Raw genomic sequence first — 223,017 nt, 5'->3', positions numbered from 1 at the left:
GACCATGTTCGGCTGCACTTCGAGGAAGCCACCGGAGATGTAGAACACCTCACGATCGCCACCTTGCTTGGTCAGCGTGATCGGACCAGGCTTGAGATTGGTGATCAGCGGCGCGTGGCCTGGAGCGATACCCAGATCGCCCAGGTTGCCGTGCGCTACTACCATCTCGACCAGGCCGGAGAAGATCTCTCCTTCCGCGCTGACGATATCGCAATGGACTGTCATAGCCATCTGCTTGCCTCAACCTGATTAGCGCCCCTTGCGGGGCGCCGGGATTACAGTTTCTTGGCTTTCTCGATCGCTTCGTCGATGCTGCCGACCATGTAGAACGCTTGTTCTGGCAGGTGGTCGTAGTCACCTTTGAGGATGCCGCTGAAGCCAGCGATGGTGTCCTTGAGCGAAACGTACTTGCCTGGCGAGCCGGTGAAGACTTCGGCCACGAAGAACGGCTGCGACAGGAAGCGCTGGATCTTACGAGCGCGGGCAACCAGTTGCTTGTCGGCTTCGGACAGTTCGTCCATACCCAGGATCGCGATAATGTCCTTCAGCTCTTTGTAGCGCTGCAGAACATACTGAACGCCACGAGCGGTGTCGTAGTGCTCGGTGCCGATCACGTTCGGGTCCAGCTGGCGCGAAGTCGAGTCCAGTGGGTCGACCGCTGGGTAGATACCCAGGGAAGCGATGTCACGGGACAGAACGACGGTGGCGTCCAAGTGGGCGAAGGTGGTCGCTGGCGACGGGTCGGTCAGGTCGTCCGCAGGTACGTATACGGCCTGGACGGAGGTGATCGAACCTTCCTTGGTCGAAGTGATACGCTCTTGCAGAACGCCCATCTCTTCGGCGAGGGTCGGCTGGTAACCTACTGCCGAAGGCATACGGCCCAGCAGTGCGGATACTTCGGTACCGGCCAGGGTGTAACGATAGATGTTGTCGACGAACAGCAGAACGTCGTTACCTTCGTCACGGAACTTCTCAGCCATGGTCAGGCCGGTCAGCGCTACGCGCAGACGGTTTCCTGGTGGCTCGTTCATCTGACCGTAGACCAGCGCTACCTTGTCGAGAACGTTGGAGTCCTTCATCTCGTGGTAGAAGTCGTTACCCTCACGAGTACGCTCACCCACACCAGCGAACACGGAGTAACCGCTGTGTTCCATGGCGATGTTACGGATCAGTTCCATCATGTTCACGGTCTTGCCGACGCCGGCACCACCGAACAGACCAACCTTACCACCCTTGGCGAACGGGCAGACCAGGTCGATAACCTTGATGCCGGTTTCCAGCAGGTCGTTGCCGCCTGCCTGGTCAGCGAACGAAGGCGCTGGCTGGTGGATACCGCGACGCTCTTCTTCGCCGATCGGGCCGGCTTCGTCGATCGGGTTGCCCAGGACGTCCATGATACGGCCCAGGGTTGCCTTGCCGACAGGTACCGAGATGGCAGCCTTGGTGTCGACGACATCCAGACCGCGCTTCAGACCTTCGGTCGAGCCCATCGCAATGGTACGAACCACGCCGTCGCCCAGCTGCTGCTGAACTTCCAGGGTGGTTTCCGCGCCTTGTACTTTCAGCGCGTTGTAAACACTCGGCACGGCATCACGTGGGAATTCCACGTCGATGACGGCGCCGATGATTTGCACGATACGTCCGCTACTCATAGCTGGATCCTCTGAATTTTTGAACCGTTAAACCGCGGCAGCGCCGCCGACGATTTCCGAGATCTCCTGGGTGATCGCAGCCTGACGCGCCTTGTTGTAGATCAACTGAAGCTCTTTGATCAAATCACCGGCGTTGTCTGTGGCGTTCTTCATGGCGATCATCCGGGCCGCTTGTTCAGCAGCGTTGTTCTCGACCACCGCCTGGTACACCTGCGACTCCACGTAACGCACCATCAAGCCGTCCAGCAGCTCTTTTGCGTCGGGTTCGTACAGGTAGTCCCAGTGGTGCTTGAGTTCCTGATCCGGGGTTGCCACCAACGGTACCAACTGCTCGACCGTCGGTTTTTGGGTCATGGTGTTGATGAACTTGTTCGAAACCACCGAGAGGCGATCGATACGGCCGTCGAGGTAGGCGTCCAGCATCACTTTGACGGAGCCGATCAAATCGTTGATCGATGGCTCTTCGCCCAGGTGGCTGATCGCGGCTACGACGTTGCCGCCAAAGATGCGGAAGAAAGTCGCACCCTTGCTGCCGATCACGCACAGGTCGATTTCAACGCCCTGTTCGCGGTTTTCGCTCATGTCCTTGACCAGGGCCTTGAACAGGTTGGTGTTCAAGCCACCGCACAGACCACGGTCACTGCTCACCACGATATAACCAGCGCGCTTTACAGGGCGCTCGATCATGAACGGGTGGCGGTATTCCGGGTTGGCGTTGGCCAGATGACCGATCACCTGGCGGATACGCTCCGCGTAAGGACGGCTAGCAGCCATGCGCATTTGTGCCTTGCGCATCTTGCTGACCGCCACTTTCTCCATGGCGCTGGTAATTTTTTGCGTGCTTTTGATGCTCGCAATCTTACTGCGAATCTCTTTTGCGCCTGCCATGTATCACCTATCAGGTTAGCAAGCGGGGGCCGGAGCCCCCGCTGCGGCTTACCAGGTCTGGGTGGCCTTGAACTTCTCGATACCGGCTTTCATGCCAGCGTCGATTTCGTCGTTGAAGTCACCCTTCACGTTGATCTTGGCCATCAGTTCGGCGTGATCACGGTTGAAGTAGGCAATCAGAGCTTGCTCGAAGCTGCCAACCTTGGAGACTTCTACGTCGGTCAGGAAACCACGCTCAGCGGCGTACAGCGACAGGGCCATGTCGGCGATCGACATTGGCGCGTACTGCTTCTGCTTCATCAGCTCGGTAACGCGCTGACCATGCTCCAGCTGCTTGCGGGTAGCCTCGTCCAGGTCCGAAGCGAACTGGGCGAAGGCCGCCAGTTCACGGTACTGGGCCAGGGCGGTACGGATACCACCGGACAGCTTCTTGATGATCTTGGTCTGGGCGGCACCACCAACACGGGATACCGACACACCGGCGTTAACGGCAGGACGGATGCCTGCGTTGAACATGGCCGATTCCAGGAAGATCTGACCGTCGGTGATCGAGATCACGTTGGTCGGAACGAACGCGGAAACGTCGCCAGCCTGGGTTTCGATGATCGGCAGAGCGGTCAGCGAGCCAGTCTTGCCAGTTACGGCACCGTTGGTGAACTTCTCGACGTACTCTTCGGAAACGCGCGATGCACGCTCCAGCAGACGGGAGTGGAGATAGAACACGTCGCCTGGGTACGCTTCACGTCCTGGTGGACGGCGAAGCAGCAGGGAGATCTGACGGTAGGCAACGGCCTGCTTGGACAGGTCATCGTAAACGATCAGGGCGTCTTCACCGCGGTCACGGAAGAACTCGCCCATGGTGCAGCCGGCATAAGGCGCCAGGAACTGCAGTGCGGCGGATTCCGAAGCACTGGCAACGACCACGATGGTGTTGGCCAGGGCGCCGGCTTCTTCCAGCTTGCGAACGATGTTGGCAACGGTGGAACGCTTCTGGCCGACTGCAACATAAACGCAGAAAATACCGGAGTCTTTCTGGTTGATGATGGCGTCGATGGCCATGGCGGTCTTGCCGATCTGACGGTCACCGATGATCAGCTCACGCTGGCCACGGCCAACAGGGATCATGGCGTCGACGGACTTGTAGCCAGTCTGTACAGGCTGGTCTACCGACTTACGCCAGATCACGCCTGGAGCTACTTTCTCGACCGCGTCGGTCTGGGTGTTGCCCAGAGGACCTTTGCCGTCGATCGGGTTACCCAGTGCGTCGACGACGCGACCCAGCAGTTCCTTACCAACCGGAACTTCCAGGATGCGGCCGGTGCACTTGGCGCTCATGCCTTCGGCGAGGGTGTCATAGGCACCCAGGATCACTGCACCTACGGAGTCTTGCTCCAGGTTCAGGGCCATGCCAAATACGCTGCCAGGGAACTCGATCATTTCGCCGTACATGACGTCGGCCAGACCGTGGATCCGCACGATGCCGTCGGAAACCGAAACGACGGTACCTTCGTTACGGGCTTGGGAGCCGACATCGAGGTTGTCGATGCGGCCCTTGATGATTTCACTAATTTCGGAAGGATTGAGTTGCTGCATTGCTCTGCTGCCCCTTCAAACTCAAGATTTCAAGGCTTCGGCCAGTTTCGCGATTTTCCCGCGAACCGAACCGTCGATTACCAGGTCGCCAGCGCGGATGACGACGCCGCCGATCAGGCTGGCATCCTCCGACGCGTGCAGGCGCACTTCCTGGCCTAACCGTGCACTGAGAACCTTGGCGAGTTTGTCTTGCTGTTCTTGGTTCAACGCAAAAGCACTGGTGACTTCCACGTCCACGGATTTCTCTTGCTCGGCCTTGTACAGGTCGAACAGAGTCGAAATCTCCGGCAGAAGCAGGAGACGTTCGTTTTCCGCGGCAACATGAATGAAATTCTGTGCCTTGGCGTCAAACTTGTCACCGCACACTTCAATGAATGCGGCGGCCTTTTCTGCGCTAGTCAGTTGCGGGGCCTTGAGCAGGCGCTGCATGGTGTCGTCTTGCGACACCGCAGCAGCCAGGCCGAGCATGGCTGACCAATTGGCCAGTTGCTGATGGGCCTGGGCATGCTCGAAGGCAGCCTTAGCGTAAGGTCGGGCCAACGTGGTCAGTTCTGCCATGATCGCCCTCGCTTAAATTTCAGCGGCCAGTTTGTTAACCAGCTCCGCATGCGCGTTTTGATCGATTGTGGCGCCAAGGATCTTTTCAGCACCGCCAACAGCCAGGGCACCCACTTGGGCACGCAGGGCGTCTTTGACGCTGTTCAGTTCCTGTTCGATCTCGGCTTGAGCCTGAGCCTTCACACGGTCAGCTTCGACGCGGGCCTGTTCACGGGCTTCCTCGACAAGCTGAGCAGCGCGTTTCTTGCTTTGCTCAATGATTTCGGCTGCCTGTGCCTTCGCTTCACGCAGTTGCTGACCCACTTTCTCTTGGGCCAGCTCCAGGTCGCGAGCAGCGCGATTGGCAGCGTCCAGGCCGTCAGCAATCTTCTTCTGGCGCTCTTGCAGAGCAGTGATGACCGGAGGCCATACGTACTTCATGCAGAAGAGCACAAAAATCAGGAAAGCAACGGATTGGCCAATCAGGGTTGCATTAATGTTCACGCCAACACCTCGCTCGGTCTTTGTTCATCACAGCCTTTCACTCGTTGGAAACGAGTGATTAGCCGGCGATCTGACCAACGAAGGGGTTTGCGAAGGTGAAGAACAGAGCGATACCAACACCGATCATGGTGACGGCGTCGAGCAGACCGGCAACGATGAACATCTTGACCTGCAGCATTGGAACCATTTCTGGCTGGCGAGCAGCGCCTTCCAGGAACTTGCCGCCCAGCAGGCCGAAACCAATGGCGGTACCCAGAGCACCCAGGCCGATCAGCAGAGCAACAGCGATAGCGGTCAGACCAACTACAGTTTCCATCTTTCCTCCCGACTTTTACGTCGTATTGGTTAGGTTTTTAGTTTGAAGCGGTAAAACAAATCGTTTGATACAGCATGCCCTTGCGGACTTTTTAAGCCCTCCCCCCAGACGGGCGGGGAAGGCTATCAGACACGCCAGGCGGTCTTAATGGTTATCTTCGTGAGCCATCGACAGGTAGACGATGGTCAGCATCATGAAGATGAAAGCTTGCAGGGTGATGATCAGGATGTGGAACACAGCCCACGCCCACTGCAGCACCACACCCAGGCCGCTGAGCCAGAGGATGCCGGCGCCGAACATCACCGCGATCAGGATGAACACCAGCTCGCCGGCGTACATGTTGCCGAACAGACGCAGTGCCAACGAAATCGGCTTGGCGATCAGGGTGACGAACTCGAGCAGGAAGTTCACCGGGATCAGCAGGATCTGCACGAAGATGTTCTTGCTACCGAACGGGTGCAGGGTGAGCTCGCCGATGAAGCCGCCGATGCCCTTGACCTTGATGCTGTAGAAGATGATCAGCGCGAACACGCTCAGGGCCATGCCCAGGGTGGCGTTCGGGTCGGTGGTCGACACCGCGCGGAACGGAATGTGCGGATCACCGGAGATCAGGATGGCCAGCTGAGGAATCCAGTCGACCGGTACCAGGTCGATGGCGTTCATCAGGAATACCCAGACGAAGATGGTCAGCGCCAGCGGGGCGATCACCGGGCTGCGGCCGTGGAAGGAATCCTTCACGCTGCCGTGGACGAAGTCCACCAGCACTTCAACGAAGTTCTGCAGGGCGCCAGGCTGGCCGGAAGTGGCCTTTTTAGCCGCCATGCGGAAGATGAACAGGAAGATCAGACCCAGCGCAACGGACCAACCCAGGGTGTCCAGGTGGAACGCCCAGAAGCCCATTGCCTTGGCTTCTGCAGCCGAATGGGCCAAGCCCCAGCTGCCGTCTGGTAGTTGACCGTAGGTCAGGTTCTGCAAGTGGTGCTGGATATAGCCCGAAGCGGTTTCTGCTGCCATGGTTGCCTCAAACGCCCTAAGGTCTCGAAAGTCTTTTATTCATCAGCAGGGGCGCGAACCAGCTGACCAAAAGGGTCAGCACGAAGACGCCGAATACTGCCAACGGCGCCAATGGCTTCACTCCTGCAAAGGTCAGTGCAAACAGCACTGCCGTCAAAATCATCTTGCCTGCCTCGCCCGCGTAAAACGACTTGACGATGGCCTGCGCCGCCCGGGCTCCGCTGAAGCGAAAAGCCTTCCAGGCGAAATACACGTTGGGCAACCAGGCAATCAAACCTCCGCAAAGGCCTGAATATCCACTGACTACCCCTTTCCACTGCCACAACACCAGCGTTGCCAGCAGCAGTACGACAAATTGAGCCAGCAGTACCGGAAAAACCGCCCAGCGATGGAAAGGCAGGCGGTTTGGCGTGCGGATTTCCATCACAACTGCTCCTCGAATGTCGACCGCCTCGTCAACAATGACTTGGCATAATTTGTGCCGACAAAATGCGCGCAGAGTATAGGGGTGGATTAACCCCTATTCAACTCTTGGGTAGTGATTTCCGACTGCGCGCTACAACAGGAATTGTTTCAGCGGATGTGAGCAAGCACGCCTTGCAACTCGTCAAGGGAGTTGTAGCGAATAACCAACTGGCCTTTGCCCTTGTTGCCATGGCGAATTTGTACCGCCGAGCCCAGGCGCTCTGCCAGACGCTGTTCAAGACGCGTGATATCCGGATCAGGTTTGCTCGCCTCGACCGGCTCAGGTTTGCCACTGAGCCACTGACGCACCAGTGCCTCGGTCTGGCGCACGGTGAGGCCGCGTGCGACAACATGACGCGCCCCTTCTTCCTGCCGATCTTCCTCGAGGCCGAGCAAGGCGCGGGCGTGGCCCATCTCCAGGTCGCCATGGGCGAGCATGGTCTTGATCGCCTCGGGCAACGAGATCAGACGCAACAGGTTGGCCACGGTGACCCGCGACTTGCCGACGGCATCGGCCACCTGCTGCTGCGTCAGTTCGAATTCCTGCTGCAGGCGCTGCAGGGCGAGCGCCTCTTCCAGCGGGTTGAGGTCCTCGCGCTGGATGTTCTCGATCAGCGCCATGGCGATGGCGGCTTCGTCGGGTACCTCGCGGACCATGGCCGGCACGGTATCCAGGCCAGCCTGCTGGGTGGCGCGCCAGCGGCGCTCACCAGCGATGATCTCGTAGCGGTTGTCACCGATCGGGCGAACCACGATCGGTTGCATGACGCCATGGGTGCGGATCGAGTGCGCGAGCTCTTCCAGCGCCTCGGGATCCATGTCGCGACGCGGCTGGTACTTGCCGCACTGGATCAGCTCGACCGGCAGGTGTTGCAGTTCCTTCTGGTCGATCTTGACAGCCTGCGCTTCGAGCGCGCTGACGGAAGGACCACTGAGCAGTGCATCCAACCCACGTCCGAGACCGCGTTTCTTGATGGCCATGCGGATTCCTTAAGTTGTTTGTGCAATGCGTGATGGACGGCGCTGACGACGGACCAGTTCCCCGGCCAACGCCAGATACGCCAGCGCGCCACGGGATTGCTTGTCGTAGGCCAGTGCCGGCATGCCGAAGCTCGGCGCCTCCGCCAGGCGGATGTTACGCGGGATCACCGTGTCGTACAGCTGCTCGCCAAAGTGCTCCTTGAGCTGCGCCGAAACATCGTTGTTCAGGCTCAGACGCGGGTCGTACATGGTCCGCAGCAGGCCTTCGATCTTCAGCTCCGGGTTCAACCGGGCGGCGATGCGCTTGATGTTATCCACAAGGTCGCTCAACCCTTCCAGCGCGTAGTACTCGCACTGCATGGGGATGATCACGCCATCGGAGGCGACCAGCGCATTGAGCGTCAGCATCGACAGCGACGGCGGGCAGTCGATGAGGATGTAGTCGTAGTTCTCGCGGATCGGCGCCAACGCGTTGCGCAGACGGCTCTCCTTCATCTGCATTTCCAGCAGCACCACTTCGGCGGCGGTCAGGTCGCGGTTGGCCGGCAACAGCTGGTAACCACCGTGTTCGGAGTAGTGCATGGCCTGGGCCAGGTCGCATTCCCCGATCAGCAGGTCGTACACCGAATGCTCGAGCTCGTGCTTATCCACACCGCTGCCCATGGTGGCGTTGCCCTGTGGATCGAGGTCGATCAGCAGCACGCGACGCTTGGTCGCGGCCAGCGATGCGGCGAGATTGATGCAGGTGGTGGTCTTGCCCACACCACCCTTCTGGTTCGCGATTGCGAATACCTTAGCCATTGTTGCTCGTGTTCCCAGTCATGCCTTGCGGCGCAGTATCAGCAGATGGCGCTGGCCCTGGCAACCTGGAACGGTCAGGGCCTGCTCGCTTTCCACTGTGAAGTCTGCGGGCAATGCTACCAGTTCATCGGCAGGATGCAGCCCCTTCATTGCAAGCCATTGCGTGCGGCTGTCACCCAGGTGGCGGGTCCAGTTGGTGAAATTCTCCATGCTGCTGAAGGCCCGGGAGACGATCCCGCAGAACGGCTGCTCGGGGTGGACCTCTTCCACCCGGCTGTGGATAACCGTGAGGTTGTCCAGTTTCAGCTCCATCTTCACCTGGGTGAGGAAGCGCGTCTTCTTGCCGTTGCTGTCGAGCACCGTCACCTGCTTGTGCGGATGCAGGATGGCCAGCGGTATGCCCGGCATGCCGCCGCCGCTGCCGACATCCAGCCAACGCTGGGTGTCGTTGTGGATAAACGGCATGACGCTGAGGCTGTCGAGCAAGTGACGCGAGACCATCTCGTCGGGGTCGCGCACGGCGGTCAGGTTGTAGGCCTTGTTCCATTTGATCAACAGGGCCAGGTAGCCCAGCAGCAGTTCGTGCTGCTGCGCGGTCAGCTCGACACCAAGCTGACGCGCACCTGTGGACAACTCTTCGGCATGTTGCGGGGTGACCGGTGAACTCAAGCGCTTTGCTCCAATTCGCGGCCTGCGCCGCGTTTTTTCAAGTGAATCAACAACAGGGAAATCGCCGCCGGGGTGACGCCGGGAATACGCGAAGCCTGGCCCAGGGTCTCTGGCCGGGTGTCGCCGAGCTTGCCCTGGATCTCCTTGGACAGCCCGGAGATGGTCGTGTAGTCGATATCCACAGGCAGACGCGTGTCCTCACTGGCGCGCAGGCGGGCAATCTCTTCCTGCTGACGGTCGATGTAGCCGGCGTACTTGGTCCTGATCTCGACCTGCTCGGCGACCTGTGGATCGATGTTCTCGCCGCCGGTTGCCTCGATCAGGCCAGCGTAGTCGATTTCAGGGCGGGCAAGCAGGTTGAGCAGGCTGTACTCATGCGCCAATGGCGTGCCGAACTTATCCACAATGGCCTGGCCTTGCGGCGTGTTCGGGCGCACCCAGGTACTTTTCAGGCGTTGTTCTTCTCGCTCGATGCCTTCGCGTTTGGCGCTGAAGGCCGCCCAGCGCTCATCGTCGATCAAGCCGAGTTCACGGCCCTTCTCGGTCAGGCGCAGGTCGGCGTTGTCTTCGCGCAGGATCAGCCGGTATTCGGCTCGCGAAGTGAACATGCGGTACGGCTCTTGGGTGCCGAGGGTGATCAGGTCGTCGACCAGCACGCCGATGTACGCCTCGTCGCGACGCGGGCACCAGCTTTCACGGCCCTGGGCGCGCAGCGCGGCGTTGGTCCCGGCCAGCAGGCCTTGGGCACCGGCTTCTTCGTAGCCGGTGGTGCCGTTGATCTGGCCTGCGAAGAACAGGCCGCCGATGACCTTGGTCTCGAGGCTGTACTTCAGGTCGCGTGGATCGAAGTAGTCGTACTCGATGGCATAGCCCGGGCGCACGATGTGGGCGTTCTCCATGCCGCGGATCGAGCGGACGATCTCGAGCTGCACGTCGAACGGCAACGACGTGGAAATACCGTTGGGGTACAGCTCATGGGTGGTCAGGCCTTCCGGCTCGATGAACACCTGGTGGCTTTCCTTGTCGGCGAAGCGATGGATCTTGTCCTCGATCGACGGGCAATAACGCGGGCCGATACCTTCGATCACCCCCGAGTACATCGGCGAACGGTCGAGGTTCGAGGCAATGATCTCGTGGGTGCGGGCGTTGGTGTGGGTAATCCAGCAGCTCACCTGACGCGGATGCATGTCGGCGTTGCCCATGAACGACATTACCGGGATCGGCGTATCGCCCGGTTGCTCGGTCATCACCGAGAAGTCCACCGAACGGCCATCGATGCGCGGCGGGGTTCCGGTTTTCAGCCGGCCGACACGCAGCGGCAATTCACGCATGCGGTTGGCCAGGGCATTGGCGGGCGGATCGCCCGCGCGGCCACCGGAATAGTTCTGCAAACCGATGTGGATAAGTCCGCCGAGGAAAGTCCCGCTGGTCAGTACCACGGAGTCGGCGAAGAACCGCAGGCCCATTTGCGTGACCACGCCCTTGACCTGGTCCTGCTCGACGATCAGGTCATCGCACGACTGCTGGAATATCCACAGGTTCGGCTGGTTTTCCAGGATTTCACGTACCACGGCCTTGTAGATGGCGCGGTCCGCCTGTGCGCGGGTGGCGCGTACCGCCGGGCCCTTGCGGTTGTTCAGAACGCGGAACTGGATGCCGCTCTTGTCGGTGGCCAGCGCCATCGCGCCGCCGAGCGCATCGATTTCCTTGACCAGGTGGCTCTTGCCAATGCCACCGATGGCCGGGTTGCAGCTCATGTGACCGAGGGTTTCCACGTTATGGGTCAGCAGCAGGGTTTTCACACCCATGCGTGCGGACGCAAGCGCAGCCTCGGTACCGGCATGGCCGCCGCCGATGACGATCACTTCAAAACGGGAAGGGAAATCCACCACGCACCTCGTGCCTGTTTTTGCGAATAGAGAAGGTAAGCCGACAAGTATAGGGACTTCCCGCCCTTCAAAGAAACCTTCTGAGCAAAATTTGACCAGGCTGTGGATGAGTGGCAGGTAAAAGAAAACAAAGAGGAAAAATTTAAAAAAGCTTTGTTTTTATGTTTATGTTTAGGCACCAACCTATCTGTGCATAAGTCTCTGCAGCCCATACATATCAATGTGTACAGAGAATCAAAACCCTGTGTCGAAGTGGCCCTGGGGGCTCTGGATACCGCTGTTTAACCTGTGGATGAATCATGCTGTTACCCACAGGCAGGTTTGTCCTCAGAAAAAAAGCCTGGTTATCAACGGAGCTGAGGTCGAGTTTTCCACAGAGCTTATCCAGGCGTGCGGGGCGCTGTTGATGAAATTTTTTCCGCGGCGTGTGTCGTCCTTGGTTGCTGGCCTGCTTGCAATGACCGGTACCAACACGAATCGCGGGCAAAAAAAAGCCGCTCCAAAGAGCGGCTTTGTTGCGAATCGAACCCTATGGGATCACTTGCCAATGCAGAAGCTGGAGAAAATCCGGCCCAGCAGGTCATCCGAGCTGAATGCTCCGGTAATTTCACCCAGCACTTGCTGTGCCTGGCGCAGATCCTCTGCAAGCAGCTCACCGGCACCGGCGAGGGTCAGCTGCGCACGGCCATGCTCGAGGTGGGCACTGGCCTGGCGTAGCGCCTCCAGGTGCCGGCGACGAGCGCTGAAGCTGCTTTCGGCGGTTTGTTCATAGCCCATGCAAGCCTTGAGATGCTCACGCAGCAGGTCCAGGCCCATGTCGTTGTCCCGGGCGCTGAGGGTGATGGTGACGTGCCCATCGTCGCTTTGCTCCAGGCCCACGACCTCACCACTGAGATCCGCCTTGTTGCGAATGAGGGTGACCTTGGCCACGTCGGGGCGCTGATCGAGAAACTCTGGCCACAAGGCAAACGGATCGCTGGCTTCCGGTGCCGTCGAATCGACCACCAGGAGCACACGGTCGGCCTCGGCGATGGCCTTGAGCGCTCGTTCCACACCGATCTTTTCCACATGGTCATCGGTGTCGCGCAAGCCTGCGGTGTCGACCACATGCAGCGGCATGCCGTCGATGTGGATATGTTCGCGGAGGATATCCCGGGTGGTGCCGGCGATATCGGTGACAATTGCCGCTTCACGCCCGGCCAACTGGTTGAGCAGGCTCGACTTGCCGGCGTTCGGCCGGCCTGCGATGACCACGGTCATGCCATCGCGAAGCAACGCGCCTTGCCCCGCTTCGCGCTGAACTGTGGATAACGTGTCACGCACCTCATCGAGCATGCGCAGCACATGGCCATCGGCAAGAAAGTCGATCTCTTCCTCTGGGAAGTCGATGGCGGCTTCGACATAGATGCGCAGGGCAATCAGAGCTTCGGTGAGGCCATGCACACGCTTGGAGAATGCCCCCTGCAGGGAACGCAAGGCATTGCGCGCAGCCTGCGTGGAGCTGGCTTCGATCAGGTCGGCGATTGCCTCGGCCTGGGCCAGGTCGAGCTTGTCGTTGAGGAACGCTCGCTCGCTGAATTCGCCTGGACGTGCCAGTCGGCAACCGAGCTGCAGGCAACGTTGCAGCAGCATGTCCATGACTACCGGGCCGCCGTGGCCCTGCAGCTCCAGCACATCTTCGCCGGTGAACGAGTTCGGCCCTGGGAAGAACAGTGCGATCCCTTCATCCAGCACCAGGCCATCGTCATCGCGGAACGGGCCGTAATGGGCATGCCGCGGGGTCAGCGTATTGCGCCCGGTGATGATTTGCCCGGCCTGGTGGGCCAGCGGGCCGGACAATCTGACGATGCCTACCCCGCCACGGCCCTGGGCGGTGGCGATGGCGGCAATGGTTTCACGCACTGTGTTCATGCTCGAACCTCTACAACGAATACGACAGATAGCAAAAACGCCCCAGGGGGGCGTTTTTGTTCACAGGCTAGCGTAGCAGCCCGTCAAGCGGCTGCGTTCTTGGTCGCAGCCTCGATACGACGAGTGATGTACCACTGCTGTCCGATCGACAGGCAGTTGTTCACAACCCAGTACAGCACCAGACCAGCCGGGAACCACAGGAAGAAGAAGGTGAAGATGATCGGCATCATTTTCATTACCTTCGCCTGCATAGGATCGGGCGGGGTCGGGTTCAGGCGCTGCTGGATGAACATGGTGGCACCCATGATGATCGGCAGGATGAAGAACGGATCCTTGATCGACAGGTCGGTGATCCACAGCATCCACGGGGCCTGGCGCATCTCGACACTTTCCAGCAGCACCCAGTACAGGGCCAGGAACACCGGCATTTGCACCAGGATCGGCAGACAGCCGCCCAGCGGATTGATCTTCTCTTTCTTGTACAGCTCCATCATCGCCTGGGACATCTTCTGGCGATCGTCACCGAAGCGTTCCTTGAGCTGGGCCAGTTTTGGCGCCACGGCACGCATGCGCGCCATCGAGCGGTAGCTGGCGGCCGACAGCGGGAAGAACAGGCCCTTGATCAACATGGTCAGGACGATGATCGACCAGCCCCAGTTGCCCAGCAGGCTGTGGATATGTTGCAGCAGCCAGAAGATCGGCTGGGCGATGAACCACAGGAAGCCGTAGTCGACGGTCAGTTCCAGGCCTGGGGACAACTCCTTGAGCTTGGACTGGATCTTCGGGCCGGCATACAGCATGGCGCTGGTTTCGACCTTGCCGCCGGCAGGGACGTTAAGCGCCGGGCCGGTATAGCCGATGATGTAGTTGCCCTGGCTGTCCTTGCGGGTCTGGACGGCGTTGTTGTCCGAGTGGGTCGGGATCCAGGCTGTCACGAAGTAGTGCTGCAGCCAGGCTACCCAGCCGCCAGTCACATTTTCTTTCAAACTACCCTTGTCGATGTCTTTCATCGACACTTTCTTGTACGGCTCGGAAGCTGTCCACAGGGCCGCGCCGAGGTAGGTGGCGGTACCGGTGGCGGTGCTCGACGACGGGTCGGAGCTGGCGTCACGCTTGAGCTGGGCAAACATGTTGCCGGTCCAGGCCTGGCTGCTCTGGTTGTCGATCAGGTAGCTGACGGTCAGGTCATACTCACCGCGCTTGAAGCTGAAGCGCTTGATGTAGTTGACGCCGTTCTCGCTGAACTTCAGATCGACCGACAGTTGGTCCTGGCCGTCGGCCAACTGGAAGCTCTTCTGCTCTGCGGCGTACAGCGGGCGACCAGTGGAACGGGCGTCCGGACCGTTGGCGCCGGTCAGGCCACTCTGGGCCAGATACACACGTTCACCACCGTTGTCGAACAGCTGGAACGGAATATCCGGATGATCCTGGCGACGTGGATACTTCGGCAGGGTCAGTTGGACGATGTCACCACCGACCGGGTCGATAGCCAGGTCCAGGACGTCGGTCTTGATCCGGATCAGGTCCTTGCTGAGCGCCACTGGCGCCAGTTCGGCTGGGCTGGATTCAGCATTGGCGCTCGGCACATCGGCGCTTGCACCGGAGTTGCCGGCCGGCACGGTGTCCGGCAGGGCCGGGGCAGCATTGCTGGCAGCAGCATTCTGAGTCGGCAGGGCAGCCTGGCCGTAGTCCTGGTTCCACTTGAGGACCATGACATAGGACACGATTGCCAGGGCGACGATCAGGATCGTGCGTTTAATATCCATGATTACTCGGCTATCGAAGAAGTTCGGGAGGAAGGAGCTGGTGGAACGGGATCGAAACCGCCGTCGTTCCACGGATGACAACGCCCCAGGCGACGAACGGCCAGCCACCCACCACGCAAGAGGCCATGGTTTTCAATGGCTTCATAGGCGTAACAGGAACAGCTGGGATAGAAACGACAGTGACTGGCCATCAGTGGACTGATGGCGTAACGGTAAAACTGGATCGGAACGAGGGCCAGTTTACGCATCGTGACTGTCTACCCCTGCGGAATTGGCGACCGCTGGAGAGGGCCGACTGCGGACCAGTCGCTTCCAGAGCTTGCCAAAGTGTTGGTGCAATTCTGGGTTTTCCACTTCGCCCAACCCCTTGCGCGCGACGATCACGATGTCCAGGCCAGCCAACAGCTGCTGGTTCAGGCGAAACGAATCGCGCATCAGGCGTTTCAGGCGATTGCGTTGAACGGCGAGCTTGACGCTCTTCTTGCCGATCACCAGGCCTAGGCGCGGATGATCGAGGCCGTTCTCGCGGGCAAGGATAAGCAGGTTTTTCCCTGGAACCTTGCCGGTTGGGGAGTCGAAGACCGCTTTGAAATGCCGGGGTGTAAGCAGTCGCTTTTCCCGACTGAAGTCCTGACTCACCACCTGTGCCGAAAAATCAAATTGCCAGACGCTTACGGCCTTTGGCACGGCGACGCGACAGAACGGCACGGCCGTTCTTGGTAGCCATACGGGCACGGAAACCGTGGGTGCGGGCGCGCTTGATGGTGCTTGGTTGGAAAGTACGTTTCATGGCGTGTTACCTGGGTTGGTCGACAACGGGCCGGAAGGGCCCCCTTTTTAAGAGATCGGCGATTCTAGAGAAAGCAAGGCAATAGGTCAATTTCCAACCAGCCATTCCTTATGGAAGGTCGAATCAGGGTAGATCGAATCTCCCTCGAACGATGGCCGTTTGCCCGCGTGGACAAAACGCAGGCAAACAGAAAAAACAAAGAGGCATATAAAAAGCTTTTTTGAAGAACTTATAGATCTTAGCTGGGCAACCTTCTGTGGATAAGTGCCTCAAGGTCACGTTTTACGAGCTGTACAGAGATCCACAACCTTGTCGGTAAAGGGTGCTCTGTCTGTGCGGGTCGTGAGGACAACCTGTGGAGTGAATGGCAGTTTATCCACAGCAGTTTTATCCACAGACCTCAGCCCAGGGTTGTGCATAGACCACAAGTGCGCTTATCCACAGGGTTTATCAACACTGCTTGCGTGATGTAAGCGTCAGTTTTTGGCGGTTTTACCGTGATCGCGATCGCCACCACGTGTGGATAACTGGTCGCCTGCCCGGTACAATGGCGGTTTGTTTTGCCTCATCCGGCTTTCAACTCAGGGGATATCCGTGTCAGTGGAACTTTGGCAGCAGTGCGTGGAGCTTCTGCGCGATGAACTGCCTGCCCAGCAATTCAACACCTGGATCCGTCCGCTACAGGTCGAAGCCGAAGGCGACGAGTTGCGCGTCTATGCGCCCAACCGCTTCGTGCTTGATTGGGTCAACGAGAAGTACCTTGGCCGCCTGCTCGAACTGCTGGGTGAACAGGGCAGCGGCATTGCTCCCGCGCTTTCCTTGTTGATAGGCAGCCGTCGCAGTTCCGCAGCGCGTGCTGCCCCCAACGCACCTGTCAGCGCCGCCGTTGCCGCAACCCTTGCGCAGCAGACGCAGGTGCAGCCTTCGGTGGTTGCGGTTCAGCATGCGAACACGCCAGCGGTCGAGCCAACTCAGGCCGCCGAGGTCGAAGAGCCCTCGAGCCGCGACAGCTTCGACAGCATGAGCGACACCACCACGGCCCCGAAGGCCAACGGGCGTACCGAGCAGCGCACGGTGCAGGTCGAAGGTGCCTTGAAGCACACCAGCTACCTGAACCGTACCTTCACCTTCGAGACCTTCGTCGAGGGTAAATCCAACCAGCTGGCCCGCGCCGCGGCCTGGCAGGTCGCCGACAACCCCAAGCATGGTTACAACCCGCTCTTCCTTTATGGGGGCGTGGGCCTGGGTAAGACCCACTTGATGCACGCTGTGGGTAACCACCTGCTGAAAAAGAATCCGAATGCCAAGGTGGTCTACCTGCATTCCGAGCGCTTCGTGGCCGACATGGTCAAGGCGCTGCAACTGAACGCGATCAATGAGTTCAAGCGTTTCTATCGCTCGGTCGATGCGCTGCTGATCGATGACATTCAGTTCTTCGCCCGCAAGGAGCGCTCGCAGGAAGAGTTTTTCCACACCTTCAACGCCCTGCTCGAAGGTGGCCAGCAGGTGATCCTCACCAGTGACCGCTACCCGAAGGAAATCGAAGGCCTGGAAGAGCGCCTGAAGTCGCGTTTCGGCTGGGGGCTGACGGTCGCCGTCGAGCCACCGGAGCTGGAAACCCGTGTGGCCATCCTTATGAAGAAGGCCGACCAAGCCAAGGTCGAGTTGCCGCACGATGCCGCCTTCTTCATCGCCCAGCGTATCCGCTCCAATGTGCGTGAACTGGAAGGCGCCCTGAAACGGGTGATTGCCCACTCGCACTTCATGGGCCGCGACATCACCATCGAGCTGATCCGCGAGTCGCTCAAGGACTTGTTGGCGCTGCAGGACAAGTTGGTCAGTGTGGATAACATCCAGCGCACGGTGGCCGAGTACTACAAGATCAAGATCTCCGATCTGTTGTCCAAGCGTCGCTCGCGCTCGGTGGCGCGGCCACGGCAGGTAGCGATGGCGTTGTCGAAAGAGTTGACCAACCACAGTCTGCCGGAGATCGGCGACATGTTCGGCGGTCGTGACCACACCACCGTGTTGCACGCTTGCCGCAAGATCAATGAATTGAAGGAATCCGACGCGGACATCCGCGAGGACTACAAGAACCTGCTGCGTACGCTGACGACCTGATGACCGTCTGCGCAGCTATTTGAAGGCAAGGGACTAGACCATGCATTTCACCATTCAACGCGAAGCCCTGTTGAAACCCCTGCAACTGGTCGCAGGCGTCGTCGAGCGCCGCCAGACCTTGCCGGTTCTGTCCAACGTCCTGCTGGTCGTGCAAGGCCAGCAGCTGTCGTTGACCGGTACCGACCTGGAAGTCGAACTGGTTGGCCGCGTACAGCTGGAAGAACCGGCTGAACCGGGCGAGATCACCGTCCCGGCGCGCAAGCTGATGGACATCTGCAAGAGCCTGCCCAGTGATGTGCTGATCGACATCAAGGTCGACGAGCAGAAGTTGCTGGTCAAGGCCGGTCGCAGCCGTTTCACCCTTTCCACTTTGCCGGCCAATGACTTCCCGACCGTGGAAGAAGGCCCAGGCTCGCTGACCTGCCAGCTTGAGCAGAGCAAACTGCGCCGCCTGATCGAGCGCACCAGCTTCGCCATGGCCCAGCAGGACGTGCGCTACTACCTCAACGGCATGCTGCTGGAAGTATCCCCCGGCACCTTGCGTGCCGTGGCCACCGATGGCCATCGCCTGGCGCTGTGCGCCATGCAGGCACCGATCGATCAAGCTGATCGTCATCAGGTCATCGTGCCGCGCAAAGGTATCCTGGAGCTGGCGCGCCTGCTGACAGACCCGGAAGGCATGGTCAGCATCGTTCTGGGCCAGCATCACATTCGTGCCACCACCGGTGAATTCACTTTCACCTCCAAGCTGGTGGACGGCAAGTTCCCGGACTACGAGCGCGTTCTGCCTAAAGGTGGCGACAAGCTGGTGATCGGCGACCGTCAGGCACTGCGCGAAGCGTTCAGCCGCACCGCGATCCTGTCCAACGAGAAGTACCGCGGCATTCGCCTGCAACTGGCCGCTGGCCAACTGAAAATCCAGGCCAACAACCCGGAACAGGAAGAAGCGGAAGAAGAGATCAGCGTCGACTACAACGGCAGCTCGTTGGAGATCGGTTTCAACGTCAGCTACCTGCTGGACGTGCTGGGTGTGATGACCACAGAGCAAGTTCGCCTGATTCTGTCGGACTCCAACAGCAGCGCCCTGTTGCAGGAAGCCGGCAATGACGACTCGTCCTACGTTGTCATGCCGATGCGTCTGTAACCCGTAGCAGGCGACATGTCCCTTCGACGTCTCTCGGTCACCGCGGTGCGCAACCTGCACCCGGTGACCCTCTCACCCTCCCCTCGCATCAACATCCTTTACGGCGCCAACGGCAGCGGCAAGACCAGCGTGCTCGAAGCTGTGCATCTGCTCGGTCTTGCGCGCTCATTCCGCAGCACCCGGCTGAACCCGGTGATCCAGTACGACCAGCCGACCTGCACGGTGTTCGGCCAGGTTGAATTGGCCGAGGGCGGTATGAGCAACCTTGGTGTGTCGCGGGAGCGCCAGGGGGACTTCACCATTCGCATCGATGGACAGAACGCGCGCAGCGCCGCGCAACTGGCAGAGATGCTGCCGTTGCAGTTGATCAACCCAGACAGTTTCCGGCTGCTCGAAGGTGCGCCAAAAGTGCGCCGACAGTTCCTCGATTGGGGCGTGTTCCACGTGGAACCCCGCTTCATGGCCACCTGGCAGCGCCTGCAGAAGGCCCTGCGGCAGCGGAACTCATGGCTCCGGCATGGTACACTGGACGCCGTTTCGCAAGCCGCCTGGGATCGAGAGTTATGTCTCGCCAGTGCGGAGATAGATGAATACCGTCGCAACTATATCAAGGCCTTGAAGCCTGTCTTCGAGCAGACCCTGAGCGAACTGGTCGAACTGGACGGGCTGACCCTGAGCTATTACCGAGGCTGGGACAAGGACCGGGAACTCAATGAAGTTCTCGCCGCCTCCCTGCTTCGCGATCAGCAGATGGGCCACACCCAGGCCGGGCCACAGCGTGCTGATCTGCGCCTTCGATTGGGCGCGAACAATGCGGCCGACATTCTTTCGCGTGGGCAGCAGAAGTTGGTGGTCTGCGCCCTGCGCATTGCACAGGGGCACCTGGTCAGCCAGGTTCGTCGCGGTCAGTGTATTTATCTGGTGGATGACTTGCCGTCCGAGCTGGACGAGCAGCACCGCCGCGCCCTGTGCCGCTTGCTTGAAGAATTGAACTGCCAGGTGTTCATCACCTGTGTAGACCACGAATTACTGAGGGAAGGCTGGCAGACGGAAACGCCAGTTGCCTTGTTCCACGTGGAACAAGGCCGTATCACCCAGACCCACGACCATCGGGAGTGAAGGCATGAGCGAAAATCAAACGTACGACTCCTCCAGCATTAAAGTGCTGAAAGGGCTGGATGCCGTACGCAAACGTCCCGGCATGTACATTGGCGACACCGATGACGGCAGCGGCCTGCACCACATGGTGTTCGAGGTGGTCGACAACTCGATCGACGAAGCCCTGGCCGGGCATTGCGATGACATTACCGTCATCATTCATCCGGACGAATCCATCAGCGTTCGTGACAACGGCCGTGGTATTCCGGTCGATGTGCATAAAGAAGAAGGCGTTTCGGCAGCAGAGGTCATCATGACCGTGCTGCACGCCGGCGGTAAGTTCGATGACAACTCCTACAAGGTGTCCGGCGGTCTGCACGGTGTAGGTGTCTCGGTAGTGAATGCTTTGTCGGAGCAGCTGGTGCTCACCGTTCGTCGTAGCGGTAAGATCTGGGAACAGACCTACGTCCATGGCGTGCCCCAAGCGCCTATGGCGGTGGTGGGTGACAGCGAAACCACCGGTACCCACATTCACTTCAAACCTTCGGCTGAAACTTTCAAGAACATCCACTTCAGCTGGGACATCCTCGCCAAGCGTATCCGCGAGCTGTCGTTCCTGAACTCCGGCGTCGGTATCCTGTTGAAGGATGAGCGCAGCGGCAAGGAAGAGTTCTTCAAGTACGAGGGTGGCCTGCGTGCTTTCGTTGAGTACCTGAATACCAACAAGACGCCGGTCAACTCCCAGGTCTTCCACTTCAACGTCCAGCGTGAAGATGGCGTGGGTGTTGAAATTGCCCTGCAGTGGAACGACAGCTTCAACGAAAACCTGCTGTGCTTCACCAACAACATTCCCCAGCGCGATGGTGGTACCCACCTGGTCGGCTTCCGCTCCTCGCTTACCCGTAGCCTGAACAGCTATATCGAGCAGGAAGGCCTGGCGAAAAAGAACAAGGTTGCCACCACCGGTGACGACGCTCGCGAAGGCTTGACCGCGATCATTTCGGTCAAGGTGCCGGATCCGAAGTTCAGTTCGCAGACCAAGGACAAGCTGGTTTCCTCGGAGGTGAAGACCGCCGTGGAACAGGAGATGAACAAGTACTTCGCCGACTTCCTGTTGGAAAACCCCAACGAGGCCAAGGCCGTGGTCGGCAAAATGATCGATGCCGCACGTGCCCGTGAAGCGGCGCGTAAAGCACGCGAGATGACTCGTCGTAAAGGTGCCTTGGATATCGCTGGTCTGCCGGGCAAACTGGCCGATTGCCAGGAGAAAGACCCTGCCCTTTCCGAACTGTACCTGGTGGAGGGTGACTCCGCGGGTGGTTCGGCCAAGCAAGGCCGCAATCGTCGCACTCAGGCGATCCTGCCGCTGAAGGGTAAGATCCTCAACGTCGAGAAGGCACGCTTCGACAAGATGATCTCCTCGCAGGAGGTTGGCACGCTGATCACCGCACTGGGCTGTGGCATCGGGCGCGAAGAGTACAACATCGACAAGCTGCGCTATCACAACATCATCATCATGACCGATGCTGACGTCGACGGTTCGCACATCCGTACCCTGCTGCTGACCTTCTTCTTCCGCCAACTGCCGGAGCTGGTCGAGCGTGGCTACATCTACATCGCTCAGCCACCGCTGTACAAGGTGAAGAAAGGCAAGCAGGAGCAGTACATCAAGGACGATGAGGCCATGGAAGAATACATGACCCAATCGGCCCTGGAAGATGCCAGCCTGCACCTGGATGAAGCAGCGCCAGCGGTCTCTGGTGTTCAGCTACAGGCACTGGTCAACGAGTTCCGCGGTGTGATGAAAACGCTGAAGCGTCTGTCGCGCCTGTATCCGGAAGAGCTGACCGAGAACTTCATCTACCTGCCAAAAGTTACCGTCGAGCAATTGGCTGACAAGGCGCAGATGGATGATTGGCTCAAGGCGTTCCAGCAGCGCCTGGACAACAGCCAGCGTTCTGGTTTGGCCTACAAGGCTGACTTGCACGAGGACAAGGAACGTAATATCTGGCTGCCGGTGGTGGAAACCACCTCCCACGGCTTGGCCAGCTACGTCACTTTCAACCGTGATTTCTTCGGCAGCAATGACTACCGCAGCGTCGTCGCCCTCGGCGAAAAACTCGGTACGTTGTTGGGTGAAGGTGCATACGTTCAGCGCGGTGAGCGCCGCAAGGCGGTCACCGAGTTCAAGGAAGCCCTCGACTGGCTGATGAACGAGAGCACCAAGCGCCACACCATCCAGCGATACAAAGGGCTGGGTGAGATGAACCCGGACCAGCTGTGGGAAACCACCATGGACCCGACTGTGCGCCGCATGCTCAAGGTAACTATCGAGGACGCCATCGCCGCCGACCAACTGTTCAACACCTTGATGGGTGATGCAGTCGAGCCGCGTCGCGACTTCATCGAAAGTAACGCGCTGTCGGTATCGAACCTGGACTTCTGATAAGCGGGCAGTAACAGAAAGCCAATCCCCAGGGATTGGCTTTTTTTTGCCTTCACGAATGTTCCACGTGGAACTACGAAATCCCCAAGGCCTTTAGTCGACGGTACAACGTACGCTCACTCATCCCAAGATGTTCAGCCAACTCACTTCGAGAGCCGTTAAAGGTTTCCAAGGCATGGGCCAGATCCGCCATCTTGTTCCTTCCGCGTCTGCGGTTAACAGACTGCGTTGTAGTCGAATGGATCTCCTCCGGGAGATGCTCCGGGCGAATAAGTCCATCATCAGCAAACAATCGCGCCCGCTCTAGTATGTTTCTGAGCTCGCGAATGTTGCCTGGGAAGGTATGAAGAACGAGGCGTTCGAGTGCCTCGGGGCTAACCTTGGGCGCGTGCTTGCCGGCCATACGTTGCAATAGGCTCTCACAGAGCAACGGCAAATCCTCGACTCTTTCGCGTAGCGATGGCAGGCGAATCGGGAAACCGCTGATGCGGTAGTAGAGGTCTTCGCGGAAGGTCCCTTCAACGGCCATCTCCTTCAATGGCTTGTGGGTGGCTGAGACCAGACGGAAGTCTGAATGGACCGTGCGCGTGCTGCCGACCGGACGGAAGCTTCCGGATTCGATCAGACGTAGCAACTTCACTTGCATGGCCAGCGGCACCTCACCGATCTCATCGAGGAACAGTGTTCCACCGTGAGCCGCTTCGGCCAGGCCGATCTTGCGCTGGGTCGCGCCGGTGAAAGCCCCCTTCTCATAGCCGAACAACTCACTCTCGAACAGTGATTCGGTCAGCCCGGTGCAGTCCACCACCACCAAGGGGCCATTGGCCCGGGGACTGCCCAGGTGCAATGCCCGTGCGAAAAGCTCCTTCCCCGTCCCGGATTCACCCTGGAGCAGGACCGGGATCTGCGCGGGGGCGGCACGTTGCAGACTGGAAACGGCGCTCTTGAAGGACGGAGCCCGGCCGACCAAGCCCTGTTGTTGAGGTTGTGCCGATGCCAGGGTGACGCTGGTCAGCCGCTCGACGAACGCTACCACCCTGCCCTCGCCGTCGAGGATCGGACGCAGTTCCACATCTACATGTTCTGGCCCGCGTGGTGTGTGATGGATGTGCAGGACGCGCTCGGGCACCTTGCTGTCCAGCGATTTTCGCAGCGGGCAGTGCTCACCCGCCTGGTCGCAGGGAACGGCGTAGTGATGGGAAACCCGATGACACTTATCGCCGATTGGCGCGTGTTCCGCGTTGCCGAACTGGCGACGGTAGGCGGCGTTGGCGGCGAGGATGTTGTAGTCGGTGTCCAGCACGATGCTGGGCAGCACATCGTGTTCAAGGTAGGACACCAGCGCGATGATCGCGGGATGGGAAGCGGCTAGCATGACAGCACCAAATGGAGGACCTGGCGAGCGTAGCAAGGACTGCCAATCACTGCCATCGGCTGACAGTCGACTGCCAGGAACTGTCACCTGTGGGTTGCTGGAATGAGGGCTGCTGCTCGCCCTTCACCACACGAGACCGCTCTTACAGGGGGAAGGCGTCTATCTGAAAGGCTGGCATGCATCTTGATAAAGCACCTTCAACTGCCTATGCCTTCAAGGAGGCTTGGGATAACTGGAGAGTGCAATGATCATCGGCAACAACCTTCACGTCGAAGAGTTCTTCGACAAGGCGACCTGGACCATCAGCTACCTGGTCATGGATGACGAGACGCGGCAATGCGCGCTGATCGACAGCGTGCTGGATTACGACCCCAAGTCCGGGCGTACCTGCACCGATTCGGCGGACAAGCTGATCGCCCGCGTCGAGGAGCTGGATGCCAAGGTGCAATGGATCCTGGATACCCATGTGCACGCCGACCATCTGTCCGCGGCGGCCTACCTCAAGGCCCGGCTGGGCGGCAGCATCGCGATCGGTGCGCAGATCACTCAGGTACAGAAAGTCTTCGGCACCCTGTTCAACGCCGAGCCGGGCTTTGCTCGCGACGGCAGCCAGTTCGACGTTCTGTTCGAAGATGAAGAAGGATTCCGCATTGGCAACCTGCATGCCCGTGCCCTGCACACCCCTGGGCATACCCCAGCGTGCATGAGCTATATGATCGAGGATGCGGGTGAGACCGCCGTGTTCGTCGGCGACACCTTGTTCACTCCTGACTATGGCACCGCCCGTTGCGACTTCCCGGGCGCTAGCGCAAGAACCCTGTACAAGTCGATCCGTCGCCTGCTCGCCTTCCCGGACCAGACCCGGCTGTTCATGTGCCACGACTACCTGCCTGGTGGCCGTGAGCTGTGCTTCGTCACCACCGTGGCCGAGCAACGCGCCGACAACATCCATATTCATCAAGGAGTCAGCGAAGACAGCTTCGTGCAGATGCGCGAAGCCCGTGACAAGACCCTCGACATGCCCGTGCTGATCTTGCCGTCGGTGCAGATCAACATGCGCAGCGGGCAATTCCCCGAACCTGAAGAAAACGGTGTGAGCTACCTGAAGATCCCGCTGAACAAGCTGTAAGCCACGCCGTACCCATAACGAGATTTCCAAGGAACACCGCCATGCCTGCCCTGCCCCCTGCCGATTCCTCCCGTGCCGACCACCACAAGGTGGTGATCGTCGGCGCCGGTGCCGCCGGTATCGCCACCGCCTCCAGCCTGATCGCCCGTGATCCTTCGCTGGATATTGCCCTGATCGACCCCGCCGATGTGCACTACTACCAGCCAGGCTGGACCATGGTCGGTGCTGGTGTGTTCAAGGCGTCGAGTACCGCCCACACCATGGCCGCCACCCTGCCCCGCGATGTGCGCTGGATCAAGGCGCGGGTGGACGGCTTCGACCCCCAGGGCCAACTGGTGCTGCTCGAGGGTGGTCGCGCTGTCAGTTATGAACAGCTGGTGGTCTGCCCGGGTTTGAAGCTCGATTGGAATGCCATCGAAGGCTTGAGTGAGACCCTTGGGCGCAACGGTGTCACCTCCAACTACCGCTATGACCTGGCACCCTATACCTGGCAACTGGTGCAGGACCTCAAGCAGGGGCGCGCCCTCTTCACCCAGCCGCCGATGCCGATCAAGTGCGCCGGGGCGCCGCAGAAGGCGCTGTACCTGTCGTGTGACCACTGGCTGCGCAGCGGCCACCTGGGCAACGTGAGGGCCAGCTTCTTCAATGCCGGCGCGGTGCTGTTCGGTGTGCCGGACTATGTGCCGGCGCTGATGAGCTACATCGACAAGTACGGCGTCGACCTGAACTATCAGCATCGCCTGACGGCGGTGGATGGCGCGAACAAGCGCGCCACGTTCGTGCGCACCCTCCCCGACGGCAGTACCGAGACCCGCGTCGAAGCCTTCGACATGCTGCATGTGGTTCCACCTCAGGTGGCGCCTGATTTCATCCGCCAGAGCCCACTGGCTGATGCGGCGGGTTGGGTGGATGTCGATCCGCATACCTTGCGCCATCGCCAGTTTGGCAATATCCATGCTCTGGGCGACGTGGCCAACACCACCAATGCCAAGACCGCCGCTGCCGCCCGCAAGCAGGCACCGGTGGTGGCCAACAATGTGCTGGTGGCGCTTGGCCGGCTCGCGACCCTCGCGCAATACGATGGCTATGGCTCCTGCCCGCTGACAGTGGAGCGTGGCAAGATCGTCCTGGCCGAGTTCACCTACGGCGGCAAGCTGGCACCGAGCTTCCCGCGTTGGCTGCTCGATGGCCGCAGGCCAACCCGCCTGGCTTGGCTGCTCAAGGCGCAGATCCTGCCGCCGCTGTACTGGAAAGCCATGCTCAAGGGCCGCGAGTGGCTGGCCCGGCCGCAACCCTTGGTGGTCGAGGCGCAACAGTGATCGAGCAACAACTGCTGGGCGCCGGGCTTGGCGCGATCATTGGCGCGGTGTTGGCGTTGACCGGCGCCGGTGGCGGTATCCTCGCGGTACCGCTGCTGGTGTTTGGCCTGGGGCTGAGCATGGTCGAGGCGGCCCCGATCGGTCTGCTGGCCGTGGGGTTGGCGGCGGCAGTCGGTGCAGTGCTCGGCCTGCGCCAGGGGCTGGTGCGCTACCGGGCGGCCCTGTTCATCGCGCTGATCGGGATTGCCTGCGCGCCGTTGGGCCTGATGCTCGCTCACCGTGTGCCCAACCTACCTTTGGCCTTGGTTTTCGCCGGGGTGTTGGTGTACGCCTGTTTGCGAGTCTGGCGCAAGGCAGCACGGGAGCTGCGCGGCGAGTCACCTTGCGGCGAACGGGAGATCATGCCTTGCGTGCTCAACCCGTTGCAGGGGCGCTTGCGCTGGACTCTCCCCTGCGCCCGCGCGCTGGCGTTTACCGGAATGTTGTCGGGGTTGCTGTCTGGCCTGCTGGGCGTCGGTGGCGGCTTCGTGATCATTCCGGCCTTGAACCGCTACACCAACCTGAACATGAAAAGCATCGTCGCCACTTCGCTGGCGGTGATCGCCCTGGTTTCCACCGGCAGTGTGGTCAGCGCCAGCGTGGCGGGCGTGATGCATTGGTGGGTCGGCGCACCGTTCGCCGCAGGGGCGGTGCTGGGTTTGCTGCTGGCGCGGCCATTGGCGAGCAAGCTGGCCGGTCCGCGCCTGCAGCAGCTGTTCGCCATGGTGGGCTGCGGCGCCGCCGTGCTGCTCGCCGGCAAGGCACTACTCGGCTAGCAATTCTTCCTGCTGGGCGGCGCACAGCGCCAGCAGGTAATCCCACACCACCCGCAGGCGCACCGACTTGTGCAGCTCGCGGCGGGTACAGATCCAGTAGCTGCGCTGGATTGTCTCGCTGGGCAGTACGCGTACCAGCTTCGGATCGTGTCGGGCCATGTAGTTGGGCAGCACGGCGATACCCAGCCCGGCCTGGGCGGCGTGCTGCTGGGCGATCACGCTGGTGCTTCTGAACACCACGTTGGGCGCGCGGCAGAAGCTGTTGAGGAACAGCAGTTCCTGACTGAACAGCAGGTCGTCGACGTAGCCGATCCAGTTGTGCCGGGCCAGATCTTCGCGGGTGTTGAGCGACGGCGCCTGATTCAGGTAGTCCTGGCTGGCGTACAGGGCCAGACGGTAGTCGGTGAGCTTGCGGGTGATCAGCAGGTCGGCGTTGGGCCGTTCCAGGTGAATGCTGATCTCGGCTTCGCGGTTGAGGATACTGACGAACCGCGGCACCGCCACCAGTTCCACCTCCAGCCCTGGGTAACGCTGGAACAGTGCCTTCATGCGCGGAGTGAAGAACATGATACCGATGCCTTCGGTCACGCCAAGGCGGATCTTGCCCAGCGGCGTGATGGCCTGGGTGATTTCTTCCTGCGCAAGCAGGGCAACGTTCTCCATGGCTTCGGCGTGCTTGAGCAGGGCCTGGCCGGAGGGGGTGAGTTCATAGCCCTGGGCGTGCTGCACGAATAGCGCGGTGCCCAGGTGCTTCTCGATGCTCTCGATATGCCGGGCGACGGTGCTGTGGGTAGTGTTGAGGCGCTTGGCGGCGCTGAGCAGGCGGCCGCTACGCTGCAACTCGAGGAAAAACCGCAGATCGTTCCAGTCGAACATGGGCGTCCTTGGATGTGCTGGCTGTTGAAGCCATGCGGGGCAAGCCCGCCCCCACAATCGGATAGTCGCTGTGCTAAAACGCACAACGGCTGCGCGAAATCTCGTGTTTCCTCCGCGAAATTAATCAATAAGATGGATCGGGACAAGAATAATAATCAGGCGCGAGGTTGCACATGCCATCAGCCGATCCTGTCTACGACTATGTGGTCGTGGGTGCCGGTCCCGCCGGTTGCCTGCTGGCCAATCGCTTGTCCGCCGATCCATCCTGCCGGGTGTTGCTGCTCGAGGCGGGCGGGCGTGACAACTATCCCTGGATTCATATCCCCGTCGGTTACCTTTACTGCATCGGCAATCCACGCACCGACTGGTGCATGAAGACCGAGGCCCAGCCTGGGCTGAACGGGCGTTCCCTGGGCTATCCGCGGGGCAAGGTGCTGGGTGGCTGTTCGTCCATCAACGGCATGATCTACATGCGCGGCCAGGCTGCCGACTACGACCTTTGGGCCGAGCAAGGCAACGAGGGCTGGGCATGGAAGGATGTGCTGCCTCTGTTCAAGGCCAGCGAGAGCCACCATGCCGGTGCTAGCGACAGCCATGGCGCCGACGGTGAATGGCGGGTCGAGCAGCAGCGCTACAGCTGGCCGATCCTCGATGCCTTTCGCGACGCGGCCGAACAAAGCGGCATCGCCAGGATCGACGACTTCAATACGGGCGACAACGCCGGCTGTGGATACTTTCAGGTCAACCAGCGCAATGGTGTGCGCTGGAACTCGGCCAAGGCGTTTCTCAGGCCCATCCTCAAGCGAGCAAACCTGACTGTGCTGACCGGCGTGCAGGTCGACCAGGTTGTGCTCGGCAACACACGCGCCCGGGCTGTAAGGGCACTGTGGCAAGGTGCATGGCATGAGTTCGCGGCACGCCGCGAGATTATTCTCTGCGCAGGTTCGGTCGGTTCACCCGGTATCCTGCAGCGCTCGGGGATCGGCCCACGCAAATTGCTCGAAGGATTGGGCATCGCGGTGCGCCACGACATGCCTGGCGTCGGTGGCAACCTGCAGGACCATCTGCAGCTGCGGTTGATCTACCAGATCCAGAACACGCGCACCCTCAACCAGATGGCCAACAGCCTGTGGGGCAAGCTGGGCATGGGCCTGCGCTATGCATACGACCGCAGTGGACCACTGGCCATGGCGCCGAGTCAGTTGGGCGCCTTCGCCCGTTCGAGCCCAGAGCAAGAGACCGCCAATCTTCAGTATCACGTCCAGCCCTTGTCGCTGGAGCGCTTCGGCGAGCCGCTGCACCGGTTCCCGGCCTTCACCGCGTCGGTATGCAACCTGCGCCCGGCCAGCCGGGGGCGGATCGATATCCGCTCGGCGGACATGAGCGTCGCGCCGCTGATCGACCCCAACTACCTCAGCGCCTCCGAGGACCTGCGTGTGGCTGCCGACGCCATCCGCCTTACCCGGCGCATCGTCCAGGCCCCTGCCCTGGCCGCCTTCGAACCCCGCGAGTACCTGCCAGGCCATGCCCTGCAGAGCGAAGAAGACCTGCACCAGGCCGCCGGCCAGATCGGCACCACCATCTTCCACCCGGTAGGTACCTGCCGCATGGGCAGTGGAGCGCTCGATGTTGTGGATAACCAGCTGCGCGTGCACGGCATTCCGGGCCTGCGTGTGGCGGATGCCTCGATCATGCCGCAGATAGTCTCCGGCAATACCTGTTCACCCACGTTGATGATTGCCGAAAAGGCGGCGCAACTGATCCTCAAGGGGGCCAACACTCAGACCAACCTCAGCGACAGCAACGCGATACCGACGCCCTGAACCGGGTGTGTGCAACAGCGGCAGCGCGGTCAGCGGCTGCCGGCAGTGGAACAACAAGAATAATCACTGTGGCCCCAAGGGCCGAGGACAGCAACGATGTCGGATTACATCCAGGAACAGGGCGCGGTGGCGAGCAGCCCGAGCCGCCGTGAGGAACGCAAGATCATTTTCGCGTCATCCCTCGGGACAGTGTTCGAGTGGTATGACTTCTTTCTCTATGGCGCCTTGGCGGCGGTGATCAGCAAGCAGTTCTTTGCAGGGGTCAACGACACTACCGCGTTCATCTTTGCCTTGATGGCCTTCGCCGCCGGTTTCCTGGTGCGCCCGTTCGGCGCCTTGGTGTTCGGCCGTCTGGGGGACATGATCGGGCGCAAGTACACCTTCCTGGTGACCATCGTACTGATGGGCCTCTCGACCTTCGCCGTCGGTCTGCTGCCCACCTATGCCAGCATTGGTATCGCCGCGCCCATCATCCTCGTCATACTGCGCATGCTCCAGGGCCTGGCGCTGGGCGGCGAGTACGGCGGCGCGGCCACTTACGTGGCCGAACACGCGCCGCCCGGCAAGCGCGGTTTCCACACCGGCTTCATCCAGTCCACCGCCACACTCGGTCTGCTGTTGTCGTTGATCGTGGTCCTGGCCAGCCGCTACATCAGTGGTGATCAGTTCGAGACCTGGGGCTGGCGCCTGCCGTTCCTGCTGTCTATCGTGTTGCTGGCGATCTCCACCTGGATCCGCATGAGCATGCACGAGTCGCCAGCATTCGTGAAAATGAAAGCCCAGGGCAAGATCAGCAAGTCGCCGATCCGCGAATCGTTCACCTCCTGGCCGAACCTCAAGGTGGTCCTGACCGCGCTGTTCAGCATCAACGCTGGGCAAGCGGTGACCTTCTACACCGCACAGTTCTACGTGCTGTTCTTCATGACCCAGATGCTCAAGATGGACCCGGCACAGGCCAATACCCTGTTGATCATCAGCGTGGTGATCGGCGCGCCGTTCTTCGTGTTCTTCGGCTGGCTGTCGGACCGTATCGGGCGCAAGCCAATACTCATGGTCGGGCTGTTGCTGGCCACCGTGTGCTACTTCCCGATGTTCAAGGCGCTGAGCCATTACGCCAATCCGCAGATCGACGCCGCCAGCCGGGAAGCGCCCATCGTCGTCAGCGCCAACCCGCAAGGCTGCACCTTCCAGTTCGACCCGGTGGGCAAGGCCCGTTTCGACAGCCCCTGCGACAAGGTAAAGACCTTCCTGGTCAAACAGGGCCTGCCCTACAGCTCGGTTGAGGCTGCCGGCAGCGAAGTGCAGGTGAGTATCGGCGACAAAACCATCAACGGCTTCGACGAGGCGGCCATGCGCAGCGCCATCGAAGCGGCTGGCTATCCGGCCAAGGCGGACCCGGCGCATGTGAATCAGGTGATGGTGGTGGTGTTGATCGTTGCCATGATCCTGATCGCCACCATGACCTACGGGCCACTGGCGGCGGTAATGGTCGAACTGTTCCCGACGCGAATCCGCTATACCTCGATGTCCCTGCCCTACCACATCGGCAACGGCTGGTTCGGTGGGTTCCTGCCAACGGTATCGTTCGCGTTGGTGGTGTATACCGGGGATATCTTCTATGGGCTTTGGTACCCGGTGCTGATTACTGGGGTGAGCCTGTTGGTGGGGATCTTCTGCCTGAAAGAGACCAAGGACGTGGATATCGATAAGGTCTGAGGTGGCCGGGGCTGCTTTGCAGCCCTTTCGCCGCCAAGCGGCCCCAACCTGCGGCTTCACGGGCACAAAAAAACCGGCGTAAAAGCCGGTTTTTTTATAGCGCGAAAAAACTTATGCACGATTTTCGCAAAAACGTCATACATGGAAATAAACAGCTAATTCAATCACTTAGCATATCTTGACGATCATCCATGCAAAACTTGCTAACAAGTTATCCACAGATCGTCAGGCTGGCTGCTGCTCCGGGTTTTCCGCCAGCGGCGGCAGCGAACCCATGGCACGCTGGGTCGCTTCGTTCCAGGCCTGGGCGCGGTCGTTCAGCTCAGCGATGGCACGTGGGCCAGTGCCCACTGCATACATCGGTTCACCGATCACCACCTCGATAGTTCCTGGGCGCTTGCCCCAGCCTTCACGCGGCCAGAACTTGCCGGCGTTGTGGGCAATCGGCAGTACCGGCAGTCCGGCGTTGACCGCCAGGGCGGTACCGCCGCGGGAAAACTTGCCGATCTGGCCATGGGGCACGCGGGTGCCTTCGGGGAAGATCAGTACCCAGGTGCCCTGCTTGAGCAGCTCGTCGCCCTGGCTGGCGACCTGGCGCAGCGCTTCCTTGGGATTCTTGCGATCAATGGCGATCGGCCGCAGCATGGCCATGGCCCAACCGAAGAACGGCACGTACAGCAGTTCGCGCTTGAGCACCTGGCTAAGCGGCGAGAAATACGCGGAGAGCAGGAAGGTTTCCCAGGTGCTCTGGTGGTTCGACAGGATCACGCAGGGTACTTTCGGCACGTTCTCGGCACCGGTGATCTTGTAGTCGATGCCCAGGACCGTGCGCACCAAAAACAACGCACAGCGACACCAGTACACGTTGATGAACTTGTAGCGCTTGGGGAACGGCAGGAAGGGCGCGACGAAGAAGCTCAGCGAGCACCACAGCAGCGAACTGGTGCCCAACAGCAGGTAAAAAAGAAAGATTCTGATCGCCTGCAGGATCGACATAGTGGCATGTACCGTTGCGGGGCGTGCCCGCCTAATGAAAAGTGCGCCGTTCCTGGCGCACTCATTTAAATAAGTTCTCTGGCGATGGCTGCCAGATCGTCGAAAATCAGTGTAGTTTGCGGGACGCCTTTTTCCAGGCTCCTCTCGCCCTTGCCGGTTTTAACCAGCACGGGTTGTGCATCGACGGCCAGGGCCGCGTCCAGGTCACCTTTGCTGTCACCGACGAACCATACGCCAGCCAGTGGCACCTGGTAGTGCTCGGCAATCGCCAGCAGCATGCCGGGCTTGGGCTTGCGGCAATCGCAGCCTGCGTCCGGGCCATGCGGGCAATGCACGATCAGGCCGACCTCGCCGCCCTGCTCGGCCACCAGGGCGCGCAGGCGCGCATGCATGGCCTCGAGGGTTTCCGGCGAATAGTAGCCGCGGGCAATGCCGGACTGGTTGGTGGCCACGGCCACCGTCCAGCCCGCCTTGCTCAACTGCGCGATAGCCTCGATCGAGCCGGGAATGGGGACCCACTCCTCCAGCGACTTGATATAGGCGTCGGAGTCGTGGTTGATCACTCCGTCTCGATCAAGAATCAGCAGTTTCAACGACTTACCCCAGCAGCGAGATATCGGCCACGCCCAGGAACAGGCCGCGCAGGCGGCTGAGCAGGGCATAACGGTTGGCGCGTACCTTGGCGTCCTCGGCGTTGACCATCACCGCCTCGAAGAAGGCGTCGACCGGGTCACGCAGGGCGGCCAGGCGGGCCAGGGCTTCGCTGTACTGGCGCGCGGCTGCCATCGGTTGCACGGCCTGGTCGGCCTGCTGGATGGCCGAGTACAGGGAGAACTCGTTGGCGTTGTCGAAGTACTTCGGCTCGACCTGGTCGGCGATGGCACCTTCGGCTTTACCCAGCAGGTTCGACACGCGCTTGTTCGCTGCCGCCAGGGCTTCGGCTTCCGGCAGTTTGCGGAAGGCCTGCACGGCCTGCACGCGCTGGTCGAAGTCCAGCGCCGAGCCCGGCTTCAGGGCACGCACCGACAGGTAGGTGGAGACGTCGATGCCTTCGTCCTCGTAGCGTGCGCGCAGACGGTCGAAGATGAACTCCAGTACCTGCTCGGACAGGCCGGCGGCCTTGACCTTGGCACCGAACTGCTTGACCGCGAACTCGACCGCGACATTCAGGTCCAGGTCGAGCTGCTTCTCGATCAGGATACGCAGCACGCCGAGGGCGGCACGGCGCAGGGCGTATGGGTCCTTGCTGCCGGTGGGCAGCATGCCGATACCGAAGATGCCGACCAGGGTGTCGAGCTTGTCGGCGATGGCCACGGCGGCACCGGTGAGGGTTTGCGGCAGCTCTGCGCCAGCGCCGCGCGGCATGTACTGCTCGTTCAGCGCCAGGGCGACGTCTTCCGGCTCGCCATCGTTGAGAGCGTAGTAGTAGCCGGCAATACCCTGCATTTCAGGGAATTCGCCGACCATTTCCGAGGCCAGGTCGCACTTCGACAGCAGGCCGGCACGACCAGCGTTGGCGGCGCTGCCACCGATGTACGGGGCAATGAAGGCGGCCAGCTTGGAGACGCGCTCGGCTTTTTCGAACACGGTACCCAGCTGAGCCTGGAACACCACGTTCTTCAGGCGCTCGTTGAAGCTTTCCAGGGGCTGCTTCTTGTCCTGCTTGAAGAAGAACTCGGCGTCGGTCAGGCGCGGGCGCACGACCTTCTCGTTGCCCTGCACGATCTGCTTGGGATCACGGCTCTCGACGTTGGCCACGGTGATGAAGCGCGGCAGCAGCTTGCCTTCGCTGTCCAGCAGGCAGAAGTACTTCTGGTTGTCCTGCATGGTGGTGATCAGCGCTTCCTGCGGCACCTCGAGGAAACGTTCCTCGAACGAGCACACCAGCGGCACCGGCCACTCGACCAGGGCGGTCACTTCGTCCAGCAGTGCTGGCGGCACGATGGCCGTGCCTTCCTGCTGCATGGCCAGCTCCGCGGTGCGCTTGCTGATCAGCTCGCGACGCTCGGCAAAGTCGGCCAGCACGTGGGCCTTGCGCAGGTCCTCGACGTAGTTGGCCGGGGTGGTGATGAGTACGTTTTCCGGGTGGTGGAAGCGGTGGCCACGGGATTCACGGCCGGCTTTCTGGGCCAGGATGGTGCAGTCGACGACCTGATCGCCCAGCAGCATCACCAGCCACTGGGTCGGGCGCACGAACTCTTCACGGCTGGCGCCCCAGTGCATGCGCTTGGGAATCGGCAGGTCGTTGAGCGAATCCTCGACGATGGTTGGCAGCAGGCTGACGGTGGCCTTGCCCGGAATGTGCTGGGAGAAGCGCAGCTTCGGGCCGCTCTGGTCGATGTCCGACAGCTCGACGCCGCACTTCTTGGCAAAGCCCAGGGCGGCCTGGGTCGGCTGGCCTTCGGCGTTGAATGCGGCCTGCACGGGCGGGCCGTCGATGTTGATGCTGCGGTCCGGCTGCTGCACATCCAGCTGGCGGATCAGCACGGCCAGGCGGCGCGGCGCGGCGTAGACCTGCTTGCCGGTGTAGTTCAGGCCGGCGGCCTGCAGGCCTTTCTCGATGCCGGCGAGGAAAGCGTCGCCCAGCGTGGCGAGGGCCTTGGGTGGCAGCTCTTCGGTGCCCAGTTCAACCAGGAAATCTTGAGCACTCATTGTGCAGCCTCCAGCTTAGCCAACACTTCGTCACGCAGTTCAGGGGTGGCCATCGGGAAGCCCAGGCGTGCGCGAGCTTGCAGATAGCTTTGCGCCACGTCCCGGGCCAGGGTACGTACGCGCAGGATGTAGCGCTGGCGCTCGGTCACCGAGATGGCGCGGCGGGCGTCCAGCAGGTTGAAGGTGTGCGAGGCCTTCAGGACCATTTCGTAGGTCGGCAGCGGCAGGTCCAGCTTGATCAGGCGGTTCGCTTCGCTTTCGTAGAAGTCGAACAGTTCGAACAGCTTCTCGACGTTGGCGTGCTCGAAGTTGTAGGTCGACTGCTCCACTTCGTTCTGGTGGAACACGTCGCCATAGGTGACCTTGCCGAACGGGCCGTCGGCCCACACCAGGTCGTAGACCGAGTCCACGCCCTGGATGTACATGGCCAGGCGCTCCAGGCCGTAGGTGATTTCACCAGTGACCGGGTAGCACTCGATACCGCCGACTTGCTGGAAGTAGGTGAACTGAGTCACCTCCATGCCATTCAGCCAGATTTCCCAGCCCAGGCCCCAGGCGCCGAGGGTTGGCGATTCCCAGTTGTCTTCGACGAAGCGAATGTCGTGAACCAGCGGGTCGATGCCGATGGCCTTCAGCGAGCCGAGGTACAGCTCCTGGAAGTTCGCCGGGTTTGGCTTGAGCACCACCTGGAACTGATAGTAGTGCTGCAGGCGGTTGGGGTTTTCGCCATACCGCCCGTCGGCAGGGCGACGGCTGGGCTGCACATAGGCGGCGTTCCAGGTCTCCGGGCCCACGGCGCGCAGGAAGGTAGCGGTGTGGAAAGTGCCGGCGCCTACTTCCATATCGTAGGGCTGAAGCACCACACAACCTTGAGCTGCCCAGTAGTTCTGCAGGGCGAGGATCAGGTCTTGGAAGGTACGCACGGCTGGCGTAGGCTGGCTCACGAAATTCACCTGTATCTGGGGATGCGGATGTAAAGAGCGGGAGTATACCCGATTCGCCTCGCCCTCTACGTTATTGGAGCCTTATGCCACGCTGCTTTTGGTGTTCCGACGATCCGTTGTACCAGGCCTATCACGACCACGAGTGGGGAACGCCGCAGCGCGACCCGGCGTTGCTCTTCGAGATGCTTTTGCTCGAAGGGTTCCAGGCGGGGTTGTCGTGGATCACGGTATTGAAGAAACGCGAGCGCTATCGCGAGGTGCTGGACGGCTTCGATCCGCTGAAACTGTCGCAGCTCAGCGATGAACGCATCGAGGAGCTTATGCTGGATGCCGGCATCATCCGCAACCGCCTCAAGCTCAAGGCCGTGCGCCGCAATGCCCAGGCCTGGCTGGCTGTGGATAACCCCGCCGAGTGGCTATGGTCGTTCGTCGGCGGCGCGCCGAAGATCAACCATTTCCAGGGCCGTGGCGACGTGCCGGCGGTCACCGACGAGGCCAAGGCGATGAGCAAGGCCTTGCAGAAGGCTGGCTTCACTTTCGTCGGGCCGACCATCTGCTACGCCTTCATGCAGGCCACCGGCATGGTCATGGACCACACCACCGACTGCGATCGCTACGCCGCGCTGGTGCGCTGACGGGGTACAATGCGCGCCTTGCTGAAATAAGGAATTCGCCTGTGGAAAAGTTCAAGGGCGCCCTGATGGTCGGGGTGCTGCGCCTGTTTGCCAAGCTGCCCTGGGGCGCCGTGCAGCGCGTCGGCGCCGGTATCGGCTGGCTGATGTGGAAAATCCCCAACGGCTCGCGCAATGTCGTGCGCATCAACCTGGCCAAATGCTTCCCAGAGATGGACCCGGCCGAGCGTGAGCTACTGGTCGGTCGCGCGCTCAAGGACATCGGCAAGTCGTTCGTCGAAAGCGCCTGCGCCTGGATCTGGCCGCCGCAGCGCTCGCTCGACCTGGTCAAGGAAGTGCACGGCCTGGAAGTGCTGGAGCAGGCCCTGGCCTCGGGCAAGGGCGTGGTCGGCATCACCAGCCACCTGGGCAACTGGGAAGTGCTCAACCACTTCTATTGCAACCAGTGCAAACCGATCATCTTCTACCGCCCGCCCAAGCTGAAGGCTGTGGACGACCTGCTGCGTGAACAGCGGGTGCAGATGGGCAACCGCGTGGCGCCTTCGACCAAGGAAGGCATCCTCAGTGTGATCAAGGAAGTGCGTCGGGGTGGTCAGGTGGGGATTCCCGCCGACCCGGAGCCGGCCGAGTCGGCAGGCGTGTTCGTGCCGTTCCTGGGGACCCAGGCGCTGACCAGCAAGTTCGTGCCGAACATGCTGGCGGGTGGCAAGGCGGTGGGGGTATTCCTGCACGCCCTGCGCCTGCCCGATGGTTCGGGCTTCAAGGTGTTCCTTGAGGCCGCGCCAGAGGCCATGTACAGCACCGATGTGAATGAGTCGGCGGCGGCCATGAGCAAGGTGGTCGAGCGTTATGTGCGCGAGTACCCGAGCCAGTACATGTGGAGCATGAAGCGCTTCAAGAAGCGCCCGGCGGGCGAGGCGCGCTGGTACTAAGGCCATCGTCACACGTGGGAGCGGGCTTGCCCCGCGATGGCGTCGTCAGCGTTGACGCCATCGCGGGGCAAGCCCGCTCCCACGAGACCTCTCTGATTCAGGTGCTGGACTTGTTCAGCTTCTTCAAGAACACCGCCATCTCTTTCTCGGCCTGCTTGTCGCCATGCGCCTGCGCCGCCTCGATCCCCTCCTCCCAGGCCTTGCGCGCCCCAGCCAGGTCACCCTGCAGCTGATAGGCCTTGCCCAGCAGCTTCCACGCCGCCGAGTACTTGGGGTCCTGCTTCACGCAACTGGCCAGGTGCACCGCCGCCTCGGCGCCGTTGCCTTCATCCAGCCAGGCCTTGCCCAGGCCGAAGCGCAGCAGCGGGTTATCCACACCCTTGGCCAGCATCTTCTCCAGCGATTCACGCATGCCCTTCCCTCCTAGAAGAAACTCAAGCCCACGTGGAACAGCTTCTCCACGTCCCGAATATGCTTTTTATCCACAACGAACAGGATCACATGGTCGCCAGACTCGATCACCGTGTCGTCGTGGGCGATCATCACCTCTTCCTCGCGGATGATTGCGCCGATGGTGGTGCCCGGCGGCAGGTTGATGTCCTCAATGGCCTTGCCGACCACCTTGCTCGACTTCGAATCGCCATGGGCCACGGCTTCGATGGCCTCGGCCGCGCCGCGGCGCAGCGAATGCACGCTGACGATATCGCCACGGCGCACGTGAGCCAGCAGGGTACCGATGGTGGCCAGCTGCGGGCTGATGGCGATGTCGATGTCACCGCCCTGCACCAGGTCGACATAGGCCGGGTTGTTGATGATGGTCATTACCTTGCGTGCACCCAGGCGCTTGGCCAGCAGCGACGCCATGATGTTGGCCTCGTCGTCGTTGGTCAGGGCCAGGAAGATGTCGGCGTCGGCGATGTTCTCTTCGAGCATCAGGTCCTTGTCCGAGGCGCTGCCTTGCAGCACCACGGTGCTCTCCAGGGTGTCGGAGAGCTGGCGACAGCGGGCCGGGTTCATCTCGATGATCTTCACCTGGTAGCGGCTCTCGATGGCCTCGGCCAGGCGTTCGCCGATCTGCCCGCCACCGGCGATGACCACGCGCTTGTTGCTCTCGTCGATGCGCCGCAACTCACCCATCACCGCGCGAATGTCCTTTTTCGCGGCGATGAAGAACACTTCGTCGTCGGCTTCGATCACCGTGTCGCCCTGTGGGGTGATCGGCCGGTCGCGGCGGAAGATCGCCGCCACGCGGGTGTCGACGTTGGGCATGTGGGCGCGGATCTGGCGCAGTTGCTGACCCACCAGCGGCCCGCCGTAGTAAGCCCGGACTGCCACTAGCTGGGCCTTGCCCTCGGCGAAGTCGATCACCTGCAGGGAGCCGGGGTGTTCGATCAGGCGCTTGATGTAGTTGGTCACCACCTGCTCGGGGCTGATCAGCACATCCACCGGAATATGGTCGTTGTCGAACAGTTCTTCGCGGGTCAGGTAGGCCGACTCCCGCACCCGGGCGATCTTGGTCGGGGTGTGGAACAACGAGTACGCCACCTGGCAGGCGACCATGTTGGTCTCGTCGCTGTTGGTCACCGCCACCAGCATGTCGGCATCGTCGGCGCCGGCCTGGCGCAACACCGTCGGCAGCGAGGCGCGGCCTTGCACGGTGCGGATGTCGAGTCGGTCGCCGAGGTCGCGCAGGCGCTCGCCATCGGTATCGACCACGGTGATGTCATTGGCTTCGCTGGCCAGGTGTTCCGCCAGCGTGCCGCCCACCTGCCCTGCGCCGAGGATGATGATCTTCATCCACTACTCCCTACATTCTTGTGCTTACCGCGAGGCGGCGATCTTGATCAGCTTGGCATAGTAGAAGCCGTCGTGGCCGCCTTCCTGGGCCAGCAGCTGGCGCCCGTGGGGCTGGCGCAGGCCGGCTTCGGTGGCCAGGTCCAGCTCGCGGGCACCGGGGGTGCGGGCGAGGAAGGCGTCGATCACTTCGGTGTTCTCGGTCGGCAGGCTCGAGCAGGTGGCGTACAGCAGCATGCCGCCCACTTCCAGGGTCGGCCACAGGGCGTCGAGCAGCTCGCCTTGCAGCGTGGCCAGGGCCGGGATGTCGTCGGCCTGGCGGGTCAGCTTGATATCCGGGTGGCGGCGGATCACGCCAGTGGCCGAGCAGGGGGCGTCGAGCAGGATGCGCTGGAAGGGTTTGCCGTCCCACCAGCTGGCGGTGTCGCGGGCGTCGCAGGCGATCAACTCGGCGTCGAGCTTGAGGCGGTCGAGGTTCTCGCGCACGCGGGTCAGGCGCTTGGCCTCGAGGTCGATGGCGACCATGTGCGCCAAGCCCGGTTCGGCTTCAAGCAGGTGGCAGGTCTTGCCGCCAGGGGCGCAACACGCATCGAGCACACGCTGGCCGGGGGCCAGTTCCAGCAGGTCGGCGGACAACTGTGCGGCTTCGTCCTGCACGCTGACCCAACCCTCGGCGAAGCCCGGCAGGCCGCGCACGTCGCAGGCTTCGGCCAGCACGATGCCGTCACGGCTGTACTGGCAGGCGCTGGCGCTGATGCCGGCCTCGTCCAGCAGCGCGAGGTAAGCGTCGCGGCTGTGATGGCGGCGGTTGATGCGCAGGATCATCGGCGGGTGGGCGTTGTTGGCGGCGCAGATGGCTTCCCACTGCTCAGGCCAGAAGGCCTTGAGTGACTTCTGCAGCCAGCGCGGGTGGGCAGTGCGCACCACCGGGTCGCGCTCCATGTCGGCCAACAGTGCCTCCCCTTCACGCTGGGCGCGGCGCAGCACGGCGTTGAGCAGGCCCTTGGCCCAAGGCTTCTTCAGCTTGTCGGCACACCCGACGGTTTCGCCGATGGCGGCGTGGGCCGGGATGCGGCTGTAGAACAGCTGGTACAGGCCGACCAGCAGCAGCGCCTGCACATCGGCGTCGGCGGCCTTGAAGGGTTTCTGCAACAGTTGCGCGGCCAGCAGGTCCAGGCGCGGCTGCCAGCGGGCGGTGCCGAAGGCCAGGTCCTGGGTCAGGCCGCGGTCGCGTTCTTCGACCTTGTCCAGTTGCGCCGGCAGCGAGCTGTTCAGCGAAGCCTTGCCGTTGAGCACGGCGGCAAGGGCACGGGCGGCAGCCAGGCGTGGGTTCATTGGCCGAGCACCTTGCCACTGGCGAATTTCTCGCGGCGGCTGTTGAACAGGTCGGCGAAGTTGAGTGCCTTGCCACCCGGCAGTTGCAGGCGGGTCAGGCTCAGGGCCTGGTCACCGCAGGCGACCACCAGGCCATCTTTGCTAGCTGACAGGATTTCGCCGGGGGCGCCCTGGGCTGTGGACAAGTTGGCGGCCAGTACCTTCACGCTTTCGCCATCCAGAGTGCTGTGGCACACCGGCCAGGGGTTGAAGGCACGGATCAGGCGCTCAAGCTCAACTGCCGGACGGTTCCAGTCGATGCGCGCCTCGTCCTTGTTCAGCTTGTGGGCGTAAGTGGCAAGAGCGTCGTCCTGCACTTCACCTTGCAGGCTGCCATCGGCCAGGCCGGCGATGGCCTGCACCACGGCGCCCGGGCCCATGGTGGCGAGGCGGTCGTGCAGGGTACCGCCGGTGTCCTCGGCACTGATCGGGGTGACCACCTTGAGCAGCATCGGGCCGGTATCCAGGCCCGCTTCCATGCGCATCACGGTCACGCCGCTCTCGGCGTCACCGGCTTCAACGGCGCGCTGGATCGGCGCGGCGCCGCGCCAGCGCGGCAGCAGCGAGGCGTGGCTGTTGATGCAGCCCAGGCGTGGGATATCCAGCACAGCTTGCGGCAGGATCAGGCCGTAGGCGACCACCACCATCAGGTCCGGCTTCAGTGCGGCGAGTTCGGCCTGGGCGTCGGCGTTGCGCAGGGTCTGCGGCTGGTACACCGGGATATCGTGGGCCACGGCCAGCGCCTTGACCGCGCTCGGCATCAGCTTCTGGCCACGCCCGGCCGGGCGGTCGGGCTGGGTGTAGACGGCCACGATCTCGTACGGGCTGTCGAGCAAAGCCTTGAGGTGTTCGGCGGCAAACTCTGGAGTGCCTGCGAAGACGATGCGCATGGAGTTCTCGCTTCTTGAAAAAGAAAAAGGCTTGCCGGAGCAAGCCTTCTGGAAGGTGGGGATCAGGCTTGCTGGCGGTGCTGCTTTTCCAGCTTCTTCTTGATCCGGTCACGTTTGAGCTGCGACAGGTAGTCGACGAACAGCTTGCCGTTGAGGTGATCGAACTCGTGCTGCACGCACACTGCCAACAGGCCCTCGCATTCCAGCTCGTACGGCTTGCCGTCGCGGTCCTGGGCCTTGACCCGGACGCGCAGCGGGCGGTCGACGTTCTCGTAGAAGCCCGGCACCGACAGGCAGCCTTCCTGGTACTGGCCCATGTCGTGGGTCAGCTCTTCGACGCTGGGGTTGATGAAGACCCGCGGTTCGCTGCGGTCTTCGCTCAGGTCCATCACCACCACTTGCTGGTGCACGTTGACCTGGGTCGCCGCCAGGCCGATGCCCGGGGCTTCGTACATGGTTTCGAACATGTCGTCGATCAGCTGGCGCAAGGCGTCGTCAAACACCGTTACCGGTTTGGCAATGGTACGCAGGCGCGGATCGGGGAATTCGAGAATGTTCAAAATGGCCATGGCGGTCAGGCAGTCACTGTGCGGTCGGTTGAAAACTGAGCACACATAATAAAGGGAAAAGGTGGACAAGGCACCTGTGAAAGCTCGGCTAGGGTCTTTATGGGCTTGATAGCTGCCATTTAATGGACAGCTTTTCAAAGTATTACCCACAAAGTTATCCACAGGCGTGTGCCACGCCGATGGCCCCCTGTCGATCAAGGAGGATCACCATGAACACTCTCCGTTCGTCGCCTTGCTCGCCTGCCGAACTGGAGGCGCGGCTGCGTCTGCATCGCCTCCCCGACATCGGCCTGCGCCGCTTTCTTACCCTGATCGAAGCCTTTGGCAATGCCTCATCGGCACTCAGTGCGCCGGCCAGTGCCTGGCGTGCGCTGGGGTTGCCAGCCGCCAGTATCGACGCCCGTCGCAGCCCTGAGGTGCGCGACGGCGCGTTGGCTGCGATGGCCTGGTTAGAGCGTCCGGGCCAGCATTTGCTGATGTGGGACGGGCCTGGCTACCCCGCATTGCTGAGTGAAATCGACGACCCGCCACCCCTGCTGTTCGTCGCCGGTGACCCCGCTTTGCTGGAGCACCCGCAGCTGGCGATTGTGGGTAGCAGGCGTGCTTCACCACCGGCGCTGGATACCGCGGCTGCGTTCTCGCGTTGCCTGGCGCAAGCCGGATTCACCATCACCAGCGGGCTGGCGCTGGGCGTTGACGGTGCCGCTCATCGGGCCGCGCTGAAAGCCGGGGGGCAGACCATTGGGGTGCTCGGCACGGGGTTGCAAAAACTTTATCCACAGCGCCACCGTGACCTTGCCCGGGCGATGCTCGACAGTGGCAGCGCGCTGGTTTCCGAGTACCCGCTGGATGCCGGGCCGCTGGCCGGTAACTTCCCCAGGCGCAACCGCATCATCAGCGGGCTGTCGCTCGGCGTGCTGGTGGTCGAGGCGAGTATCGCCAGCGGCTCATTGATCACCGCGCGCCTTGCCGCAGAGCAAGGGCGCGAGGTGTATGCCATTCCGGGTTCGATCCACCACCCCGGCGCCAAGGGCTGCCACCAGCTGATTCGCGACGGCGCGCTGTTGGTGGAAAGCGTGGAGCAGATCCTCGACAGCCTGCGCGGTTGGCAGAACTTGCCGGGCGCGCCTGTGGGCAAAGCCGACCATCCCCTGCTCGCCTTGCTCCACGCGGCACCCCACACCAGCGAGGGCCTGGCGCACAGCAGCGGCCAGCCGTTGGCCCAGGTGCTGGCCAGCCTGACCGAGTTGGAGCTCGAGGGCCGGGTCAGCAATGAAGCCGGGCGTTGGTTTGCCCGTTCCGGCTAAGTACACTGCGCACACGGCGTTTATGCGGAGAGACGGAAATGGTGAGCAGTTGGCGTGTGCAACAAGCCGCGCGTGAGGTGAAGGCGGGTGCGGTGATCGCCTATCCGACGGAAGCGGTCTGGGGCCTGGGCTGCGACCCGTGGAACGAGGACGCGGTGTATCGCCTGCTGGCGCTCAAGTCGCGGCCTGTGGATAAAGGCCTGATCCTGGTCGCCGACAGCATCCACCAGTTCGACTTCCTGTTCGAAGACTTCCCCCAGGACTGGATCGACCGCATGGCCGCCACCTGGCCGGGGCCGAACACTTGGCTGGTGCCGCACCAGGACCTGCTGCCCGAGTGGGTGACCGGGCAGCATGACAGCGTGGCATTGCGGGTCAGCGATCACCCACAGGTGCGTGAGCTGTGCGCGTTGGTCGGGCCGTTGATTTCCACGTCCTGCAACCCGGCCGGGCGTCCGGCGGCCAAGAGCCGGTTGCGGGTGGAGCAGTATTTCCACAAGCAGCTGGACATGGTGCTGGGTGGGGCGTTGGGGGGGCGGAAGAATCCAAGCCTGATTCGGGACCTGGCGACCGGTGAGGTTGTGCGCCCGGGGTGAAGACTCAAGCCCTGTGAGTAACCTTTGTGGGAGCTGGCTTGCCAGCGATGAGGCCAGCAGGGGCAGCATCATTGCCTGAACTGGCCCTATCGCTGGAAAGCCAGCTCCCACAGGGGCGGTGCTAGCTTCAGCATTTTCTGATCTTGATCCCCAAGGCTGCCCATCTCGAATTCAGAGAATTATCCTACGCAGTCTGTCGACTGCCTCGCCGGCAAGCCGGCCCCCACAGGTACAGCGTCATCCAGGAGGTTTGCGCGGTCCCTGTGGGAGCTGGCTTGCCAGCGAATGGGCCGCAGAGCGGCCCCAGGATTTCAAGGCAGCAGAACAGTCGAGCCGACAGTCCGCCGCGCCGACAACTCGCTTTGCGCCTTGGCCGCCTCACTCAACGGATACCGCTGCTGGATATCCACCACCAACTTGCCACTGGCGATCATCGCGAACAGGTCATCGGCCATGGCCTGGGTGTTCTCGGCGTTGTTGGCATAGCTCGCCAGCGTCGGCCGAGTGACATACAGCGACCCCTTCTGCGACAAAATCCCCAGGTTCACCCCGGTCACCGCGCCGGACGCATTGCCGAAGCTGACCATCAACCCACGCGGCTTCAGGCAATCCAGTGAAGTCAGCCAGGTATCCGCCCCCACGCCGTCATACACCACCGCGCACTTTTGACCGTCGGTCAGCTCCAGCACGCGTTTAGCCACATCTTCGTGGCTGTAGTCGATGGTCGCCCAGGCCCCGAGTGCCTTGGCCCGCTCGGCTTTCTCGGGAGAGCTGACAGTACCAATCAGCTTCGCCCCCAGTGCCTTGGCCCACTGACAAGCCAGCGATCCGACGCCACCGGCAGCAGCATGGAACAGCACGAAATCCCCCTGCTGCACGGCATAGGTCTGCTTGAGCAGGTACTGCGTGGTCAGCCCCTTGAGCATCACCGCCGCCGCCTGCTCGAAGCTGATCGCATCCGGCAGCTTGACCAGGTTGGCCTCCGGCAGTGTATGCACCTCGCTGTAGGCCCCCAGCGGCCCACCGGCATAAGCCACGCGGTCGCCGACCCGGATCCGGCTTACGCCCTCGCCCACCGCCTCGACCACCCCTGCCGCTTCGGTACCCAGCCCGGAAGGTAGCGACGGCGGCGCATACAGCCCGCCACGGAAATAGGTGTCGATGAAGTTCAGCCCGATCGCATGGTTACGCACCCGCACGTGCTGCGGGCCGGGGGGGGCGGGGTCGAACTCCACCAGTTGCAGGACTTCCGGGCCGCCATGCTGGCTGAACTGGATACGCTTGGCCATCACACACTCCTGTCGTCGAGGGTCGCAAAGGCCTTCTATCGGACGCCTTTGCTTGATCGCCGTCAACTGCGGCGCGGGGTTTGCCGGTGGTATGCTACGCGGCGAATTTTCCCCGCTCCTTCCAGGTGACCCGATGACCAGCCGCACCGAGGCCGTGAAAGCCTACCTGCTCGACCTGCAAGACCGCATCTGCACTGCCCTCGAGAATGAAGACGGCGGCGCCCGCTTCGTCGAGGATGCCTGGGTGCGCGATGCCGGCGGCGGCGGTCGCACGCGGGTGATCGGCGATGGCAAGGTGATCGAGAAAGGCGGGGTGAACTTCTCCCACGTGTTCGGCAGCGGCCTGCCGCCGTCGGCCAGTGCCCACCGCCCGGAGCTGGCGGGCCGTGGTTTCGAGGCGTTGGGCGTGTCGCTGGTGATCCACCCGCACAACCCGCATGTGCCGACTTCCCACGCCAACGTGCGGTTCTTCATCGCCGAAAAAGAGGGTGAAGAGGCGGTATGGTGGTTCGGCGGTGGCTTCGACCTGACCCCCTATTACGGCAATGAAGAAGACTGCGTGCACTGGCACCGCGTGGCCGAGCAGGCCTGCGCGCCGTTCGGCGCCGACGTGTACCCGCGCTACAAGGCCTGGTGCGACCGCTACTTCCACCTCAAGCACCGTGGCGAGCCACGCGGCATCGGCGGCCTGTTCTTCGATGACCTGAACGAGTGGGACTTCGACACCTGCTTCGCCTTCATCCGCGCCATCGGTGACGCCTATGTCGAGGCCTACTTGCCGATCGTCCAGCGTCGCAAGGACACCCCGTACACCCCCGCCCAGCGCGAATTCCAGGAGTACCGCCGTGGCCGCTACGTCGAGTTCAACCTGGTCTACGACCGTGGCACCTTGTTCGGCCTGCAGTCCGGTGGCCGCACCGAATCGATCCTGATGTCGCTGCCACCGCAGGTGCGCTGGGGTTACGATTGGAAGGCCGAGCCCGGCAGCGAGGAAGCGCGGCTGACCGAGTATTTCCTGCAGGACCGTGACTGGCTCGCCCGCTAAGCCTGTGGATAACCGAGGATCCCCCATGGACCAGTACGTTGTTTTCGGTAACCCCATCGGCCACAGCAAATCGCCGTTGATCCACCGCCTGTTCGCCGACCAGACCGGCGAGGACCTGGAGTACGCCACCCTGCTGGCGCCGCTGGACGAATTCAGCGACTGCGCCCGTGGCTTCTTCAAGCAAGGCAGCGGCGCCAACGTTACCGTGCCGTTCAAGGAGGAGGCCTACCGCCTGTGCGACAGCCTCACCCCACGCGCCAAGCGTGCCGGCGCGGTGAACACCTTGAGCAAGCTGGCCGACGGCACCTTGCAAGGCGACAACACCGACGGTGCTGGGCTGGTGCGTGACCTCACTGTCAACGCCGGGGTCGAGCTGGCCGGCAAGCGTATCCTCATCCTTGGTGCCGGCGGCGCGGTGCGTGGCGTGCTGGAGCCGATCCTGGCGCACAACCCGCAATCGCTGGTGATTGCCAACCGCACGGTGGAGAAGGCCGAGCAACTGGCCCGTGAGTTCGATGAGCTGGGCCCGGTGGTGGCCAGCGGTTTTGCCTGGTTGCAGGAGCCGGTGGACGTGATCATCAACGCCACTTCGGCGAGCCTGTCCGGCGAGCTGCCGCCGATTGCCGACAGCCTGGTCGAGGCGGGGCGTACCGTTTGCTACGACATGATGTATGGCAAGGAGCCGACGCCGTTCTGCCAGTGGGCCAGCAAGCTGGGTGCGGCCAAGGTACTGGATGGGCTGGGGATGCTGGCGGAGCAGGCCGCCGAGGCGTTCTTCATCTGGCGTGGGGTTCGGCCTGAGACCGGGCCGGTGCTGGATGAGCTGCGTCGGCAGTTGGCTCGCGGCTGAGCTTGGTACCCAATCGCGGGGCAAGCCCGCTCCCACGCCAGGATACGGTGTTGACGTGGGAGCGGGCTTGCCCCGCGATTAATCCACGAACCTGATTGGACAACTTTGGATCCCTTCCAGCTTCTGCAACTCCTCCATCACCTGCGGCCTTGCCCGCTGCAACGTCAGGCTCCCGCCACTGCGCATCAACCGCCTCGCCTCGCGGTGCAACATATCCACACCCGAGTAATCGATGAAGTTCACCTGCCGCGCATCGATCACTACGTGTGGCCCCTGGCAGCGCTGAAGGCGCACCTGCAGGTAATGCGCCGCGCCAAAGAAGATCGACCCGCCCACCCGCAAGATGTCCGCCTCCCCTTCCCGGCTTTGCTGCACCCGTGGCCGTGAGGTGCGCTTGAGGTAAAAGAACAATGAGGCCAGCACCCCGGCATAAATCGCCGTCTGCAACTCCAGCAGCAACGTCGCCGCCGCCGTCAGCGCCATCACCAGGAACTCCGAGCGGCTGACCCGGAACAGCGCGCGAATGCCGCGATGGTCTACCAGCCCCCAGCAGATCAGCAGGATGCTCCCCGCCATCGCCGGGATCGGCAGGTGGGCGATCAGCCCGGCGCCGGTCACCGCGAACAGTGCGACCCACAGCGCCGAGAACACCCCGGCCAGTGGCGAGCGGGCGCCGGCGTCGTAACTGAGGCCCGAGCGAGTGAAGGAACCTGCGGACAGGTAGCCGGAGAAAAACGCGCCGCCGGTGTTCGACAATCCTTGTGCGCGGATTTCCTGGTCAGGGTCGATCAGTTGCTCCGAACGTGCCGACAACGAGCGAGCAATCGACAGGCTGGTTACCAGCCCCAGCATGCCCACCGCCACGGCGCTTGGCAGCAGGCGCAGCATCAGCTCCACATCCAGCAGAGGCAGCGGGCTAAAGGGCGGGAGCTGCCCGGTGAACGCAGCCACCCTGGGCACATGGCCGAAAACGCCGGGTAATAGCCAGGCCACCAGGCTGACCAGCAGCAGGCTTATCAACAGGCTTGGCCAGCGCGGGCGCCAAAGTTTCAACGCGATACCGAACACCAGTGTGGCCAGGCCCAGGGCCAGAGACGGCAGGTCCACTTCGCCGACATGGCCGGCCAGATCCTGCACGGTCTTCAACGCCGTGGCCTGGCTCGGCAGATCCATCCCCAGCAGGTTCGGTAACTGCCCAAGGGCGATGACGATGGCGGCGCCGAGGGTGAAGCCCAGCACCACCGAGTGGGAAACGAAATTGACCAGCGCACCGAAGCGCAACAGCCCCAGCAGCAACTGGAAGATGCCGCCGAGGAAGGTCAGCAGCAGTACCAGGGTCACATAGTCGGCGCTGCCGGCCACGGCCAGGGGGCTGATGCTGGCGTAGAGGACGATGGAGATGGCGGCCGTGGGCCCGCAGATCAGGTGCCAGGACGAGCCCCACAGGCAGGCGATCAGCACTGGGACGATGGCGGCGTACAGGCCGTACTCGGCGGGCAGGCCGGCGATCAGGGCGTAGGCGATGGACTGCGGCAGGGCGAGGATGGCGCCGCTCAGGCCCACCAGCAGGTCCTGGCGCAGGCTGCGACCCGATTGGCGGGGCAGCCAGGTGAGGAAGGGCAGCAGGTGAGTCAGGCGGGGCATGGGGCAAACTCGCTTAGGATCCGATCTTGTGTTGGCCTTGCTGGCCTCATCGCCGGCAAGCCGGCTCCCACAGTGATACCACAAGCCTCAAGACTGTCGCTGGGAGGTGGCTTGCCAGCGATGAGGCCGGAACTGGCTGCAAGGCTCTAGAGTCTGCCTGTTACGGCCTCTTGGGCGCTGCCACCGGCTTTGGTGGTCACTCCAGCCAACCACCCTTCCAGCACCTGCGGATGGGCCTTCACCCAACCCCTGGCCGCCTCATCGAAGCTCACCTTCTTGTCCACAACCTCGGCCATGATGCTGTTCTCCATCTCCAGCGAGAACTTCAAGTTCCCCAGCAGCTTCGCCGCATTCGGGCAGGCTTGTGGATAACCTTTGCGGGTCAGGGTGTAGACATCGCCCTTGCTGCCGAACCATTTCTCCCCGCCCGTGAGGTAATGCATCTTAAGCTTCACGTTCATCGGATGCGGAGTCCAGCCAAGGAAGGTGATGAACTGCTGCTTCTTCACTGCCCGGTCCACTTGAGCGAGCATCGCCTGCTCGCTGGACTCGACCAGTTTCCACTGGCCCAGGTCGAACTCATTCTTGTCGATGATCTCTTTCAACGACAGGTTGGCCGGCGCGCCGGAACCGATGCCGTAGAGCTTCTTGTCGAACTGCGCAGCGTGCTTTTGCAGGTCGGCGAAGTCCTTCACGCCCGCGTTCCATACGTAGTCGGGCACCGCCAGGGTGAACTCGGTGCCTTCCAGGTTCTTCGCCAGCTGCTGCACATCGCCATTGGCGATGAATTTGTCATGAAAGCCCTGCTGCGCCGGCATCCAGTTGCCGAGGAAGGCATCCACCCGGCCATCCTTCAGGCCGCCGTAGATGATCGGCACGGCCAGGCTGTCGATCTTCACCTGGTAGCCCAGGCTTTCCAGGAGTAGGCGGGCGATGGCGTTGGTGCTGGCGATATCGCTCCAGCCGGGGTCGGCCATCTTCACAGTGCTGCATTGCGCGTCGCTGTCGGCGGCATGTGCCGTGCCCAGGCTCAGGGCCAGGGTGAGCACGGCGGTGGAGAACTTCTGCATGGCGGCCTCTCTTCTCAATCCAGGGGTGCGGGCTGTGGATAACGTGCCTTGCGCTCGAGGTCGTCGAGATCGATATGGTTGCGCATGTACTGTTGGCTGGCGTCCACCAACGGTTGGTGGTCCCAGCTTTCCAGCTTGCCGATGGCCAGTGCCTCGGCCACCAGGCGGCGGCGCCGTTGGCTGGCCAGCACCTGCTGGCGCAGGGCCGGGATATCCCAGCGCTGCCTGGCTTCATCGGCAAATGCCTGCAGCAGCGCCTGGTGGTCCGGGCTGCCGGTGAGGTTCTCCCGCTCGTGCGGGTCGCGGCTCAGGTCGTAGAGTAGCCATGGGTCGTCTTCGCTGTACACGAACTTGTAGGGGCCGCGGCGGATCATCATCAGCGGGCCGACCGTGCCTTCGGCCATGTACTCGCCGATCACTTCGTCATGCCCGCCCTGCCCTTGCAGGTGGCCGAGCAGCGAGCGGCCATCCAGGTGCAGGTGGTTATCCACAGCGCCGCCCGCCAGTTCGACCAGGGTTGGCAGCAGATCGCAGGTGGACACACTGGCGCCGATTCGCGCCGGTGCGAAGTGCTTGGGCGCATGGATCAACAGCGGCACCCGCGCCGCCATCTCGAACCAGTGCATCTTGTACCAGAGCCCGCGCTCGCCAAGCATGTCGCCGTGATCGCCCGAGAACACGATCAGGGTGTCGTCGGCCAGGCCGCACTCCTCGAGGGTCCGCAGCAGCTTGCCGATGTTGTCGTCGATGTAGCTGCAGGCGCCGAAGTAGGCGCGGCGGGCGTCGCGTATCTTGTCCACGGGCAGCGGCTTGTTCCACAGGTCGTAGACCTTGAGCAGGCGTTGCGAGTGTGGGTCCTGTTGATCCTGTGCGATTTCGTTGCGCGGCAGCGGGATATCCACAGCCTCGTACATATCCCAGTAGTGTCTGGGGATAGTGTAGGGGTCGTGCGGATGGGTCATGGAAACGGTCAGGCAGAACGGCCGGCCATCATCCTCGCGTACATGGTCGTAAAGGTACTGACGCGCCTTGAACACCACTTCCTCGTCGAAATCCAGCTGGTTCGTACGCACGCACGGCCCGGCTTGCAACACCGAGGACATGTTGTGGTACCAGCTCGGGCGGTCGTCAGGGGCGTCCCAGTTCACCGCCCAACCATAGTCGGCCGGGTAGATATCGCTGGTCAGGCGTTCTTCATAACCATGCAACTGGTCCGGCCCGCAGAAGTGCATCTTGCCTGACAGCGCGGTGCGGTAGCCAAGGCGGCGCAGGTAGTGAGCGTAGGTCGGGATGTCGGCAGGAAAGTCGGCGGCGTTGTCGTACGCGCCGATGCGGCTGGGCAACTGGCCGCTGACCAAGGTGAAGCGCGACGGCGCGCAAAGCGGGCTGTTGCAGTAGGCACTGTCGAACACCACGGCCTGCTCGGCGAGGCGGGCCAGGTGGGGCATCTTGATCGGCGATGGGTTGTAGATGGGCAGCAAAGGCGCGGCCATCTGATCGGCCATGATGAACAGGATGTTGGGTCGCTTCATGGGTGCCTTCCATCGTCGAGGGTTATGGGTACCACTTGCAATCCAGCATGCGGCTGTGGATAACAGGGGTAAAGCCCATGCCGGGCAATGACTGGGATTAGCCAAGCTTATGTTCGAGCACCTTGCCGACCTGCCCCTCGACACCTTGCGAGTGTTCGAGGCCGCCGCCCGCCTGCGCAGCTTTACCGCTGCCGCCGTGGAGCTGGGCACCACCCAGCCGGCGGTGAGCCAGCAGATGAAGCGCCTGGAGGCGCAGCTGGGCACGCGGTTGTTCGACCGGATCTACCGGGGCATCGAGCTGACCGAGGCGGGGTTGCTGTTGTTCGAGCAGGTGCACCAGGGCTTGCAGGCGATGGACGATGGCGTTGCCCAAGCCAGTGGGCGCGGCCAGCGCGAGGTGCTGCAGGTGGCGACCGACTTCGCCTTTGCGGCGTTCTGGCTGATGCCACGCTTGCAGCGTTTCCACGAGGCATATCCACAGGTGGACGTCAGCCTGGTGACCGGCGAGCGCAGCCAGGCGATGCTGCGCCCGGACATCGATGTGGCGGTGCTGTTCGGTGATGGGCGCTTCCATCAGGGGGAGAGCCGCTGGCTGTTCGATGAGGAAGTTTTCCCGGTGTGCAGCCCGCGGCTGATTCATGGCAAACCCTTGTCAGCCGTGGCTTTGCAGCGATTGCCATTGCTGCACTTGAAGGGTGAGCAGGCCAGTCGCTGGTTCGATTGGGCCGGGGTTTTCCGTGGTCTTGGTGTGGACAGCCCTCCTCCGTCCGGTCAGCTGCGGTTCGACAACTACACCCTGCTGATTCAGGCGGCGATTGCTGGCCAGGGCGTGGCGATCGGCTGGGCGCACCTTGTTGACGGGCTGGTCGAGCAGGGGCTGCTGTGCCGGCCGCTGGAAGGCAGTTTGCGCTCGAAGCGGGGGTATTACGTGGTGCTGCCGCCACGCAAGCGGCGTGGGGCGTTGATCGAGCGGTTTGTGGATTGGCTGGAGCAGGAGCGCCTGCAATGAGATGGCGTAGACTCCAAGATATTCGCATTACTGCAATCAGGAGCCACCGTGCAAAGGATCAAGGGCTATCACGCCCACGTGTACTACGACGCATCGACCATGGAACAGGCCCGTGAACTATGCGAGGAGGCGACGCGGCTGTTCCCCGTGACCATGGGCCGCATGCACCAGAAACCGGTCGGGCCGCACCCGGACTGGAGCTGCCAGCTGGCGTTCGGGCCGGAGGTGGTGGGGGTGGTACTGCCGTGGCTGGCGCTGTATCGCAAGGGGCTGGTGGTGTTCCTGCACCCGGAAACCGGGGATGAACTGGCGGATCACCGCGATCATGCGATCTGGATGGGGGCGATCAGGCCGCTGGACCTGTCGATTTTCGAAGGTTAGTTGCTTGGGCCGGCAAGCTCCCACGAGTCGTGTGGGAGCCGGCTTGCCGGCGATCGAGGGCGAAGCCCTCGCGCTTAGTTGCGTGCCGCGCGCACACCTTCAGCCAGCGCCGAGCACAGGCTCAGCACATCATTCACAGCCTGGTCGGCACCCTTGGCCTGGGCGATCTTGTCGACCAGCGCCGAGCCTACCACCACGCCATCGGCCAGGCGGGCGATAGCCGCAGCCTGCTCCGGTGTACGAATGCCGAAACCAACGCTGATCGGCAGGTCGGTATGCCGACGCAGGCGCGCAATGGCCTCGGTCACATGCTCGGTGGTCGCCGAGCCCGCACCGGTCACGCCGGCCACCGACACGTAGTAGACGAACCCGGAACTGCGCTCCAGCACGCGTGGCAGGCGCGTGTCGTCGGTGGTCGGGGTGGTCAGGCGGATGAAGTCAATGCCGGCGGCCTGGGCCGGGGTAGCTAGCTCGGCGTCGTGCTCCGGCGGCAGGTCGACGATGATCAGGCCATCGACACCAGCTTCCTTGGCTTCGGCGACGAACTGCTCCACGCCGAAGCGATGGATCGGGTTGTAGTAACCCATCAGCACGATCGGGGTGGTTTGGTTCTCCACACGGAATTCACGCACCATTTTCAGGGTCTTGGCCAGGGTCTGGCCAGCTTCCAGGGCGCGCAGGGTGGCGAGCTGGATGGCCACGCCGTCGGCCATCGGGTCGGTGAACGGCATGCCCAGCTCGATCACGTCGGCACCGGCGGCCGGCAGGCCCTTGAGGATTTTCAGCGAGGCATCGTAGCCGGGGTCGCCAGCGGTAACGAAGGTGACCAATGCCGAGCGGCCTTCGGCCTTGAGATCGGCGAAGCGTTGTTCGAGACGGCTCATGCCTGTTTCTCCTGGGCGGCCATATGGTTCATCACGGTTTGCATGTCCTTGTCGCCGCGACCGGACAGGCAGATCACCATCAAGTGGTCCTTGGGCAGCGTCGGCGCGCGCTTGATCGCCTCGGCCAGGGCGTGGGAGCTTTCCAGCGCCGGGATGATGCCTTCCAGTCGGCAGCTGGTGTGGAAGGCGTCGAGGGCTTCGTCGTCGGTGATGCTGACGTACTCCACGCGCTTCACTTCGTGCAGGTAAGCATGCTCCGGTCCGATGCCGGGGTAGTCCAAGCCTGCAGAGATCGAGTGGGCGTCGGTGATCTGACCGTCGTCGTCCTGCAGCAGGTAAGTGCGGTTGCCATGCAGCACACCCGGCACGCCGCCGTTCAGGCTGGCCGCGTGCTTGTCGGTGTGCACGCCGTGGCCGCCGGCCTCGACGCCGATGATCTTGACGCTCGGCTCTTCGAGGAACTCGTGGAACAGGCCCATGGCGTTGGAGCCGCCGCCGACGCAGGCGATCAGGCTGTCGGGCAGACGCCCTTCCTTCTCGTGCAGTTGGGCGCGGGTCTCTTTGCCGATGATCGACTGGAAGTCGCGGACCATCGCCGGGTACGGGTGGGGACCCGCCACGGTGCCGATCAGGTAGAAGGTGTCGTCGACGTTGGTGACCCAGTCGCGCAGGGCCTCGTTCATCGCGTCCTTGAGCGTGCCGGTGCCGGCGGTGACCGGGACGATCTCGGCGCCCAGCAGCTTCATGCGGAACACGTTGGCCTGCTGGCGCTCGATGTCGGTGGCGCCCATGTAGATCACGCAGGGCAGGCCGAAGCGCGCGGCGACGGTGGCGGTGGCCACGCCGTGCATGCCGGCGCCGGTTTCGGCGATCAGGCGTTTCTTGCCCATGCGCTTGGCCAGCAGCACCTGGCCGATGCAGTTGTTCACCTTGTGCGCGCCGGTGTGGTTGAGTTCTTCACGCTTGAAGAAGATCTTGGCGCCGCCGCAGTGCTCGGTCAGGCGCTCGGCGAAGTACAGCGGGTTGGGCCGGCCGATGTAGTCGCGTTGGAAGTAGGCCAGCTCTTCGAGGAACTTGGGATCGGCCTTGGCGGCTTCGTATTCGCGGGCAAGGTCGAGCACCAGCGGCATCAGGGTTTCGGCCACGTAGCGGCCGCCGAACGAGCCGAACAGGCCGTTGGCGTCGGGGCCGGGGCGGTATTGGGTCTGGGTCATGGGGCGCTCCGTAGGCGAAGTAGAGATTCGATGGGCTTTACTCTAACCACGACGTGGCCGGCTGAAAACCGATAAGATTGCGCAAACCTGTCAGGAAAACTCACAAGTAAGATGGCTCAGGACCTTCCTCCCCTCAATGCGTTGCGGGCCTTCGAGGCGACAGCCCGGCTGAACAGCGTCAGCCAGGCAGCAGAAGCGCTTCATGTCACCCATGGCGCGGTCAGCCGGCAGATCAAGGTGCTTGAGGAGCATCTGGGGGTAGCCTTGTTCGTCAAGGACGGGCGTGGCGTCAAACTCACAGATGCCGGTGTGCGTCTGCGCGATGCCAGCTTCGAGGCCTTCGACCGGCTGCGCGGTGTCTGCGCCGAGCTTTCCCGCGCTGCCGACGAAGCGCCGTTCGTGCTCGGTTGTTCCGGCAGCTTGCTGGCGCGTTGGTTCATCCCGCGCCTGGGGCGCCTGAAAGCTGACCTGCCGGAGCTGCGCCTGCACCTGTCAGCGGGCGAAGGTGACCTTGATCCGCGACGCCCGGGGTTGGACGCACTGCTGGTTTACGCAGAGCCACCGTGGCCGGCGGACATGCAGGTGCATGTGCTTGCCGAAGAGCGCATCGGCCCGGTGATGAGCCCGCGCTTTGACGCTTTCGATCGTTTGAAAGCCTTGCCAGCCGTGGCTTTGCAGCATGTTGCCGTACTCCATACGACCTCGCGGCCGCAGGCTTGGCCTACCTGGGCGCGACAGCATGGGCTGGCGCCCGAGGCGCTGAGCTACGGGCAAGCCTTCGAGCATCTCTACTACTTGCTGGAAGCAGCGGTAGCCGGGCTGGGTGTGGCCATCGCCCCGCAACCGCTGGTGGCCGACGACTTGAAGGCTGGGCGGTTGGCCGCGCCATGGGGCTTTTCCCCCACCAATGCGGCACTGGCCTTGTGGGTACCCCGGCGCGCCGCGGACGGGCGCGCCGAGCAACTGGCGCAATGGCTGCGCCAGGAGCTGCAGCGACAGACGGGTTAGTTGCGGCGGCACATCAGGTAGGCGGCCAGCAGGCCCAGGGCGCCCACCGCGACACCTGCGGTGGTCCAGGGGTGTTCCTGGGCGTAGTCGCGGGTGGCTACACCGGTTTCGCGGGTGCGGGTCTTCACTTCCTCATAGGCATCGCTGAGCAGGCTGCGTGAGTGCTTGAGGGCGCTTTCGGCGTTGCCGCGCAGCGTCTTCATGGTCTTCTGCGTTTCTTCCGACGCATCGTGCTTGAGGCCTTCCAGAGTCTTGAGGAGGCTTTCGATCTCGGCTTCCATGCTTTCCAGTGAGGTTTTGCGCAACGCATTACGTGCCATGTCGACTCTCCTTGCTGAGTGGGGATGTACAGGTTGCGACTGCGCAGCGGGGTGAAAGTGCGATCGAACTTTCCCCTGCGGCGATCGCTCGCAGGTAAACCGGGCCTGTGCTGCTAGGCTCAAGCCACTACCCACTCAAGGAGAGCGCTCATGTCGGATCATCACACCTACAAGAAGATCGAGCTGGTCGGGTCTTCGCCCACCAGCATCGAAGAAGCGATCAATAATGCCCTGGCCGAGGCCGGCAAGAGCATCAAGCACCTGGAATGGTTCGAAGTGATCGATACCCGCGGGCATATCCGTGACAACAAGGCCGCGCATTTCCAGGTGACGTTGAAGGTTGGGTTCCGCATCGCCAACAGCTGAAACCAAGCTGGGCTAGGCTTGCCCGGCGTGTTGGGGTATCAAGGTTGCAGGGCGCGTGCTTCGCGCCCTTTTTGTCTTTGATCTGTACAAGGAAAGCGATCGATGAAGAAATTGATTCTGGCCGTGGGGCTGATGGTGTTGGCTGGCGGCGCGATGGCAGCGGGCAAGCCGTGCGAGGAACTCAAGGCTGAGATTGCGGCGAAGCTGGATGCCAAAGGGGTGAAGGGCTATACGCTGGAAATCGTCAATAAGGGCGATCCGGCAGGCCAGGTGGTGGGGAGCTGCGAGGGTGGGACCAAGGAGATTGTCTACCGCCGCAGTTGACTGCCCTCATCGCGGGGCAAGCCCGCTCCCACCGGAATCGTGGGAGCGGGCTTGCCCCGCGATAGCGTTCACTCGACTTTCAAGGCTTGCGCCATCAATTCATAGGACCTGATCCGGTCAGCATGCTCATACAGGTCACTGGTGAAAATCAGCTCGTCCGCCCCTGTCTGCTCCAGCAATACCTCGACCTTCGCCCGCACCTTCTGCGGGCTGCCGATCATCGCCAGGCCCAGGAAGCTGCTCACCGCATCACGTTCATGGGGCAGCCAGAGGCCATTCATGCTCTCGACGGGCGGACGCTGCATCAGGCTCTGGCCACGGATCAGCGCGAGGATGCGCTGGTACACCGAGGTGGCCAGGTATTCGGCCTTTTCGTCGGTTTCAGCCACCACCATCGGAATGCCCAGCATCACGTAAGGCTTGTCCAGCGTCGTCGACGGTTTGAAATGGTCGCGATAGATGCGGATCGCCTCGTGCATGTAGCGCGGCGCAAAATGCGAAGCAAAGGCGTAGGGCATGCCGCGCATGCCGGCGAGCTGGGCACTGAACAGGCTGGAGCCGAGCAGCCACATGGGTACCTCGGTGTCGTGGCCGGGCACGGCGATGACTTTCTGGTCGTCGGTGCGCGGGCCCAGGTAGCGCGACAGTTCCTCGACATCGTCCGGAAAGTCGTCGGCGCTGCCGGAGCGCTCGCGGCGCAAGGCGCGGGCGGTCATCTGGTCGGAACCTGGGGCGCGGCCCAGGCCCAGGTCGATGCGGCCTGGGTACAGGCTGGCGAGGGTGCCGAATTGTTCGGCGATCACCAGCGGTGCGTGGTTGGGCAGCATCACCCCGCCAGAGCCGATGCGGATGGTCGAGGTACCCCCGGCGAGGTAACCGATCAGCACGGCGGTGGCCGAGCTGGCGATACCGTCCATGTTGTGATGCTCGGCGACCCAGAAGCGGTTGTAGCCGAATCGCTCGACGTGTTGCGCCAGGTCGAGCGAATTGCGCAGCGATTGCGCCGGGCTGCCGTCGGCGCGCACGGGCACCAGGTCGAGGGTGGAAATCTTCAGGTCTCGCAGGTGCGTCATTGGAGCCTCCGCTACAGGTGGTTGGCCATGGGCCTTCTCGTCTCTGTATGGGCATATTCGCTGGATTCAATGCCTTCTTACAGATTGATCTGAACTTGGCGTGGGCCTGGTCCTCAGAACCTTAGACACCTCAACCCTGTGACAGGAGGCAGCATGAAGAAGACAGCATCGGCGGTCTGGCAAGGTGGCCTGAAGGACGGCAAGGGCCAGATATCCACTGAAAGCGGCGCGCTCAAGCAAGCGCCCTACGGCTTCAACACCCGCTTCGAAGGCACGCCCGGGACCAACCCGGAGGAGCTGATCGGCGCTGCCCATGCTGGCTGTTTCTCCATGGCGTTGTCGATGATGTTGGGCGAGGCGGGATTCACGCCTGAACGAATTGACACTCACGCTGAGGTGAGCCTGGACAAGCAGGCCGATGGCTTTGCCATCACCGCCGTTCACCTGACCCTCAAAGCCACCGTGCCTGGGGCCAGCGAGGCGCAGTTCCAGGAGATCGCCAACAAGGCCAAGGCCGGCTGCCCGGTATCCAAGGTGCTGAACGCGACCATCAGCCTTGATGCCACGCTGCTTTCCTAGGAGGCGCAACGGCGGCGGTTTCCTGTAGTCTAACCAGCGTTGGCAGCTCGTCTGCCCTGCCTCAGGAGCCGTTCCATGATCCGCGTAGCATTTGGTGTGCTGGCTTCCCTGCTGGCCACCGCCGCACTGGCCGCGCCCAAGCCGTGCGAGGAACTGAAGGCCGAGATCGAAGCGAAGATCCAGGCGCGCGGGGTGACGTCCTACACGCTGGAGATAGTGCCCAACAGCGAAGTCCATGACCGGAGCATGGTCGTGGGAAGTTGTGAGGGTGGAACCAAGAAGATCATTTATCAAAAGAATGATCGGTAACACAGGGGCCGCGTTGCGGCCCCGTGGTTCGCTCAAGGAATGCAGGTCACGTTGCTCGGCTCGTTCACGACCACCTTGCGGCTGGCGTCGTATAACAGCACCTGCGGCTGCATCGCCGGAGCCCGGGCCTCCAGGCGGTAACGCTCGCCCGCCTTGAAATCGTTGTAGCGCACAGTCAGGTAGCAGGTCCGCTCGGTCGGGTCGGTACTGAAGCCACCGGCGTAGATCTCGTAGTCGAAACGCACCACCAGTTCGTGCCGGCCCGGCGTCACCTGAAAGTAGCGGCCATCGTCCAGGCGCTTGCCGTCCAGGCGGTCGGCCATGAGGGTGCGACCGGGGGTGATGGTGTACATGTCGATCCAGGCCTTGCCGGGGTCGGCGGGGGGCAAGGGGCTGGCGCAAGCCCCCAAAGCACTGAGGGCCATCAGCATCATGGGCTGGCGCATGGTGAAACTCCCGCTCGCGATTCACAGGCTACAAGCATAGCGCCGTTCGCGGTGTTCAGGTGCGCTGGCAGCCTGCCGGTTCGCCCTGGCCGATCAGCTTCTGGCGCTGGTCGTAGAGTTTGATCCACGGCCGGAAGCCAATGCTGCCGGCTTGCATCTGGTAGCGCTGGCCGGCAGTGAAGTCCTTGAAGGTGAGATTGAGCTGGCAGTCGCGCCACAGCGGCTCCTCCACCGGGCCGATGTTGCTGGGCGTCACGGCGAACTGGTAGCGCACGGTCAGTTCGTGGTTGCCGGGCTGTACCTCGAAATAGCGGCTGTCGGCCCAGTCGCGCTCATCCACTTGCAGGGCGTGCAGCGAATCGTTGTCACCCGGTGCCAGGTCTACCCAGGCCTGATTCGGGTCCGGGTCGGGCAAGGTGGAACACCCGGACAACAGCACGAGCGTGCCGACGGTAAACAGTGTACGCATGGCAATGCTTCCCCTTGGCGAGATAGTCTTGGTCGCATTCGGCCGACGAGCGAGATAGACAGCCTCGATGTTTGGACTTTTTCTTTTCATGCGCTGCAGCCGTCGGGCTCTCGACCGCGTTTTCACCCGGTTTGTTCCCGTGACGCTGGCTGTCCTGCTGAGCGGTTGCTCAAGCGTGGGCTATTACGGTCAGCTGGCCGAAGGGCAATGGCAGCTGTTGCGGGCACGCCAGCCGCTGGATCAGGTGATTGCAGACCCGGCCACCAGCCCGGCCTTGCGTCAGCGCCTGCTGTTCGCCGAAAAAGCCCGGGGGTTCGCCAGCACGCAACTGAAGTTGCCGGACAACGGCAGTTATCGGGTGTATGCGGATCTCGGCCGGCCATACGTGGTGTGGAACGTGTTCGCCACCCCGGAGCTGTCATTGCAGCCGGTGACCCATTGTTTCCCCATCGCCGGTTGCGTGGCCTATCGTGGCTACTACCGCCAGGGTGCCGCCCGCGGAGCGGCGGCGCTGATGCGCCAGGAGGGGATGGATGTCTATGTCGGGGGCGTGGAGGCCTACTCCACCCTGGGCTGGTTCGACGACCCGATTCTTTCGACCATGACCGGCTGGGGCGAGGAGCGCCTGGCCACGGTGATTTTCCATGAGCTGGCGCATCAGCGCTTCTACGTTCCGGACGATACCGAGTTCAACGAATCGTTCGCGTCGTTTGTCGAGCAGGAAGGCACCCGGCAATGGCGCGCGGCGCGCGGGTTGGCGGCGGTCGAGGACGGCGGCGTGGCGCAGCGCGAGCAATTTACCCGCTTGGTGCTGGCCAGCCGCGAGCGACTGCAAGCGATCTATGCGGGACCCTTGGATGAGGCAGGCAAGCGTGCGGCCAAGCAGGCTGAGTTCGAGCGGTTGCGACGGGAATACCGGGAGGCGCGGGATCGGAATTGGGGCGGGGATCGGCGCTTCGATGCCTGGATACTCGCGCCGTTGAACAATGCAAAGTTGCTGCCGTTTGGATTATATGACCAATGGGTGCCGGCGTTTTCGCAGCTGTTCAAAGAGGTTGGTGGGGATTGGCTGCGGTTTTATGAGCGAGTAGAACAGTTGGGTCAGATGCCCATTGATAGGCGCAAGGCACAGTTGGAGCGTTTGATGCCATCGCGGGGCAAGCCCGCTCCCCCGCTGGCATCTGATCATGGCGTGGGAGCGGGCTTGCCCCGCGATGGGGTCAGCGTGTAAAGCCCTGGTGCAGCTCAGCCAGCGTCTCGAAATGGAACGCCGGCGCCTCAGCCACGAGTTCTTCCCGGCTGCCGAACCCATAGCCCACCGCGACGGCCTGCAAACCGTTGCTGCGCGCACCGATCAGGTCATGCTTGCGATCCCCGATCATCAAGGTCTGCGTCGGATCCAGCCCCTCCTCGTCCAGCAGGTGGCGAATCAGTTCCACCTTGTTGGTCCGCGTGCCATCGAGCTCACTGCCGTAGATCACCTTGAAGTGATGGTCGAAGGCGAAATGACGGGCGATTTCGCGGGCGAACTCCCAGGGTTTGGAGGTGGCGATGTACAGGGTGCGGCCCTGGTCATTGAGTGCTTGCAGCAACTCGGGGACGCCGTCGAACACCAGGTTTTCGTACAGCCCGGTTACCTTGAAGCGCTCACGGTAGAAGTTCACCGCGTCCCAGGCCTTGGCCTCGTCGAAGGCATAGAACTGCATGAACGCCTGCAGCAAGGGCGGGCCGATGAAGTGCTCGAGGCGGGTAAGGTCCGGCTCGTCGATGCCCAGCTTGGCCAGCGCGTACTGGATCGAGCGGGTGATGCCCAGGCGCGGGTCGGTCAGGGTGCCGTCGAGGTCGAAGAGGATGTTTTGCTGGTGCATGGTGTTCTCTGCAGTCGAATTCATTCCGGGCGGTCGTAGCCTTCGGCCAGGTGCTGGTCCTTGAGCTTGACGTAGTTGCCGGCGCTGTAGGGGAAGAACGCGTGTTCCTGCTCGCTCAACAGGCGCACCTGCTTTACCGGGCTGCCCATGTACAGGTAGCCGCTGACCAGGCGCTTGCCGGGTGGCACCAGGCTGCCGGCGCCGATGATCACTTCGTCCTCGACGATGGCGCCGTCCATGATGGTGCTGCCCATGCCGACCAGGATGCGATTGCCCAGGGTACAGCCATGCAGCATGACTTTGTGACCGATGGTCACCTCGTCGCCTATGATCAGTGGGTAGCCATCGGGGTTGAAGGGCCCGGCGTGGGTGATGTGCAGCACGCTGCCGTCCTGCACGCTGGTGCGCGCGCCGATACGGATGCGGTGCATGTCGCCGCGCACCACGGTCAACGGCCAGATCGAGCTGTCCTCGCCGATCTCGACGTCGCCGACGACCACCGCCGAACGGTCGACGAAGGCCCGTGGTCCCACTTTCGGCGTGTGTTCCCGAAACGTGCGGATGGCCATGATAGTGTTCCTCTGCAATGCCGATAGGCAGGCTGCCTGCTGCGGTCGGCGTCGATTGTAATTAAGATGGTCCCGTGTTTCTCCTGCCAAGGTACCCGAACCGTGAGTGCGAACAACCCGCTGCTGCAGTCCCATGATCTGCCGCCCTTCTCGGCGATTCGCGCCGAGCATGTGCTGCCGGCGATCGAGCAGATCCTCGCCGACAACCGCAAGGCCATCGCCGAGATCCTCGAAAAGCAGGGCAAGAACCCGACCTGGGCCGGCCTGGTGCTGGCGATGGACGAACTCAACGATCGCCTGGGCGCCGCCTGGAGCCCGGTCAGCCACCTCAACGCGGTGTGCAACAGCCAGGAACTGCGCGAGGCCTACGAGTCATGCCTGCCGGCCCTGAGCGCCTATTCCACCGAACTGGGCCAGAACCGTGCCCTGTTCGAAGCGTATGAAGCCCTGGCCGCCAGCCCTGAAGCCGCCAGCTTCGACGTGGCGCAGAAGACCATCATCGATCACGCCCTGCGCGATTTCCGCCTGTCGGGCATCGACTTGCCGGCCGACAAGCAGCAGCGCTACGCCGAGGTGCAGAGCAAGCTCAGCGAACTGGGCAGCCGCTTCTCCAACCAGCTGCTCGACGCCACCCAGGCCTGGACCAAGCACGTCACCGACGAAGCCGCGCTGGCCGGCCTGACCGACTCGGCCAAGGCGCAGATGGCCGCCGCAGCGCAGGCCAAGGGCCTGGACGGCTGGCTGATCACCCTGGAGTTCCCCAGCTACTACGCAGTGATGACCTACGCCAGCGACCGCGCCCTGCGCGAAGAGCTGTATGCCGCTTACTGCACCCGTGCCTCCGACCAGGGCCCGAACGCTGGCCAGTTCGACAACGGCCCGGTGATGGAAGAGATCCTCGACCTGCGCCAGGAACTGGCCGGGCTGCTGGGTTACAAGAACTTCGCCGAGCTGAGCCTGGCCACCAAGATGGCCGAATCCAGCGACCAGGTGCTGAGTTTCCTGCGCGACCTGGCCAAACGTTCCAAGCCATTCGCCGCCCAGGACCTGGAGCAGCTCAAGGCCTATGCCGCCGAGCAAGGCACCCCCGAGCTGGCCAGCTGGGACGCCGGGTACTTCGGCGAGAAGCTGCGCGAGCAGCGCTACAGCGTGTCCCAGGAAGCGCTGCGCGCCTACTTCCCGATCGACAAGGTGCTGTCCGGCCTGTTCGTCATCGTGCAGCGCCTGTACGGTATCGAGATCAATGAGCTCAAGGGCTTCGATAGCTGGCACCCGGACGTGCGCCTGTTCGAGATCAAGGAAAACGGCCAGCACGTCGGCCGCTTCTTCTTCGACCTCTATGCCCGCGCCAACAAGCGTGGCGGTGCCTGGATGGATGGCGCCCGCGACCATCGCCGCACCGCCAATGGCAGCCTGCAGAGCCCGGTGGCCAACCTGGTGTGCAACTTCACCCCCGCCACGCCCGGCAAGCCCGCGCTGCTTACCCACGACGAAGTCACCACCCTGTTCCACGAGTTCGGGCACGGCCTGCACCACCTGCTGACCCGCATCGAGCATGCCGGTGTGTCCGGCATCAACGGCGTGGCCTGGGACGCGGTGGAGCTGCCGAGCCAGTTCATGGAGAACTGGTGCTGGGAGCCCGAGGGCCTGGCGCTGATCTCCGGCCACTACGAGACCGGTGAGGCATTGCCCCAGGACCTGCTGGACAAGATGCTCGCGGCGAAGAACTTCCAGTCCGGCATGATGATGGTGCGCCAGCTGGAGTTCTCGCTGTTCGACTTCGAGCTGCACGCCACCCATGGCGACGGCCGCAGCGTGCTGCAGGTGCTCGAGGGCGTGCGTGACGAGGTCTCGGTGATGCGTCCGCCGGCCTACAACCGCTTCCCCAACAGCTTCGCGCACATCTTCGCCGGCGGTTATGCGGCGGGTTACTACAGCTACAAGTGGGCCGAAGTGCTGTCGGCCGACGCCTTCTCGCGCTTTGAGGAAGAAGGTGTGCTCAACGCCGAGACCGGCCGCGCCTTCCGCGAAGCCATCCTGGCCCGTGGCGGTTCCCGCGAGCCGATGGTGCTGTTCGTCGACTTCCGTGGCCGCGAGCCTTCCATCGATGCATTGTTGCGCCACAGCGGCCTCACCGAGGACGCGGCGGCATGAGTGAGGTAGCTGTGAGCAAGAGCAAGCGACGCTTCATCGCCGGGGCGGTTTGCCCGGCGTGCAGCGAGATGGACAAGCTGATGATGTGGAACGAGGACGGTGTGCCGCACCGTGAGTGCGTGGCCTGTGGGTTCACTGACACCCTGAACGAACAAGGCCTGTCGGTACCCAGCGAGCTCGGCACCCGGGTCAATCACCTGGCGCCGAAAGCGCCGCCGGCCAAGGTGCAGACTGTGCAGTTCTTCCCCAATCCGAAGCTGAAGAAGCCGCAGGATTGAAGGTAAAGCGCTGGGCAAGCGCGCTTCCACGCACGCACAGCGTGGGAGCGGGCTTGCCCCGCGATAATCGGCTGTAGCCATCCTGCTGGTCTAGGATTACTGTATGAATGAACAGTAATCCGAGTTGTCATCATGAAACCAGCCCCCATTCGCGGCCGCGGCACTGCCGACAATCCGCAAAACCGCTTCGCTCCGAGCGTTTCAGTGGCCGAGGACGATGGCTGGTACCAGGAAGTCCCACTCACCCAGGGCACCGAGGTGCGGGTCGAGACGGCCAAGACCATCATCGCCCGCAATACCTCCCCTGACCTGCCCTTCGACCGCTCCATAAATCCGTATCGCGGCTGCGAGCACGGTTGCATCTACTGCTATGCGCGCCCCAGCCATGCCTACTGGGATCTCTCTCCCGGCCTGGACTTCGAAACCAAGCTGATCGCCAAGACCAACGCCGCCGAGGTGCTCGAGCAGCAACTGAGCAAGCCTGGCTACGTCTGTGCGCCGATCAACCTGGGGTCCAACACCGACCCTTATCAGCCCATCGAGCGCGAACAACAGCTGACCCGGCGCCTACTCGAAGTTCTGCTGCGTTACCGCCACCCAGTGACCATCGTCACCAAGGGCTCACTGGTGCTGCGCGACCTGGACCTGCTGAGCGAGCTGGCCAGCCAGCGCCTGGCGCGGGTGATGATCAGCCTCACCACCCTGGACGATGAGCTCAAGCGCACCCTCGAACCACGTGCTGCCGCTCCAAAGGCGCGCTTGCGCGCTATTCGCGTGCTGCGTGAGGCCGGTGTGCCGGTGGGCGTGCTGTGTTCACCGATGATCCCGATGATCAATGACAGCGAACTGGAGCACCTGCTAGAGGCGGCGAAGGAGGCCGGCGCGCAGAGCGCGGCGTACATGATGCTGCGCTTGCCGCTGGAGGTGGCACCGTTGTTCGAGCAGTGGCTGCACGATCACTACCCGCAGCGGGCCACGCATGTGCTGAGCCTGATTCGTCAGAGCCGGGGTGGTGAACTGTACGACAGCCGATTCGGTGCGCGGATGCGCGGTGAAGGGGTGTTCGCTGACTTGCTGGCGCAGCGCTTTCGCAAGGCGGCCAGGCGGCTGGGGTTCGAAGGGCGGGAGGACCTGGCGCTTGATTGCAGTGCCTTCTGCCCTCCCGGTGCACAGATGGCACTGTTCTAGCCAGCGGCTCGTTCAATCGGGAAGGCGAGCCCTACCTATAAGTACAACTAAAGCAACCCAACAATTTCACTCATGAAGGTTGGCAACTGATGCTTTTTTGCTATTATCCAATGCTCCCCTCGCCTATCCAGAACGCCCGTTCTAGAGCCTGCGCAATTAAGTTTCAGTTAAGTTTCCTACGCTAGCGTGAGTCATGAGTCAGCAATGACTGTGATTATTTACCCGTGCGCGTCATCTAAATCCCCGCGTCACCCCAATCTTTCCCCGGTAACATGGAATTCACTTTCAAACCGTCAAGAGGATGAATCATGCCCGTCAAGGACCCCTCCAAGGCCGTCCCGGCTGCACCCGCCGAAAGCGCTGATGCCGCCATGAAGCATATCGTCGACGGCTTCCTGCGGTTTCACACCGAAGTCTTTCCCGAGCAGCAAGAGCTGTTCAAGAAACTGGCTACCGCGCAAAAGCCGCGGGCCATGTTCATCACCTGCGCAGACTCGCGCATCGTCCCCGAACTGATCACCCAGAGCTCGCCCGGCGACCTGTTCGTGACCCGTAACGTCGGCAACGTGGTGCCGCCCTACGGCCAGATGAACGGCGGTGTATCGAGTGCTATCGAGTACGCCGTGCTGGCGCTGGGCGTGCACCACATCATCATCTGCGGTCACTCCGACTGCGGCGCGATGCGAGCGGTACTCAACCCGCAGTCGCTGGCGAAGATGCCGACCGTTTCCGCCTGGCTGCGCCATGCCGAGGTAGCGCGGACCGTGATCGAGGACAACTGCTCCTGCGGCAGCGAGCACGAAAGCATGCAGCTGCTGACCAAGGAAAACGTCATCGCCCAGCTGCATCACCTGCGTACCCACCCCTCGGTCGCTTCGCGCCTGGCCGCCGGGCAGCTGCATATCCATGGCTGGATCTACGACATCGAAACCAGCCAGATCGAAGCTTACGATGCCGCCAGCGACCGCTTCCTGCCGCTGACCGCAGGCGAGTCGATCCCTTCTGCCACACCGAGAGGCCGCTACTAAGCGACCCCAACACGCTGAACAAGCCTTGATTGCCGGCTGCACCCGATGGGTGCGGCGCGGCCTTCGCCTGCCTTGAATCTTCCTGAATGCCGTGCCGGCAGACCCGCTGGCGGCCCACGCCTGCGCGTCGTTCAGGCTTCCCCGTGCTAGCGGCCAGCGGAATGGCCGTGAATCTAGAAAGGAGCTACATGGTGAACATGACACAGATAAAGGCGGCCCTGCCGCGTGAGTTGCTGGCCTCGGTGGTGGTCTTCCTGGTGGCCCTGCCCTTGTGCATGGGCATCGCCATCGCCTCGGGCATGCCGCCCGCGAAGGGGCTGATCACCGGGATCATCGGTGGCATCGTCGTGGGTTTTCTCGCCGGCTCACCGTTGCAGGTCAGCGGCCCGGCGGCGGGCCTGGCGGTGCTGGTGTTCGAGCTGGTGCGCCAGCATGGCGTGGCCATGCTCGGGCCTATCCTGCTGCTGGCCGGCCTGCTGCAACTGCTGGCCGGGCGCTTGCGTCTGGGCTGCTGGTTCCGGGTCACCGCGCCAGCAGTGGTATACGGCATGCTTGCCGGGATCGGCGTGCTGATCGTGCTGTCCCAAGTGCACGTGATGTTTGACATGGCGCCTCAGCCATCGGGTGTGGATAACCTGCTGGGCTTTCCGGCGACGCTGGCCTCGGCCCTGCCGCTGGAAAGCGCAGGCGCCGGTTGGCAGGCTGGTGCGCTGGGCTTGGGCACCATCGCCATCATGTGGGGTTGGGAGCGCTGGCGCCCGCAACGCCTGCGCTTCATTCCCGGTGCCTTGCTCGGTGTGGCGGCAATGACCGCTGTCAGCTTGTGGCTGGCACTGCCGGTCAACCGCGTGCAGGTACCTGCGGACCTGTCCGAGGCCATTGACTGGCTGCGCCCGGACGACCTGCTCAAGCTGGCCGACCCTACCCTGCTGGTGGCGGCCTTTGCCCTGGCCTTCATCGCCAGCGCCGAGACCTTGTTGTCCGCAGCGGCAGTCGATCGCATGCACAGTGGCCAGCGCTCGGATTTCGACCGTGAGCTGTCGGCGCAGGGTATCGGCAACATGCTCTGCGGCGTGCTTGGCGCGTTGCCGATGACCGGGGTGATCGTGCGCAGCTCGGCCAACGTCCAGGCTGGTGCGCAGACGCGGGCCTCGGCGATCTTCCATGGGCTCTGGTTGTTGGCCTTCGTGGTGGCGCTGAGCAGTGTGCTGCAGCAGATCCCGGTGGCCAGCCTGGCCGGGGTTCTGGTCTATACCGGCATCAAGCTGGTCGACTTCAAGGCGTTCCGCGGCCTGGGCCGCTATGGGCGGATGCCGATGTTCACCTATGCGGCGACTGCACTGGCGATCATCTTCACCGACCTGTTGACCGGCGTATTGCTGGGCTTTGCCCTGACCCTGCTGAAGCTGGCGCTGAAGGCGGCGCGGTTGAAGATCAATCTGGTGGCATTGGGTACGCCGGGGCACATGGAACTGCGCCTGAGCGGCGCGGCCACCTTCCTCAAGGTGCCGGCGCTGACCCAGGTACTGGATACCGTGCCGGAAGGGACCACGTTGCATGTGCCGCTGGGCAACCTGAGCTATATCGACCATTCCTGCCTGGAACTGCTGGAGGATTGGGGGCGCAGTGGCGCGGCCAAGGGCTCGCGGCTGGTACTGGAGCAGCGGCGTCTGAAGCGGCGGGTCGAGGGGCGGTTGCGGACTACGGCGGGAGTTGGCGCTTAGGGTAAGTCTGTAGCGGCCTATCGCTGGGCAAGCCCGCTCCTACGATCGAGTTCGTGGGAGCGGGCTTGCCGCGACTAGGTAGGATCAAGTCAACTCAGGCCGACTGGCTCAACTCCACGCCGAGCTGGCGCGACAGGCACGGCCAGCGTTTCCAGGCCTCTCCGGTTTCCGGGTTCGACAGCTTGTCGCGATAGCGCTCCACTGACTCCACGGCAAAGCTCTCGTCATTGAGCATCTCGTCCACCGAGTGATGTACCACCTCATCGAGCTGGTTGGCGAAGGTCTCGCCGATCAGCTGGTGGGCGATCAGGTTGGCGACCGTGGTATCCACCGGAATCAGCGGTTGCTGGAAATGGCGGATATACAGGTCGTTGACCTCCTCGACCAGGCGATGCGCCAGGTAGGCCTCGTCCAACAGGCAATCCAGCCCGACCTGCCCGTCCATCACGCTCGGCGGCTGCAGGAAATAGGCCTCGGCAATCTTCAGCACCGGCTTGATCTGCGACTCGATGCCGGCCTCGAGGGCCACGGTGTGCGCGGCTTCGAGCAGTTCTGGAACCTCGTTGATGTAGGCGCCGACGAAGCGGGCCAAAGTACCCTGGGCGTCCTGCTGGGGTAGGTGGATCGAAGGGTGCAGGTGTGGCAGTTGCTTCTCGAGACGGTTTTTCAGTTGGCCTGTGCGGCTCTCGTGTTGATGGGCGTTTTCGATCTGCTCGCGTACAGCAGCGATGTTCATGACAACTCCAGGGACAAGGCGTTACAAACGGAAGACACTAAGTTAGCTTGCTTACGAGAATCGCTAAGACGCATTTGTTATATCGCTTAGGTGCGTGTAGGAAATTGGCTATATCAATGTGCCATTATTGTGCTCCAGCCCAGTATTCATGCGCCTTCCAGCGCAAACGTTTGGTTGCGTGAAGATCATTTCAGTCCCTGCGTTGCGCCCCATTGGTCGGTGTCTATACTCCGCTTGAAACGTGATTCGTTGATGAGGCCCGACTGCCTTAAGCAGGGGGCTCGGTCGTCGAAGCCAGGCAGTCTTGGCCACCGTTCCCCCCTTTGTCGTAGCAGGTCGTCCACGCCTCCGGGACTACAAGAACGATAAGGGGAACCCGCAATGATGCGACATCCACATGTCTGGATGGGCCTGTTGCTGTGGTCATTGTTTGGTCAGGCACAGGCAGCATGGACGGTGAACATGGCGCCCGGGGCGACGGAAGTCTCCCACGCGGTGTTTGACCTGCACATGACCATCTTCTGGATCTGCGTGATCATCGGCATCGTGGTGTTCGGCGCGATGTTCTGGTCGATGGTCATTCACCGCCGCTCAACCGGGCAGAAGGCCGCGCACTTCCACGAGCACACCTGGGTCGAGATCCTCTGGACCGTCGTGCCCTTCCTGATCCTCGTGGCCATGGCCATCCCGGCCACCAAGACCCTGATCGACATCTACGATGCCAGCGACTCGGACATCGACATCCAGGTCACCGGTTACCAGTGGAAATGGCACTACAAGTACCTGGGCCAGGACGTCGAGTTCTTCAGCAACCTGGCTACCCCCGCCGAGCAGATCCACAACAATTCACCGAAGGACGAGCACTACCTGCTCGAAGTCGACCAGCCGCTGGTACTGCCGGTGGGCGCCAAGGTGCGCTTCCTGGTGACCGCCGCCGACGTCATCCATTCCTGGTGGGTGCCGGCCTTCGCGGTCAAGCGTGACGCCATCCCCGGCTTCGTCAACGAGGCCTGGACCCGGGTCGAGAAGCCCGGGATCTACCGCGGCCAGTGCACCGAGCTGTGCGGCAAGGACCACGGCTTCATGCCGGTGGTGGTCGAGGTGAAATCCAAGGCCGACTACGACTCCTGGCTTGGCGAGCGCAAGGTCGAGGCGGCCAAGCTCAAGGAACTGACCAGCAAGGAATGGACCCTCGAAGAGCTGGTGGCACGTGGCGACAAGGTCTACCACACCACCTGCGTGGCCTGTCACCAGGCCGAGGGCCAGGGCCTGCCGCCGATGTTCCCGGCCCTCAAGGGCTCGAAGATTGCCACCGGGCCCAAGGAAGCGCACCTGGGCATCGTCTTCCACGGCAAGCCGGGCACCGCCATGGCGGCATTCGGCAAGCAGCTTTCGGAAGTCGATATCGCCGCGGTGGTCACCTACGAGCGCAACGCCTGGGGCAACAACAAGGGCGACATGGTCACGCCGAAGGACGTGTTGGCGCTCAAGCAGGCCGAAGCGCAATGAGCCGGGCTACCCGCGGCAGTCAGTGGATTGCAGGAGACAGGACATGAGTGCAGTGATCGACGACCACGCCCACGGTCATGAACACGCCCACGGCCCGGCCAAGGGCCTGATGCGCTGGGTGCTGACCACCAACCACAAGGACATCGGCACGATGTACCTGTGGTTCGCCTTCACCATGTTCCTGCTCGGCGGCTCGTTCGCCATGGTGATCCGCGCCGAGCTGTTTCAGCCCGGCCTGCAGATCGTGGAGCCTGCGTTCTTCAACCAGATGACCACCATGCACGGGCTGATCATGGTGTTCGGCGCGGTGATGCCGGCCTTCGTCGGCCTGGCCAACTGGATGATCCCGCTGATGATCGGCGCGCCAGACATGGCCCTGCCACGAATGAACAACTTCAGCTTCTGGCTGCTGCCGGCGGCGTTCCTGCTGCTGGTCTCGACCCTGTTCAGCCCCGGTGGCGGGCCGAACTTCGGCTGGACCTTCTATGCCCCGCTGTCGACCACCTACGCCCCGGCCAGCGTGACCTTCTTCATCTTCGCCATCCACCTGATGGGCATCAGCTCGATCATGGGCGCGATCAACGTGATCGCCACCATCCTCAACCTGCGCGCCCCCGGCATGACCCTGATGAAAATGCCGCTGTTCGTCTGGACCTGGCTGATCACCGCGTTCCTGCTGATCGCGGTGATGCCGGTGCTGGCCGGCGTGGTGACCATGATGCTGATGGATATCCATTTCGGCACCAGCTTCTTCAGCGCGGCCGGCGGCGGTGACCCGGTGTTGTTCCAGCATGTGTTCTGGTTCTTCGGGCACCCCGAGGTGTACATCATGATCCTGCCGGCCTTCGGCGCGGTCAGCTCGATCATCCCGGCGTTCTCGCGCAAGCCGCTGTTCGGCTATACCTCGATGGTCTACGCCACCGGGGCGATCGCCTTCCTGTCGTTCATCGTCTGGGCCCACCACATGTTCGTGGTCGGCATCCCGGTGGTGGGTGAACTGTTCTTCATGTACGCCACCATGCTGATCGCCGTGCCCACCGGGGTGAAGGTGTTCAACTGGGTCAGCACCATGTGGGAAGGCTCGCTGACCTTCGAGACGCCGATGCTGTTCGCCATCGCCTTCGTCATCCTGTTCACCATCGGCGGCTTCTCCGGGCTGATGCTGGCCATCGCGCCTGCGGACTTCCAGTACCACGACACCTACTTCGTGGTTGCCCACTTCCACTACGTGCTGGTGCCGGGGGCGATCTTCGGCATCTTTGCCTCGGCCTATTACTGGCTGCCGAAATGGACCGGGCACATGTATGACGAAACCTTGGGCAAGCTGCACTTCTGGCTGTCGTTCGTCGGCATGAACCTGGCCTTCTTCCCCATGCACTTCGTCGGCCTGGCCGGCATGCCCCGGCGCATCCCCGACTACAACCTGCAGTTCGCCGACTTCAACATGGTCTCGTCGATCGGCGCCTTCATGTTCGGTGCCACGCAGATCTTCTTCCTGTTCATCGTCATCAAGTGCATTCGCGGTGGCGCGCCGGCACCGGCCAAACCCTGGGACGGCGCCGAGGGGCTGGAGTGGTCGATCCCTTCACCTGCGCCTTACCACACCTTCCAGACGCCGCCGGAAGTGAAGTAGGAGCTTGCCCATGGACGGCTTGTCGCTCAAACGCCTGGTCAGCCGCCTGCTGATGCTGACCGTGGTGATGTTCGCCTTCGGCTTTGCCTTGGTGCCGATCTACGACGTGATGTGCAAGGCCTTCGGCATCAACGGCAAGACCGGCGGGCAGTACGCGGGCACCCAGGTGAGCGACCCGACCCGTTCGGTGCGGGTGCAGTTCATGTCGACCAATGCCGGTGACATGAGCTGGGAGTTCCACTCCACCGCCGACCAGATCGAGGTCAACCCGGGGGCGGTGAACCAGATGATCTTCGTGGCCCGCAACCCGACCAACCAGCCCATGAGCGCCCAGGCCATCCCCAGCATCACTCCCGCCGAGGCTGCGGCGTACTTCCACAAGACCGAGTGCTTCTGTTTCACCCAGCAGGTTCTGCAGCCGGGCGAGCGCATCGAGATGCCGGTGCGCTTCATCGTCGACCGCGACCTGCCGGAATCGGTGAAACACCTGACCCTGGCCTACACCCTGTTCGACATCACCGCTCGCCACCCCCCGGTCGCCCAAGCCGCGACCGAGGGCGCCCGTTGAGGGAAGGAGATACGTCATGGCAAGCCACGAGCATTACTACGTACCGGCGCAGAGCAAGTGGCCGATCATTGCCACGATCGGCATGTTCATCACCGTATTCGGGCTCGGCACCTGGTTCAACGACCTCAAGGCCGGCCACCCGGAGTCCCACGGGCCGCTGATTTTCTTCGTTGGCGCGCTGTTCCTGGCCTACATGCTGTTCGGCTGGTTCGGCGCAGTGGTCAAGGAAAGCCACGCCGGGCTCTACAGTGCGCAGATGGACCGCTCGTTCCGCTGGGGCATGAGCTGGTTCATCTTTTCCGAGGTGATGTTCTTCCTGGCCTTCTTCGGCGCGCTGTTCTATGTGCGGGTGCTGGCCGGGCCGTGGCTGGGGGGCGATGGGGCCAAGGGCGTGACGCACATGCTCTGGCCCAACTTCGAGTTCGTCTGGCCGCTGCTGCATACGCCGGACCCGAAACTGTTCCCGCCACCGAAGGAGGTTATCGATCCGTGGCACCTGCCGCTGATCAATACCATCCTGCTGGTGAGCTCCAGTGTGACCGTGACCATCGCCCACCACGCCCTGCGCAAGGGGCACCGCGGCACGCTGAAGCTGTGGCTGGGGCTGACGATCCTGCTGGGGCTGGCGTTCCTCGCCCTGCAGGCCTACGAGTACCACGAGGCCTACAACAAGCTCGGGCTGACTCTGGGCTCGGGCATCTACGGCGCGACGTTCTTCATGCTTACCGGGTTCCACGGCGCGCACGTGACCTTGGGCACGCTGATCCTGTTCGTGATGTTCTGCCGGGTGCTGCGCGGGCACTTCGACCCGGACAAGCACTTCGGTTTCGAGGCGGCGAGCTGGTACTGGCACTTCGTCGATGTGGTGTGGGTGGGGTTGTTCATCTTCGTGTATGTCCTGTAGTGCGGCTTCGCGGGTGATCGCGGCTGAAGCCGCTCCTACAGGGATGGTGTGAATTCAGAAAGGTGCGTGCGACACCAGTTGCCCACTGATCAGGCCCCAGGCCACCAGGGCGATGGTCAGGGTGGCGAGAGCGACGCGCACGGTAAGGGCCTTGAGCAGGCGGGTCGACTGGTCATCGTCCTTGACCAGGAACACCAGGCCACTGAACAGGCTGGCGATGGTGGCCAGCAGCATCAGGACAATCGCGGCCTTGAGCATGGCGACACTCCGGGGGATGAGGTGATGGATACAAGTATAGCGCTCGACCTCAAGAGGCCCTGGTGAAGCCGTTTCGCCCAGGCCTGGTACCGACCCTGGTGGTGCTTGCGCTGCTGCCGGGGTTGATCGCGCTCGGCTGCTGGCAACTGCGGCGCGCCGACGAAAAGCGTGACTTGCTGGCCACCTACACCGAACGCCAGATCGAGGCGTCGGTCAGCGCTGACCGGTTGCGCCAGCTGCCGGACCCGGCGTTCTACCCCGTGCACCTGTATGGCCGGTTCGATGCCGGTCACAGCCTGCTGCTGGACAACCAGATGCGTGACGGCAAGGCCGGCGTCGAGCTGTTGCAGCCCTTCCACGACCAGGCCAGCGGCCTGTGGTTGCTGGTCAATCGCGGCTGGCTGCCGTGGCCCGACCGTCGTGTGCCGGTGCGCTTCGACACGCCCAGCCAGGCGCTGGCGCTGGACGCCACGGTCTACGTGCCACCGGGCAAGACCTTCCAGCTGCACCCGGACAACCCCGACGGCCAGTGGCCGCAACTGCTGACGGCAATCGAACCGGCCGGGCTCTGGCAGCAACTGGGCCGTGAGGGCTTTGCCCAGGAACTACGCCTGCAGCCAGGCCCTGCCGCCTACCGCCTGGACTGGCCGGTGGTCGCCATGGGCCCGGAAAAGCACCAGGGCTATGCCGTGCAGTGGTTCGCCCTGGCGAGCGCGTTGGTACTGCTTTACCTGTATTTCGGCTGGCATCACAACGACAAGGAGAACCGCCATGGCCGCCGCCACGAGTCCACTGGACGTGCCTGACCGCCGCAAGCCCCGCGGGCGCCTGCAACTGCTGTTGATCCTGTTCGTCGTGCTCGGGCCGATGATCCTTGCCACCAGCATGTACAAGCTCAAGTTCTGGGTACCGGAGGGGCGCAGCTATCACGGTGTGATGATTGGTAATGGCGAGGGCCGGGCGGATATCGGCATCGATGCCCAGGACGAGCGCTGGCAGCTGTTGGTCAGCGCCCCGGGCGCCTGTGTCGAGGACTGCCGGCAACTGGTGTACCTGGCCCGACAGATCCAGGTCGGCCTGGGCCGCGATGCCAGCCGCGCCAGCCATGCCCTGGCGGCGGCCCAGCCGCTGGCCGCTGACTACCAGGCGTTGCTGGGCCGTGAATACCCGCAGTTGCAACGCTATCCGCTGGACGCCCAGCGCTATATCCAGAAGGTCGGCGACACTGCCCCGCAACTGTGGATCGTCGATCCTCACGGCAACCTGGTGCTGCGCTACGACGCCAAGGTCAAGGGCAAGCATGTGCTGGACGACCTGCGTCACCTGCTCAAGCTGTCCAACATCGGCTAGGAGGCTGCCATGGCCAGACCCGGATTCCGCCTTGCTGTGTGCGCCACGCTGCTGGCGCTGCTGGTCGTGTTGCTCGGCGCCTACACTCGCCTGACTCATGCCGGTCTTGGCTGCCCCGACTGGCCGGGGTGCTACGGCTTCATCAGCGTGCCCAAGACCGATGCCCAACTGGCCCATGCCGAGCTGCACTTCCCTGAGCACCCGGTGGAGGAAGCCAAGGGCTGGGCAGAGATGGTCCATCGCTATTTCGCCGGCAGCCTGGCACTGGTGATCGCACTGCTTGCCTTCCAGGCTGTACGCCGGCATGCCCATGACGGCCAGCCCTACCGCCTGCCAGTGTTGCTGCTGGGGGTGGTGCTGGCCCAGGCGGCGTTCGGCATGTGGACGGTGACACTGAAACTGTGGCCCCAGGTGGTGACCGCGCACCTGCTTGGCGGGTTCACCACGGTGAGCCTGCTTTTCCTGCTATCCCTGCGTCTATCCCGGGCCTTTGCGCCCTTGCCGAAACTGCCGTTGAGCCTGCGACGGATCGCGGCGCTGGCGCTTTTGGTGGTGATCGGCCAGATCGCCCTGGGGGGTTGGGTCAGCGCCAACTACGCGGCGGTGGCCTGTATCGACCTGCCTACCTGCCATGGTCAGTGGTGGCCGGCGGCGGACTTCAGCAACGGCTTCCACCTGACCCAGCACGTCGGCCCCAATTACCTGGGCGGGCAACTGGACAGCGATGCGCGCACGGCGATCCATGTCAGCCACCGGCTCGGCGCGATGATGGTGCTGGCGGTACTGCTGTTGCTCAGCTGGAAGTTGCAGCGCAATGGCCTGGGCGGCCTGGCGCGTCTGGTATTGCTGGCGCTGACGCTGCAGCTGGGCCTGGGCATCAGCAACGTATTGTTCCACCTGCCGCTGGGCGTGGCCGTTGCCCACAACGCTGGCGGTGCGCTGCTGCTGCTGACCATGGTGCTGGTGAACTACCGCATCCGCGTGGTCGACAAGGTCCGAGTAGGGCATGGCTGGCGCCTGACGCCGGTGACCGGGGCGCAACTCACTCATCACATGAGGAACGATTCGTGGCGACGGTTCTGAGCACGGAACGCCAGCGCGCCGGGTGGCGCGACTATCTGGAACTGACCAAGCCGAAGGTGGTGGTGTTGATGCTGATCACCTCGCTGGTGGGGATGTTTCTCGCCACCCGCGCAGGGGTGGCCTGGAGCGTCCTGCTGTTCGGCAACCTGGGGATTGGCTTGTGCGCGGGTGCCGCGGCGGCGGTCAACCACGTAGTCGATCGCCGCGTCGATGCGCTGATGGCCCGCACCCACAAGCGCCCGCTGGCCCAAGGCCGGGTCGCGCCCATGCCGGCACTGCTGTTCGCCTTGCTGCTGGCCGTGGCGGGGATGGTTTTGCTGCTGGCGTTCACCAACCCCCTCACCGCCTGGCTGACCCTGGCCTCGCTGCTGGGTTACGCGGTGCTCTATACCGGCTTTCTCAAGCGGGCCACGCCGCAGAACATCGTGATCGGCGGCCTGGCCGGGGCCGCGCCGCCATTGTTGGGCTGGGTAGCGGTCAGCGGGCACCTGGGCGCCGAGCCCCTGCTGCTGGTGCTGATCATCTTTGCCTGGACACCGCCGCACTTCTGGGCCCTTGCGATTCATCGCAAGGAGGAGTACGCAAAAGCTGATATTCCCATGCTCCCCGTTACCCATGGCGAGCGTTACACTGCCCTGCATATCCTGCTCTACACCTTGATATTGCTGGCCGTGAGCCTGTTGCCCTATGCCATACACATGAGCGGCCCGCTGTACCTGGCCTGTGCCCTGGGGCTGGGCCTGCGCTTCCTGCACTGGGCCTGGGTGTTGTACCGTGGCACCCGGCCGCACGCGGCGATCAAGACGTTCAAGTACTCTATCGGCTACCTGTTCGCCCTGTTCATCGCGTTGCTCGTAGACCACTACCTGTTGCTGAACCTATGACCCGAACCCAGAAAACCGTCTTCATCCTCGTTGCCCTGGTCGCGCTGATCATGGGCCTGACCGTCAACAAGGTGCTCAACGACCGTGGTCAGTTGAACCCCACCGAACTGATCGATGCCGGCATCATCCTGCTGCCGCAGAGCCGTACCGTGCCGGACGTGACCATGACCGACCAGAACGGCCAGCCGCTGGTGCTGGACCAGCTCAAGGGCAAGTGGTCATTGCTGTTCTTCGGCTACACCTACTGCCCGGACATCTGTCCGACCACCCTGGCCCAGCTGCGCCAGGTAAAGAGCGAACTGCCCAAGGAGGCGCTGGAGCGTCTGCAGGTGGTGCTGGTGAGCGTCGACCCGAACCGCGACACGCCGAACCAGCTCAAGCAGTACCTGGGCTATTTCGACAAGGATTTCGTCGGGGTGGCGGGCTCGATCGAGGATACCCAGAAATTGGCCAACGCCTTGAGCATCCCGTTCATCCCGGCCGATACCAGCAAGCCCGGGTATACCGTGGATCACAGCGGCAACCTGGCGGTGGTCGGGCCTGATGGGCGTCAGCGCGGGTTCATTCGAGCGCCGTTCAACAACCAGAAGCTGGTGGCGCAGTTGCCGGGGCTGGTCAAGCGCGATTGAGATATTTGGGCCTGCTGCGCAGGCCTTTCGCCGGCAAGCCGGCTCCCACAATCGTGCAGTCTCTGTGGGAGCCGGCTTTCCGGCGATAGGGCCTCGAAGCGGCCCCGGGATGCAGGCTTAGAACGCAGGAACCACAGCGCCCTTGTACTTCTCGGTAATGAACTGCTTCACCTCAGGCGAGTGCAGGGCCTGTACCAGCTTCTTCACCGCGTCCGCGTCCTTGTTGTCCTCGCGGGTCACCAGGATGTTCACGTACGGAGAGTCCTTGCCTTCGATGGCCAGGGCGTCTTTTTCCGGGTTGAGCTTGGCTTCCAGCGCGTAGTTGGTGTTGATCAGGGCGGCATCGACCTGGGTCAGCACACGTGGGATGGTGGCGGCTTCCAGTTCCCGGAACTTCAGGTTTTTCGGGTTCTCGGCGATGTCCTTGATGGTCGACAGGATGTTCGTGTTGTCCTTGAGCTTGATCACCCCTGCCTTGTCCAGCAGCAGCAGGGCGCGGCCGCCGTTGGTGGCGTCGTTGGGAATGACCACGGCGGCGCCGGAAGGCAGTTCGTCGAGCTTCTTGACCTTGGTCGAATACACGCCCAGCGGCTCGATGTGCACGCCGGCGACGCTTACCAGGTGAGTACCCTTGGCCTTGTTGAACTCATCCAGGTACGGCTGGTGCTGGAAGAAGTTGGCGTCCAGGCGCTTTTCCGAAACCTGCACGTTCGGCTGGATGTAGTCGGTGAACTCCTTGACCTTCAGCTCCACGCCTTCCTTCGCCAGCTGTGGCTTGACGAAGTTGAGGATCTCGGCGTGCGGCACCGGGGTGGCGGCGACCGTCAGGGTCTCGGCGTGGGCCGAGAAGGCCGCGACCGCGGCGACAACAGCAAGCAGCTTCTTCATTGATCACTCCTTGTGAGGGCCGCGACGGCCCCCGAACGGGTCGGCCGGGCCGACCCCATTGGGGTTACTTACGGGAAAAATGCACGACCAGTTTGTCGCCGATCATTTGCAGTACCTGGACCAGGATGACCAGCAGCACCACGGTGACGATCATCACGTCGGTCTGGAAGCGTTGGTAGCCGAAGCGGATCGACAGGTCACCCAGGCCACCGGCCCCGACCACGCCGGCCATGGCGGTGTAGGACACCAAGGTGATGGCGGTCACGGTGATGGCGGCGATGATGCCCGGCATCGCTTCAGGCAGCACGGCCTTGAAGATGATCTGGCGGGTGGTGGCGCCCATCGACTGGGTAGCCTCGATGATGCCGCGGTCCACCTCGCGCAGGGCGGTTTCCACCAGCCGCGCGAAGAATGGCGTGGTCCCCACCACCAGCGGCGGGATGGCACCGGCAACGCCCAGCGAGGTGCCGGTGATCAGCACCGTGATCGGGATCATCACGATCAGCAGGATGATGAACGGCACCGAGCGCACGATGTTGACGATGGTCGCCAGCACTGCGTAGACCTTCTTGTGCTCGAACATCTGCCGTGGGCTGAACAGGAACAGCACGACGCCCAGTGGCAGGCCCAGCAGGATGATGAAGGCCAGTGAGATGAACAGCATGACCATGGTGTCGTTGGTCGCCTGCCAGATCTCGACCCAGTCGACGTTGGCGAAATAGCTGAGGATGTCCATCAACGCAGTACCTCCATATGTACGTCAGCTGCAGTGAAGCGGGCGAATGCCGCCTCCATGTCTCCACCGATCAGGGCAAGGGTCAGCTGGCCATAGGGGATGTCCTTGATGCGGTCGATGCGCCCGGCAAGGATGCTGTAGTCCACGCCGGTTTCGCGGGCCACGGTGCCCAGCAGCGGCGCGTAGGTGGCGCAGCCCTGGAAGGTCAGGCGCACGATGCGCCCCGGCACATGGGCGAAATCGTCGCGTTGCTCGTTCTCGTCGACCTGCTCGTCTTCCTGGACGAAACGCTTGGTGGTGGCGTGCTGCGGGTGCAGGAACACGTCGGCCACCGGGCCCTGCTCGACGATCTGCCCGGCATCCATCACCGCCACGCGGTCGCAGACCCGGCGGATCACGTCCATCTCATGGGTGATCAGCACGATGGTCAGCTTCAGCTCGCGGTTGATCTCGGCCAGCAGTTGCAGCACCGAGGCGGTGGTCTGCGGGTCGAGGGCGCTGGTGGCTTCGTCGCACAGCAGGATCTTGGGGTTGGTGGACAGGGCGCGGGCGATGCCGACGCGCTGCTTCTGCCCACCCGACAGTTGCGCCGGGTACTTCTTCGCGTGCTCGGAAAGGCCGACACGGGCCAGCAGCTCGGTGACGCGCTTGTCGATCTCGCCACGCGACAGCTCGCCCGCCAGCACCAGCGGCAGGGCGACATTGTCGGCGACGGTCTTGGAGGCCAGCAGGTTGAAGTGCTGGAAGATCATGCCGACCTGCTGGCGGAAGCGCCGCAGCTGGTTCGAGTCGAAGGCGGTGACGTCCTCACCGTCGACCACGATCTTGCCGCCGGACGGCTCCTCGAGACGGTTGATCAGGCGCAGCATGGTGCTCTTGCCGGCACCGGAGTGGCCGATCAGGCCGAACACCTGGCCATCTTCGATGGTCAGGCTGGTCGGGTTCAGGGCCGGGATATCCCTACCGGCGACGCGGTAGGTCTTGTGGACATTTTGAAACTCGATCACTGAGCGAACCTTGTGGGGCGCATGGAATTTGGGTCAGCGGTTAGCCGGGGCGCGCATTTTAGCCTTTTCCCCTGCGTGTTCTTAGCATTTATTTCGTCACGCTCCAATCCAATCGGCATAACGCGACGGTCGGCAATCCGATTGAACGCATCCGACGGCGGCCCAGTCACTAATTGAACAAGCCCGAACGGGCAGCCTGAAGACTGATGAGGAGAGCCTAAGATGCCCAGCAAGACGCCGCAGGCGCCACAGCCCAGCCCTGTCGCCGGCACCGACACCCCGGACAAGGCCAACACCAACGCCAAACTGCAGAGCCTGGAGGCGTTTCGCAGCGACGCCAGCGGCCAGGCGCTGCGCACCAATCAGGGGGTGAAGGTCGCCGACAACCAGAACAGCCTCAAGGCCGGTGCCCGTGGGCCTTCGCTGCTCGAAGACTTCATCATGCGCGAGAAGATCACCCACTTCGACCATGAGCGCATCCCCGAGCGCATCGTCCATGCCCGCGGGACCGGCGCCCATGGCTACTTCCAGAGCTACGGCTGCCATGCCGAGCTGACAAAGGCCGGTTTCCTGCAAGATCCCGAGAAAATCACCCCGGTGTTCGTACGCTTTTCCACCGTGCAGGGTCCGCGTGGCTCGGGCGACACGGTGCGCGACGTGCGCGGCTTTGCGGTGAAGTTCTACACCGATGAAGGCAACTTCGACCTGGTCGGCAACAACATGCCGGTGTTCTTCATCCAGGACGCGATCAAGTTTCCCGACTTCGTCCACGCGGTCAAACCCGAACCGCACAACGAGATGCCCACCGGTGGCTCTGCCCACGACACCTTCTGGGACTTCGTGTCGCTGGTGCCGGAATCCGCGCACATGGTCATGTGGGCGATGTCCGACCGGGCCATTCCGCGCAGCCTGCGCATGATGGAAGGCTTTGGCGTGCACACCTTCCGGTTGATCAATGCCCAAGGCGTGGCCAGCTTCGTCAAGTTCCACTGGAAGCCGCGCCAGGGCGTGCACTCGGTGCTGTGGGACGAAGCCCAGAAGCTTGCCGGCAAGGACACCGACTATCACCGCCGCGACCTGTGGGAAGCGATCGAGACCGGGCATTATCCGGAATGGGAGCTGGGCGTGCAGATCGTGCCGGAGGCCGACGAGCACAAGTTCGACTTCGACCTGCTCGACCCGACCAAGATCATCCCCGAGGAGCTGGTGCCGGTGACGCCGCTGGGCAAGATGGTGCTCGACCGCAACCCGGACAACTTCTTCGCCGAAGTGGAGCAGATCGCCTTCTGCCCCGGGCACATCGTGCCGGGCATCGACTTCAGCAATGACCCGTTGCTGCAGGGCCGGCTGTTCTCCTACACCGACACCCAGATAAGCCGCCTGGGCGGACCGAACTTCCACGAGATCCCGATCAACCGCCCCGTCGCACCCAATCACAGCAGCCAGCGCGATGCCATGCACCGCATGACCATCGACAAGGGCCGGGCGTCCTACGAGCCCAACTCGATCGATGGCGGCTGGCCGAAGGAAACGCCGCCCGCCGCGCAGGATGGGGGTTTCGAGAGTTACCAGGAACGTATCGATGCGAACAAGATCCGCCAGCGCAGCGAGTCGTTCGGCGACCATTTCTCCCAGGCGCGGCTGTTCTTCCAGAGCATGAGCCCCACCGAGCAGCAGCACATCATCAAGGCCTACAGCTTCGAGCTGGGCAAGGTTGAGCGCGAGGCGATCCGGGCGCGGGAAGTGAACGAGATCCTGGCCAATATCGATCTCAAGTTGGCGGCAGCGGTGGCGGCCAACCTCGGTCTGCCGGCGCCGAAGGCCGGCACGGTCAAGGTCAAGGGCAGCAAGCCGGCGCAGTCAAAGGCCTTGAGCCAGATGAACCACCCCGGGAACATCGGCATCAGTGGGCGCAAGATCGCCATCCTGGTGGCTGGCGGCGTGGATGACGCGAGTGTCGACAAGGTGGTCAAGGCGCTAGAGGCGCAAAGTGCGCGCCCCATGCTGCTGGGGCCGACGTCGGCACCCGTGAAGACTGCCGCTGGCAAGCAGCTGCCGGTGGATGCATCGATGGAGGGCATGCCCTCGGTGATGTTCGACGGGGTGTGGGTGCCGGCGGGCAAGGCTTCGCTGGAGGCGCTGGAAAACAGCGGCGTGGCCAAGCACTTCCTGCTCGAGGCTTACAAGCATCTCAAGCCCATGGGCGTAGCCAGTGACGGCAAGCTGCTGCTGAACAAGCTGGGGCTCAAGGAAGATGCGGGGCTGTTGCTGGGCGATGACCAGAAGGCGCTCGAGGCCTTCTTCAAGGCAGTCGAGGGGCACCGGGTGTGGGCGCGGGAGGCGGCTGCCGAAGCTATTCCTGCATAATCGGGGGGGCTGCTTTGCAGCCCATCGCCGCGGTTCGTCGCCACGACAAGCTGGCTCCCACAGATTGCAGGCGGTCACTGTGGGAGCCGGCTTGCCGGCGATGAGGCCCTGACGGGTTTATTGCTGATGGGGAGTCAACACCACCTGCGCCGGCAATGAGCGCTGGATCTCATGCTTCTGCTTCAGCTCGAAGCCACTGTCGAGCTTGCGCACCCGCTTCTCCAGCAGGGTCTTGAGCCAAGGCGCATCCTCGGTGCGCGGCACCTGGAACACCACCTCGCACTGATAACTCACCACGTCCGCCGCGATATCGTCCAGCTGGCGACGCATCGCCCGGCTATCGGTGGTTTTCAGCGCCACGACAGTGGTCGGCGCGGTCGGGTCGATCACCCGGGCCTTGGGCTTGGACTCGGCAGCCTTGAGCGCCGCTTCGGCCTTTTCCAGTTCGGCCTTGCGTGCCTGGGCCACGGCGTCGCCGCCGGTCAGGGCCGGTGCTTGCGGCATCAGCGCGCGGGCGCGGGCCAATGCCGTGGCAGCGGCATTCACATCGCCCTTCTGCAGGACGATCTGGCTACGGCGCAGGTAGGCCTCGGCCAGCTGGCGCTGATGCGGTTCGAGGCGAGCATCATCCGGCGCCTGGGCCTGCAAGGCGGCCAGTTGATCCTCGGCGGTGGCCAGCTCGTTGCTGGCGATGCTTTGCTCGAGCTGCTGCCAGGCATCGGGCTGGGCAGGCGCCACCGGCTGTTCGGCCGGCTTGCTGGAGCAGGCAGCCAGGAACAGGGAAAACGCGGCAACAAGCAGATAACGTGAGGCGAACGGCTTCATTCCTGCGACTCTCTATTTGCGCAAAAAGCGAGCAAGTCTACACCCAGGTGCGCACGCTCGAAAACAGGTCTTCTCAGACTCGAAACCTGCGAAAAGGTTGCAGGATGCGCCTGCGCGCACCCTGAAAATTCAGCGTTTCGGCAACGCCAGGCTCAGCAAGAATAGCACTGCCGCACAGACCACGATCGAAGGCCCGGCCGGGGTGTCCTTGAACCAGGACAGCGCCAGGCCCCCACAGACCGCGGCAACCCCCAGCAGGCTGGCGCCCACGGCCATCTGCTCCGGTGAGCGGGCGTGACGCTGTGCCGCGGCGGCCGGGATGATCAGCAGCGAGGTGATCAGCAGCACACCGACGATCTTCATCGCCACCGCGATCACCACGGCGATCAGCAGCATCAGTGCCAGGCGCAGGCCGGTCACCGGCAAGCCTTCGACCATCGCCAGTTCCTCGTGCACGGTCACCGCCAGCAATGGTCGCCAGAACATCGCCAGCAGCACCAGCACCAAGGCGCTGCCGCCGAGGATCCAGGCAAGGTCGGTTGGGCTGATCGCCAACAGGTCGCCGAACAGGTAGGCCATCAGGTCGATGCGCACATCGTGCATGAAGCTCAGCACCACCAGCCCCAGCGACAGCGTGCTGGGGGCGAGGATGCCGAGCAGGGTGTCCGAGGCCAGCGGCTGGCACTGCTGCAGGGTCACCAGCAGGATCGCCAGCAGCAGGCAGCCGACGGTCACTGCCAGCGCCGGGCTGACATCCAGGGCGAAGCCCAGGGCTACGCCGAGCAGCGCGGCATGGGACAGGGTGTCGCCGAAATAGGCCATGCGCCGCCACACCACGAACGAGCCCAGGGGGCCGGCGACCAGCGCCAGCGATACACCGGCAAGCAGGGCGTAGAGAAGAAAATCAGCCATGCTTGCAGTGCTCTCCGTGAACATGGGCGCCGGGGGCGATCACCGACCCGTGCAGGTCGTGGCTGTGATCGTGATGGTGGTGATAGACGGCCAGGCTCGGGGCGTTCTGGCCGAACAGCTCGACGAAGGCCGGGTCGTTGCTGACCTGTTCCGGGTGGCCCGAGCAGCACACGTGGCGGTTGAGGCAGACCACCTGGTCGGTGGCGCTCATCACCAGGTGCAGGTCATGGGAAACCATCAGCACGCCGCAGCCGTGGCGGTCGCGCAGGCGAGTGATCAGGTTGTACAGCTCGGTCTGGCCCACTACGTCGACACCCTGCACCGGTTCGTCGAGTACCAGCAGCTCGGGCTCGCGCAGCAGCGCGCGGGCCAACAGCACACGCTGCATCTCGCCACCGGAGATGGTCTGGATCGGGTTGTCGATCACCTGCTCGGCGCCGACTTCCTGCAACGCCGCCAAGGCTGCCGCACGGTCTACACCGGGCACCAGGCGCAGGAAGCGCAGCACCGACAAGGGCAATGTGGCGTCCACCTGGATCTTTTGCGGCATGTAGCCGATGCGCAGCCTGGGCTTGCGCCACACTTTGCCGCGATGCGGCTTGAGCAGCCCCAGCACGGCGCGCACCAGGGTGGTCTTGCCGGCGCCGTTGGGACCGATCAGGGTAACGATCTGCCCCGGTGCCACCGCCAGGTCGATGCTGTCGAGCACCGCTTCGCCAGCGAAGCTGACACCGACCTGCTCGAGGCGGATCAGGGCATCGCTCATGCCTTGCCCCGGCAGTTGCCGCACAGGCCGACCACTTCGACGGTTTGCGTCTCGACCGCAAAGCCCACGGCATTGGCGCTGCTGACGATGGCGTCGCTGATGCTGTTCTGCTCCAGCTCGATGGCGACATGACATTCGCGGCAGATCAGGAACTGCCCCTGGTGCGCGTGCTCGGGGTGGCTGCAGCCAATAAAGGCATTGAGCGAGGCGATGCGGTGCACCAGGCCATTTTCCAGAAGGAAGTCCAGGGCACGATAGACGGTCGGTGGCGCGGCGCGGCGGCCGTCCTGCTCGCTGAGCACGGCGAGGATATCGTAGGCGCCCAGCGGCTTGTGGCTCTGCCACACCAGCTCCAGCACGCGGCGGCGCAGGGCGGTCAGGCGCAGGCCCTGACGGTTGCACAGCGCGTCGGCCTCGGCCAGCGCACTGTGGACGCAATGGGAGTGATCGTGGGGACGGTGGGCCAGCGGCGTGATGGACATGGGCAGCGACGGTTCAGGATGGAGACGTTATTATGTTACCTGTTTCTGACGACCCGAGTATCCACCGTGTCCCGAATCCTTGCCCTCTTTGTCGCTTTCATCGCTTTTTCGGCGCACGCCGACGTACGCGTGCTGACCAGCATCAAGCCCCTGCAACAGATCGCCGCCGCCGTTCAGGACGGTGTCGGCAGCCCCGATGTGCTCCTGCCGCCGGGCGCCTCCCCGCACAACTACGCACTGCGACCCTCCGACGTGCGCAAGGTCGCCGATGCCGACCTGCTGTATTGGATCGGCCCGGACATGGAAGGTTTCCTGCCCCGCGTGCTGAAGAGCCGCGCCAAGCCGACCGTGGCCGTGCAGTCGCTGTCGGGCATGCAGTTGCGTCATTTCGGCGAGGACAGCCACTCCCATGACGAGGAAGACCACGACGATCATGACCACGACCACCGCCCGGGCAGCCTCGATGCACACCTGTGGCTGTCGTCGCTGAATGCCCGGGTGATCGCGACGAAGATGGCCGGCGACCTGGCAGCGGCCGACCCGGCCAATGCCCCGCGCTACCAGGCCAACCTCAAGCAGTTCGTCGAGCGCCTGGATGCCCTGGATGCGCGCATCAAGCAGCGTGTGGCGGGGATCGCCGGCAAGCCTTACTTCGTGTTTCACGAGGCGTTCGACTACTTCGAGGCCGCCTATGGCCTGAAGCACACTGGCGTGTTCAGCGTGGCGTCTGAGGTGCAGCCGGGCGCGCAGCACGTCGCCGCCATGCGCAAGCGCTTGCAGGCGGTGGGCAAGACCTGCGTGTTCAGCGAGCCGCCGCTGAGGCCGCGCCTGGCCGAGACGCTGACGGCCGGGTTGCCGGTGCGGTTGGCCGAACTGGATGCGCTGGGTGGCACCGACAAGGTGGATGGCAAGGGCTATGAGCGCTTGCTGGAGAAGCTCGGCGGGGATTTGGTCGGCTGCCTGGAACAGCTCTGAGGCTGTAGGCGGACCAGGTGGGAGTGGGCTTGCCCCGCGATAGCGTTGGCAGGCCCGGCGCTATCGCGGGGCAAGCCCGCTCCCACAAATGCCGCTATTGCCTATCAGAGCGCGAACGGCAGCTTCAGCGCAACCTGCTGGCGTTGCGCCAGGCGCACCTCGAACTCGCTAGGGTCATGGATCATCACGTCCATCCCGGCGAACGCCTGCGCCGCGATCAGGCGCGACAGCCAGAAGCGCACGCACGCCACCCGCAGCATTACCGGCCACAGCTCAGCTTCAGCGGCGGTGAACGGCCGCAGTGCCGCGTAGGCGCCCAGCAATGCCTGGGCGTGTGGCAGGTCGATACCACTCTGCTCGTCCAGGCACCAGTCGTTCACGGTGATGGCGATGTCGTACAGCATCGGCCCGGAGCAAGCATTGTAGAAGTCGATCAGCCCGGTCAGGTGGGTGCCTTCGAACATCACGTTGTCACGGAACAGGTCGGCGTGCAGGTTGGCCTTGGGCAGGGCGAGGATCTGCGCCTTGTGCGCGGTGATTTCCGCCAGCGCCGGTTGCAACAGCCCGGCTTGCTCCCGGTTCAGGCTCGGCAGCAGCTCGGCGCCCGATTCCAGCATCCAGTCCAGGCCACGGTCGGTGCGGCGCTCGATGATGCGCTCGCGGGTGGCCAGGTGAATGTGCGCCAGCAGCTCGCCGACCTGGGCGCAATGCTGGTTGTTCGGCAGCTTGACGTGCTTGCCCGACAGTCGCGGCTGCAGCAGCGCAGGCTTGCCGCACAGTTCGCGCAGGCCATGCCCTTCGCGGTCGCGCAGGGCGTAGGGCACGGGCATGTCGGCATCGTGCAGCACGTCGAGCAGTTCGATGAAGAACGGCATGTCTTCAGCCGGCCCACGCTCGATCAGTGTGAGGACGAACTCCCCTTTTTCCAGACTGACGAAGAAATTGCTGTTCTCGGTACCGGCGGCGATGCCCTGGAAGTCGAGCAGGCGGCCCAGCTCGTATGGCGCCAGAAAGGTTTCCAGCTCAGGCCGGGACACAGGGGTGAAGACTGACATGTTGAAGAATTGCCCATGCGGGCACTTCCGCCCGGAAGTGCCTGGTTGATAAGAACGATACGCGTTACTAGCTTACCACTCGAAGATCTTCCAGGACGGAATCAGCATGTCCGGCTGGTCGGAACGAATGAAATTGCCTTCGGAGCCATCGGCGCGTACCAGGAAATAAGGCTTGCCGTTCTTCGGCGTGACCTTGATCGCATACAGGAAACCGTTTTGCCGGTACTCCTGGATGGTTTTATCGCCTTCCGTGCGAATGGTTACATCGGGATCGGCCGATGGGGCTTCGTCCGCCGCCTGGGTGACGACTGGCATGGTGGCCAGCAGACCGAGCAGTAACAGGCGATTGAGTGTGCGCATGATAACCTAGTCCTTTTGTCGTCATTGATCCGGCTATTCTAGCGCCGGACCCGTCGAAAAGGTTGATTCTCCTCATGAGCCAAGCGCCCCTCGTCCTGGTGGACGGTTCGTCCTACCTCTACCGCGCCTTCCACGCGCTGCCGCCGCTGACCACCTCCAAAGGCATGCCCACCGGCGCGGTCAAGGGCGTGCTGAACATGCTCAAGAGCCTGCGCAAGCAGTACCCGGACAGCCTGTTCGCAGTGGTCTTCGATGCCAAGGGCGGGACCTTCCGCGACGCCATGTTCGCTGAGTACAAGGCCAACCGCCCGAGCATGCCCGACGACCTGCGGGTGCAGGTCGAACCGCTGCACGCCAGCGTCCGCGCCCTGGGCTACCCGCTGCTGTGTGTCGAAGGCGTGGAGGCCGACGACGTGATCGGCACTCTGGCGCGCAGCAGCGCCGCCGCCGGCCGCCCGGTGATCATCTCGACCGGCGACAAGGACATGGCCCAGCTGGTGGACGGCCACGTTACCCTCGTCAATACCATGACCGGAAGCGTGCTCGATGTCGCCGGTGTGCACGAGAAGTTCGGCGTAGGCCCCGAACACATCATCGATTTTCTCGCCCTGATGGGCGACAAGGTCGACAACATTCCCGGCGTGCCGGGCGTGGGCGAAAAGACCGCGGTGGGCCTGCTGACCGGTATCGGTGGCGGCCTGAGCGATGTGTACCAGAACCTGGACAAGGTGCCGGGCCTGGCCATTCGAGGCGCCAAGACCCTCGCCGCCAAACTCGAGGAGCACCGCGACGCGGCCTTCCTCTCCTACGAGCTGGCCACCATCAAGTGCGATGTGGAGCTGGATGTCGAGGTGGACGCCCTGGTCTGCGGCGAACCCGACCGTGAAGCGCTGCTGGCGCTGTACACTGAGATGGAGTTCAAGAGCTGGGTTGCCGAAGTTCAGCGCAGCGCGCCCCAGGCCGTTGATGGCGCCGCTGCCGCCGAGGCTCCTGTGGCCGAGAAGGTCGAGCCGAAGTACGAAACCATCCTCGACCAGGCTCGCTTCGACGCCTGGCTGGAAAAGCTGCGTCAGGCGCCGCTGTTCGCCTTCGATACGGAAACCACTGGCCTGGATGCCCAGCAGGCGCAGATCGTCGGCCTGTCGTTCGCCGTCGAGCCCCATGAAGCCGCCTATGTGCCGCTGACCCACGACTACGAAGGCGCTCCGGCCCAGCTGGACCGCGAGCGCGTGCTGCTGGCGCTCAAGCCACTGCTGGAGGACCCGGCCAAGGGCAAGATCGGCCAGAACGCCAAGTACGACATCAACATCCTGGCCAACGGCAGCCCGGCCATCCACATGCGCGGCGTGGCCTACGACACCATGCTCGAGTCCTACGTGCTCGACTCCACCGCCACCCGTCACGACATGGACAGCTTGGCGCAGAAGTACCTGGACCACACCACCATCGCCTTCGAAGATATCGCCGGCAAGGGCGCCAAGCAGCTGACCTTCAACCAGATCCCGCTGGACAAGGCCGGCCCCTACGCTGCCGAAGACGCCGATATCACCCTGCGCCTGCACCATGCGCTGCAGGCACGGCTGGCCCAGACGCCCAGCGTGCTGCCGGTGCTGATGGATATCGAGATGCCGCTGGTGCCGGTGCTGGCGAAGATCGAGCGCCAGGGCGCGCTGGTCGATGCCGGGCTGCTCGGCGTGCAGAGCGGTGAGCTGGGAGCGAAGCTGGTCGAGCTGGAGCGTGAGGCATATGTGCTGGCCGGCGAGGAGTTCAACCTGGGCTCGCCCAAGCAGCTGGGCGCGATCCTCTACGACAAGCTGGGCATGCCGGTTTTGAGCAAGACCGCCAAGGGCCAGCCGTCCACCGCCGAGGCGGTCCTGGATGACCTGGCCGAGCAGGGCTACCCGCTGCCCAAGGTGCTGATGCAGTACCGCAGCCTGAGCAAGCTCAAGAGCACCTACACCGACAAGCTGCCGGGGCAGATCAACCCGCGTACCGGACGCATCCATACCTCGTATCAGCAGGCTGTGGCTGCCACCGGTCGCCTGTCGTCCAGCGACCCCAACCTGCAGAACATCCCGATCCGCACCGCCGAGGGCCGGCGCATTCGCCAGGCTTTCGTGGCCAGCCCCGGCTACAAACTGCTGGCGGCGGACTATTCGCAGATCGAGCTGCGCATCATGGCCCATCTGGCCAAGGACGAAGGGCTGCTGCACGCCTTCCGCAACGACCTTGACGTGCACCGCGCCACCGCCGCGGAAGTGTTCGGTGTCGCCCTCGAGAACGTCACCACCGACCAGCGTCGCAGCGCCAAGGCGATTAACTTCGGCCTGATCTATGGCATGAGTGCATTCGGCCTGGCCAAGCAGATCGGCGTCGATCGCAAGCAGTCCCAGGACTACATCGACCGCTATTTCGCCCGTTACCCAGGTGTGCTGGCCTATATGGAGCGCACCCGCGCCCAGGCCGCTGAAAAGGGCTTTGTCGAAACCCTGTTCGGACGTCGCCTGTACCTGCCGGACATCAACGCCAAGAACCCGGCCTTGCGCAAAGGCGCCGAGCGCACCGCGATCAACGCGCCGATGCAGGGCACCGCGGCGGACATCATCAAGCGCGCCATGGTGGCGGTGGACAACTGGCTGACCGAGAGCGGGCTGGATGCGCGGGTGATCCTGCAGGTGCACGACGAACTGGTGCTTGAGGTGCGCGAAGACCTGGTAGAACAGGTGAAAGCCGAGATTCGGGTCCACATGAGCGGCGCGGCGCAACTGGATGTACCGTTGCTGGTGGAAGCGGGCGTTGGCTCGAATTGGGACGAAGCTCACTAAACGCCGCGTGAAAGCTGTGTAGGATCTGCGGCGTGGTGTCGCGGATCCGGTGCAGGCCTCGGGCCTTAGATCGAGAGTTTCATGAAACTATCGCAAATAGTTTCCAGGGGCTCGGAACTAAACCGGTGAACCGCCACTCAGAGGTACTGAATGGCTGGTGAAGCCTTTCGATGCTCCTATGTTGTGTTAAGTGTTGGCAGATATCTGGACCCCGCCCTAGCGGTCCGGACTTGGACCCCGAACTTCCCCCTCCCCATACGAAGTCCGGGGTTTTTTTTGCCCGGAATTCGGCGTCATGTCTGCCTGGGCTCGTGGGGGCGGGCTTGCCCCGCGACAGGGCCATCGCGGGGCAAGCCCGCTACCACGAAAGCCTCACTCGAGCTCAGACAGCCGGCTTGTCTTCCAGCTCCATCCAGTCCGCCAGCACGCGATAGGCCTCTTCCAGGCCCAGGCGCTTGGGCGCCGAAAACAGCTGGATGGTCGCGGTATCGCCCCAGCCCTTGCGAATTTCCGACTGCACCTTGAGCAAGGTGTTCTTGCCCGCGCCGTGGGTCAGCTTGTCGGCCTTGGTCAGCAGGATGTGCATCGGCATGCCGCTGGCCTTGGCCCAGTCGAGCATCATCTTGTCGAAGTCGGTCATCGGATGGCGGGTGTCCATCATCAGGATGATCCCGCGCAGGCACTCGCGGCTGCCCAGGTAGGCTTCCAGGTGTTTCTGCCAGTGCTGCTTGAGCGGAATCGGCACTTTTGCATAACCGTAGCCCGGCAGGTCGACCAAACGCCGTTCATCGTCCAGACTGAAGAAATTCAGCAGCTGGGTGCGGCCGGGGGTCTTCGAGGTACGCGCCAGGCTGGCGTGGGTCAGGGTGTTGAGGGCGCTGGATTTACCGGCGTTGGAACGGCCGGCGAAAGCCACCTCGTAACCCTGGTCTTCGGGGCATTGTTCGACCTTGGCGGCGCTGAGGGCGAATTTGGCTTTCTGGCAGAGGCCGAGGATGGGGTTCTTGACTTGCATGGGATTTCCGATGTGGGTGTTGCCCAGCGCTGGAGGCGTAGGACCAGGCCTGGCAAGCGGTGTCGTTTCCGTTTGGCTGGCAGAAGTATATAATGCCCCAGTTTTTGTGTGCTCATTCGCCCAGCGAAGGCAATTGAGCATGGGGTGTCGAACAATAGCTCGCGCAACAGAACGCAGCGCGGCCCCCAACCCTGTCAGGTCGTTTCGCATGGCGAAATGGCTGCTTGCTGTCGGTATGTTCCTGCCGTTTTTCAGCGCACAGGCTACACAGGATCCCGAGGCGTTGTACAACCGCACGTGCGCGGCCTGTCACGCCGGACAACTGCCCCAGGCACCCAGAAGCGGTGACCGGGCGGCCTGGGAGCCAAGGCTGGCGCAAGGCATGGCGCAACTGGTGGTGCATGTTACACAGGGTTTCAAGGCTATGCCGCCGCGTGGATTGTGCATGGACTGCAGTGCCGAGGACTACCGTTTGGTCATCCTTTGGATGAGCGGCAGTCCCGATACATAACATTTCACCCTTAGCCGTGTTGGATTAGCTGATGAACAAACTAGTCGTGAGTCTGCTGTTGACCATGGGGGTCGCAGGTGCGGCAACTGCTGCGGGACCCATCAAAGGCGATGCCGCCGCCGGCCAGGCCAAGACAGCTGTCTGTGGGGCCTGTCACAACCCGGACGGCAACAGCCTGGCACCGAATTTCCCGAAGCTCGCCGGCCAAGGTGAGCCCTACCTGAACAAGCAGTTGCACGACATCAAGGACGGCAAGCGTACCGTGCTTGAGATGACCGGCATGCTGGCCAATTTCAACGAACAGGACCTGGCCGACATCGCCGCTTATTTCGCTAGCCAGAAAGGCAGCGTGGGTGCCGCCGATCCGAAGCTCGTCGAGCGTGGTCGTGCCTTGTTCAACGGCGGCAACCTGGAGAAAGGCATGCCGGCCTGTACCGGTTGCCACTCCCCCAACGGCGCAGGCATCGCCCTGGCGAAGTTCCCGCACCTCAGTGGCCAGCACGCGCAGTACGTCAGCAAGCAGCTGACCGACTTCCGCGAAGGCAACCGCACCAACGACGGCGACGCCATGACCATGCGCACCATCGCCGGCAAGCTCAGTAACAAGGACATCGAAGCGCTGTCCAGCTACATCCAGGGCCTGCACTGAAATACGCGTTAACACTCGGTTAATGCTTCAGCGCTAAAGATGAAAAGGGCAGCCCGCGCTGCCCTTTTTTCTGTCCGTAGCCGTTACACTACAGAACTCGAGCCCTTCCCGACCTGTCCTACACAGGTCGCGTCGAGGCGACCAAAGACTGCTCAGGAGTAAAGCATGCGTAAACTGATTCTCAGCGCTGCGCTGGTCGCCGCCAGCGTATTCGGTATGGCCGCCGTCCAGGCTGCGGAGCCTGTGGCCGGCAAGGAATATATCGAGCTGAGCAACCCCGTGCCGGTGTCGGTGCCAGGCAAGATCGAGGTCGTCGAGCTGTTCTGGTATGGCTGCCCGCACTGCTACCACTTCGAACCGACCATCAACCCTTGGGTCGACAAGCTGCCCAAGGACGTCAATTTCAAGCGTGTGCCGGCCATGTTCGGTGGTCCCTGGGATGCCCACGGCCAGATGTTCCTCACCCTCGAAGCCATGGGTGTTGAGCACAATGTCCACAACGCGGTGTTCGACGCCATCCAGAACAAGCGCATGCGCCTGACCAAGCCTGAAGAAATGGCCGAGTTCCTGGCCACCCAGGGCGTGGACAAGGACAAGTTCCTCGCCACCTTCAACTCCTTCGCCATCAAGGGTCAGGTCAATCAGGCCAAAGAGCTGGCCAAGAAGTACGAAATCACCGGCGTACCGAGCCTGGTGGTCAACGGCAAGTACCGCTTCGACCTGGGTACCGCCGGTGGTCCGGAAGGCGTGCTGAACGTCGCCGACCAGCTGATCGCCAAGGAGCGCGCCGCTAAGTAAGCGGCGAATGCCATGGGCCGCTTTCGCTCAACCCGAAGCGTCGGCCTGCACCAGCCGCAGGTCAACGAACATCACCTGCAGGCCAGCGGCCTGCCGGCCGATGGTCGCCTGCGGCTGCTCAGTTTCAATATCCAGGTCGGTATCAGTACCGAGCGCTATCGCCACTACGTGACCCGCAGTTGGCAGCACTTGCTGCCGCACAACGGGCGAGCCGGCAACCTGCAGAAGATCGGCGACCTGCTCAACGACTTCGACCTGGTGGCCTTGCAGGAAGCCGACGGCGGCAGCCTGCGCTCCGGCTTCGTCAACCAGGTGGAGCACCTTGCCCAGTTGGGGGCCTTCCCCTACTGGTACCAGCAGCTCAATCGCAACCTGGGGCGTTTTGCCCAGCACAGCAACGGTGTGCTCAGCCGCCTCAAACCCCAGCACCTGGAAGACCATCCCCTGCCCGGCCCCTCTGGGCGAGGGGCGATCCTCGTGCGTTTCGGCGAAGGTGCCGACGCTTTGATCGTGGTGATGATGCACCTGGCGCTCGGCTCCAAGACGCGCGCACGGCAGCTGGCCTATATCCGCGAGCTGATCGGTGGCTATCGCCACCAGATCCTCATGGGTGACATGAACACCCACGCCAACGACCTGCTTGACCATTCGCCCTTGCGGGATCTCGGGCTTGTCGCGCCCCAGGTCGAGGCCACTTTTCCCAGCTGGCGTCCCCAGCGCTGCCTTGACCACATCCTGCTCAGCCCGAGCCTGACACTGGAGCGTGTCGAGGTATTGGCACAGCCAATTTCCGATCACCTTCCCGTCGCCGTCGAGATCCGATTGCCTGATGCCCTGACTGTGGATACGCTGCCGGTCCTGAGTTAGTCCTGCCTGGGCGAATCCTGCACTCAAGTGTTGGGCTTTTCCGCCGAAATCCAGTGATTGCAGGACTAGATGCCACTACCCGTTGCGGATCCAGGCATGACCGAAGAAGCCGAGCGCTGGAAAGAAAAATACCTCAAGAGCATCGAGCAGCAGGAAAAGCTCGAGCGGCGCTGGGAAGCCCGCCTCGACCTGCTGCGTCGTGGCCTGGTGCGCAGCACCCTGGCGGCGGAAGGTAGCGACAAGATCGTGGACCAGTGCATGAAGGAAATGCGCGAGGTCATCCGCAGCGACAATATGGACGCCGGCCTCGCCGGGCTGATTCCGCGCCTGGAAAAAGCCGTGCTCGATTCCGAGCAGCGCCGCGAAACCCGCATGAACCAGGTTAGCGAGGCGCTGACCGCGCTGGTTACCCAGTTGCAGACCTTGCCCCTGCCGGGCGATGTGGCACGTCCGTTGAAAAAGCTGGCGAAGAAGCTCGACGGTGGCGTCAGCCAGTCCCGCGAGCTACCACCCTTGCTGGGCGAGCTCAGTGGTTTGCAGGGGCGCGCCCTGGATGCTATGCAAAAGCCCGATGATGAAGCTCGCCCCGGGTTCCTGCAGCGCCTGTTTGGTGGCCGTGACGAGCCCCAAGGGGAATTGGCGACCGCACCTGCTGCCATCGAGGCGACGTCGCCCGCACCCCAGCCAGCCGCTGCAGCCCCGGTCATCGCACCTGAGCCACAGCCCAGGGATGCCGACGAACTGCACGCCCTGGCACCTGCCCCTCAGGCCTTGCCCGAAGCGGCACAGGCAGTGGATGAAACGGTGCCCGTCGAGCTGCCTGAAGCGGAAATCGAATTACCCGGCCCGGCGCTGGTTGAAACCACGCCGTTGGTCGTTGCCGATCCGCATCCCGAAGCCGAGCCATCGGTGGCCGCGGTTGCCGAACCTGTACCCGAGCCTTTGACTGTCATCGAGTCGGAGCAAGCCGCAACGGATGAGCCGGACACAGTGGCGGAGCTGGTCACCGTCGATGATGGCCCCTATGCCCTGCCCGATGCGGTCGAGCCGCCCTACAGCCAGGTTGCCGCCCATATCGAGCAGACGCTGATCGGCCTGCTCGACGACCTGAGCCTGCCCGAGCGCCACAAGGCCCAGGCCCTGGAGATGCGCGAGCGGGTTTCGCGGGGGCTGAACTGGTACGAGCTGATCCCGGTACTGGATGACCTGGCCGTGCTCATGCTGGCAATCACCGACAGCGGCCAGCATGAGTTTGAGGCTTACCTGCAGCAGCTCAACGAGCGCCTGGAAACCTTCCAGAGCCACCTGCACGAAGCCAGCGCCGGCCATGCCGACAACAGCTCCGCCGCCCGAGAGCTCGACAGCCAGCTGCGCGAGCAGGTCGATGGCCTGCAGAGCAGTGTACAGGGCGCTGCCGATGTCGACAGCCTCAAGCATATCCTGGAGAACCGCCTCGAAGGCCTGCTGGTGACCATGGATGATCACCAGCACGAGCGCGACCGCCGTGAGCATGAGCTGGCCAGCCGCCTGCAAGGCCTGGCCGAGCGCGTGGCGAGCATGGAGCAGGAGGCCCTGGGCTATCGCGAGCATCTCGAGGAGCAACGCCAGAAGGCCATGATCGATCCGCTCACCGGCCTGCCTAACCGGGCGGCCTGGAGCGAACAGGTCGACCGCGAGGTGCTCGACTGGCAGGAAAACGGCGGCCACCTGGCGATGGCTATCCTCGACCTCGATCACTTCAAGCGCATCAATGATGGCTATGGCCACCTGGCGGGCGACAAAGTGCTGAAGATCGTCGCCGACCAACTGCGTAAGCGTATGCGTGGCCGCGACTTCATTGCCCGCTTCGGCGGTGAGGAATTCGTCCTGCTGTTGCCGCAAACCTCACCACCCGCTGCGCTGCAGGTTGCCGAAGCACTGCGTGCGGCAATCGAAGCCTGCCCGTTCCACTTCAAGGGCGAGCGGGTGGTGATCACTACCTCCATTGGTTTCAGCGCCTTCCGCCCCGGCGAGCGCGGCGACCAGGTGCTAAAGCGCGCGGACGAAGCCTTGTACCGGGCCAAGGACAAAGGGCGCAATCGCATTGAGCAGGCATAAATATATGCCGCATGACGGCCCCTGGTCTGACTAACACTGCTGGTCGAGGGCCTGGCATGCCAGCCCTGCGCCCTCGACCTAATTCAGTCTGGCAGTGGAGCAGTTATGACCGTCAATCGCTTATTCCTAGTGCTGATGTTGGCATTCGGGATTCAGGGCGCGGCGTACGCCAATCAGGCCATTTTTACCGCACACATCAGTGATGACGGCACGATCCTGAACCAATCCCCCCAATGGATCACACAAGTCGAGCGGCGGGTTCAGACCGATTACCTGACCGAGTACACCATAAGCCTCAAGAAGAAGGTGACCCAAGGTGACCCTGGTTATTGCGTCATGTCGCCCATTGATAACAGTCAATATGAACGCGTTATCTATGGTCAAGGTAAGGTGATTGGCAAGCCACGGGCAGACAAGGTGATCGTGGCCACCCAACTGGTCGACGTTAACGGGCCATCCGGTGATAACTCGCTGGCGTTCCAGTTGCTGTGCGTGCGCTGAACGCCACTGAGTCATCAGGAGCACGTTATACTGTAGCGCTGTTGTCACCTACTCAATGACGTGCTCCCCGCAATGAAAAGACTTTTCACCGCCCTGCTCCTGTTGGCCCTGGCAGGCTGTTCCAGTGGCCTGCGTATCGACCGCAACCACCCCTCGGCCAATCAGGACAGCCGCATCCAGTTCGTCGTCGTGCACTACACCAACGCGTCGCTGGAGCGCTCCCTCGCCCTGCTGACCCACGGCGAGGTCAGCAGCCATTACCTTATCGGCGACGGCCCGGCCACTGTCTACCAGCTGGTGGACGAGAACCGCCGCGCCTGGCACGCCGGGGATAGCCAGTGGCAGGGGCGCACCTGGCTCAATTCCAGCTCCATCGGTATCGAGATCGTCAACGAGGGCTACACGGACACGCCGACCGGGCGTGTCTGGCACCCTTACAGCGAAGCCCAGGTGCAAGCGCTGATCGCCCTGCTCCAGGATATCGTCAAGCGCAACAATATCGACCCGCGCCACATCATCGGCCATAGCGACATCGCCCCGCTGCGCAAGCTCGATCCGGGCCCGCTGTTCCCCTGGAAGCGTCTGGCCGAGGCCGGCCTGGGGGTCTGGCCGGACGCGCCTTCTGTAGCGCGGCAGCAGGCCTATTTCGAGGTCAATCCGCCGACCATCAGCTGGTATCAGCAACAACTGGCGCGTTTTGGCTATGCCATCGACCAGACCGGTGAACTGGACGTGGCCACCCGGCATGTGATCGCGGCCTTCCAGATGCGTTTCCGCCCGCGGCTATTCGATGGCACGCCGGATGCGCAGACCGCCGCGATGTTGCAGGTGCTTAACCGCAACCGCTGACCCGAACTTTTCGGATGCTTGGCGCGCAAGCGGGCCAATTCACATGCCCAGCGGCTGCGCCAAGCTTTGATTCAGTTGCTATACCTTTGGTATTCAACTGGATGCCACGCATGCTTGCCCTTTTCACTTCGGTGCGTCAATTTTTCCACCGTCCCTGGCTGTTGGCCGCGCTCGCGGCGCTTGCCAGCGCCGGGCTCTTGCTTGCGATCAGCGTCAACGTTGCCCTGCAACAGATGAAACAAAGTGAAAGCGCGCAGATGAATGCCCAGGGCGAGCGTTTCCTCGAGCGCCTGGAGCAGGTGTTCGGCCAATTGCGCGAGGCTGTGGACCAGCTTCAGGCGCAGCCCCTGCGCGGCTGTGATGCGCTGATGCTGACGCAACTGCAACAGGTGGCGCTGAAGTCGCGGTTCATCTATGAAGCGTCCTATGTGGAGGGTACGCGGGCCTGTTCCAACCGCGGCGACGAGCGGATCATCGAGCCCTTGCGCAGCCCGGACATCCAAGGGCCGACCTACAGCTACTGGCTCAATACCACTACTGAACCCAACGAGAATCTCGCGGCCCTGATGCTGGGCCGTGGCCGCTTCGTCGTCTCCACCTCCCGTGGCCACCTCACCGACGTCGTCGACCTGCCGCCCGGTGGCAGCCTGCTGGTAGTGCTGGATCGGGGTACCCGGGCCATCCCCGTGCTGGGCCCGACGCAACCCTGGCCACCGACCAGCGAATGGCCGCCCGCGCAGGGCAAGTCGTTGATCGAGCTGCCCGACCGCCTGGTCTACCGCATGTCCACCAAATCCCCGGACTACCAGTTGGTGCTGATCGCGCCGAGGGCAAGCCTGCCATTGAAGCTCAATGGCCTGCTCTGGTTGCTGTTCCCTGGAAGCCTGGTATTGGCCGGCTGCATCGGTTGGCTGGTGCTGCAACTGATCCTGCAACGCCGCTCGATGAGTTCGGAGCTGCAGCATGCGCTGCGCCGTGGCGAGCTACAGGTGCTGTACCAGCCGATCTTCGAACTGGACAGCCGCCGCTGTGTCGGTGCCGAGGCCCTGGTGCGCTGGCGCCGCCCGGACGGCAGCCTGACCAGTCCGGAGCTGTTCATCCCCCTGGCGGAGAACACCGGCCAGATTCGACAGATCACCGACTTTGTCCTGCAAAGGGTGCTCGAACAGCTGGGGCAGTTGCTGCGGGCCAACCGCCAGCTTTATATCTCGGTCAACCTGGCGGCCTGCGACGTCATGGCACCGCGTATAGGCCGGGTGGCGGCGCGGTTGCTGGCGCACCATCGCGTCGCCCCCAGCCAGATCGCTTTCGAGGTGACCGAGCGTGGCCTGATCGATGTGGTGGTGGCGCGGGACAACCTGCAGGCCCTGCGCGCCGTCGGGCACCAGGTGCTGATCGATGACTTCGGTACTGGCTATTGCAGCCTCGCCTACCTGCAGACCCTGCCGGTGGACTGCCTGAAGATCGACAAGTCGTTCATCGATGCCCTGGGCCATGACGCCGCCAGCAGTGGCGTGGCGCCGCACATCATCCGCATGGCCCACGACCTGCACCTGCGGGTGATCGCCGAAGGCATCGAGTGCGAGGACCAGGCGGTGCTGCTCAACAGCGAGGGGGTCAACTACGGGCAGGGCTGGCTGTTCGCCCATCCGCTGAATGCCCGTCAGTTTGCCGAGCTGATTACCCGCGGGCGGCGGGTGGCGGGGCGGCGGATCGATGATGAGCCTTGAGGCTGGGCGCCCTGGAGGGACAGGTCATACCGGCAGTGCCATGTAGAACTGCGTCCCCTGCCCCGGCCGTGAGAACACGCCCATCCGCCCGCCGTGCAACTGCACGATTTCCTTGCACAGCGCCAGACCCAGCCCGGCCCCGCCCTTCTTGCGCCCGACCTGCACGAAAGGCTCGAAGATCCGCCCCTGCTGGCCATAGGCGATGCCCTCACCGTTGTCTTCGACGCTTATGATCACTCGCTCGGCATGCCGCCTTGCATGCAGGCGGATACGCCCGCCGGAGCCGGTGTGGCGAATGGCGTTGTGCAGCAGGTTGTCCAGCACGCGGTCGAGCTGGGCGACATCGGCCTGGATGCGTGGCAGCGGTGGCTCCAGCTCGCGGATGATCTCGATCTGCTTGTCAGAGGCTTGTTCGACGAAACGCGCCTGGGCGCGCTCGAACAGTTCCTCCAATGAACAGGGGGCCAGCTCCAGCTTCTGCAAGCCGCTTTGATAGCGGGAAAAGTTGAGCAGGTCGTTGATCAATTGGGTGAGGCGCTGCATTTCCTCGGCAATGGTTTCGAGCAGATCGTTCTCCCGCGCTTCGGGCGGGAAGCTGACACGTTCGCGCAACAGCCCGAACGCCATGTGCATGCCCGTGACGGGAGTGCGCAGCTCGTGGGAAGCACGCAGTACGAACTCGCTGCGTACCCGTTCGAAGGCGCGTTGTTCGGTGACATCGTGCAACACCATCACCGCGCCTAGAATAGGTCCTTCGGGGTGGCTGACCGGCGTCAGGCTATAGGTCAGCAGCCTGGTCTCTTCATCCACCTCAAGGCTCAGGTCTTCCGGCAGTCGGTCCAGGCTGCCACCGCGCAGCACCTGGCGCAGTTGTTGTTCCAGCTCGGGGCGTTGCAGGGCTTCGGCCAGGCTTACGCCCAGGCGGCTCGGGTCCCAGCCGAGCTGGCGCTGGGCCACCGGGTTGAGGTGCTCCAGGCGTCCTTGGCGGTCGATGATCAGTAGGCCGTCGTCGATGCTGTCCAGTACCGCTTGCAGGCGCTGCTGGCCAGCCTGCAGCTCATCGACATTGGTGGCCTGGTGCTTGCGCAGGGCGTCGGCCATCAGGCCGAAGCGGCGGGTCAGCAGGTTGAGCTCGGTGGCCTGCGTCACGGGCAGGGTGACGTCGAAGTTGCCCTGGCCGACCTGGTCGGCGGCCTTGGCCAGCGCCTCGATCGGCTGGCCAAAGCGGCGCGCGATGTTGTGCGCGGTGATGAAGCCGAGGACCAGTACGACAAGGCCCATCAGGCCGAGCAGGCCACTGATGAGCAAGGCGTGGTCGCGTGATGCCGCCTCGCTGCGGGTAATGTGCTCCAGGGCCTGGCGGTGCGAGTCGAGCAAGTCGGTGCGCACCTGGTTGAAGGCGGCGCCGAGGGGCTGGTCCACACCCATGCTGCGAGCGGGCGCCGGACTCTGCCGATAGGCCTGGACGAACGCCTGGTAGTTGCTGGCGGCCTTGCTGAAACCGGTACGCTCGCCGCCTTGTTCCAGCCCCTGCTTGAGCAGTGTCTGGAACTGATCCTGCAGGGTGACGAGGGTGCTTGGGGCGGTGTCCTCGTCGAGGATGAGGTTGAGCTGCTCGCCCAGGTTCTGGCGCAGCTTCAGGGCCAGCTCCAGGGTCTGGGTGGTGTCCTGCACCACGCGCTGCTGCAGCGCTGCCATCTGCAGCACACTGAACAACCCCAGCAGTAAGCCCAGCAGGGCCACGGTGACCAGCGCCGAGATGCTCAGGAACAGCCGCGTGCGCAGCTTCATCGGCCATTTCATAGGTTGTACTGCTTGCGCTTGCGGTACAGGGTGGAGGCGTCGATACCCAGGGTCTTGGCGGCCTGGTCGAGGGTGTCGCTGGTGGCCAGCACCGCGCCGATATGGGCGCGTTCCAGCTCGTCCAGGCTCAACGCCGCACCGACCCGCGGCGCGTTGCCGGCGGGTTGCTCAGCCATGCCCAGGTGGCTGATCTCCACACGTTCCTGTGGGCAGATGATGCTGGCGCGCTCGATCACGTTGCGCAGTTCGCGGATGTTGCCCGGCCAGCGGTAGTTGAGCAGGGCGGCGCGCGCTTCGTCGCTGAAGCCACGGGCCGGGCGGGAATACTCCTTGACGAAGCGCGCCAGGAAACGGTCGGCCAGGGTCAGGATGTCTTCACTGCGCTCGCGCAGGGGAGGCAGGTGCAAGGTGATCACGTTCAACCGGTACAACAAGTCCTCGCGGAAACGGTTCTCGCGCACCATCTCGTCGAGGTTGAGGTTGGTGGCCGCGAGGATCCGCACATCTGCCCGTCGCGTGACCGGGTCACCGACCCGCTCGTATTCTTTGTCCTGAATAAAGCGCAGCAACTTTGGTTGCAATGTGAGGGGAAAATCTCCGATCTCGTCAAGGAATAGTGTGCCGCCATCGGCCTGGCTGACCCGCCCCAGGGTACTTTCGCTGGCGCCGGTGAAGGCGCCACGGGTGTGTCCGAACAGCTCGCTTTCCATCAGCTCGGCGTTCAACGACGGGCAGTTGATGGTCACGCAGGCCTTGCGTGCGCGCTTACTCCAGCCATGGATGGCGCGGGCCAGTTCGCCCTTGCCGGTACCGGACTCACCGAGGATGAGAATGTTGGCATCGGTGGTCGCCACCTGGCGGGCGGTTTCCAGCACCGCCATCATCGCGGGGCTGTGGGAGTCCAGGCCGTCCTTGGGCTTGCGTACTTCACCCTCGAGGGCCTCCAGGCGCGCCGACAGCTGGCGTACTTCCAACTGCTTGGCCGTGGCCAGGCGCAGTTGGTCGGGGCTGCAGGGCTTGACCAGATAATCGGCGGCACCGGCCTGGATGGCGTCCACCGCGGTATCGATGGCCGAGTGGGCGGTGACGATGACCACCCGCATCCATGGCGCCTGGATGCGCATTTGCGCCAATACGTCCAGGCCGTTGTCCTCGCCCAGGCGCAGGTCGAGGAAACACAGGTCGAACACCTGGCGCTGCAGCAGCGTCTCAGCCTGGGCGGCGCTGTTGGCGGTCGCCACGCTGTAGCCCTCGTCCTCGAGGCAGTAGCGGAAGGTACGCAGGATGGCGGACTCGTCGTCCACCAGCAGAATGCGGCCTTGGTTGTCCTGGGCTGATTCCATTTCCTGCGCTCCTTTGGGATTGATCTCAATTAGTGTCGGAAAAATCGGGCAAGTTGCATGGTCGATTCTGATTGATTCTGTTCCATGCATGCTAGCCGCATGCCTTCATGATGGCTAAGTGGTTGATAAATCGAAAGTTGATTGTGGGTAAACAGCTGGCATGTCGGTTGCGATAGTCCAAGGTTGAGTGATGCGAAAGGAGGTTTTGTGATGTGTATCTACCCTCGAATGGCCGTGCTAGCGGCTTGTGTGTTGTCGATCGTCGCCCAGGCCCACGCCGACCCGGTGCAGGAAGCGCGACTTGAAGGTGCCCTGCAGACGGCGCTGTCCCTTAACACCATGCTCAATGCCTTCCCTATAAAGGTAGAAGTCGATGGCCGGCGGGCTCGGCTTTCGGGCGAAGTGGAAAACCCGGTGGAACGCATGCTGGCCGAACAGGTGGCCCTGGCCACACGCGGGATCGAACAGGTGGACAACCAGTTGCGGATCGACCCGGGGCTGGTGGACAAGCCCTTGGAACTGCGTGCCTACGCCCAGCGCCTGGAGGACGCTACCCTCGGTGCGGTGGTGCGCGCACGGCTGCTGTGGAGCCGGATTACCGAGAAGGCCCCTATCGAGGTGGAAAGCCGTGAAGGCGTGGTGACCCTGCGCGGCAAGGTGGACAGCCCCGAGGCCAAGGAACTTGCCGGGGTTCTGGCGCGTACCACCGATGGGGTGCACCTGGTCAACAACGTGGTCAGCCTGGACAGCACGGCCCTGGCCAAGGCCAGGGAAAAACCTGTCGATGCCCCAACCGGTCCGCAGCCCAGCGACAGCTGGATCGTCGACAAGATACAGGCCAGCTACCGCTTCAGCCGCAACCTGGACGGGCTGAACATCAAGGTAGCCAGTGAAGACGGACTGGTCAGGTTATCGGGCGAGGTGGTCAGCAGCGAGCAGAAGGCCATTGCCGTGGACGTCGCGAGGCAGATCGTCGGGGTGCGCGGGGTAGACGTCGATCTATTGAAGATCGCCACCAAGGTAGAGGGCTGATCGTGCAAATCGCACGAGCCCTTGCAGGGGCATCGTGCAGGATACGTCCTTCCCAGTTATGTGCGTATTCAATAACTATTTGATTTAAAAGGGTTTTTTTAGAGTTTTACGGCTGGCATGCAGGCTGCACTGATCTTCCCAAGAACGGATAACAAGTACTGCAGGAGGAGCCGGCATGAATCGCCCCAACGTCAACCGCACGCAGATCGCTGTAGTACCCCTGCAGCAGCTGCTGTTCCTCGGCATGGCCCTGCTGCTGACCTTGGCGGTCGGCCTGTTCCATCACAGCTGGCAGACCGCCCGGCTGGCCGAGCAAGTGGCGGCGCAGACTGCGCTGTTGACGCAGCTGCGGGCAACGCCCCACGCCAGCACCTTGGTCAAGGCCACCCAGCCACTGCCCAGCGCCGATACTGCCCCTGCCGTTCTCGACCGCGTCGAGCCTCAGGAACGTTGGGTGTTCTGATACTTCTGACCGATTTCGTACAAGAAAAGGAGAAACATCATGCTGAGTTGGGCTATCACCTTCCTGATCATCGCCATTATTGCCGCAGTCCTGGGCTTTGGTGGTATCGCCGGTGCTGCGACTGGTATCGCGAAGATCCTGTTCATCGTCTTCCTGGTGCTGTTCGTAGCCTCCTTCTTCTTCGGCCGCGGTAGAGGTTGACGATCATGAGCAGGATGCTCCCGAAAGCCTTGGCCGTCGCACTGCTGCTAGGCAGTGGTGCGTCGGCGCTGGCCGCTAATGACGGCCAGGTCCGGGTCAACCAGTTGCTTGGCTCGGACCCCGAATACCAGAAGACCTGGCAGAACACGATAAAGAAAGAAGAGCGCTTGCCCGAATGGGTGATCAACCTCAGCGGCAGCTCGGCGCAGCAGATGTCGGCGGTGACCGAGGACGGCGACCAGTATCTGGTTGGTCCGCTCTGCGAATCCGAGGGCAATTGCACCTACAAACGCCTGGTCGTTGCCTTCAGCTGGGACAAGGACGAAGCCTACGGCATGCTTGTGGAAGTGCCAGAGGGCTTGCCAGCGGACAAGTCGCCGACCCGCCATGCGGACTACCGCTGGTTGGGCAAGCCGGACGAAGGCATGAAAGCTTTGCTGCAGGAGCAGCTCAAGCGTGACCCGAACTGGTACTAACCAGCGGTCGCGCACTGTAACGCTATAGAAGCTGAACCTTTTTATCTTTCAGGCTTCTATGATGCGCCGCCCCGAGGAGGGACGGCGCATGACCAGGGGGCCGGGCCGTTCTGACTGTTGCAGGGTCGGAGTGGCCTAGGGGTACAGGGAGTACCTCCATCATGGGCCGGGTCAGGAGAGGGTGGCATCGGAAGTTGCAGGTCGATCGGGTCTGCATAGCAGGACGTGACCGATCTGGCTTCCGAAGCGCCTGTAGGAATTTATCTATCCATACGAGCGACTTTTTAGTTCAGACACATTTTGTCGCTACCGTATATCGAAATTTTTTTAGTTGTCCGACAGGTCAGCCTGTGTGGCATTTCAGCCATTCGGATTGTCGAACACGCCATCAAACCCCCATCTTCCATACCTGCAAATCTGCCGAAAAATGGCGCATTGGCCTTGTTCGGAAATCCGAACGTTGAAAATCAAGGCTTTGGCGATGCTCGATTTCGGCTTCTGGTCTCATGCCGATTCGGTATGGGGTAGTCGTTTCCGGCATTAGACTGCCCCTGCCCACGTCGCAATAGTTGCCGCCTTTTTCCTTGGCCCGAGCGCCAGAAATACTCGCTCGCGGTGTCTTTACAGAGGGGCCCGGAACGGAACATGCAGCCCACCAGAAGCTTTCAAGCGCTCTGGAACGCGACTTTCCGTCAGGTGCCCGTGACCACTACAACAAAGGGTAATGACATGAAGAAGGCAAAACTGAGCCTCGCCTGGCAGATCGTCATCGGTCTGTTGCTGGGCGTTGCAGTCGGCGCGCTACTGAATCATTTCAGTGCAGAAAAGGCATGGTGGATCAGCAACGTCCTCCAGCCGGCCGGCGATATCTTCATTCGCCTGATCAAGATGATCGTCGTCCCGATCGTGATTTCGTCGCTGATCGTGGGCATCGCCGGGGTAGGCGACGCGAAGAAACTGGGCAGTATCGGCCTGAAGACCATCATCTACTTCGAGGTGGTGACCACCATCGCCATCGTCGTCGGCCTGGTCCTGGCCAACGTGTTCCACCCAGGCGCCGGCATCGACATGAGCACCCTGGGCACCGTCGACATCTCCAAGTACCAGGCCACCGCGGCCGAGGTGCAGCATGAGCACGCGTTCATCGAGACCCTGCTCAACCTGATCCCGTCGAATATCTTCGCGGCGCTGATGCGTGGCGAGATGCTGCCGATCATCTTCTTCTCGGTGATGTTCGGCATGGGCTTGTCGAGCCTGAACGCCGACCTGCGCGAGCCGCTGGTGCGTACCTTCCAGGGCGTGTCGGAGACCATGTTCAAGGTCACCCACATGATCATGAACTACGCGCCGATCGGTGTGTTCGCCCTGATCGCCGTGACTGTCGCCAACTTCGGCTTCAGCTCGCTGCTGCCGCTGGCCAAGCTGGTGCTGCTGGTGTACTTCGCCATCGCCTTCTTCGCCTTCATGGTGCTGGGCCTGGTAGCTCGCCTGTTCGGCTTCTCGGTGATCAAGATCATGCGCATCATGAAAGATGAGCTGATCCTCGCCTACTCCACCTCCAGCTCCGAGACCGTGCTGCCGCGCGTGATCGAGAAGATGGAGAAGTACGGTGCGCCGAAGTCGATCTGCTCGTTCGTGGTCCCGACCGGCTACTCGTTCAACCTCGACGGTTCGACCCTGTACCAGAGCATCGCGGCGATCTTCATCGCCCAGCTGTACGGCATCGACCTGTCCTGGAGCCAGCAGCTGCTGCTGGTGCTGACCCTGATGGTCACCTCCAAGGGTATCGCCGGCGTGCCGGGCGTATCGTTCGTGGTGCTGCTGGCCACCCTGGGCAGCGTGGGCATCCCGCTGGAAGGCCTGGCCTTCATTGCCGGTGTCGACCGCATCATGGACATGGCCCGTACCGCGCTGAACGTGGTCGGCAACGCCCTGGCCGCAGTAGTCATCGCCAAGTGGCAGGGTATGTACGACGCCGAGAAAGGCGAGGCGTACTACAAGTCGCTGGTGCTGGAAAAAGGCAAGAAAGAGGCCGTGGTGGCGGGCAAGACCGTCAACCAGTAAGCCGCTGAACTGAACGAAGAGCCCCGACTTGTCGGGGCTTTTTGCTGTCTGAAAGTTGACCGCGGCCGTGTTACCCACACTGGCCCCATCGCCGGCAAGCCGGCTCCCATACGGGTATCGCAAATCCCTGTGGGAGCCGGCTTGCCGGCGATGGGGTGCGAAGCGCCCCCAACAGCGCGTACGTTGATTGCGCTATCATTCGGGCATTTTTCACGGGGGAACACACGGATGCTCAACGGCCTCTGGCTCGGCTTTTTCCTGATTGCGGCCATCAGTGCCCTGGGCCAATGGCTGGTGGGCGGCAATGCCGGCATCTTCGCCGCGATGGTCGAGAGCATCTTCGCCATGGCCAAGCTCTCGGTAGAGGTGATGGTCCTGCTGTTCGGCACCCTGACCCTGTGGCTGGGTTTTCTCAAGATCGCCGAGAAGGCCGGTATCGTCGAATGGCTGGCCAAGGTCCTCGGGCCTTTGTTCGCCCGGCTGATGCCGGAGGTGCCGCCGGGTCACCCCGCCTTGGGCCTGATCACCATGAACTTCGCCGCCAACGGCCTGGGCTTGGACAACGCCGCCACGCCCATCGGCCTGAAAGCCATGCGTTCGCTGCAGGAGCTCAACCCCAGCAGCACCACGGCGAGCAACGCGCAGATCCTGTTCCTGGTACTCAATGCCTCGTCACTGACCCTGCTGCCGGTGACCATCTTCATGTACCGCGCCCAGCAAGGCGCGCCTGACCCGACCATGGTGTTCCTGCCGATCCTGCTGGCCACCAGTTGCTCGACCCTGGTCGGCCTGCTGTCGGTGGCGGTGATGCAGCGCCTGCGCCTGTGGGACCCGGTGGTGCTTGCCTACCTGATCCCCGGCGCGCTGTTGCTGGGTGGCTTCATGGCCTTCCTTGGCACGTTGTCAGCGGCCGCGCTGGCCAGCCTGTCCTCGATCCTGGGCAACCTGACGCTGTTCGGCGTGATCATCCTGTTCCTGGTGATCGGCGCGTTGCGCCGGGTGCAGGTGTACGAGGCTTTTGTCGAGGGTGCCAAGGAGGGTTTCGACGTGGCCAAGGGGCTGTTGCCCTACCTGGTGGCGATGCTGGTGGCCGTGGGCGTGCTGCGCGCTTCGGGCGCCCTGGAGCTGGCCCTGGACGGCATTCGCCACGCGGTGACCTGGATGGGCCTGGATACGCGCTTCGTCGAGGGCCTGCCCACGGCGCTGGTCAAGCCGTTCTCCGGCAGTGCGGCGCGGGCGATGCTGATCGAGACCATGCAGACCCAGGGCGTGGACAGCTTCCCGGCGCTGGTGGCGGCGACCGTCCAGGGCAGCACCGAAACCACCTTCTACGTGCTGGCGGTGTACTTTGGCGCGGTGGGTATCCAGCGCGTGCGCCACGCGGTGGGTTGCGCGCTGCTGGCCGAGTTGTCCGGGGTGATCGCGGCGATCTTCGTCTGCTACTGGTTCTTCGCCTGAGCCTGGCTGACAGTCCAGTCGATCACCTGGCGCGCCAGCTGGTCGCTGGCTGTACCGAAGCCGGCGACCACTGCCGGCACTTGCTGGCTGCCTAGCGGCTGGCGTACCTCGAAGCGTTTACTGGCGAGAATGCGCTGGCTGCGGCCCTGCACCAGCCGTGCATCGTAGCGGATCACCACCTCCACTGCCCCGCCCGGGCGGTACTCGCTCTGGAACGCTTGCAGTTCGCCACCCAGCTCGTAGTCCGCCTGCAGGTTGCTGTCGTCGGCACTCAGGCGCTGCACTCGGCCATCGCGCTGGAAGCCGTCGAGCAGGCGATTGCGCACCAGCATCGGCGTCGGATCGCTCCAGCGGGCGCCCTTGTAGCTGCTGATCACATCCCCCTGGGGAATGACCGCGATACGCGGCCCGGCCAGGGCTTCGCTGGCCAGTGGCTTGTTCAGGCGCAGCGACCAGTCCAGCGGCGCGGCACTGCGGGCGGTCTGGCTCACCGGCAGACGATAGATATCCACAGGCTCGGACTGCGGCAGGATCGAGCAGGCCGTAGCCAGGCTCAGGGTGGAAACGAGTGCGGCCAGGCGCAGCGACAGCTTCATGGCTGGAACTCCTTGTTGTTGTCGCGGCCCAGCAGGTAGCCGCTGGGGTCGGCTTCCAGGCGCCGGGAGATGCCCTTGAGCGAGTTGAGGGTCTCGCGCAGTTCGCGGATTGCCGGGGCGATCTGGTTCAGTCCCTGGGCGCCGTCGTCCAGGGACTGGCGGTTGTCCTGCAGCAGGCTGTTGATGGTCGCCGTGCTTTCGGCCAGCGACTGCATGGCCTGCTCGGCGCTGCCGATGGCCTGCTTGCCCTGGGTGCCGAGCAGGCCATTGGCGTTGCGCATCAGGGCCTGGGTCTCGGCCAGGGTGGCATTGGCCTGCTTGCCGACCTGAGCCAGCTGTTCGATGGCCTCGGAAATCCCGCCCTTCTGGTTGGCGAAGGCGCCGGTGGTCTGCTCGAGGTTGGCCAAGGTATTGCTGAGGCGCTCGATGTTGCTCGAGGAGAACATCTGGTTGGCGTTGTGCAGCAGCAGGTTGATGTTGGTCACCAGGTCGCTGCTGTCGTTGAGCAGGCGCGAGATTGGCGATGGCGAGGCGACGATCACCGGCAGCTTGCCGTCCTTGCCCTTGAGTTCCGGGCTTTGCGGCGTGCCGCCGCTGAGCTGGATGAACGAGTTGCCGGTCACCCCCGCCAGGGTCAGCTTGGCCTGGGTGTCCTCCTTGACCGGCGTGTCGCCGCTGAGGCGCACGCGAGCCAGAACCCGGCGCGGGTCCTTCGGGTCCAGGCGCAGGCTGCTGACATCACCGACCTTGATGCCGTTGTACTGCACCGGGCTGCCGCGGGACAGGCCCGAGACCGCCTCGTTGAACACCACTTCGTAGTCCTTGAAAGCGTCGTCGACACTGGACTTGGTCAGCCACAGGCCGAACAGCATGGCGCCCGCCACCACCAGCACGGTGACCAGGCCGATCAGGACATGATGAGCTCGGGTTTCCATCGTTCAGCGCTCCTGGCGGGCGCGCAGGGCGGCGTCTTCGGCCGCCCGGCCACGCGGGCCGTGAAAGTATTCGTGAATCCAGGGATCAACGGTCTGCTCGACCTCGGCCAGGGGCCCGGCTACCAGCACCTTCTTCTGCGACAGCACCGCCACCCGGTCGGTAATGGTGTAGAGCGTGTCCAGGTCGTGGGTGATGAGGAACACCGACAAGCCCAGGGCGTCGCGCAGGGTGAGGATCAACTGGTCGAAGGCGGCGGCGCCGATCGGGTCGAGGCCGGCGGTGGGCTCGTCGAGGAACAGGATGTCCGGGTCCAGGGCCAGGGCGCGGGCCAGGGCGGCGCGCTTGATCATGCCGCCGGACAGCGAGGCCGGGTACTTGTCGGCGGCGCTGATCGGTAGCCCGGCCAACGCCAGCTTGACCCCGGCCAGGTGCTCGGCGTCGGCCCGCGACAGCCCGGCATGCTCGATCAGCGGCAGGGCGACGTTCTCGGTAACGGTCAGGGAGGAGAACAGCGCGCCCTTCTGGAACAGCACGCCGAAGCGGCGTTCGACCAGCGAACGCTGGTTTTCGTCGAGCGTGGCCAGGTCTTGGCCGAACACCTTGACCGTGCCTTCATTGGGCCGGCGCAGGCCGACGATGCTGCGCAGCAGCACCGACTTGCCGCTGCCCGAACCGCCGACCACGGCGAGGATCTCACCGCGGTACAGGTCCAGGTCGAGGTTCTCGTGCACGCTCTGGCTGCCGAAGCGGTTGCACAGGCCCCGGGCTTCGATCACCGCTTCAGTCACCAGCCCATCTCCATGAAGAACAGCGCGGCCACCGCGTCCAGCACGATGACCACGAAGATCGATTGCACCACGGCGGAGGTGGTGTGGGCGCCCACCGACTCGGCGCTGCCGCTGACCTTGAAGCCCTCCAGGCAGCCGATGGCGGCGATCAGGAAGGCAAAGAATGGCGCCTTTGCCATGCCCACGAGGAAATGCTGCACGCCGATGTCGCTCTGCAGCAGCGAGAGGAACATGGCAGGCGAGATGTCCAGGGTCAGGGCGCAGACCACCGCGCCACCGACCATGCCGCAGAGCATCGCGACGAAGGTCAGCAATGGCAATGCGATCAACAGTGCAAGCACCCGGGGCACAACCAGCAGCTCGATGGGGTTCAGGCCCAGGGTGCGGATGGCGTCGATCTCCTCGTTGGCCTTCATCGAGCCGATCTGCGCGGTGAACGCGCTGGCGGTGCGCCCGGCCATGAGGATGGCGGTCAGCAGCACGGCGAACTCGCGCAGGAAGGAGAACGCCACCAGGTCGACGGTGAAGATCGTCGCGCCGAAGTCGGCCAGCACCGTGGCGCCCAGGAAGGCCACAACGGCGCCGACCAGAAAGGTCAGCAAGGCGACGATGGGCGCGGCGTCCAGGCCGGTCTGCTCGAGGTGCGCGACCACCGGGGTGACCCGCCAGCGATGCGGCTGGAACAGGCGCAGGAACAAGGTCTGCAGGATCAGGCCGATGAAACCCAGCACCTGGGTGGTGTCCTGCCACAGCTGGTCGACGGCGCGGCCGATGCGCGCCAGCAGGAGCAGCAGCACTGGCTGCTCCGGTTCCTTGACCGGGATGCAGTAGTCCTGCACCGAGCAATAGACGTTCTTCAGCAAGGCCCGGCTGGCGTCGGGGAGTTCGTCGCTGCAGCGCGACAGGCGTTCGGAGCCCAGCAGTTCGGCCAGCAGCGAGGCACCGGCGGTGTCCAGGCGGCCCAGCTGGCTGAGGTCGACCTGGGTGTCATCGCCGTACTGGCTGCCCAGGCGCTGGCATTCGCGCTTGAGCTCGGCGTAGTGGGCCAGGGTCCAGTCGCCGACGATGCGCAGGCGGGTGGGCTGCTGCTCGGTGTCCAGGGTAGCGCTCGGGGCGGTCATAGGCTCCATGCATCTGACTGGTGAATCGGCGACTCAGATCATAGCCCATCACGGGGCAGGCCCGCTCCCACCAGAATCATGGCGTGGGAGCGGCGGTGCGCCGATGCGACTTGCCCGGCGATCTTGTCAGGATTCGACCACCCTGAACCGCAACACCCCGATCACCTGCCCGTCCTCGGTCAGCACCCTCACCTGCCACTTGCCCACGGGATTCGGTGGGAAGTTCTGCTTGTGGGTCCAGGCGCGGTAGCCCTCCTTGCGCCCGCCGTGGATGTCCAGGGCGATGCGGTCGACCTCTTTGCCGTCGAGCTGCCACACATGGTAGATGCGCTCGTTCAGCCCGCGCGGCGCGTTGATGGCGGTGTAGGCATACAGCCCGCCACTGCGGATGCGGCTGGCTGCTACTTCCTCCAGCGACGCGCCTGGCTGGCGGTTGAGCACCTCGGTGCTGATCGCCACGTCGGTCATCCACAGCGTGGCCGGCGGCACCCAGGAGCGCAGCAGCCAGCCGCCGCCGCCCACCGCCAGGGTCACCAGCACCAGCGCTACGCCACGGCGCCAGGTGTTGATCGGGAAGCTGCTGGCCAGGCTCGGGAACGACAGCGCCATGGCGGCGATCAGCGCAAGCTTGAAGCTCTGCGCGGTGGTCAGGTGAAGGATGATCGGCAGCGCCGTGAGCATGGCCGCGAACAGCGTCAGGGTATGCAGCGCCAGGAACAGCCAGCGCCGCGGCACCAGCCACTTGTGATACAGCGGGTCGATGATCGAGATCAGCCCCGCGGCACCGAGCAGGCCGGTGAACACCAGCTGGCCGCTGTTCCAGGTGGTGGTGATGAAGAAGAACGGCAGGACGAAGAACAGGCTTTCCTGGTGAATCATCTGCGTCGCGAAGCGCAGCAGCGGTTGTGGGATCTCGCGCTTGAAGGTGCGGGCGAACAGTTCGGTGAGGGTGTTCTCCAGCATCAGCCAGACCCAGCTGACCAGCATCGCGATGGCGATCCATCTGGCCAGGCCGGCCTGGCGGTCGACCAGGATGAAGCTGCCGATCCCCGAGACGAAGCCGTAGAGCGCAATGATGCCGGGGTAGCGCTTGAGCAGCTCGATGATGCGCAGGATAAAGCTGGGGAGTGGGGGCATGGGGCAAGCAACAGGGAGCGGTGGATGGCTGTGCCAGCTTCATCGCGGGGCAAGCCTGCTCCCACGCATGAGTCGGCGTGGGAGCGGGCTTGCCCCGCGATGAGCGCTAGCGAACGGCTTACAGGATACCGCCGAATCAAGGCGCCCGTGTAGCACCGCTGGGCTTGGTGTGTGGCCGACGGCGACGGATCAACCCGACCGCCAGTATCAGCCCCAACAACAACGCCACCAGCCCATACAACTCGTCATAGCCCAGCAACGGCTTCTCGATACGCAGGTAACCAGGCTCCTTGAGCAGCTCGCGCAGCGCCGCATCGGCCTGTTTCAGGCTGACCTGGCGAAGTTCTCGCACCGGGTCGGTGAAGCGCCCGTCCTCGTAGGCGTTGAGCGCCCCCCAGTAGTAGTCGGCGAGCGCCGCGTTGCCCTGGGTGGTCCAGCTCTCCCGGGCAATCGCTGCCTCCTTGATGCGGGCGAAGGTGTCCGGGTCCAGGCCATGCTTGCGCAGGTGGTCGAACAACTGCTCGAGTACCTTGAGTGCCTTGTCGAGGTCCTGGCGCTCGAGGTCGGCATTCAGGCTGAGCAGCCCGCTGTCGCCAAAGCTCTCGCGTTGCACCGATGGCCCGTATGAAAGCCCGTGGCGCAGGCGCAACTGGTCGTACAGCGCCCAGTCCAGGTAGCGCGACAGCAGCTCGAGGGTCTGGTCGTGCCCCTCCTCCAGGGTCGGCTCGATGAACAGCCAGTGCAGCTTGACGTTGTCGCCCAGCCAGCCGCGGGTCAGGTCGCGACGCGGCTCGGCCTGCTGGCTGATACTTTCGAGGTTGCGGCGTTCTTCGGGCTCGGTCGCCGGCAGCTCGCCGAAGGTGCGTTCCAGATAGGCCGGCAGCAGGCGGTCGAGGCCGCCGACGACGATCAGCGACATGTTGTTGGCCACATACCAGTGCTCGCGCAACTGCTGGACCTGCTCCAGTGTCATGTCGTCGAGGTTGGAGCGTTCCGGGCATTTCAGGCCCAGCTCGGTGGCCAGCTGGTCACTGGCCGGATGGCCGATGTCCTGGCGATCGAGCCAGCGTTGCAGGCGGCCATAATGGCCACCGTCCTCGCGCTCGATGATCTTTTTCGCGGTGGCCAGCGCCTTGGCGTCGATGTGGGTATCGCGGACCACCGCCAGCAGCAGGTCGAGCACCTTGCGCTGGTTGCGCGCCGGTGCCTCGATGACGAAGGTGGTGTCGGCGTTGCTGGTAAAGGCGTTCCACTCCCCGCCCAGGGCCTGGATGCGCTCCTCCAGGCCGCCCTCGCCCGTCTCGTCGATACCGCTGAACAGCAGGTGTTCGAGCAGGTGCGGCAGCTCGCGCTGGTCACAGTCGAAGTCGTCCAGGCCCACGCCCACCACCAGGCGGATCGACACATGATCGCGCTCGTAGCCGGACTTGAGGATTACCTGCAGGCCGTTGGGCAGCAGGTAGCCCTCGACCCGCGAGCGGTCGAGGGCGAGCGTGGGCAGGCTGCAGATCAGCAGGCAAACGAACAACAGGCAACGCATAGGCGAGCTTCGGTCTCCGGGGTGTCGTGGCTCAAGGCTGGCGGGCTTCGTCCGGCACGCTGTCGAGCATCAGCCCGCCGGTATCGGTGCCGCCCAGTACCACATAGGCACTGCTGCAGAACAAAGAGTTCAAACGCTTCATGTCGGCAATGAGCTCCAAGTGTAGCGAACTGGTCTCGATACTCTGCACCACTTTACGTTGCAGGCGGCTGACATGGGCGTGGGCCAGGCGCCGCTCCTGGGCGCGGAAGCGACGTTTCTCGCGCAGCAATTGGTGCGCGCTCTGTGGGTCGGCGCTGAGGAACACCGACAGGCCCAGGCGCAGGTTGGCCAGCAATTGCTCCTGCAGGCCGGTCAACTCCTCCAGGCCGACCTGGGAAAACTCCCGGCGCTGCGAGGTCTTCTGCTGCTGCACCTTGCGCAGCATGCGCTCGATCAGGTCGCAGGCCAGCTTGAGGTTGATCGCCACCTCGATGATCTCTGCCCAGCGCCGGTTTTCCTGTTCGGCGAGGTCTTCACGGGGCATCTGCGCCAGGTACAGCTTGATGGCGTTGTACAGTGCCTCGGCATCTTCCCCGAGGGCCCGAACCTGTTGCGGCAAGGCCGTCTGGGTACCGCGCAGGGCGCCGAGCATGGCCTCGAGCAGGCTGTCGACGATATCGCCCAGGCGCAGGGTCTCGCGCACGGCGTTGACCAGCGCCAGGCTGGGGGTGTTCAACGCGGTCGGGTCCAGGTGGCGTGGCTGGTGGTGGCCATTGCCGTTGTCGCGTTCGGGCAGCAGGTAGCCGCACAGGCGGCCCATGGGTTTGACCGTCGGCAGCATCAGCAGGCAGCGCAAGGTGTTGTAGAGCAGGTGGAAGCCGATCACCAGCTCCTGCGGGCTGAAACTCAGGCTGTCCATCCAGGCCACCAGCGGGTGCAGCACCGGGATGATCAGCAGCAGGCCGATCACCTTGTACAACAGGCTGCCCAGCGCCACCCGGCGCCCGGCGCTGTTCTGCAGGCTGGTGGTAAGGAAGGCGAGCAGGCCGCTGCCGATGTTGGCGCCGATCACCAGGCCGATGGCCACCGGCAGGCTGATTACCTCGGCGCCCGCCAGGGTGGCGGTGAGCAGCACGGCGGCCAGGCTGGAGTAGGAGATCATGGCGAACAGCGCGCCGATCAGGGCATCGAGGAGGATATCGCCGGTGAGCGAGGCGAACAGCACCTTCACCCCTTGGGCGTGGGTGATCGGCGCGGCGGCGTGGACGATCAGCTGCAGCGCCAGGATGATCAGGCCCAGGCCGATGCCGACGCGGCCTAGCTGGCCAGCGCGGGTCTGCTTGCGCGAGAGGAAGAAGATCACCCCGAGGAAGATCAGCAGCGGCGACAGCCAGGACAGGTCGAAGGTCAGCACCCGCGCCATCAGCGCGGTCCCGACGTCGGCACCGAGCATGATCGCCAAGGCCGGGGTCATGGCCATCAGGCCCTGGCCGACGAACGAGGTGACCAGCATGGCGGTGGCGTTGCTGCTCTGCACCATGGCGGTGACCAGGATACCGGCGATGAAGGCCAGCGGGCGCTTGTTCATGTTCTGGCCGAGCACGCGGCGCAGGTTCGAGCCATAGACCCGCAGGATGCCGGTACGCACGATATGGGTGCCCCACACCAGCAACGCCACGGCGGATAGCAGATTGAGCAGGGTCAGCATGGTCGGGCCCCCTTTTCTTCTATGCCCCTGGGCGGGGCCAATGGGTGCAGCGGCGAGCCTGGCCCGGGGGTGGGCTGTTTTTTCCAGTGCTCACTGAAGCTTTAGTTGTTTTGCGTGGCTGGCGCCAGCTTGGCATGGGTGAAACGTATTTGAAACATGCTCTGGCCTCATCGTCGGCAGCAAAAAAGGCCCCGAAGGGCCCTTTTGCTACCGCGCTTCCTGGGTTTATTGACCCGGGATGTCCTTGCGCAGTTTCACTGGATCGTGTTCCTTGCCCTTCTTGCGTGCCATCGCCGTGCGCATGCGGATGTTGATCGCCTCCACCGCCAGCGAGAAAGCCATGGCGAAGTAGACATAGCCCTTGGGCACATGCACATCGAAGGACTCGGCGATCAACACCGTACCGACGACGATCAGGAACGAAAGTGCGAGCATCTTCAGCGACGGATGCTTGTCGATGAAATCGCTGATGGTGCCGGCGCAGAGCATCATCACCAGCACGGCGACGATGATCGCGGCGATCATCACCGGTACGTGGGAGACCATGCCCACCGCGGTGATCACCGAGTCCAGCGAGAACACGATGTCGATGATGGCGATCTGGATGATGGTGTAGAAGAACTTGCCGCCAGCCCCTTTCGGCTCGTCGGGGTTTTCGTCCTCGCCTTCCAGGCCGTGGTAGATCTCCTGGGAGCTTTTCCACAAGAGGAACAGGCCGCCGAAGAACAGGATCAGGTCGCGGCCGGAGATACCCTCGCCCAGCACATGGAACAGGTCGTCGGTCAGGCGCATGACCCAGGTGATCGACAGCAGCAGCATGATCCGCGTGACCATGGCCAGGGCCAGGCCGAATATCCGCGTGCGCGGTTGCATGTGCTTGGGCATGCGGCTGACCAGGATCGAGATCATGATGATGTTGTCGATCCCGAGCACGATCTCAAGCGCGGTGAGGGTGAAAAAGGCAACCCAGATTTCCGGGCTGGTCAGCCATTCCATGTGTATTCCTTCGAGCGGTAAAGGCAAAGCGCCCTGATGGCGGGCGCTTTGCGGTTGGATGAGGCGCTTGTATTACAGACTGCTGAACAGCGGGAAAGTCCCCAGTGCCAGAGCGCCGAACATTATGCACAGGCACACCAGCACTGCCCACTTGAGGGTGAAGCGCTGGTGATCGCCGAACTCGATGCCGGCCAGGGCCACCAGCAGGTAGGTGGAGGGTACCAGTGGGCTGAGCAGGTGTACCGGCTGCCCGACGATCGACGCGCGGGCCATTTCCACCGGGGTGACGCCGTAGTGGCTGGCGAACTCCGACAGCACCGGCAGCACGCCGTAGTAGAAGGCGTCGTTGGACATGAAGAAGGTGAACGGCATGCTGACCAGTGCGGTGATCACCGCCATGTAGGGGCCGAACGCTTCCGGGATCACCGCCAGCAGGCTCTTGGACATGGCATCGACCATGCCGGTACCCGACAGGATGCCGGTGAAGATGCCAGCGGCGAAGATCAGCCCGCTCACGGCCAGCACGCTGGAGGCGTGGGCGGCGATGCGGTCCTTCTGCTGCTGCAGGCACGGGTAGTTGACGATCATGGCGATGCTGAAGGCAATCATGAACAGCACCGGCAGGGGCAGTACGCCGGCGATCAGCGCGACCATCAGCGCGGCGGTCAGGGCGCCGTTGAACCACAGCAGCTTGGGCCGGCGGGCTTCCGGGAACTGCGACACGCTGATTTCGCTGTGGTCGATGTCGTCGGTCGGCAGGTGCAGTTCACCGAGGCGGGCACGTTCACGCAGGCCGTACCAGTAGGCGATGGCGAGGATCGCCAGCACACCGAAGGCCATGGCCGGGATCATCGGCACGAAGATGTCCGAAGGGTCCACGTGCAGGGCGCTGGCGGCGCGCGCGGTTGGGCCGCCCCACGGGGTCATGTTCATCACCCCGCCGGCGAGGATGATCAGGCCGGCCATGATCCGCGGGCTCATCCCCAGGCGGCTGTACATCGGCAGCATGGCGGCGCAGCAGATCATGTAGGTGGTGGCGCCGTCACCGTCCAGGGACACCACCAGGGCCAGCACCGCGGTGCCGACCGAAACTTTCAGCGGGTCGCCCTTGACCAGCTTGAGGATCTTGCGCACGGCTGGGTCGAACAGGCCGGAGTCGATCATCAAGGCGAAGTAGAGAATGGCGAACATCAGCATCACGCCGGTGGGCGCGAGCTTGCTGATGCCCTGCAGCATCATCGGGCCGATGTCGCTGTAGAAGCCGCCGAACAGGGCGAACAGGATCGGTACCAGGATCAGCGCGATCAAGGCCGACAGGCGCTTGGTCATGATCAGGTACATGAAGGTGATGACCATGGCGAAGCCGAGGAAGGTCAGCATGGCGGTACTCCAGGCGTGGCGCGGCGAAAGGAAGGACGATTCGGGCGGATCAGCGCGTCAGGCGCTGCGCGAGGAGCAGGCGGAGGGGGACTGCGAAAAGGCGGGCACAGGAAAACATCAGAATCACCATTGTTGTTGTTGATTGGGCCGGGCGCGGAAGTTTCCGGGTGCCCTGGCTGGCCGGTCTGCTGCCGGTGGTGGCGCTATCCTATGTGGGCAAGCTTTCAGCCAGCTTTCGGCTGGTGCCAGGCGACGGGAGGTCGTTACGATGGTGGATGTCGTGGAAGGCGGGTGCCATTGCGGTGCCCTGCGTTATCGCTTGTCGGGCGCCCTGGGCAATGTCGCCCATTGCCATTGTTCGATCTGCCGGCGGGTCAGCGGGGGCACGCTGGTGACCTGGGTCACCCTGCCCTCCGAGGCTTTCCAGTGGTTGGCGGGCTCACCGCAGCGCTATAGGGCGCCGGAAACCTGCAGTCGCTATTTCTGTGGCAGTTGCGGGGCGCACGTGGCGCTGGTGACGACCCATAGCCCGGACTCGATCGATGTGACCGTGGCGACGCTGGATCACCCGGAGCGGGTGCCGGCCAATCGGCATATCTGGGTGGGGAGTCGGTTGCCGTGGTTGCAGGTCGACCCGGGGTTGCCGGAGGAGAATGAAGAAAACCTCTAGGGCAGTTGCAATCCTCCGGCGGCCTTGTGCAACGCCCGCAGGTGCTCGCCTACCTGCTTGATATTGGCCTCCACCGCCTTGATTTCCCGGCCCCGCTCGGGCCCCAGCAGCGCCCTCACCTGCTGGTCGAGGTCGGTGCTCAGGCGCAGCAGCTGCGCCTGGCGCTCGCTGCTCACCTGCTCCAGTTGCTTGCGCTCGTCCGGCTGCGGCAGGCCGTAGCCCCCTGCCCCGAGCAATTCCGCCGGGCGGCTGAGGAAGCCGCTGTTGGCCAGCATCGCCTGCAAGGTCTCGTTGGCCTTGTCGAAACTGCCATCCTTGAGTGCCCGCCCGTTCAGGTAGCGTTGCTTGACCTCATCCTGGGCCAGCAGCAGCTGGCGCCGCAGCCCGGCCTGTTCGAGCAGCAGCAAGGCCGCGCTGGTGCGCAGGTCGGCGCGCTCGAACCACTGGCGGCGCTGCTCGGCGTCCAGCGCCAACCAGTCTTCCACCGTCGTCTGTTTGATTGGCAGCTGCTTGCGCAACACCTCGAACATCGCCTGGTAGCGGTCGCGGTAAGAGTCGAAGCGATAGCCCAGGCGCAGGGCTTCGCGTGGATCGTCGAGCACGCTGGTATTGGCCAGCCCCCTGCCCTTCATGACCTCGAGCAGGCCGTTGGGCATGATGCTGTCCAGGTCATTCAGGCGTGGATTGCCGGTGCCGCTGCGCAGCAGCTTGAGCGACTCCACCGCGCAGTTGTTGGACAGGAAGTAGTAGTTGCCGTCGTAGCTCCAGTGCATCTCGGCGGCCTGGCGCACCAGGTTCTCGATCTCGGCGCGGCTGAGCTTGAGCGGCACCGAGGCCAGGCTGCGCAGCTCGGTCTTGGTGTACTCGTCGATCACCTGCCCCAGCGGCAGCACGAACAGCCGCGACGGGTAGGCGCCGACCAGGCCGTCCCAGCTGGACAGCTGCACATCATTGACGAAGGCGCGGTACGACAGCACCAGGCTCTGGTCGAGGTCCAGGCGACAGGCCGGCCCGCGTGGGCGGCCCGGGGCGCAGATCACCAGGCGCAGCATGCTGTGGCCCCAGCGGCTGACCCAGTTCTGGTTGGCTTCTGCCAGCAGGTAGTCGACCTCGTAGACCCGCTCCGGGTCGATCTCGCCCAAGGGTTGGCGGGCAAAGTCGTTGCCGGCGTTGAGGAACGGCAGGCCCTTGGCGCAGACATCTTGTTGCGGCGCCCAGGCAAAGTGGTCGCGCAGGTACTGGTTCAGTGCCGGGCGGCGGCAGCCGTAGCTGGGATCGAGGAGGAAGTACTCCATGTTGACCGCGACGAATTCCTTCGGGCTGCTCAGCTCGTAGGGGTCCGGGCTGCGCACCAGCTGGCCGTTGTGCTGCTCGCGCTCGCCGCGCCGGCCGACGTACTGCGGCCAGCCGGCCAGGTCCAGCAGGCGCGGATCGTCGCTCAAGGTGAAGCGGCGTTCGGCCTGGCCGCGACAGTCCTGCGGCAGGCCGACTTTGCCAAGCGCGCCCTGCTGGCGCTTGCAGCGGCTGATCAGCTGGCGCTCAGCCTCCGGCCACAGGCGGGCGCGGTCATAGATATGGGTCAGCTCGTGGAGCACGGTGGCCAGCAGTTCTTCGCGGACGGTGCCATGGGGGCGGTTGGTCTTCTCGCGGGCGGCGCTGCCATCCACTAGGCCCGGTAGCAGGCGTCGGTTTAGATCCAGGCTGGCGACCGGCGAGGCCTGGCCATAGGCATCCTCGGGCATGCGTGTGGTCCAGCTGACCAGGATCTGCCGGTCGAGTTGCTGCTTGAAGCGCGGTGGCAGCTTGGCCATGGCTTCGTCGAGCAGCACCTGGCTGGCCTGCCGTTGCGAAGGGTCGAGGCCGTCGGTCTGCAGCACGAGCTGCAGATCGGCCAGGGCGGGCGTGCCAAGCAGCGTCAGGGCGCAGCCCAGCAGCCAGGCACGCATGCGCTTCACAGGGCGAGGATGGCTTCGGCCAGCACCTGGTCGCTGGCGTCGCGGGCTTCGGGCACACGGGCGCGCAAGGTGTCGAAGGCGGCTTCGAGCTGCGCGCCGCGGATGTCGCCATTGCTGGCGACGAAGCTGGCGGCGTCGTCGTGGGCTTCACGCACCACTTTCGAGTCGCGGATCGAGGTGGTGGTGTCGGAGGTGAAGTCGATCGACCGGCCAAAGGCGCGGACGATGATGTTGCTGGTGGCCACCAGGGTTTGTGCGTGGGCCAGGTCGGCGAGCAGCAGCATGCCGAGGGTGGCGGCGATCAGCGGTTTACGCATGGAGCATCTCCGGAAATACAAGGGAGCGGGTAGTAGTTATTGGACGAGAATCGCCTCGGCCAGTTCACGGTCACCGACAGAGTGCCGGGCGCAGCCTTGGCGCAGGGCGTCGAACGCCGCCTCCAGGCGGGCGCCACGGATCAGGCCGTCGCTGGCGACGAACACGGCGGCATCGTCACGGGCCGCGACGATCCGTTTGCGGTCGAAGGGGGCGGCAGTCACTTGGCTGGTGACGTAACTCGTGATGACCAGGCTCTGGGTGGTGGCATCCATCGCCTGGGCGCTGTTCATGCAGGCCAGGGCGACAAAGGAAAGCAGTAGGTAACGCATGGGCTTTGAAGTGGCGATTGTCTCGGGCTGCGAAGGCTACCCCGGATGCACGGCTCGGGGCCAGTGAATCCGGGGCAAGGGCAAGGTCAGATGGCGAGGATGGCGCGCGCCAGCTGCGCATCGCTGGCTTGCAGGGCCGGCAACTGCTGGCGGATGTGCACGAATGCGCTTTCCAGCTTGGCGCCGCGGATGGCGCCATCGCTGCCGACGAAGCTGGCGGCATCGTCACGGGCGGCCTTGACGATCTTGTCGTCGCGGAACGAGGAGGAGATATCGGACGTGGCATCGGTCGAGGCGGCTACGGCGCCGACGACGGCATCGGTGGTGACGACGAAGCTGGTGGCGTGGGCGGCACCGGTGAGGGACAGCAGCAAGGCGGCGCCAATCAGGTGATAACGGGACATGTTGGTGGACTCCTGCACAGGGTCAAGGGTGGTTCTGGTTATCGGACGCTCGCTTGGCTCGTCACGGTACTTTCTATGCCAGGCGCGTATGACAAGCGTAACACGCGTCGGTTCTGACGCCTGGGCGCGAAAAACGGATCAAATCGTAACTGTATCTATAGATTTTGATTTTTATAGAACTGTTACGGTTGCTTGCGCGAGAGCTCTATTGCGCGGCTCACAACAAAAAAACCGCCGCAGTTGCCTGCGGCGGGTTCTTGAGAATTCACGGTGCCGGCCTGGGCCGGCGGCCGGCGCTTAGCGCCAGAAAGGCTTGCTCAGCTCTTCGTAGCGCTGCGACTCGCTGATACCGGCGTCGGCCAGCAGGCGGGAGTCCAGGCGCGCCAGCTGGCGGCGGCTAGCCATGCGGCGCTGCCACAGTACCAGGGTGGACAGGACGCGCAGCGGCAGGGCGGCGTTGGAAGCTTGGGCGTTTTCGAAAACCAGGTCGGAACTGAGGGTACGTTCCATGATGTGTCATCCTTCCGCTTGTGGCGGCATTAGGGAGTGATTTAACTGGTGCCCATCTTCCTCCTCTCTCGTCCAGAACAGTAGGTACAGTTCAGGTGTATTGTGATGGGCCAGTTAACTGTTGAAAGCGACTGTTGCACCGGTTATTGAGGGAACTGTACTGGTGCGCACTTTTTTGGTGCGGTTTTGTGGTGTTGGCAGGGAAATGGTCGGCAGGAAGTGAGGTATATAGCAGTACAGTAGTACAGTTTTAGATGGATGCTGACTTCAAAGTGTTCAGCGATACAGTTGCGGCGCTTGTGAAATCGAGCGCCGCCCGCGCGGCGATGGCGCGCGCAGGGGCTCCGGGGGGCTCAGACCGACAATGCTGCCCGCCGTGCACGCTCAGCCTTGCCCAGCAGCCGCTTCATCCGCCATTCGAAGCCGAACGTCAGCGCCACCGCTGCGCAGGCCAGACCCAGGGCCAGCCCCCACCAGATACCCTGTGCACCGCCACCGAAGGTGAAGGCGAACAGCCAGGCACTTGGCGCACCCACCAGCCAGTAGCACACCAGGCCGATCAGGAAGGTGGTCTTGGCGTCCTTCAGGCCGCGGATCGAGCCCATGGCAATGGTCTGCACGCCATCGAACAGTTCGAACCACGCCGCCACCATCACCAATTGCACGGCCAGCATGAAGATCGCGGCGAAGGCCGGGTCGTTGCGGTCGATGAACAGCCCGACCAGGGCATCCGGCAGCAACCAGAACAGTGCCGCGAAGGCGAACATCAGCGATGCGCCAAAACCAATGCCCACGCGCCCGGCGCTACGGGCCGCCAGCAAGTTGCCGGCGCCGTAATAAAGGCCGACGCGCATGGTCACCGCATACGAAAGGCCCGTCGGCACCATGAACGCGGTGGAGACGATCTGCAGGGCGATCTGGTGCGCCGCCAGCTCCGTGCTGCCGAGCACGCCCATGCACAGGGCGGCAAAGGCGAACAGACCAACTTCGACCATATAGGTGCCGCCGATCGGCAGGCCCAGCCGCCACAGCTCGCGCAGTGCCGACAGGGAAGGGCGCAGCAGGCCCTTGCGCAGCGGGTAGGCGGCATAGGCCTTGTGCCAGCGGATATACAGTGCGAGCGCGATGGCCATGCCCAGGGTCACCACCGCCGTGACCAGGCCAATACCCATCAGCCCCAGCTTGGGCAGGCCGAACATGCCTTCGATCAGGGCGTGGTTGAACAGGTAGTTGAACACCGTGCCTACCAGGCTGATGACCATCACCGGCGTGGAGTGGCCCAGGGCACTGGTAAAACCGCGCAGGGCCATGAAAGTCATGTAACCGGGGAGGGCAAGCGGCAGCAGGGTCAGCAACTGCATCGCCGAGTCGACGTTCTCCGGCTTCTGGCCGAACAACAGCAGCACCGGCTTGAGGTTCCACATCACCAGTGCCGAGACCAGCGCCAGGCCCCAGGCCAGCCACAGGCCACTCTGCGCCAGGCGGGTGACGCCCTCGATGTCGTTGGCGCCCTTGCGGATGGCCACCAGCGTGCCCACCGCGGCGATCACGCCCAGGCAGAAGATCGACACGAACGAGTAGCTCGCCGCGCCCAGGCCACCGCCGGCCAGGGCCTGCGGGCTGATGCGGGCCATCATCAGGGTGTCGGTGAGCACCATCAGCATGTGCGCCAACTGCGAGGCGATCAGCGGCCCGGCCAGGCGCAGCAAAGCCTTGAGTTCGGTGGTGGGCGCGACGTGCATGGGGGCGGTCCTTCTTGATGATTCTGGAAACGAGCCGTCGATTCTGAGGCTTCGGTCAGCTTTGCACAAAAGGATAAATGCGATCGGTGTCATGAGTCTGACTCATGCCTGTATGATCATCTGCTCCTATCCAGCTCCCGTATGACAGGTGCGCCATGATTCGCCAACTGCCTCCGCTCTATGCGTTGCGCGCATTTGAAGCCGCTGCTCGGCTGAGCTCGTTCACCCGCGCCGGGGAAGAGCTGGCGATTACCCAGAGCGCGGTGAGCCGGCATATCCGCACCCTGGAGGAGCATTTCGCCTGTCGCCTGTTCGTGCGCAATGGCCGCAGCTTGCAGCTGACCGAAGCCGCGCGCATGCTGCTGCCTGGTGTGCGTGATGGTTTTGCTTCCCTGGAGCGGGCTTGCGAAACCTTGCGCGGCGAAGATGACATCCTGCGCATGAAGGCCCCTTCGACCCTGACCATGCGCTGGCTGCTGGCGCGCCTGAGTCGCTTCCGCCATCTGCAGCCCGGCAACGAGGTGCAACTCACCAGTGCCTGGATGGATGTCGACCATGTCGACTTCAACCAGGAGCCGTTCGACTGTGCAGTGCTGCTCAGCGATGGCAGCTTCCCGGCGGACTGGGAAGTGCGCCGGTTGTTCTCCGAGTTGCTGATTCCGGTAGGTGCGCCGGACCTGCTCGATGATGCGCCTTGGGACGAGCGGCGCCTGGCCGGTATCGAGTTGCTGCATCCCACGCCGGACAAGCGCGACTGGCGGGCTTGGCTGGCGCGCATGGGCCTGACCGACAAGATCTCGCTCAAGGGCGGGCAGGTGTTCGACACCTTGGAGCTGGGCATGATCGCCGCCGCGCGGGGCTACGGGATCTCCATGGGCGACCTGCTGATGGTGGCCGAGGATGTGGCGCAGCGGCGGTTGAGCCTGCCCTGGCCGACTGCGGTAGCCAGCGGCATGGACTACTACCTGGTGTGGCCACGGACCCGGCCGGGCGGGGAGCGGTTGCGCCGGCTTAGCGTGTTTTTGCAGGAGGAGGCGGCGGCGATGGATTTGCCGGCTGTGCAAATCCTGTCGGCACAGGGCTGACAACCTCTCTGAGGCCACGGCAAGAAAACGTTTGCGAATATCCCGGTCCCGCACTCAAGTATTTCCTACAGACGCCGATCAACTTGCACCAGCGTCCCGGAAGAGGACGCGATTCCCCGTCGATATGCAGCGGGCGGTCAGCGTGATCAGGACGATCCCGGCCTCTTGCCAGGAGCCTTGCCATGTCTCAACCGCGTGCCCGAATCGCCTCGCAGCTCGGGATTGCCCTCGCCATCGTGCTGGCGCTGGTGATCACCGGTAGCACCCTGTTCGCCCTGCGTTCGCTGGACGACGCCAACCTCACCACGCGCCAGGCGCACCTGGCCAGCGAGGCGCGGCTGCTGGCCGATCAGCTCGATACCTTCCACGGTTCGCTAAAGGACAATACCCAGCGCCTGAGCGGTCTGTTCGAGCGGCGGTTCGCCAGCGGACTGGCGCTGCACGCGGGGGAAACGGTCAACGTCGCAGGTGTCGCGACGCCTGCGCTGTACCTGGGTGACCACCTGTTGAACAACGATTTCCACCAGGTCGACGAGTTCCAGCAGATGACGGCCGGTGTTGCGACCCTGTTCGTGCGCAGCGGTGACGACTTCGTGCGCATCAGCACCAGCCTGACCAAGCAGGACGGCAGCCGCGCCATCGGCACCCAGCTCGACCGCCAGCACCCGGCTTATCCGAAACTGATAGCCGGGCAGACCTACGTCGGCCGTGCCGTGCTGTTCGAGCGCAACTACATGACCCGCTATGTGCCGGTGCGCGATAGCGGTGGCCGGGTGATCGCAGTGCTGTTCGTCGGCTTCGACTACACCGACGCGCAGAACGCCCAGTTTGCCAACCTCAAGCGCTTCCGCATCGGCCAGACCGGTTCGCTGGCGTTGCTGGACGAGCAGGGCAAGTGGCTGGTGCCGCCGGCCGAGGTGCGCGACGGTGAGGCGGCGGCCCAGGCGGTCAAGGCGATCAAACCGGGGGCAGGGCAGTTCTGGGCCGGTGCCGGCGAGCCTTTGTTCAGCGTCACCGAGCCGTTCGCCGAGGGGCCGTGGACCGTGGTGGCAAGCATGCCCGAGGGCGAGATCCGCGAAGTGACCTGGAGCGTCGGCCTGCGCCTGGCCATCGGCAGCGTACTGGCGATGCTGCTGGCCGTGGCCGCCACCCTCTGGCTGCTGCGGCGCAAACTGCGCCCGCTGGGCGACCTGGTGCGCCAGGCCGAAGCCCTCGGCGCTGGCGACCTGAATGCCCGCCTGAGCGTCACCAGCCATGACGAGATCGGCCAGCTCGCCCGCAGCTTTAACCAGATGGGCGATGCCCTGGCGACCATGGTCGAGCATATCCGTGCCGCCTCCGACCAGGTCAGTGGCCGCGCCCGCTCGCTGTCCGGCCTGTCGTCCGGGGCCTGCGAGGGCATGGACCAGCAATCCGGCGAGATCACCAGCATGGCCGGCGCGGTGGAGGAGTTCAGCGCCACCTCGATGAACATTGCCGACAACATGGCCGGGACCGAGCGCATGGCCCGCGACAACGCCCAGCAGACCCGTATCGGTCGCAGCGCCATGGACGAAGCCTCGGTTTCCCTGCGGCAGATCGCCGAGGCACTGGGCGGTACTGCCAGTGTGATGGACACCTTGGGCGCTCGCTCGCAGGAGATCGGCGGCATTGTCGGCGTGATCACCTCGATTGCCGAGCAGACCAACCTGCTGGCGCTCAATGCCGCCATCGAAGCGGCCCGGGCTGGCGAGCAGGGCCGTGGTTTCGCCGTGGTCGCCGATGAGGTCCGCGGCCTGGCCGCGCGCACCCGCCAGGCCACCGACGAGATCTCGGGCATGATCGCCAGCATCCAGCAGCAGACCGGCCATGCCATCAGCACGCTGGAGCAGGGCAACCAGCTGATGCAGGAAGGCCTGGCGCGCAACGACAAGGTGGCCGAAGCCCTGGCGCGCATCGACGAGCAGAGCCGGGTGGCGGGCGAGCAGTTCGCGGTGATCAGCACCGCGACCCAGGAGCAGAGCAGCACCGCGACGGTGCTCAGCCGCAATCTGCAGAGCATCGCCCAGGCCAACAGCGAGCAGCGAGATGTGGCCAATGAGCTGGCCACGACGGCCCGCGAACTGGAAGGACTGGCGGGGCAGTTGCGCCAGGAAGTGGATCGGTTCCGGACTCATCGGTAGTGCATTGGGGCCGCAAAGCGGCCCCGGCTTTGCGAAGCCCTACATCGCGCTCAGACCCAACGCCTGCGCACACGCCTGCAACGAGCGCCGCTCGCTCTGCGCATACAGCGCCAGCTCATCCTGCACCTTCAGCCCCAGCGCCTGCTCGAAGGCTTCGCGGTTGGCGTTGCTGCCATAGTCGGCCTGCCCCTCGTCTCCCAGGTTGGACTGGAAGATCCCCGCCGCACTCACCGGCAGGAAGTCCTCGTACACCAGCGCCTCGTAATGCACATGCCCGGCGTCGACCAGCCCTTCCAGGGTGGTAGGTCGGCCAGGCTGCCCACGCGCCGCCAGTCCCTTGTCGGTGGCGAAATAGCGGAAGTAGGCCAGCCCTTGTTCGCGCATCTGCCCCAGGTCGTCCGGAAATTCGGCGAAATGCTCGGCGAGCAGGCTCATGTAGCGTTCTGCGTTGGCCTCGGCGGGCACGCCTCCCAGGGCCGCGCGGGTCGCGTCCAGCAGGCGGTCGTACAGCTGGCGCCCCTTGGGCGTCAGCGCTGCGCCGCGTTGTTCGATCTCGCCGAAGCGCGCCGTGTGACTGCCCTGGGCATCGCTGAAAGCGACCTTTTCCTGTAGCGCCTTGAAGCTGGTCTGGCGTAGCAGGATCGGCTGGCGGCGGGTGGGTGGCCCTTCGACCACGGCCTTGGGTGGAATGCCCTTGGCTGGCATGCCGAGCTGGATGGCGTCGATGTCCAGGGTGCGCGGGGTCAGGTGGTTGATGTGGGGGCCTTTGAACGCCACCACGTCAGCGATCAGGCGGTGCTGGTCGTGCAGTTGCTGGTACTGGTCGGCGGTAACGGTGGCGTCCTGGTGCCAGCGGAAGGTGTGCAGCGCTTCCTGGACGAAGGTCTCGGCATCGCTCGCGTTCAGGCCACCATCGCGTTCGCATTGGGCGATCAGTTCCAGCACACGGGCGGTGAAGATCTGCCGCTTGTCGAGGATGCCCTGGGCCAGTGTGCGCAGTTGCGGGTTGTCGATCAGTTCCAGGCGCAGCAGCGAAGTGAACACGCGGAACGGGCTGACATGCAGCGACTGTTCGTGCACGGCACGGAACGCAGTGGAATGCACCGGTACGCCGGCCGAGCTCAGGTCGTAATAGCCGACCGGCGCCATGCCCATGACCGCGAACAGGCGGGCGATGGTGGCGAGCTCCTCGGCGGTGCCCACGCGGATGGCGCCATGGCGCTCCTGGTCGAGACGTTCGATCTCGCCGGTCCAGCGCAGGGCCTCGGCCACCTTGGGTTGCGCAGCCATGACCTGCCGGTTGGTTTCGCTCACCAGTTCAAGCAGCGTGCCGTACAGGGGAACTTCCTGCTTGTACATGAGCGACATGGCGGCAGAGAACTGCGCACGAATGCTGTCGGGGCTGACGAAATCATGGGCGGGCATCGCAAGCTTCCTGGGTGAGTGGAGGACACTTACATGAAAGCTGGGAATGGAGATGCCGTACAAGCGAAAAAAAGTGCGGGTTTCATTCCTTTTCTTATCGATCTTGACGCCCCTATCGCGGCGCAAGCCTGCTCTCACGACGGCGTCAGTGGTGGCGCCGCTGGATCTGCTCGGCAACCCACTCCACCAACGCCCGCACCTTCGGCACCTCCGCCGCATGCTCGGCATACGCCAGGTAATGCGCGCCATTGCTCTTCATCGCATGGTCCCAGGCCAGCACCAGGCTGCCCTCAGCCAGCTCTTTGGCCACCAGGTAACTGGGCACCAACGCCACCCCGCATCCGGCCTGCGCCGCGCTCAACGCCATGTAGAAGGTATCGAAGCGCGGCCCATGGTAGCTGTTGTCGGTATGCAGCCCCTGCTCCAGGAACCATTCGTGCCACGCCTGCGGTCGCGAGGTGCTCTGCAGCAGCACCAGCTCCGCCACCGCGCCGGCGTCAGGCAGCGTGCGCCCTTGCAACAACTCCGGCGCGCACACCGGCACCACTTCTTCGCCGAACAGCTCGATACAGGTCGCCCCGGGCCAGGTGCCCTGGCCATAGAAGAACACCACGTCGGCCGAGCCCTGCAGCAGGGCGAACGGTTCCATCTCGTTGCGGATGTCCAGGTGCAGGTTCGGGTGGCGCTTGCCGAAGCCCTTGAGGTGCGGGATCAGCCAGCGCACGCCGAAACTCGGTTGAGTGGCTACCTTCAATACTTCGGTCTGCGAGCCGTAGCTCAGGACATAGCGGCTGGACATGTCCACCTGGGTGAGGATCTTGTTCACTTCGGCCAGGTACAGGCTGCCGGCCGGCGTCAGTTGCAGGCGGCGGCGGATGCGCAGGAACAGGTGATGGCGCAGCATTTCCTCGAGCTGCGCCACTTGCTTGCTTACCGCGCTCTGCGTCAGGTGCAGTTCCTCGGCGGCGCGGGTGAAGCTTAGATGACGGGCTGCGGCCTCGAAGCACTGCAGGGCGGTCATGGACGGTACCAGGCGTTTGGACATAAGCGGTCTCGGCGGCTGAAATCATTACCTGGTGGAATGATATGCGGAATAAAGGTCGTTTGTTGCACCCGAGTAATCGGATTAATACTGACCCACGACATTTTCAACCCCTTCACCCGATGTAAGGAGAAGCATGATGGTTGCTGGATTGCTCGAGCGCCTGGGCGTTGCCGCCGCGGCCCACACCCAGGGCGATTACCCTGTCCATACCCCGATCGACGGCAGCCAGATCGCCTCGGTGAAGTTGCTCGGCAAGGCCGATACTGTTGCCCGCATCGACCAGGCGCAACAGGCCTTCGAAGCCTGGCGCAGCGTGCCGGCCCCCCGTCGTGGCGAGCTGGTGCGCCTGTTCGGCGAGGTGCTGCGCGAGCACAAGGCTGACCTCGGCGAGCTGGTGTCCATCGAAGCTGGCAAGATCACCCAGGAAGGCCTGGGCGAAGTGCAGGAAATGATCGATATCTGCGACTTCGCCGTCGGCCTGTCGCGCCAGCTGTACGGCCTGACTATCGCCTCCGAACGTCCGGGCCACCATATGCGTGAAACCTGGCACCCGCTGGGCGTGGTCGGGGTGATCAGCGCTTTCAACTTCCCGGTGGCGGTGTGGGCATGGAACACCGCGCTGGCGCTGGTGGCGGGTAACGCCGTGGTGTGGAAGCCGTCCGAGAAGACCCCACTCACCGCGTTGGCGTGCCAGGCACTGTTCGACAAAGCCCTGAAAGCCTTCGGCGACGCCCCGGCAGGTGTGGCGCAACTGGTGATTGGTGGTCGCGACGCCGGCGAAGCCCTGGTCGACGATTCACGCGTGGCGTTGGTCAGTGCCACCGGCAGCACCCGCATGGGCCGCGAAGTGGGCCCGCGTGTAGCGGCGCGTTTCGGCCGCAGCATCCTCGAGCTGGGTGGCAACAACGCCATGATCCTGGCCCCGAGCGCCGACCTCGACCTGGCCGTGCGCGGCATCCTGTTCTCTGCCGTCGGCACCGCCGGCCAGCGCTGCACCACCCTGCGCCGCCTGATCGTGCACCGCTCGATCAAGGACGACGTAGTCGCCCGCGTCAAAGCCGCCTACGGCAAGGTGCGCATCGGTGACCCTCGCAAGGACAACCTGGTCGGCCCGCTGATCGACAAGCAGTCGTTCGATGCCATGCAGGGCGCGCTGGCCAAGGCCCGCGACGAAGGCGGGCAGGTTTTCGGTGGCGAGCGCCAGCTCGCCGAGCAATACCCGAACGCCTACTACGTGTCGCCGGCCATTGCCGAGATGCCGGCCCAGAGCGAGGTGGTGCGTCACGAGACCTTCGCGCCGATTCTCTACGTGCTGGCCTACGACGACTTCGAAGAGGCCCTGCGCCTGAACAACGAAGTGCCGCAAGGCCTGTCGTCGTGCATCTTCACCACCGACCTGCGCGAGGCGGAACGTTTCCAGAGCGCTGCGGGCAGCGACTGCGGCATCGCCAACGTCAATATCGGCACCAGCGGCGCGGAAATCGGCGGGGCGTTCGGTGGCGAGAAGGAAACCGGCGGTGGCCGTGAATCCGGCTCCGATGCCTGGAAAGGCTACATGCGCCGCCAGACCAATACCGTGAACTACTCTCGCGAACTGCCACTGGCGCAAGGGATCGTGTTCGACTGATGATCGTCGCGGGGGCTTTGCCCCCGTTTCGCCGGCAAGCCGGCTCCCACAGGGATTGCGTCGATCTCTGTGGGCGCCGGCTTGCCGGCGATGGGGCCGCAACAAGAATAAAATTTGCTGGAGCCGGTCATGTCCGAACTGCGTCAAGAATGCTTGTGGGAACACCTCACCCAGCCGACCGTTGCCGCCCAGGCCCTGGCCGGTGAGCTCAAGGCCGATGTCTGCGTGATCGGCGGCGGCATCACCGGCCTGTCGGCGGCTATCCATCTGCTGGAGCAGGGCAAGACGGTGATCCTGCTGGAGGCCTGGAAAATCGGCCATGGCGGCTCCGGGCGCAACGTCGGTTTGGTTAACGCCGGCACCTGGATCCGCCCCGACGACGTCGAGGCCACCCTCGGGCACAAGCAGGGTAGCCGCCTGAACAAGGTGCTCGGCGAGGCGCCGGGCGAAGTGTTCGCCATGATCGAGCGCCTGGGTATCGACTGCCAGGCCCGGCACCAGGGCACGCTGCACATGGCACACAATGCCACCGGCATCGCCGACCTCGAGGCCCGCCACCAGCAATGGACCCGGCGCGGCGCCGACGTCGAGCTGCTGACCGGCGCGCAATGCCAGGAGTACTGCGGTACCGACAAGATTTCCGCCGCGCTGCTCGACCGCCGCGCGGGTACCATCAACCCCATGGGATATACCCAGGGCCTCGCCGCTGCCGTGAGCCGGCTGGGCGGCAAGCTGTTCCAGCAGTCCGCGGTCGAAGGCCTGGAGCGCGACGGCGATGCCTGGCGGGTGAAAACGGCGCTCGGCGCGGTGCGCGCCGACAAGGTGGTGATCTCTACCGGTGCCTACACCGAAGGCGACTGGAGCAATTTGCAGAAGCACTTTTTCCGCGGCTACTACTACCAGGTCGCTTCCAAGCCGTTGCACGGCGCCGCCGCCGACCAGGTCCTGCCCCATGGCCAGGGTTCGTGGGACACCCGCACCGTGCTCAGCAGCATCCGCCGCGACGACCAGGGCCGGCTGCTGCTCGGCAGCCTTGGCCGAGTCGACAACAAGCCAGACTGGTTCGTGCGCAGCTGGGCCGACCGCATCCAGAGCCACTACTACCCGGCGTTGGGCAAGGTCGAATGGGAGATGCACTGGACCGGCTGCATCGATTTCACCCCGGACCACCTGATGCGCCTGTTCGAACCGGCGCCGGGGCTGGTGGCGGTCACCGGCTACAACGGGCGGGGCAACACCACCGGCACGGTGATCGGCCGGGCATTCGCCGAGTTCTTGCTCAAGGATGACCCGGACAGCCTGCCGATTCCGTTCTCGCCGATGAAGCCGGTGAGCGCGCCGTCGTTGCGCACAGCGTTCTACGAGTCGGGGTTCTCGCTGTATCACGCCGGGCAGTGCCTGCGGGTGGTGCTGTAATCGCCATCGCGGGGCAAGTCGGGCCGCGATGGGCTCACTTATGCAACCAGCTCAGGAACCCGCCCTTTTTCACCACCGCCGGCTTCTGCAACAACAGCGACTCGCGCTTCTGCCGCCGGAACCGTTGCAGTTTGGTCAGTGCCGACTTCACATCGCCGCTTTCGGCCAGGCAACCGCGCACCTGCTCTTTGTCGATGCGATACAGCATGCAGCCACTCAAGGCGCGAAACTCGACAGGCGAGGCTTCGTCATCCACCAGGCCCTCGAGCCCGAGCACCTCGCCGGGCCCCATGCGGCCACCCTCGATAAGCCGCTCGCCATCGCGAACCGACGCCAGCACCACACCGCGGCTGATCAGCAGCACATGCTCTGAGCGCTCGCCGATGTCGAGGATCACCTGGTCAGCGAGGTATTCCACCGTGGTCATGCGCTGGCTCAGGGCGTCGCGCTCTTCGTTGCTCAGCGAGCGGAACACCCGCACCTCGTCCAGCAGCTCGCGCTGGCGGCTGCGCACCGGGGCGCCCAGCTCGGTGTTCCAGGTCACGCCGCTGGCTTCCAGGTGGCGGTGGGCGAGGTCGAACAACTGATTGCGCACTTCGGTCTTGCGCGACATCTCGGCGATGAAGCCGCTGGCTTCGTACTCCACTGACTCCAATGTCGAAGCCTTTACCGTGACCTTGGGCGCTGGCTTGTCCAGCAGGATGCTGGTGCCTTGCAGGGTCTTCTCCAGTGCATCGAACACCCGTTGCGGGCGCACCTTGGCCGGCACCACCACGCTGATCGACACCCCGTGCACCTCGGCCGGGCGGCTGAAGTTGAGAATCTTGGCCTTGGCCGCCACCGAGTTGGGGATCACCGCCAGGCTGCTGTTGCCAGTGATCAGTCGGGTGGCCCGCCAGTCGATATCAACCACCTTGCCCTCGGTGCCGTCGATCGAGATCGCGTCGCCGATCTGGTAGGGCCGCGTGGTGTTCAGCACGATGCCCGAGAACACGTCGGCCAGCGTGCTCTGCAACGCAAGGCCGATGACGATGGCCATGACCCCTGAGGTCGCCAACAGGCCTTTGACCGGCAACTGCATCACATAGGCCGCCGCCGCCACCGCTGCGACCAGGAAAATCAGCGCCCCGACCACATCCTGCAGCAGACGCCCGCCGTGGCTGCCCCGTGCCACCAGCAACAAGCCGAACACCACCGTCACCGTGCGTGCGCCGAACAGCCACCAGCCGATCCCCAGCACTGTGGCCATCAGGTTGCGCGAGACATCGTCGGCCCAGGGCGGGGGTTGCAGCGGGCTCATGCCCGCGGCCAGCAAGAGCCAGCTGAACAGCAGGAAAATCGCCAGCCGCGACGCGATGCGCCAGGCGCGGCGCTCCAATGGGATCAGGTGCCAAAGCAGCAGGTCGAGGAAGATCAGGGCGGTGCCGAGCAACAAGGGGGAGGACTGGATGAAGGCCAGCATGATGGTCTCGGTGCGGGGGAGGGCTGTGGCTAGTAATAGAGCAGGTTGAAGGGGCACGCAATGGGCATGCAGGAGGCGTAGAGCGGTCTGCTTTGAGGGCATGCCGTTCTTGCTGTAAGCCGATGAGTTGGAAACAATGGCGCGCGGCCGGTCTGATTCCGTCGAATGGGCATCCAATTGGTGGAGCATGCCGGCAAGGATTCGACGGCAGCCTACGTGCTGATGCGCGAGCACTTTACGTTCAGAGACGTCGTGCTGGGTGTACGGGAGCAGCAATGACATTGTGTGAAACCCTCAGGTTCATCAATCTGCTCATGTTCGGGGGTGTGATGGTGTCCGCATCCGCCCTGGCTATCTATGCCTGGTTCTTCGCCAGGCAGCGCGGCCTGGACATCAACACCTTCGAAGGGGCGGGCGAGGTCCACAGGCTGGCCATGACCTTCGAGCACAAACTGCTCTCGTTATTGCTCATCCTGGGGCTTTATGTGTTCCCCCTGTTGCTTGCTCTGTCGTTCGGCCCGTTGATTTGGGGGCTGTTCCAGGGGTGCGAGTACAGGCTCAGTGGTCGCAATTCACACATTGTCTGGAAGCTGGTCCGTTGAGCGGCTATGCGTAAAGGGAAAACTATCGTTCATAAAACAGAACGCTAGGGCCAATTTTTGCCGTCTACCGGCTCAAAGGTGATCAATCTAATCTTTGCCCATCAACGCGAAACACCGATGGCAACGAAAATCACACACCTTTGGGAGCAACGACCATGAGCAAATTCACTTACAACCGCCTGAACAAAGACGACGCCGCCGTACTGCTGGTCGACCACCAGGCCGGCCTGCTGTCCCTGGTTCGCGACATCGAGCCGGACCGCTTCAAGAACAACGTGCTGGCCCTGGCCGACCTGGCCAAGTACTTCAACCTGCCGACCATCCTCACCACCAGCTTCGAGCAAGGCCCAAACGGCCCGCTGGTACCTGAGCTGAAGGAACTGTTCCCGGATGCGCCGTACATCGCCCGCCCAGGCCAGATCAATGCCTGGGACAACGAAGACTTCGTCAAGGCGGTGAAGGCCACTGGCAAGAAGCAACTGATCATTGCCGGCGTGGTGACTGAAGTTTGCGTAGCCTTCCCGGCGCTGGCCGCCCTGGAAGAAGAGTTTGAAGTGTTCGTGGTGACCGATGCTTCCGGCACCTTCAACGAAATGACCCGTGATGCTGCCCATGACCGCATGAGCCGTGCCGGTGCCCAGCTGATGACCTGGTTCGGCGTGGCCTGTGAGCTGCACCGCGACTGGCGCAACGACGTCGAAGGGCTGGCGGCGCTGTTCTCCAACCACATCCCTGATTACCGCAACCTGATCACCAGCTACAACGCCCTGACCGCCAGCAGGTAAGCCGCCCCGCCAGGCACCGGCCCGGTGCCTGGCCCCACCTCTTTCAGGTACGCCGCGATGAACGACAGCACCGTGGTCACGCTGGTCATCCAGCACAAGGTCCGCGCCGAAGCCCTCGCACGCTATGAAACCTGGCTGCGCCACACCGTCGGCGTGGCTCGTCGGCAACCGGGTCATCTGGACGTCAACGTAATTCGCCCTGACGACGGTGGTCGCCAGTTCACCACCGTGGTGCGCTTTGCCGAGGCCAGCCAGTTGCAGGCCTGGGTCGACTCCACCGAGCGCCAAGCGCTGGTGGCCGAAGTGCTGCCGCTGCTGGAGGAGGGCGATCAGACGCAGGTGCATGACGATCCGGAGTTCTGGTTCACCCCCAGTGCTACAGGCGCTTCGCAGCCACCGCGTTGGAAGCAAGCCGTGCTCACTTACCTGGTGATCTGCCCGCTGACCCTGCTGGTGCCGATGCTGCTGGCGCCGCTGTTCGAGCGCTTCCCGATGCTTGGCGCACGACTGCCGGGCAACCTGCTGGTCAACCTCTGCGTCATCCTCCCGGTGGTGTTCTTCATCATGCCCTGGGTGACGCGCCGCTGTGCCGGCTGGCTGCGTCGCTGAGCGCCCGCCGTGATCCATTGCTAGCCTTCAACCGCCTGCCGATCACCCACCCGGACGGAAAGCACCATGAGCCAGGACCCTACCGACCAGAGTCGCCGCAAGTTCCTCGCCACCAGCACTGTACTCGGTGCCGCCGGTGCGCTGTGGAGCGCATTGCCGTTCACCGATTCCGCCCATGCCGCCCTTTCAGGAGATCCCATGTCCGCCGACCTCATCTTGTTCAATGGCAAGCTGCACACCGTTGACCGCGAGAAGCCCACCGCCAGTGCCGTTGCCATCAAGGACGGCAAGTTCCTCGCCGTGGGCAGCGACGCCGAAGCGATGGCCCACAAGGGGACCGCCACGCAGATCATCGATCTCAAGCAGCGCACGGTGATTCCGGGCCTGAACGACTCGCACCTGCACCTGATCCGCGGCGGCCTGAACTACAACCTCGAACTGCGCTGGGAAGGCGTACCGTCGCTGGCCGACGCCCTGCGCATGCTCAAGGACCAGGCCGAGCGCACGCCGAGCCCGCAGTGGGTGCGCGTGGTCGGCGGCTGGAACGAATTCCAGTTCGCCGAAAAGCGCATGCCCACCTTGCAAGAGATCAACCAGGCCGCGCCGGACACCCCGGTATTCCTGCTGCACCTGTACGATCGCGCCTTGCTCAACCGCGCCGCGCTCAAGGCCGTGGGCTACACCAAGGACACGCCGAATCCGCCGGGTGGCGAGATCCAGCGTGACAAGTTCGGCAACCCCACCGGCATGCTCATCGCCCGGCCCAATGCCACGATCCTCTACGCCACCCTGGCCAAGGGACCGAAGCTGCCGCTGGAGTACCAGGTCAACTCCACCCGCCAGTTCATGCGCGAGCTCAACCGCCTCGGCCTGACCAGCGCCATCGATGCCGGCGGCGGCTACCAGAACTACCCGGACGACTACCAGGTGATCCAGGAGCTGGCCGACAACGACCAGCTGACCGTGCGCATTGCCTACAACCTGTTTACCCAGAAGCCCAAGGAAGAGCTCACTGACTTCAAGAACTGGACGCAGAAGGTCAAGCCGGGCGACGGCAACGACTTCTTCCGCCACAACGGCGCCGGCGAGATGCTGGTGTTCTCCGCCGCCGACTTCGAGGACTTCCTCGAGCCGCGCCCGGACCTGCCGCAGACCATGGAGCAGGAGCTGGAGCCGGTGGTGCGCCACCTGGTCGAGCAGCGCTGGCCGTTCCGCCTGCACGCCACCTACGACGAGTCGATCTCGCGCATGCTCGACGTGTTCGAGAAGGTCAACCGCGACATTCCGTTCAATGGCCTGCCATGGTTCTTCGACCATGCCGAGACCATCACCCCGCAGAATATCGAGCGGGTGCGGGCACTGGGCGGGGGCATTGCGATCCAGGACCGCATGGCCTTCCAGGGTGAATACTTCGTCGACCGCTACGGCGCCAAGGCCGCCGAGCACACCCCGCCGATCAAGCGCATGCTCGACATGGGCGTGCCGGTGGGGGCCGGTACCGACGCGACCCGGGTGTCCAGCTACAACCCGTGGACGTCGCTGTACTGGATGGTCAGCGGCAAGACCGTTGGTGGCCTGGAGCTGTACCCGGAGGGTTTGAGCCGCGAGACCGCGCTGCAGCTGTTCACCCACGGCAGCGCCTGGTTCTCCAGTGAGCAGGGCAAGAAGGGGCAGATCAAGGTCGGTCAGTTGGCGGACCTGGCGGCGCTGTCGCTGGACTTCTTCAGTGTCGATGAAGAGGCGATCAAGGGCATCGAGTCGGTGCTGACTGTTGTCGATGGCAAGGTGGTGTACGGCGCCGCCGAGTTCGACAAGCTCGGCCCGGCGCAGGTGCCGGTGTTGCCCGAGTGGTCGCCGGTGGCCAAGGTGCCGGGGCACTGGCGCGCTGGCGCACCGATGGCGGCGGCGCTGCACCAGTGCGTCGGGCCGTGCGGGGTGCATGCCCACAGCCATGAGAAGGCGCGGCATTCCAGTGTGCCGGTGAGTGATTACCAGGGCTTCTGGGGCGCATTGGGCTGTTCCTGCTTCGCGTTCTGAGGGTGGCCCGCTCCTGCTTAGGTCGTGGGAGCGGCGCTACGCCATGTCGCTGAAGGCGAATTCCTCCGCCAGATGATCGATCAACGACCGCACCGACGGCAGCAGTCCGCGCCGCGACGGGAAGATCGCATGCACGATGCCGCATCGCGGATGCCAGTCCGGCAGCATCTCCACCAGACGCCCCGCCGCCAAGTCCTCGCGCACCGCCACCCTGGGCAGGTGCGCGATCCCCACGCCCGCCACCACGAAGTGTCGCAAGGCAAACAGATCATCGGTGACCATTCGCGGCGTGTGCGGGATCACCAAGCTGCGGCTCATGTCCTCGCCCTGGAACAGCTCCCACTGGTACTCACGCTGGGCGCTGCCCCAATGGACGCTGGGCAGCTCACTGAGCTGCTGCGGGTCGAAGCCTTCGGCAAGCTGTTCGAGAAACGACGGATGCCCGACCAGGCACTGGGTGCTGTTGCTCAGCACCTTCATCACCATGTCGGTGTTCTCCAGCGGCGGGAAGCGCACCCGCAGCGCTACGTCGAAGCCTTCATGCAGCAGGTCGACGCGGCGGTTGGTGCTCTCGATGAACAGCTCCACCTGCGGGTATTTGAGCATGTAGCGGGTGAGCATCGGCCCGACCCAGGAGTTGAGCAGGGTGGTCGGGCAACTGATGCGCACCAGCCCCCTCGGTTCGCTGCGGTTGCGCTCGATGATCTCGGCGGCGCCCTCGGCCTCCACGCGCATGGCCAGGCAACGGTTGTAGTAGGCCTGGCCGATCTCGGTCAGCGAGCAGTGCCGGCTGGTGCGGTGCAGCAGGCGCACGCCGAGGCGCTCTTCGAGGTCGGCAATGCGCCGGCTGAGCTTGGACTTGGGCATGTCCAGCGCCCGCCCGGCCGGGGCAAAGCCACCGTGCTCGACCACCTGGGTGAAGTAGTAGAGGGAGTTGAGGTCTTCCAAGGGCGATCTCCGCAGCGCTCCGGGGTAATGGGGCGCAGTCTACCGGGCGGTGATGGCCTTCATCCAACTCCCTGAAGGCAATGTCGCTCAGGGCGACTCGATACCCTCCAGCATCGCTTCGGTCAGGCCCTCGGCCATCTCGATCCCATGCAGGCTGGCCCACAGCAGGCTCCTGCCGGTTTCATCCATATGGTCCAGCGCCTTGTAGCCAACGTTGTAGGCGCTGCGCAGGTACTCGGCGACATGCACCAGGGCGTCGTGGGCGTTGATATTGGGGTTGACCGCAAACAGCGGTGGGTGGCCGGCGTCGCATTTGCCGAAGGCGTGGTGACGGGTGTCGGGAAGGGGTGGGTCGGGGACGATTTTTTTCATGGTCAAGCTCCGATAGAAATTGACCGGCACCGTCCGTTTCCACGCGAAGGGTGGCGGCTGTACACGGGGTGGAAAACCAGGTCATCGGAGAACCCCGGCAGGCCTTGCGGCCTCCCGCGTACAGCTGCCGTCACGACAGATAATCCGATAACCAACCAGCCGGGTTTCCACGCCCGATCGCTGAACCGACAGCGACCCGGTCAGCCTAGAGGGCATGATTTCCCCGGACAATCAGAAGGGTATCGACAGACCTTGTAGGGTATTTCTTGGGCTGTAGGCTGCCCAGTGGGAAAGGTCCGCATAGCTCGTAGGAAGTGGATGGGGTTGTTCTAACTTGAGGTTGCCAGCCACTCGCAGCAGCTCAGGAACGATCTGACAAGAACTCCAGAGAGCGGGGGCTCTCGTCGAGTTGGCCTGAGTGATCAAACTGTGTTCATGTCGAACTTGTCGATTACCTGGACTATCAATAAGGGGCTGAAACCATGCCTATGCACAACCCTCCCCACCCCGGCGAAGCCTTGCGCGAAGACGTCCTGCCCGCCATTGGCATGAACGTCTCCTCCCTGGCCCGCCACCTGGGCTATTCACGTGGTCAGTTATCCACAGTGCTCAACGGCCACGCAGCCATTTCAGCCGACCTGGCCTATCGCCTCGAACTGGCCGGGCTTGGCAGTGCCCGTCAGTACCTGGCCGAACAGGCGGCCTACGACCTGTGGCAGGCCGCGCACCGCGAGCATCCACCTATCGAGCGGCTGGCGTTCGCCTGAGCCTCAATCCTCATCCGACGCAAACAACCGCTCCAGCTCCACCCGCGCTTCCTTGGCCGTCTGCATCACCTTGGCCCGGTCGTCGCGGACCTGCCCTTGGGCCTCCAGCACCTGTTCGTCATGCTCGGTGAACCGGGCGATGCGGTCTGTCGCCTGTGCTTCGGTGAGCCCCAGCCCGACCAGCGCGCGGCGGCTCATCTCCAGGCTGGAATAGAACGTCTCGCGGATCGGCTCGGCACCCACGTCCATCAGCTTGTGCACATGCTGACGGTTGCGTGCCCGGGCGATCACCTTCAGGTGCGGGTACAGGCGCTTGGCCCGCTCCGCGGTGTGAATGGCCACCTCGGGGTCGTCGATGGTGATGATGAAATACTCGGCCTCGCCGACCTTGGCCGCGTGCAGCACTTCGGGGCGCAGGGGGTCGCCATAGAACACCGGCACCTGTTCGAACATGCGGGTCATCTCGATGGCGTCCACCGAGGTCTCCAGGGCTATGAACGGGATCTTCTGCGCCCGCAGGATGCGCGCGACGATCTGGCCCATGCGGCCCATGCCGGCGATCACTACGCGCGGGGTGCCAGCGTCGATGGCCTTGTACTGCTCGGGCACCTCGCGGGCAGGCTGCGGGCGCTTGAGGGCGCGGGCGCAGCCGAGCATCAGCAGCGGCGTTAGGGCCATCGACAGGGTGATGGTCATCAGCAGCAGGTCGTAGGTCTGGGTGTCGAACAGGCCCTGGTCCTTGCCCAGCTTGAACACCACGAAGGCGAACTCGCCGCCGGCAGCCAGTACCATCCCCAGGCGCAGGGCGCTGGCGCTGTTCAGGCCACCGGCCAGGCGGCCGACGCCAATCAGCAACGCAAGCTTCACGCCGATCAACAGCAGGGTCAGGCCCAGCAGCACCAGCGGCATTTCCAGCAGCAGGCGCAGGTTGGCGCCCATGCCGACGCTGATGAAGAACAGGCCCAGCAGCAGGCCCTTGAACGGTTCGATCTGCGATTCCAGCTCATGGCGGTATTCGGAGTCGGCCAGCAGCAGGCCGGCAAGGAAGGCGCCCAGGGCCATGGACACGCCGGCCTCTTCCATCAACCAGGCGGTGCCGATCACCACCAGCAGCGCGGTGGCGGTGGACACTTCCGGCAAACCAGTGCGGGCGACGATACGGAACAACGGGCGCAGCAGGTAGCGGCCGCCGACGATGACGATGGCGATGCTGGCGAACACCTTCAGGCCATGTTCGAGGCTGTCGCCGTGGCTGGTGTCGGGGCCGCTGGCGGCCAGCAGCGGCACCAGGGCGATCAACGGGATGGCGGCGATGTCCTGGAACAGCAGGATGGCGAAGGCCAGCCGACCGTGGGGCGCATTGAGCTGCTTGCTTTCGGCCAGGCTCTGCAGGCCCAGCGCGGTGGATGACAGGGCCAGGCCAAGGCCGAGTACGATGGCCGCCGGCAGCGTCTGGCTGAAGCCGAACAGGGCGATTGCGCCGAGTACCGCGCCGGTCAGGACTACCTGCGCGGCACCCACGCCGAACACCGACTTGCGCATCAGCCACAGGCGTCGTGGTGAGAGCTCCAGGCCGATGATGAACAGCAGCAGGACAACACCCAGCTCGGAGATGTGCGCGACGCTCTCAGTATCGCGGATCAGCCCCAGGGCCTGCGGGCCGATGGCCACGCCGGCCAGCAGGTAGCCGAGCACGGCGCCCAGCTGCAGGCGCTTGGCCAGCGGCACGGCGACCACGGCGGCGAGGAGGAAGATGACGGCGGTTTGTAAAAGGCTGCCTTCGTGTGGCATTGCTCGGACTCCTTGAACTGCGTGCGGCAGCGCTTGATGCAACAGCTTATGCCATCAATGAAAGAGGCGGGCATTTTCGGGCGGGGAGGGAAATAGGACAATCCTTGGGTTACAGGAAGCAGCGTTCTGAAAGTAGGACCTTTGCTGAATCCATCGCGGGGCAAGTCGGACCGCCGCATCGCCGCTCCCACGAAGGTCTTATACCTTGCGTGGGAGCGGGCTTGCCCCGCGATGGTGATCGGCCACTTATTGCAGATGGTTTTTCAAGGCCTGTGCCGCCTGGTCCATGGCACTGCGCACACTGGGCACGGTGCTCAGCACGTTGAGCAGGCCATAGTCATGGATCATGCCGTTATAGCGCACGGCGGTCACCGGTACCCCGGCAGCGTCCAGCTTGCGGGCGTAAGCCTCGCCTTCGTCACGCAGCACATCCATTTCGGCGGTCTGCACCAGCGCTGGCGGCAGGCCTTTCAACTGCTCCAGGCTGGCGCGCAGTGGCGAGGCGTGGATGTCGTCGCGTTGGCGCGGGTCGGTGGTGTAGCTGTTCCAGAACCACTGCATCATGTTTCGGGTCAGGAAGTGGCCTTCGGCGAACTGGTTGTAGGACGCATTGTTGAAGTTGGCGTCGGTCACCGGCCACAGCAGGGCCTGGAAGCGCAGCTTCGGTGTGCCGGCCTCCTTGGCCTTGAGTGCCACCACCGCAGCCATGTTGCCGCCGACGCTGTTGCCGGCCACCGCCAGGCGGCTACCGTCAACACCGATCTCCTTGCCGTGCTCGGCGACCCAGCGGGTGGCGGCGTAGGCCTGGTTGATCGCGGCGGGGAACTTCGCTTCCGGTGACGGCGTGTAGTCGACGTAGACCGCCGCAGCGCCGGAGCCCACCACCAGGTCACGGATCAGGCGTTCGTGGGTGGGGTAGTCGCCCAGCACCCAGCCGCCGCCGTGGAAGAACATGAACACTGGCAGCTCGCCCTTGGACCCTTCGGGCCGCACCACGCGGATTTCCAGCGGCTGGCCGTCGGCCTGGATGGTCCGGCGTTCGACGCGGATCCCCGACACATCGGCCTTCACCCCGGCCTGGGCACCGCTCAGCACCGCACGGGCATCCTTGGGCGCGAGGGTTTCCAGCGGCTTGCCGCCACCGGCGGCCAGGGCGTCGAGGAAGCCTTGGGTGGTGTGCTCGACGCCGGGGCTGCCGGCGGCGAAGGCGCTGTTCACGGCAAGGGCCAGCAGGCCGGCGGTCAGGGTGTGGGACAGTTTCATGTTCTAGCTCCTTTGGCGGGCGAGCCGCGGCTCAGTTCTGGTTGGCGAGGACGGTGGGTTGCACGTAGCTCACGGCGCGCAGCTGGCCGCTGCTGTCGCGGTAGGTCAGGGTGGCGGTGCTGGTCTGGCCTTGGGCGCTGACGGGGGCATCGACGCTGACGACCTTGGCGATGTCCAGCTCCATGCCGTAGCGGTACGGGGTGGCTTCGCTGGCGAAGCTGCTGACGCTGGTGCCGAGGGCCAGGGTGGTGACGGTGACGGCGAAGGCTTTGCGAAGGGTCATGATCGTTCTCCGGGTTCTGCTGAGTGGGGTTGGCGACTGCTTTCTGCTTGAGATGAATGATGCGCGCAAATATTTAGTGCGCAAAATATATTTCCGCTATGAGACCGATTGAGTGGATCTGTTGAAGGGGCTCAGCCACGCGGAAACCCGCCGTAAAAGATCAGGCGCTGGGCCGGTACTGCAGCGCCTCCGCCAGGTGCGACCTGGCGATGGATTGCGCCCCCTCCAGGTCCGCCAGGGTGCGGGCCACCTTCAACAGCCGGTGCGCTGCCCGCAACGACAACGTCAACCGTTCGCAGGCCTGCTCCAGCCAGGCCTGGTCGACCGGCTCCAGCGGGCAGTGCCGGCGCAGCCCCTTGAGGTCGAGGAAGGCATTGGCGCAGCCCTGCCGGCGCTGCTGCAGCTCCCGTGCCTCGGCCACCTGCTGGCCAACACTGGCGCTGGTCTCGCCGCTGGGCTGGTGGGTCAGCACGGTACTTTCCCGGGCCACCGTCAGGTGCAGGTCGATGCGGTCGAGCAGGGGGCCGGACAGCTTGTTGCGGTAGCGCTGGATCTGCTCGCTGCTGCAGCGACAGCGGCCGGTGGGGTCACCCAGGTAGCCGCAGGGGCAAGGGTTCATGGCCGCCACCAGCTGAAAGCGCGCCGGGAAGCGCACCCGGTCCTTGGCCCGTGCCACCACGATCTCGCCCGACTCCAGCGGCTCGCGCAGTACCTCCAGCACGCGTCGTTCGAACTCGGGCAGCTCGTCGAGAAACAACACGCCGTGGTGCGCCAGGGTGATCTCGCCGGGTTGCGGTCGGCTGCCACCGCCCACCAGCGCTGGGCCGGAGGCCGAGTGGTGAGGATGGCGAAAAGGCCGCTGTGGCCAGCAATCGAGCGGGGCATGGCCACTGACAGAGCGGATCGCCGCCACCTCCAGCGCCTCGCGCTCGTCCAGCGGCGGCAGCAGCCCGGGCAGGCGGCTGGCGAGCAGGGTCTTGCCGGTGCCCGGCGGGCCGGAGAACAACAGGTTGTGCGCGCCAGCTGCGGCGACCAGCAGCGCCCGCTTGGCGGCGATCTGGCCCTGCACTTCGCTGAGGTCCGGGTAGGGGCGTTGCTCAAGCAACAGGCCATTCGCGGCGTAGGGTGGCAGCGAAGGTTGCGCATTCAGGTGGGCGACCAGTTCCCGCAGGTGCCCCACCGCGTACACCACCAGGCCGCTGGCCAGGCTCGCCTCTTCGGCGTTTTCCTTGGGCACCACCAGCGCCCGACCCGCGTCTCGCGCCGCCAGTGCCGCAGGCAGTACGCCCTGTACCGGACGCAACGTACCCGACAGCGCCAGTTCGCCCAGGCATTCGATGCTGTCGAGGGCGGCAACCGGTACCTGGCCATTGGCGGCCAGGATGCCCAGGGCGATGGCCAGGTCGTAGCGGCCACCGTCCTTGGGCAGGTCGGCCGGGGCGAGGCTCTGGGTGATGCGTCGGGCCGGGTAGTCCAGCCCGGAGTTGACGATGGCGCTGCGTACCCGGTCCTTGCTCTCCTTGACCGTGGTTTCCGGCAGGCCAACCAGGGTGAGCGTGGGCAGGCCGTTGGCCAGGTGGGTTTCGACACTGACGGCGGGTGCTTGCACCCCCACCTGGGCGCGGCTGTGGACGAGGGCGAGGGACATGGGGCACTCCGTGTTTGCAGGTGATGGCCGCGTCCTGCGGCCTGGCAGAGCTTAGTGGTGTTCCTTGCCTGTTGGGCTCAAAGAGTGCGTCGAGTTTTGTCCGGCCTGGCGCCCAGATATGTGGATGCCCACCGTGTCGGACATCGGCGTGCCCCGACACGCCGACCTGCCTGGTTTCATGAAGCAGGTTGCGACCTCATTCGAATACGCCGCGCAAGGTCAGCACGAAGTTGCGTGGCTCACCGTAGTAGTTGCCGTACTCGGACGTGCCGACGCTGGCGTAGTACTTGCGGTCGAACAGGTTGTTGCCGCTCAGGGCCAGGGTCCAGTGATCGTCGACCTTGTACTCGACCATGGCGTCGTAGACGGCGTAGCCGCTCTGGCTGAAATCGAACGGGGTTTCACCCACGGTGTTCCAGTTGGCGTCGAAGCGGTAGGCCTTGCCTTCCACGTAGCTGGCGCTCTGGGCGGTTACCCCGGCGCCGACGCGCCACGCCGACCAATCGCCCGGCAGGTTGTAGACCGACCAGAGCTTGAACAGGTGCTTGGGCGTGACGGTGCTGTACAGCGTCTCCTCGCTCTGGTCATCCATCAGGTTGAGGGTATAGCCGGCGATCACATCCCAGCCCGGCAGGACTTCGCCGGTGGCCTCCAGATCGATACCCTTGCTGACCACCTTGCCCTGGCCGATGAAGCAGCAGGAGGCGCTGTAGCTGAACGGTGTGTCAGGGTAGGCGGGGTCCTTGATCGCCTGGTGTTCACGCTTGGTGTAGAACAGCGCGGCGCTGAGGTTCAGCGCGCCATCGAACAGCTCGCCCTTGATCCCGGTCTCGTAGGTCTTTCCGGTCATCGGGTCGAGGGAGGTGCCGGACTTTTCCGGGCCCTTGAGTTTCTGCGCCTGCGGTTTGTAGACCTCGGCGTAGCTGACGTAGGTCGACCACTGGTCGTCGAGCGCGTAGATCAGGCCACCGAATGGCACCAGGGTGGTCGGCTCACTGTGCGAGACCTGGTCCTGGCGAGCCCAGTCCCCGGAGCCGTCGCGATTGCGTGTGGCGTAGGCCTGTTCGAAGCTATAGCGCTGGGCGCGGGCGCCGATCACCAGCTTGAGCGGGTCGGCCAACTGCAGGCGTAGGGTGGAGTAGAGACCGTACTGCTTGCGTTTGTTGGGATAGTAGTCGCGGTAGAAGGCGTGGTTGGTGGCCTCGGTCGGCAACGGTGTCGACTGTGGGTCCCAGAGGTCGATCATGCCGCCCAGGCCGACCTTGCCCTGGGCCGCGCGCCAGCGGCTGGTGACCACCTGGTAGTCGCCACCCATCAGCAGTTCGTGTTGTCGGCCGAAGGCGTCGAAGGTGCCGGAGAGGTTGACGTCGAACACCGACTGCTTGCTCCAGCTGGAGACATAGCTGCCCCACCAGTAGGGGCCGGTGTTGCTGTTCTCGTCAACGGAGCCGTAGGGGATCACGCCTTCGGTGGAGCCTTCGTTGTACGAATAGGTGTAGGAGGTGTTGAGCTTCCAGTCATCGGAGAAGTGATGGTCGAGCTTGGCGAATAGCTCGCGGGTGTAGCTGTCGTTCCAGGCGCTGTTGGTGGTGTACCAGGTGTGCCGCGGCAGTTTTAGGTCGCCGCCGGTGCTGTAGCGCGGCAGGCCGTCGCCCACGCCGTTTTCATGAACCTTGTCGTAGCTGCCGCCGAAAGTGAGCATGGTGTCGTCGCTGACGTCGGCCTCGAGCACGCCATAGAAAAACGGCCGTTCGGTGCTGCGGTTGTCGAAGAAGTACTGGCGGTCCTGGTAGGCGGCCACCATCCGTCCGCGCAGCTTGCCGTCGAAGGCCAGGGGAGCTGTGACATCCACTTCGCTGCGATAGTTGTCCCACGAGCCCGCCGAGGCTTCGAGCTTGAGCTGGTAGTGATCGAGCGGGCGCTTGCGCACCAGGTTGACGATGCCGCCCGGGTTGCCGGTGCCGCCGAGCAGGCCGCTGGCGCCGCGCAGCACTTCGACATGGTCATAGGCGGCCAGGTCGTACTTGCGCTGGCTGTAGAAGGTGCCCAGACCGTTGCCGATGTCCATCGGTGCCGTGCCGTCGATCTGCAGGTTGTCGATCGGGAAGCCGCGGGAGATGAATTCCTGGGTGTTGAAATTGACGTTGCGCAGGGTGATGCCGGGGGTGAACTTCATCGCGTCGTCAAGGCTGACCATGCGCCGGTCCTCGATCAGCTGGCGGCTGACCACCGATATCGACTGAGGGGTGTCCTTCAGGCTTGTCGGGGTCTTCGAGCCGACGCTCACCAGTCCGGTGGTGTAGGAGCGCGTGCCCTCGGTGGCCTGGCCCATGCCTTGACCCTGAACCTGCGTGCTGCCGAGTTCCAGAGCGTCGCCAGCGCTGGCGGCGAGCTGCAGCGCCCAGTTGCCGTCGGCGGCCTGCACGGCCTTGAGCCCGGTGCCTTCGAGCATCAGGTACAACGCCATGTCGGTGGGCAACTGGCCGCGCACCGGCCTGGCCTGCTTGCCCTGCACCAGCTGCGGGTCGTACGGCAGGGTGATGCCGGCCTGCTCGGCGAAGCGGTTGAGGGCTTCGGCCAGCGGCGCGGCGGGCAGGTCGTAACGGCGCAGAGGCTGTTCGGCCAGCACGGGATGGGCCAGGCCGATGCCGGCGCCAAGCAACAGGGCCCGGGCGAGCAAGGTGGGGCGGTAGCGGGACAGCAGATCCATCGGAAGCTCCTGGGAATTGGCAGGTGTTTTTCCTGTTTGTCGAAGGAGCGGGGAAAACCCGTAAACGAGAATCGATTTTCTTTACGCCGGGAGGATGCGCACCCACAACGCGGTGCGCCATTGCAGGCGCACTGGCCAGGTGTGGGCCAGGCTGCGCAGGGCATTGTCGGTGTCGTCGAGCTGGAACACCCCGGAAACGCGCAGGTCGGCCACCGTCGGATCGCAGCCGACCCAGCCTTCGCGCTGACGGGCCAGGGTATCGGCCAGTTCGGCCAGGGGCATGTCGTTGGCGATCAGCAGGCCACGGGTCCAGGCCGAGCCCTGGGCCTGGGGATTGGCCAGGAGCTGCGCGCCATGGCGGTCGATGCGGTACTGCTCGCCGGCCTTGGCCAGTTGTTGGGCTCGCCCGGGCACCTGGATCGCGATCTGGCCCTGGTCGATGGCCAGGCGCGTGTTGCCGCGCGCCTGGCAGACATCGAATGCCGCGCCGAACGTCCACAGGCTGGCCTCGGCGCTGGTCACGCACAGGGGGCGTTGCCGGGTGTCGCCCTGCGCGCGGACATAGACCTGCCCTTCAAGCAGTTCGACCAGGCGCTCGGTCGCGCTGAAGCGCACGTTGACCGCGCTGCGGCTGTTGAGCTGCAGCTCGCTGCCATCGGCCAGCTGGACACGGCGGCGCTCTCCGGTGCGGGTGCTGTGGTCGGCCAGACTCAGGCGCCAGGGTGAGTGTTGCAATGCCGTGCCGCTCAGGCCCAGCCCCAGCAGGCCGAGGGTGAGCAGCTTGAGGGCGTGCCGGCGATCCGCCCGTTCGGGCGCCGTCAACGCACGCAGGGCAACGCCACCGGGCAGTTCGCGGGCCTGGCTGAAGCAGGCCTGGGCTTCCTGCAGGGCCTGCCAGGTGGCTTCATGGCGTGGGTCGCTCTGGCGCCAGGCAAGGCAGGCGGCACACAGTGCCGGCGCATGTTGCGCCGACTCGAGTCTGACCAGCCAGCCGATGGCCTGGTCGAGCACGTCGTCGCTCATGATTCCAGCCTTGCCAGATAGCAGTGGCGGATGGCCTTGACCATGTACTTCTCGACACTGCTCAGGCTGATCCCCAGGTGATGGGCGATTTCCTGGTAGCTCATGCCTTCCAGGCGTGACAGCAGGAAGGCCATGCGCACCTTCCCCGGTAGGCCATCGAGCATGGCGTCGATCTGCATCAGCGTCTGAAGCAGGATCAGCTGGCGCTCGGCCGAGGGCGCCTCGGGTTCGGGCAGGCTGGCCAGGGCCTGCAGATAGGCGGTCTCCAGCTTGTGTCGGCGTTGGCGGTCGATCATCAACCCTTTGGCCACGCTGCTGAGCCAGGCTCGCGGTTGGCGCAGCGTCGGGATCAGCTCCGGCCGGCCGAGCAGTTGCACGAAGGTATCGTGGGCCAGGTCAGCGGCGTTGTCGGCATGTTGCAGGCGTCGCCGCAGCCAGCCCAGCAGCCAGGCGTGGTGATCCTGGTACAGCGCATCCATGGCCTGGCGCGGCGGCGGAAGTGAGGGTGAGGGCACGACGAGCCTCTCCTGCAAAAGGAATGAGCGAGATGCAGATGGGAATCGATCTCAATCCTACGGGGTTTGCGGTCGTGTGCTCAAGAGGGCTACGGAATGTTCTGATGGGGGACGCCAAGCGCCCCCTCAGATCGTGGTCAGGTCAATGTGACCGTGGCTGCCTGCCGCAGATCACCGGAATCCCCGAACCCCGCGCCCGTGCCAGCAGCTCCTCGGTATCGTCGCCGCCCGGCAGCGCCAGCACCAGGTCGGGCCGGCTGTCGCGCAGCATGAAGACGTTGCGCAGGCGTTCGGCCAGCTTGCCGTGCAATTGCCAGTTGGGCGGATAGCGCACGATGTCGGCGCCCTGTTCGCGGGCCCAGCCTTCGATTTCGCCGCCCAGGTGCTGGCTGCCACCGTGGATCAGCACCCGGATCGGTTGCTGGCGCTGGAGGGCGTCCAGCGCCTGGCGGCAGCGGTGGTTGTCGGCGTAGTTGCGCCCCGCGCAGATCAGTACACGCATGCCCACCCCCTCAGAACCACTGGCCGAAGCGGCGGATGTACAGGGTCTTCATGCCCTGGGCCACCAGGCAGTAGCCCAGCAGGGTCGCGGCCAGCCATGGGAAGTATTCCCACGGCAGCGGCACCAGCCCGACCATCGCCCCCAGTGGCGAGAACGGGATGTAGATGCCCAGGCACATCACCAGGCCGGTGGCCAGGATCACCGGCAGCGCCGCGGTGCTCTGGAAGAACGGCACCTTGCGGGTGCGCAGCATGTGCACCACCAGGGTCTGCGACAGCAACCCCTCGATGAACCAGCCGGACTGGAACAACGCTTGCATTTCCACGCTGTTGGCGGCGAACACGTACCACATCAGGGCAAAGGTGGTGATGTCGAAGATCGACGAGGTCGGGCCGATCCACAGCATGAAACGGCCGATGTTGCGGGCATCCCACTTGCGTGGTTCGCGCAGGAACTCCTTGTCCATGCGATCCCACGGCAGCGACAGCTGGGAGAAGTCGTACATCAGGTTTTGCAGCAGCAGGTGGATCGCCAGCATCGGCATGAACGGGATGAACGCGCTGGCCACCAGTACCGAGAACACGTTGCCGAAGTTGGAGCTGGCGGTCATGCACAGGTACTTCATGATGTTGCCGAAGGTTTCGCGGCCCTTGAGCACGCCTTCCTCCAGCACCATCAGGCTCTTTTCCAGGAGGATGATGTCGGCCGATTCCTTGGCGATGTCGGTGCCGCTGTCCACCGAGATGCCCACGTCGGCATCGCGCAACGCCGGGGCGTCGTTGATGCCGTCACCGAGGAAGCCCACGGTGTGGCCATTGGCTTGCAGCGCCTTGAGCACCCGCGACTTCTGCAGCGGAGTGAGCTTGGCGAACACCGTGCGTTCTTCGACCAGGGCCTTGAGCTGGGTGTCGTCCAGGCGTTCGATGTCCTGGCCGAGCAGCGGCTGGCCGGGCTCCAGGCCCACTTCGCGGCAGACCTTGCAGGTGACCACCGGGTTGTCGCCGGTCAGCACCTTCACCTTCACGCCCATCTCGCGCAGGGCGGCGATGGCCGGGCCGGCGGTTTCCTTGGGCGGGTCGAGGAAGGTCAGGAAGCCACGGATCACCAGCTCGCGCTCGTCATCGGTGTGGTACTGGGGTTTGCCGTCAACGGCCGGAATATCACGGGTGCCAACCAGCAGCACGCGGAAACCTTCCTGGTTGTAGGCGCTGGCGGTGGCCAGCAATTGCTGGCGTCGCCCGGCATCCAGAGCGATCCGCTGGCCGCCTTCTTCGACATGGGTGGCGATGGCCAGCATTTCCTCGACGGCGCCCTTGCTCACCAGCAGGTGGTCGCCCAGGGCATCCTTGACGATCACCGACAGGCGACGGCGGATGAAGTCGAAGGGCAACTCGTCGACCTTGGCGTAGGCATAGGGTGGCTGGAAGCGCTGGTCTTCGCCAGCAAAGCGCAGCACGGCCTGGTCCATCAGGTTCTTCACGCCGCTCTGGTGATGGCTGTTTAGCCAAGCCAGCTCCAGCAGGTGCGGGGCCACCTGGCCACTGGGGTCGACGTGGTGTTCGAGGATGATGCGATCCTGGGTCAAGGTACCGGTCTTGTCGGTGCACAGCACATCCATCGAGCCGAAGTTCTGGATGGCGTTCAGCCGCTTGACCACCACCTTGCGCCGGGCCATGGCGACGGCGCCCTTGGCCAGGTTGGCGCTGACGATCATCGGCAGCATCTCCGGGGTCAGGCCCACGGCCACGGCCAGCGCGAACAGGAAGGCGTCGCTCCAGTCGCCCTTGACCACGCCGTTGAGCATGAACACCACCGGCACCATCACCAGCATGAAACGGATCAACAGCCGGCTGACGCTGTTCACGCCACGGTCGAAGGCGGTCTGGCTACGCGAGCCGACGATGGCCTTGGCCAGCGAGCCGAAATATGTGCGCTTGCCGGTGGCCACCACCACGGCGCGGGCGCGGCCGCTGACCACGTTGGTCCCCATGAAGCCGATGTTGGGCAGATCCAGCAGGCCGCTTTCATCGTTGGCGCTGTCGGCGGCGGACTTCTGCGCGACGTGGCCGAGGGTGTCGTACTTCTCCACCGGCAGCGCTTCGCCGGTCAGCACCGCCTGGCTGATGAACAGGTCGCGGGACTCGATCAGGCGGATATCGGCGGGGATCATGTCGCCGGCGGCCAGTTGCACGATATCGCCGGCCACCAGTTCGTTCATGGGCACTTCGCGCAGGCGCGCCGGCTGGTCGTGGCGCTCGCGGCGCAGCACGGTGGCGGTGGTGCGGACCATGGCCTTGAGGGCGTCGGCGGACTTGCCCGAACGGTACTCCTGCCAGAAGCGCAGCAGGCTGCTGAGGCTAACCATGGTCATGATGATGATGACCTTGGTCAGGTCCGCTTCTTCCATGTCGCCTGCGCGTACCGGCAGCCAGTAGTCGGTAACGAAGCTGATGCCGGCGAGGGTGAGCAGCACGTAGATAAAGGGGTTGTGCAAGGCCTTGAGCAATTGCACCAGGGCCGGTTGCGGCTTGTCATGGGCGACTTGGTTGGCGCCGTCGCGCTGCAGGCGCTTGGCGGCTTCGTGCTCGGTCAGGCCCAGTTCGCTGGCGTCGAGGTTGGCCAGGGTCACGGCCAGGCCGTTGCGTGCCTCGCGGGCGGCACGCATGGACAGGCGGGTGTCTTCGCCGGCTTTGCTGCGGGTGTTGTGGTCTTTTACGGTCATTTGGCTGTGCTCCTGCCGCAGGAGGCGGCACGACACACAGTCGACTCACGGTGGGGAAGGTGAGTGAACGTGTTTCGTGTCGCAACGATTCAAACAATGAAAAGCGTGGTTTTTCCGACATTTAAGTGTTCGCTGGCGAATGCCGGAAATAAGATCGGCAGCGAACTTTCTACTGGCTGATTCCATGGTCGGTTAATCCCATCTGTTAAATGGCGGGCAATAGAGTTCCAAAGAACTTTAATTACTTAAAGTTCGGAAGTTTCTGACGATTTAAATGGCGTCAGTTCAGCGAGCAGACAGCATCGCGCGCGTCACTGCAGGCAGCAACGGGCACGCTATCGACTGGGCGGTTTCAGGGGCGAGGACAAGCCCCCGTCGCGGACAGGACGGTACGGGGCCTTGTGCGCAAAGGCGCGCAGGCGAGGGGTAGAGATATCAAGGTTCATGAGCTTGCCTCCGACCGGGCGGGCACCCGGGGCGGCAAGCTACGGCGGAGCATCAGGCTCTGGCGCGGCTTGCCCGACCTAGGGGCGGGCCCGGAGTTCCGGTTCAAGTGCCTGGCGGCCAGGAGCTGCCAGACAGCGACTAGATACTGTGTCCATTGAATTCTTCGTGAGTTGAAATAAAGGCCCGTTTTTCGGGGCGGGTGAACTTTATGCAAAGCATAGCGAGGAAGTCAACCAGGAAGACGTAACTTAAACAAGTTTCATCTGCTGGGAGGGAAATTAATGCAGTGTGCGGCGCGATTACCATCGCGTGGTAATCCCGCTTCTACCTGGGCAAGGTAGAAAGCGGGCATTCATTCAAGGCTTGGCACCCAGGATGATGTGCGAGGCCTTGATCAGCGCGGTGGCCTTCACACCCGGCTTCAGGCCGAGTTCCTGCACCGCTTCGCGGGTGACGATGGCATACACTTCGGTGCCGCCGGAAAGCTTCAGCACCACCTCGGCATTCACCGCGCCGTCACCGACTCGCAACACTTCGCCTTCGAGGCTGTTGCGCGCCGACAGCCTGTAGCCGGCGGCATCGGTCATCAGCACCACCCACGGCGCCTTGACCAGGGCAACGGCCTGTTTACCGACATTGATACTGAGGTTGTGCAGGCTGGCCATGGTGACCACCGCGACCAGTTTCTCGCCGCCACCGAGAGTCAGCTCGACCTCGGCATTCACCGCGCCAGGCTGGACGGCGCTGACGGTACCTTCAAAGACATTACGGGCACTGACTTTCATGGCAAGCACTCCCTGTATCGATCGTTATTCTTTGGCGGACGGCGCCATCCTGGCTTCCAGCTCGGCGAATTGCTGCTCGAGGGCTTCGAGGCGGGCGCGTGTACGGGCCAGCACCACCATCTGGCTGTCGAATTCCTCGCGGCTGACCAGGTCGAGTTTGCTGAAGGCCCCCTGCATCAGCACCTTGAACTGGCTCTCCAGTTCGGCACGGGGCGCGGCGGTGTCGCCGCTGAACAGGCGCGAGGCCTGGTCGCTCAGGGCATCGAGGAAGGCTTTGGGCGCGAGCATGTCTGGTATCCGCTGATCACTGAAAGTGCCGCAGTGTAGCACGCCGCTTTTGCCCGCTTGCCCTGCACGCTTTTCGCGCAGGGCGGCCAAAGGTCGCGCACCGATTTTGTGCGCTTTTTCGCTGCTGGCAACTGGCCAATCCCTACCGATTCACGCAACTCCCTGTTTTCCCGATCGTTGTTCGAACTGGCAAGGTTTCTGCAAAGACCCGAGTGAGCCATGCACTGATGCAGTCCCTTGTGACCAGGCAGTGCGCAGGCGGAGCCGCAAGGTCCTTCGTCACAGGCGGATCGTGTGTCGGCGGGGAGAATGGAGCCGACGATGCGTTACAAAGCCAGGCGCTGCGCTTAGACTTGAGACGGGTTTGTTTTCCTGGGGCAAGTCCATCAAATCGGGAGAGAGTTTCATGAAGCTAGTCACTGCCATCATCAAGCCGTTCAAGCTGGACGACGTGCGCGAGTCGCTGTCGGAAATCGGCGTGCAGGGCATCACCGTGACCGAGGTCAAAGGTTTCGGCCGGCAGAAGGGTCACACCGAGCTGTATCGCGGCGCTGAATACGTGGTCGATTTCCTGCCCAAGGTGAAGATCGATGTCGCCATCGACGACAAGGACCTCGATCGGGTGATCGAAGCCATCACCAAGGCAGCCAACACCGGCAAGATCGGCGACGGCAAGATCTTCGTGGTCAATCTGGAGCAGGCGATCCGCATCCGTACCGGCGAAACCGATACCGACGCGATCTAAGCGCCAAGCAAAGCCTCACCAAACCCAACGCCCCAGGAGAAAACAACATGACTCTGCGCAAGATCGCAGGGCTAGGAGCCCTATTGTCCCTCGTAATGCCAGGGCTGGCCCTGGCCGAGGAAACTGCCGCCCCTGTGCTGAACTCCGGCGACACCGCCTGGATGCTCACTTCGACGGCATTGGTCCTGTTCATGACCATCCCGGGCCTGGCCCTGTTCTACGGCGGCATGGTGCGCTCGAAGAACGTGCTGTCGGTGATGATGCAGTGCTTTGCCATCACCGGCCTGATCAGCATCCTCTGGGTCATCTACGGCTACAGCCTGGCTTTCGATACCGCCGGTATGGAAAAGGGCGTGCTCAATTTCAACTCCTTCATCGGTGGCTTCTCCAAGGCCTTCCTCAGCGGCGTCACGCCGTCGGGCCTGACCTCGGCTACCGCGTTGTTCCCCGAGGCGGTATTCATCACCTTCCAGATGACTTTCGCCATCATCACCCCGGCGCTGATCGTCGGTGCCTTCGCAGAACGCATGAAGTTCTCGGCCATGCTGATTTTCATGGGTGTGTGGTTCACCCTGGTCTACGCGCCGATCGCGCACATGGTCTGGAGTGGTGACGGCGCGCTGATGTGGGACTGGGGCGTGCTGGACTTCGCGGGCGGCACCGTGGTGCACATCAATGCCGGTATCGCCGGCCTGGTCTGCTGCCTGGTGCTGGGCAAGCGCAAGGGCTACCCGACTACGCCGATGGCTCCGCACAACTTGGGCTACACGTTGATGGGTGCGGCCATGCTGTGGATCGGCTGGTTCGGCTTCAACGCAGGTTCCGCTGCGGCGGCCAACGGTACCGCCGGCATGGCCATGCTGGTGACCCAGATCGCTACCGCCGCCGCCGCCTTGGGCTGGATGTTCGCCGAGTGGGTTTTCCACGGTAAACCGAGCGCACTGGGCATTGCTTCGGGCGTGGTCGCCGGTCTGGTCGCCATCACCCCTGCCGCGGGTACCGTCGGCCCGATGGGCGCCCTGGTGATCGGCCTGGTGTCCGGCGTGGTCTGCTACTTCTGCGCCACCAGCCTCAAGCGCAAGCTGGGTTATGACGACTCCCTCGACGCCTTCGGCGTGCACGGTATCGGCGGCATCATCGGCGCCCTGCTCACCGGTGTGTTCGCGGCACCTGCCCTGGGCGGCTTCGGCGCGGTCACCGATATCGCCGCGCAGTTCTGGATCCAGGCCAAGGGCGTGATCTTCACCGTGGTCTACACCGCCATCGTCACCTACGTGATTCTCAAGGTCCTGGACCTGGTGATGGGCCTGCGGGTCAGCGAAGAAGAAGAGTCGGTCGGCCTCGACCTGGCTCAGCACAACGAGCGCGGCTACAACCTGTAACCGCCACGCTGGAAAACTTGCCCGGCTCGCCGGGCATTTTTTTTGCCTGTAGTTTGCCGATTCGCGCCGGGCAAACGGTTTCTCTGTCGTGATCGCGACGCAGGTAGAAAACTTACAAGTCATTGGGCGTTTCTGGAGCTTTGCTTTTTCTGCGAGCGCGCTAGAATGCGCGCCGAAGGGAGCTGGACGAGTAGTCCACACACTTCGCCACCCTTTGCTAGGCTTGCCAATAGCCTGTGGCCAGCAAGGGTTCAAAGGATTTTGTCAGGCCTTGCCAGGAGCAGGGCCTGCAGGGTGCCGGGCCTCCCATGAGGGGGCGGACACCCAGGGCAGTGGCCAACCCACGGCCAGTTGAATTTTCACTGGTGGCTGCCGGTCTACGGCTGCACCGGTCTATAACTAACCTGCTTTTTGCAAGTCATGAGGTAGAACATGAGCGACGACGATCTGGAAAATGATGACCTCGAAGTAGGCGACGAAGACGAGGCTGATGACGGCCTGGAAGCTGCGGCCGACGATGGCGCGGAAGATGCCGGCGATGACGACAGCAGCCCGGCACCTGCTGCCAAGGGCAAGTCCAAGGCGGCTGTCTCGGTAGACGAGATGCCGAGCATGGAAGCCAAGCAGAAAGAGCGCGACGCGCTGGCCAAGGCGATGGAAGAGTTCCTTTCGCGCGGTGGCAAGGTGCAGGAAGTGGAGGCCAACGTGGTCGCCGATCCGCCCAAGAAGCCGGACAACAAGTACGGCAGCCGCCCTATCTGAGTGGCTGAGCGCAAAGAAGCCCGCCGTCGCTGCGGGCTTTTTTGTGGGCGACTGTCAGTCAGCGCCAGCGTGCTAGCACGTCTGGCAACTGCGACAAACGCTGGATCTCCGCATCCGGCGCCTGTTCGCCGCTCCAGGGCTTGTGCTGGGGGTTGAACCACACCGCCCGCAGCCCGGCGCGCTGGGCGCCGGCTATGTCGTCGCCCGGGTGGTCGCCGACGTGCACCGCCGCTCCTGCGTCCACCTCGCCGCGCTTCAGCGCTTCGAGGAAAGGTGCAGGGTCCGGCTTGCCAATCCCCAGGTCTTCCGCGCACAGGGCGAAGCGGAAGTAGTCCGCCAGGCCGAGCCTGCGCACGTCGGCATTGCCGTTGGTGACCACGCCGAGGGTGTAGTGATGCCGCAGGATCTCCAGCACCGGCTGCACCTCTGGGAACACCTCGACTTGGTGCCGCGCATGCAGGAACACCTCGAAACCTTCGTTGGCCAGTTCCTGGGCGTGTTTTTCGCTGTAGCCGACCTCTTCCAGGGCATGGAACAGCACCCGCCGGCGCAGGGCGCTGATACGGTGCTTGAGGCCCGGCTCGGCCTGTACCAGGCGCTCGCGGATGGCGAACAGGTGCTCGACCGGCACGCCACCGAGAATCGGCGCGTTGGCTTCGAGCCAGTCGCGCAGGACGACTTCGGCGCTGGCGATGACCGGTGCGGTATCCCAGAGGGTGTCGTCCAGGTCGAAGGTGATCAGCTTGATGCTCATGAGTCCGTGTCCTTGCTGCGTTTGGCCCGGGGGTGGGCGCTGTCGTACACCGCGGCCAGGTGCTGGAAGTCCAGGTGGGTATAGATCTGCGTGGTGCTGATGTCGGCGTGGCCTAGCATCTCCTGCACCGCGCGCAGGTCCTGGGACGATTCCAGCAGATGGCTGGCGAAGGAATGGCGAAGCATGTGCGGGTGCAGGTGCTGGCCGAGCTCGCGCTCGCCGGCGGCCTTGACCCGCAGCTGGATGGCTCGGGGACCGAGGCGCTTGCCCTGGCGGCTGAGGAACACGGCGCTGTCCTGCGGGCCGGCGATGCCGCGCAGTTTCAACCAGGCCTGCAGCGCCTCCCGGGCCTTGCGGCCAACCGGCAGCACGCGGCTCTTGCCGCCCTTGCCTTGCACCTGCACCAGCCCGGCAGCCAGGTCCAGGTGCTCGAGGTCGAGCCCGGTCAGCTCCGACAGGCGCAGGCCGGACGAATAGAACAGTTCGAGGATGGCCTGGTCGCGGCGGGCGATGAACGCGTCGTCGACGCCGCCGTCGAGCAACTGCAGGGCGCGGTCGGTGTCCAGTACCTTGGGCAGGCGCCGCTCACCCTTGGGTGGCGCCAGGCCGTTGGCCGGATCGTGCTGGCACAGCCCTTCGCGGTTGAGGTAGCGGTACAGCCCGCGCACCGCCGAGAGCAGGCGCGCCAGGCTGCGCGAGGACTGGCCGTGATGGTGCTGGCGGGCGACCAGCTGGCGCAGTTGCTGGACCTGCAGGGCAGCCCAGCCGGCGATGCCCTGGGCGTTGCAGAATTCGATGACCTTCTCGAGATCACGACGGTAGGCCAGCAGGGTGTGCTCGGACACCTGGCGCTCGTTGCGCAGGTGTGCGCAATAAGCCTCCAGCTGGCGTTCCATCAGCGCACCGAGCGCAGAGTCTGGGTAAAGCGCGGCACCACGCGGCCGAGCACTTCGGCGATGTAGCTGAGGAACAGGGTGCCGACACTGCTCTTGTAGTGCTGCGGATCGCGGCTGCCGATCGCCAGTACGCCGTGCAGGCCCTGGTACTCGAGGGTGGCCACGGCGCTGGAGCCGACTTCCTTGTGCTGATCGTTGCCGAACAGGAACGCCAGCTCATGTTCGCGCAGGCTGCCGCTGATGGTCTTGCCGCCGCCGATCAGGCCGCCGATGGCCTGCTGCGCCTCGGCCCCGGAAACCCAGCGCCCCACGGGCGCCGCGTTTTCGCCGAACAGGATCAGGCTGACGAAGGGTACCTGGAACTCCTGGCGCAGGCTGTCCTCGACCGCCATCACCACCTCTTCCAGGGTGCTGGCGTCGAGCAGGTCGAGGATCAGCCGGCGGGTCTTGTCGAACAGCCGGTCGTTGTCGCGGGCCACGTCCATCAGTTGCGACAGGCGATGGCGCATCTCGATGTTGCGGTCGCGCAGCAGCTTGAGCTGGCGTTCCACCAGCGACACGCTGTCGCCGCGCTGGTGAGGAATGCGCTGTTCGACCAGCAGCTCGTCGTGCTCGGCGAAGAAGGTCGGGTGGGCGCGCAGGTAGGCGACCACCGCTTCGGCATCGAGCTCACTGGCCTGCGGGGATGCAACGTTAGGCTGATCGGTCATGGCGGATACTCGCTTAGAGACGAACTTGTCCTTCGAACACACGAACGGCGGGGCCGGTCATCAGCACCGGCTTGCCGGGGCCGGCCCACTCGATGCTCAGGCGCCCGCCTGGCAGGTCGATGGTCACCGGTGAGTCCATCCAGCCTTGGCTGATCGCCGCCACGGCGGCGGCGCAGGCGCCTGTGCCGCAGGCCTGGGTCTCGCCCGCGCCACGCTCCCACACGCGCAGGTTGGCGCGGTGGCGGTCGACTACCTGGATGAAGCCGGCATTGACCCGCTGCGGAAAGCGCGGGTGATGCTCGATCTTCGGGCCCAGCTCATGGACCGGCGCTTTGCGCACATCGTCCACGCGCAGCACCGAATGCGGGTTGCCCATGGACACGGCGGCGATCTGGTGCACCTGGCCGTCGACTTCGAGTGCATAGCTGCTCGCCTGCTCATCGGCGATGAACGGGACCTCGGCCGGCGTGAAGCGCGGCGGGCCCATGTCGACGCAGATCTGCCCGTCGTTGCGCACATCGAGCACGATGATGCCGCCCTTGGTCTCGACGCGAATGCGCTTCTTCGCGGTCAGGCGCTTGTCCAGGACGAAACGGGCGAAGCAGCGCGCGCCGTTGCCGCACTGTTCGACCTCGGAGCCATCGGCGTTGAAGATACGGTAGCGGAAGTCGACATCCGGGTTGTTCGGCGCCTCGACGATCAGCAGCTGGTCGAAGCCGATGCCGGTGTTGCGGTCACCCCATTGCTTGGCGTGCTTGGGTTGGATGTGTGCGTGCTGGCTGACCAGGTCGAGGACCATGAAGTCGTTGCCCAGCCCGTGCATCTTGGTAAAACGCAGCAGCATGGGTTCACTCCGGCAGCAGGCTTTCGCCGGCGAACAGTTCGGTGATGGTCTCGCGGCGACGCACTTCGAAGGCCTGATCGCCATCGACCAGCACTTCGGCGCAGCGGCCACGGGTGTTGTAGTTGGAGCTCATGACGAAACCATAGGCGCCCGCGGAGCGCACGGCCAGCAGGTCGCCCTCGGCCAGGTCCAGCACGCGGTCCTTGCCCAGGAAGTCGCCGGTCTCGCAGATCGGGCCGACCAAGTCGTAGGCCCGACCTTCGCCTTCGCGAGGCTTGACTGCGCTGATGTCCATCCAGGCCTGGTACAAGGCCGGGCGGATCAGGTCGTTCATCGCCGCGTCGATGATGGCGAAGTCCTTGTGCTCGGTGTGCTTGAGGTATTCCACGCGGGTCAGCAGCACGCCGCCGTTGGCGACGATGTAGCGGCCCGGCTCGAACACCAGGGCCAGGTCGCGGCTGCCGATGCGCTCGCGAATGGCCTTGATGTAGTCGGCAAGCTCCGGCGGCTGTTCGTCGCGATAGCGCACGCCGACACCGCCACCCAGGTCGAGATGGCGCAGGTGGATGCCGCACTCGGCCAGGCGATCGACCAGCACCAGCAGGCGGTCGAGGGCATCGAGGAACGGTTCGACGGTGGTCAGCTGTGAGCCGATGTGGCAGTCAACACCGACCACGTCGAGGTTCGGCAACTGCGCGGCGCGCACGTAGATGGCCTCGGCGTCGGCAATGGCGATGCCGAACTTGTTTTCCTTGAGGCCAGTGGAGATGTAAGGGTGGGTGCCGGCGTCGACGTCCGGGTTCACGCGCAGCGACACCGGCGCGACCTTGCCCATCTCGGCGGCCACCACTTGCAGGCGCTCGAGCTCGTCGGTGGACTCGACGTTGAAACAGTGCACGCCCACTTCCAGGGCGCGGCGCATGTCCTCGCGGGTCTTGCCGACACCGGAGAACACCACGCGATCGGCGCGGCCACCGGCGGCCAGCACGCGCTCCAGCTCACCGCCGGAAACGATGTCGAAGCCCGCACCCAGGCGCGCCAGCAGGTTCAGCACGCCCAGGTTGGAATTGGCCTTGACCGCGAAGCAGACCAGGTGCTCCAGCCCGTGCAGGGCATCGGTGTAGTTGCGGTACTGCGCCTCGATATGGGCTCGCGAGTACACGTAGGTGGGCGTACCGAAGCGTTCGGCGATCGCCGACAGGGCCACCCCTTCCGCGAACAGCTCACCGCCGCGGTAGTTGAATGCATCCATGGGATTTCCTTACTGCGCGGGCGACTCTTCTGGCTGCTCTTGCTGCTGCTCCAGCACAGGTTGCGGCTGGACTGGCTTGGCATGCTGGTGCGACTTGCGCGGGCCTTTGCCGTCCTTGCCGTCTTCTGGCAGGTACAGGGGGCCTTTCTGACCGCAGGCCGAAACGAGGCAGGCGACCGCGACCAGCGCCGCGAGGGAGGAAATCAGGCGTTTCATGGGTGAAATCCTTGGAAATATGCAGTATTGCGGCCGAGTATACCGAGCGACCACCTGATTGCCTATGCAAGGGGCACCCCCTTGGCGGCGGTGCGGCGACCAAAGGCGATGCGGCTTTTTCTTACAGCTATTAGCTTGTAGCTTGAGGCTTTCGCCCTTATCGTGCCCGGCTTGCGTGTGTACAGCCATTTTTCGAGGTCCTTGCAATGAGTTTGAGCGAAGCGCGTTTCCACGACCTGGTCGACGCGACCCAACAGGCCCTGGAAGATCTGTTCGATGAAAGCGGCATGGACCTGGACATGGAGAACTCCGCTGGCGTCCTGACCATCAAGTTCGATAACGGCAGCCAGCTGATCTTCAGCCGCCAGGAGCCGCTGCGCCAATTGTGGCTGGCGGACAAGTCCGGTGGTTTCCACTTCGATTACGACGAAGAGAGCGGCAAGTGGGTGTGCGAGAAGAGCGAAGAGCTGCTCGGCGAGATGCTCGAGCGCATCGTCTGGGAGCGGGCCGGCGAGAAGCTGGACTTCGACGAGATCTGAAATGAGCGAACAGCCCAGGCCGCCCAAGCCGCTCTACAGCAATGTGAGCCCGGCGGTGCCGTCACCTTGTATCAGCATATGTCGGCTGGATGAGTACAAGGTCTGTACCGGCTGCCACCGCCACGTCGAGCATATCCGTGAGTGGCGCTCGGCCGATGACGAACGGCGCCGGCAGATCTGCCGCGAGGCGCTGGCCCTGAAAACAGGGCGCCAGGCATAGCCACAACGACGGTGTGGGCTTGAGTATTTGCCCCGCTGTGGTAGTGTCAGGGTCTGCGTCGGTGACGCCAAGCATTTCACAAACCCCGCCCTTGGGCGGGGTTTTGCTTTATCTGCCTTTAGTAAATTGCCTGTTCAAAGGAGTCTGACTGGATCATGAGCACCAAGCCTTCCCTCATCCTCACCCGACTGGACGTGCAGCGTCTCGAGCGCCTGCTCGACGCCCTCGATGAAAGCACCCCGGGTGTGCTCGCCCTGCAGGACGAGCTGGACCGCGCCGAGAACGTGGTGGGTCACGAGGAAGTCCCGGCCGGCGTGGTGACCATGAACTCCCGCGTGCACTGCCGCGAGATCGCCAGTGGCAAGGATTACCACCTGACCCTGGTGTATCCGAAGGACGCTGGCCCTGAAGGCAACGTCTCGATCCTTGCGCCGATCGGCTGCGCACTGCTGGGCCTGTCGGTGGGCGACCAGATCGACTGGCCGGCGCCGGGCGGCAAGACGCTCAAGCTCGAGCTGCTGGCAGTCGAGTACCAGCCGGAAGCGGCAGGCGATTTCGATCTCTGAGGTGATCAGGGCTCCAGCTGCGCCTGCAGTTGCTCCAGCCCATCGTTGAGTGCCTGCTCCAGCTCGCGTTTGTAGCGCAGGTAGAGGCTGGTGGACCCTTGCTCGTCCTCCAGCAGCTCGGACAGGTCGAGGTCGGTGATGTAGCAGCGGTAACTGCCGCTGCCGCGGCGCTGGCGCAGGATCTGCCGGGCGACCACGGCATACAGCTGGTCGCCATGCTCCAGTTCGGAAAACTCCTGCTGGTCGCAGTAAAGGGTGACATGCACCTCTTCGCCCGTGCCGGCCTGGAGGATCGCCTGAACTTCGAAATACGCCTGGTTCTGGTTGTCCGAAGGTGTCGGTCTTGGCTCCAGGCTGCGTGCCTTGCCGATGCCTGAGGGCAGCAACTGGTAATAGAGGATGCGCAGCGATGCCAGCGGCAGGCTGTCCAGTGGCAACTGGGCGTCGCGGCGCATCAGCATCGATTGCAGGAAGCGTTGCAGCGGCAGCAGCAGGTGCGGCTCGTCCTGCAGTGGCAGCCGTTGTTGCCAGAGCGCGTTGTGCTCATCGAGCACGTACAGGTCGGCCCAGCCCTCGAACAGGCGGTAGAACACCTGGATGCAGCCGGGCTGGCCCTGGGCCAGGACCAGCGGCAGGTCGTGGTCCTGCAGGGCGTGGGTGTCCAGGTGCAACGGGCTGTATCTGCCGCGCTCCTCGCCGAGGGCCGCCAGCACCGCGTCGTGGTCGGCGAGGCTGGCCAGGGTCACCTGCCCGGGCTGCAGGTCGAGGATGTGGGTGTGCTGGGCCACCTGCAGCAGGTAACGGTGATTCAGGCCCTGGTCGAGCAGCAATTGCACGGTGTCGAAGATCTCCTCGACCCGCTGGCTGATGGCCTGGGCGCGGTTGTGGCAATAGCAGCGTACCCGCACCCGCGGGCGGTGGCTGCGCTGGCCCAGGCTGTTGAGGAAGTCGCGCAGGCAGCGCGCCAGCGCATGCTCGCCGTCGTAGCGTTGCACCAGCACCTCGTTCCAGCTGTTGAGGGTGATCTGGTCGAGGGTCAGCACCAGGTTCTCGCGCACCCCGGCGTAGCTCAGCGAGTCGGTGCGCTCAGTGGTCATCAGAATGTTCAGGTCGCGCTGATGGCGCAGCGGGTCGACGCCGACATTCACCAACAGCAGGATCTCGTCGGCCACGCTCGGCTGCAGCAGGCGCACCTCGCTGACTGTCTCCAGGGGCAGGGGGATGCTCTGCTGCAGGCTGCCTATCAGGTTGAACAGCTCGAACTCGCTCAGGTCGCTGACACCTGGGTGCAGGGCCAGGCGCGTGCTGCTGTCGATCACGCCGTTGCGATGGGCCCAGGTGAGCAGCTCTAACAGTTCGCGGCAGCGCTTGATCGGGCTGAAGTGCTCCCACTCGTGCACACCCAGGTTGCCGTTGTACAGCCCCCAGTGGTGTGTGCCCGGTTCCTTGCGGTTGGGTGATTGCACCAGGGTCAGGGTGTCCTCGGCCAGGTCCGGGGCGATGCCCGGGTTGATCACCTCGATCTTGCCGGCCCGGCGCTCGAAGGCGGCGTAGAGGCGGCGGCCAAGCACATTGAGGTCACGCTGGTCGGCGCGGCTGTTGGCGTTCTGCTGGCGGGCAAACTGGGTCAGGAAGCGGTAACTGTGGTTCAGCTCTGCCACCAGTTCGCGGCGCTCGACCGCCACTTGGCGCACTTTCCACTGGCTGCGACTGTCGAGCAGCGCCAGTTGGCGCTCGTCCCAGCCCCATTCTTCGGTCAGGCGCCCCAAGAGCTGGCGTTGCCAGCCCCCACTACGTGTACGGCCCTGGTCGCCGAGCTTCTTGTTTACCTTCAGGTACAGGCTGCGCCGCACCAGCTCCAGGCGTGCCGGCTCGCCGCGCAGGAGCAGGTAGCGTTCGATGCGGCGGTAGACCATCACGTAGGGGTCGAGCTCATCCAGATCCAGCTGGTTGGCGAACACGGCCCGCTTGTAGTCCAGGCTCAGGCAACGCACCTGCGGGTGCTCGCTGGCGTAGGCCTCGGTGAGCAGCAGCTTGAGCAGCGACTTGTAGGGTGAGTCGATACCCTTGAATAGCTGCCACAGCCCGGCGCCGACGAACTCGCCCGACGGAATGTGCGCCAGGTGTCCCAGGTCGAGATCGTCCTGGGCGCGGATGAAGCGCTTGGACAGCAGTGTCTGGGTGTAGTCGCGGTAGTTGTGTTCCTGGTACACCGGCACCAGCCACCACAGCGGCGTGCGCCCGGCCAGCCAGATGGCGGTGCGGTAGAACTCGTCGAGCAGCAGGTAATGCTGGGTGGTGCCGCAGTCGTCGGAGCTGAGCTGGCCATCGCGCTCGCCCTGGACGAAGCCCCGGGGTTCGATCAGGAAAAAATGAGCTTCGGCGCCTTGGCTGGTCGCCCAGGTTTCGAGCAGCTGGCACTTGCGTCGCAAGTCGGCCACGGCCTGCTCGTCCAGGTCCGGTGCATGGCACACCCACAGGTCCATGTCGCTCTGCTCGGCCTGGGCCAGCGTGCCGAGGCTGCCCATCAGGAACAGGCCGTGGATCGGCTGCGCTGGCTTGCCGTGGCGCGGCTTGTAGGTGAACGAGCGGGTCAGGCGCTGGACTTCGGCGAGCAGTTCGTCGTCGGGCTCGAAACCGGAGACGCCGGCGGGGGTGGTGCCGGAAACATAGCCTGGTAGCAGCGGATGATTGACGTGGAAGAACAGCGGCAGCAGCGTGAGGACCTGCTGCTGGCGTGTGGATAACCCTTCCATCGCCCGTGCCAGGCGGCCCTGGTTGATTTTCAGGAAGCGCGCACGCAGCTTGGCCAGCTCCTTGCGGTCGATGCCTTGATCCAGGTCGGGGCGGATTTCGTGGGGGTGGTTCATTGCGCGCTCAGGCAGGCCGGGGGAAGCTCTGGCGAGTTTAGCCTGAGTGGCGCGGTCGGATAAGGGGTTGGTGGCTTTTTGACGTCAGATTGGCAACGCCTGTGCCAGCCATCGACGGTAAGCCCGTTCCTGCAGGTCTGCCGAGCTGCAGGAGCGGGAGCACGGGTTCAGGCCGGCTGGGTGGATTTCGATTTGAGGATGGTTAGCAAAAGCCGGACGCTTTCAGCGGCATCGTTACCGAGGCTGGTCAGGTAACCACCATCGGGTTGGTCGGTGAGCCCTTTGTCATGCAGGCGCTTGGCGGCGGCGACCAGGGCGGGGGAGGCGTCGCTGCTAACCTTGATGCCTTCCTGGTGGTTGTCCAGGTTGAACTGGGAAAGGACTTCCAGTTCGGCGATCAGTTCGGGGGTAAAAGGCATGGGCAACTCCTGACTTCGAGACAAGGATGGAAGTCAGGAGTGTAGTCAGGCTTATTCGATGTCGCCTTGATCCGCCTCAGGTGGCAGCTCCGGCAGGGCGCGCAGGGCCGTTTCGTACCACTCGGTATCGAACGGGCGATCTTCGTCGAGCATGGCGTCGATCTCGATGGCCAGCACGTGGGCCATGAGGTTGAGGATGTCTTCACGCTCGTAGCCGACCAGTGTCAGCTTGTTGAAAGTGGCCTTGGCGGCCGGCGGCTCGCCGCTTTCGATCTGGTTCTCGATCGCCTGGGTCAGGGTGGCCTCGGCGAAGTCTTCTTCATCATTGCTGTCGATGTCTTGGGGTTCGCTCATGGCGGTGCTCCTGTGGTAAGGCGCACAGTGTGCCACGCCTGCGCTGGCAATGCCCGGCCATCAGCGCCGGGCATGGCACTGGCCAAGGGTGGGCAAGGGCGCTATAACAGCCGGGCCAACCCCATACGGCCTTGGAGGCTGTCTCAATGCTCAAGCTTCATGGATTCGCGGTCAGCAACTACTACAACATGGTCAAGCTGGCCTTGCTGGAGAAAGGCGTGCCCTTCGAAGAGGTGCCGTTCTTCGGCGGCCAGTTGCCTCAAGCCCTGGCCATCAGCCCCCGTGGCAAGGTGCCGGTGCTGCAGACCGAGCACGGTTTCATCAGCGAGACCGGCGTCATCCTCGACTACATCGAGCAGACCCAGCCGGGCAAGGCGCTGCTGCCGGCCGATGCCTTCGGGCAGGCCAAGGTGCGCGAGCTGCTGCGGGAAATCGAGCTGTATATCGAGCTGCCAGCGCGTACCTGCTACGCCGAGGCGTTCTTCGGCGCGGCGGTGGAGCCGCTGATCAAGGAGCGGGCGCGGGTGGATCTGCTGGCGGGCTTTGCCACCCTCAGGCGCAATGGCAGGTTCGCGCCTTATGTGGCCGGTGAGCAACTGACCATCGCCGACCTGATGTTCTGTTTCTCGGTCGACCTGGCCTGCGCGGTGGGCAAGAAGGTGCTGAACATCGACTTCCTGGAGGACTTCACGGAAGCGAAGAAGCTGTTGCAATTGCTGGGTGAGAACCCACACATGGCGAGGATCGTGGCGGACAAGGACGCGGCGATGCCGGCATTCCTCGAAATGATCAAGAACAAGCGCTAACGCTGTAAACAATCGCGGGGCAAGTCGGGCCGCCGCATCGCCGCTCCCACGAGCCTTGTCCAGGCCTTGTGGGAGCGGCGATGCGGCGGCCCGACTTGCCCCGCGAGTGCGTTGTCAGCGCGAAGCCAGCAATGCCTGGCCGCGAGCCACTGCCGCGCGCACCTGGGCCGGCGCGGTGCCACCGATATGGTTGCGGGCGTTGACCGAACCTTCCAGGGTCAGCACGGCAAACACGTCCTGCTCGATCTGGTCGCTGAACTGGCGCAGCTCTTCCAGGCTCATCTCGGCCAGGTCCTTGCCGGTGTCGACGCCATGTTTCACCGCGTGGCCGACGATCTCGTGGCAGTCACGGAACGGCAGGCCGCGGCGCACCAGGTAGTCGGCGAGGTCCGTGGCGGTGGAGAAGCCGCGCAGGGCCGCTTCGCGCATGATCGCGTGCTTGGGCTTGATCGCCGGGATCATGTCGGCGAAGGCGCGCAGCGAGTCGCGCAGGGTGTCGGCGGCGTCGAACAGCGGCTCTTTATCTTCCTGGTTGTCCTTGTTGTAGGCCAGCGGCTGGCCTTTCATCAGGGTCAGCAGGCCGGTCAGGGCGCCGAATACGCGGCCGCTTTTGCCACGCACCAGCTCCGGCACGTCCGGGTTCTTCTTCTGCGGCATGATCGAGCTGCCGGTGCAGAAGCGATCAGGCAAGTCGATGAACTGGAACTGCGCGCTGGTCCACAGCACCAGCTCTTCGGAAAAGCGCGACAGGTGCATCATGGCGATGCTGGCGGCCGCGCAGAATTCGATGGCGAAGTCGCGGTCCGAGACGCCGTCCAGCGAGTTGCCGGCCACGGCTTCGAAGCCCAGCAACTTGCAGGTCAGCTCGCGGTCGATCGGGTAGGTGGTGCCGGCCAGCGCGGCGCTGCCCAGGGGCATGCGGTTGGCGCGCTTGCGGCAGTCGACCAGGCGCTCGTAGTCGCGGCTGAGCATTTCGAACCAGGCCAGCAGGTGGTGGCCGAAGGTAACCGGCTGGGCGGTCTGCAGGTGGGTGAAACCGGGCATGATGGTTTCGGCTTCACGCTCGGCCTGTTCCAGCAGGCCCTTTTGCAGGCGGGTGATCTCGGCCAGGATCAGGTCGATCTCGTCACGCAGCCACAGGCGGATGTCGGTGGCCACCTGGTCGTTGCGGCTGCGGCCAGTGTGCAGCTTCTTGCCGGTGATGCCGATGCGGTCGGTCAGGCGCGCCTCGATGTTCATGTGCACGTCTTCCAGGTCGACGCGCCAGTCGAAGGTGCCGACCTCGATCTCGCCCTGGATGGTCTTCAGGCCATCGATGATGGTGTCGCGCTCGGCGTCGCTGAGTACGCCGACCTGCGCCAGCATGGTGGCGTGGGCGATCGAACCCATGATGTCGTGGCGGTACAGGCGCTTGTCGAAATCGACCGAGGCGGTGAAACGGGCGACGAAGGCGTCGACGGGCTCACTGAAGCGGCCGCCCCAGGACTGATTGGTCTTGTCGGTGCTCATGGATTCACTCGTTGAAGGCGTGAACGGAAAAGTGGCGCCGATCATAGCAGGGTTGCGCCTGCCGCCGCAGGGCGCTGGTCGCGAGAATCGTCCGGTAACAAGGGGGTGCGGCATATTCAACGATTGAACGGCAGTGTTCCACGGAGCGTCTACAGTTGGACAAAGGGCTGGCGGTGAATCTGCCAGGCCAGTGAATCTTTGGCCTTCGCACCGGTCTGTAGCGTGACCGCGTTTCGGTCGCCCCACACTTGTCTACGCTATACCCGTGCGAGACTCACTCAGGAATCCAGCGCAATTATGAATGTCCTGATCGTTGATGATGAACTCCAGGCCCGCGAGCGCCTGAGCCGGCTGCTTGGCGAGCTGGAGGGTTACACCGTGATGGAGCCCAGCGCCACCAACGGCGAGGAGGCCCTGACCCTGATCGAAAGCCTCAAGCCCGACGTGGTGGTGCTGGACATCGGCATGCCGGGCCTCGATGGCCTGCAGGTCGCCGCCCGGCTCTGCGAGCGCGAGTCGCCGCCGGCGGTGGTGTTCTGCACCGGCGACGACGAATACGGCAGCGAAGCCTTCAGGGACAGCACTTTGAGCCATGTCGAGAAGCCCATCCAGCCCCAGGCGCTGCGTGACGCCTTGCGTCGGGCTGAAAAACCCAACCGCGCCCAGCTGGCGGCGTTGACCCGCCCCGCAGGCGATACCGGCGGCCCACGCAGCCATATCAGTGCCCGCACGCGCAAGGGCATCGAGTTGATCCCTATTCCCCAGGTCATCTATTTCATCGCCGACCACAAGTACGTCACCTTGCGCCACGAGGCAGGCGAAGTGCTGCTCGACGAACCCCTCAAGGCTCTGGAAGACGAGTTCGGCGAGCGGTTTGTGCGTATTCACCGCAACGCGCTGGTTGCCCGTGAGCGCATCGAACGGTTGCAGCGCACGCCGCTGGGGCATTTCCAGCTCTACCTGAAGGGGCTAGAGGGCGATGCCCTGACCGTCAGCCGTCGGCATGTGGCCGGGGTGCGCAAGATGATGCAGTCCTTGCACTGAATACCCTTCGACAGCGTGAGAGCGGCCTTGCCCCGCGATAAGGTGCATTGCCCACCATCGCAATCGCGGGTCAAGCCCGTTCCCACGTGGCGCTTTGCTGATCTGAATCTGCGGGCACACCCGGAGGAGCTGTTATCATCGACGGCATTTCTCTGGTTCGGGGCGTTTCATGTCCACTCGCGAAATCCGCATTGCCACCCGTAAAAGTGCCTTGGCCCTGTGGCAGGCCGAATATGTAAAAGCCCGCCTGGAGCAGGCGCACCGAGGTCTCGTCGTAACCCTGGTGCCCATGGTCAGCCGTGGCGACAAGCTGCTCGACGCGCCGCTGGCGAAGATCGGCGGCAAGGGCCTGTTCGTCAAGGAGCTGGAAACCGCGCTGCTCGACAACGAAGCCGACATCGCCGTGCATTCGATGAAAGACGTGCCCATGGACTTCCCCGAAGGCCTGGGCCTGTACTGCATCTGCGAGCGCGAAGACCCGCGCGATGCCTTTGTTTCCAATACCTTTGCAAGCCTCGAGGCACTGCCGGCAGGCAGTGTTGTCGGCACTTCGAGCCTGCGCCGCCAGGCGCAACTGCTGGCGCGTCGGCCCGATCTTCAGATCCGCTTCCTGCGCGGCAACGTCAATACGCGCCTGGCCAAGCTCGATGCCGGCGAATACGACGCCATCATCCTCGCCGCCGCCGGCCTGATCCGCCTCGGCTTCGAGGACCGCATTACCGCCTCCATCAGTGTCGATGACAGCCTGCCGGCTGGTGGCCAGGGCGCGGTGGGGATCGAGTGCCGTAGCGCTGATACCGAGATTCATGCCTTGCTGGCGCCGCTGCACCATGCCGACACCGCTGACCGGGTGGTGGCCGAGCGTGCCCTGAACAAGCGCCTCAATGGTGGCTGCCAGGTGCCGATCGCCTGCTACGCGGTGCTTGAAGGCGAACAGCTGTGGCTGCGTGGCCTGGTTGGCCAGCCCTCCGGTGGCACCTTGCTGGTGGCCGAAGCCCGCGCTGCGCGCGTGGATGCCGAGGCCTTGGGCATACAGGTCGCCGAAGACCTGCTGGGGCAGGGCGCCGAGGCGATCCTCAAGGAAGTCTACGGCGAGGCCGGCCACCCGTGAGCCCCTGGCGCCTGCTGCTGACCCGCCCTGAAGAGGACTGTGCGGCACTGGCGCAGACGCTGGCCGACGCGGGTATCGCCAGCGCCAGCCTGCCTTTGCTGGTGATCGAGGCGCTCGCGCCGGACCCGGCGCAGATGCAGCGCCTGCGGACGATCGCCGGGGCTCAGGCCATCATCGTGGTCAGCAAGCCGGCGGCCCGCCTGCTGCTGGAGCAGCTCGCCCAGGCGGGAGTGAAGCCGCCTTCCGCAGGTTGGTTCACGGTAGGTGAGGCGACGGCGCGAATTCTTCAGGAGCATGGGCTGCAAGTGGCCTTTCCAGCGGCCGGTGACGACAGCGAGGCCTTGCTCGGGCTGCCCGCCTTGCGCGAGGCTATTGCTGAGTCACCGAGGCCTCGCGTCCTGATCGTGCGCGGCGTCGGAGGTCGTGAACTGCTGGCCGAGCGTCTTGCCGAGCAAGGTGCTAGTGTCGATTATCTGGAATTGTATCGCCGCTGCCTGCCCGACTACCCTGCCGGAACCCTCGCCCGACGCATCGATGGGGAACGCCTCAATGGCCTGGTGGTCAGCAGTGGGCAGGGGCTGGAACACTTGCATCGACTCGCGGGTGCGCACTGGCCGCGGTTTTCCCGATTGCCGCTGTTCGTGCCCAGCCCACGGGTCGCTGAACAGGCCCGCGCACTCGGGGCGCTGGATATTGTGGATTGCCGTGGCGCCAGCGCCGCGGCCTTGCTGGCAGCTGTGCAGCGAACCGCTGCGCCTGCCTCTTAAGGCGCTAAGCTAGAGAGCGATGCGCCACCATGCAAAGGATGGATACGTGAGCGAAACTGTCTTGTCCAACACCGAACAGCCCGTGGCGTCCGAGGCGCCGGAATCTGCCACCGCCAAGCCCGCCCGACGCTCCGGCAACGGCCTGGCGCTGCTGGCCCTGCTACTGGGCGCCGCAGGCGTCGCGGTCGGCGGCTGGGGCGTCTGGCAGGTTCGCCAGCTGCAAGGCAGCGAACAAGGCCAGGGCGAACACTTGCAAGCCCTCAACCAGCGCGCCGACGCGCTGCAGCAGCGCGAGCAGCAGCTCAGCGCGCAGCTGGCCAGCCTTCCGGCAGCCAGCGAACTGGAAGATCGCCGTCGCCTTGTAGCGCAACTGCAGGGCGACCAGCAGCGCCTGAGCCAGCGCCTGGAGACCGTACTGGGCGAAAGCCGCAAGGAATGGCGCCTGGCCGAGGCCGAGCACTTGCTGCGCCTGGCGACCCTGCGCCTGTCGGCGTTGCAGGACATCACCAGTGCCAAGGCGTTGGTCGAGGGCGCCGATGAAATTCTTCGTGAGCAGAGCGACCCGGGCGCCTTCGCTGCCCGCGAGCAGTTGGCACGCAGCCTGGCGACGCTTTCCAGCACCCAGCAGCCGGACCGTACCGGCCTGTTCCTCAAGCTCGCCGCGCAGCGTGAGATGGTCCAGCAGCTCAGCGCCCAGTCGCCCGAGTTCGACAGCCAGGCCGACGCCATGGGGGCCCTGACCGCCGATGGCGACGGCGCCAGCCGCTGGTCACAGTGGTGGGCGGAAATGTCCAAGTACTTCCAGATCGAGTTCAATGCCGACGACAACGTTCGCCCGCTGCTGTCCGGCCAGTCGCTCAACCAGCTGCGCCTGGCCCTGAGCCTGACCATCGAACAGGCGCAATGGGCGGCGCTCAATGGCGAAGCCAAGGTCTACACCCAGGCCCTGGACGATGCGCGCAGTGTGTTGCTGGCCAACTTCAACCCGGACAATCCGCAGAGCAAGGCGATGCTCGACAACCTCAACCAGCTGGCCGACCAGCCGGTGTCGGTGGTCACGCCTGACCTGAGCGAGAGCCTGGCTGCGGTGCAGGCCTATATCCAGCGTCGCCACCTGCCGGCCACCACGGAAGGGGCCAAGCCATGAAGCGCGTCTACCTGCTGGCAGTGTTGGCGATCGTCATTGCCGCGGCGCTGGGTATCGCGATCGCCAAGCACAGCGGCTACGTGCTGATCGCCTACGGCGGCTTCCGCTATCAGTCGGGGCTGTGGGCGGCACTGGGCGCGCTGGTCGGGATCGTCCTGCTGTTGCTGCTGGCGCGTTACCTGGTCGGGCTGGTGCTGACGTCCTCCGGGGTGGTCAACCCCTGGTCGCGGCGCAACCGCAGCCGCCGCAAGCGCATCGCCATCGAGCAGGGGCAGCTGGACCTGGCCGAGGGGCGCTGGGCAAGTGCCCAACGCCACCTGCAGCGTGCCGCCGAATCCGATCGCCAGCCACTGCTCTACTACCTCGGCGCCGCCCGTGCCGCCAACGAACTGGGCCGGGTCGAGGAGCGTGACCAGTTGCTCGAGCGCGCCCTGGAGCGCCAACCCCAGGCAGAGCTTGCCGTGGCCCTGACCCATGCCCAACTGCAGATGGACCGCGGTGAAAGCGACGGGGCGCTGGAGGCCCTGCAGGCCATGCAGGAGCGCCATCCGCACAATGCGCAGGTGCTGCGCCTGCTGCACCGCCTGCACCTGGAGCGTGGTGACTGGCCGGCGCTGATCCGCCTGCTGCCTGACCTGCGCAAGCACAAGGTGCTGCCAGCGGCCGAACTGGCCGACCTGGAGCAGCGTGCCTGGGGCCAGAACCTGGGTCTGGCGGCGACCCGTGACGAGGACCCGCAGACGGCGCGCCAGGCGCTCGAGCGCGCCTGGCAGCAGTTGACCAACGCCCAGCGCCAGGAGCCGCAACTGGTGTCGGCCTATGCCGAGCAGCTGCGCCAAATCGGCGCCCAGGGTGAAGCCGAGCAGGTGTTGCGCGGCGCGCTCAAGCGTGGCTACGAAAGCCATCTGGCCCGCTTGTATGGGCTGGTGCGCGGCGATGATCCTGGGCGCCAGTTGCAGACGGCCGAAGGCTGGCTGAAGGAGCATCCGCAGGACCCTAGTCTGTTGCTTACCCTAGGGCGCCTGAGCCTGCAGAATCGCCTGTGGGGCAAGGCCCGTGACTACCTGGAGAGCAGCCTGCGCATGGAGCGCAATCCAGAGGCTTGCGCGGAGCTGGCGCGGCTTCTGGCCGGCCTTGGCGAGACCGAGCGCAGCAACCAGCTGTTCCAGGAAGGCTTGGGGCTGCTGGATGAACGTTTGCTGGCGTTGCCGTTGCCGGAGGGGGTTCGGGCCTGAAGGGGCCTGGGCTCGCCCCACGCAGAGCTCATTGCCCTCGTGGGGCCGTGCCTGGCACCGGTTTTGTTGCCTTGGCATGCGTAAATGGCGGGCGCTGAACTTTCCTTCGTCCGTGTCGGAATGTTCCCACTTTCTACGAAAATGATTCCCTATCCATTCAGCGACTTGTCTGCGCTGTAGCGACTTGATACAAAGCGCCCCTTTCCTCTACCGTTTCAAACCACATCTCCTCTTTTCGGATCACCTTCGCCCATGTCGCTGGCCTGCCTGCGCAGCTTTTTCTTTCCCGCCTTCCTGGCCGCCGTCGCTGTGCTGGTGGCGTCGTTTCGCCTCGAGAACGTGGTCGGCCTCGACCCTTGCGCGCTGTGCTTCAGCCAGCGCCTGATGCTGGGGCTCTATGCGCTGGCTTGCCTGGGTGCGGTCGTCCACGCCGGTCAGCAGCGATTGCATGCCCGGTTGGCCTTGGGGTTCTCGGTTGCCGGCGCCTTGCTCGCCGGTCGACATGTCTGGTTGCAGGCCGAGCCGTTGCCGCTCAGCGGTTGTCATCTGCCGCTGGCGCACCTGATGGAGCGCCCCTGGGGCGAGATCCTGCGAACGTTCCTGCTGGGCACCCCGGAATGCGTGTCGGTCAACTGGAGCTTTCTCGACCTGACCCTGCCTGAGTGGAGCCTGCTGGCGTTCCTGTTGCTGGCCGCGCAACCGCTGTCGTGGCTGGTGGTGTATCGATTGCGCCACGGCGCGGTGGCTTGATCCAGCGCAACGAGCCGGGGATTGCACGACCAGTGGTGGCCGGCAGAGGGATTAAACGCTTGTATGAACTTAGTCTGCTGCGTACCTTGATGGGCAGGTCGCGCGGGAATAATCTCCCAGCACGCATACCGAAAATACAACTGCTCGATGCCGTTTGCTGATGTCACCTTTGTGCCACGGTGTTGTGTCGCGAGGTGCAGCGGCATCTACCCAGAAGGGAAGAGATCGCCATGCTCGATAGTTGCCAGAACGCCCAGGAACGCTGGGGCGGTGTTCACAAGCTGATCGACCGTTGGCTGGAGGAGCGCCAGGAACTGGTGCAGGCCTTCCGCGCCCTGCGCGATGCCAAGCCGGCGTTTGCCGACAAAGAGAAGAACCGCGATTTCTGCGCCGTGCTGGTCGACTACGTCTCGGCCTGGCATTTCGAAGTCAGCGAGCAACTGGTCAGTGAAGCCAAGGCATTTGGCGACACCGGCGCGTTGGAACTGGCAAAACAGATCAACCCACGCATCGATGACAGTACCCAGATCGCCCTGGCCTTCAATGACCATTGCGAGAAAGGCGAGTGCAGGGATACCGAGCGTTTTGCCGAGAAGCTGGCCAAGCTCGGCAGCCTGTTGCACGAGCGCTTCGAACTGGAAGACTGCCTGATCGAAGTGTTGCACACCGCCCACAAGCAAGAAGACGCGGTGCAGGCCTGATTCAGTCGGCCACGTCCAGCAGTTCGATCTCGAACACCAGTGGGGTATAGGGTGCGATCAGGTCACCCGCACCGTCGGCGCCGTAGGCTTGCGCCGACGGGATCACCAGGCGCCATTTGGCCCCGGCTTTCATCCGTGGCAGCGCCACCTGCCAGCCCTCGATCACCGAATCCAGCTTGAACCACTGAGGTTGCAGGTTCTGGTCGAACACCGTGCCATCCGGCAGCTTGCCCACATACCGTACTTGCACGCGTCCATTGGTCTTGGGCTGCGCACCGCTGCCGCTGGCCAGTTCGCTGTAGAGAACGCCCTCGGGCAACTCACGGACTCCGGCCTTGGCCCGCTCACCAGCGATAAAGCGCTTTTCGGCTTCCACCAGCTTGTCCACCTGGGCCTGCTCTGCGGCGGCGTTGGCTTGTGTTTCGTGCTGTTCGAGGATGGCCTGCATGCGTGACTTGGCAATCCGTGGCGGCTCGCCCTGGTAGGCCTGGCGCAGCCCTTCGACCAGTGCGTCGAGCTGCAGGCCGGGCACTTCCTGACGCAACCGCTCACCGAGGCTGCTGCCCAGGCTATAGGCCAGGTCGCTGTCGTTGACGGGGGCGGTCTCGGCATTGGCCAGGGAGAGCGGCGTCACCAGGCACAGGCCGAGAATCAGATAACGAGGCATGGAGGTCTCCTGCGGCAATGAGCGCGAAGTATGCCAGCGTTGTTGGCCAGAGATGTGTAAATATCGGCACTGCACTAATGGGCAACTACACTTGTTTCCAGCTGCAAGACAACAACTTTGCCCAGGCATGCAACGCGGCGCTACCGAGACTGTCAACATGCCCTAGCGGCGGTAGCAGCAGAAGCATAGTATGAGCCGCACTCTCGTCAGCCAGGAGGTAAACCATGTCGGCCAAAAAGAAGCCAGTAAGTACGCCGTTGCACCTGCTCCAGCAACTTTCGGGCAGCCTGCTCGAACATTTGGAAGATGCCTGCTCCCAAGCGCTGGCGGATGCCGAGAAACTCTTGGCCAAGTTGGAAAAACAACGTGGCAAGGCCCAGGAAAAACTCCACAACGCCCGCCTGAAGTTGCAGGACGCCGCCAAGGCCGGTAAAGCCAAGGCACAAGGCAAGGCACAAAAAGCTGCTGGCGAACTTGAAGACTTGCTCGATTCGCTCAAGGATCGCCAGGCGCAGACCCGTACTTATATCCAGCAACTCAAGCGTGATGCCCAGGAGAGCCTGAAGCTGGCCCAGGGTGTCGGCAAGGTGCGAGAGGCGGCCGCCAAGGCCCTGGGCGCACGTACGGCAACACCGAAAGCTGCCGCCAAGCCCGCTGCAACCAAAGCCCCGGTCAAGGCTGCTGCCAAGCCGGCAACCCGTCCAACGGCCAAGCCTGCTGCTGCCAAGGCAGCGACCAAGACTGCCGCCGCCAAGCCAGCCGCCAAGCCTGTTGCCGCCAAGGCTCCGGCGAAGACTGCCGCCGCTAAACCGGCTGCCAAGCCAGCGGCCAGGCCCGCTGCCGCCAAGGTTCCGGCGAAGACTGCCGCGGCCAGACCGGCTGCCAAGCCAGCGGCCAAGCCTGCTGCCGCCAAGGCTCCGGCGAAGACTGCCGCCGCCAAACCGGCTGCCAAGCCAGCGGCCAAGCCTGCTACTGCCAAGGCTCCGGCGAAGACTGCTGCCGCCAAGCCAGCGACCAAGCCTGCTGCCGCCAAGGCCCCGGCGAAGCCTGCCACCGCCAAGCCAGTGGCTAAGCCTGCTGCTGCCAAAGCCGCCCCGAAGCCGGCAGCCAAACCTGCAGCCAGACCGGCCGCCGCCAAAGCCCCGGCCAAACCTGCCGCCAGCAAACCCGCCGAAAGCAAGCCTGCCACTCCGGCCGCCAGCGCCACTCCGGCGCCAGTGACCGGCGGCACCGCGCCTGCGGCCACCGGCACCCCGGCTCAGTCGCCGACTTCGGCGTCCTGAAGCCCACGGGCCGCGGCGCGCAGCTGATGCAGCGCGTCGTGGTCCCGGGCCTGGTCCGGCGCCAGCCGGGCTAGCCAGTCCGGCGCCGCGCCCGCTTGCGCCGGCCACTCACGCGCCAATGCCTCCAGGCGTTCCAGCAAGGTGCGTTCAGCCTGCAGTTCCAGGGCTTTCACCTGCTCACGCATCACGCTCAGTGGCGGGTCGGCCAGCGCGTGTTCGCGCCATTGCCGGCGCAGGGCGCGTAGCGGCGCCACAACGTCGCGCTGCCAGGGCCGGGCCAGCGCCTGCAGGGTGGCAATCCGTTGTTCGTCGGGGGCTATGCCGCGGGCCTGTAGCCAGGTGCCGCAGAGCAGCAGGCAGACATCGCCGCCAAGCTCCTGGAGGGCCAGGCAAGCTGCCTCGACACCCGGCCGGGCATACAGGGCCAGGGCATGATTCCACAGGTCGGTGTGCATGGTTTCACTCGCGCCAGTGATCGGTGAAGCTGGTAGACTCCGCGACCATCATGATCAGACTATCGAACCTCACTTTACAGCGTGGTCCCCAGCGCCTGCTAGAAGGCGCCGAGATGACCCTGCACACCGGCCACAAGGCCGGCCTGATCGGTGCCAATGGTGCCGGCAAATCCAGCCTGTTCGCATTGCTGCGCGGCGAGCTGTCGCCCGATGCCGGTGACTGCCAGCTGCCCGGCGACTGGCGCATCGCCCATATGCGCCAGGAGGTCGATACCCTCGACCGTATCGCCGTGGACTATGTCCTCGATGGCGACGTGCGCCTGCGCAAGGTCCAGGCAGATCTAGCCGCCGCCGAACTGGCCCACGATGGCACTGCCCTGGCGCGCCTGCACAGTGAACTGGACAGCGCCGACGGCTACACCGCCGACGCCCGCGCCCGCAAGTTGCTGGCCGGCCTTGGCTTCAGCAACGAGCAGATGGACCGCCGCGTCGGCGACTTCTCAGGTGGCTGGCGGATGCGCCTGAACCTGGCCCAGGCCCTGATGTGCCCGTCCGACCTGCTGCTGCTCGACGAGCCGACCAACCACCTGGATCTCGACGCCATCCTCTGGCTGGAGGATTGGCTCAAGGGCTACCCGGGCACGCTGCTGCTGATCTCCCACGACCGCGACTTCCTCGATGCCGTGGTCGACCATGTGCTGCACGTCGAACAGCGCAAGCTCAATCTCTACAAGGGCGGCTACAGCGCCTTCGAGCGCACCCGCGCCGAACGCCTGGCGCAGCAGCAGCAGGCCTACGAGAAGCAGCAGGCGCAGCGCGCGCACATGGAAAAGTACATCGCCCGCTTCAAGGCCCAGGCCACCAAGGCCCGCCAGGCGCAGAGCCGGATCAAAGCCCTGGAGCGCATGGAGGAGCTGTCGGCGGCTCACGTCGACTCGCCCTTCGACTTCGTTTTCCGTGAGTCCGAGAAGATCTCCAGCCCCTTGCTCGACCTGTCCGAAGGCCGTCTGGGCTATGGCGACAAGGCCATCCTCGAGAAGGTCAAGCTGCAGCTGGCGCCGGGTGCGCGCATCGGTCTGCTCGGCCCCAACGGCGCGGGCAAGTCGACCCTGATCAAGAACCTCGCCGGTGAGCTGCAGCCATTGTCCGGGCGCCTGGTGCGTGGCGAAAACCTCGCCGTCGGCTACTTCGCCCAGCACCAGCTCGACTCGCTGGACGACAAGGCCAGCCCGCTGCTGCACCTGCAGCGCATTGCCCCGGGTGAGCGCGAGCAGACCCTGCGTGACTTCCTTGGTGGTTTCGACTTCCATGGCAACCGTGTCGACGAACCGGTGGTGAACTTCTCCGGTGGCGAAAAGGCCCGCCTGGCCCTGGCGTTGATCGCCTGGGAGCGGCCGAACCTGTTGCTGCTCGACGAGCCGACCAACCACCTGGACCTCGAGATGCGTCTGGCGCTGACCATGGCGCTGCAGGAGTTCGCGGGTGCCGTGGTGGTGGTCTCCCACGACCGTCACCTGCTCAAGAGCACCACCAACGACTTCCTGCTGGTGGCCGACGGCAAGGTCGATACCTTCGACGGCGACCTCGACGACTACAGCCGCTGGCTGGTCGAGTTCCGCCAGCGCAACGCGCCGGTGAGCAGCACGCCGGCCAACCCGGACAAGACCGACAAGAAAGCCCAGCGCCAGGCGGCCGCGGCGCTGCGCCAGCAGTTGGCGCCGCACAAGAAGGCGGCCGACAAGCTGGAGACCGAGCTCAACCAGGTGCACAAGGACCTGGCCGAGGTCGAGACCGCCCTGGGCGACGGTGGCGTGTACGAGGCCGCGCGCAAGGACGAACTGCGCGACCTGCTGGCGCGCCAGACCAAGCTCAAGCAACGCGAAGGCGAGCTTGAGGAGGCCTGGATGGAGGCCCTGGAAACCCTTGAAAGCATGCAGGCCGAACTCGAGGCGCTGTCCTGATGGAGGAGCTGCGCTCGCTGTTACCGGGGCAGTGGATGGACTCGATGTGGCTGGGGTTGCAGATTCTGCTGATCCTGATCGCCGCGTTCGTCCTGCAGCGCATGGTCGCTCGCGGGTTGAGAAGCCTGGGCGAACGCTACCCGTTGCCGCACGAGCTGATGGTGCCGGTGCGCGGCGCCTTGCGCTGGCTGATCATGGGCAGCGCGCTGTTGTTCGTGCTCGAGCGCCTGGGTGTATCGGCCACGGTGCTGTGGACCGCGCTGTCGGGCTTCGTCGCGGTGGCGGCGGTGGCGTTCTTCGCTATCTGGAGCGTGCTGTCCAACCTGCTGTGCGCGGTGCTGATCTTCACCGTCGGGCCGTTTCGTATCGGCGATGTGGTCGAGCTGGTCGATACCCTCGACAAACCGGGGGTGAAGGGCCGGGTGATCGCCATCAACCTGCTGTACACCACGCTGATGGAAACGCCGGAAGCGGGTGGCGCACTGGTGCAGGTGCCCAACAGCCAGTTCTTCCAGAAAGCCGTGCGCCGTTGGCGTGGCGCCGAGGCCACCACTGCGGTCAAGCCGGAATCGATCGAAACCGACTGAAGCCGCAGAATTTACTGGTTATTTTTTCGCCAGCACCGTAGCTTAACGCTTTGTAACAAATGTTCGAGCGAGGTGTGCGATGTCGATGGAAACGTGGTTGGCCTTCTTTGCCGCGTGCTGGGTGATCAGCCTGTCGCCGGGTGCCGGGGCGATCGCCTCGATGTCCAGCGGGCTGCAGTACGGTTTCTGGCGTGGTTACTGGAACGCCCTGGGCCTGCAACTGGGCCTGATCGTGCAGATCGCCGTCATCGCCGCCGGTGTCGGCGCCATCCTCGCCGCTTCCGCCACGGCCTTCCAGGTCATCAAGTGGTTCGGCGTCGCCTACCTGGTCTACCTTGCCTACAAACAATGGCAAGCCCTGCCGATGGACATGAGCGACGAGTCCGGCGTGCGGCCGATCGGCAAGCCGCTGAGCCTGGTGTTCCGTGGCTTCCTGGTCAACGTCAGCAACCCCAAGGCGCTGGTATTCATGCTCGCGGTGCTGCCGCAGTTTATCAACCCGCACGAGGCGTTGCTGCCGCAGTACGTGGCGATCACCGTGACCATGATCAGCGTCGACATGCTGGTGATGGCGGGTTACACCGGCCTGGCTTCGCGGGTGCTGCGCCTGTTGCGTACGCCGAAGCAGCAGAAGCGTCTGAATCGCACCTTTGCCGGACTGTTCATTGGCGCGGCGACCTTCCTCGCCACCCTGCGCCGCGCGCCGATCTGAACTGTACTGGGGCCTCCCAGAGGCCCCATCAGCGCTGCCGGTCCACCAGCCCCTTTAGCAAGTCCAACGGCAGTGGAAACACGATGGTCGAGCTCTTGTCCCCGGCAATCGAACCCAGCGTCTGCATGTAGCGCAGTTGCATCGCCCCCGGCTCCTTGCCCAGCATCTGCGCCGCCTGCATGAGTTTCTCCGACGCCTGCAGCTCGCCTTCGGCATGGATCACCTTGGCCCGTCGTTCACGCTCGGCCTCGGCCTGGCGGGCGATGGCGCGGATCATCGATTCGTTGAGGTCGACATGCTTGATCTCGACGTTGGCCACCTTGATGCCCCAGGCGTCGGTCTGCGCGTCCAGCACTTCGCGGATATCCGAGTTCAACTGTTCGCGCTCGGCCAGCAGTTCGTCCAGCTCGTGCTTGCCGAGCACCGCCCGCAGGGTGGTCTGGGCCAGCTGGCTGGTGGCGGCGAGGAAGTCCTCGACCTGGATGATCGCCTTCTGTGGGTCGAGCACGCGAAAGTACAGCACGGCGTTGACCTTGACCGAGACGTTGTCGCGGGTGATCACGTCCTGGGGCGGCACATCGAGCACCACGGTACGCAGGTCGACGCGCACCATCTGCTGGATTCCCGGAATCAGGATGATCAGGCCCGGGCCCTTGACCTGCCAGAAACGCCCAAGCTGGAACACTACGCCGCGCTCGTACTCGCGCAGGATGCGCAGCGCCGACAGCAGCAGTATGGCCAGCAGCACCAGTACGGCGCTGAAACCGAATTGCATGAACATCGTCTACTCTCCTTGCGCCGTGGGCGCAGTGGCGCTGACCTCCAGGGTCACGCCATGACGGGCCGTCACCCGCACGTGCTGGCCAGGTTGCAGTGGTGTCGCACACTGCACCTGCCACTGTTCGCCCTGGGCCTGTACCGAACCGCAGAACGGGTTGTCGGTGCGCACCTGCGTCACCGTGACCAGGCTGCCCACCAGCCCGGCATCGCCGCTGACCAGGGCGCGCCGGCGCGCTTTCACCGCCATGCCCAGCACGCCGCCGAGCAACAGCGCCGAGAGCACTGCCAGGCTGATGATCAGCGCCAGCGGAATGCCGAAGCCGGGGGCGTCGGTGTCCATCAGGATCACCGCCCCGACGACGAAGGCGACGATGCCGCCGAAGCCGACCACGCCGAAGCTGGGCAGGAACGCCTCGGCGACCATGAACGCCACCCCGAGCAGGATCAACGCCACCCCGGCATGGCTCACCGGCAGCAGTTGCAGGGCATACAGCGCCAGCAGCAGGCAGATGCCGCCGACCACGCCGCCGACCCCGGAGCCCGGGTTCATGAATTCGAACAGCAGGCCGTACACGCCGATCATGATCAGGATCAGCGCCACGCTGGGGTTGGTGATCACCGCCAGCAGGCGGGTGCGCCAGTCCGGCAGGTGTTCGGTCACACTGGCCTCATGGGTGCGCAGTTGCACGGTCTGGCCTGCGACGAGCAGTGACTTGCCATCGAGCTGGCGCAGCAGGTCGGGGAGGTCAGCGGCGACCAGGTCGATTACCTGCAAGCGCTGGGCTTCGCTGGCCGACAGGCTGACAGCCTCGCGCACGGCCTTCTCCGCCCAGTCGGCGTTGCGCCCGCGCAGCTGGGCCAGGCCACGGATGTAGGCGGCGGCGTCATTGACCTGTTTACGTGCCAGTGTGCCTTCTTCGCTGTTCGTGGCGGGTTGTTCAGCTTTGCCGGGAGCGCCGACCTGGACTGGCGTCGCGGCGCCGAGGTTGGTCCCTGGGGCCATGGCCGCGATATGGCTGGCGTAGAGGATGTAAGTGCCGGCGCTGGCTGCCCTGGCCCCACCCGGGGCGACGTAGGTGGCCACCGGCACGGGGCTTGCCAGGATCGCCTTGATGATCTGGCGCATGGCGCTGTCCAGCCCACCGGGGGTATCGAGGCGGATCACCACCAGTTGCGCGCGTTGTGCCTGCGCCTGGTCCAGCCCACGCAGCAGGTAGTCGGCGCTGGCCGGGCCGATGGCATCATCGACGCTCAACAGCCATACATTTGCGCCAGGCGCGCTCTGGCCACCCGGCGCGAAGCCGAGGATCAACAGCAACAGCAGCATGCGCCAGCGCTGGGCGATCACCTGTCGTCACCTCATGCAGACCTGTCCTTGAAGTTTAGCCGTGCCTGCCGGGTCACGGCCTAAACTTGAGGGTGGGGGCAAAACCGGAGGTGCATCATGCGTATGGCCAAGACCCTTCAGCAGCGCCTGGACCAGGCCAACTGCGACTACGACATCATTCCCCATCCCCACTCGGCCACCAGCCTTGAGTCGGCGCGCACGGCCGGCGTACCCGCCGAGCGGGTCGCCAAGTCAGTGATGCTTGATGACCGCCATGGCAACTTCATCATGGCCGTGCTGCCGGCCAACCGGCATCTGGACATGACCGAGGTGCGCATGACCGGCGCCTGGCAGCTGACCCGCGAAAGCAACCTGCCGAGCCTGTTCGGCGATTGCGAGCGCGGCGCCATCCCGGCCCTGGGCGACGCCTACAACATTCCCATGCTGCTCGACCGGAGTCTTACCCGCCAGGGCGATGTCTACCTCGAGGCAGGTGACCACGATCATCTGATCCACATGAGCATGGAGCAATACTTGAAGCTGGTGCCGCACGCCGAAGTGCGCGAACTGAGCTGATGCTCGCAACCAACGCCGGGTTGGCGTCGTGGACGACCCGCCCGGCCCGAGGAGGAATCATGGAAGCACCGAACCATCCATTTGCCGACCTGTTCAAGCAACTGGGGCTGGCGGACGATGCCACCAGCATCGACCAGTTCATTACCACTCATTCGCCGTTGAAGAATGAGATCAAGCTGGTGGACGCACCGTTCTGGACCGAGGCGCAAAGAACCTTTTTGAAGGAAAGCATCATAGAGGACGCCGATTGGGCGGTACCCTTCGACCAACTCAACGAAGCGCTGCGTCGCCCCCGCAAATAAAGCGCCGAGCGGCACCTGATGGGTGATCGGGCCGTTGCTATGCTCAGGTAAAACAAGAGGGGATGGCGCGATGAAAGATCCCTACGCACCAGGATTCTGGTGCACCGTGACGATCCTGGGCACCCTGACCGCCGGCTACTTCTACGGTATACGGCACACCCACCAGATGAACCAGGCCGTGCAGTTTCTCTATGCCGCCGCCGCCGTGACCGCGGCGGTGGCGCTCTGCGGCCTGGCCTGGATCGCCTGGCAGCATTTGCACCTGAACAAGCGTGAGGTGGCCCAGGGACGAACGTTGCTGACCATCTGGAACACCAAGGTCGCCCTGCGCCGGGTCGAGACGGTGTTCGACCGCTACTTCTGGGGCAGCTACTGGCACTCCGGGCGCACCTTCGAGGAGGTGATGGGCGAGCTCAAGGGCACACCGCTGGAGCAGAGCCTCGACGCCCTCAAGCGCCAGTGCCGGGAACTCGACCGCGAGGTGCACGACCACCACCATCACTGGCTGGCCAATGCCCGCGACTTGTCCAGCGTGGCCACGGCGATGGCCCGCGAGCGCTATCAGCTGGATCTGTGCGATGCCCCGGTGCGCGAGGGCGGCAATACCGCCGTGCTCAATCGCGATCTGGAAGTGCTGGTGTACACCTGGTCGGCGCGCCTGCGCAGCTTCGACCATCAACTGGACGAGCTGGAGCGCGCTTACCACTGAGCGAGATCATTCGCCGCGGATGTATTGCTCAAGCTGCAGGATCAGGTTGGCCTGCTCGGCAATGGTTTCCTTCACCAGGTCGCCGATCGACAGCAACCCCAGCAGTTTGCCGTTGTCCACTACCGGCAGGTGGCGCAGGTGGCGGTTGGTCATCAGGTTCATGCAGTACTCGAGGTTCTGCTTGGGCTCCACGGTGACCACCGGCGAACTCATGATTTCCCGTACCGGCGTGGCAGCCGACGAGCGTCCCTTGAGTACCAGTTTGCGGGCATAGTCGCGCTCGCTGACGATGCCTACGACCTGATCGTTTTCCATCACCGGCAATGCACCGACGTTCTTCTCCGCCAGCAGCTTCAAGGCATCCAGCACCGAGTCATCAGGGCCTATGGTGTAGACGGTCTGATGCTGGGACTTGGCTTTGAGGATTTGTTCGACGTTCTTCATACGGGCCTCGGTGGGTGAAAAAGCGCTGTGTCGAAGTAAATAAAGCATCCGGCACGGCGCTCTGCACGGCAATGCAGGAAACGGCATCGAGGTGATTGAAAAACGTCATCGTGGCAAGGGGCTGCTGCGCAGCCCCGGGGTGAGTCATCAGAGCTTCGGCATCTGCCCGATCCGCGCCACCATCTCGCTGACGATCTGCAGGTCGAGCATGAACTGCTCCACGGTCTTGAACTCGTTGTCGTTGTGCCCGGTGTACTTCACATCCGGCATGGCCAGGCCGAACTGCACGCCGTTGGGCAGGTCGTGCACCGAGGTGGCGCCAGCGGAGGTGCCGTACTCGTGCTTCATGCCCAGGTTCTCGCTGGCCACGGCCAGCAGGGCCTTGACCCACTCGCCTTCGGGGTTGCGGTACATCGGCTCGTCCATGCTGTAGTCGAAGGCCACCTTGGCCTGGCTCTTGGCAACCCAGCTGTCGAGCTTGCCGGAGATCTCACCCTTGAGGGTGTCGAGCGACTTGCCTTTGGGAATGCGCAGGTTCACCGCCAGCTTCAGCGCCTTGTCATCCAGGCCGACGAAGGTCAGCGAGGTGGTCAGCGGGCCCATGAAATCGTCCTTGAAGCCCACGCCTAGCTTGTTGCCCAGGTAGTCCAGGCCCCAGTTGTCGGCGGCGTAGCGGGCGGCGTCGGTGATGTGGTTGTGCTTGAGCGGCACCTCCTTGCCCAGGCCATTGAGGAAGTCGAGCATGCGCGCCACCGGGTTGACCCCGGACTCGGGCTCGGAGGAGTGCGCCGACACGCCGGTCACGGTCAGCAGCACCTGCTTGCCGTCGACCTTGGCGTCGATGCTGAAGTTACCGCCATGGCGCTTGACGTAGGCCGCGCCGGCTTTTTCCAGGGCCTTGGCCAGCTCGGCCGGCTTGTCGCCGGTCAATGTCGCCACCGAGCTGCCGGGGATCTGGTTGGTGGCCAGGCCGCCAGTGAGGTTGATCACCTCGGCGCCTTTGCCATCACCGGCACGCTTGGCGAAGGTGGCCATGACGGTGCCATAGCCTTTCTCGGCGATCACGACCGGGTAGCCGCCGTCCAGCGCGAGGTTGTAGTCGGGGGTGGCGTTGCGTTCGAAGTAGTAGGGAATGGCGTCACCGGTGGTTTCCTCGGTGGTGTCCACCAGCAGCTTGAACTGGCGCGCCAGTGGCAGCTTTTCGTCCTTGGCTACTTTCAGCGCATAGAGCGCCACGACGATGCCGTTCTTGTCGTCCTCGGTGCCGCGGCCATACATGCGGTCGCCCACCAGGGTGACCTTGAACGGGTCGAGCTTGGTGCCGTCCTTGAGCTTCCAGTTTTCCGGGGTGACCGGCACCACGTCGGCATGGGCGTGGATGCCGATGACTTCCTTGCCCTCGCCGAGTGTGATCTCGTAGACGCGGTTGTCGATATTGCGGAACTGCAGGCCGAAGCCCTCGGCCAGGGCCTTGATCTTGTCGGCGATCTTGAGGAACTGCGGGTTTTCGTGCTGCGGCACACCCTCTTTGCGAACGGTCGGAATTTCCACCAGCTCGCGCAGGGTCTCCTTGGCGGCCTTGCCGTACTTGATGCGGGTGTACAGGCCCAGCAGGCGGTTGATCTCGTCCTGCTGCTCGGCAGCCAGCGGCTTGCCGGCCAGGTACAGCTTGAGGGTGTCGTCCAGCTTGTCGGCCTTGGCCAGGTCGCTGCCGGCCAGCTTGCCGAGGAACTGCTTGAAGTCGGCCGGATCGCTGCCGTCGTAGGCCTTGATGATGGCGGCGGACTGCTGCTGGGAGAGGTTGGCCTGGGCCGGGATCGAGAACATGGCCACGCTGGCCAGCAGGAGCGATGCGGCGGATAGCTTGGTAAATGGCATGGGTGTGCGCATTCCTTTGCAAGGGGTGGAGGGTGACCGTTTACGCAAACGGAAGATGCCCACGCTATCACCAATGACTACTGGCGCGGGAGAGGTGGCAATGTGCATTTCCGCACAAACGTACAAGCTTTCATCTACGGCGCGGCCTGCAGCTTTATGACAAAAATGCGTATCATTAGCGTTTTTTGCAATAACCCGTTCTACGAGAGAAGGATCCTCATGTTCACGTCTTACCTTGCACCCCTGGCCGGGGTGCTGGCCGTCACCCTTGCCTGCATCACACCCGCCCAGGCCCGGGACGATGGCACCGACCACTCTGTCACCCTGGAAAAGGTCGTGCAGACCTTCACCGTGCAGGCCGACGGCAGCTTCCAGGTGGCGGTCGAGTCGATCTCGCGCATCAACGAAGAGCGGGCCATCCAGGCCAAGGCCCAGCAGCCGCTGAGCTACAACCGCTCGTACGAAACCCTGGAGGTCGACGAAGCCTTCACCCAGAAGCCCGATGGGCGCAAGGTGATGGTCGATGCCTCGCAGATCAAGGAGCAGCAGGAGCAGGCGTCCACCTACGCGCCGATGTTCCAGGACTCCCGGGTCAAGGTGGTGATCTTCCCGGAAGTGGCCGTCGGCGATCGCCTAGTGCTGCGTTACAAGCGCCATCGCAACACTGCGCTGTTCCCCGGCCACTTCGAGGACCTCACCGGCCCGGATTTCCACCCCGTGGAGCAGTTCTCGCTAATCTACGACCTGCCGGCGGATCTGCCGCTGTACGCTGATGCCCGTGGCTTCAAGGCGTCCTCGCCCAAGGCCGGCAAGGGCCGCAAGGTCTACCGCTGGGACTTCGTGCCCGCCGACAGGGCCAGGATCGAGGCGAGCGCCGTGTCCTACCTGGACTATGGCCAGTACCTCGCGGTGTCGACCTTCAAGGATTACGCAGGGCTTGCCGCCAGCTACCAGACGCGCGCTGGGGTGGAAGTGACGCCGGCCATCGCCGCACTGGCCGAGCAGTTGACGGCGAACCTGCCCGATGCCCGGGCCAAGGCGCTCAAGCTCAGTGACTGGGTGCGTGAGAACATCCGCTACGTGGCGGTCTATGTCGGTGCCGGCGGGGTGGTTCCGCATTCGGCGCAGAGCGTGCTGGACAACCGCTATGGCGACTGCAAGGACCATGTCGCCCTGCTCGAGGCGTTGCTCAAGGCCGCGGCCATCGAAAGCTCGCCTGCCCTGATCAACCTCGGCAATGCCTACCACCTGCCCAAGGTGCCGACCCTGGGCGTGCTCAACCATGTGTTGACCTACGTACCGAGCCTGGATCTGTACCTGGACTCGACCGACCCGTCGGTGGCCGCCGGCTACCTGCCGCTGATGGATCTGGACAAGACGACGCTGCTGACCGCCTCGGGCGAATTCGGCAAGACCCCGGCCTCGCAGTTCGGCAAGCAGGTCGGTGAGATGCTGTTCAAGGTCAAGGGCACGGGTGCCGCGGACTTCACCGGCGCTTCGACGATCGAGGGTTGGGCCAGCGAGGTCAACCGCTATGGCGCCAAGTCGATGAAGCCGGCCGACCTCGACCGCATGGTCGAGCAGGTGCTCAATGCCTACGGGCAGCGGGGCAGCGGCAAGATCCTGATCCAGCCATCGGTGGCGCCGGAGCACTTCCACAGCCAGGTCCAGGGGCATACCGAGAACCTGGTGAACCTGCCAGGGCCAGTGGGGCTTCCAGCACTGAGCAGCCTGGTCGGTGGCATCTCGCAGATGGTCTATGGTTTTGCCGCCGAAAACGAACGCACCCAGGGCTTCGTCTGCATTTCCAACGAAACGGTGGAGAAGTCGCGCTTCGAGTTCCCTGCCGAAGTCACCGTCCTGGCGACGCCCAAGGCCGTTGCCGTGAAGGAAGGCAGCTTCGACTACAGTGCCCGTTACACGCGCGATGGCAATGCCGTGGTGGTCGAGCGGCGCATGCAGTTCAAGCATCCGAAGGCGGTGTGCACGCCTGAAGAGTTCAAGGCGATGAAGCCAGTCATTGAAACCATGGTCAGGGACCTGCAAGGCCAGATCATCGTGCAGGGCTGAGGCCCGGAAACGCAAAAGCCCCGCCAGAGAGATCTGAGCGGGGCTTTTTGTTTTGCCGTCACCGGTGAAAACACACAGGTGGCAGCCGAAGTCATGGCGCACTCGGCGGGATTCGAACCCACGACCCCTGCCTTCGGAGGGCAGTACTCTATCCAGCTGAGCTACGAGTGCATCGGGGCGCATGATACCCATCTGCGTTGGTGGCGTCCATCGCCTTGATATAGGAGTGTTTTTCCCTGGCTGTGCGATCGCGCGCCCGTGGCAGCGGGCTTGCCCTGCGATGCGCTCTAACCATATTCGATATCGGTATTTTCAAGGCCAGGCTTATACCCGCTATCTTCTGGTCACAACTTGTTATAACAAGTCAGCCAGCAGAGAAGACCATGGCCGAATTGCTCCCGCTTTCTCCCGTACCGCTCTACACCCAGCTCAAGGAACTGCTGCGCGAGCGCATCCTCGACGGCAGCTACCCACCGCACAGCCGCATGCCCTCGGAAAACGAGCTGGGCAAGGCTTTCGACGTCAGCCGCATCACCGTGCGTCAGGCCCTGGGCGACCTGCAGAAGGAAGGGCTGATCTTCAAGATCCATGGCAAGGGCACCTTTGTCGCCAAGCCCAAGGCGTTCCAGAACGTCAGCACCCTGCAGGGCCTGGCCGAGTCGATGACGCAGATGGGCTACGAAGTGCTCAACCGCCTGCGCAGTTTCCGCCATGTGCCGGCCAGTGCATTGGTCGCGCAGCGGCTGCAGGTCGAGGAGGGCAGCCTGGTTACCGAAATCCGCCGCGTGCGCCTGATCAACCGTGAGCCGGTGTCGCTGGAAATCACCTGGCTGCCCCAGGTGGTCGGCGAGAAGCTGGAGAAGGCCGACCTGGTCACCCGCGACATCTTCCTGTTGCTGGAAAACGACTGCGGCATCGCCCTTGGCCATGCCGACCTGGCAATCGATGCGGTGCTCGCCGACAGCGACCTGACCCAGGCCCTGGAGGTGGAAGAGGGCGCGCCGATCATGCGTATCGAGCGCCTCACCCACACCGCCGACGGCGCCCCGCTGGACTTCGAACACCTTTATTACCGTGGCGACGCGTTCCAGTACCGCCTGCGCATCGACCGCCAGAAGGGAGGCAAGGCATGAGCATCCAGACCCAGGATTACGACATCGTCGTCATCGGTGGTGGCACCGCCGGGCCCATGGCCGCGATCAAGGCCAAGGAGCAGGACAAGACCCTGCGCGTGCTGTTGCTGGACAAGGCCAACGTCAAGCGCAGCGGCGCCATCAGCATGGGCATGGACGGCCTGAACAACGCCATCATCCCCGGGCATGCCACGCCCGAGCAGTACACCAAGGAAATCACCGTCGCCAACGACGGCATCGTCAACCAGGCCGCGGTGCATGCCTACGCCACCAAGAGTTTCGAGACCATCGAGCAGCTCGACCGCTGGGGCGTGAAGTTCGAGAAGGACGAAACTGGCGACTACGCGGTGAAGAAGGTCCACCACATGGGCGCTTATGTGCTGCCCATGCCCGAGGGCCACGACATCAAGAAGGTGCTGTATCGCCAGCTCAAGCGCGCCCGGGTGGAGATCAGCAACCGCATGGTCTGCACCCGCGTGCTGCTCGATGGCGAAGGCGCCGCCGCCGGTGTACTGGGCTTTGACTGTCGCTCGGGCGAGTTCCGGGTGATCCGCGCCAAGGCGGTTGTCCTTGCCTGCGGCGCCGCCGGGCGCCTGGGCCTGCCCTCTTCGGGCTACCTGATGGGCACCTACGAAAACCCCACCAATGCCGGCGACGGATACGCCATGGCCTACCATGCCGGGGCGGAACTGGCCAACCTGGAGTGCTTCCAGATCAACCCGCTGATCAAGGACTACAACGGCCCGGCCTGCGCCTACGTCACCGGCCCCCTGGGCGGCTACACCGCCAACAGCAAGGGCGAGCGCTTCATCGAGTGCGACTACTGGAGCGGGCAGATGATGTGGGAGTTCCACCAGGAACTCGAAGGCGGCAACGGCCCGGTGTTCCTCAAGCTCGACCACCTGGCCGAGGAAACCATCCAGAACATCGAGGAAATCCTGCATAGCAACGAGCGCCCCAGCCGTGGCCAGTTCCACGCCGGGCGTGGCACCGACTACCGCCAGCACATGGTCGAGATGCATATCTCCGAGATCGGCTTCTGCTCCGGGCATTCGGCTTCGGGGGTGTGGGTCAACGAAAAGGCCGAGACCAGCGTCAAGGGCCTGTACGCCGCCGGCGACATGGCCGCGGTACCGCACAACTACATGCTCGGCGCGTTCACCTATGGCTGGTTCGCCGGGGTGAATGCCGCGCAGTATGTGGCCGGGCGTGAGTACGCCGAGGTCGACACGCAGCAGGTCGAACGCGAACAGGCGCGGGTGTTCGCGCCCTTGCAGCGTGAGCACGGCCTGCCGCCGGCCCAGGTCGAGTACAAGCTACGCCGCATGGTCAACGACTACCTGCAGCCGCCCAAGGTGACCAAGAAGATGGAAATCGGCCTGGCGCGCTTCGCCGAAATCGAACGCGATCTTGAGCAGATGAAGGCCAACAACCCCCATGAGCTGATGCGTGCCATGGAAGTTGCGGTCATCCGCGACTGCGCCGAGATGGCCGCGCGCGCTTCGTTGTTCCGCAAGGAGAGCCGCTGGGGGCTGTACCACCACCGGGTTGATTTCCCCGAGCGCAATGATGGCGAGTGGTTCGTGCATTGCCATCTGAAGAAGGGCGAGGACGGTGGGATGACCAGCTTCAAGAAAGCGGTGGAGCCGTACCTGATCCCGCTGGATGCCGAGGAACAGACCGCGTACGACCGGCTGCGGGTGAAGGCTGACGCGGCGTGAATGGGGCCGCTGTGCGGCCCTTTCGCCGGCAAGCCGGCTCCCACAGGGTGGGCATAGCGCTTTTGTGGGAGCTGGCTTGCCAGCGATAGGGCCAGCAGCCCCGGCGATGAACCATAAAGAGGGCCAAAGGCCCCAAGGACCCCGTGAACATGGCCTACCAACCCCAGGAAATCTTCTTTCGCAGCAGTGCCCCGGTGACTATCGACGAAGACAAATGCATCGCCGAAAAAGGCTGCACGGTCTGCGTCGAGGTGTGTCCCATGGACCTGTTGGCCATCAACCCGGCCACGCAGAAGGCCTACATGGCCTTCGATGAATGCTGGTACTGCATGCCCTGCGAGAAGGACTGCCCCACCGGCGCGGTGAAGGTCGATATCCCGTACCTGCTGCGCTGAACCCGAACCCCCGCCATCCGGCCGAACCACCGGACGCCCACCTGCAATACCCCTCGTTTCCCACCACCCCAGCCCGGTGGCGGAGACGACTCCAATACTCAAAACGATTCGAGGGGAAACACCCATGCGCCTTGTAGCAACCGTGGCCGGCTTTGCGCTGGCAATCACCGGCCTGAACGCCAGCGCCGAAACCATCCGTATCGCCATCGGCACCCAGGACACCACCATCAACTGCGCCACCGGCGGCCTGTTGATCCGCGAGCTGGGCCTGCTCGACAAATACCTGCCTCATGACGGCAAGTACAAGGACGCCCAGTACCAGGTCGAGTGGAAGAACTTCACCAGCGGCGCGCCGCTGACCAACGAGATGGTCGCCGGCAAGCTCGACTTTGGCGCCATGGCCGACTTCCCCGGCTCGTTCAACGGCGTCGCCCACCTCGATGCCGGCAAGCGCAGCCTGTTCATCAGCGTGCTGTCCGGCAGCGTGCACGGCAGCGGTAACGGCATCGTGGTGCCGGCCGCCTCCAGCGTGCAGTCGCTGGTCGAGCTCAAGGGCAAGACCATCTCAGTGCCGTTCGCCTCCACCGCCCACGGCATGCTGCTGCGCGCGGTCGCCGCCCAAGGCTGGGACCCGCAGAAGGACGTCAAGATCATTGCCCAGGCTCCGGAGATCGCCGGTTCCGCCCTGCGCAGCAACCGCATCGAGGCCCACGCCGACTTCGTGCCCTTTGCCGAGCTGTTCCCCAACCGCGGCTTCGCCCGCAAGATCTACGATGGCGCCCAGGCCAACGCGCCGACCTTCCATGGCGCGCTGGTGGACGCCGACTACGCGAAAAAGTACCCGGAAGTGGTCACCGCCTACCTGCGTGCCAGCCTGGAAGCCGACCGCCTGCTCGCCGCCGAGCCCGAGAAGTACAGCGAGCTGATCGAGAAAGTCACCGGCATCGAAGCCGAGGTGAACTACCTGTTCCACGGCCCGCTCGGCCTGCAGACCCGCGACCTCACCTGGAAGCGCGAGTACCGCCAGGCCGTGGCCACCTCCATCGACACCCTCAAGTTGCTGAAGAAGACCGACCGGGGTCTGGACACCGCGCAGTTCATCGATGACCAGTACATCCGCAGCGCCTACAAGCAGGCCGGGCAGGACTACGACAAGGCCCTGAAAAACTACGACCCGCTGCCACTCAAGGCCAATGATGCCGCGACCGGCAAGCCCATCACCGACTTCAGCCGCCTGGCGCAAATCTGGGTACGCGGCGAGGACAAGGTGCGCCACTACGGCTCCCCGGAAGCCGCGCTCAGCGCCCTGGCCCAGCTGGAACAGGAGGGCAAGGATATCCGCGCGATCTACGCCCAGGCCGCCGACAGCGGCATCAAGCTGCTGGCCAACCAGGCCTGGTTCGTGCGCAACGGCCAGGGCCAACTGGCGGCTTTCCTGCTCAAGGACCAGGCCGAGCAGTACGCCAAGGCCCATGGCGGCGAAGCGCTGGACTTCGTGCAGGCCAACCAGAAGCTGCTGGCCCAGCGCTGATCGGGAGCCGCCGCCATGACCCGTGACCTTGCGCGCTGGCCCCTGCGCCTGGCGTCGCTGCTGGCCTGCCTGCTGTTCTGGCAGCTGGCCGCGAGCCACAAGCCACAAGCTGGACCTGCTGCTGTTCACCTTCACCTACGTGCCCACGCCCGGCGCGGTGCTCGACGCCGCCTGGCAACTGCTGGCCTCCAACGCCCTGCTGGCGCACCTGGGCAGCAGCCTGGCGCGGGTGTTCGCCGGCTACGGCGTGGCGGCGCTGCTGGGGGTGAGCCTGGGCCTGTTGATCGGTCGCTCGAAGTGGCTGGAGGACACGCTGATGCCGCCGCTGGAAGTGTTGCGGCCGATCCCGGCGGTGGCCTGGATCCCGCTGGCGATCCTGATGTTTCCCTCCTCGGAGCTGTCGATGGTGTTCATCACCTTCACCGGTGCGCTGTTCCCGATCCTGCTCAATACCGTGCACGGCGTCGAGGCGATCGACCCGCGCCTGGTGGCCTCGGCGCGCAGCCTGGGCGCCGGGCGCTGGGCGATCCTGCGCGAAGTGGTGCTGCCGGGCGCGCTGCCGAGCATCGTCACGGGGCTGGCCATCGGCATGGGCACCTCGTGGTTCTGCCTGGTGACTGCCGAGATGATCGCCGGGCAGTTCGGTATCGGTTACTACACCTGGGAGTCCTACACCTTGCAGAACTACCCCGACATCATCGTCGGCATGCTGCTGATCGGCGTGCTGGGCATGGGCAGCAGCGCGCTGGTCAAGCACCTTGGCGCGCTGGCCACGCCCTGGATACGGAGGCGTGCGTGATGAGCAGTTATCAACAGGTGCCCGGGCGTATCGAAGCGCAGGGTTTGTCGATTCGCCTGGGCCATGGGCGTGACACCTTCGAAGCGGTGCAGGCGCTGGACTTTGCCATCGCCCCGGGCGAGTTCGTGTGCATCCTCGGACCGTCCGGCTGCGGCAAGTCCACGTTGCTCGGCGCACTGGCCGGGCACCTGACGCCGGCCGGCGGCCAGTTGTTGGTGGACGGGCAAGCGGTCGACGGCCCTTCGCCGCAACGCGGCATGGTGTTCCAGCATCACACCCTGCTGCCTTGGCTCCGCGTGCTCGACAACGTGGCCTTCGGCTTGAAGATGCAGGGGCTGGGCAAGGCCGAGCGTCGACATCAGGCCGCCGAGATGCTGCAACTGGTCGGCCTGGGTGATTTCGCCCAACGCTGGCCCAGTCAGTTGTCCGGCGGCATGCAGCAACGCGCCGAGATCGCTCGGGTACTGATCAACCGCCCGCGCCTGCTGCTGATGGACGAACCGTTCGGCGCCCTCGATGCGCAGACCCGTGCGCGCATGCAGGAACTGCTGCTGGATATCTGGGCGCGCATCCGCACCACGGTGGTGTTCGTTACCCATGACATCGATGAGGCGCTGTTCCTGGCCGACCGCCTCCTGGTGATGAGCCCCCGGCCTGGGCGTTTTATCGAAGATCTGCGGCTGGACTTCGCCCGCCCGCGGCGAGCGAGCCTGCTGACCAGCCCTGCATTCACCCACCTCAAACGCCATTGCCTGGCGTTGCTGCGCCATGAAGAAGGACGCGAACTGCCGCGCCTGACACCCTTGGGCCTGCCCGACACCGACCATCCTCCGCTGCGGATTGCGCTATGACTGAACGAATCACGGACAACCCCGACATCATCGAACTGCTGCCACGCCTGAACGCCCTTGATGCCGGCGTGCGACGCATCGCCCTGATCGAACTGGCCGACCTGGAAGACCCGGACGGCCTGCCTTGGCTCACCGATGCGCTGTTGGTCGACGCCAATGCTGATGTGCGCGCCGAAGCCGCGCGCTTGCTCGAAGCCTGGGAGGCGCCGGAAGTGGTGCAGGGCCTGTGCGCCGCATTGGCCGACCCCGCCGAGCCGGTGCGCCTGGCGGCCGCCCAGAGCCTCAGTGAGCTCAAGACCCAGGAGGCGGGGCAACTGATCCTGCCCTGGGCCAGCCATGCCGATGCCTTCGTGCGGGCCAGCGCCTTGCGCGCCCTGCGCGAGCTGCGCCTGGAGGACGCCGCTGTGCCTGCGTTGCAGGCGCTGGCGGATGTGGATGCCGGTGTGCGCCGCGAAGCGGTGGGCATCCTCGGCTGGCTCAAGCATGCGCCGGCCTTGCCCGCGCTGGCGCAACTGGCGGCCAACGAGCCGGATACCGACGTGCGCCGCGCCGCCATTGGCGCGTTGGGCCTCGCCCGGGATGCCCGTGTACTGCCGGCGCTGATCAGCGCCCTGGCCGATGAGGCCTGGCAGGTGCGTGAAGAGGCGGCGACCACCCTGGGCAAGGTCGGCCAGGCTGAAGCGGGTCAGGCCTTGATCGCGGCGCTGGGCGACAGCTATTGGCAGGTCCGCTTGCGCGCGGCGCGGGCCTTGGGCCGGCTGCGCCATGCGGCCGCGTTGGATGGGCTGGCGCAGTTGCTGGGCCATGGCATCGCCAACCTGCGCAAGGAAGCCGCACTGGCGCTGGGCGAGCTGGGTGAAGCCCGGGCTTTGCCGGCGTTGCAGGCGGCCGAGGCCGACAGCGACCCGGAAGTGCGCAAGGCGGTGCGCATCGCCCTGGCGCAGTTGCAGGGGGTGGTGTGATGAACGCGCCCAGCGCCTTGCGCAACCGCCGCGAACGCGGTGAGCTGCTGGTGCAGTGGGGTGAGGCTGAGCAGGTGATCAGCCACACCCGGCTGCGCGGTGCCTGCCCATGCTCACAGTGCCGGGCCGCACGGTTGAAGGGTGCGATTTCGCTGGTGGGCGAGGATGTGCGGGTGGCGCGGATCGAGGTCCAGGGGTATGGGGTGCAGCTGGTGTTCAGCGATGGGCATGAGCGGGGGATTTATCCCTGGGACTACCTGCGCAGTCTCGGTTGACCGCACCGGCCTCATCGCCGGCAAGCCGGCTCCCACAAAAGCAAGGCAATACCCTGTGGGAGCCGGCTTGCCGGCGATGAGGCCGGTACAGGCAACCCACCCCTAGAGCGCAATCAACTCCGGCCGCAACCCCTCCACCCTATGCACCACCGGCCGCAGATAGCCGCCATCCCCGGTAATCTGGTGCAGCACCTTCTCGCGCAAGCCATGCAGTGCCACCCCGGTGCGTTGGCGCGGATGCGACAGCCCAACTTCCACCACCGCCTTGATCCGTCCCGGCCGCGGTTCCAGCACCACCACCCGGTCGGCCAGGTAGGTTGCCTCTTCGGCATCGTGGGTCACCAGCAGAACGGTCACCCCAGAACGCTCACGTATTGCCAGTAACTCGTCCTGCAACTGCTGGCGGGTCAGTGCATCCAGGGCGCCGAACGGTTCGTCGAGCAGCAGGATGCGCGGGCTGGCCACCAGCCCCCGGGCGATCGCCACGCGTTGGGCCATGCCACCGGAGAGCTGGTGCGGGTAGGCCGATTCGAAACCGACCAGCCCCACCAGGTGCACGAATTCATGCACCCGACGGGCGCGCTCGCCCTGGGTGAGCTTGTCGTTGACCAGGCCCAGGCCGATGTTCTGCGCCACCGTCAGCCAGGGAAACAGGCGGTGCTCCTGGAACACGATGCCGCGTTCACCGCCGATGCCGTTGACCGGCTGGCCATCGACGCGGATCTGGCCGCTGTAGTCGTTGTCCAGGCCCACCAGCAGGCGCAGCAGGGTGGACTTGCCGCAGCCCGACGAGCCGACGATGGCGATGAATTCGCCCTGTTCGATCGACAGGTCGAAGTCGCGAATGGCTTCGAACGACTGACCGTCGACGCTGAAGGTCTTGCCGACTTTCTCGAAGCTGACCAGCGGCGGTGTGGCATCAGCTTGGTTGGCCGCGTGCAGGGCCGGGGTGATGAAAGCGTTCATGCGGATCTCCAGCGCGTGGCGCGTGATTCAAGGCGTTGGCCGAGGTGGCCGAGCAGGGCGCCGACCAGGCCGATCAGGACCATGGCAGCCATCACCTGGTCCATGCGGAACAATTGCTGGGCGCCGATCATCAGACTGGCGATGCCGCCGTCCGAGGGCATGAAGTACTCGGCGCCGATAGTGCCGAGCCAGGCATAGATCAGCGACAGGCGCAGCCCGGCGAAGATCGCCGGGGCGGCGCCAGGCAACACCAGCAGACGCAGCCGGTGCGGCAGGTCCAGGCGCAGGGCCTGCGCCGCCTCGCCCAACTGTGGCGGGAGGCTGGCGATGCCGCGTTGGGTGGCGATCAGCATCGGGAAGAACGCCGCCAGTGCGACGAACACCAGCTTGGCGCCTTCACCCAGGCCGAACCAGGCGGTCAGCAGCGGCACCCAGGCGAACAGCGCCACCTGGCGCAACGCCGACAGGCTCGGGCCGAGCAAGCGCTCGGCGTTGGCTGACAGGCCCAGCAGCAGGCCCAGGGCGAACCCCGCGCCACCGCCGATCAACAGACCGACCAGGGTGCGTTGCAGGCTCAGGCGCAGGGCCTCGGGTAACGAACCGTCGAGCAGGCCTGCGTACAGGCTGCGCAGCACATCCAGCGGTGAAGAGAGGATGTTGGCATCGACCCAGCCAAGGCTGTTGGCGGCCTGCCACAGCAGCAACAGCCCTGCAGGCAGCAGCAGGCTTTGCCAGCCGCGTGGCACCTGGCCGCGCAACTGCTCACCAGTGGCCGGTTGCGGCCAGTGCAATAGGCTGCGTTCCAGGCGCGAGAAGCCGCGATCCATCAGTGCGCCGACCAGGCCGATCAGCAGGATGCAGAGGAACACCAGGTCGAGCATGAACAACTGCCGCCCCCAGACCATCAGGTAGCCGATGCCTTCGCTGGAGGCCAGCAGTTCCACAGCCAGCAGCGAGGTCCAGCCAGTGGCCAAGGCCAGTCGCACACCGGCGAGAAACGCCGGCAGCGCGGCGGGCAGCAACAGGCGCAGGAACAGCAGGTGAGGGGGTAGGCGCAGGACGGCGGCGGCCTCGCGCAGCTTGGGCTGGGCGTCGCGCACGCCGACCAGGGTGTGCAGCGTGACCGGCACTACCACCGCCTTGACCAGCACCACCAGTTTGAGCAGCTCGCCGATGCCGAAGAACAGCATGAACAGCGGGATCCAGGCCAAGGTCGGGATTTGCGCCAGTGCGACGAAGGTGGGCAACACCAGAGTCTGCGCCCGTTGCGACCCGCCCAGCCAAGTGCCCAGCAGCAGGCCGCTGGCGACTCCTGCCAGCAGCCCCCAGATCAGGCGCCGCAGACTTATCCACAGGTGGCCCCAGAGTTCGCCGGAGCCGAACTCCAGCGCACTCTGCCAGACCAACGCGGGGGCGGGCAGGATCTGTTCGCTCATCCAGTGCTCCCGGCTGGCGACGACCCACAGGGCCGCCACCGCCAACGGCACGATCCACGGCAGATAGGAGCGGCCTTGCATCGCGAAAGGGCCGCGCAGCGGCCGCCACAGGCGCCGCAGACTTGCGCTCAAGACTTCGCTCATCGGGGCATCTCCCAAACCGTTCCTTGTTTATTCATTTATGGAATTAAAAATTCATATAAATAGTATTCAAGAGATAAGAGCATGCGGTCGGTGCATGCGGAAGCCCCGTCCCGTTGCGTTTTCCTCATATTTTCCATGCGTTTCCTGCAAGCCCGTCGCAGGCCCGCATGGCGCCTGGGTTATGTCTTCTGGTTACTAAAAAATGAAGTTTTGATCTTTGTAGGTTCTAACCGGACCTGCCTAGCTTCTGGCCCATAGCGCCGGCCATCGCCGGTGGCAGCCTGCCAAGGAGCCTTGTCATGAAAACCACCTTCCGCCACCTGCTCAGCCCGTTGCTCGCCGCCTTGTTGAGTGCCGTGCCCGTGGCAGCGCATGCCGCCCAGCCGGATGTGATCCGTATCGCCGTGCCCGACCTCAGCGCTGGCAGCAAGCCCAGTGCCGGCGGCGTGGTGGATGTGCTGCGCGATCAGCAACTGCTGGAGAAGGAGTTTGCCAAGGACGGCATCCGCATCGACTGGCGCTTCTTCAAGGGCGCAGGCCCCGTGGTCAACGAAGCGTTGGCCAACGGCCAGGCGGACTTCGCCTACCTGGGCGACCTGGCCGCGATCATCGGCAAGGCCAGCGGCCTCGACACCCGCGTGTTGTCGGCTGGGGTGCGCGGTGTGAAGAGCTACCTCGGCGTAGTTCCGGGCTCGGGCATCCACAGCCTGCAGGATCTCAAGGGCAAGCGCGTGGCAGTGTTCCGCGGCACCGCCAACCAGCTGTCGTTCGCCAGTGCCCTGGCCAGCCAGGGGCTGTCCGAGCGTGAGCTGAAAGTCATCAACCTCGACTTCAACGCCGCCAATGCCGCCCTGGCCGCCAAGCAGATCGACGCCACCTGGGGCCTGTCCAACCTGCTGTCGCTGCGCGAGCGGGGCTTGGTCGAGTTGCCGGTCAACTCACGCAACCTGCAAGGGGCCGGCAGTACTCAAGCGGTGCTGCTCGGCACCGGCGCGTTCATTCGCCAGTACCCCGACCTGGTGCAGCGCCTGGTCAACGCCCAGGAACAGGCGGCGAAGTGGCTGCGCGACGAGCGCAATCGCGAAGCCTACGTGGACCTGGTGGCCAATACCGCCAACTGGCCAAAGTCGATCCTGCGCGACGACCTGGCCGAGGAAAACCTTGCCGAATACTTCGACCCACGCCTGGACGCTGGCTTCGTCGGCCTGTTGCAACAGGGCGTCGACCTGGCCACCAAGGAGCGCCTGATCCGCCGTGGCTTCCAGGTAACCGACTGGATCGAACCACGCTTCATCGACCACGCCCTGCAACTGGACCAGGCCACCCAGGCCACCCAGGCCGCCCGCTGACCCGACAACAACCCTGAGGAGCACGACCATGAGCAACGCCGCACTGGCCACCGCGCCGCAAACCCTCGAACTCGACATCCACCCCGTTGCCGGGCGCATCGGCGCCGAGATCCGCAACATCAAGCTGTCCGCCGACCTCGACCCGGCAACCGTCGATGCCATCCAGGCGGCGCTGGTGCAGTACAAGGTGATCTTCTTCCGAGGCCAGGAGCATCTGGATGACGTAGGGCAGGAAGCCTTCGCCCAACGGCTCGGCGACCCCATCGCCCACCCCACGGTGCCCGTGGTCGATGGCACCAGCTACCTGCTCCAGCTCGATGGCGCCGAGGGGCAGCGGGCCAACTCCTGGCACACCGACGTGACCTTCGTCGATGCCTATCCCAAGGCTTCGATCCTGCGCAGCGTGGTGGCGCCGGCCTCCGGTGGCGACACGGTGTGGGCCAACACCGCCGCGGCCTACCAGGAACTGCCCGAACCGCTGCGCGCCCTGGCCGACCAGCTGTGGGCGGTGCACAGCAACGAGTACGACTACGCCAGTGCGAAACCTGATGTCGATCCGGCCAAGCTGGAGCGCTATCGCAAGGTGTTCACTTCGACGGTATACGAGACCGAGCACCCGGTAGTGCGCGTGCATCCGGTCAGTGGCGAGCGTGTGTTGCAACTGGGGCATTTCGTCAAACGTATCAAGGGTTATTCGCTGGCCGACTCGCAGCATCTGTTCGCGGTGCTGCAGGGGCATGTGACACGCCTGGAAAACACCGTGCGCTGGCGCTGGCAGGCCGGGGACGTGGCGATCTGGGACAACCGCGCGACCCAGCACTATGCGGTGGATGACTACGGTACGCAGCCGCGCATCGTGCGTCGGGTGACCCTGGCCGGCGAGGTGCCGGTGGGCGTGGATGGGCAACTGAGCCGGACCACGCGCAAGGGCTGAGACCGTTGGGGCCGCAAAGCGGCCCCTGTTCGCTACAACTCGACGTCACAGGCCACCAACTGCCTCACCAATCCCTGCGCCAGCGCCGACAAGCCATACCCCACCCGGCTCACCACCCCATAGCGGGTGTAGAACGCCTCTTCCTGTTCCGGTGCCAGGTCCGCCAGCTTCAGCGCCACCAACCCTTCGTAAGGTCGCAGGTTCGCGCTGCAGGCGATGCCGATGGTGTCCGAGTGCTGCACTACATTGAGCAGCGCATAGCCATGCTCGCATTCCACGCTGGGCAGGAAGTCCTGCCGCCCACTGAGGTCGCTGAGGATCTTGCGGATGTTCGGCGGGCGGAAGGTGGTCGCCAGCGGATAGTCGAACAAGTCCTGCGCGCGCACTTCGCCACGCTCGGTCAGTGGATGCCCGGCGCGGCAGCAGAAGTGCCAGCGTTGGGGCGTGAGCTTGTGCACCTGGTAATCCGGGTCGGCTTCGAACTGGCGGGTGTCGGCGACGAAGAACTCGATCTCCTCGGCGATCAGCCGGCGGTTCAAGGCCTGCCAATTGTCCACCTGGAAGCAGGTGCGCGCCGCCGGGTACTCGGCGACGAAGCGCGCAACCGCCCGCGGCACCAGCCCGCCGGCGGGCGCCGGCCCCGAGCCAAAGCGCACCACGCCGGTGGTGGCGCCATTGAACTGGTTGATCTCGTTGACCAGGTTGTGCGCCCCATGCACCAGGCGCCGCGAATGCTCCAGCACCAGCAGGCCCTGGCGGGTCGGCGCCAGTTCCTTGCTGGCGCGGTCGACCAGGCGGCAGCCGACGTTGTGCTCCAGCGTCTGGATGCTGCGGCTGAAAGCCGATTGCGAAAGGTTCACCGCAGCCGCCGCGGCGACGAAGCTGCGGTGCTCGACAAGGGCGATGAAGTGGCGGAGCTGGCGCAGGTCGATATGCATTTTCTACATGGAAACTTTCGGTGGAATGCAATTGCTGGGAAGGGTTGGGAACCTTATAAAGGGAGTCTCTTATTCCACAAAATATGAATTACAAATATTTATATCTCTTAAAAGAATATAAGCCAGCCTGACCGCGATTCGGTTCCGCCAACGGAAATGCTCGCCTGGGCCCTTGCCTCAAGGAGCATCTGCATGTCCCGACTTTCCCGTTGGCCCGCGCGCGCCTCGTTGTTCGCCCTGCAACCCCTGGCGGCTGGAGTGCTGTTGGCCGCTTCCGGCAGCAGCTTTGCCGATGAGCCCAACGCCGCCCCAGCCGTGACGCAGGAAGCCCAGCTCGGCACCGTCACCGTCAATGCCCGGCGACGCGAAGAGACCGCGCAGAGCGTGCCCACGCCGATCAGCGTGCTGGGCAGCGAAACCCTCGAGACCCAGCGTATCTACCGCGTGCAGGATTTGCAGCAACTGGTGCCGAGCACCAACGTCGCCTATGTGCACGCCCGCCAATCGAGCATCTCCATCCGCGGCCTGGGCAACAACCCGGCCAGCGATGGCCTGGAAGGCAGCGTCGGGATCTACCTCGACAACGTCTACCTCGGCCGCCCGGGCATGGCGGTGTTCGACCTGCTCGATGTCGAGCAGCTGGAAGTGCTACGTGGCCCGCAGGGGACGCTGTTCGGCAAGAACACCACAGCCGGTGTGCTCAACATCACCACGCGCAAGCCGACTTTCCACCAAGAGGGCAGCGTGCAGTCGTCGCTGGGCGAGGATGGCTACTGGCAGACCCAGGGCAGTTTCTCCGGTCCTTTGACCGACACCCTCGCCGGGCGCATCAGTGCTTACCACACCGAGGACGACGGCTATGTGAAGAACGTCTACAACGGACATGACCTCAACGGCGGCAAACGCCAGGGCTTTCGCACCCAGTTGCTGTTCAAGCCCAGCGAAACCTTCAACCTGCGCTGGATCGGCGAATACAACGAAGAAAACTCCGACAACGGTATCCTCAGCCTCTACAGCACCGGCCCGACCATCAATGGCGTGAACCGCTACGAGAGCCTGGCCGCCCAGGCCGGCGCAACCCTGGTGTCGGGCAAGGACCGCAAGGTCAACTTCGACGCCGACCAGATGGTCAAGGTGTTCCAGGGTGGAACCTCGGTGGAAGCCAACTGGACCTTGCCCAACGACTTCACCCTTACCTCGATCACCGCCTACCGCTGGTGGGACTTCACGCCGCGCAACGACGACGGCCTCAACGTGCCGGTGTTCCACAGCGCCGGGGTCTCGGTGCGCGACAAGCAGTACTCCCAGGAAATCCGCCTGGCTTCGCCCACCGGCGGCTTCTTCGACTATGTACTCGGCGCCTATTACTTCAAGCAGGACCTGGACAACAAATCGTTCACCTACAACGGACCGCAAGCCGACATCTGGAACCTGACCCCGGCTGGCGCCCTGGCCAACGTCACCACAATCGGCAACGGCCATATCGATACCGACAGCTACGCGTTGTTCGCCCAAGGCACTTGGCACCTGACCGAGCGCCTGGATTTCACCGCTGGCGTGCGGGGTACCTACGAAGAGAAAAGCGCCTGGGTGACCCGCGACGCGCCGTCCGGCGGCGCGGCCGTGACCGGTGCGGCGGCCGCGGCGCGCCAGGGCAGGGTGGGCGCCTACGATTCAGGTGACCTCAACCAATACAGCTTCGCCCCTTCCGGGCTGCTCAGCCTGAGCTACCGTTTCAGCGACGCGGTGCTGGGCTATGCCAGCCTGTCCCATGGCGAGAAGTCCGGTGGCGTCAACCTCACCGTCGGCGCCGCGCCACGGCTGGGCACCGACTCGCTACTGGTGGGCACCGAACGCGCCAACAACGCGGAGCTGGGGATCAAGAGCACGCTGCTGGACAACCGCCTGCAACTCAACACCAACCTGTTCTGGACCGAAGTGCATGGCTACCAGGCCAACGTCTATGACGAGGCCAACCGCGTGCAGTACCTGGCCAACGCCGGCAGCGTGCGCTCGCGGGGCCTGGAGTTCGAGGCCACGGCCCTGCCGGTCCGCGGGCTGACCGTGAATTTCAATGGCTCGTGGAACGACGTGCGCTACACCGAGTACGACGACGCACCGTGCCCACCGGAGGTGAGCCTGGCCAATGCCGCGGCCACTTGCGATCTGTCCGGCCACCAGGTGGTCGGCGCCTCCAAGTACATCGCCAACCTCAACGGCCAGTACAAGTGGCAGCTGACCGAGCGTATCGAGCCCTACGTCACCGCCAGCTACGCCTTCCGCTCCAGGGCCGTCGGCACCATCGACGATTCCGACTATGGCCAGATCCCCAGCTACGCCATCGTCAACCTGTCCACCGGCGTGCGCCTGGACCAGGGCGACGGCGTGCTCGACCTGTCGCTGTGGGTGAAGAACGCCGGCGACAAGACCTACTTCACCAGCCTGTGGAACTCCGCCAACGGCGGCTATGCCGGGGTGCTTGGCACGCCGCGCACCGTGGGCGCCACCGCCCGTTACGACTTCTGAGCACAAGGAGCATTGCCATGAACGCCAAGACCCAACCCCACGACCTGCCCGAAGGCGCCTGCCTCACCGCCAAGGTGCCCGACCGCGACGAAGCCCTGCTCGGCGACGTGGTGGTCAACCCGTATCGCCTGGCGCCCCTGACTGCGATCATCCGCGACGGCGGCCGCCGCCTTGGCGCCGTTCACGTTCGTGTGCTGGGGCGTGGCGAGCGCGGTATCGATATCAGCTACGAGGTGTCCGAACGCTCGTTGTGGACCTACGGTGGCATTCCGGTGTTCGGCCTGTATCCGGACCACGTCAACCAGGTGGAGGTGAGCTACAAGCTTGAGGGTGAGCGCATTCGCGAGCGTTACGAAATCTACGCCCCGGCGGTGCGCCTGCCGGTGGTGGCGAAGCAGACGGCGGCGCTGCCCGAGGTCGAACCGATCAAGGTCGCGCCCGGTTTCGAGCGGCGGCTGTATCTGTTCAATCATCTGCTGGCCGACATCCCCGGCGGGCGTGCCTTCAAGTGGAACGGCCTGGGCGGCGCTGCCGAGTGGGACTCGGTGGGCAACAACTGGATCGCCGACAGCAACGGCGATGTGCGCTGGTACCTCGATATCGAGCAGATCCACGATTCCAACCACCGCGACGGCCTGGGCGGAACCATGGGCTTCCACCAGACCCGCGACGGCAAGCTGATCTGGGGCCAGGGCCAGACCTATTCCAAGTACGACCTGCTTGGCCGGCGTATCTGGCAGCGCAACCTGCCGGACAAGTTCGCCGACTTCTCCCACGAGATCCGCGAGACGCCCAACGGCACCTACCTGTTGCGGGTCGGCACCAGCGACTACCGCCGCCCGGATGGCAAGCGCGTGCGCTCGATCCGCGACCATATCATCGAGGTCAACGAGGCCGGCGACGTGCTCGACTTCTGGGACTTGAACCAGATCCTCGACCCGTACCGCGGCGAGCTGCTGGAAACCCTGGGCAAGGCCGCGATCCAGCTGCCGGACGGCGTGCAGAAACAGGACGAGCGCCTGGCCAACGAGCTGGCCGAAGGCGACCTGCCGTTCGGCGACACTCCCGGCGTCGGTACCGGACGCAACTGGGCCCACGTCAACGCCATCGACTACGACGCCGATGACGACAGCATCATCGTTTCAGCACGGCATCAGGGCGTGGTGAAGATCGGTCGCGACAAGCAGGTGAAGTGGATTCTCGCTGCGCCCCAGGGCTGGCCGGCGCGCCTGCAGGACAAGGTGCTCAAACCCGTGGGCGAGGGCTTCGAATGGTCCTGGACCCAGCACACCGCCTGGCTGACCGGGCGCGGCACGCTGACCGTGTTCGACAACGGCTGGGGCCGGGACTTCGGCCCGACCAAGCTGGCGGGCAACTACAGCCGGGCGGTGGAGTACAGGATCGACGAGGCCAAGGGCACGGTCGAGCAGGTGTGGCAATACGGCAAGGAGCGTGGTGACGAGTGGTACAGCCCGATCACCTCGGTGGTGGCGTATCGGGCCGATACCGATACCCAGTTCATCTATTCGGCTTCGGTGAACTTCCTCACGCCCGAGAAGCTGACGACCAGCGTGCTCAATGAAGTGCGTCGCGGCACCCAGGAGGTGGCGGTGGAGCTGAAAGTGCACAGCCGCCAGCCGGGCAGCGTGGGCTACCGGGCACTGGTGATCGACCTCGACAAGGCGTTCTGACCCTTCCTTCTGACCGATGGTCTAACCTCTTACGGCCCAATCGCGGGGCAAGCCCGCTCCCACAGGAACCCTGCGCTCCTTGTGGGAGCGGGCTTGCCCCGCGATTGGGCCGTTTGCCAGGGGGTGTTCAACCACTCGTTCTTTTTTTCGAACAGCCTATTGTCCAACCCCCTAGCGCCCGCTTAGCATTCCGTTTGAGATTTCAAACGCTCGGCACCCAGGCGTCGAACACCCTGGTGCACGAATTCCTGACGGCCGCCCCCGCATCGAGGGCGCCTTTTCAACAATCAAAATTCGCAGTAAAGGGAAGCCGACATGCAGCTCAAAGACGCTCAGTTGTTCCGCCAGCAGGCCTTCATCAATGGTGAATGGCTGGATGCGGACAGCGGTCAGACCATCAAGGTGACCAACCCGGCCACCGGCGAAGTGATCGGCAGCGTGCCGAAGATGGGCGCCGCCGAAACCCGCCGCGCCATCGAGGCCGCCGACAAGGCGCTGCCGGCCTGGCGCGCACTGACCGCCAAAGAGCGTGCCGGCAAGCTGCGCCGCTGGTTCGAGCTGATGATCGAGCACCAGGACGACCTGGCCCGCCTGATGACCACCGAGCAGGGCAAGCCACTGGCCGAAGCCAAGGGCGAAATCGCCTATGCCGCCTCGTTCATCGAGTGGTTCGCCGAAGAAGCCAAGCGTGTCTACGGCGACGTCATCCCAGGCCACCAGCCGGACAAGCGCCTGATCGTCATCAAGCAGCCGATCGGCGTCACCGCCGCCATCACCCCGTGGAACTTCCCGGCCGCGATGATCACCCGCAAAGCCGGCCCGGCCCTGGCCGCCGGTTGCACCATGGTGCTCAAGCCCGCTTCGCAGACCCCGTACTCTGCCCTGGCCCTGGTCGAACTGGCCACCCGTGCCGGCATCCCGGCTGGCGTGCTGAGCGTGATCACCGGCAGCGCCGGCGAAGTTGGCTCCGAGCTGACCGGCAACTCCCTGGTGCGCAAGCTGTCCTTCACCGGCTCGACCGAAATTGGTCGCCAGTTGATGGAAGAGTGCGCCAAGGACATCAAGAAAGTTTCCCTGGAGCTGGGCGGCAACGCGCCGTTCATCGTGTTCGACGACGCCGACCTGGACAAGGCGGTCGAGGGCGCGATCATCTCCAAGTACCGCAACAACGGTCAGACCTGCGTCTGCGCCAACCGTATCTACGTGCAGGACGGCGTCTACGATGCGTTCGCCGAGAAGCTGAAAGCCGCCGTGGCCAAGCTGAAGATCGGCAACGGCCTGGAAGAAGGCACCACCACTGGCCCGCTGATCGACGGCAAGGCTGTCGCCAAGGTCCAGGAGCACATCGAGGACGCCGTCGCCAAGGGCGCCAAGGTGCTGTCCGGTGGCAAGCTCATCGAAGGCAACTTCTTCGAGCCGACCATCCTGGTCGACGTGCCGAAAACCGCCGCCGTCGCCAAGGAAGAGACCTTCGGCCCGCTGGCGCCGCTGTTCCGCTTCAAGGACGAGGCCGAAGTCATCGCCATGTCCAACGACACCGAGTTCGGCCTGGCCTCGTACTTCTATGCCCGTGACATGAGCCGCGTGTTCCGCGTCGCCGAGGCCCTGGAGTACGGCATGGTCGGCATCAACACCGGCCTGATCTCCAACGAAGTCGCGCCGTTTGGCGGCATCAAGGCGTCGGGCCTGGGCCGCGAAGGTTCCAAGTACGGCATCGAGGACTACCTCGAGATCAAATACCTGTGCATCAGCGTCTGATCGCCAGGTAAACGCTTTTACCTCTGCCAGCGGGGCGCGAGAGCGACGTCTCGCTGGCCTTTTTGACATAGCGGTACCCGGTGGCCAGGGCATGTGTGACAGTCGATCAACGAATACTGTGCACGCCTGCGTCCAGCCACCCCCGAATAAAAGCGCCGCAGAACCGGCGCAATTGAGGGCACTATGAGCAAGACCAACGAATCCCTGATGCAACGTCGTGTCGCCGCCGTCCCACGTGGCGTTGGCCAGATCCACCCGATCTTCGTCGATACCGCGAAGAACTCGACGGTGATCGACGTTGAAGGCCGCGAACTGATCGACTTCGCCGGCGGCATCGCGGTACTGAACACCGGCCACCTGCACCCGAAAGTGGTCGCGGCCGTGCAAGAGCAGCTGACCAAGGTCAGCCACACCTGCTTCCAGGTGCTGGCCTACGAGCCGTACGTCGAGCTGTGCGAAAAGATCAACAAGCTGGTGCCTGGCAACTTCGACAAGAAGACCCTGCTGGTCACCACCGGCTCCGAAGCCGTTGAAAACGCCGTGAAGATCGCCCGTGCCGCCACCGGCCGTGCTGGCGTGATCGCCTTCACCGGCGGCTATCATGGCCGCACCATGATGACCCTGGGCCTGACCGGCAAGGTCGTGCCGTACTCCGCCGGCATGGGCCTGATGCCAGGCGGCATCTTCCGCGCCCTGTTCCCGAGCGAGCTTCACGGTGTCAGCGTTGACGACGCCATCGCTTCGGTCGAGCGCATCTTCAAGAACGACGCCGAGCCGCGTGATATCGCCGCGATCATCCTCGAGCCGGTACAAGGCGAAGGCGGCTTCCTGCCTGCGCCGAAAGAGCTGATGCAGCGCCTGCGTGCCCTGTGCGACCAGCACGGCATCCTGCTGATTGCCGACGAAGTGCAGACCGGCGCCGGCCGTACCGGTACCTTCTTCGCCATGGAGCAGATGGGCGTCGCGCCTGACCTGACCACCTTCGCCAAGTCGATCGCCGGCGGCTTCCCGCTGGCCGGTGTGTGCGGCAAGGCCGAGTACATGGACGCCATCGCCCCAGGCGGCCTGGGCGGTACCTACGCCGGTTCGCCGATCGCTTGCGCCGCAGCCCTGGCGGTGATCGAAGTGTTCGAGGAAGAGAAACTGCTGGATCGCAGCAAGGCCGTTGGCGAACGCCTGACCACTGGCCTGCGTGAAATCCAGAAGAAGCACCCGATCATCGGCGATGTCCGTGGTCTGGGCTCGATGATTGCCGTGGAAGTCTTCGAGAATGGCACCCACACCCCGAACGCCGCCGCCGTTGCCCAGGTTGTCGCCAAGGCTCGCGACAAGGGCTTGATCCTGCTGTCCTGCGGCACCTACGGCAACGTCCTGCGTATCCTGGTACCGCTGACCGCCGAAGATGCCCTGCTGGATAAAGGCCTGGCGATTATCGAAGAGTGCTTCGCCGAACTGGCCTGAAATATGTGACACGTTTCAGAAAAAAACCCGCCTCGGCGGGTTTTTTTATGCCGTTCGCCGGCTTCAGGCGCTAAGGTTGTAGGAGGATTCCGTGGAAGCTGCGATGGATCGCGCGTCATTTCTGGAGACTCGCTCATGAGCGCTGCCGACCCCGTTGCCCCTTGTGTCTTGATCGCCGAGGGTGACCCTTGGGTACGCGACATGCTCAGCGAAATGCTGCTCAGCGTGCGCTGCGACGCCCGCCTGCAGGTCTGTGCCGATGGTTCCGAGGCGCTGAGCGCGCTGGCGGCCAAGCCTGACCTGATCATCGCCGCCCGTGAGCTTTCCGGCCTCGATGGCCTGGACCTGCTGCGCAAGGTGCGCGCCAGGGGCGACAAGCCCGGCCTGCCGTTCATCCTGATGAGCAACCGCACCGACAGCGCCAGTGTGCGCGAGGCGCTGCCGTTGCACCCCACCGCCTACCTGAGCAAGCCGCTCGACCTGGACAACCTGCGCAAGCGTCTGGAAAACCTGCTGCTGGAGGTGGGCGAGCAGATCGCCTGCCCGGTGCCACCGCTGCAGCCCGGCGTGCAACTGCCGGCCTACCTCGAGCAACGCCGCGGCACTGCCGATGGCGGCCCACTGTTCGCCGATGTGCAGGTGGCGGTCAAGCGCGCCCTCAACCCAAATGGCTTGAACCTCAAGGTGCTCGAGGAAGAGGTACGCAACGACCCGCAGATTACCGGCGTGCTCATCGCTGCCGCCAACAGCGCCGCGCTGCATCGCGAAGCGCCGGTGCAGACCTTGCTGCAGGCGCTGAACAAGCTTGGCAGCACCCAGAGCATGAACCTGATCCTCGGGCTAACGCTCAAGCGCAGCGCGCGGTTGAGCGACCCCTTGTTGGCGCGGCATGCCGCGCACTACTGGAACCTTTCGCTGCATGCCGCCGACTACGCACGCACCTTGGCGCGCACCCTCGAAGTGGACGAAGGGCGCTGCTACTGCGCGGGTTTGTTGCATTGCCTGGGCGACCTGGCGGTACTTCGCACCTTGCAGGAGTGGCGGCTGGCCGGTGGCGAGCTGGACGAAGACCAGGTGGAGCTGTCGCTCAACGAGTTCGGCGCCCCGTTCGGCTCGGCACTGCGCACCCGCTGGCGCTTGCCGCTCGACCTGCGCGAGCTGATCGCCGCGGTGTATCAGCTCGGTGGCGGCGTCTACTCCCGGGAGATCCTGGCGATGAACCTGGCAGGGCAACTGTCGCGACTCAGGCCCAGTGAGGGGCTGGAGAAGATCGCTAGCAGCAAGACGGCGCGCTTGCTCAAGCTGGGGTTGCCGGAGTTGTCGCGGCTGCGCAAGGTGGATCCGGAGGCGCTGGCGCGGGAGGAGGCCGAGGGTCAGGAGGAGCAGGCTGCGCAGAGCGAGGCAGCGGTCGTTTCCAGCGCCTGCGCAGCTGAGTACGATGGAGAAGAGAAGCAGCCTTAGTAGGCTGGAAAACCAGCGTTCAGTGGGTTTTCCAGGCTCCCCTCAGCCGCGAACGATCTGGTTCTTGCCCTGACGCTTGGCCCTGTACATCGCCGCATCGGCCCGAGCGAACAGGCTGTCCAGCGTTTCGTCTTCATCAATCAGCCCGGTCAGCCCCTGGCTCACCGTGACGCCATAGGTCTGCTCACCATGGCTGAAACTCAACCGCTGGATTTCCCGCTGCAGCCGCTCGGCGATCTGTTCGGCTACCTGAGCGGTGCAGCCTGGGAACACGGCGGCAAACTCTTCGCCGCCAATGCGCCCGAACTGATCGCCACGCCGTAGCACGGCCTTGCCACTGTCGGCGATGCGCTGCAGCACCTGGTCGCCTTCCTGGTGACCATAGCTGTCGTTGATGTGCTTGAAGTCGTCGATGTCCAACAGCAGGAAGGCCATCGGCGTGCCGTCCTCGCGGGCGCTGTCGAAGGCCTGCTGGGCGCACTCGAAGAAATGCCTGCGGTTGCTGCTCTGGGTGAGCACGTCGGTGGTGGCCAGACGCTGCAACTCACCTTCGAGCTGTTTTTTCTCGGTGATGTCCTCGGCGATGCCGACGATGATCACCCGCTGGTCGCCCTCGCGCTGCTGGTTGATATAGCACTTGTCGCTGAGCCAGCGCACCTCGCCGGCGGCGTTGAGGATGCGGTACTCGCGGTCCTCGACGGTGCCCTTGACCAGCACCTGGGCCAGGCTGCGCTCGGCGTACTCCAGGTCGTCCGGGTAGATGGCGTCGCGCCATTCGTTGTAGTCGGCCAGCACCAGGCTGGCCGGGCGGCCGAAAATGCGCTCGTAGGCTGGGCTGACGTAGAGCACTTGGCGGGTTTCCCAGTCGAAGGCCCAGAGCACTGCGTTGACGCTGTCGAGCAGCGAGCTGTACAGCTGCTCGCGTTCGCTCAGGCGGGCCACTTCGCCTTGAGCGTGCAACAGGGCGAGCAGGGTTTGAGCAGCTTCGGGGCGCGGGGTGCCGGTAGAGGTGGGTGGGAGATCTTTGGCCATGAGCACGGAACGGTTCTCGACGATGGGCGTGCGGCCACGGTCCGGCCCGCCACGCGGGCGATATGCCGGATTTGAGTCGATTGCAGGGGGGGAAGTTCCGGTCGGCACGCCCCATTGCGGGGCATGCCGATCAACGGTGCTCAGGCGCCGTTGGGGCGCAGCGAGTAGGTCTTGAGCTGGGCGGCGAAGTCACGCAGCGACTGAATACCACTGGCCTCGGCCTCGTGTACCCAGTCCTTCATGGCGGCGAGCATGTCGTGGCCGTTGGCGCTGGTGCGCGCCCAGATCTGCTGTAGCGCCAGGCGCTTTTCGTAGATGGTCTTGAGAGCCTGGCTGTGGGCCAGCAGCGACTCGATGCGCACGTGGTGGCGATCCTGCAGCAGGCTGGTTTCCCGCGAGAGCAGACGCTTGGCGCGGCGGAAGCGGTGGCGTACCGAGGTGTCGACCTTGTCCAGCTCCTGCTTGACCAGCGGGCCGATCACCAGCTTGCGGTACTGGGCCATGATCTGGAAGCGGTTGTTGAGGATGGCCATGGCAGTGTCCATGTCCAGCGACGCCTTGCCTTCCACCCGATGGGCGATGGGCGCCACCCGTTGCACCTTGGCCAGGCGCAGCAGGCTCAGCAGGCGGATCCACATCCAGCCCATGTCGAACTCCCAGCGGCGTACCGAGAGCTTGGCCGAGTTGGGGTAGGTGTGGTGGTTGTTGTGCAGCTCCTCGCCGCCAATGATGATGCCCCACGGCACCAGGTTGGTGGCGGCGTCGCGGCATTCGAAGTTGCGATAGCCCACGGCATGGCCCAGACCGTTGACCACACCGGCGGCCCAGAACGGAATCCACATCATCTGGATCGCCCAGATGGTGATGCCGATGGTGCCGAACAGCAGCAGGTCGAGTACCGCCATCAGGGCGATGCCGCCGAGCTTGTAGCGGGTGTAGAGGTTGCGCTCGATCCAGTCGTCCGGGCAGTTCTTGCCGTAGATGCGCAGCGTTTCCTCGTTTTTCGCCTCTTCCCGGTACAGCTCGGCGCCCTTGCGCAGCACGGTGCCCAGGCCCTTGTGCACCGGGCTGTGCGGGTCGTCGGGGGTTTCGCACTTGGCGTGGTGCTTGCGGTGGATGGCGGTCCACTCGCGGGTGTTCTGCGCCGTGGTGAGCCACAGCCAGAAACGGAAGAAATGCTTGAGGCCCGCGTTCAGCTCCAGGGCGCGGTGGGCCGAGTAGCGGTGCAGGTAGATGGTGACGCTGACGATGGTCACATGGGTCATCAGCAGGGTGACGGCGACCAGTTGCCAGGCCGACAAGTCGAGCAGACCGTAATACCACATAACGGGAAATACCCTCGGAAAACAGGCGGAACAACGCAGGCATTATCCTTTGGCGGGGAAATAAAACCAGTCGCGCTTTTGGATAGGAAGTCACAGGGTGTTTCAGCCCCTATAATGCCCCTTCTTTTTTCATGGGCTCATTCACCCGACATGTCTGTTTCCGTTCGCGACGCCTTGCGCATGGCCGGGCTCTACGTGTTGCTTTCGATTCTCTGGCTGGTGCTGTCCGAGCTGGTCTTGCACGGCATGACCGAGGATCCGTTGGCCCTGGCCGTGGGGCGGCAGATCAATGTCGTGCTCTGGGTCTTGCTCAGTGCCGCGCTGATCTTCGTTTCACGTGCGCGCCTGCTCAACTTCATTGGTATCGGCGCGCGCCTGCGCAGCGATGACCGCGAGCGCCTGCGCATGGCTGCGGCGGTGTTCGACAGCACCCTGGAAGGGGTGCTGGTGACCGATCGCAACGGCTTGATCGTGCACGTCAACCGGGCATTCATGCGCATTACCGGCTACCAGCAGGAAGAAGTCATCGGTCAACGTCCGAGCAAGTTCAAGTCAGGGCGGCATGGGGCGCCGTTCTACCAGCAGATCTATGCCGCGCTGGCGGAGCAGGGCGAATGGAGCGGGGAAATCTGGAATCGCCGTAAAAGCGGGGAAATCTACCCGCAATGGCAGACGATCTGCGCCATTCGTGACGACAGTGGTGAGCTTAGCCATTACGTCGCAGTGTTCAGCGACATCAGCGTGATCAAGCACACCGAACAGGAGCTGGCCTATCTCGTTCACCACGACCCGCTGACCGGTCTGCCCAACCGCCTGCTGTTCAATGATCGCGCCATGCAGGCGATGGCCGCGGCGCAGGCCAACAAGCGCGGCTGCGCCTTGCTGCTGCTCGACCTCGATCACTTCCAGAGCATCAACGACGGCCTCGGCCACACCATTGGCGACCAACTGCTCAAGCTGGTCGGCGAACGTCTGCGCGAGGTGCTGGGCAACGGTGTGACCCTGGCGCGCCTGGGGGGAGACGAGTTCGGCGTGCTGGCCGAGAGCTGTCAGCAGGTCGGCCAGGCAGGCAAGTTGGCGCAATCGATCATCGAGCGCTTGAAAGAACCGTTCTGTTTCGAGGGCAACCGCCTGTTCATCAGTGCCAGCATCGGTATCAGCCTGTTCCCCAACGATGCACTGAGCGCCGAACAGCTGCTGCGCAACGCCGATTCGGCGCTGTTCAAGGCCAAGAGCAATGGCCGCGCCTGCTACGCGCTGTACACCGAGGAGCTTACCGCCCATGCCCAGCAGCGGGTCGAGACCGCCGGCGAATTGCGTCGGGCGCTCGAACAGCAGGAGCTGCGGGTGTTCTTCCAGCCGGTGCACGACCTGTTCACCGCCCGGATGATCGGCGTCGAGGCGCTGGTGCGCTGGCAGCATCCCGTGCGTGGCCTGGTCCCCCCCAGGGAGTTCATCCCCATCGCCGAGCGTACCGGGCTGATTGCCGAAATCGACGCCTGGGTGCTGCACCAAGCGTGTCGGCAGATGGTGCAGTGGCAGGCCGAAGGGCGGCAGCTGGCATTCGTGGCGGTGAACATCTCCAGTCGCCTGTTCAGCCAGCGTGACCTGTACCGCCAGGTGGCCGATGCGCTGCACGATACCGGGCTGGATCCGTCGCTGCTCGAGCTCGAAGTGACAGAGAGCGCGGTGATGGAAGACCCAGAAGTCGCCCTGGAACAGCTGCATCGCCTGCGCGAGCTGGGCGTGACCTTGGCCATCGACGATTTCGGTACAGGTTATTCGTCATTGCTGCGGCTCAAACGCATGCCCGTGCAAAAGCTGAAGATCGACCAGGGCTTCGTGGCAGGCCTGCCCCACGATGAAGACGACATTGCCATCGTGCGGGTGATCATCGCCTTGGCGCGAAGCATGGGCATGCAGGTGCATGCCGAAGGGGTGGAGCAGGCCGAGCAGGCGCGGTTCCTGCTGGAGCAGCAGTGCCAGCTGGGGCAGGGGTACTGGTTCGGGCGGCCGGTGCCGGCGGCGGAGCTGCACTGGGGCTGACACCGTATCGCGTGGTAAGCCCGCTCCCACTGGTTGGAGCGGGCTTGCCCCGCGATGGGCTCAACGCTTGTTCAAACCTTTGGCCAAACGGTCCCCACCCAGCTGGATCACCGCTACCAGCGCCACCAGCATCACGATCACGGTCAGCATGATCTGGCTGTCGAAGCGCTGGTAGCCGTAGCGGTAGGCAATATCGCCCAAACCCCCGGCACCGATCGCCCCGGCCATGGCCGAGGAGTTGATCAGCGTCACCAGGGTGATGGTGAACCCGCCGACGATCCCCGGCAGCGCCTCGGGCAGCAGCACGTGCCAGACGATGTGCCAGCGCCGGCAGCCCATGGCCTGTGCCGCTTCGATCAGGCCGTGGTCCACCTCGCGCAGGCTGACCTCGGCGATGCGCGCGAAGAACGGCGTGGCGGCAATTGTCAGCGGCACCACGGCGGCCCACACACCATAGGTGGTGCCGACCACCAAGCGGGTAAAGGGGATCAGCGCGACCATCAGGATCAGGAACGGGATCGAGCGGAACAGGTTAACGATGGCGCCCAGCACCCGGTTCAGCGCGGCGGCCTCGAAGATCCCGTCCTTGTCGCTGGTGACCAGCAGCACTGCCATCGGTACCCCGACGACCAGCGCGACCAGCGAGGACACGCCGACCATCAGCAGGGTGTCGAGCAAGCCTTGCAGCAGGCGATCAATCCACATGGCCGAGTACCTCCACATCCACGGCCCAGCGGCGGGCGCGTTCGAGCAACTGGCGGGTGTCCAGCGGCGAGCCGCGCACGGCCAGGATCAGTTGCCCCAAGGCATGCTCGCCGATGGTCTCGACGCCGCCCTGGAGCAGCCGCACGCGTCCGCCCAGATCGCTGAACAGGGCGCTCAGTTCCGGCTCGCCCACCAGGCCGAGCTTGAGCACCACAGCCGCGTCGCGGCTGACCGGCTGGGCACGCAGACTGGCTTGCAAGGCGGCCGGCAGCTTGGTCTGCAGCGGTGCGAGCAGGGTACGGGTGACGTCGTGGCGCGGTGTGCCGAACACTTGCCAGACCTCGCCCTGTTCGACGATCTCGCCCCGCTCGAGCACCACCACGCGCTGGCAGATATCGCGGATCACCGCCATTTCGTGGGTGATCAGCACCACGGTCAGGCCCAGGCGTTGGTTGATGTCGCGCAGCAGCTCGAGGATCGAGGCAGTGGTTTCCGGGTCCAGCGCGGAGGTGGCTTCGTCGCACAGCAGGATCTCGGGGTCATGCACCAGCGCCCGGGCGATGCCGACGCGCTGCTTTTGCCCGCCGGACAGCTGCGCGGGGTAGACATGGTGCTTTTCCGCAAGGCCCACCAGCTCCAGCAGCTCGCGTACCTTGCGCTGGCGCTCGGCCTTGGCCACGCCGGCCACCTTCAGCGGCAGCTCGACGTTCTGCCACACGGTCTTGGCCGACATCAGGTTGAAGTGCTGGAAGATCATGCCGATGCGCCGGCGCAGGGCCACCAGGCGGTCCTCGTCGAACGGCGCGATATCCACCTGGTCGATCAGCACCCGGCCCTGGCTGGGCTGTTCCAGGCGGTTGATGGTGCGCAGCAGCGAAGACTTGCCGGCACCGCTGCGGCCGATGATGCCGAATATTTCGCCGCGGCGGATGTTCAGGTCGATGCCTTGCAGCGCTGGTTGGGCCTGGCCCGGATAGGTCTTGCCCAGGCCGATGAAGCGGATGTGCGCCTGGTTCACTTCCGGGCGCAGGGCCGTTTCCTCGGCCTTGCACGGTTCGGCGGGCGGGATGGGCGCCCTCAGGGCGCTGGCCTGGGCCATGTCAGCCTTCCCAGCCGGCCTGGTAGAGCTTGCCATGGGCCTTGTCCAGGGCGGCGCGCACGGCTGGCGAGTGTTGGTAGATATCGACGAACTTGGCCAGGCGCGGGTCGTTTTTCTCCTGTGGGCGGATAACGAACTGGATCACGTATTCCTTGTTCTCCAGGCCGTCGAACAGCAGCGCCGACGTAGCGTCAAAGGTGTTGGCCAGGCGGATATAGGCCGGGTAGCCCTGCACCAGGTCGGCGTCGTCATAGGCGCGCACCAACTGCACCGCTTCCACCTGGAGAATTTTGATCTTCTTCGGGTTGGCGATGATGTCGTCCTCGGTGGCCTTGTAGCCCACGCCCTGCTTGAGGGTGATCAGCCCGGCCTTGGCCAGCAGTTGCAGGCCACGACCGCTGTTGATCGGGTCGTTGGCGATGGCCACGCTGGCGCCTTCGGGCAGCTCGGCAAAGCTTTTGTACTTTTTCGAGTACAGCCCGACGTTGTTGATGATCCCCGGTGCATAGGGGACCAGGTTGAAGCCGGCGGCGGCCTTGGCGTTTTCCAGGAAGGGGATGTGCTGGAAGTAGTTCACGTCGATGTCGCCGCTGTTGAGGCTGACATTCGGCGCGATCCAGTCGCTGAACTCGATCAGCTTCACCTCCAGGCCTTGTTTGTGGGCTTCTGCCACCGCCGCTTCCAACGGGATGGCGAAGGCGGCGGTGGTGCCGATCTTCAGTGGCTCCGCGGCGAAGGCGGCGGCGGACAGGCCGAGGCCCAGGGCGATGGCCGCGACGGGCCGGAACAGTTTTTCAAGCATGGTGCAGGGCTCCAGTCGGGGCAGGGGTGGGGGTGTTGCGGTAGGAGGATCCGGGATGGTCGGCGGGCAAGTGCGGATGGTCGCTGGCGAACAGCTTCTCGCGCAGGGTGCCTTCGGCGTAGCCAGTCTTGTAGCGGCCACGGCGTTGCAGTTCGGGTACTACCAGGTCGATGAAGGCCTCGAAGCTTTCCGGGGTGACGGTGCGGGTCAGGTTGAAGCCGTCCAGGCCGGTGTCGTCGAGCCAGCCGATCAGTTGCTCGGCCACCTGCCCGGGGTCGCCGACCAGGGTCACGTAGCGGCCGCCCAAGGCGTGCTGCTCCAGCAGGCGGCGGCGAGTCCAGGCGCTGTCCTGCAATTGGCGGGTGGCGGACTGGATGGCATTGCCCTTGGCGAATCCGATGGGTTCGTCCAGTTCGTAGCGTGAGAAGTCGATACCGGTGGAACTGGCGAAATGCGCAACACCTGCCTCGGCGCTGGCGTAATGCAGGTACTCGGCGTGCAGGGCGTGGGCTTGGTCTTCAGTTGCGGCAACGATCACGGTGATGCCCATGAATACCTTGACCGCCTGCGGGTCGCGACCAGCGGCTTGCGCCGCTGCGCGCACCTTGTCGACCTGGGCGCGGGTGGCGGCCTTTTCCTGGCCGCTGATGAACACGCACTCGGCATGGTTGCCGGCAAAGGCCAAACCGCGCGCCGAACTGCCGGCCTGGAACAGTACCGGTGTGCGCTGCGGCGAAGGCTCGCACAGGTGATAGCCCTCAACCTTGTAGAACTCGCCCTGGTGCTCGACCTTGCGCACCCTGTCCGGCCGGGCATACACGCGCTGCGCGCGGTCGGCGACCACGGCATTGTCGGCCCAGCTGCCTTCGAGCAGCTTGTACAGCACCTGCAGGTATTCGTCGGCCTGGTCATAGCGGCGGTCGTGCTCGGGTTGCTGTTCCAGCCCCATGGCCCGGGCGGCACTGTCGAGGTAGCCGGTGACGATGTTCCAGCCGACCCGGCCGTTGCTCAGGTGATCGAGAGTGGAGAGGCGCCGGGCGAACAGGTAAGGCGCTTCATAGGTCAGGTTGGCGGTGAGGCCGAAGCCCAGATGCCTGGTAACGGCGGCCATGGCCGAGACCAGCAGCAGCGGGTCGTTGACCGGCAACTGGATCGACTCCTTGAGCGTCACGTCCAGCGACTGGCCATAGACGTCGTAGGTGCCGACGATATCGGCGATGAACAGCCCGTCGAACAGCCCCCGCTCCAGCAGGCGGGCCAGGTCGGTCCAGTAGTCGAGGGTCTTGTACTGGGTCGAAGTGTCCCGCGGGTGGGTCCACAAACCGTGGTTGATGTGCCCGATGCAGTTCATGTTGAAGGCATTGAGCAGGATCTGCTTGGCCATCAGATGGTCCCTCGGCGCGGCGGTTTTTCGTCGTTGAGGTAGTAGTTGCCGATGGCGTGGTACTTCCAGCGCACCGGGTCGTGCAGGGTGTGCACCCGGGCGTTGCGCCAGTGGCGGTCGAGGTTGTGCTCGGCCAGGGTGGCCTGGCTGCCGGCCAGCTCGAACAGGGTGGTGCCGGCGGCCAGGGAGATCTCGGTGCTGATCGCCCGGGCCTCGGCGACGGCAATCGAGGCGGCGGCCAGGGTCTCGGCGTTGCTGTCGGCCTGGGCGATGTCGAGGATTTCACCCGCGCGTTCGAGCAGGGCCTCGGTGGCGTGCAGGCGGATTGCCAGTTGGCCGAAGCTCTTCAGAGTCAGTGGATCGTCGCTGGCCTTGTCGAGGCCAGAGTCGATCCAGGGTCGGCTGCGGGTACGCACGAAGTGCAGGGCGTCCTCGTAGGCGGCGCGGGCGATACCGGTGTCGATCGCGGCATGGAGGATCTGCGCCAGGGGGCCGACCGTGGTCGGGCGCTCGAAGGCGCTTTGGAACGGCACCACGTCTTCGGCGCGGACCGGCACATGGTTGAACACCACCGAGCCGCTGCCGGTGGTGCGCTGGCCGAAGCCGCTCCAGTCGTCGATCACCTCGATGCCCGGGCTGTCGGCGGGCACGAAGGCCAGGTGCGATACGCCCTGTTCGTCGATCACCAGGGTCGGGATGCGCTGGGCGTAGATCGCGCCGGTGCAGTAGAACTTGCGGCCATCGATGCGGTAATGGTCGCCGTCGCGGCTCAGGCGGGTGGTGCGTTCGTGGGCGTTCTTCGTGCCGAGTTCGGCCAGGGCGTTGCCGAAGCGGCGGCCGGCGAGCACTTCGGCGTAGAGCCGTTGCTGTTGTTCGGCGCTGCCGTTCACCCGCAGCACCTCCAGGGCGTAGAAGTGGTTCTGCGGGATCTGCCCGAGCGAGGCGTCGGCCTGGGCGA

At 64.0% G+C, this 223,017-nt stretch carries 213 protein-coding genes, 1 tRNA gene and 1 pseudogene (2 of these 215 cut by a window edge); 102 read left to right on the top strand and 113 right to left on the bottom strand.

The annotated features are described in order from the left end of the window. From KHO27_RS22340 to rpmH, 18 genes are all read right to left on the bottom strand, one after another. Window positions 1–231 carry the 5' portion of a F0F1 ATP synthase subunit epsilon gene (locus KHO27_RS22340; protein WP_011536500.1) on the bottom strand. 189 nt of this gene lie to the left of the window's left edge, so 231 of the gene's 420 nt are visible here — the first part of the coding sequence; its start codon is at window positions 229–231; the stop codon falls past the left edge of the window. A gap of 44 nt (window positions 232–275) precedes the next feature. Further along, the gene (atpD, locus tag KHO27_RS22335) at window positions 276–1,652 is read right to left on the bottom strand and encodes a F0F1 ATP synthase subunit beta (protein WP_023628563.1); all 1,377 of its coding nucleotides are present in this window, start codon (window positions 1,650–1,652) and stop codon (window positions 276–278) included. 27 nt (window positions 1,653–1,679) lie between these two features. Next, entirely contained in the window at window positions 1,680–2,540 is an 861-nt protein-coding gene (atpG, locus tag KHO27_RS22330) for a F0F1 ATP synthase subunit gamma (RefSeq protein WP_102683389.1), read from the bottom strand. Between the two features lie 48 nt (window positions 2,541–2,588). Further along, window positions 2,589–4,133 carry a F0F1 ATP synthase subunit alpha gene (atpA, locus tag KHO27_RS22325; RefSeq protein WP_038707082.1) on the bottom strand — a complete coding sequence of 515 codons (1,545 nt, stop codon included), beginning with the start codon at window positions 4,131–4,133 and terminating at the stop codon, window positions 2,589–2,591. 21 nt (window positions 4,134–4,154) lie between these two features. Then, entirely contained in the window at window positions 4,155–4,691 is a 537-nt protein-coding gene (locus KHO27_RS22320; protein ID WP_023628561.1) for a F0F1 ATP synthase subunit delta, read from the bottom strand. Window positions 4,692–4,703: 12 nt separating this feature from the next. Further along, complete coding sequence (locus tag KHO27_RS22315) at window positions 4,704–5,174, bottom strand: F0F1 ATP synthase subunit B (protein WP_102683388.1); 471 nt, start codon at window positions 5,172–5,174, stop codon at window positions 4,704–4,706. Window positions 5,175–5,232: 58 nt separating this feature from the next. After that, complete coding sequence (atpE, locus tag KHO27_RS22310; RefSeq protein WP_003097235.1) at window positions 5,233–5,490, bottom strand: F0F1 ATP synthase subunit C; 258 nt, start codon at window positions 5,488–5,490, stop codon at window positions 5,233–5,235. A gap of 144 nt (window positions 5,491–5,634) precedes the next feature. Next, a complete protein-coding gene (gene atpB, locus KHO27_RS22305) occupies window positions 5,635–6,504 on the bottom strand; it encodes a F0F1 ATP synthase subunit A (RefSeq protein ID WP_023628560.1) in 870 nt (289 codons plus the stop codon). 16 nt (window positions 6,505–6,520) lie between these two features. Beyond that, entirely contained in the window at window positions 6,521–6,928 is a 408-nt protein-coding gene (locus KHO27_RS22300) for a F0F1 ATP synthase subunit I (RefSeq protein WP_011536507.1), read from the bottom strand. 149 nt (window positions 6,929–7,077) lie between these two features. Beyond that, window positions 7,078–7,950, bottom strand: coding sequence for a ParB/RepB/Spo0J family partition protein (locus tag KHO27_RS22295; RefSeq protein ID WP_214500785.1), 873 nt, complete (start codon window positions 7,948–7,950; stop codon window positions 7,078–7,080). Window positions 7,951–7,959: 9 nt separating this feature from the next. Continuing rightward, on the bottom strand, window positions 7,960–8,751 hold the full coding sequence (locus KHO27_RS22290) for a ParA family protein (RefSeq protein ID WP_023628558.1): 792 nt from the start codon (window positions 8,749–8,751) through the stop codon (window positions 7,960–7,962). Window positions 8,752–8,769: 18 nt separating this feature from the next. After that, window positions 8,770–9,420, bottom strand: coding sequence for a 16S rRNA (guanine(527)-N(7))-methyltransferase RsmG (rsmG, locus tag KHO27_RS22285; RefSeq protein WP_110696878.1), 651 nt, complete (start codon window positions 9,418–9,420; stop codon window positions 8,770–8,772). After that, the gene (gene mnmG, locus KHO27_RS22280) at window positions 9,417–11,309 is read right to left on the bottom strand and encodes a tRNA uridine-5-carboxymethylaminomethyl(34) synthesis enzyme MnmG (protein WP_102683386.1); all 1,893 of its coding nucleotides are present in this window, start codon (window positions 11,307–11,309) and stop codon (window positions 9,417–9,419) included. The genes rsmG and mnmG overlap by 4 nt, the downstream gene beginning before the upstream one ends. A gap of 537 nt (window positions 11,310–11,846) precedes the next feature. Next, the gene (mnmE, locus tag KHO27_RS22275) at window positions 11,847–13,220 is read right to left on the bottom strand and encodes a tRNA uridine-5-carboxymethylaminomethyl(34) synthesis GTPase MnmE (RefSeq protein WP_214500784.1); all 1,374 of its coding nucleotides are present in this window, start codon (window positions 13,218–13,220) and stop codon (window positions 11,847–11,849) included. Window positions 13,221–13,303: 83 nt separating this feature from the next. Further along, the gene (gene yidC / locus KHO27_RS22270) at window positions 13,304–14,986 is read right to left on the bottom strand and encodes a membrane protein insertase YidC (protein WP_038707083.1); all 1,683 of its coding nucleotides are present in this window, start codon (window positions 14,984–14,986) and stop codon (window positions 13,304–13,306) included. Window positions 14,987–14,988: 2 nt separating this feature from the next. After that, a complete protein-coding gene (gene yidD / locus KHO27_RS22265; RefSeq protein WP_011536514.1) occupies window positions 14,989–15,234 on the bottom strand; it encodes a membrane protein insertion efficiency factor YidD in 246 nt (81 codons plus the stop codon). Then, window positions 15,227–15,628, bottom strand: a complete 402-nt coding sequence (gene rnpA / locus KHO27_RS22260; RefSeq protein WP_102683383.1) for a ribonuclease P protein component — start codon at window positions 15,626–15,628, stop codon at window positions 15,227–15,229. The genes yidD and rnpA overlap by 8 nt, the downstream gene beginning before the upstream one ends. A gap of 13 nt (window positions 15,629–15,641) precedes the next feature. Further along, complete coding sequence (gene rpmH, locus KHO27_RS22255; protein ID WP_003253163.1) at window positions 15,642–15,776, bottom strand: 50S ribosomal protein L34; 135 nt, start codon at window positions 15,774–15,776, stop codon at window positions 15,642–15,644. A gap of 594 nt (window positions 15,777–16,370) precedes the next feature. Here rpmH and dnaA point away from each other — a divergent pair. The 4 genes from dnaA to gyrB are packed head-to-tail and all read left to right on the top strand — an operon-like array spanning window position 16,371 to window position 22,585. Then, window positions 16,371–17,897 carry a chromosomal replication initiator protein DnaA gene (gene dnaA / locus KHO27_RS22250; protein WP_214500783.1) on the top strand — a complete coding sequence of 509 codons (1,527 nt, stop codon included), beginning with the start codon at window positions 16,371–16,373 and terminating at the stop codon, window positions 17,895–17,897. Window positions 17,898–17,937: 40 nt separating this feature from the next. Then, complete coding sequence (gene dnaN / locus KHO27_RS22245) at window positions 17,938–19,041, top strand: DNA polymerase III subunit beta (RefSeq protein WP_102683381.1); 1,104 nt, start codon at window positions 17,938–17,940, stop codon at window positions 19,039–19,041. Window positions 19,042–19,056: 15 nt separating this feature from the next. Next, window positions 19,057–20,160 (top strand): DNA replication/repair protein RecF, encoded by a 1,104-nt coding sequence (gene recF, locus KHO27_RS22240; protein ID WP_214500782.1) that lies wholly within the window; start codon window positions 19,057–19,059, stop codon window positions 20,158–20,160. Window positions 20,161–20,164: 4 nt separating this feature from the next. Continuing rightward, the gene (gyrB, locus tag KHO27_RS22235; RefSeq protein WP_110696882.1) at window positions 20,165–22,585 is read left to right on the top strand and encodes a DNA topoisomerase (ATP-hydrolyzing) subunit B; all 2,421 of its coding nucleotides are present in this window, start codon (window positions 20,165–20,167) and stop codon (window positions 22,583–22,585) included. Between the two features lie 73 nt (window positions 22,586–22,658). Here gyrB and KHO27_RS22230 read toward each other — a convergent pair whose 3' ends face one another. Continuing rightward, complete coding sequence (locus KHO27_RS22230; RefSeq protein WP_198754083.1) at window positions 22,659–23,960, bottom strand: sigma-54 interaction domain-containing protein; 1,302 nt, start codon at window positions 23,958–23,960, stop codon at window positions 22,659–22,661. 244 nt (window positions 23,961–24,204) lie between these two features. On the opposite strand from KHO27_RS22230, the gene KHO27_RS22225 reads away from it, so the two are divergent. Genes KHO27_RS22225 through KHO27_RS22215 form a run of 3 tightly spaced genes read left to right on the top strand, consistent with a single transcriptional unit; the run spans window position 24,205 to window position 27,223 of the window. Continuing rightward, window positions 24,205–25,089 (top strand): MBL fold metallo-hydrolase, encoded by an 885-nt coding sequence (locus KHO27_RS22225; protein ID WP_110696887.1) that lies wholly within the window; start codon window positions 24,205–24,207, stop codon window positions 25,087–25,089. A gap of 41 nt (window positions 25,090–25,130) precedes the next feature. Next, a complete protein-coding gene (locus tag KHO27_RS22220; protein ID WP_214500781.1) occupies window positions 25,131–26,408 on the top strand; it encodes an NAD(P)/FAD-dependent oxidoreductase in 1,278 nt (425 codons plus the stop codon). Next, a complete protein-coding gene (locus KHO27_RS22215; protein ID WP_110696891.1) occupies window positions 26,405–27,223 on the top strand; it encodes a sulfite exporter TauE/SafE family protein in 819 nt (272 codons plus the stop codon). Before KHO27_RS22220 ends, KHO27_RS22215 begins: the two co-directional genes overlap by 4 nt. Here KHO27_RS22215 and KHO27_RS22210 read toward each other — a convergent pair. After that, entirely contained in the window at window positions 27,212–28,099 is an 888-nt protein-coding gene (locus KHO27_RS22210) for a LysR family transcriptional regulator (RefSeq protein ID WP_102683375.1), read from the bottom strand. The two genes, KHO27_RS22215 and KHO27_RS22210, sit on opposite strands and share 12 nt — an antisense overlap. 173 nt (window positions 28,100–28,272) lie before the next feature. Here KHO27_RS22210 and KHO27_RS22205 point away from each other — a divergent pair, with 173 nt between their 5' ends. Both KHO27_RS22205 and KHO27_RS22200 read left to right on the top strand, forming a co-directional pair. Continuing rightward, entirely contained in the window at window positions 28,273–29,922 is a 1,650-nt protein-coding gene (locus KHO27_RS22205) for a GMC family oxidoreductase (RefSeq protein WP_214500780.1), read from the top strand. A 96-nt stretch (window positions 29,923–30,018) separates the two neighbouring features. After that, entirely contained in the window at window positions 30,019–31,638 is a 1,620-nt protein-coding gene (locus KHO27_RS22200; RefSeq protein ID WP_110696897.1) for an MFS transporter, read from the top strand. Between the two features lie 225 nt (window positions 31,639–31,863). Here KHO27_RS22200 and KHO27_RS22195 read toward each other — a convergent pair whose 3' ends face one another. The 4 genes from KHO27_RS22195 to glyQ all read right to left on the bottom strand — a co-directional run bounded on the left by KHO27_RS22195 (window position 31,864) and on the right by glyQ (window position 36,230). Further along, a complete protein-coding gene (locus KHO27_RS22195) occupies window positions 31,864–32,634 on the bottom strand; it encodes a lysophospholipid acyltransferase family protein (protein ID WP_102683373.1) in 771 nt (256 codons plus the stop codon). Between the two features lie 65 nt (window positions 32,635–32,699). Beyond that, entirely contained in the window at window positions 32,700–33,227 is a 528-nt protein-coding gene (gene gmhB, locus KHO27_RS22190) for a D-glycero-beta-D-manno-heptose 1,7-bisphosphate 7-phosphatase (protein ID WP_110696899.1), read from the bottom strand. A 4-nt stretch (window positions 33,228–33,231) separates the two neighbouring features. Next, entirely contained in the window at window positions 33,232–35,286 is a 2,055-nt protein-coding gene (gene glyS / locus KHO27_RS22185; RefSeq protein WP_110696901.1) for a glycine--tRNA ligase subunit beta, read from the bottom strand. Continuing rightward, entirely contained in the window at window positions 35,283–36,230 is a 948-nt protein-coding gene (glyQ, locus tag KHO27_RS22180; protein WP_023629852.1) for a glycine--tRNA ligase subunit alpha, read from the bottom strand. The genes glyS and glyQ overlap by 4 nt, the downstream gene beginning before the upstream one ends. An 83-nt stretch (window positions 36,231–36,313) precedes the next feature. On the opposite strand from glyQ, the gene KHO27_RS22175 reads away from it, so the two are divergent. Next, on the top strand, window positions 36,314–36,865 hold the full coding sequence (locus tag KHO27_RS22175; RefSeq protein ID WP_038707091.1) for a DNA-3-methyladenine glycosylase I: 552 nt from the start codon (window positions 36,314–36,316) through the stop codon (window positions 36,863–36,865). A 41-nt stretch (window positions 36,866–36,906) separates the two neighbouring features. Next, window positions 36,907–37,794: a lysophospholipid acyltransferase gene (locus tag KHO27_RS22170; RefSeq protein ID WP_214500779.1), complete on the top strand. Its 888-nt coding sequence runs from the start codon at window positions 36,907–36,909 to the stop codon at window positions 37,792–37,794. A gap of 97 nt (window positions 37,795–37,891) precedes the next feature. Here KHO27_RS22170 and KHO27_RS22165 read toward each other — a convergent pair whose 3' ends face one another. The 5 genes from KHO27_RS22165 to def all read right to left on the bottom strand — a co-directional run bounded on the left by KHO27_RS22165 (window position 37,892) and on the right by def (window position 42,421). Then, window positions 37,892–38,206: a tetratricopeptide repeat protein gene (locus tag KHO27_RS22165; RefSeq protein ID WP_110696903.1), complete on the bottom strand. Its 315-nt coding sequence runs from the start codon at window positions 38,204–38,206 to the stop codon at window positions 37,892–37,894. An 11-nt stretch (window positions 38,207–38,217) separates the two neighbouring features. Next, window positions 38,218–39,591, bottom strand: coding sequence for a Trk system potassium transporter TrkA (trkA, locus tag KHO27_RS22160; protein ID WP_110696905.1), 1,374 nt, complete (start codon window positions 39,589–39,591; stop codon window positions 38,218–38,220). A 24-nt stretch (window positions 39,592–39,615) separates the two neighbouring features. Then, entirely contained in the window at window positions 39,616–40,923 is a 1,308-nt protein-coding gene (rsmB, locus tag KHO27_RS22155) for a 16S rRNA (cytosine(967)-C(5))-methyltransferase RsmB (protein WP_214500778.1), read from the bottom strand. Next, window positions 40,920–41,852, bottom strand: a complete 933-nt coding sequence (gene fmt, locus KHO27_RS22150; RefSeq protein WP_214500777.1) for a methionyl-tRNA formyltransferase — start codon at window positions 41,850–41,852, stop codon at window positions 40,920–40,922. The genes rsmB and fmt overlap by 4 nt, the downstream gene beginning before the upstream one ends. Before the next feature lie 62 nt (window positions 41,853–41,914). After that, a complete protein-coding gene (def, locus tag KHO27_RS22145) occupies window positions 41,915–42,421 on the bottom strand; it encodes a peptide deformylase (protein WP_038707094.1) in 507 nt (168 codons plus the stop codon). A 209-nt stretch (window positions 42,422–42,630) separates the two neighbouring features. Between def and dprA the strand changes: the two genes are divergently transcribed. Next, window positions 42,631–43,728, top strand: a complete 1,098-nt coding sequence (gene dprA, locus KHO27_RS22140) for a DNA-processing protein DprA (RefSeq protein WP_110696909.1) — start codon at window positions 42,631–42,633, stop codon at window positions 43,726–43,728. Between the two features lie 38 nt (window positions 43,729–43,766). Further along, on the top strand, window positions 43,767–44,324 hold the full coding sequence (gene tsaC, locus KHO27_RS22135) for an L-threonylcarbamoyladenylate synthase type 1 TsaC (protein WP_038707096.1): 558 nt from the start codon (window positions 43,767–43,769) through the stop codon (window positions 44,322–44,324). A gap of 311 nt (window positions 44,325–44,635) precedes the next feature. On the opposite strand, the gene KHO27_RS22130 is transcribed toward tsaC, so the two are convergent. Continuing rightward, on the bottom strand, window positions 44,636–45,613 hold the full coding sequence (locus tag KHO27_RS22130; protein WP_214500776.1) for an NADPH:quinone reductase: 978 nt from the start codon (window positions 45,611–45,613) through the stop codon (window positions 44,636–44,638). A gap of 133 nt (window positions 45,614–45,746) precedes the next feature. On the opposite strand from KHO27_RS22130, the gene hemF reads away from it, so the two are divergent. Continuing rightward, window positions 45,747–46,658, top strand: coding sequence for an oxygen-dependent coproporphyrinogen oxidase (hemF, locus tag KHO27_RS22125; RefSeq protein ID WP_102682978.1), 912 nt, complete (start codon window positions 45,747–45,749; stop codon window positions 46,656–46,658). 25 nt (window positions 46,659–46,683) lie between these two features. Then, entirely contained in the window at window positions 46,684–47,508 is an 825-nt protein-coding gene (gene aroE, locus KHO27_RS22120) for a shikimate dehydrogenase (RefSeq protein ID WP_102682979.1), read from the top strand. Between the two features lie 78 nt (window positions 47,509–47,586). Here the strand turns inward: aroE and KHO27_RS22115 are convergent, their stop codons facing one another. From KHO27_RS22115 to betC, 3 genes are all read right to left on the bottom strand, one after another. Next, on the bottom strand, window positions 47,587–49,152 hold the full coding sequence (locus KHO27_RS22115; protein ID WP_214500775.1) for a SulP family inorganic anion transporter: 1,566 nt from the start codon (window positions 49,150–49,152) through the stop codon (window positions 47,587–47,589). A 146-nt stretch (window positions 49,153–49,298) separates the two neighbouring features. After that, a complete protein-coding gene (gene choX / locus KHO27_RS22110; RefSeq protein WP_214500774.1) occupies window positions 49,299–50,222 on the bottom strand; it encodes a choline ABC transporter substrate-binding protein in 924 nt (307 codons plus the stop codon). A gap of 14 nt (window positions 50,223–50,236) precedes the next feature. Next, window positions 50,237–51,754: a choline-sulfatase gene (gene betC / locus KHO27_RS22105; RefSeq protein ID WP_214500773.1), complete on the bottom strand. Its 1,518-nt coding sequence runs from the start codon at window positions 51,752–51,754 to the stop codon at window positions 50,237–50,239. A 109-nt stretch (window positions 51,755–51,863) separates the two neighbouring features. Between betC and KHO27_RS22100 the strand changes: the two genes are divergently transcribed. After that, window positions 51,864–52,763, top strand: coding sequence for a choline sulfate utilization transcriptional regulator (locus KHO27_RS22100; protein ID WP_214500772.1), 900 nt, complete (start codon window positions 51,864–51,866; stop codon window positions 52,761–52,763). A gap of 48 nt (window positions 52,764–52,811) precedes the next feature. Next, a complete protein-coding gene (locus tag KHO27_RS22095) occupies window positions 52,812–53,144 on the top strand; it encodes a DOPA 4,5-dioxygenase family protein (RefSeq protein WP_011531491.1) in 333 nt (110 codons plus the stop codon). 74 nt (window positions 53,145–53,218) lie between these two features. Here KHO27_RS22095 and trpA read toward each other — a convergent pair whose 3' ends face one another. Continuing rightward, on the bottom strand, window positions 53,219–54,028 hold the full coding sequence (gene trpA, locus KHO27_RS22090; protein ID WP_214500771.1) for a tryptophan synthase subunit alpha: 810 nt from the start codon (window positions 54,026–54,028) through the stop codon (window positions 53,219–53,221). Further along, window positions 54,025–55,242 carry a tryptophan synthase subunit beta gene (gene trpB, locus KHO27_RS22085; RefSeq protein WP_023631191.1) on the bottom strand — a complete coding sequence of 406 codons (1,218 nt, stop codon included), beginning with the start codon at window positions 55,240–55,242 and terminating at the stop codon, window positions 54,025–54,027. The genes trpA and trpB overlap by 4 nt, the downstream gene beginning before the upstream one ends. A 111-nt stretch (window positions 55,243–55,353) precedes the next feature. Between trpB and KHO27_RS22080 the strand changes: the two genes are divergently transcribed. Next, window positions 55,354–56,250, top strand: coding sequence for a LysR family transcriptional regulator (locus KHO27_RS22080; protein WP_102682986.1), 897 nt, complete (start codon window positions 55,354–55,356; stop codon window positions 56,248–56,250). Here KHO27_RS22080 and KHO27_RS22075 read toward each other — a convergent pair. Continuing rightward, window positions 56,247–56,570 (bottom strand): ElaB/YgaM/YqjD family protein, encoded by a 324-nt coding sequence (locus KHO27_RS22075; RefSeq protein ID WP_023632598.1) that lies wholly within the window; start codon window positions 56,568–56,570, stop codon window positions 56,247–56,249. The two genes, KHO27_RS22080 and KHO27_RS22075, sit on opposite strands and share 4 nt — an antisense overlap. A gap of 150 nt (window positions 56,571–56,720) precedes the next feature. Here KHO27_RS22075 and KHO27_RS22070 point away from each other — a divergent pair, with 150 nt between their 5' ends. Both KHO27_RS22070 and KHO27_RS22065 read left to right on the top strand, forming a co-directional pair. Further along, complete coding sequence (locus KHO27_RS22070; RefSeq protein WP_023632599.1) at window positions 56,721–56,936, top strand: dodecin; 216 nt, start codon at window positions 56,721–56,723, stop codon at window positions 56,934–56,936. Window positions 56,937–57,038: 102 nt separating this feature from the next. Continuing rightward, window positions 57,039–57,260, top strand: a complete 222-nt coding sequence (locus KHO27_RS22065) for a DUF1161 domain-containing protein (RefSeq protein ID WP_110696929.1) — start codon at window positions 57,039–57,041, stop codon at window positions 57,258–57,260. A 68-nt stretch (window positions 57,261–57,328) separates the two neighbouring features. Here the strand turns inward: KHO27_RS22065 and KHO27_RS22060 are convergent, their stop codons facing one another. Then, window positions 57,329–58,333 carry an LLM class flavin-dependent oxidoreductase gene (locus KHO27_RS22060; protein WP_110696931.1) on the bottom strand — a complete coding sequence of 335 codons (1,005 nt, stop codon included), beginning with the start codon at window positions 58,331–58,333 and terminating at the stop codon, window positions 57,329–57,331. Between the two features lie 153 nt (window positions 58,334–58,486). Between KHO27_RS22060 and KHO27_RS22055 the strand changes: the two genes are divergently transcribed. Together KHO27_RS22055 and KHO27_RS22050 are read left to right on the top strand one after the other, a co-directional pair. Further along, the gene (locus KHO27_RS22055; protein WP_028688713.1) at window positions 58,487–58,912 is read left to right on the top strand and encodes an OsmC family protein; all 426 of its coding nucleotides are present in this window, start codon (window positions 58,487–58,489) and stop codon (window positions 58,910–58,912) included. Window positions 58,913–58,987: 75 nt separating this feature from the next. Then, entirely contained in the window at window positions 58,988–59,221 is a 234-nt protein-coding gene (locus KHO27_RS22050; RefSeq protein ID WP_111531929.1) for a DUF1161 domain-containing protein, read from the top strand. 32 nt (window positions 59,222–59,253) lie between these two features. On the opposite strand, the gene KHO27_RS22045 is transcribed toward KHO27_RS22050, so the two are convergent. Together KHO27_RS22045 and KHO27_RS22040 are read right to left on the bottom strand one after the other, a co-directional pair. Continuing rightward, window positions 59,254–59,667: a PA0061/PA0062 family lipoprotein gene (locus KHO27_RS22045; RefSeq protein ID WP_023628733.1), complete on the bottom strand. Its 414-nt coding sequence runs from the start codon at window positions 59,665–59,667 to the stop codon at window positions 59,254–59,256. Window positions 59,668–59,722: 55 nt separating this feature from the next. Next, entirely contained in the window at window positions 59,723–60,136 is a 414-nt protein-coding gene (locus KHO27_RS22040) for a PA0061/PA0062 family lipoprotein (protein WP_102682992.1), read from the bottom strand. Between the two features lie 88 nt (window positions 60,137–60,224). On the opposite strand from KHO27_RS22040, the gene KHO27_RS22035 reads away from it, so the two are divergent. Beyond that, entirely contained in the window at window positions 60,225–61,367 is a 1,143-nt protein-coding gene (locus tag KHO27_RS22035; protein WP_111532033.1) for an aminopeptidase, read from the top strand. On the opposite strand, the gene KHO27_RS22030 is transcribed toward KHO27_RS22035, so the two are convergent. Both KHO27_RS22030 and KHO27_RS22025 read right to left on the bottom strand, forming a co-directional pair. Continuing rightward, window positions 61,357–62,004, bottom strand: a complete 648-nt coding sequence (locus KHO27_RS22030; protein ID WP_111532034.1) for an HAD family hydrolase — start codon at window positions 62,002–62,004, stop codon at window positions 61,357–61,359. The two genes, KHO27_RS22035 and KHO27_RS22030, sit on opposite strands and share 11 nt — an antisense overlap. A 20-nt stretch (window positions 62,005–62,024) precedes the next feature. Beyond that, entirely contained in the window at window positions 62,025–62,573 is a 549-nt protein-coding gene (locus KHO27_RS22025) for a gamma carbonic anhydrase family protein (RefSeq protein WP_110696935.1), read from the bottom strand. A 102-nt stretch (window positions 62,574–62,675) separates the two neighbouring features. On the opposite strand from KHO27_RS22025, the gene prlC reads away from it, so the two are divergent. The 5 genes from prlC (at window position 62,676) to KHO27_RS22000 (ending at window position 68,945) form a co-directional block, all read left to right on the top strand. After that, on the top strand, window positions 62,676–64,727 hold the full coding sequence (gene prlC, locus KHO27_RS22020) for an oligopeptidase A (protein ID WP_046853599.1): 2,052 nt from the start codon (window positions 62,676–62,678) through the stop codon (window positions 64,725–64,727). After that, on the top strand, window positions 64,724–65,005 hold the full coding sequence (locus tag KHO27_RS22015) for a YheV family putative zinc ribbon protein (RefSeq protein ID WP_102682995.1): 282 nt from the start codon (window positions 64,724–64,726) through the stop codon (window positions 65,003–65,005). Before prlC ends, KHO27_RS22015 begins: the two co-directional genes overlap by 4 nt. A gap of 132 nt (window positions 65,006–65,137) precedes the next feature. Continuing rightward, window positions 65,138–66,193: a PA0069 family radical SAM protein gene (locus KHO27_RS22010; protein ID WP_502937578.1), complete on the top strand. Its 1,056-nt coding sequence runs from the start codon at window positions 65,138–65,140 to the stop codon at window positions 66,191–66,193. 308 nt (window positions 66,194–66,501) lie between these two features. After that, a complete protein-coding gene (locus KHO27_RS22005; protein WP_102682997.1) occupies window positions 66,502–67,221 on the top strand; it encodes a carbonic anhydrase in 720 nt (239 codons plus the stop codon). Between the two features lie 188 nt (window positions 67,222–67,409). Beyond that, window positions 67,410–68,945 (top strand): SulP family inorganic anion transporter, encoded by a 1,536-nt coding sequence (locus KHO27_RS22000; RefSeq protein WP_371926767.1) that lies wholly within the window; start codon window positions 67,410–67,412, stop codon window positions 68,943–68,945. Window positions 68,946–69,039: 94 nt separating this feature from the next. On the opposite strand, the gene KHO27_RS21995 is transcribed toward KHO27_RS22000, so the two are convergent. Then, on the bottom strand, window positions 69,040–69,681 hold the full coding sequence (locus tag KHO27_RS21995) for a hypothetical protein (protein WP_214500770.1): 642 nt from the start codon (window positions 69,679–69,681) through the stop codon (window positions 69,040–69,042). Window positions 69,682–70,062: 381 nt separating this feature from the next. Here KHO27_RS21995 and coxB point away from each other — a divergent pair, with 381 nt between their 5' ends. Genes coxB through KHO27_RS21975 form a run of 4 tightly spaced genes read left to right on the top strand, consistent with a single transcriptional unit; the run spans window position 70,063 to window position 74,295 of the window. After that, on the top strand, window positions 70,063–71,190 hold the full coding sequence (gene coxB, locus KHO27_RS21990; RefSeq protein ID WP_214500769.1) for a cytochrome c oxidase subunit II: 1,128 nt from the start codon (window positions 70,063–70,065) through the stop codon (window positions 71,188–71,190). 43 nt (window positions 71,191–71,233) lie between these two features. Next, on the top strand, window positions 71,234–72,823 hold the full coding sequence (gene ctaD / locus KHO27_RS21985; protein ID WP_023628965.1) for a cytochrome c oxidase subunit I: 1,590 nt from the start codon (window positions 71,234–71,236) through the stop codon (window positions 72,821–72,823). Between the two features lie 10 nt (window positions 72,824–72,833). Continuing rightward, a complete protein-coding gene (locus KHO27_RS21980; protein ID WP_102683000.1) occupies window positions 72,834–73,391 on the top strand; it encodes a cytochrome c oxidase assembly protein in 558 nt (185 codons plus the stop codon). Between the two features lie 16 nt (window positions 73,392–73,407). After that, entirely contained in the window at window positions 73,408–74,295 is an 888-nt protein-coding gene (locus tag KHO27_RS21975) for a cytochrome c oxidase subunit 3 (protein ID WP_110696955.1), read from the top strand. Window positions 74,296–74,349: 54 nt separating this feature from the next. Here the strand turns inward: KHO27_RS21975 and KHO27_RS21970 are convergent, their stop codons facing one another. After that, window positions 74,350–74,553, bottom strand: coding sequence for a twin transmembrane helix small protein (locus tag KHO27_RS21970; protein WP_023628968.1), 204 nt, complete (start codon window positions 74,551–74,553; stop codon window positions 74,350–74,352). Between the two features lie 62 nt (window positions 74,554–74,615). Between KHO27_RS21970 and KHO27_RS21965 the strand changes: the two genes are divergently transcribed. The 5 genes from KHO27_RS21965 to KHO27_RS21945 are packed head-to-tail and all read left to right on the top strand — an operon-like array spanning window position 74,616 to window position 78,499. Beyond that, a complete protein-coding gene (locus KHO27_RS21965; RefSeq protein ID WP_111531933.1) occupies window positions 74,616–75,359 on the top strand; it encodes an SURF1 family protein in 744 nt (247 codons plus the stop codon). After that, window positions 75,325–75,903 (top strand): PA_0111/PP_0108 family redox-active disulfide protein, encoded by a 579-nt coding sequence (locus tag KHO27_RS21960; protein ID WP_111531934.1) that lies wholly within the window; start codon window positions 75,325–75,327, stop codon window positions 75,901–75,903. The genes KHO27_RS21965 and KHO27_RS21960 overlap by 35 nt, the downstream gene beginning before the upstream one ends. Window positions 75,904–75,912: 9 nt before the next feature. Further along, window positions 75,913–76,986: a COX15/CtaA family protein gene (locus tag KHO27_RS21955; protein ID WP_111531935.1), complete on the top strand. Its 1,074-nt coding sequence runs from the start codon at window positions 75,913–75,915 to the stop codon at window positions 76,984–76,986. Continuing rightward, window positions 76,971–77,870, top strand: coding sequence for a heme o synthase (gene cyoE, locus KHO27_RS21950; protein WP_214500768.1), 900 nt, complete (start codon window positions 76,971–76,973; stop codon window positions 77,868–77,870). The genes KHO27_RS21955 and cyoE overlap by 16 nt, the downstream gene beginning before the upstream one ends. Beyond that, on the top strand, window positions 77,867–78,499 hold the full coding sequence (locus KHO27_RS21945) for an SCO family protein (protein ID WP_028688687.1): 633 nt from the start codon (window positions 77,867–77,869) through the stop codon (window positions 78,497–78,499). The genes cyoE and KHO27_RS21945 overlap by 4 nt, the downstream gene beginning before the upstream one ends. 117 nt (window positions 78,500–78,616) lie before the next feature. Here KHO27_RS21945 and KHO27_RS21940 read toward each other — a convergent pair whose 3' ends face one another. The 3 genes from KHO27_RS21940 to KHO27_RS21930 all read right to left on the bottom strand — a co-directional run bounded on the left by KHO27_RS21940 (window position 78,617) and on the right by KHO27_RS21930 (window position 81,130). After that, window positions 78,617–79,387, bottom strand: coding sequence for a MetQ/NlpA family ABC transporter substrate-binding protein (locus tag KHO27_RS21940; RefSeq protein ID WP_102683007.1), 771 nt, complete (start codon window positions 79,385–79,387; stop codon window positions 78,617–78,619). Between the two features lie 64 nt (window positions 79,388–79,451). Continuing rightward, a complete protein-coding gene (locus KHO27_RS21935) occupies window positions 79,452–80,123 on the bottom strand; it encodes a methionine ABC transporter permease (RefSeq protein WP_023632566.1) in 672 nt (223 codons plus the stop codon). Beyond that, complete coding sequence (locus KHO27_RS21930) at window positions 80,123–81,130, bottom strand: methionine ABC transporter ATP-binding protein (RefSeq protein WP_110696963.1); 1,008 nt, start codon at window positions 81,128–81,130, stop codon at window positions 80,123–80,125. The genes KHO27_RS21935 and KHO27_RS21930 overlap by 1 nt, the downstream gene beginning before the upstream one ends. A 222-nt stretch (window positions 81,131–81,352) precedes the next feature. Here KHO27_RS21930 and katE point away from each other — a divergent pair, with 222 nt between their 5' ends. Next, window positions 81,353–83,497: a catalase HPII gene (gene katE / locus KHO27_RS21925; RefSeq protein ID WP_214500767.1), complete on the top strand. Its 2,145-nt coding sequence runs from the start codon at window positions 81,353–81,355 to the stop codon at window positions 83,495–83,497. Window positions 83,498–83,614: 117 nt separating this feature from the next. On the opposite strand, the gene KHO27_RS21920 is transcribed toward katE, so the two are convergent. The 4 genes from KHO27_RS21920 to zur form a co-directional block, all read right to left on the bottom strand. Further along, window positions 83,615–84,322, bottom strand: coding sequence for a PA5502 family lipoprotein (locus tag KHO27_RS21920; RefSeq protein WP_214500766.1), 708 nt, complete (start codon window positions 84,320–84,322; stop codon window positions 83,615–83,617). Window positions 84,323–84,451: 129 nt separating this feature from the next. Continuing rightward, window positions 84,452–85,234 (bottom strand): zinc ABC transporter permease subunit ZnuB, encoded by a 783-nt coding sequence (gene znuB / locus KHO27_RS21915; protein ID WP_214500765.1) that lies wholly within the window; start codon window positions 85,232–85,234, stop codon window positions 84,452–84,454. Beyond that, the gene (znuC, locus tag KHO27_RS21910; RefSeq protein WP_110696969.1) at window positions 85,227–86,000 is read right to left on the bottom strand and encodes a zinc ABC transporter ATP-binding protein ZnuC; all 774 of its coding nucleotides are present in this window, start codon (window positions 85,998–86,000) and stop codon (window positions 85,227–85,229) included. Before znuC ends, znuB begins: the two co-directional genes overlap by 8 nt. Beyond that, entirely contained in the window at window positions 85,997–86,482 is a 486-nt protein-coding gene (gene zur, locus KHO27_RS21905) for a zinc uptake transcriptional repressor Zur (protein ID WP_046853615.1), read from the bottom strand. Before zur ends, znuC begins: the two co-directional genes overlap by 4 nt. 18 nt (window positions 86,483–86,500) lie before the next feature. Between zur and KHO27_RS21900 the strand changes: the two genes are divergently transcribed. Further along, window positions 86,501–87,457: a zinc ABC transporter substrate-binding protein gene (locus KHO27_RS21900; protein ID WP_110696971.1), complete on the top strand. Its 957-nt coding sequence runs from the start codon at window positions 86,501–86,503 to the stop codon at window positions 87,455–87,457. Window positions 87,458–87,561: 104 nt separating this feature from the next. Here KHO27_RS21900 and KHO27_RS21895 read toward each other — a convergent pair whose 3' ends face one another. Both KHO27_RS21895 and KHO27_RS21890 read right to left on the bottom strand, forming a co-directional pair. After that, a complete protein-coding gene (locus KHO27_RS21895; RefSeq protein WP_111531939.1) occupies window positions 87,562–88,512 on the bottom strand; it encodes a homoserine kinase in 951 nt (316 codons plus the stop codon). Between the two features lie 72 nt (window positions 88,513–88,584). Further along, complete coding sequence (locus KHO27_RS21890; RefSeq protein ID WP_046853618.1) at window positions 88,585–88,872, bottom strand: DUF2782 domain-containing protein; 288 nt, start codon at window positions 88,870–88,872, stop codon at window positions 88,585–88,587. A gap of 74 nt (window positions 88,873–88,946) precedes the next feature. Between KHO27_RS21890 and polA the strand changes: the two genes are divergently transcribed. Then, window positions 88,947–91,697 carry a DNA polymerase I gene (gene polA / locus KHO27_RS21885; RefSeq protein ID WP_214500764.1) on the top strand — a complete coding sequence of 917 codons (2,751 nt, stop codon included), beginning with the start codon at window positions 88,947–88,949 and terminating at the stop codon, window positions 91,695–91,697. A 382-nt stretch (window positions 91,698–92,079) separates the two neighbouring features. On the opposite strand, the gene yihA is transcribed toward polA, so the two are convergent. After that, window positions 92,080–92,712 carry a ribosome biogenesis GTP-binding protein YihA/YsxC gene (gene yihA, locus KHO27_RS21880; RefSeq protein WP_023629403.1) on the bottom strand — a complete coding sequence of 211 codons (633 nt, stop codon included), beginning with the start codon at window positions 92,710–92,712 and terminating at the stop codon, window positions 92,080–92,082. Window positions 92,713–92,920: 208 nt separating this feature from the next. On the opposite strand from yihA, the gene KHO27_RS21875 reads away from it, so the two are divergent. The 8 genes from KHO27_RS21875 (at window position 92,921) to KHO27_RS21840 (ending at window position 100,714) form a co-directional block, all read left to right on the top strand. Beyond that, window positions 92,921–93,223, top strand: coding sequence for a c-type cytochrome (locus KHO27_RS21875; protein ID WP_031314666.1), 303 nt, complete (start codon window positions 92,921–92,923; stop codon window positions 93,221–93,223). Between the two features lie 31 nt (window positions 93,224–93,254). Then, window positions 93,255–93,872: a c-type cytochrome gene (locus tag KHO27_RS21870; RefSeq protein WP_102683016.1), complete on the top strand. Its 618-nt coding sequence runs from the start codon at window positions 93,255–93,257 to the stop codon at window positions 93,870–93,872. 165 nt (window positions 93,873–94,037) lie between these two features. Further along, on the top strand, window positions 94,038–94,670 hold the full coding sequence (gene dsbA, locus KHO27_RS21865; RefSeq protein ID WP_110696977.1) for a thiol:disulfide interchange protein DsbA: 633 nt from the start codon (window positions 94,038–94,040) through the stop codon (window positions 94,668–94,670). Between the two features lie 12 nt (window positions 94,671–94,682). Then, window positions 94,683–95,537, top strand: a complete 855-nt coding sequence (locus KHO27_RS21860; RefSeq protein ID WP_046853623.1) for an endonuclease/exonuclease/phosphatase family protein — start codon at window positions 94,683–94,685, stop codon at window positions 95,535–95,537. Window positions 95,538–95,633: 96 nt separating this feature from the next. Further along, the gene (locus KHO27_RS21855; protein WP_214500763.1) at window positions 95,634–97,634 is read left to right on the top strand and encodes a GGDEF domain-containing protein; all 2,001 of its coding nucleotides are present in this window, start codon (window positions 95,634–95,636) and stop codon (window positions 97,632–97,634) included. A gap of 105 nt (window positions 97,635–97,739) precedes the next feature. Then, window positions 97,740–98,135: a hypothetical protein gene (locus KHO27_RS21850; RefSeq protein ID WP_214500762.1), complete on the top strand. Its 396-nt coding sequence runs from the start codon at window positions 97,740–97,742 to the stop codon at window positions 98,133–98,135. A gap of 72 nt (window positions 98,136–98,207) precedes the next feature. Then, window positions 98,208–98,984 (top strand): N-acetylmuramoyl-L-alanine amidase, encoded by a 777-nt coding sequence (locus tag KHO27_RS21845; protein ID WP_214500761.1) that lies wholly within the window; start codon window positions 98,208–98,210, stop codon window positions 98,982–98,984. 110 nt (window positions 98,985–99,094) lie between these two features. After that, complete coding sequence (locus KHO27_RS21840) at window positions 99,095–100,714, top strand: EAL domain-containing protein (protein ID WP_371926770.1); 1,620 nt, start codon at window positions 99,095–99,097, stop codon at window positions 100,712–100,714. A 24-nt stretch (window positions 100,715–100,738) separates the two neighbouring features. Here KHO27_RS21840 and KHO27_RS21835 read toward each other — a convergent pair whose 3' ends face one another. Then, window positions 100,739–102,517 (bottom strand): KinB sensor domain-containing domain, encoded by a 1,779-nt coding sequence (locus KHO27_RS21835; protein WP_110696985.1) that lies wholly within the window; start codon window positions 102,515–102,517, stop codon window positions 100,739–100,741. Further along, on the bottom strand, window positions 102,514–103,860 hold the full coding sequence (algB, locus tag KHO27_RS21830; protein ID WP_046853630.1) for a sigma-54-dependent response regulator transcription factor AlgB: 1,347 nt from the start codon (window positions 103,858–103,860) through the stop codon (window positions 102,514–102,516). Before algB ends, KHO27_RS21835 begins: the two co-directional genes overlap by 4 nt. Before the next feature lie 210 nt (window positions 103,861–104,070). Between algB and KHO27_RS21825 the strand changes: the two genes are divergently transcribed. From KHO27_RS21825 to KHO27_RS21800, 6 genes are all read left to right on the top strand, one after another. Further along, window positions 104,071–104,892 (top strand): BON domain-containing protein, encoded by an 822-nt coding sequence (locus KHO27_RS21825; RefSeq protein ID WP_214500760.1) that lies wholly within the window; start codon window positions 104,071–104,073, stop codon window positions 104,890–104,892. A gap of 175 nt (window positions 104,893–105,067) precedes the next feature. Next, complete coding sequence (locus KHO27_RS21820) at window positions 105,068–105,355, top strand: hypothetical protein (protein ID WP_110696989.1); 288 nt, start codon at window positions 105,068–105,070, stop codon at window positions 105,353–105,355. Between the two features lie 39 nt (window positions 105,356–105,394). Next, window positions 105,395–105,556: a DUF1328 domain-containing protein gene (locus KHO27_RS21815; protein ID WP_008092060.1), complete on the top strand. Its 162-nt coding sequence runs from the start codon at window positions 105,395–105,397 to the stop codon at window positions 105,554–105,556. Window positions 105,557–105,561: 5 nt separating this feature from the next. After that, window positions 105,562–106,032: an inhibitor of vertebrate lysozyme family protein gene (locus KHO27_RS21810; protein WP_102683025.1), complete on the top strand. Its 471-nt coding sequence runs from the start codon at window positions 105,562–105,564 to the stop codon at window positions 106,030–106,032. A gap of 729 nt (window positions 106,033–106,761) precedes the next feature. Next, window positions 106,762–108,096, top strand: coding sequence for a glutamate/aspartate:proton symporter GltP (gltP, locus tag KHO27_RS21805; RefSeq protein ID WP_023629390.1), 1,335 nt, complete (start codon window positions 106,762–106,764; stop codon window positions 108,094–108,096). Between the two features lie 228 nt (window positions 108,097–108,324). Continuing rightward, window positions 108,325–109,554, top strand: a complete 1,230-nt coding sequence (locus KHO27_RS21800) for a spore maturation protein (protein ID WP_110696991.1) — start codon at window positions 108,325–108,327, stop codon at window positions 109,552–109,554. On the opposite strand, the gene KHO27_RS21795 is transcribed toward KHO27_RS21800, so the two are convergent. The 9 genes from KHO27_RS21795 to KHO27_RS21755 form a co-directional block, all read right to left on the bottom strand. After that, window positions 109,536–110,150, bottom strand: coding sequence for an ABC-type transport auxiliary lipoprotein family protein (locus KHO27_RS21795; RefSeq protein ID WP_102683026.1), 615 nt, complete (start codon window positions 110,148–110,150; stop codon window positions 109,536–109,538). The two genes, KHO27_RS21800 and KHO27_RS21795, sit on opposite strands and share 19 nt — an antisense overlap. Next, window positions 110,147–111,085 carry an MlaD family protein gene (locus KHO27_RS21790; RefSeq protein ID WP_046853636.1) on the bottom strand — a complete coding sequence of 313 codons (939 nt, stop codon included), beginning with the start codon at window positions 111,083–111,085 and terminating at the stop codon, window positions 110,147–110,149. The genes KHO27_RS21795 and KHO27_RS21790 overlap by 4 nt, the downstream gene beginning before the upstream one ends. 3 nt (window positions 111,086–111,088) lie before the next feature. Continuing rightward, window positions 111,089–111,874, bottom strand: a complete 786-nt coding sequence (locus KHO27_RS21785; protein WP_046853637.1) for an ABC transporter ATP-binding protein — start codon at window positions 111,872–111,874, stop codon at window positions 111,089–111,091. Further along, the gene (locus KHO27_RS21780; protein WP_214500759.1) at window positions 111,871–113,004 is read right to left on the bottom strand and encodes an ABC transporter permease; all 1,134 of its coding nucleotides are present in this window, start codon (window positions 113,002–113,004) and stop codon (window positions 111,871–111,873) included. The genes KHO27_RS21785 and KHO27_RS21780 overlap by 4 nt, the downstream gene beginning before the upstream one ends. A gap of 117 nt (window positions 113,005–113,121) precedes the next feature. Continuing rightward, window positions 113,122–114,132 (bottom strand): DUF5924 family protein, encoded by a 1,011-nt coding sequence (locus tag KHO27_RS21775; RefSeq protein ID WP_214500758.1) that lies wholly within the window; start codon window positions 114,130–114,132, stop codon window positions 113,122–113,124. 136 nt (window positions 114,133–114,268) lie between these two features. Then, window positions 114,269–115,672 (bottom strand): M16 family metallopeptidase, encoded by a 1,404-nt coding sequence (locus tag KHO27_RS21770; protein WP_214500757.1) that lies wholly within the window; start codon window positions 115,670–115,672, stop codon window positions 114,269–114,271. Window positions 115,673–115,703: 31 nt separating this feature from the next. Next, entirely contained in the window at window positions 115,704–117,362 is a 1,659-nt protein-coding gene (locus KHO27_RS21765) for a Na/Pi cotransporter family protein (RefSeq protein ID WP_214500756.1), read from the bottom strand. 225 nt (window positions 117,363–117,587) lie between these two features. After that, entirely contained in the window at window positions 117,588–118,358 is a 771-nt protein-coding gene (locus KHO27_RS21760; RefSeq protein ID WP_023629725.1) for a TerC family protein, read from the bottom strand. Between the two features lie 72 nt (window positions 118,359–118,430). After that, on the bottom strand, window positions 118,431–119,738 hold the full coding sequence (locus KHO27_RS21755) for a CitMHS family transporter (protein ID WP_046853643.1): 1,308 nt from the start codon (window positions 119,736–119,738) through the stop codon (window positions 118,431–118,433). A gap of 268 nt (window positions 119,739–120,006) precedes the next feature. On the opposite strand from KHO27_RS21755, the gene KHO27_RS21750 reads away from it, so the two are divergent. Beyond that, window positions 120,007–120,408, top strand: a complete 402-nt coding sequence (locus KHO27_RS21750) for a GFA family protein (protein WP_214500755.1) — start codon at window positions 120,007–120,009, stop codon at window positions 120,406–120,408. On the opposite strand, the gene KHO27_RS21745 is transcribed toward KHO27_RS21750, so the two are convergent. From KHO27_RS21745 to KHO27_RS21720, 6 genes are all read right to left on the bottom strand, one after another. Further along, window positions 120,405–122,363: a DUF7844 domain-containing protein gene (locus tag KHO27_RS21745; RefSeq protein WP_214500754.1), complete on the bottom strand. Its 1,959-nt coding sequence runs from the start codon at window positions 122,361–122,363 to the stop codon at window positions 120,405–120,407. The genes KHO27_RS21750 and KHO27_RS21745 overlap by 4 nt on opposite strands. Beyond that, window positions 122,360–122,680, bottom strand: coding sequence for a DUF2388 domain-containing protein (locus KHO27_RS21740; protein ID WP_214500753.1), 321 nt, complete (start codon window positions 122,678–122,680; stop codon window positions 122,360–122,362). The genes KHO27_RS21745 and KHO27_RS21740 overlap by 4 nt, the downstream gene beginning before the upstream one ends. A gap of 36 nt (window positions 122,681–122,716) precedes the next feature. Continuing rightward, entirely contained in the window at window positions 122,717–123,010 is a 294-nt protein-coding gene (locus KHO27_RS21735) for a DUF2388 domain-containing protein (RefSeq protein WP_214500752.1), read from the bottom strand. Between the two features lie 86 nt (window positions 123,011–123,096). Then, the gene (locus tag KHO27_RS21730) at window positions 123,097–123,414 is read right to left on the bottom strand and encodes a DUF2388 domain-containing protein (RefSeq protein WP_102683036.1); all 318 of its coding nucleotides are present in this window, start codon (window positions 123,412–123,414) and stop codon (window positions 123,097–123,099) included. Between the two features lie 297 nt (window positions 123,415–123,711). Beyond that, window positions 123,712–123,924, bottom strand: a complete 213-nt coding sequence (locus KHO27_RS21725; protein WP_011531561.1) for a DUF1127 domain-containing protein — start codon at window positions 123,922–123,924, stop codon at window positions 123,712–123,714. 353 nt (window positions 123,925–124,277) lie between these two features. Then, on the bottom strand, window positions 124,278–125,666 hold the full coding sequence (locus KHO27_RS21720; RefSeq protein ID WP_214500751.1) for a NorM family multidrug efflux MATE transporter: 1,389 nt from the start codon (window positions 125,664–125,666) through the stop codon (window positions 124,278–124,280). Window positions 125,667–125,821: 155 nt separating this feature from the next. Between KHO27_RS21720 and KHO27_RS21715 the strand changes: the two genes are divergently transcribed. Together KHO27_RS21715 and KHO27_RS21710 are read left to right on the top strand one after the other, a co-directional pair. Further along, window positions 125,822–126,751 (top strand): LysR substrate-binding domain-containing protein, encoded by a 930-nt coding sequence (locus tag KHO27_RS21715; RefSeq protein WP_102683038.1) that lies wholly within the window; start codon window positions 125,822–125,824, stop codon window positions 126,749–126,751. A gap of 182 nt (window positions 126,752–126,933) precedes the next feature. Continuing rightward, entirely contained in the window at window positions 126,934–128,913 is a 1,980-nt protein-coding gene (locus KHO27_RS21710) for a methyl-accepting chemotaxis protein (RefSeq protein ID WP_214500750.1), read from the top strand. Between the two features lie 39 nt (window positions 128,914–128,952). Here the strand turns inward: KHO27_RS21710 and hglS are convergent, their stop codons facing one another. Next, complete coding sequence (gene hglS / locus KHO27_RS21705; RefSeq protein WP_214500749.1) at window positions 128,953–130,338, bottom strand: 2-oxoadipate dioxygenase/decarboxylase HglS; 1,386 nt, start codon at window positions 130,336–130,338, stop codon at window positions 128,953–128,955. A 145-nt stretch (window positions 130,339–130,483) separates the two neighbouring features. Next, entirely contained in the window at window positions 130,484–131,383 is a 900-nt protein-coding gene (locus KHO27_RS21700) for a LysR family transcriptional regulator (RefSeq protein ID WP_102683041.1), read from the bottom strand. A gap of 136 nt (window positions 131,384–131,519) precedes the next feature. On the opposite strand from KHO27_RS21700, the gene amaB reads away from it, so the two are divergent. Next, the gene (gene amaB, locus KHO27_RS21695; protein WP_110697014.1) at window positions 131,520–133,010 is read left to right on the top strand and encodes an L-piperidine-6-carboxylate dehydrogenase; all 1,491 of its coding nucleotides are present in this window, start codon (window positions 131,520–131,522) and stop codon (window positions 133,008–133,010) included. A gap of 129 nt (window positions 133,011–133,139) precedes the next feature. After that, window positions 133,140–134,426: an L-pipecolate oxidase gene (amaA, locus tag KHO27_RS21690; protein WP_214500748.1), complete on the top strand. Its 1,287-nt coding sequence runs from the start codon at window positions 133,140–133,142 to the stop codon at window positions 134,424–134,426. A gap of 34 nt (window positions 134,427–134,460) precedes the next feature. On the opposite strand, the gene KHO27_RS21685 is transcribed toward amaA, so the two are convergent. Continuing rightward, window positions 134,461–135,888 carry a mechanosensitive ion channel family protein gene (locus tag KHO27_RS21685; protein WP_214500747.1) on the bottom strand — a complete coding sequence of 476 codons (1,428 nt, stop codon included), beginning with the start codon at window positions 135,886–135,888 and terminating at the stop codon, window positions 134,461–134,463. Window positions 135,889–136,163: 275 nt separating this feature from the next. Here KHO27_RS21685 and KHO27_RS21680 point away from each other — a divergent pair, with 275 nt between their 5' ends. From KHO27_RS21680 to KHO27_RS21665, 4 genes are all read left to right on the top strand, one after another. Then, a complete protein-coding gene (locus KHO27_RS21680) occupies window positions 136,164–136,490 on the top strand; it encodes a hypothetical protein (RefSeq protein ID WP_214500746.1) in 327 nt (108 codons plus the stop codon). A gap of 155 nt (window positions 136,491–136,645) precedes the next feature. After that, a complete protein-coding gene (gene ycaC / locus KHO27_RS21675) occupies window positions 136,646–137,275 on the top strand; it encodes an isochorismate family cysteine hydrolase YcaC (protein WP_214500745.1) in 630 nt (209 codons plus the stop codon). Between the two features lie 57 nt (window positions 137,276–137,332). Further along, complete coding sequence (locus KHO27_RS21670; protein WP_214500744.1) at window positions 137,333–137,884, top strand: antibiotic biosynthesis monooxygenase; 552 nt, start codon at window positions 137,333–137,335, stop codon at window positions 137,882–137,884. 66 nt (window positions 137,885–137,950) lie between these two features. Beyond that, entirely contained in the window at window positions 137,951–139,921 is a 1,971-nt protein-coding gene (locus KHO27_RS21665; protein WP_110697022.1) for an amidohydrolase, read from the top strand. A 36-nt stretch (window positions 139,922–139,957) separates the two neighbouring features. Here KHO27_RS21665 and KHO27_RS21660 read toward each other — a convergent pair whose 3' ends face one another. Both KHO27_RS21660 and KHO27_RS21655 read right to left on the bottom strand, forming a co-directional pair. Further along, entirely contained in the window at window positions 139,958–140,869 is a 912-nt protein-coding gene (locus tag KHO27_RS21660; RefSeq protein ID WP_102683047.1) for a LysR substrate-binding domain-containing protein, read from the bottom strand. Between the two features lie 87 nt (window positions 140,870–140,956). Continuing rightward, a complete protein-coding gene (locus KHO27_RS21655) occupies window positions 140,957–141,241 on the bottom strand; it encodes a DUF6124 family protein (RefSeq protein ID WP_102690648.1) in 285 nt (94 codons plus the stop codon). Between the two features lie 482 nt (window positions 141,242–141,723). On the opposite strand from KHO27_RS21655, the gene KHO27_RS21650 reads away from it, so the two are divergent. Further along, window positions 141,724–142,008, top strand: a complete 285-nt coding sequence (locus tag KHO27_RS21650) for a HigA family addiction module antitoxin (RefSeq protein ID WP_046853662.1) — start codon at window positions 141,724–141,726, stop codon at window positions 142,006–142,008. A 3-nt stretch (window positions 142,009–142,011) separates the two neighbouring features. Here KHO27_RS21650 and KHO27_RS21645 read toward each other — a convergent pair whose 3' ends face one another. From KHO27_RS21645 to KHO27_RS21595, 11 genes are all read right to left on the bottom strand, one after another. Further along, window positions 142,012–143,799, bottom strand: a complete 1,788-nt coding sequence (locus KHO27_RS21645; RefSeq protein WP_214500743.1) for a monovalent cation:proton antiporter-2 (CPA2) family protein — start codon at window positions 143,797–143,799, stop codon at window positions 142,012–142,014. Between the two features lie 246 nt (window positions 143,800–144,045). After that, window positions 144,046–145,062, bottom strand: a complete 1,017-nt coding sequence (locus KHO27_RS21640) for an alpha/beta hydrolase (protein ID WP_110697024.1) — start codon at window positions 145,060–145,062, stop codon at window positions 144,046–144,048. Between the two features lie 31 nt (window positions 145,063–145,093). After that, window positions 145,094–145,345, bottom strand: a complete 252-nt coding sequence (locus KHO27_RS21635) for a DUF2790 domain-containing protein (RefSeq protein WP_110697025.1) — start codon at window positions 145,343–145,345, stop codon at window positions 145,094–145,096. Between the two features lie 160 nt (window positions 145,346–145,505). Next, window positions 145,506–146,993 (bottom strand): YifB family Mg chelatase-like AAA ATPase, encoded by a 1,488-nt coding sequence (locus KHO27_RS21630; protein ID WP_110697026.1) that lies wholly within the window; start codon window positions 146,991–146,993, stop codon window positions 145,506–145,508. A 196-nt stretch (window positions 146,994–147,189) separates the two neighbouring features. Next, the gene (locus KHO27_RS21625; protein WP_214500742.1) at window positions 147,190–149,703 is read right to left on the bottom strand and encodes a TonB-dependent siderophore receptor; all 2,514 of its coding nucleotides are present in this window, start codon (window positions 149,701–149,703) and stop codon (window positions 147,190–147,192) included. 81 nt (window positions 149,704–149,784) lie between these two features. Then, entirely contained in the window at window positions 149,785–150,726 is a 942-nt protein-coding gene (locus tag KHO27_RS21620) for a FecR domain-containing protein (RefSeq protein WP_110697029.1), read from the bottom strand. Continuing rightward, the gene (locus KHO27_RS21615) at window positions 150,723–151,205 is read right to left on the bottom strand and encodes a sigma-70 family RNA polymerase sigma factor (protein WP_110697031.1); all 483 of its coding nucleotides are present in this window, start codon (window positions 151,203–151,205) and stop codon (window positions 150,723–150,725) included. Before KHO27_RS21615 ends, KHO27_RS21620 begins: the two co-directional genes overlap by 4 nt. Before the next feature lie 178 nt (window positions 151,206–151,383). Next, window positions 151,384–151,743 (bottom strand): DUF2493 domain-containing protein, encoded by a 360-nt coding sequence (locus KHO27_RS21610; RefSeq protein ID WP_110697033.1) that lies wholly within the window; start codon window positions 151,741–151,743, stop codon window positions 151,384–151,386. Between the two features lie 10 nt (window positions 151,744–151,753). Further along, window positions 151,754–154,465, bottom strand: a complete 2,712-nt coding sequence (gene mgtA / locus KHO27_RS21605) for a magnesium-translocating P-type ATPase (RefSeq protein ID WP_214500741.1) — start codon at window positions 154,463–154,465, stop codon at window positions 151,754–151,756. An 803-nt stretch (window positions 154,466–155,268) separates the two neighbouring features. After that, window positions 155,269–155,697, bottom strand: coding sequence for a TOBE domain-containing protein (locus tag KHO27_RS21600; RefSeq protein ID WP_110697037.1), 429 nt, complete (start codon window positions 155,695–155,697; stop codon window positions 155,269–155,271). Window positions 155,698–155,721: 24 nt separating this feature from the next. Further along, on the bottom strand, window positions 155,722–155,985 hold the full coding sequence (locus KHO27_RS21595; protein ID WP_102683536.1) for an accessory factor UbiK family protein: 264 nt from the start codon (window positions 155,983–155,985) through the stop codon (window positions 155,722–155,724). A 406-nt stretch (window positions 155,986–156,391) separates the two neighbouring features. Between KHO27_RS21595 and glnK the strand changes: the two genes are divergently transcribed. From glnK to sutA, 3 genes are all read left to right on the top strand, one after another. Next, the gene (glnK, locus tag KHO27_RS21590) at window positions 156,392–156,730 is read left to right on the top strand and encodes a P-II family nitrogen regulator (protein WP_002555808.1); all 339 of its coding nucleotides are present in this window, start codon (window positions 156,392–156,394) and stop codon (window positions 156,728–156,730) included. Between the two features lie 47 nt (window positions 156,731–156,777). After that, window positions 156,778–158,112 (top strand): ammonium transporter, encoded by a 1,335-nt coding sequence (locus KHO27_RS21585; protein WP_102683535.1) that lies wholly within the window; start codon window positions 156,778–156,780, stop codon window positions 158,110–158,112. A gap of 432 nt (window positions 158,113–158,544) precedes the next feature. After that, window positions 158,545–158,874 carry a dormancy-specific transcriptional regulator SutA gene (gene sutA, locus KHO27_RS21580; protein ID WP_023632536.1) on the top strand — a complete coding sequence of 110 codons (330 nt, stop codon included), beginning with the start codon at window positions 158,545–158,547 and terminating at the stop codon, window positions 158,872–158,874. Between the two features lie 58 nt (window positions 158,875–158,932). Here the strand turns inward: sutA and KHO27_RS21575 are convergent, their stop codons facing one another. Genes KHO27_RS21575 through lptM form a run of 6 tightly spaced genes read right to left on the bottom strand, consistent with a single transcriptional unit; the run spans window position 158,933 to window position 163,546 of the window. After that, window positions 158,933–159,628: an HAD family hydrolase gene (locus KHO27_RS21575; RefSeq protein WP_046853674.1), complete on the bottom strand. Its 696-nt coding sequence runs from the start codon at window positions 159,626–159,628 to the stop codon at window positions 158,933–158,935. Next, window positions 159,625–160,524 (bottom strand): tyrosine recombinase XerC, encoded by a 900-nt coding sequence (xerC, locus tag KHO27_RS21570; RefSeq protein ID WP_110697039.1) that lies wholly within the window; start codon window positions 160,522–160,524, stop codon window positions 159,625–159,627. The genes KHO27_RS21575 and xerC overlap by 4 nt, the downstream gene beginning before the upstream one ends. Continuing rightward, window positions 160,524–161,234: a DUF484 family protein gene (locus KHO27_RS21565; protein WP_046853676.1), complete on the bottom strand. Its 711-nt coding sequence runs from the start codon at window positions 161,232–161,234 to the stop codon at window positions 160,524–160,526. Before KHO27_RS21565 ends, xerC begins: the two co-directional genes overlap by 1 nt. 13 nt (window positions 161,235–161,247) lie before the next feature. Beyond that, window positions 161,248–162,078, bottom strand: a complete 831-nt coding sequence (dapF, locus tag KHO27_RS21560; protein ID WP_214500740.1) for a diaminopimelate epimerase — start codon at window positions 162,076–162,078, stop codon at window positions 161,248–161,250. A gap of 4 nt (window positions 162,079–162,082) precedes the next feature. Continuing rightward, window positions 162,083–163,330, bottom strand: coding sequence for a diaminopimelate decarboxylase (gene lysA, locus KHO27_RS21555; protein ID WP_111531950.1), 1,248 nt, complete (start codon window positions 163,328–163,330; stop codon window positions 162,083–162,085). Between the two features lie 9 nt (window positions 163,331–163,339). Further along, window positions 163,340–163,546 (bottom strand): LPS translocon maturation chaperone LptM, encoded by a 207-nt coding sequence (gene lptM, locus KHO27_RS21550; RefSeq protein WP_102683530.1) that lies wholly within the window; start codon window positions 163,544–163,546, stop codon window positions 163,340–163,342. Window positions 163,547–163,752: 206 nt separating this feature from the next. On the opposite strand from lptM, the gene cyaY reads away from it, so the two are divergent. From cyaY to rnk, 3 genes are all read left to right on the top strand, one after another. Then, window positions 163,753–164,085, top strand: coding sequence for an iron donor protein CyaY (gene cyaY, locus KHO27_RS21545; RefSeq protein WP_102683529.1), 333 nt, complete (start codon window positions 163,753–163,755; stop codon window positions 164,083–164,085). A gap of 1 nt (window position 164,086) precedes the next feature. Next, window positions 164,087–164,305 carry a DUF1289 domain-containing protein gene (locus KHO27_RS21540; RefSeq protein WP_110697045.1) on the top strand — a complete coding sequence of 73 codons (219 nt, stop codon included), beginning with the start codon at window positions 164,087–164,089 and terminating at the stop codon, window positions 164,303–164,305. Window positions 164,306–164,460: 155 nt separating this feature from the next. Beyond that, the gene (gene rnk, locus KHO27_RS21535) at window positions 164,461–164,871 is read left to right on the top strand and encodes a nucleoside diphosphate kinase regulator (RefSeq protein ID WP_102683527.1); all 411 of its coding nucleotides are present in this window, start codon (window positions 164,461–164,463) and stop codon (window positions 164,869–164,871) included. Between the two features lie 5 nt (window positions 164,872–164,876). Here rnk and KHO27_RS21530 read toward each other — a convergent pair whose 3' ends face one another. From KHO27_RS21530 to KHO27_RS21520, 3 genes are all read right to left on the bottom strand, one after another. After that, window positions 164,877–167,741: a class I adenylate cyclase gene (locus KHO27_RS21530; protein WP_214500739.1), complete on the bottom strand. Its 2,865-nt coding sequence runs from the start codon at window positions 167,739–167,741 to the stop codon at window positions 164,877–164,879. 167 nt (window positions 167,742–167,908) lie between these two features. Further along, the gene (locus KHO27_RS21525; protein WP_214500738.1) at window positions 167,909–168,160 is read right to left on the bottom strand and encodes a TIGR02647 family protein; all 252 of its coding nucleotides are present in this window, start codon (window positions 168,158–168,160) and stop codon (window positions 167,909–167,911) included. Window positions 168,161–168,211: 51 nt separating this feature from the next. Then, window positions 168,212–168,514: a hypothetical protein gene (locus KHO27_RS21520; RefSeq protein ID WP_046853681.1), complete on the bottom strand. Its 303-nt coding sequence runs from the start codon at window positions 168,512–168,514 to the stop codon at window positions 168,212–168,214. Window positions 168,515–168,660: 146 nt separating this feature from the next. Here KHO27_RS21520 and KHO27_RS21515 point away from each other — a divergent pair, with 146 nt between their 5' ends. Further along, a complete protein-coding gene (locus KHO27_RS21515) occupies window positions 168,661–169,320 on the top strand; it encodes a glutathione S-transferase family protein (protein ID WP_198754951.1) in 660 nt (219 codons plus the stop codon). Between the two features lie 114 nt (window positions 169,321–169,434). Here KHO27_RS21515 and argH read toward each other — a convergent pair whose 3' ends face one another. After that, a complete protein-coding gene (gene argH, locus KHO27_RS21510) occupies window positions 169,435–170,829 on the bottom strand; it encodes an argininosuccinate lyase (protein WP_110697050.1) in 1,395 nt (464 codons plus the stop codon). A gap of 297 nt (window positions 170,830–171,126) precedes the next feature. On the opposite strand from argH, the gene KHO27_RS21505 reads away from it, so the two are divergent. The 7 genes from KHO27_RS21505 to rsd all read left to right on the top strand — a co-directional run bounded on the left by KHO27_RS21505 (window position 171,127) and on the right by rsd (window position 177,584). Next, window positions 171,127–171,873: a LytR/AlgR family response regulator transcription factor gene (locus KHO27_RS21505; RefSeq protein WP_214500737.1), complete on the top strand. Its 747-nt coding sequence runs from the start codon at window positions 171,127–171,129 to the stop codon at window positions 171,871–171,873. 169 nt (window positions 171,874–172,042) lie between these two features. Then, window positions 172,043–172,984 (top strand): hydroxymethylbilane synthase, encoded by a 942-nt coding sequence (gene hemC / locus KHO27_RS21500; RefSeq protein WP_214500736.1) that lies wholly within the window; start codon window positions 172,043–172,045, stop codon window positions 172,982–172,984. Continuing rightward, the gene (locus KHO27_RS21495) at window positions 172,981–173,751 is read left to right on the top strand and encodes a uroporphyrinogen-III synthase (RefSeq protein WP_110697080.1); all 771 of its coding nucleotides are present in this window, start codon (window positions 172,981–172,983) and stop codon (window positions 173,749–173,751) included. Before hemC ends, KHO27_RS21495 begins: the two co-directional genes overlap by 4 nt. 46 nt (window positions 173,752–173,797) lie before the next feature. Continuing rightward, window positions 173,798–174,898, top strand: a complete 1,101-nt coding sequence (locus KHO27_RS21490) for a uroporphyrinogen-III C-methyltransferase (RefSeq protein ID WP_102683518.1) — start codon at window positions 173,798–173,800, stop codon at window positions 174,896–174,898. Continuing rightward, window positions 174,895–176,133, top strand: a complete 1,239-nt coding sequence (locus tag KHO27_RS21485; RefSeq protein ID WP_102683517.1) for a heme biosynthesis protein HemY — start codon at window positions 174,895–174,897, stop codon at window positions 176,131–176,133. The genes KHO27_RS21490 and KHO27_RS21485 overlap by 4 nt, the downstream gene beginning before the upstream one ends. 252 nt (window positions 176,134–176,385) lie before the next feature. Continuing rightward, window positions 176,386–176,883, top strand: a complete 498-nt coding sequence (locus KHO27_RS21480) for a disulfide bond formation protein B (protein WP_214500735.1) — start codon at window positions 176,386–176,388, stop codon at window positions 176,881–176,883. A gap of 230 nt (window positions 176,884–177,113) precedes the next feature. Continuing rightward, window positions 177,114–177,584, top strand: a complete 471-nt coding sequence (rsd, locus tag KHO27_RS21475) for a sigma D regulator (protein ID WP_110697086.1) — start codon at window positions 177,114–177,116, stop codon at window positions 177,582–177,584. Window position 177,585: 1 nt separating this feature from the next. Here rsd and KHO27_RS21470 read toward each other — a convergent pair whose 3' ends face one another. Then, complete coding sequence (locus KHO27_RS21470) at window positions 177,586–178,251, bottom strand: FKBP-type peptidyl-prolyl cis-trans isomerase (protein ID WP_110697088.1); 666 nt, start codon at window positions 178,249–178,251, stop codon at window positions 177,586–177,588. 224 nt (window positions 178,252–178,475) lie between these two features. Here KHO27_RS21470 and KHO27_RS21465 point away from each other — a divergent pair, with 224 nt between their 5' ends. After that, window positions 178,476–179,534 carry an AlgP family protein gene (locus tag KHO27_RS21465; protein ID WP_214500734.1) on the top strand — a complete coding sequence of 353 codons (1,059 nt, stop codon included), beginning with the start codon at window positions 178,476–178,478 and terminating at the stop codon, window positions 179,532–179,534. Here KHO27_RS21465 and KHO27_RS21460 read toward each other — a convergent pair. Then, complete coding sequence (locus KHO27_RS21460; protein WP_110697092.1) at window positions 179,510–179,989, bottom strand: TIGR02444 family protein; 480 nt, start codon at window positions 179,987–179,989, stop codon at window positions 179,510–179,512. The two genes, KHO27_RS21465 and KHO27_RS21460, sit on opposite strands and share 25 nt — an antisense overlap. Window positions 179,990–180,039: 50 nt before the next feature. Here KHO27_RS21460 and KHO27_RS21455 point away from each other — a divergent pair, with 50 nt between their 5' ends. The 3 genes from KHO27_RS21455 to KHO27_RS21445 all read left to right on the top strand — a co-directional run bounded on the left by KHO27_RS21455 (window position 180,040) and on the right by KHO27_RS21445 (window position 183,249). Continuing rightward, on the top strand, window positions 180,040–181,950 hold the full coding sequence (locus tag KHO27_RS21455; protein ID WP_102683511.1) for an ATP-binding cassette domain-containing protein: 1,911 nt from the start codon (window positions 180,040–180,042) through the stop codon (window positions 181,948–181,950). Then, complete coding sequence (locus KHO27_RS21450) at window positions 181,950–182,537, top strand: mechanosensitive ion channel family protein (RefSeq protein ID WP_110697093.1); 588 nt, start codon at window positions 181,950–181,952, stop codon at window positions 182,535–182,537. Before KHO27_RS21455 ends, KHO27_RS21450 begins: the two co-directional genes overlap by 1 nt. Window positions 182,538–182,616: 79 nt before the next feature. Beyond that, the gene (locus KHO27_RS21445; protein WP_110697095.1) at window positions 182,617–183,249 is read left to right on the top strand and encodes a LysE family transporter; all 633 of its coding nucleotides are present in this window, start codon (window positions 182,617–182,619) and stop codon (window positions 183,247–183,249) included. Window positions 183,250–183,277: 28 nt separating this feature from the next. On the opposite strand, the gene KHO27_RS21440 is transcribed toward KHO27_RS21445, so the two are convergent. Both KHO27_RS21440 and KHO27_RS21435 read right to left on the bottom strand, forming a co-directional pair. Next, a complete protein-coding gene (locus tag KHO27_RS21440) occupies window positions 183,278–184,030 on the bottom strand; it encodes a slipin family protein (RefSeq protein ID WP_110697097.1) in 753 nt (250 codons plus the stop codon). 3 nt (window positions 184,031–184,033) lie between these two features. Next, a complete protein-coding gene (locus KHO27_RS21435; RefSeq protein ID WP_232968075.1) occupies window positions 184,034–185,356 on the bottom strand; it encodes an NfeD family protein in 1,323 nt (440 codons plus the stop codon). Window positions 185,357–185,473: 117 nt separating this feature from the next. Between KHO27_RS21435 and KHO27_RS21430 the strand changes: the two genes are divergently transcribed. The 3 genes from KHO27_RS21430 to KHO27_RS21420 all read left to right on the top strand — a co-directional run bounded on the left by KHO27_RS21430 (window position 185,474) and on the right by KHO27_RS21420 (window position 186,943). Continuing rightward, window positions 185,474–185,932 carry an aminoacyl-tRNA deacylase gene (locus KHO27_RS21430; RefSeq protein WP_023629227.1) on the top strand — a complete coding sequence of 153 codons (459 nt, stop codon included), beginning with the start codon at window positions 185,474–185,476 and terminating at the stop codon, window positions 185,930–185,932. Window positions 185,933–185,991: 59 nt separating this feature from the next. Next, on the top strand, window positions 185,992–186,234 hold the full coding sequence (locus KHO27_RS21425; protein WP_023629226.1) for a DUF2789 domain-containing protein: 243 nt from the start codon (window positions 185,992–185,994) through the stop codon (window positions 186,232–186,234). A 70-nt stretch (window positions 186,235–186,304) separates the two neighbouring features. Then, complete coding sequence (locus KHO27_RS21420; RefSeq protein WP_102683508.1) at window positions 186,305–186,943, top strand: NADH:ubiquinone oxidoreductase subunit N; 639 nt, start codon at window positions 186,305–186,307, stop codon at window positions 186,941–186,943. A 6-nt stretch (window positions 186,944–186,949) separates the two neighbouring features. Here KHO27_RS21420 and KHO27_RS21415 read toward each other — a convergent pair whose 3' ends face one another. Both KHO27_RS21415 and KHO27_RS21410 read right to left on the bottom strand, forming a co-directional pair. Next, window positions 186,950–187,387, bottom strand: a complete 438-nt coding sequence (locus KHO27_RS21415; protein ID WP_110697101.1) for a CBS domain-containing protein — start codon at window positions 187,385–187,387, stop codon at window positions 186,950–186,952. Window positions 187,388–187,534: 147 nt separating this feature from the next. Further along, complete coding sequence (locus tag KHO27_RS21410; protein WP_214500733.1) at window positions 187,535–189,265, bottom strand: dipeptidase; 1,731 nt, start codon at window positions 189,263–189,265, stop codon at window positions 187,535–187,537. A 219-nt stretch (window positions 189,266–189,484) separates the two neighbouring features. Between KHO27_RS21410 and KHO27_RS21405 the strand changes: the two genes are divergently transcribed. Beyond that, complete coding sequence (locus tag KHO27_RS21405) at window positions 189,485–191,335, top strand: DUF3857 domain-containing transglutaminase family protein (RefSeq protein WP_111531954.1); 1,851 nt, start codon at window positions 189,485–189,487, stop codon at window positions 191,333–191,335. A gap of 94 nt (window positions 191,336–191,429) precedes the next feature. Here KHO27_RS21405 and KHO27_RS21400 read toward each other — a convergent pair. Beyond that, window positions 191,430–191,506 (bottom strand) — tRNA-Arg (locus KHO27_RS21400). Between the two features lie 212 nt (window positions 191,507–191,718). On the opposite strand from KHO27_RS21400, the gene KHO27_RS21395 reads away from it, so the two are divergent. The 8 genes and pseudogenes from KHO27_RS21395 to KHO27_RS21360 all read left to right on the top strand — a co-directional run bounded on the left by KHO27_RS21395 (window position 191,719) and on the right by KHO27_RS21360 (window position 199,002). Continuing rightward, window positions 191,719–192,468, top strand: a complete 750-nt coding sequence (locus tag KHO27_RS21395) for a GntR family transcriptional regulator (protein ID WP_110697107.1) — start codon at window positions 191,719–191,721, stop codon at window positions 192,466–192,468. Beyond that, window positions 192,465–194,189: a fumarate reductase/succinate dehydrogenase flavoprotein subunit gene (locus KHO27_RS21390; protein ID WP_102683503.1), complete on the top strand. Its 1,725-nt coding sequence runs from the start codon at window positions 192,465–192,467 to the stop codon at window positions 194,187–194,189. Before KHO27_RS21395 ends, KHO27_RS21390 begins: the two co-directional genes overlap by 4 nt. Window positions 194,190–194,338: 149 nt before the next feature. Beyond that, a complete protein-coding gene (locus KHO27_RS21385) occupies window positions 194,339–194,584 on the top strand; it encodes a 4Fe-4S dicluster domain-containing protein (RefSeq protein ID WP_008096634.1) in 246 nt (81 codons plus the stop codon). A gap of 124 nt (window positions 194,585–194,708) precedes the next feature. Next, entirely contained in the window at window positions 194,709–196,115 is a 1,407-nt protein-coding gene (locus KHO27_RS21380; protein WP_110697109.1) for an ABC transporter substrate-binding protein, read from the top strand. Between the two features lie 15 nt (window positions 196,116–196,130). Next, window positions 196,131–196,914: pseudogene (locus KHO27_RS21375) on the top strand (ABC transporter permease). After that, window positions 196,914–197,765 (top strand): ABC transporter ATP-binding protein, encoded by an 852-nt coding sequence (locus KHO27_RS21370; protein ID WP_110697111.1) that lies wholly within the window; start codon window positions 196,914–196,916, stop codon window positions 197,763–197,765. The pseudogene KHO27_RS21375 and the gene KHO27_RS21370 overlap by 1 nt, the downstream one beginning before the upstream one ends. After that, window positions 197,762–198,727, top strand: coding sequence for a HEAT repeat domain-containing protein (locus KHO27_RS21365; RefSeq protein ID WP_110697113.1), 966 nt, complete (start codon window positions 197,762–197,764; stop codon window positions 198,725–198,727). Before KHO27_RS21370 ends, KHO27_RS21365 begins: the two co-directional genes overlap by 4 nt. After that, window positions 198,727–199,002, top strand: coding sequence for a DUF971 domain-containing protein (locus tag KHO27_RS21360; protein ID WP_111531957.1), 276 nt, complete (start codon window positions 198,727–198,729; stop codon window positions 199,000–199,002). The genes KHO27_RS21365 and KHO27_RS21360 overlap by 1 nt, the downstream gene beginning before the upstream one ends. A gap of 102 nt (window positions 199,003–199,104) precedes the next feature. Here the strand turns inward: KHO27_RS21360 and KHO27_RS21355 are convergent, their stop codons facing one another. Together KHO27_RS21355 and KHO27_RS21350 are read right to left on the bottom strand one after the other, a co-directional pair. Next, complete coding sequence (locus KHO27_RS21355) at window positions 199,105–199,968, bottom strand: ABC transporter ATP-binding protein (RefSeq protein WP_111531958.1); 864 nt, start codon at window positions 199,966–199,968, stop codon at window positions 199,105–199,107. Beyond that, on the bottom strand, window positions 199,965–201,548 hold the full coding sequence (locus KHO27_RS21350) for an ABC transporter permease (protein ID WP_111531959.1): 1,584 nt from the start codon (window positions 201,546–201,548) through the stop codon (window positions 199,965–199,967). Before KHO27_RS21350 ends, KHO27_RS21355 begins: the two co-directional genes overlap by 4 nt. Window positions 201,549–201,847: 299 nt before the next feature. Here KHO27_RS21350 and KHO27_RS21345 point away from each other — a divergent pair, with 299 nt between their 5' ends. Beyond that, window positions 201,848–202,897 (top strand): ABC transporter substrate-binding protein, encoded by a 1,050-nt coding sequence (locus tag KHO27_RS21345; protein ID WP_214500732.1) that lies wholly within the window; start codon window positions 201,848–201,850, stop codon window positions 202,895–202,897. Window positions 202,898–202,925: 28 nt separating this feature from the next. Then, a complete protein-coding gene (locus tag KHO27_RS21340) occupies window positions 202,926–203,831 on the top strand; it encodes a TauD/TfdA dioxygenase family protein (protein ID WP_110697123.1) in 906 nt (301 codons plus the stop codon). 32 nt (window positions 203,832–203,863) lie between these two features. Here KHO27_RS21340 and KHO27_RS21335 read toward each other — a convergent pair whose 3' ends face one another. Next, window positions 203,864–204,769 carry a LysR family transcriptional regulator gene (locus KHO27_RS21335; protein ID WP_110697125.1) on the bottom strand — a complete coding sequence of 302 codons (906 nt, stop codon included), beginning with the start codon at window positions 204,767–204,769 and terminating at the stop codon, window positions 203,864–203,866. 192 nt (window positions 204,770–204,961) lie between these two features. On the opposite strand from KHO27_RS21335, the gene KHO27_RS21330 reads away from it, so the two are divergent. The 5 genes from KHO27_RS21330 to KHO27_RS21310 all read left to right on the top strand — a co-directional run bounded on the left by KHO27_RS21330 (window position 204,962) and on the right by KHO27_RS21310 (window position 213,666). Beyond that, window positions 204,962–207,295 (top strand): TonB-dependent receptor, encoded by a 2,334-nt coding sequence (locus KHO27_RS21330; RefSeq protein ID WP_110697127.1) that lies wholly within the window; start codon window positions 204,962–204,964, stop codon window positions 207,293–207,295. A 17-nt stretch (window positions 207,296–207,312) separates the two neighbouring features. Beyond that, on the top strand, window positions 207,313–208,986 hold the full coding sequence (locus KHO27_RS21325) for an aryl-sulfate sulfotransferase (RefSeq protein ID WP_214500731.1): 1,674 nt from the start codon (window positions 207,313–207,315) through the stop codon (window positions 208,984–208,986). Between the two features lie 315 nt (window positions 208,987–209,301). Beyond that, window positions 209,302–210,744, top strand: a complete 1,443-nt coding sequence (gene gabD / locus KHO27_RS21320) for an NADP-dependent succinate-semialdehyde dehydrogenase (protein WP_046853707.1) — start codon at window positions 209,302–209,304, stop codon at window positions 210,742–210,744. A 183-nt stretch (window positions 210,745–210,927) separates the two neighbouring features. After that, window positions 210,928–212,205, top strand: a complete 1,278-nt coding sequence (gene gabT, locus KHO27_RS21315; RefSeq protein WP_214500730.1) for a 4-aminobutyrate--2-oxoglutarate transaminase — start codon at window positions 210,928–210,930, stop codon at window positions 212,203–212,205. Between the two features lie 135 nt (window positions 212,206–212,340). Then, window positions 212,341–213,666 carry a response regulator gene (locus tag KHO27_RS21310; RefSeq protein WP_214500729.1) on the top strand — a complete coding sequence of 442 codons (1,326 nt, stop codon included), beginning with the start codon at window positions 212,341–212,343 and terminating at the stop codon, window positions 213,664–213,666. A 42-nt stretch (window positions 213,667–213,708) separates the two neighbouring features. Here the strand turns inward: KHO27_RS21310 and KHO27_RS21305 are convergent, their stop codons facing one another. Next, on the bottom strand, window positions 213,709–214,698 hold the full coding sequence (locus tag KHO27_RS21305) for a GGDEF domain-containing protein (RefSeq protein ID WP_110697135.1): 990 nt from the start codon (window positions 214,696–214,698) through the stop codon (window positions 213,709–213,711). A gap of 140 nt (window positions 214,699–214,838) precedes the next feature. Further along, window positions 214,839–216,023 carry a delta-9 fatty acid desaturase DesA gene (gene desA / locus KHO27_RS21300; protein WP_102683489.1) on the bottom strand — a complete coding sequence of 395 codons (1,185 nt, stop codon included), beginning with the start codon at window positions 216,021–216,023 and terminating at the stop codon, window positions 214,839–214,841. Between the two features lie 150 nt (window positions 216,024–216,173). On the opposite strand from desA, the gene dibA reads away from it, so the two are divergent. Further along, window positions 216,174–218,069, top strand: coding sequence for a phosphodiesterase DibA (gene dibA, locus KHO27_RS21295; RefSeq protein WP_214500728.1), 1,896 nt, complete (start codon window positions 216,174–216,176; stop codon window positions 218,067–218,069). Window positions 218,070–218,129: 60 nt separating this feature from the next. Here the strand turns inward: dibA and KHO27_RS21290 are convergent, their stop codons facing one another. The 5 genes in view from KHO27_RS21290 to KHO27_RS21270 are tightly spaced (at most 1 nt apart) and all read right to left on the bottom strand, a layout consistent with a single transcriptional unit that may run on beyond the window. Further along, window positions 218,130–218,774: a methionine ABC transporter permease gene (locus KHO27_RS21290; protein WP_110697137.1), complete on the bottom strand. Its 645-nt coding sequence runs from the start codon at window positions 218,772–218,774 to the stop codon at window positions 218,130–218,132. After that, the gene (locus KHO27_RS21285) at window positions 218,764–219,873 is read right to left on the bottom strand and encodes a methionine ABC transporter ATP-binding protein (RefSeq protein ID WP_110697139.1); all 1,110 of its coding nucleotides are present in this window, start codon (window positions 219,871–219,873) and stop codon (window positions 218,764–218,766) included. Before KHO27_RS21285 ends, KHO27_RS21290 begins: the two co-directional genes overlap by 11 nt. 1 nt (window position 219,874) lies before the next feature. Continuing rightward, on the bottom strand, window positions 219,875–220,675 hold the full coding sequence (locus tag KHO27_RS21280; protein WP_110697141.1) for a MetQ/NlpA family ABC transporter substrate-binding protein: 801 nt from the start codon (window positions 220,673–220,675) through the stop codon (window positions 219,875–219,877). Next, the gene (locus tag KHO27_RS21275) at window positions 220,668–222,059 is read right to left on the bottom strand and encodes an LLM class flavin-dependent oxidoreductase (protein ID WP_110697144.1); all 1,392 of its coding nucleotides are present in this window, start codon (window positions 222,057–222,059) and stop codon (window positions 220,668–220,670) included. The genes KHO27_RS21280 and KHO27_RS21275 overlap by 8 nt, the downstream gene beginning before the upstream one ends. Continuing rightward, window positions 222,059–223,017, bottom strand: the 3' portion of a protein-coding gene (locus KHO27_RS21270; protein WP_110697146.1) for an SfnB family sulfur acquisition oxidoreductase. 223 nt of this gene lie beyond the right edge of the window; 959 of the gene's 1,182 nt are visible here — the last part of the coding sequence; the start codon falls outside the window, past its right edge; the stop codon is at window positions 222,059–222,061. Before KHO27_RS21270 ends, KHO27_RS21275 begins: the two co-directional genes overlap by 1 nt.

The sequence above is a fragment of the Pseudomonas sp. RC3H12 genome (genome assembly GCF_018596375.1).
Lineage (GTDB): Bacteria > Pseudomonadota > Gammaproteobacteria > Pseudomonadales > Pseudomonadaceae > Aquipseudomonas.
This window is presented reverse-complemented; position numbering and strand designations above follow the sequence as displayed.

Bases quoted from the DNA above. Each gene is read 5' to 3' on its own strand.
- hemC (WP_214500736.1), top strand. From the start codon at position 172,043: ATGTCCACTCGCGAAATCCGCATTGCCACCCGTAAAAGTGCCTTGGCC.
- KHO27_RS22080 (WP_102682986.1), top strand. From the start codon at position 55,354: ATGGCTCAGGACCTTCCTCCCCTCAATGCGTTGCGGGCCTTCGAGGCG.
- KHO27_RS22225 (WP_110696887.1), top strand. From the start codon at position 24,205: ATGATCATCGGCAACAACCTTCACGTCGAAGAGTTCTTCGACAAGGCG.
- KHO27_RS21975 (WP_110696955.1), top strand. From the start codon at position 73,408: ATGGCAAGCCACGAGCATTACTACGTACCGGCGCAGAGCAAGTGGCCG.
- KHO27_RS21945 (WP_028688687.1), top strand. From the start codon at position 77,867: ATGACCCGAACCCAGAAAACCGTCTTCATCCTCGTTGCCCTGGTCGCG.
- KHO27_RS21935 (WP_023632566.1), bottom strand. From the start codon at position 80,123: ATGGACATCCTCAGCTATTTCGCCAACGTCGACTGGGTCGAGATCTGG.
- KHO27_RS21790 (WP_046853636.1), bottom strand. From the start codon at position 111,085: ATGGAAACCCGAGCTCATCATGTCCTGATCGGCCTGGTCACCGTGCTG.
- amaA (WP_214500748.1), top strand. From the start codon at position 133,140: ATGTCCGAACTGCGTCAAGAATGCTTGTGGGAACACCTCACCCAGCCG.
- KHO27_RS21505 (WP_214500737.1), top strand. From the start codon at position 171,127: ATGAATGTCCTGATCGTTGATGATGAACTCCAGGCCCGCGAGCGCCTG.
- KHO27_RS21685 (WP_214500747.1), bottom strand. From the start codon at position 135,888: ATGCTGGCCTTCATCCAGTCCTCCCCCTTGTTGCTCGGCACCGCCCTG.
- KHO27_RS21285 (WP_110697139.1), bottom strand. From the start codon at position 219,873: ATGGCCCAGGCCAGCGCCCTGAGGGCGCCCATCCCGCCCGCCGAACCG.
- KHO27_RS21730 (WP_102683036.1), bottom strand. From the start codon at position 123,414: ATGTCCCGTTATCACCTGATTGGCGCCGCCTTGCTGCTGTCCCTCACC.
- KHO27_RS21440 (WP_110697097.1), bottom strand. From the start codon at position 184,030: ATGTTCATGCAATTCGGTTTCAGCGCCGTACTGGTGCTGCTGGCCATA.
- KHO27_RS21670 (WP_214500744.1), top strand. From the start codon at position 137,333: ATGAACGACAGCACCGTGGTCACGCTGGTCATCCAGCACAAGGTCCGC.
- desA (WP_102683489.1), bottom strand. From the start codon at position 216,023: ATGTGGTATTACGGTCTGCTCGACTTGTCGGCCTGGCAACTGGTCGCC.
- KHO27_RS21700 (WP_102683041.1), bottom strand. From the start codon at position 131,383: ATGTCCAAACGCCTGGTACCGTCCATGACCGCCCTGCAGTGCTTCGAG.
- hemF (WP_102682978.1), top strand. From the start codon at position 45,747: ATGACCAGCCGCACCGAGGCCGTGAAAGCCTACCTGCTCGACCTGCAA.
- KHO27_RS21655 (WP_102690648.1), bottom strand. From the start codon at position 141,241: ATGAAAAAAATCGTCCCCGACCCACCCCTTCCCGACACCCGTCACCAC.
- fmt (WP_214500777.1), bottom strand. From the start codon at position 41,852: ATGCGCATCGTCTTCGCAGGCACTCCAGAGTTTGCCGCCGAACACCTC.
- KHO27_RS21520 (WP_046853681.1), bottom strand. From the start codon at position 168,514: ATGAGCGAACCCCAAGACATCGACAGCAATGATGAAGAAGACTTCGCC.
- KHO27_RS21390 (WP_102683503.1), top strand. From the start codon at position 192,465: ATGAGCATCCAGACCCAGGATTACGACATCGTCGTCATCGGTGGTGGC.
- KHO27_RS22210 (WP_102683375.1), bottom strand. From the start codon at position 28,099: ATGTTCGACTGGAACGATCTGCGGTTTTTCCTCGAGTTGCAGCGTAGC.
- trkA (WP_110696905.1), bottom strand. From the start codon at position 39,591: ATGAAGATCATCATCCTCGGCGCAGGGCAGGTGGGCGGCACGCTGGCG.
- lptM (WP_102683530.1), bottom strand. From the start codon at position 163,546: ATGAAACGCCTGATTTCCTCCCTCGCGGCGCTGGTCGCGGTCGCCTGC.
- KHO27_RS21425 (WP_023629226.1), top strand. From the start codon at position 185,992: ATGGAAGCACCGAACCATCCATTTGCCGACCTGTTCAAGCAACTGGGG.
- KHO27_RS21460 (WP_110697092.1), bottom strand. From the start codon at position 179,989: ATGCACACCGACCTGTGGAATCATGCCCTGGCCCTGTATGCCCGGCCG.
- KHO27_RS21840 (WP_371926770.1), top strand. From the start codon at position 99,095: ATGCTTGCCCTTTTCACTTCGGTGCGTCAATTTTTCCACCGTCCCTGG.
- zur (WP_046853615.1), bottom strand. From the start codon at position 86,482: ATGTCCATCACGCCGCTGGCCCACCGTCCCCACGATCACTCCCATTGC.
- KHO27_RS22200 (WP_110696897.1), top strand. From the start codon at position 30,019: ATGTCGGATTACATCCAGGAACAGGGCGCGGTGGCGAGCAGCCCGAGC.
- yidD (WP_011536514.1), bottom strand. From the start codon at position 15,234: ATGCGTAAACTGGCCCTCGTTCCGATCCAGTTTTACCGTTACGCCATC.
- gltP (WP_023629390.1), top strand. From the start codon at position 106,762: ATGAAGAAGGCAAAACTGAGCCTCGCCTGGCAGATCGTCATCGGTCTG.
- coxB (WP_214500769.1), top strand. From the start codon at position 70,063: ATGATGCGACATCCACATGTCTGGATGGGCCTGTTGCTGTGGTCATTG.
- KHO27_RS21290 (WP_110697137.1), bottom strand. From the start codon at position 218,774: ATGTGGATTGATCGCCTGCTGCAAGGCTTGCTCGACACCCTGCTGATG.
- KHO27_RS22130 (WP_214500776.1), bottom strand. From the start codon at position 45,613: ATGGCCAAGCGTATCCAGTTCAGCCAGCATGGCGGCCCGGAAGTCCTG.
- KHO27_RS21835 (WP_110696985.1), bottom strand. From the start codon at position 102,517: ATGAAATGGCCGATGAAGCTGCGCACGCGGCTGTTCCTGAGCATCTCG.
- KHO27_RS21890 (WP_046853618.1), bottom strand. From the start codon at position 88,872: ATGCGCACACTCAATCGCCTGTTACTGCTCGGTCTGCTGGCCACCATG.
- KHO27_RS21365 (WP_110697113.1), top strand. From the start codon at position 197,762: ATGACTGAACGAATCACGGACAACCCCGACATCATCGAACTGCTGCCA.
- KHO27_RS21920 (WP_214500766.1), bottom strand. From the start codon at position 84,322: ATGAAGCCGTTCGCCTCACGTTATCTGCTTGTTGCCGCGTTTTCCCTG.
- KHO27_RS21430 (WP_023629227.1), top strand. From the start codon at position 185,474: ATGCGTATGGCCAAGACCCTTCAGCAGCGCCTGGACCAGGCCAACTGC.
- KHO27_RS21970 (WP_023628968.1), bottom strand. From the start codon at position 74,553: ATGCTCAAGGCCGCGATTGTCCTGATGCTGCTGGCCACCATCGCCAGC.
- katE (WP_214500767.1), top strand. From the start codon at position 81,353: ATGCCCAGCAAGACGCCGCAGGCGCCACAGCCCAGCCCTGTCGCCGGC.
- KHO27_RS22025 (WP_110696935.1), bottom strand. From the start codon at position 62,573: ATGGCCATCCGCACGTTTCGGGAACACACGCCGAAAGTGGGACCACGG.
- KHO27_RS21825 (WP_214500760.1), top strand. From the start codon at position 104,071: ATGTGTATCTACCCTCGAATGGCCGTGCTAGCGGCTTGTGTGTTGTCG.
- KHO27_RS21480 (WP_214500735.1), top strand. From the start codon at position 176,386: ATGTCGCTGGCCTGCCTGCGCAGCTTTTTCTTTCCCGCCTTCCTGGCC.
- KHO27_RS21530 (WP_214500739.1), bottom strand. From the start codon at position 167,741: ATGAACCACCCCCACGAAATCCGCCCCGACCTGGATCAAGGCATCGAC.
- KHO27_RS21280 (WP_110697141.1), bottom strand. From the start codon at position 220,675: ATGCTTGAAAAACTGTTCCGGCCCGTCGCGGCCATCGCCCTGGGCCTC.
- KHO27_RS21485 (WP_102683517.1), top strand. From the start codon at position 174,895: ATGAAGCGCGTCTACCTGCTGGCAGTGTTGGCGATCGTCATTGCCGCG.
- KHO27_RS21410 (WP_214500733.1), bottom strand. From the start codon at position 189,265: ATGCCATTTACCAAGCTATCCGCCGCATCGCTCCTGCTGGCCAGCGTG.
- dsbA (WP_110696977.1), top strand. From the start codon at position 94,038: ATGCGTAAACTGATTCTCAGCGCTGCGCTGGTCGCCGCCAGCGTATTC.
- KHO27_RS22300 (WP_011536507.1), bottom strand. From the start codon at position 6,928: ATGGAAATCCGCACGCCAAACCGCCTGCCTTTCCATCGCTGGGCGGTT.
- KHO27_RS22060 (WP_110696931.1), bottom strand. From the start codon at position 58,333: ATGACGCACCTGCGAGACCTGAAGATTTCCACCCTCGACCTGGTGCCC.
- KHO27_RS21630 (WP_110697026.1), bottom strand. From the start codon at position 146,993: ATGTCCCTCGCCCTCGTCCACAGCCGCGCCCAGGTGGGGGTGCAAGCA.
- KHO27_RS21275 (WP_110697144.1), bottom strand. From the start codon at position 222,059: ATGGCCAAGCAGATCCTGCTCAATGCCTTCAACATGAACTGCATCGGG.
- KHO27_RS21450 (WP_110697093.1), top strand. From the start codon at position 181,950: ATGGAGGAGCTGCGCTCGCTGTTACCGGGGCAGTGGATGGACTCGATG.
- dprA (WP_110696909.1), top strand. From the start codon at position 42,631: ATGAACACTCTCCGTTCGTCGCCTTGCTCGCCTGCCGAACTGGAGGCG.
- atpG (WP_102683389.1), bottom strand. From the start codon at position 2,540: ATGGCAGGCGCAAAAGAGATTCGCAGTAAGATTGCGAGCATCAAAAGC.
- dnaN (WP_102683381.1), top strand. From the start codon at position 17,938: ATGCATTTCACCATTCAACGCGAAGCCCTGTTGAAACCCCTGCAACTG.
- KHO27_RS21800 (WP_110696991.1), top strand. From the start codon at position 108,325: ATGCTCAACGGCCTCTGGCTCGGCTTTTTCCTGATTGCGGCCATCAGT.
- KHO27_RS21395 (WP_110697107.1), top strand. From the start codon at position 191,719: ATGGCCGAATTGCTCCCGCTTTCTCCCGTACCGCTCTACACCCAGCTC.
- KHO27_RS21435 (WP_232968075.1), bottom strand. From the start codon at position 185,356: ATGCTGCTGTTGCTGTTGATCCTCGGCTTCGCGCCGGGTGGCCAGAGC.
- hglS (WP_214500749.1), bottom strand. From the start codon at position 130,338: ATGCCCGCCCATGATTTCGTCAGCCCCGACAGCATTCGTGCGCAGTTC.
- aroE (WP_102682979.1), top strand. From the start codon at position 46,684: ATGGACCAGTACGTTGTTTTCGGTAACCCCATCGGCCACAGCAAATCG.
- mgtA (WP_214500741.1), bottom strand. From the start codon at position 154,465: ATGACCGTAAAAGACCACAACACCCGCAGCAAAGCCGGCGAAGACACC.
- KHO27_RS22290 (WP_023628558.1), bottom strand. From the start codon at position 8,751: ATGGCTAAGGTATTCGCAATCGCGAACCAGAAGGGTGGTGTGGGCAAG.
- KHO27_RS21740 (WP_214500753.1), bottom strand. From the start codon at position 122,680: ATGCGTAAACCGCTGATCGCCGCCACCCTCGGCATGCTGCTGCTCGCC.
- KHO27_RS21995 (WP_214500770.1), bottom strand. From the start codon at position 69,681: ATGAACATCGCTGCTGTACGCGAGCAGATCGAAAACGCCCATCAACAC.
- KHO27_RS21755 (WP_046853643.1), bottom strand. From the start codon at position 119,738: ATGCTGACCTTCCTCGGCTTCGCCATGGTCATCACCTTCATGTACCTG.
- KHO27_RS21345 (WP_214500732.1), top strand. From the start codon at position 201,848: ATGAAAACCACCTTCCGCCACCTGCTCAGCCCGTTGCTCGCCGCCTTG.
- KHO27_RS21980 (WP_102683000.1), top strand. From the start codon at position 72,834: ATGGACGGCTTGTCGCTCAAACGCCTGGTCAGCCGCCTGCTGATGCTG.
- KHO27_RS21715 (WP_102683038.1), top strand. From the start codon at position 125,822: ATGATTCGCCAACTGCCTCCGCTCTATGCGTTGCGCGCATTTGAAGCC.
- KHO27_RS21380 (WP_110697109.1), top strand. From the start codon at position 194,709: ATGCGCCTTGTAGCAACCGTGGCCGGCTTTGCGCTGGCAATCACCGGC.
- KHO27_RS22000 (WP_371926767.1), top strand. From the start codon at position 67,410: ATGGTGAACATGACACAGATAAAGGCGGCCCTGCCGCGTGAGTTGCTG.
- KHO27_RS21470 (WP_110697088.1), bottom strand. From the start codon at position 178,251: ATGCCTCGTTATCTGATTCTCGGCCTGTGCCTGGTGACGCCGCTCTCC.
- KHO27_RS21325 (WP_214500731.1), top strand. From the start codon at position 207,313: ATGAACGCCAAGACCCAACCCCACGACCTGCCCGAAGGCGCCTGCCTC.
- KHO27_RS21610 (WP_110697033.1), bottom strand. From the start codon at position 151,743: ATGCGTGTACTGATCTGCGCGGGGCGCAACTACGCCGACAACCACCGC.
- KHO27_RS21955 (WP_111531935.1), top strand. From the start codon at position 75,913: ATGGCCAGACCCGGATTCCGCCTTGCTGTGTGCGCCACGCTGCTGGCG.
- KHO27_RS21875 (WP_031314666.1), top strand. From the start codon at position 92,921: ATGGCGAAATGGCTGCTTGCTGTCGGTATGTTCCTGCCGTTTTTCAGC.
- mnmE (WP_214500784.1), bottom strand. From the start codon at position 13,220: ATGAACACAGTGCGTGAAACCATTGCCGCCATCGCCACCGCCCAGGGC.
- KHO27_RS22195 (WP_102683373.1), bottom strand. From the start codon at position 32,634: ATGTCGATCCTGCAGGCGATCAGAATCTTTCTTTTTTACCTGCTGTTG.
- KHO27_RS22015 (WP_102682995.1), top strand. From the start codon at position 64,724: ATGAGTGAGGTAGCTGTGAGCAAGAGCAAGCGACGCTTCATCGCCGGG.
- yidC (WP_038707083.1), bottom strand. From the start codon at position 14,986: ATGGATATTAAACGCACGATCCTGATCGTCGCCCTGGCAATCGTGTCC.
- KHO27_RS21525 (WP_214500738.1), bottom strand. From the start codon at position 168,160: ATGCCTTTTACCCCCGAACTGATCGCCGAACTGGAAGTCCTTTCCCAG.
- KHO27_RS21780 (WP_214500759.1), bottom strand. From the start codon at position 113,004: ATGGAGCCTATGACCGCCCCGAGCGCTACCCTGGACACCGAGCAGCAG.
- KHO27_RS21940 (WP_102683007.1), bottom strand. From the start codon at position 79,387: ATGAAGAAGCTGCTTGCTGTTGTCGCCGCGGTCGCGGCCTTCTCGGCC.
- KHO27_RS21775 (WP_214500758.1), bottom strand. From the start codon at position 114,132: ATGCCCCCACTCCCCAGCTTTATCCTGCGCATCATCGAGCTGCTCAAG.
- KHO27_RS21750 (WP_214500755.1), top strand. From the start codon at position 120,007: ATGGTGGATGTCGTGGAAGGCGGGTGCCATTGCGGTGCCCTGCGTTAT.
- KHO27_RS21585 (WP_102683535.1), top strand. From the start codon at position 156,778: ATGACTCTGCGCAAGATCGCAGGGCTAGGAGCCCTATTGTCCCTCGTA.
- rsmB (WP_214500778.1), bottom strand. From the start codon at position 40,923: ATGAACCCACGCCTGGCTGCCGCCCGTGCCCTTGCCGCCGTGCTCAAC.
- KHO27_RS21405 (WP_111531954.1), top strand. From the start codon at position 189,485: ATGTTCACGTCTTACCTTGCACCCCTGGCCGGGGTGCTGGCCGTCACC.
- KHO27_RS21735 (WP_214500752.1), bottom strand. From the start codon at position 123,010: ATGCGTTACCTACTGCTTTCCTTTGTCGCCCTGGCCTGCATGAACAGC.
- trpB (WP_023631191.1), bottom strand. From the start codon at position 55,242: ATGACCCAGACCCAATACCGCCCCGGCCCCGACGCCAACGGCCTGTTC.
- gabD (WP_046853707.1), top strand. From the start codon at position 209,302: ATGCAGCTCAAAGACGCTCAGTTGTTCCGCCAGCAGGCCTTCATCAAT.
- KHO27_RS21600 (WP_110697037.1), bottom strand. From the start codon at position 155,697: ATGAAAGTCAGTGCCCGTAATGTCTTTGAAGGTACCGTCAGCGCCGTC.
- lysA (WP_111531950.1), bottom strand. From the start codon at position 163,330: ATGGATGCATTCAACTACCGCGGCGGTGAGCTGTTCGCGGAAGGGGTG.
- atpA (WP_038707082.1), bottom strand. From the start codon at position 4,133: ATGCAGCAACTCAATCCTTCCGAAATTAGTGAAATCATCAAGGGCCGC.
- KHO27_RS22005 (WP_102682997.1), top strand. From the start codon at position 66,502: ATGCCCGTCAAGGACCCCTCCAAGGCCGTCCCGGCTGCACCCGCCGAA.
- KHO27_RS21360 (WP_111531957.1), top strand. From the start codon at position 198,727: ATGAACGCGCCCAGCGCCTTGCGCAACCGCCGCGAACGCGGTGAGCTG.
- KHO27_RS21465 (WP_214500734.1), top strand. From the start codon at position 178,476: ATGTCGGCCAAAAAGAAGCCAGTAAGTACGCCGTTGCACCTGCTCCAG.
- KHO27_RS21340 (WP_110697123.1), top strand. From the start codon at position 202,926: ATGAGCAACGCCGCACTGGCCACCGCGCCGCAAACCCTCGAACTCGAC.
- KHO27_RS21795 (WP_102683026.1), bottom strand. From the start codon at position 110,150: ATGAAGCTGTCGCTGCGCCTGGCCGCACTCGTTTCCACCCTGAGCCTG.
- KHO27_RS21900 (WP_110696971.1), top strand. From the start codon at position 86,501: ATGGAGACGTTATTATGTTACCTGTTTCTGACGACCCGAGTATCCACC.
- KHO27_RS21645 (WP_214500743.1), bottom strand. From the start codon at position 143,799: ATGCCACACGAAGGCAGCCTTTTACAAACCGCCGTCATCTTCCTCCTC.
- KHO27_RS22030 (WP_111532034.1), bottom strand. From the start codon at position 62,004: ATGCACCAGCAAAACATCCTCTTCGACCTCGACGGCACCCTGACCGAC.
- KHO27_RS22065 (WP_110696929.1), top strand. From the start codon at position 57,039: ATGAAGAAATTGATTCTGGCCGTGGGGCTGATGGTGTTGGCTGGCGGC.
- KHO27_RS21650 (WP_046853662.1), top strand. From the start codon at position 141,724: ATGCCTATGCACAACCCTCCCCACCCCGGCGAAGCCTTGCGCGAAGAC.
- KHO27_RS21370 (WP_110697111.1), top strand. From the start codon at position 196,914: ATGAGCAGTTATCAACAGGTGCCCGGGCGTATCGAAGCGCAGGGTTTG.
- KHO27_RS21765 (WP_214500756.1), bottom strand. From the start codon at position 117,362: ATGCTGACCCTGCTCAATCTGCTATCCGCCGTGGCGTTGCTGGTGTGG.
- dibA (WP_214500728.1), top strand. From the start codon at position 216,174: ATGTCTGTTTCCGTTCGCGACGCCTTGCGCATGGCCGGGCTCTACGTG.
- KHO27_RS22165 (WP_110696903.1), bottom strand. From the start codon at position 38,206: ATGCGTGAATCGCTGGAGAAGATGCTGGCCAAGGGTGTGGATAACCCG.
- polA (WP_214500764.1), top strand. From the start codon at position 88,947: ATGAGCCAAGCGCCCCTCGTCCTGGTGGACGGTTCGTCCTACCTCTAC.
- KHO27_RS21820 (WP_110696989.1), top strand. From the start codon at position 105,068: ATGAATCGCCCCAACGTCAACCGCACGCAGATCGCTGTAGTACCCCTG.
- KHO27_RS21620 (WP_110697029.1), bottom strand. From the start codon at position 150,726: ATGAGCGACGACGTGCTCGACCAGGCCATCGGCTGGCTGGTCAGACTC.
- KHO27_RS22295 (WP_214500785.1), bottom strand. From the start codon at position 7,950: ATGGCCATCAAGAAACGCGGTCTCGGACGTGGGTTGGATGCACTGCTC.
- KHO27_RS21385 (WP_008096634.1), top strand. From the start codon at position 194,339: ATGGCCTACCAACCCCAGGAAATCTTCTTTCGCAGCAGTGCCCCGGTG.
- KHO27_RS21455 (WP_102683511.1), top strand. From the start codon at position 180,040: ATGATCAGACTATCGAACCTCACTTTACAGCGTGGTCCCCAGCGCCTG.
- KHO27_RS21710 (WP_214500750.1), top strand. From the start codon at position 126,934: ATGTCTCAACCGCGTGCCCGAATCGCCTCGCAGCTCGGGATTGCCCTC.
- znuC (WP_110696969.1), bottom strand. From the start codon at position 86,000: ATGAGCGATGCCCTGATCCGCCTCGAGCAGGTCGGTGTCAGCTTCGCT.
- ycaC (WP_214500745.1), top strand. From the start codon at position 136,646: ATGAGCAAATTCACTTACAACCGCCTGAACAAAGACGACGCCGCCGTA.
- xerC (WP_110697039.1), bottom strand. From the start codon at position 160,524: ATGGAACGCCAGCTGGAGGCTTATTGCGCACACCTGCGCAACGAGCGC.
- KHO27_RS22115 (WP_214500775.1), bottom strand. From the start codon at position 49,152: ATGCCCCGCCTGACTCACCTGCTGCCCTTCCTCACCTGGCTGCCCCGC.
- tsaC (WP_038707096.1), top strand. From the start codon at position 43,767: ATGGTGAGCAGTTGGCGTGTGCAACAAGCCGCGCGTGAGGTGAAGGCG.
- KHO27_RS22070 (WP_023632599.1), top strand. From the start codon at position 56,721: ATGTCGGATCATCACACCTACAAGAAGATCGAGCTGGTCGGGTCTTCG.
- KHO27_RS21350 (WP_111531959.1), bottom strand. From the start codon at position 201,548: ATGAGCGAAGTCTTGAGCGCAAGTCTGCGGCGCCTGTGGCGGCCGCTG.
- KHO27_RS21415 (WP_110697101.1), bottom strand. From the start codon at position 187,387: ATGAAGAACGTCGAACAAATCCTCAAAGCCAAGTCCCAGCATCAGACC.
- atpB (WP_023628560.1), bottom strand. From the start codon at position 6,504: ATGGCAGCAGAAACCGCTTCGGGCTATATCCAGCACCACTTGCAGAAC.
- betC (WP_214500773.1), bottom strand. From the start codon at position 51,754: ATGAAGCGACCCAACATCCTGTTCATCATGGCCGATCAGATGGCCGCG.
- KHO27_RS21855 (WP_214500763.1), top strand. From the start codon at position 95,634: ATGACCGAAGAAGCCGAGCGCTGGAAAGAAAAATACCTCAAGAGCATC.
- glyS (WP_110696901.1), bottom strand. From the start codon at position 35,286: ATGAGTGCTCAAGATTTCCTGGTTGAACTGGGCACCGAAGAGCTGCCA.
- recF (WP_214500782.1), top strand. From the start codon at position 19,057: ATGTCCCTTCGACGTCTCTCGGTCACCGCGGTGCGCAACCTGCACCCG.
- argH (WP_110697050.1), bottom strand. From the start codon at position 170,829: ATGAGCACCGACAAGACCAATCAGTCCTGGGGCGGCCGCTTCAGTGAG.
- glnK (WP_002555808.1), top strand. From the start codon at position 156,392: ATGAAGCTAGTCACTGCCATCATCAAGCCGTTCAAGCTGGACGACGTG.
- KHO27_RS21515 (WP_198754951.1), top strand. From the start codon at position 168,661: ATGCTCAAGCTTCATGGATTCGCGGTCAGCAACTACTACAACATGGTC.
- choX (WP_214500774.1), bottom strand. From the start codon at position 50,222: ATGCAGAAGTTCTCCACCGCCGTGCTCACCCTGGCCCTGAGCCTGGGC.
- KHO27_RS22100 (WP_214500772.1), top strand. From the start codon at position 51,864: ATGTTCGAGCACCTTGCCGACCTGCCCCTCGACACCTTGCGAGTGTTC.
- atpE (WP_003097235.1), bottom strand. From the start codon at position 5,490: ATGGAAACTGTAGTTGGTCTGACCGCTATCGCTGTTGCTCTGCTGATC.
- sutA (WP_023632536.1), top strand. From the start codon at position 158,545: ATGAGCGACGACGATCTGGAAAATGATGACCTCGAAGTAGGCGACGAA.
- KHO27_RS21845 (WP_214500761.1), top strand. From the start codon at position 98,208: ATGAAAAGACTTTTCACCGCCCTGCTCCTGTTGGCCCTGGCAGGCTGT.
- KHO27_RS21770 (WP_214500757.1), bottom strand. From the start codon at position 115,672: ATGCGTTGCCTGTTGTTCGTTTGCCTGCTGATCTGCAGCCTGCCCACG.
- KHO27_RS22040 (WP_102682992.1), bottom strand. From the start codon at position 60,136: ATGCGTACACTGTTTACCGTCGGCACGCTCGTGCTGTTGTCCGGGTGT.
- KHO27_RS22075 (WP_023632598.1), bottom strand. From the start codon at position 56,570: ATGGCACGTAATGCGTTGCGCAAAACCTCACTGGAAAGCATGGAAGCC.
- KHO27_RS22220 (WP_214500781.1), top strand. From the start codon at position 25,131: ATGCCTGCCCTGCCCCCTGCCGATTCCTCCCGTGCCGACCACCACAAG.
- KHO27_RS21355 (WP_111531958.1), bottom strand. From the start codon at position 199,968: ATGAACGCTTTCATCACCCCGGCCCTGCACGCGGCCAACCAAGCTGAT.
- KHO27_RS22230 (WP_198754083.1), bottom strand. From the start codon at position 23,960: ATGCTAGCCGCTTCCCATCCCGCGATCATCGCGCTGGTGTCCTACCTT.
- gabT (WP_214500730.1), top strand. From the start codon at position 210,928: ATGAGCAAGACCAACGAATCCCTGATGCAACGTCGTGTCGCCGCCGTC.
- KHO27_RS21635 (WP_110697025.1), bottom strand. From the start codon at position 145,345: ATGACCCTTCGCAAAGCCTTCGCCGTCACCGTCACCACCCTGGCCCTC.
- KHO27_RS21640 (WP_110697024.1), bottom strand. From the start codon at position 145,062: ATGAAACTGTCCCACACCCTGACCGCCGGCCTGCTGGCCCTTGCCGTG.
- KHO27_RS21445 (WP_110697095.1), top strand. From the start codon at position 182,617: ATGTCGATGGAAACGTGGTTGGCCTTCTTTGCCGCGTGCTGGGTGATC.
- KHO27_RS22175 (WP_038707091.1), top strand. From the start codon at position 36,314: ATGCCACGCTGCTTTTGGTGTTCCGACGATCCGTTGTACCAGGCCTAT.
- rsd (WP_110697086.1), top strand. From the start codon at position 177,114: ATGCTCGATAGTTGCCAGAACGCCCAGGAACGCTGGGGCGGTGTTCAC.
- KHO27_RS21895 (WP_111531939.1), bottom strand. From the start codon at position 88,512: ATGTCAGTCTTCACCCCTGTGTCCCGGCCTGAGCTGGAAACCTTTCTG.
- rpmH (WP_003253163.1), bottom strand. From the start codon at position 15,776: ATGAAACGTACTTTCCAACCAAGCACCATCAAGCGCGCCCGCACCCAC.
- yihA (WP_023629403.1), bottom strand. From the start codon at position 92,712: ATGCAAGTCAAGAACCCCATCCTCGGCCTCTGCCAGAAAGCCAAATTC.
- KHO27_RS21725 (WP_011531561.1), bottom strand. From the start codon at position 123,924: ATGGAACGTACCCTCAGTTCCGACCTGGTTTTCGAAAACGCCCAAGCT.
- KHO27_RS22205 (WP_214500780.1), top strand. From the start codon at position 28,273: ATGCCATCAGCCGATCCTGTCTACGACTATGTGGTCGTGGGTGCCGGT.
- KHO27_RS22050 (WP_111531929.1), top strand. From the start codon at position 58,988: ATGATCCGCGTAGCATTTGGTGTGCTGGCTTCCCTGCTGGCCACCGCC.
- KHO27_RS21335 (WP_110697125.1), bottom strand. From the start codon at position 204,769: ATGCATATCGACCTGCGCCAGCTCCGCCACTTCATCGCCCTTGTCGAG.
- cyaY (WP_102683529.1), top strand. From the start codon at position 163,753: ATGAGTTTGAGCGAAGCGCGTTTCCACGACCTGGTCGACGCGACCCAA.
- KHO27_RS22035 (WP_111532033.1), top strand. From the start codon at position 60,225: ATGCGCTGCAGCCGTCGGGCTCTCGACCGCGTTTTCACCCGGTTTGTT.
- KHO27_RS21595 (WP_102683536.1), bottom strand. From the start codon at position 155,985: ATGCTCGCGCCCAAAGCCTTCCTCGATGCCCTGAGCGACCAGGCCTCG.
- KHO27_RS21615 (WP_110697031.1), bottom strand. From the start codon at position 151,205: ATGGATGCGCTGTACCAGGATCACCACGCCTGGCTGCTGGGCTGGCTG.
- KHO27_RS21760 (WP_023629725.1), bottom strand. From the start codon at position 118,358: ATGGAATGGCTGACCAGCCCGGAAATCTGGGTTGCCTTTTTCACCCTC.
- def (WP_038707094.1), bottom strand. From the start codon at position 42,421: ATGGCCATTTTGAACATTCTCGAATTCCCCGATCCGCGCCTGCGTACC.
- KHO27_RS21860 (WP_046853623.1), top strand. From the start codon at position 94,683: ATGGGCCGCTTTCGCTCAACCCGAAGCGTCGGCCTGCACCAGCCGCAG.
- KHO27_RS21625 (WP_214500742.1), bottom strand. From the start codon at position 149,703: ATGGATCTGCTGTCCCGCTACCGCCCCACCTTGCTCGCCCGGGCCCTG.
- KHO27_RS21540 (WP_110697045.1), top strand. From the start codon at position 164,087: ATGAGCGAACAGCCCAGGCCGCCCAAGCCGCTCTACAGCAATGTGAGC.
- KHO27_RS21305 (WP_110697135.1), bottom strand. From the start codon at position 214,698: ATGGCCAAAGATCTCCCACCCACCTCTACCGGCACCCCGCGCCCCGAA.
- KHO27_RS21420 (WP_102683508.1), top strand. From the start codon at position 186,305: ATGAAAGATCCCTACGCACCAGGATTCTGGTGCACCGTGACGATCCTG.
- KHO27_RS21575 (WP_046853674.1), bottom strand. From the start codon at position 159,628: ATGAGCATCAAGCTGATCACCTTCGACCTGGACGACACCCTCTGGGAT.
- algB (WP_046853630.1), bottom strand. From the start codon at position 103,860: ATGGAATCAGCCCAGGACAACCAAGGCCGCATTCTGCTGGTGGACGAC.
- KHO27_RS21680 (WP_214500746.1), top strand. From the start codon at position 136,164: ATGACATTGTGTGAAACCCTCAGGTTCATCAATCTGCTCATGTTCGGG.
- KHO27_RS22045 (WP_023628733.1), bottom strand. From the start codon at position 59,667: ATGCGCCAGCCCATGATGCTGATGGCCCTCAGTGCTTTGGGGGCTTGC.
- KHO27_RS22055 (WP_028688713.1), top strand. From the start codon at position 58,487: ATGAAGAAGACAGCATCGGCGGTCTGGCAAGGTGGCCTGAAGGACGGC.
- KHO27_RS21330 (WP_110697127.1), top strand. From the start codon at position 204,962: ATGTCCCGACTTTCCCGTTGGCCCGCGCGCGCCTCGTTGTTCGCCCTG.
- KHO27_RS21815 (WP_008092060.1), top strand. From the start codon at position 105,395: ATGCTGAGTTGGGCTATCACCTTCCTGATCATCGCCATTATTGCCGCA.
- dapF (WP_214500740.1), bottom strand. From the start codon at position 162,078: ATGCTGCTGCGTTTTACCAAGATGCACGGGCTGGGCAACGACTTCATG.
- atpD (WP_023628563.1), bottom strand. From the start codon at position 1,652: ATGAGTAGCGGACGTATCGTGCAAATCATCGGCGCCGTCATCGACGTG.
- KHO27_RS21870 (WP_102683016.1), top strand. From the start codon at position 93,255: ATGAACAAACTAGTCGTGAGTCTGCTGTTGACCATGGGGGTCGCAGGT.
- KHO27_RS22010 (WP_502937578.1), top strand. From the start codon at position 65,138: ATGAAACCAGCCCCCATTCGCGGCCGCGGCACTGCCGACAATCCGCAA.
- KHO27_RS21810 (WP_102683025.1), top strand. From the start codon at position 105,562: ATGAGCAGGATGCTCCCGAAAGCCTTGGCCGTCGCACTGCTGCTAGGC.
- gyrB (WP_110696882.1), top strand. From the start codon at position 20,165: ATGAGCGAAAATCAAACGTACGACTCCTCCAGCATTAAAGTGCTGAAA.
- znuB (WP_214500765.1), bottom strand. From the start codon at position 85,234: ATGGCTGATTTTCTTCTCTACGCCCTGCTTGCCGGTGTATCGCTGGCG.
- KHO27_RS21850 (WP_214500762.1), top strand. From the start codon at position 97,740: ATGACCGTCAATCGCTTATTCCTAGTGCTGATGTTGGCATTCGGGATT.
- KHO27_RS21310 (WP_214500729.1), top strand. From the start codon at position 212,341: ATGAGCGCTGCCGACCCCGTTGCCCCTTGTGTCTTGATCGCCGAGGGT.
- KHO27_RS21720 (WP_214500751.1), bottom strand. From the start codon at position 125,666: ATGCACGTCGCGCCCACCACCGAACTCAAGGCTTTGCTGCGCCTGGCC.
- KHO27_RS21565 (WP_046853676.1), bottom strand. From the start codon at position 161,234: ATGACCGATCAGCCTAACGTTGCATCCCCGCAGGCCAGTGAGCTCGAT.
- amaB (WP_110697014.1), top strand. From the start codon at position 131,520: ATGGTTGCTGGATTGCTCGAGCGCCTGGGCGTTGCCGCCGCGGCCCAC.
- KHO27_RS22320 (WP_023628561.1), bottom strand. From the start codon at position 4,691: ATGGCAGAACTGACCACGTTGGCCCGACCTTACGCTAAGGCTGCCTTC.
- ctaD (WP_023628965.1), top strand. From the start codon at position 71,234: ATGAGTGCAGTGATCGACGACCACGCCCACGGTCATGAACACGCCCAC.
- rnk (WP_102683527.1), top strand. From the start codon at position 164,461: ATGAGCACCAAGCCTTCCCTCATCCTCACCCGACTGGACGTGCAGCGT.
- trpA (WP_214500771.1), bottom strand. From the start codon at position 54,028: ATGAGCCGTCTCGAACAACGCTTCGCCGATCTCAAGGCCGAAGGCCGC.
- KHO27_RS21665 (WP_110697022.1), top strand. From the start codon at position 137,951: ATGAGCCAGGACCCTACCGACCAGAGTCGCCGCAAGTTCCTCGCCACC.
- KHO27_RS21960 (WP_111531934.1), top strand. From the start codon at position 75,325: ATGGCCGCCGCCACGAGTCCACTGGACGTGCCTGACCGCCGCAAGCCC.